Here is a 230,686-nt window from a genome sequence, read left to right as displayed (position 1 = left end):
CATTTCTTCGGGCGCAATAGCACCACTTTGAAGCGCTCGTTGCGGCCCCACACGTTCGTCATTATCGGTACCTTTTATACCATCGCCATAGTCGTTAGCAAAATTAGATAATACTTGCAGTGCTACAGTGGTTAATATTGCTAATGTAAGCACAGCCCAGTTAGTAAAACCGTTATAAGCTGCAAAGCAACTACCTAAAATAATACCGGATAATGATAATGGTAGTGTTCTAACCCGTGCGGCAGACACCCAGTGTTTAAGTTTTGGCATAATTTCTTTTTAAGGAATCCATTTTTTAGGAAAGTTAGGTTTGCGCTTTTGTAAAAAGGCATCACGACCTTCTTTAGCTTCGTCAGTCATGTACGCTAATCGCGTAGCTTCGCCAGCAAAAACCTGCTGCCCTACCATACCATCGTCTGTTAAGTTCATAGCAAATTTTAGCATTTTTATGGAAATTGGCGATTTGGCTAAAATTTCTTGAGCCCATTCGTAGGCAGTGGCTTCCAATTTATCGTGAGGTACCACGGCATTAACCATTCCCATCTCAAAAGCTTCTTGAGCGGAATAATTGCGCCCTAAAAAGAAAATTTCGCGTGCTTTTTTCTGACCAACCATTTTAGCCAAATAGGCCGAACCATAGCCACCATCAAAACTGGTAACGTCCGCATCGGTTTGCTTAAAAATGGCATGTTCCTTACTGGCTAGTGTTAAATCGCAAACCACATGTAAACTGTGTCCGCCTCCTACAGCCCAACCAGGCACTACAGCTATTACCGCTTTTGGCATAAAACGAATAAGGCGCTGCACCTCTAAAATATTTAGTCGGTGGTACCCATCATCGCCCACGTAACCTTGGTGGCCACGCGCAGACTGGTCGCCTCCCGAACAGAAACTGTAAACACCATCTTTTGTTGATGGTCCTTCGGCAGACAATAAAACCACACCAATATTTACATCCTCATGCGCATCGTAAAACGCATCGTATAATTCGCTGGTCGTTTTTGGTCTGAAAGCATTTCTTACATTTGGTCTATTAAAGGCTATTCGGGCAACGCCGTTGCACTTTTTATAGGTAATATCCTCGTATTCCTTGGCTGTTTTCCAATTTGCTTCACTCATTTTATTTATTTTTGACAAAAATAATTATTATTTACCTAACAAGTTAATAGCATGCGAACAATTCTGTACCTAGGCGCCTATCTTTTCTGTTTTTATACTGGTTTTAGTCAGTCCTATCAATTTAAAACGCTCATCGATTTAGAAACAACAGAAATTATAAGTCAGGGTAACACAGGAACGTGTTGGAGTTTTTCAACTGTTTCTTTTTTAGAAAGCGAAATCATTAGGTTAACAGGTAACCATATAGATATTTCTGAAATGTACCAGGTACGCCACACCTATCCTGCAAAAGCTTGGAACTATATTATGCGCCAAGGTAAAGCCCAGTTTAGCGAAGGTGGTTTGGCACACGATGTTATGAACAGCATTGCCCAACATGGTTTGGTACCTCAAGCTGTTTACAGTGGTTTAGAAAGCAATAAAACCAACCATAATCACGCCGAAATGGCTGCCGTATTAAAAGGTGTTTTGGATGTTTATGTTAGTAACCCCGGTAAACGCTTATCGCCAAAATGGGAACCGGTAATTGAAAACATTCTAGATACGTATATGGGGAAACCTACCGATAGTTTTTTGTATGAGGGGAAACACTACACAGCAAAATCGTTTCAAAAATTAACTAAAATTGAACCCGATCAGTACGTTAGCATTACATCTTTTACCCACCAACCATTTTACGAATCGTTTATTTTAAATATTCCAGATAATTTTTCGAATGGTAAATTTTTTAATGTGCCATTGGACACCTTAATAACTATAATTAATGAGGCTTTGGAAAACGGGTTTACGCTTACTTTAGACTGCGATGTGAGTGAAACAACTTTTTCGGCAAAACACGGCATTGCTGTAATTCCAGAAGTAGAAAGCACGGCAGCCGAGGCCATAATTAGTATTCGTCCAGAAAAACATATTACCCAAGCCTACAGGCAACAAGCGTTTACAAGCTATGCTACTACAGACGATCATTTAATGCATATTACCGGTATTGTAACAGATCAAAACGGTACTATATATTACAAAGTGAAAAACTCCTGGGGTACTGACCAAACTCGTGTAGCTAACAACGGCTATGTGTATATGAGTGAGTCGTTTATGCGCTTAAAAACTATTTCTGTAATGCTTCATAAAGACGGGCTTCCTAAAGCGATTAAAAAGAAATTAATGCCATAACCATGTCCAAAAGAATCCGTAATACCTACCTACAAAAAAGCATTAAAAAAGAATACAATTTAATTAGGTAATTTTTATTTCTTTGAAGATTTTGTAGTCATTGAATATGAAGCAAACGCGCATGTTACCATGAGCCAGCTACAAGAAATTATTCAGGAAAGTAAATTATTTTATCCCATTAGCAAACACTTTGGAATTGTTATAAACAAAATAAATAGCTACAGCAGCATCCCTATAGATGCCAAAAAGCTTGAAAAAGCCCTACCAAATGTAGTAGCTATTGCGGTAGTTACAGACGATTTAGTTGTTAGCATAAATTTTGATTTTGAAAATTATTTTTTCGAAAAAATGAAACGCCGGCTTTTTACTACATTAATACCTGCCGTTACATGGATTCAAGAAGAAGTAACCAATAAAGACCGTTAAGAAACCAAATAAATACCGTCGTCCTTTATGTCAATAAGTTTTTTTCTGTAAAGTGTTCCAACGGCTTTTTTAAAACTTTTCTTACTCATTTGGAGCACGCTTTTAATGGTGTCAGGATCTGATTTATCGGTAAGGTTTAAATAGCCTCCGTTGTCTTGCAATTCTTTCATAATGGCATCGGCATTTGGTTCTATATTTCGATAGCCTATTTTACCTAAAACAATATCCAACTTATTGCCAGGTCTTATTTTTTTAACGTATCCCTTTAGGCGGTCGCCAACAGACAGATCCTGGAAAATGTCGTCATTAAAAATTAAACCTTGGTGTTTTTTATTAACAATTACATTCATACCAATATCCGAGGGATGCGAAATTATTAAGTCCACCTCTTCAAATTGTTGCACGGTAAGGTCTTTATTGTCTAAAAATTGGTTGGTTTTACTAGAGGCCACAAGTCTGTTGGTTTCTTCATCTAAAAAACAGTAAACCAAATACCAGCCACCTTGTTTCATTTTAAAGGCCTGTTCCTTAAAAGGGCAAAACAATTCTTTAACCATTCCCCAGTCTAGAAAGGCACCAAATTCTGTAACAGCATTACATCGTAACACGGCAAATTCGCCACGAGTAATGTAGGGTTTATCTGTTACGGCAACCAGGCGTTCTTCGTTGTCCAAATAAACAAAAACCTCTATTTTATCCCAAATTTTAAATTCCTCTGGCACATAACGGTTTGGTAATAAAACTTCGTTACCTTCTGTATCCTCCAAAAATAATCCGGGTTCTGTTTCTCGGATAATTTCCAATGTATTGTATTCTCCAATTTTTATCATAGCGCAAAGGTAATATTTTAAACGATATTAATGGTAGAAGCCCCAGCCTTTTGACCGCTTTAACAAAGACTTGTTTTACAATGAAAAACGCCACGATAGTTAGCGCGGCGTTAAACACAGGTATGCATAAAAAGCGTACTTATTTCATAAAAAGCATTAGGCGTAAACCGCTTCTTTTTTAAAATGCTTAACCAGTAAATAATAAACTACAGCCCGGTATTTATTTCGGTTGGATTTGCCATACTGTTCCATTACAGTTGCCATTGCGTTATCTAAATCTGGACCGTCTTTAAGACCTAATTTTTTAATTAGAAAGTTGTTTTTAACTGTGGCTAATTCAGACGCATCGGAACCCGAAACTGTTGCGGCGTCGGCGTTGTAAATAGAAGGACCACAACCAATGGTTACTTTAGTTAGCAAATCCATGTCTGGGTTTACATGAAGTTTGTCCTTTAAATCGGCTGCATACTTTGCAATTAAATCATCTCGTTTACTCATGTGTATATTGGTTTTAATTAAAGTCTTAATATACACATTTTTGTTAAAATTTTATAACAAAATAGATTGGTTAGCTAACGAATTTAAAATAGTCTAACAAAATTTTATCGTTATCTGTTCTTGGCGTAAAAATTTCTAAAATTTTTGGTTTATCTGAAGCCTCATAAAAATCCTGTAAAACTGTTACAAGCTCCTTATTAGTATGCGCGGTTTGGTACTGAAAATTGTACATTTCAGCTAGTTGCTTTGCCGTGTGATTATGAGTGGTTTCAAAAAAATTATCGAAATTCTCGGAGTTCTTATGGCCTGGAAGAATTCTAAAAATACCACCGCCTTGGTTATTAATAATTAGTATCCTGAAATTACTAGGAATGTAGTTATTCCACAGGGCATTACTATCGTAAAAAAAGCTTAAATCGCCTGTTATAAATACGGTTTGTTTATCCTGCACTACGGCACCTCCCAAAGCTGTAGATGTACTACCGTCAATACCACTTGTTCCCCGGTTGCAATACACTGGAATTTCTGGGGCTATTTTAAAAAGTTGGGAATACCTAATTGTAGAACTGTTTCCTAAATGCAAGATACTATTAGTTGGTAAGCTTTTAGATATTGTATGAAACGCTATAAAGTCTGAAAACCCAATTTCTTTTAAATATAAATCGTGTCGCTGTAACCGGTGTGTTTTTACGTCCTGCCAATACCTTTGATAACTACTAGCAACCGATTTTTTAGTTTCCGGTAAAAACGTTTTAAAAAATTGATTTGGAGTGGTTTTAAAATGTGTTTGTAAACAGAAAAATGTATTGTTAGCCTGGTGCAAATCTACATGCCAATGTGTTTTAGGCTTGTAGTTTCGTAAAAATGCCTTTATTTTTTTTGAAACAATTAAACCACCAAATGTGAGTAAAACCTCCGGTTGCAGCGCTTTAAAATCGGCATCATTTAAAGATGCTATTATGGTATCGATGCTGTTAAAAAAAGCAGGATGATGAATGTTTGAAGTCGTTTCAGTAAAAACAATCACACTAGGATCCGCTGCTAGCTGGTTTAACCACTGCTGCTCGATGCTATTTGGCGGATTTACGCCTACTAATATCATTTTTCTGGTGGCTTTATTCCAAATATTAAGGTGGTCGTTAATTTTTGAAAGGCTTATAGCACCAGACTGTTTAAAAGGTGGAATAATCTGTGGGTTTACGGCCAAAGTATCGGTTAAATGGTATAAAGGCTCATGAAATGGTGCGTTTATGTGAACGGGACCTCCTTTAGAAATAGCCGCATTTAATGCGTTATTTATTTCAATTTCATTTTGCTTTTGCAAGGCATCCATTTCAGAATCCAAGGATGCTAAATGGTCCGTACTTCCTGAAGTGCTGGTGGTTTCTGCAGCTAATTCTAAATCTTGTTGTGCTTTTAAATTGGCTGTGTAAATAACATGGTTCTTATAAACATCACGCTGATTTATAGTTTGTCCGTCGCCAATACCCACTAAATAGGCTGGCCTGTCGGCAGATAGCACAACCAGCGGAATATTACTAAAAAAAGCTTCGGAAACTGCCGGATAGTAATTTAATAAAGCACTTCCAGATGTACACACAACGGCTACAGGTTTGTTAATTTGCTGGGCAATGCCCAAAGCAAAAAAAGCGGCACAACGCTCATCCACAATACTGTAGCACTTAAAAAACCGATCTTGAGTAAAACCAATTGTAGCAGGTGCATTTCTACTTCCTGGGGAGATAACAATATGTTGTATTTCCTTTGCTTTAAAAAGCAAAATTAAGGTTTGTGCTAAAGGTATTGTTGGGTATTGCATGAGGGCTAAAATCTAACTGTAAAAATAACAAATAGCTAACGGATAAAAAACTATTATAATACCTTTTTCATGGTAGCCGACTTTGCCACAGTTTCCTCCCATTCCTTATCTGGATTGGAATCTTGGGTAATACCGCCGCCCACATAAATTAAAGCTGTTTTATCTTTTATTTGCATACAACGCAGATTTACAAACAAGTTGGAAACCGTTTTTATATGGGCATATGCGTTGTTTTCCACATTCCTGCGGTTGGTATTTCTGCTTTGTATTTTTTTAACATGCAATTCCCCTAAAAAGCCAGTATAAAATTCGCGGTCGTAATTTTCTTGGCTATTTATAAACGTTTTGGCTGCCTCTTTAGGCAAACCACAAACAGCAGGTGTTGGATGCAGTGCCGCTATAATATTTTTTAAGTTGGTCTGCATATTTGAAAGCTCCCCCGTTATAAGAGTTTTTAAATGCAATAAGTTTCCTGCACGTATTGTTTCGGTATCTGATACTGTTAGGTTCGTTAGGTACGGCGCTAATTGGGCAGTTATAAACTTGGTTACAATATTTTGTTCATCCAATTCTTTAGCTCCCCAAGTTATGCTATTGGTGTTTTTGTAAGTTTGTGTACCCGCTAAAGACATGGTTTTGAAAGTCTTATTTTCAATTTGCAGCAAGGTTTCGGGTGTAGCTCCTAACCACAAACCAACCTTGGGATGAAACCAGATATAAACAAAGGCCGACGGGTAGGATTGTAAAAGCCATGTAAAAATATCTAGAGCCGAATTTTTATTTACAGTCTGAAGCTCCTGTCTGGACAAAACCACCTTGGTAAACTCCTTATTTTGTATGGCCGTTATTCCCTTTTTTATAAGCTCAATGTGCGCTTCTTTTTCACGTGCAGACGGATTTTCTAAGGTGTTTTTTAAAGCAATATTTGCGTCTCTACTCAAGTCGGGGTTTACAGCAGAAGTTGTGAGCATTTTGGCATGCATGCTCGGTATTAAAATGCTTCCTTGCTCCAAATTAAACGGTGCCAATACAAAGCCACTTTCCTCAAAACTGCTTGTTTTATAAAGGCGATCATTTTCTTGCAAAAAAGCTTTAATTGGCGCCTCTTGCCCCATTTTATAGGCAACTAAAGGTAAGTTTTGAGCAAATTGATTTTGAATTTCTTCGAAGAAAACAGAAAATGTCATAAACGTATGTCTGGTTATTAAGCTATTTTATAGCTTGTTTTGAAACTTAAAAAATAGAAAGCAATGCGGTTAATTTTTTCCTTTTTTTGGTAGCGAAATCGTCGCTAATCTGCAAACAGAAATTAAATTATCGGCATCGTCTGTTACCCGAATATCCAACAATTGCGTCGTTCTTCCCTTGTGTAAAAAGGTTGCTTTAGCATAAACATATCCGTCACTTACACTTTTTAAATGGTTTGCAGAAATTTCAATACCTCTAATAAAAACCTCTTCCAAATTTGAAAAAATATGGGCAGCAAAACTACCAACACTTTCAGCTAAAGCCGCCGTGGCACCACCATGCAAAACCCCATCGGGTTGATATACTCGGGCGTTAACAGGCATTTTAGCAATTAAGTAATCGTCCCCAAAATCGGAAATAGTAATATTTAGCGTTTCCATTAAGGTATTTTTGCAAACCGCATTTATTTCTTTAAGTTTGGCTGCTTTCGAATTGACCATAACATTACATATTTTAGTATCCTTGCAAAAATACGAAACCCTTACTAGAAATGAATCCTACGGAAAAAGAAATATCTTACAACACCACTAATAGTTATTCAACCTTAAACGCACTAACAGCCGCCACAAAAAATGTATGGTTGGTATGCCATGGTATGGGGTATTTAAGTCGGTATTTTTTAAAATACTTCAAAACCTTACCTGCTTCCGAAAATTATATTATTGCGCCCCAAGCACCAAGCAAATACTATATTAAAACAGATTTTAAACATGTAGGCGCTTGCTGGCTTACAAAAGAAAATACAGTAACGGACACCGATAACCTTATGCGGTATTTAGATGCTATATTTAAAAAAGAAGCACTACCAGATTCAACAAACTTGATTGTTTTAGGGTATTCGCAGGGTGTTAGCATTGCGATGCGGTATTTAGCTAAACGCCAAAAAACGTGCGCGCAATTAATATTACATTCTGGTGGTATCCCTAAAGAGTTAACGGCAGCGGACTTTCTATACTTGCCAAAAACTACCAGCGTTACTCTCGTTTATGGCACCGACGATCCTTATTTAACGGATGCGCGAATAGCCCACGAAACCGAACGCGCCCGCACATTATTTGGCAAACGCCTAAAAATACTCCCTTTTGAAGGTAAACATATTGTAAATACGGCTATAATTAACAGTCTGGTATAACTGCTAATGCGTTAAATTTTTAATTATGTCCCGTATGGGTAAAATAGCTTTGGTGTGTTCAATACTGGGTCCGGCAACCCAAACTGTTTTATAGGTGGCTTGTAAGGCCGCTTTTTCAGTAGCTTTCATCCCGATATAAAAACGTATCATTTTTACCCATTTTTTTAGGGTTTTGTTTTTATTTAGAAGCTTTTCCAATCTGGTTGATTTTGTACCAATTTTCTGCACATAAGGTGTGTTAATTACTGTACACGGTGTTCCGGAAATACGTTCGGTCATTACAATATCATCCGCGCCATAATCCACACAGGCTTGTTTATAGTCGTCCGTAACACCAGCCTCTTGAGATGCAATAAATGGACTACCTACAGACACACCAACAGCACCATAGCTTAACATGGTGTTTATATCTGTCTTACAACCCACTCCTCCAGCAGAAATAACAGGAATATTTAATTCTTTATGTAGTAAACTGGTTAGTTCTTGTGGCGATAAATTACCCCGATGCCCACCAGCTTGGTTGTTTACAGCTACGGCAGCATCGGCGCCTAACTGTTCTATTTTTTTAGCAAAATGTAAATCGGTTACATCGCAAAATACTTTAATTCCTGCAGCATGGGCTTTCTTTATGGTTTCTTCTGGATTTCCTAAAGAGGTAATTATAAAATCGCAACCTTCCTCGCAAATAACGCGTAATTGCTCCTGATACTTAACGTTGGATTTATTTACAATTAAATTATATCCAAACGACCCACCGGGCACTTTAGCTGCTTTTAACGCATTTATAGAAGCGCGTAATTCATCTAAGGTTCTATAGTTTAAGGCTGGAATACAACCTGCAATACCGCTTTTCATCCCTTCAATAACCATGGTGGTATTGGAAACCAAGAACATAGGCGCCATAATAATGGGATGATTTATTTTAAGCATTGTAGTCAGTTGGGTTGTCATAGCACTGTTTTTAATATACGATAACAAATATAATAGAATATATTATGCATGCATAGTTTCCAAAAAATTATTTGGTTCGATTTGTAGTATAAAAAAAAACGCAAGCCCCAAAAAGTGTTGGAACTTGCGCTTTTAAATTCAAACTTTAATTTTAACTAATTACTTTATTATCCGTTTTTTTAATAGCTAATGCATAAATAACAAGTCCAAAACCTATTTTATTAATGGCATCTGCAATATTGTAAACAATATCTACACTTCCAGTTCCAATAATACTCGTGTACCAACCTTCGGTTCCTAACATGTAACCTAATGGGTAAATGGCCCAACCTACTAAAACAAACCAACATAAAATTTTGTGCGCTTTTAGGATATCACCACCTGCAGCAACGGCTAATTTTTTAGCTTTTCCTAACCAAATATCATACACAATTACAAAGTAAGCCACACCCGAGATACCGCCCCAAAGCTCCGCTTGATTAGTAAATACGGCTTCACCTAGGTAACCAGTTATTAACATAATTACAGATAATCCAATTAAACGCCACATTAGGCTTGTTTTAGCTCCTGCAACCTTCAGAATAAGGAAGAACTCAACACACATTAAAGGCACTGTTAAAAACCAATCTACGTACCTAAAAAACGTTGGCGACTCCATGTGAGCTGACCAATAGTCTTTCATGTAGAAATAGTGCACGGCGGCAATAAATGTAATAAGTCCGGAGACTAATACTGACGTTCGCCACTTTCGGTCGAACTGACTTAACGACAAAAAGAAGAACGCAGACGCCCCCATCATTGCCATTGCACCAACAAAAAACGTAAAGCCAACATAGTCCGTAGGATCTATTTTTGGCACTACACTCAATAAAATTGACATTTTTTCCATGATAAATGTATTTAGTTAATATTAATATTGTTTAAGTAAATATACAAAATATTAAACAAAACTAACATGGTAAGTAAAATAATAATGCCTACTTTTGATTAAACAGATTCATTATGAATAAGATTTACAACCTTTTAATAGTATTTAGTTTTATTGGTTTGTGGTTAACATCGATCATTCCAGACACCTATGAAGTTATATTAGGCTTTATTCTCATTTTTTCTTTTGGCATGCTTCACGGTTCCAATGATATGTTACTAATTGATGTTATTTCCAATAAAAAAAGGACACAGTCATTTTTAAAAGTGATTGCCATATACATTGCTACTGTACTTGCAGCGGCAACCTTATTTATTTTCATACCTGCATTGGCACTCGTATTATTTATACTATTTAGTGCTTATCATTTTGGTGAACAACATTGGGAAAGCAAAAGCCTAAACGTTTTAAAATGGCACAAACAACTGTTCTATTTTATTTATGGCTTATTCGTGCTTTTCTTATTATTTGTTTTAAATAGTTTGGAAGTGATTCAAATTATTAAATCAATCTCAAACATTGTCATAGGCACCAACGCGATTTTAATAGCCTTTTGTATAATAGCAGCTGCTTTATTGGGAATAAGTTTGTATTTAACGGCTCATTCGGTAACCTTTAAATTAGTTGTATTAAAAGAGTTCTTTTATTTAGTTGTTTTTGCTATTGTTTTTAAGGTATCTACTTTAATTTGGGGCTTTGCCTTGTATTTTATTATTTGGCATAGTTTTCCTTCGCTTTACGAGCAAATACATTTTATATATGGGCGGTTTACTAAAAAAACAATTATCGCCTATATAAAAAAAGCACTTCCTTATTGGTTAGTTTCTATTGTTGCGCTGTTCTCTTTAATTTATATTTTTGGCGACACAACCATTCCTTATGGTATTATATTTGCTTTTATTGCAGCTGTAACATTCCCGCACGCTCTGGTAATTAAAAAAATGTTTGAAAAACATAAAACCCCCAATTCTTAATACGTAAAATACCGTTATTTAATCCAGTTATAAAACAGTAAAACCCTTATAGATATGGGCTTTTAAACTTTTTAAATTAATTATTACGAAAATTGAGTTTTTACCTTTAATCAACTTTTTAACACAAAAAAAAAAAAAAAAACGCAACCTACCCGTTATTATAGGGTTGATTGCGTTTTTGATACTTCTAAACTTAAGCTGACTGTTTGGCCTACTTAAGCTATTTATACATTATTGGTATACCAAATAATGATTTTGTTGCTTACTTCACTTCTTCAAAATCTACGTCCTCAACGTCGCTTCCTTGATTTGTATCGCCACCTGCATTAGCGTTTGCATCTGGACCAGCTTGCTGTCCGCCTTGTTGGCCTTCAGCTTGTGCTTTATACATTTCCTCGCTAGCTGCTTTCCAGGCTTCGTTTATTTTCTCTAAAGCTGGATCGATAACGGCGATATCTTTTGTTTCGTAAGCTTTCTTCAATTCTTCAAGTGCTTCTTCAATTGGCTTTTTCTTATCGTCAGATAATTTTTCACCAAATTCTTTCAGCTGACTTTCCGTTTGAAAAATCATAGCATCTGCTGCGTTTAATTTTTCAGCTTTTTCTTTCGCTTTGCTGTCGGCTTCAGCGTTAGCTTCGGCATCTGCTTTCATTTTCTGGATCTCTTCTTCTGTTAAACCAGAAGATGCTTCAATACGAATATCCTGCGATTTGTTTGTCGCTTTATCTGTTGCTGATACCTTAATAATACCATTAGCATCAATATCAAACGTTACTTCAATTTGCGGTGTACCACGTTTTGCTGGTGGAATTCCATCTAAATGGAAACGGCCAATTGTTTTATTGTCTGCTGCCATAGCACGCTCGCCTTGCAATACATGTATTTCTACAGAGGGTTGGTTATCTGCGGCAGTAGAGAATATTTGCGATTTTTTTGTAGGAATTGTTGTGTTAGCTTCAATAAGCTTGGTCATAACATTACCCATAGTTTCAATACCTAACGATAATGGTGTAACATCCAACAACAACACGTCTTTAACATCGCCGGTTAATACACCACCTTGAATAGCCGCTCCTAAAGAAACAACTTCATCTGGATTTACACCTTTACTTGGTTTTTTTCCAAAGAATTTCTCAACGGCATTTTGAACAGCAGGAATTCGTGTAGAACCACCAACTAATATAATTTGATCGATGTCGCTTTTAGTAATACCAGCTGCTTTTAAAGCCGATTCGCATGGCGCAATCGTGCGTTTTACTAAATCGTCAATTAATTGCTCAAATTTTGAACGTGTTAACGTACGTACAAGGTGTTTTGGTCCGCTTGCTGTTGCCGTCACATAAGGTAAGTTTACCTCTGTTTGTGCAGCAGATGACAATTCAATTTTAGCTTTTTCAGCAGCCTCTTTTAAGCGCTGTAAAGCCATAGGGTCTTTACGTAAATCTATGTCCTCTTCGGCTTTAAATTCTTCTGCTAACCAATCAATTATTTTTTCATCCACATCGTCACCACCTAAATGAGTATCGCCTTCTGTAGAAAGTACCTCAAATACACCATCGCCTAATTCTAGTATAGAAACGTCGTGCGTACCACCACCAAAATCAAAAACTACAATTTTTTGATCGGTACCTTTTTTATCTAAACCGTAAGCTAACGCTGCTGCAGTAGGCTCGTTTATAATACGTTCTACTTTTAAACCAGCAATTTCGCCAGCTTCTTTAGTAGCCTGACGCTGCGAATCGTTAAAATAAGCAGGTACTGTAATTACGGCACGGCTTACATCTTGTCCTAAATAATCTTCTGCGGTTTTCTTCATTTTCTGAAGAATCATAGCAGATAATTCTTGAGGTGTGTACAAACGTCCATCAATATCCACACGCGGTGTATCGTTGTCGCCTTTTACCACTTTATAAGGTACACGGCCTACTTCCTTGGACGACTCTGAAAATTTATTACCCATAAAACGCTTAATAGAATAAACAGTTTTTGTTGGGTTTGTAACGGCTTGACGTTTAGCCGGATCTCCTACTTTAATTTCACCGCCCTCAACGAAAGCTATAACAGACGGTGTGGTTCTTTTACCTTCTGCATTTGGTATTACAACTGGCTCGCTACCTTCCATAACAGAAACGCAAGAGTTGGTTGTACCCAAATCGATTCCAATAATTTTACTCATAATACTTCTTTATTTTAAAATTGTGTTGCCCGTTTTAATTGCGGACATGTGTTACTTTTTTGTGTCGCAATGTATAAGTCAAGTATTGTGCCATCTAAAAAAATATGACAGCTTGTCAGTAACACATAAAATATTACCCTTAAACCGCCGTAATTACCTGCAATATGCGTATTTTTAAGCGCTAAATAACAGGTTATGAAAAAAACATTTTCCATACTCATATTGTGTTTGTTTGTAATGCTTTCATGCGAAGGTCCCCAGGGACCTCCGGGTGTTCCGGGCCCGAGCGGCGGTCAGGTTGTTGCGCCTGCTTTTGAAATTGCATTAGATTTTACACCAGAAAACAATTATGAATTTGTTGGGCCTTATGGCTTTACCATTTTCCCTTCCGATGTTACATTGGTCTACATGTTATGGGAAACAAATAATGGTCAAGAAATTTGGCGTTTACTGCCACAAACCGTCAACTTTACGGAAGGAACTTTAACTTATAATTTCGATTTTACCAGAACAGACGTGCGCTTTTTTTTAGAAGGCTCTGTTAACCCCGCTATTTTAGATAGTAGCTGGACGCGCAACCAAGTTTTTAGAGTGGTGGTGGTACCGGCAGATAATGTTGGTAAAATTGATTACAGCAATTTTGAGGCCGTAACAGCAGCCTATGGCATTACTAATTTTAACGTGCGGTAAGTTAAGCATCTGGTAAAATTCAGTTTTGAATATTGATATGTTTCTTTAAAACATGCCAAACTAAATGTATCTTTGCTTAAACTTAAAACAATAAGCTTCATGGAGTGTATTTCTGTTTTCGATATGCTAAAAATTGGTGTAGGCCCGTCCAGCTCCCATACTTTAGGCCCTTGGCGTGCTGCAGAACGTTGGATAGCAGATTTAAAAGCCGAAAACAACTTTAATAAGGTTGAAAAAATTACCGTCGATTTATACGGTTCGCTTTCCTTAACAGGTAAAGGACACGCCACAGACTATGCGGTATTACTTGGCTTAAGTGGCGCCGACCCAGAACGGATTCCAGTAGATACCATAGAGGTTATAATTGCTGCCATTACTAACACCAATGTACTGCATTTTAACAATGAAATAGCGCTTCCTTTTAACCCCAAAACGGATATTATTTTTAATCGGAAATTCTTACCCTTTCATCCTAATGGTATGCGTTTTACAGCGCTTATAGATGGGCAAGAAACCGAGGCTTACTACTACTCTATTGGAGGTGGTTTTGTAGTTCAAGAGGAACGCGAAAACTCCAAAGCCAACAAAATAACCTTCTATTGCACTTTTCCGTACCCAGCTGAAAATGGGACGCAATTATTAAACTTTTGTAAACAACTACAGCTACCCATATCTGGCGTGGTTTTAGAAAACGAAAAATCGCTTCGAGAAGAAGCTGAAATCGATTTCGAACTAAAACGTATTTGGAGCACCATGCTGGAGTGTATGTATGTAGGTTGCCACACCGAAGGTAATTTGCCTGGTGGCCTAAATGTACGGCGCCGTGCTTTTGATATGCATCAAAAATTATCAAATGGTGTTCCCTACAATTCACCCGAAACTTGGTTGGAAAGCATTCGAAAAACAGAAGTAAAATTCCGCCAAATTTTAAAATGGGTTAGTTGTTTTGCCCTTGCCGTAAACGAAGTAAATGCCTCATTAGGTCGTGTGGTTACAGCGCCAACTAACGGAAGTGCCGGTGTTATTCCAGCCGTGCTAATGTATTATATGGTTATTGAAAACCACCAAGCCGATTTTAAAGACATTAAAAAGTTCTTGTTAGTAGCAGGTGAAATTGGATCCATTTTCAAAAAAGGTGCCACTATTTCGGCGGCCATGGGAGGTTGTCAGGCCGAAATAGGCGTATCGTCTGCAATGGCGGCTGGAGCCCTTTGCGAGCTTATGGGAGGCACACCAGACCAGGTTTTAATTGCTGCAGAAATTGCCATGGAACATCATTTAGGGCTAACCTGCGACCCCATTGCCGGCTTGGTTCAAATACCTTGTATAGAACGAAACTCCATGGGTGCCATTAAGGCTATAAATGCCGCAGAACTCGCTTTAGAAACCGACCCTAAAAATGTAAAAGTACCTCTGGATAAGGTGGTTAAGACCATGTGGGAAACTGCACAGGATATGAACTCTAAATACAAAGAAACCAGTGAAGGTGGTTTAGCCGTAAGCGTTAATTTAACCGATTGCTAATAGTGTTGCAACCACCATATACAACTATTTAAAACCTAAAAACAACATTCGGTAACAATCATTTTTACTTGTTACTCTACTTAATAAACCTAATTACATTTAACCTATGTCAGTTGCTAAAAAACAATACAAACGAATAACCGTAAAAACATTAGTGGATATGAAAGCCAAAGGCGAAAAAATATCCATGCTTACGGCTTACGATTATACCATGGCCAAAATTGTAGATGGTGCCGGAATTGATGTTATTTTAGTAGGCGATTCAGCTAGCAACGTAATGGCCGGACACGAAACAACATTGCCAATTACCTTGGACCAAATGATTTATCATGCATCATCAGTAGTTCGCGCTGTAGAACGTGCGTTAGTAATTGTAGATCTCCCGTTTGGAAGTTATCAAAGCGATCCGAAGGAAGCTTTGCGCTCGGCCATCCGAATTATGAAGGAAAGTGGCGGCCATGCGGTAAAATTAGAAGGTGGCAAAGAAATAAAAGATTCTATTAAACGAATTTTACATGCGGGTATTCCTGTTATGGGACATCTTGGTTTAACACCGCAATCTATTTATAAATTTGGAACCTACACGGTTCGTGCCAAGGAGGATCAGGAGGCCGCTAAATTAAAAGAAGATGCCATTATGCTGGAAAAAGCTGGTTGTTTTGCTATTGTTTTAGAAAAAATTCCAGCTAAACTAGCCGAAGAGGTTGCTAAAAGCGTACGCATCCCGGTTATTGGAATAGGTGCCGGCAAAGGCGTGGATGGCCAAGTTTTAGTTTTACATGATATGATAGGCATGACCCATGAATTCAATCCGCGTTTTCTACGCCGTTATATGAATTTATACGAGGACATGACTAAAGCCATCTCGCAATACGCTACCGATGTAAAATCGGAAGATTTTCCGAATAACGAGGAGCAATATTAATAGGGTATTTTTAAGTTTTGCAATACAGCATGTAAACCTTCATTATCTAAATTAAGAGAAAGAAGCCACACAAAGGTGCGGTTATAAATACCTTGTTTTATAATTTCCATTTTTGTAATGATTCTCGTTGTATGTAAAGGATTTGCTGTTTAAAACGTAACACATGGCGTTGCAAACATGCCTCAAGCATTTCAATAAAAAACGAGTCGCATAGTTCATATTCAAGGTAATTAATAACAAATTAGTGTCAACAGAATCTAAAATCCGATCCAATAAAACCAATTTACAAGTGCTTTATGAGGACAACCATTTAATTGTGGTTAACAAACGTGCGGGCGATATTGTGCAAGGCGATAAAACGGGCGATAAGCCATTAAGCGATGTGGTTAAAGCCTATTTAAAAGCTACTTATAATAAACCCGGAAACGTATTTTTGGGTGTTGTTCATAGACTAGACAGGCCTACTACGGGTGTTGTTTTATTTGCAAAAACAAGCAAAGCATTACCGCGTTTAAATAAATTGTTTGCCGATAAAAAAGCGCATAAAACCTATTGGGCTTTGGTTAAAAATAAGCCACCAAAATCTGCAGACACTTTAGTACATTGGTTGCGTAAAAATCCGAAAAACAACAAATCCACTGCCTTTACCAAGGAATCTGCAGATAGTAAAAAAGCTATTTTACATTACCGTATTTTAAAACAACTAGAATCCTACTATTTAATTGAAATCACTTTAGAAACGGGCAGACACCATCAAATTCGCACACAATTAGCTAGTATTGGGTGTCCTATAAAAGGCGATTTAAAATATGGCTTTAAACGAAGTAATCCTGATGGAAGCATTAGTTTGCATGCCCGGCATTTAGAATTTATACACCCCGTAGCTAAAACATCCATACATATAACGGCACCTTTACCAAATAATGCGGTTTGGAATGCGTGTGTAACCGAGTAAGAGGCATGTATTAGCACCTGAATTTAAATCATTGAAAATTCTAACCCAACCAACCATCTCTATCCAAGCTTCTGTACTGAATGGCTTCACTTATATGCGCACCATTAATAGCTGCAGCTCCTTCCAAATCTGCTATGGTTCTTGCCACTTTTAAAATTCTATCGTAAGCTCTAGCCGATAAATTAAGGCGCTCCATAGCGGTTTTCAATAATTCTTTAGAATCGGGATCCAACTGGCAAAAGGTTCTAATTTGTTTAACTGTCATTTGCGCGTTATAATGCACCGCATCCAAATCTGCAAAACGCAAAGTTTGTCTTTCTCTAGCGGCTGTTACCCGTTTTCTTATACTTACAGAAGATTCGCCTTTCCGATCGTCCGAGAGTTTTTCAAAAGGTACAGGCGTTACTTCTATATGAATATCAATTCTATCCAGTAAAGGCCCAGATACTTTACTTAAATAGCGTTGCATTTCTGCTGGCGAAGAGGTTATGGGTGCATCCGGATCGTTGAAGTAACCGCTTGGACTTTGTTTCACACATATAATCATTTATTAAACAGGTATTTATGCTTTGTGTAGGCTGATTTTTATAATTTGTAGTCATTTTTTTTATAAACTTTTTTATTTATATGACTACAAATAAAAAAGTTTAGAATAAAAAAAAGAGATTTCAAAGAAACCTCTATCTAATTTAGATTAATCTAATCTCAATACAATTAAATATGAATTAACTTCAATTAAATCATATTTAATTGTATTGATTTGAATTATGAAACCATCATTTTCTTAATCTTTGTAATAGTATTTATATTAAGGTCAGTTAGTTTAGCAACCTCAACGCCTTTGAAACCTTTTTTTAAGTATTCAACGGCTTTTTTGTTTTTATCTTTTGAAAGAAAAGAAAGCACATCTTCACGACTTCCTTTCTTTCTTCCAGTATAAGAGCCTTTTAGTTTAGCAATTCTAATTCCTTCCATTTGTCGTTCTTTGATTTGATTTCGTTCCATCTCACCAACAATTCCTAAAATAGAAATAATCATTTTTGAAATAGGATTTTCTTTGCCTTCGTTATCTAATGTAGAAAGCCCTTGTGATACAAAATGAATAGTGATACCCATTTCATTGAAATAATGAATAGTATTCATTATATCTCTTAAATCACGACCTAATCTATCTATTTGCCAAACTGATAAAGTCTGAATTAATCCTTCATCAATTAATTTCTTTATTTCTTTTCCGCCTTCTCTTTCAAAGAATGAAATAGCGCCAGAACATTTATCTTCAATAACTAAATCAAAATCTTTTTCATTTACTCTTTGTCTATCCGTCTTTTGTTCTAATGTAGAAACTCGAACATATAATACTTTAATTTTATTCATAATTTTAAGGTGGTTATTATTATACCCTAAAATTAAGATAAAAAAAGCGTAAAACCTAAGATTAATCAAGTTTTACGCTTTTAATTTATTACTAATTAAACCTCTACTCTAAAAATAGTATAATTTACTTTCCGGACTTTCTTCTATTATCATACTTACATAACATTTGACAATTATCAGATGAGGTTTTACCTCCTTCGTGCCAAGGCGTTATATGATCTGCTTCCATTTCATTAATTTCAAAATGTTCTTTACACTCTACACAGATACCTTTTTGATGTTCGTATGCTTCTCTTTTTTGATTATCAGTAAAAGCACGGATATTTAAGTGTTTCTCTTTGCCACTTAATAAATATTCATAGATGCCTTTCTTTTTAGTTATATCATCATCCATCATTAAAGTTGAGGTTTGCTCTTCAAGTTTCTTACTATCAAACTTAATATCTTTATATTGATTGTATAATAAACCCCATTCAATGCCTTTCATTTCCCTTCGATACTTAGGAAATATAGTTTTAACCCAATTAATTACACTTTGATAGTATAACCATAATTCATTTGCGTTTGGTTCGTTTTGATTATTTGACATATATACTTCTATATTGTCTTTGCTAATCCATTTTATAGTAGTTTCTAAATAATCTTGTCTAATAGGAGAACCACTTAAATAATCACTACCTAAACCATAAGCAGCACAACCATTCTTACTAAAATATCTTTTCGCATCAGATACCCACGAACCAGAATAAACAGCGTTTCTCAACTCTTGTTCTGTTAATTTCTCACCTGCTATATTAATAGTTCTAAACCATTCTAACTTTTGACTATCTGAACCTTCGCATAAGTAAATCATTAACTTATAATCGAGTATCTTTTCTTGTTCGTCTTTTTGTAGATTATGAAAGTATCTAAATAAATAAGCAAAATCACCATTTACAAATTGACAAATAGATATAGTTCTTTGTTGTCCGTCTATTACTTCAAAACCTCCATCATCTCTAACTGCCCAATACATAACATTCAATGGAAAGTTTTTATTGATAGTGTCAATTACGGCTTCTCGTTGTTTTTCTTTATATATAAACTCCCTTTGATAAGGCGGACGTATATCTAATAAACCATCATATCCAATAACTCCACCTTCATCATTATCTTCAAAGCCTTTCGTTAATTCTCGAACCGTAATTTCTTTAAGTGTGATTTTCATAATCTTTTATTCTTAATCAATACCCTTGCATAGACTTTATTTATTCTATATCCTTCGGAAGTCAAATATTTACCATTTTCATCTCTTACATAAAGAAGATAATCTCTTTTGTCCGAAATAAACTCTTTCGTTATTGGATTTCTGAACTTTTCATATTTTTTTGATGGTGTAAAGTTATCTTCACCTATACCAAGTGTTACTATTTCAAATTGTTCTGGATTGTATTTATCAATAAACGTTATAGGAACCCCCATTAAACCTTCATAATCAATAGGAATATCCTTGGTTTTATTAACATTTATAGCATCATAATTATCATAGAATGGGTATTCATCTTCATTATATGACTTGTAAAGAATTAAATCTTCATGTCGTTTTTTAATATCTAAATTAGTTAGCCACACAACCCCCGACACTCTAATCATACCTTCTTTTCTGTCCGTTGCAGTAGCATAATCTTCGTAGTGTTCATTTATAAAATGAGCCGCTCCACCCTTAAATCCAAAACCTAACCAAATCTTATTTTCTTTAATTAAAGAAAATATCTCTTTGTACGTTATTGCGTTTTGATGACCAACAATAATAAATTTTTTATCGTATTCTATAAGTTGAGCCACATATTCACGAAATAAAGAGAAGGGAGGATTTGTAACAACTATATCGGCTTGTTTTAATAGTTCAATACTCTCCTTACTTCTAAAATCACCATCACCTTGTAAATGATGAATACCAATTTCTTCTATGTCGGGAACATTATTTCCATTTTTATCTCCATTGTATTCAAGATAAATAGCACTCTCTTTGTCATTACTACTAAATAAATCAGCACTTTGATTTTTATAACAAGTAGTAATAAGTTTCTTTAAGCCTAACTTTTCAAAGTTGTAAGAGAAATAATGAAAGAAATTACTAACTCTCGGGTCATCACAATTACAATAAACTACTTTGTCTTTGAAATGATTTTTATAGTGTTTTAATTCTCTTTCAATATCTGATAGTTGAGTGTAAAACTCATCATTTTTACCTTTTTTTGCTTTATGTAAGTTTTTATTTTGTGATTTACTCATTATTTATCATCTAATCGAAAAAAACAGATGAAACTCATCTGTTTTTTTTCTGGATTAATTATTTTTCTAATCCTTTTAGGATATTTATAATCTCCTCTTTTTCTAATTTCTTTTTTTCTAACTTCTTTTTATTAGAATAATCTTTTACGATTTCTCTAATATGTTTTGGTAAATGAACAAGATTTGGAGTTCCATCTTTTTTTAATGGAACTACTTTTCCCATAATTTCAATAGTTTCTTTTTCGGTAGATTTAATTTCTTTTTCCATTATTCTAATATTTAAGTTAATATACAACAAATATATAATAATTAATTAGAAATAGATATTAATCATTTTTAGTACAATTTAATTGACTTTGATTCAATTTGATTCAGTTTGATTCAGTTTGATTCAATTTAATATTTTGTAATTATAATTATCATCTGTAAATAGTTTAATTTGTTTAGTTAGATAGGTGCTAAAATTAAACTTGTCATTTCTTTTATCAATTCTTTCAATATCAATCCATTTTTTATTGGTAGAACTAAAAGCCATTTCAATAAAATATCTAATATTTTCAATAGGTAAATCAGTTTCTAATACAATATGAGTATGAACCTCGCAATTATCAACCATCATATTTCCTCTTGATACTTTCTCGGGATATTCAATGACAAATAAGTAATTCAATGAAATATAAGAGTATTTGTAAGATGTAAATATTTTATTAAATAATTTATTGGTTAATTGAAACCTTAATTCTGCTGGATTTGTAATATTGAGGTTTGTTAGTGTTATATGATATATAGGGGCTTTTTTAGCCATTATTTTATTAAAACCATACACTATATCACTTTCTATCATTTCAGGCGTTTTAACGCCTCTTTTTTTTGTTGTAATCACACTATATTATTTTTTTATATAGTTCAACCAATGCGATTAAATTAATAACCACGATTGATTGAATAGTAAGAAGCCAATTAGTGCCGTTAATCACTTTTATTCCAGAGTGTGAGAACTCATTATTTTAATCGCTCTATTTTAACTTGTAGTTCGTCTATTTGTATTTTAAGCCTAAGTATTTGTTGATTTTTTGGATTGCCGTTTTCTTCTTGTAGTTTGACTTTGTTGCTTTTTATTCTGTCAGTTAGTTTATTTATTTTATCATTATCTGCCATTATTATCATTTAATTTTTCAATTAACCTCAACTTCATTAGTTGAAATAGTGTGCTTTCAGAATATAAAAATTGATTTTTGTATTTAATCACTTTTATATTATCTAATTGATTGATTGACCTATAAAGTTTTGATTTATTCATTTTCATTATCACTTGTATAGTCTTAAAGTCAATTAGTTTATTATTATTTTCGTCCGTATATAATATCATCAAACTCTTTGGATGCTTTTTTATACTTTTCTAAAAGTTCATCAATAACCTCATCAGCATCATCAATAACCTCATCAGCATCATCAATTACTTCATCATCAATAACCTCATCATTTTGTTCTTCTTCACTCTCTTTTAAGAACTTTACAAACTTTGTGTGTAGATAGTTTTTTCTTTTCATGTTTATTATATATTTTTTTCTGAAACAAGTTGTTTCATATTGTATATATAAACTTTATAAACTCTCTTTTTGTAATGTATATAAATGTAAATACATTATTGACTTAAATAAATCTATTATGTATTGGTTAAGATTAATACCTTATAGATTGATATTAATACCCGTATTTAGACTATCAGATATAACTTGATTAATTTCATCAGTCTTTTTACTACTTAATCTTTGTATATATGCTTGGGTGGTATTAAGCCTTTGATGTCCTAATGAGTTCATTAAATCAAATAAATTAATGTTTTCACCTAATTCTAACATTAAAGAAGCATAACTATGTCGTGCAATATGAGAAGTTAGATTTTTATTTATGTTCGCTTGTGCTGAAACTAATTTCAATAGTTTATTATAATAGGCTCTAAATGATTGAAACCTTCGGTATTGTAGTTCAGATAATCTACTAAAATCTTCATCAACAATATCAATAAAATCTTCATTTCTTAATAGATTAAAAACAAAGTGTTGTTTTGTATCAGACATTTTCAAAATGTTTATCATTTCAATAACTAATAAGTTTCTTTCAGATTTAAGTCTTATATAGTTATCAGTTTCTTTTTTATATTGTAATGCCTTTTGTTTTAATAACCATTTATTTAGAGTATTGATTATTTCTTGTATTTTATCTTTTTCCTTATTTCTAAATGTTATAGGTGAAGGTCGTTTAATAGTTGTTTTAATTTCCATTAATTTATTAAAACTATCTATATTATCAGTTAGGTATTTTTCTAATCTATTGATTAACTCTTGTGTAATTATATAACCAAAATTAGTATGATGATTATAAACATTAGATTCATCAACTATTAAACTTAAAGCCTTTATACATAGACGCATATTTGTATCAGACAAATCTAAAACGGCACGAACATCAACACTATTCAAATAATTATATTTATCTAATATGTTTTTATTGATTTCTTTAATTTTTGATACTAATTCCGGTGCTTCATCTTCATACCTAACAATATAATGGCTAATTATACCAGTCATTTTTTCATTTACTAAAATCGTAATGTTAGATTTAGTTTTAACCATACGCTTATTAATCCTCATCACCTCATCATAATACTCAAAATTATTCCATCTTAAAGTTGCTAAATCTGAAACTCTTATTCCTTGGCTTAATAATTGAAAAAGAAAATAATTTCTAATATCATTCAAAGAGTGTTTTGCTCTATATCGTGAGTTTTTATTATTTCTATTTTCAACACCGCCTTCAATAGGCTTTCCCCAAAGTTTAACACCTTCTTCATTATTAGTTGTTCTTCTATATACTTCAACAAATTGAGTAGTTATTAAACTTTTCAACTCACTCATTGTAAGAATATCTATTTTAGGTTGTATGTTCTCAAACTTTATATGACTAAACGGATTAGTTTGAAATGGAAAATAATCTTCTGAATGGGATTTATTCAACATTGCTTTCATACACTTCAATTTATAATTAGTTGTATATAAAGTGCTCTTTTTTCTATTTTCTCCTTCGTTTGGTTCAGTTAATAACCATTTCTTGAACTCTAAAATATAATCTACATCTATATCTTTCATTAATATAGTTGAGGTCTTAATTCTATTTAATTTATTAACTGAATACCATTCTTGAAATAGAGTAATTGAGTTTTTAATGTTCAAATACCTCAACTTAGTGCCTTGATTAACTTGTCTATTAATAAGTATTTCCATCCATTCATTAAAAGTTCTTTTATCTAATGACTTTGTAGGCTTTCTACCATTATTTCTTTGGAAAGTTTCTAATCTTTCTTCTAAATAATCATTAAGGCTTTCTACATCTTCAAAACCAGTATTAAGTAAAACATCTTTATACTTTGATAACTCTTTTGAAACCTTTTTGAACTTCTTTTGCGATGGAAGACAACATCTTTTAGGTATCTTAATTTTTAATGAACTTAATACAGGTTGTTTATCACCAGTATTAAGTTTATACAAATAGATATAAACCATATTGTCTTGACCTCTTACATCTTTTGCGTGAAGTTTGAAAACACTCATATTGTAGTCAGATTAATAGTCAGATTATTTACTTATAAAACAGAAATAGTCTGATTTGTTAAAATTATAATTTACTGAATTACAAATATATACTTTTTTTTAATTAATAAATATCATTTCCGCTTGGACTCGGGTTCATACTAGCTACCAACATAAATGAACACGGATACGTAACCGTAAATTTAGCCCGAGATATGGTAACCTCTCTATCCTCTAGCGGCTGGCGCATAACCTCCAATACGTCTCGTTTAAATTCGGGTAATTCGTCTAAAAATAAAACCCCGTTATGCGACATGGAAATTTCGCCTGGCTGCGGATAGCTACCTCCACCCACTAAAGCTACGTTGCTAATGGTATGATGCGGACTTCTAAAAGGTCTTTGAGCCATAATACCTGTGTTTTCTTTTACCCTGCCAACAACCGAGTGGATTTTGGTGGTTTCTAACGCTTCATTTAGTGTCATTGGTGGTAAAATACTGGGTAAACGTTTGGCTAACATGGTTTTTCCTGCACCTGGTGGTCCAATTAAAATAATGTTATGCCCGCCTGCTGCTGCAATTTCCATACAACGTTTAATTCCTTCCTGACCTTTAACATCGGCAAAATCAAATTCTGGAAAATTTAAACTTTTATTAAATTCGGCTGCAACATCAATGGTGGTTTGTTCCAAAGCCTCGCCTTCATTAAAAAAATTAATAACCTGATTAATATTTTCAACACCATAAATTTCTAAACCTGATACAATGGCCGCCTCCTTGGCATTTTGTTTGGGTAAAATAAAACCTTTAAAACCCTCTTCTTGCGCTTTTATAGCAATTGGCAAAGCACCTTTTATAGGTTGTAAGGACCCATCCAACGACAGCTCGCCCATAATTACATACTGCTCTAGATGGTCTGCCTGAATTTGGTTGGATGCCGCTAAAATTCCCATGGCTAGGGTTAAATCGTATGCGCTTCCCTCCTTTCGCAAATCGGCTGGCGACATATTTATAATAATTTTTTTTCCTGGTATTTTAAAGCCGTTATTTTGAAGTGCCGCTGCAATTCGATAATTACTCTCCTTTATGGCATTATCGGGTAATCCTACTAGGTGGTAACCCACACCTTTATCTACATTTACCTCTACAGTTATGGTTGTAGCTTCCACACCAAACACAGCACTTCCAAAGACTTTTTTTAGCATAATTATTCGATTTCTTTAAAAGTAATAAAAATTTGCGAGTAAAAAACAGGATTTCAGTTAGCTAACATAATCGGCCAGCTATAAAATAGATTATTTTTATTGTTTTAAGTATCTTTGAAAGCACCTTAAAGAGACCATTTTTATGCAGAACACCACCATTTTCGAAAACCTATCATTACCCATAATAGCCGCACCTATGTTTTTAATTTCCGGTCCAAAATTGGTAATCGAATGCTGTAAAAATGGCATTATTGGAACCTTTCCCGCCTTAAATCAGCGTACCAGTGAAGGCTTTGAAGATTGGCTTATTGACATAAAAACAGCGCTTTCCGAATTTGAAAAAGATACTGGTAAAAAGGCAGCGCCATTTGGTGTGAACTTAATTGTTCATAAAAGCAATCCGCGTTTACAAGCTGATTTAGAACTGTGTATAAAGCATAAAGTGCCGCTCATAATTACTTCTTTGGGGGCTGTTTCGGAATTAGTAGCTGCCGTGGATGGTTATGGCGGACGCGTATTTCATGATGTTATTAAAAAGAGACATGCCGAAAAAGCTGCAGAAGCGGGTGTTGATGGACTTATTTTAGTGTGTTCTGGCGCTGGTGGGCATGCAGGAATTAAAAATCCGATGCCTTTTATTGCCGAAATAAAACAGTTCTTTAAAAAAACAATATTACTGGCAGGTTCTATTACTACCGGGCAAGATATTGCGGCGGCATTACAAATGGGCGCCGATATGGGTTATATGGGGACGCGTTTTATTAATACCCAAGAAAGCCAAGCGCCAACAGATTACAAAAACATGATTATTAATGCTGGAACCGATGATATTGTATATACCGCAGCCATTTCTGGCGTAGCAGCTAATTTTTTAAAACCCAGTATAGATGCCATGGGTATTACCGAAGACATGTTAAGTCGCGAAAAGAAAATAGATTTTGGTGCCGAATTAACGGTTCATAAAGACGAAGCCAAAGCATGGGCAACTATTTGGTCTGCCGGACAAGGTGTGGCCAACATTGCCAATAACCCTACCGTTAAAGAACTCGTTTCAAATTTAAAACAAGAGTTTCGGCATGCCATTAAAAAACAATCAAAATATCTGGATATTTATAAATAATCCTAAATCTTTACATATCATTTTGAACAAAGCTTAAGGCTCGTTTTTCTGTGTAATAGTAGTTCTTCTTGTCTATAAACCCTACATGGCCACCATACTTGGGCATTTCTAAAAATAAATTAGGATTTTGTTGGGCCTGTTTAACCGGATAACAAGCTGCCGATAAAAACGAATCGTTAAGCGCATTAATAAGCAATGTTGGCGTTTCAATATGGTTTAAAAACTGCAAAGAACTGCTTTTTTCGTAATAATCTTCGGCACTTAAAAACCCGTGTGCTTTAGCTGTGTAAATAGTATCAAAATCGTAAAGGGTTTTAATAGAAGCAATTTCTTTAGTTGAAATTTTGTCCGGATGCCTTTGTTGCTTTACCTGTAATTTAGCAATTAAGTTTTGCTTAAACCGATCGTGATAAAGTTTGTTTTTAAGCCTATGCAATTCGGCCGCAGCGCCTGCCAATTGGCATGGCACGGAAACAGCTATGCCCGCAATTAACTGCTTGGGAATTTGGTTGCCTTCACCTAAATATTTCAAAATAACATTACCACCCAAACTAAAGCCTTTTAAATAAAGTTTTGTATATTTTTCTAAAGTTAAAACATGGTTAATTACCGCTTTCAAATCGTCTGTATCGCCAGAGTGGTAAGAGCGGTATAATTTGTTAATTTCACCAGAACACCCTCTAAAATTAACACACAAGGCATCCACACCGTTTTCGGTAAACGTTTTTGCGGTGCCTTTTACATAAGCACGCTGCGCATTGCCTTCCAAACCATGCAGTATAATAATTAGGGCATCCGAATTTGTTTTGGCATAGTGCCAGTCTAAATCTATGAAATCGCCATCTGCCAATACCAAACGCTCCTGCCTATCTAAAGGCTGGTTTACCTGACGTACGATACCGGAATAAACTGTAGAAACAAAACCTTTCTTAAAATAAAATGCTGGTTTGTAGGTAGACTGAATTACTGGCATTTTACGCGTCTATAGTTGTAAATTTAAAAGTTTGTCCGTTAAACAAGCCTTTATCGCTTAATTTTAAATTGGGAATAACCAATAAAGCCATAAAACTTAAAGTCATATATGGCGCTTGCAAAGTGCTACCTAATTGTTTTGCCATACTGTTTAATTTACTGTAGGCATCCCCTATGGTTTGGGCGTCTAGGTTACTCATAATACCAGCTACCGGCAAAGGTACAATATAGCTATCGGTTTCAGAAACCGCACAAATACCTCCTTTGTTTTCAATTATTAAATTTACCGCTTGGCAAATAGCTTCGTCGCTAACACCCACGGCAATTATGTTATGAGAATCGTGGCCCACAGAACTTGCTATAGCACCCGATTTTAGACCCATATTTTTTATGAATGCCATGGCAGGTTTATTGGTGTTATACCTATTTACAACAGTCATTTTTAGGACGTCGGTTTTTACATTACTTACCAAATTACCGTTATTAACACTTGCTTCGGCAATTATTTGGTTGGTAACTAATTGCCCATCTAGAGCCTCAATAACCCGAATTTTACTAATTTCTTGCTGTGAATTTCTGGATGACCAAGCAGGTACCTTAAAATCTGATACCGTTTTTTTTGAGGTTTTAAAGTTATTTAGAATTTCGAATGCTACTTTAGGAATTAGCGATTGCTCTTTTTCAAAAACCACCTTACCATTAATGACTGTTTTTAGGGTTTTGAAATTTTTTAAATCGTTAACCACAATAAAATCCGCTGCATCGCCCACTTGTAATAGTCCTACCGGTAAATTATAATGCATAACAGGATTTATACAAGCCATTTGAAGAATGTGAAAAATATCGAATCCTTTTTCCACAGCGCGTGCACACAGTTGGTTAATGTGTCCGAGAAGCAAATCGTCTGGATGCTTATCATCGCTGCAGAACATCATGTTTTGGTAATGCGAAGGAAGTAGCCCTATGAGCGCCTCGAAATTTTTGGCGGCACTCCCCTCTCTAATCAAAACTTTCATGCCTTTTTCAAGTTTCTCCAATCCTTCCTGATAAGAAACACATTCATGATCTGTTGTAATACCAGCTTGAATGTATGCAGACAAATCGGTTCCGCTTAAACCAGGAGCATGACCATCTACCGGTTTGTTGTAATGTTTAGCCCAAGCTATTTTTTCTAAAACATCGGGATCGGCATGTAACACACCCGGATAGTTCATCATTTCTGCCAAATACAAAATATCGGGGTTTTCCAACAGTGCTTTAATATCGTTTGCGTTAATAACAGCGCCAGCCGACTCGAAGCTCGTAGCAGGAACACACGATGGCGCCCCAAAATTGAATTTAAACGGTGTTTGTTTGCCATTTTCAATCATAAACTGGACACCCTTTACACCTAAAACGTTGGCAATTTCATGCGGATCGGAAACGGTTGCAACCGTGCCGTGTTTTACAGCAATACGCGCAAATTCACTGGGAACCAACATAGAGCTTTCAATATGAATATGCGCATCTACAAATCCAGGAAGTATATACTGGTTAGGTACTTGCTGCTTCTCTTCAATAGCGCTAATTTTACCGTTTGTAACGGTAATTTCACCTTTAAAAATCCGCTTATTGGGAATATCAACAATACGTCCTTGAATTTTCATAAATAATAGTTAATGCTACATTTTCAGACACTAAAAACGGTTGTGTCTATTTTTAAAATTCCTGCTTATGCTTATCCTTGCTGCCACAAATAAGCAGACTATCAAATCACCTATTTTAACAACTACACGCAAGTTTGGAGGCTACCAACGTCCTTATTGCGCTTTAAAACGCTCTACCCCATTGGATAACCAATTATAGTATTCTTCCGCGTCTGGCATATACCCAACAGGCTCGCTTATGTCGTTACCGTTGGTGTCCTGTATAATGTATAAAGGTTGTGCATTTGTATTGTACCTTACTTGTTGAAACTCCAACCATTTATGCCCGTAGGTGGTAACCGTATTACCGGTTAATTCTGATTCATACTGTTCGTTTTCAGGTAATTTTTTTCTGTCATCTACGTATAAAGATATTAAAACTACCTCATTGTTTAACAGTTCTAAAATAGGCTCTTCTACCCAAACTTGCTCCTCCATTTTTCTGCAATTTACGCAGGTTAATCCGGTAAAATCCAACATAACTGGTTTGTTAACTTTTTTAGCGTAGGCTAACCCATGTTCGTAATCATGAAAGGCAATAATATTATTTGGTCCATAATGTGCGTGTTCTGGCAGTTCGGTAGCTAATCCAGTACCTGCCGAGATGGTTGTGCGTTTGGAATAACCAACCCCATAAGGCGACTCGCTATTGGTGCTCATTGGCGGCGGAAATCCGCTTATGAGCTCTACAGGCGCACCCCACAAACCAGGAATCATATAAATAGTAAATGACAGCGTTAGTAAAGCCATACATAACCTCCCTACAGAAATATGTGGCAAAGGCGAATCGTGCGGTAGTTTTATTTTACCTAACAGGTACAGGCCTAAAGTTCCGAAAATGGCAATCCAGATAGCTAAAAATAATTCGCGTGTAAGAATATGCCATTCCAAAACCAAATCTACCATAGATAAAAACTTGAAGGCAAAGGCTAATTCTAAAAAACCCAAAACCACTTTAACTGTGTTTAACCAACCACCAGATTTTGGCATGGAATTTAACCAACTAGGAAAAAATGCAAACAAAGCAAATGGCAATGCTATTGCAGACGAAAATCCGAGCATACTAATAATTGGTGCAATACCCCCTTTTGTAGCCGCATCTAGTAAAGCGGTACCTGCAATAGGGAAAGTACATGAAAAAGATACTACGGCAAGCGCCAAAGCCATAAAAAAGATACCAATTACGCCACCCCTATTGGCGCCACTATCTACTTTATTTACCCATGAATTGGGTAGCATAATTTCGAAACCACCCAAAAAAGAGAAGGCAAAAATAAGTAGGGCCACAAACATAATAAGGTTGAAGGTAACTCCTGTAGAAAATTCATACATGGCATTACTTCCAAACAATGCCGAAACCGCCGTACCCAAAAGGGTGTAAATAGTGATAATAAAAAAGCCAAAAAGCAATGCGTTTTTAATTCCTGATGCCCGTGTTTTACTTTGTTTGGTGAAAAAACTAACCGTCATAGGAATCATAGGAAACACGCAGGGCGTTAAAAGTACCAAAAAGCCTAAAAAGAAGGCGGTAAAGAAAATGGTCCAAAGCCCTTTGTTTTCGGGTTTTTCATTGGTTTCGGGAATGGCTGCAGTAGCTTGGGCCGGTGCGCTCGTTTCAATGGAGGCACCTCCCGAGAAAATATCGGTTAAATTAGTGGCTTCCGTAGTCAGTGCAGCATCTGTTGTAGCTGATTCTGAAAAGGAAAATGTAACCGATTTTTGTTGATAAATACAGCGGGCATCGTCGCAGGCTTGAAAATCGATTGTACCCGTTATAGCGTTTAAATCGGGATTTAAAAGTTCAATTTTTTGCGTAAAAGTAGCTGCATTATCGAAATAATTTAAGTCCATTTCAAACACCTTATCATAGTCGGTTATATAGGGACTTTCTGTAACAGAGCCAATTAGTTTATAATCTGTATTGGATTCGGCGCCTTCAAAAATAAACATAGTGGGAAGTGGTCCGCCTTCGGGTAAATCTTGCGAATATAAATGCCAGTTTTCTTCAATAGCAGCCTCAAAAATTAAGTTGTATTCTGTTTCCGATAATTTTTCAACCTTACCGGTCCAAGTTACTGGGTTAAGTATTTGCGCTTGAATAGAACAAACAGTCGTTAAGAATGCTGCAAATAAAATTAAGTTACGTATCATTTTTTTATGCAAAATTTTATAATAGATTTGTTGTTATCTGTTACTCTAAAACGGTTATCGGCACGCAAACCAATTATCCAAACAAGTTTGTTATTTGCGTACAGTAACCAAATATTTTCTTTTTCTGGAAGGCTTAATTTTTCATCTTTAAAAAACTTACTTAGTTTCTTTTTACCTGTCATTCCAAAAGGGTAAAAATAGGCTCCTTTTTCAAATGGTTTAATAGTTAAGGGGTATTTTAACAAATCTTTATTAACAAAAATGCAGGTTTTAGATGTTTCTGTAATTTCGGAGACCGGTTGGGCTGTTATGGTGCCAAAAGGCCCGGTAATTTGCGATTGGTTTTCTTCCCATATAAATTCGGAAAAGGACTTATTTTCAGGGAGCTTGGTTAAAATTAAATGGGCTCTATCTTTTACCAAGCGGTGGGTTTTGGAAACTACAAATTTTCCAGACTGTGCGTGTAACAAACTGTAAACGTCGTCCCATTCCGTAAAATGAAAGCCTTTAAGTAAATAGTATAAGTACACTTTAGGATTGGATAAGGCGTTTAAGTTGTCGATATTAAAATACCGCGAGTCTTCTTTTGTTGTTACTACAGCTTCTTCTACTTTTTCTAAAGCATCTTGAATTACAAGGTTTGCATCCTGCAAATGTGCTTGTGTTTTTTGAAAATTTTGAAGTAATTGCGGATTTATGCCTTTTAGAATAGGAATAACGTCATGCCGTAATTTATTACGCAAGTATTTTGTTATGGCATTACTGCTATCGTTACGCCAAGTTAGTTTTTCTTGTTTTGCAAAATGCAACAACTCTTTTTGCGAAAACGGCAACAATGGGCGAACTACGTTAGTATGTACTTCTGGAATACCCGTTAAGCCTTCTAACCCGGTGCCCCGCATAAAGTTAATGAAAAATGTTTCTAGATTATCATCGGCGTGATGTGCGGTAGCCAAGTATTGGTAAGGTCCCGCCTTTAATAACTCTTGAAACCAATTATACCGCAACGCTCGGGCAGCCATTTGAATAGACATTTTTGTTTGAGTAGCATACGCTTTGGTATGAAAAGATTTTGTGTGCAATTGAACACCTAAATTATTGGCTAATGTTTTCACAAATGCTGCATCAGCGTCACTTTCGGCACCACGCAGCTTAAAATTACAATGAGCCAGTGTTATGTTCAACTTCATGTTATAACACAATTGGGTAAGTACAACACTATCCATACCCCCTGAAACAGCAATTAGTAGGCTACTTTTACGTAAAAAAGGTAGCTTTTGTGCTAGGTGAGTTTCAAAATGCTTTTGTGTCATATAAATTACCTATAGTGTTTATTTTGTTGGTTTTGCAAGCTTTAGGTATCTGCGTTGTTAGGTTGTTCTAAAACCTGTCGCATGGCTTTCGCTTTAAGCAAGCACTCGTTATATTCTTTTTCTGCCGTGCTTTTTGCTGTTATAGCACTTCCAACAGAAAATGATACATATTTTTTTGAGTGATTGTACAAAATACTCCTAATAACCACATTAAAATCAAAATCGCCTTGTGGGGATATGTAGCCAATGGCACCAGAATATAAGCCGCGTTTGGTTTCTTCGGTTGCCTCAATAATACGCATAGCAGATATTTTTGGTGCGCCCGTCATGCTTCCCATTGGGAACGTAGTTTTAATAACATTGGATGGGCATGTATTTTTAGGTACCCTGCTTGTTATGGTTGAAATCATTTGATGTACCTGTTTAAAGGCGTAAACTTTACAAAGTTCGGAAACGGTTACACTGCCTTTTACCGCTGTTTTGGACAAATCATTCCGGACCAAATCTACAATCATAATATTTTCACTGCGTTCTTTGGCGTCGGTAGCTAGGGTCTGTTTTAAAGCCAAATCTGTTTCTTTATCTTTAGAACGTTTGGCAGTTCCTTTTATGGGTTGCGACACAACAGTATTTCCATACTTTTTTAAATAACGTTCCGGCGAGGCACAAAGCGCATACTTATCTGCCATTTTTAAAAAGGCAGCAAAGGGTGGCTTGGAAATACTATTCAGTTTATTATACGTTTGCAGCGGATTTATAGTGGCATTATTAGCGTAAAATTCCTGACAAAAGTTGGCCTCATAAATGTCGCCGCGATAAATATGATTTAAAACCTGGTTTACTTTAGTAAGATAGGCCGCTTTAGGTATGCGTGCCTTTATGCTTAATCCTGACGCCTGTTTTGTGTTTATTTCTTGTAAGGATATGGCTTGAATGGCGTTTAAATCCGTTTCCCATTCTGCGCTAAACGCGTTAAGATACTGAACACTTACCTGATTGTCCTTAATAAAGAAGAGCTTTTTGGGTTGAAAAAAATAGAGATCTGGAAATTCTAAAGCATCAAAATTATGAGATGATAGAGCCTCGGTATCATTTTTTAAATCGTAGGACAGATACCCAAAAATCCAATCCGAACAAGCCTTTTGGTAGTCCTGTAATTGACTAAACGCCTGGGCCCAATTGGTTTTTATACTTGTAAAAGCGCCCACAGCTAAAACGGCTTCAAAACTGCTATATGCACCCGATTCTGGGTTGCTTTCTGCATTAGAATCTAACCACAAAACCTCCGTAAAGGTTTGTGACCAAGCCAGTAATTTGGCTTTAAACAGATTTAAATCTGTTGGTTGGTATGTAAATGATGTTCTCAAGGCTTCAGATATGGACAAAGTTCCGAAATTTTAGCCGCATAAAAAAGCCAGATACACCATGGGTTTTTAACTTTTTTAGAAAGTTAATAAGCCGTCCCTTTAAAAACATAGAAAAGTTTACCTTTGTAGCCTAAAATAGAAACCCTTGGACGCAACAACCTTTCACGATTTAAAATTAACAACACCTTTATACAATGCCTTGGACGATTTGGGTTTTACGCATCCAACACCCATACAAGCAGAAGCATTTAATGTAGTAGCCTCTGGTGCCGATGTTGTAGGTATTGCGCAAACTGGCACCGGTAAAACCTTTGCTTACATGCTGCCTATACTGCGTGGTTTAAAATACTCGGAACAAGCCAATCCGCGTGTTTTAATTATGGTTCCAACTAGAGAGTTAGTGGTGCAGGTTGTAGATGAAATTGAAAAGTTGGCCAAATATATTAATGTACGTGTTTTAGGCGTTTACGGCGGCGTAAATATAAACGCTCAAAAAAGAGCTGTTGCCGAAGGTTTAGACATTATTGTAGCCACACCAGGACGCTTATACGACTTGGCTGTTAGTCGCGTTTTACAACTTAAATCTATCCAGAAATTAGTAATTGATGAGGTAGATGTTATGTTGGATTTAGGGTTTAGGCATCAGCTAATAAATATTTTCGATATACTACCAGAAAGACGTCAAAACATCATGTTTTCGGCAACCATGACAGAGGACGTGGACGCTTTAATAACCGATTTTTTTATTGCACCAAAACGCGTTTCTATTGCGCTTTCTGGAACACCGCTGGAAAATATTAGTCAAACCAAATATGCGGTTCCCAATTACTATACAAAACTTAACTTGCTGAAAACGCTTTTACAGGACCGTGACACTTATAATAAGGTTTTAATTTTTGTGGCATTTAAGAAAATGGCTGACAGACTTTTTGAAGCCTTGGAACAGGATTTTCGCGATGAACTTTGTGTTATTCACTCCAATAAAACGCAAAATTATCGCTTGCGAAGCATCGAACAATTTAGAGAAGGAACCAATAGAATTTTAGTAGCCACAGATGTTATGGCGCGCGGTTTGGATATCGATAACGTATCGCATGTTATAAATTTCGATACCCCCAACTTTCCCGAAAACTACATGCATAGAATAGGAAGAACTGGTAGAGCCGAACGGAAAGGCGCGGCATTACTGTTTTATACGCCTAGTGAAACAGAAGCTTTGGAAAAAATTGAAGCACTTATGCAAATGGTTATTCCGGTAAATTCGTTACCAGACACTGTTACCATAGCTACGGAGTTATTGGAGGAAGAGCGTCCTAAAATTTTGGAGCGTAATAACCCGATAAAATTGCGCGATGAAGACAAACCAGGCCCTGCCTATCATGAGAAAAAAGCGAAAAACACCAAAGAAAATTTAGGTGGCTCGTATAAATTTAAAATTGCGGCTAAATACAAGAAACCAAAAACGCGCGGCGACAAAAACTACAATAAGCGTCGTAAAAAATAGGCCGTTTGGCTGGCTTCTAACAAATAATTTATTTCATGCGCACACCTGTTGTTGTAAACGACAAACCTTGCTGGCCAAGGGTGGAGTTCATTATGCCTTCAAATAAAGGATCGGGGGCGTTTGCCGGTTTTTGCCATTCGAAAATAAAATTAGATCCCGTACCACCACTGTCATCAAATTCTTCAATAATAGCCTCGGTAGTTTCTAGAGGTGCCAAATAAATTGGTTCGTTAAAAAATGTACGAATTAGTTGTCCGTGCGAGTCGTAATATTTTGCACTTAAAATATATAAAGTATCCGTATCGCTAATGTTTCGCATACTTGCCATGGCTGTTAAATTATGAGTTTTATGTTGCGACATACTGTAAATTTGGGAATAAATAGACAGATAGGTTTTGCCATACGCCCAAGTGTTTTTTGAGTGTGGCTTTAAATATCTATCAGACCAATTTGTGCTGTTATAGGTATCTGTTTCTGGGGTTTTATGGCAAGCCAAGAACAAACTACTCACAAAAAATAAATAATAAAACCTACGTATCATAATAACAATTTTAACAGCTTACAAGATACAAATAACTTCGCGCTAGCCAGCTTTATTACTACTCGTCTTTTTCAATATACCTGTGAATAATTTCGGTTATTTCTTGATTTTCAGCTAATTTTAGTAATTCGCGGTTTACATCTAAAACCAAACTTGACTGCAAAGGAAAGGCAAATCCGTATCCTTGTTTGTAGTATTCCGCTTTGCTAATATATAAATTATCGTGGCGGTTGTTTTTTATGTAATACAGCAGTAATGGTCGGTCGTATACCACGGCTTGCACGTCTTTATTTAATAACTTTTGAATGGCTTCACTTAAATTATCAACCCCAACAACTTGCACGTTTTCTTTTAACAAAAAGTCCTCGGAGGGCGAATGCGCTATAGTAGCCGCACGCGCTCCAGATAGTTCCTCTATATTAGCAACCGTAGCAGAACTAATGGTAGCTAACGTTAAGGTGCTAGCAATACCAGCAACCATAGAAGTCGCAAAAATAATGGAAATTACCATCCAGCTGCCCGCTATTATTCTACCTAGCAAGGTTATTGGTGCCTTATCGCCATAGCCTGTAGTGCTCATGGTTACCACAGCCAACCACATACCGGCACCAATACCCTGAATGGGATTTTTAGAAAATTGGTCTGGCGATTTATGTCTTTCAGCTAACCAAAATAGGGTTCCTACAATAGCTAGAATAATTAAAAAAACACCAATAGCTACAAAGAATTTTACTTTAAAAAAAGGTCTTATTTTTTCCCAAAAACTCAAATTATCCGTTCTGGATATAATGGAAATACTAGAATTAAAAAAAGGCTGCGAAAACTGCATGTGCTCCAAACGTTTGGAGGTAATACTTATAGGCCCGGCTACTACATCCAACTCGCCTTGCTGCAAAGCTTCCAAAGCAGCATTTATATTTGGATAGTCTATATACTTATAATTCCACGATTTGTTTTCGGCAATCGCGTTCCAAATATCTTCAGCAATACCAGACACCGAATTACTATAAACAAACGGCTCTATTCCAGCTACACCAACCCGCAAGGTTGCAGGACCATTATTGGTGTTTGCTTGCTGTGCATAAAGCCATATATTGCCAGAAAATAGCAGTACAAAGCCTAGAAGTACTTTAAAGGATTTTGTATTTTTTTTTGAACTGTTTAAACAAATATGCATTGTATTTACTAAAATTTATAAAGTATCTGTTGGCTTGTACCTATTTTTAAGTTAACACGGAGGTCGCGCCTTACTATTAAACAAAGGTTAAAAAAAATTGGTTAGGTAACTAAAAAAACAAATTACTTTTATTTTAGTTATCTAGGTTGTACATACCTTAACTAAACATACTTAAAGCTAAAGCTACTAATTAGACACAGTTAACATAAACTCCTGAAATAAAAAGGAATGGCTTTTAAATCTGGTTCGTAATTATTTTTCAGCTTTATACCCCACTTTTAATGGTGCTGCATTATTTTTAAACAAACAGGACCTGCCTTTCAATACGGTAGTGCGGTCTTTTTTGTTAAACCAAGGTAAATTAAGTTTTAGCAAAGGTACTTCTAGAATCCCATTATTACTATTGTTTTAAGCATACACAGCTTGTTTTGCGCACAAGTTGTTTTAGCTAGTATGGCAACAAACAAACTGATAGGGTGTTTTTAAAAAAGACGACGTTAATTGTTGTATTTTTTTTTGATTCTGGAAATTGCAGACCTACTGCCCTACTTGTTTTTCCAAGGCCAGAAAGTGTGTAACACCCAAAGCGTTATACATTGGAAAAATTTTAACCTCGCAGGCATAGGTGGATTTATCCTTTCGGTAATTGGTAACTATTTCGGTGAAGGGTTTTAAATTATTTAAATTTTTACGAATGTTTTTCTTGGTCTCTTTAGACGTTTGTTGCCCTTGTAAAAAATTTGGTGTTTTGTTTAAAGCATCCTTTTTGGTGTAACCCGTCATGGTTGTAAAACCGGAGTTAACCCATAAAATTTTTTGCTCTAAATTGGTTATTATAATCGCTTCGAACGTTTCATTTTTAAAAATAGCGTCTAATTTGTTTTCCCACCGCGCTTTTCTAGCAAAGGCTTTTACTTTTTCCTTATCGCATGCTAGTCTTAAATTTTCTAATTTTTTAGTGTAAGAATCGCTAATAATATCCCAGCTAATTAGCCCTGTATTTTGCGTGTTTACAGGTTGTAGTTCTGGGTGAATCCGTTTATATTCGTGGGCAGATAAAGAAGATAAATAAATATCTAAACACATCATGTTAGACAACTCGTGCTTCATAAGTACAATTTAAGTGTAAATTTGGGGTAAAGATTATTACTACAATTATTTAGGAATATGAAATCTGCTTCAAAAATAAGGAAATTTTTTTTAACAACATTTAGTTTTTAATTTGAAGGCATATGTAAAAACGCTTTTACTTCAATTAATTAATAATCCTGCTAAAAGAGCTAAAAATAATACTTACTAACCTTTACATACAATGAAAAAAGCTTGGCCTACCAAAGATGCAATGAAACAAATTTATGAGCAACATCTTTGGGGTACAAACCAAACGCCTTTTTACTCTGGAGACGGCTCGCACAATCCCGATATTATAAATCCATATATAAAAGCCGTAAAAAACTTTCTTTTAAGTTTCCAAAACCCCTTAACCGTTTGCGATTTGGGTTGTGGCGATTTTAATATAGGGAAACAATTGGTTCCATACACCAACCACTATCACGCTACAGATATTGTTCCAGAATTAATTACCTACAACCAACAACGATTTCGGTTTAACAACCTTGAATTTACATGTTTAAACATAGCAACAGATCCGCTTCCTATTGCAGATTGCGCAATAATTCGGCAAGTGCTTCAGCATTTAAATAATAAAGAAGTGAAACAAATAGTTAACAAACTAGGCGTGTTTAAATATGTTCTGCTAACAGAGCACGTGCCTTCCGGCCAATTTACAGCCAATAAAGATATTATTTCAGGCCAAGGTATTCGCTTAAAAAAACAAAGTGGTTTGGACATAGCACAAGCTCCGTTTAATTTACCCATAGTAGACCAAACAACGCTTGTAACAACTCACTTACCAAACAATAAAGGTAAAATTGTTACCACATTACTAACTTTATTCTAATTCTCTTTTGAGTTGTATTCAAGGCGTAAGCTTGATAACACTTTTCCAGTTTTATATCATTCTACACAACTCTATAATTAAGCTAACCGTCTGTATTTCTTTCTGTAACAAAAGTTACTGTAAACTTTAATTTAATTAGGCAGTTTTACAAAGCATACATTATAGACTGCTTTGTAAGTTCAAATTTACAGCAACGCGGGTATTTAATCTAAGCAATTAACCACACTTTTAATTTAAAAAAAATGGCTAAAATAGTAGTTCTTGGGGCAGGTATTTCTGGCCATGTGGCAGCCTCGCACCTGCGCAGAAAATTATCAAAAAAACATGAAATTGTGGTGGTTTCGCCAAATAGTAACTACCAATGGATTCCCTCAAATATTTGGGTGGGAATTGGCAGAATGTCTTCCAAACAAATTTTATTTCCGTTGGCGCCGGTTTATAAAAAAAAGGGGATTACTTTTAAACAGGCCAAAGCCTTAACTTTTCATCCAGAGGGCGACGCCCAAGAAACAAAACCTTATGTGCTAGTCGCATATGTGGAACCCCAAAAAAAAGGACAACAGGAAAAAGTAACTTACGATTATCTTATTAACGCTACCGGCCCTAAATTAAATTTTGAAGCCACTAGTGGTCTCATACCTGGAAAAAACAAAGTCTACTCTGTATGTACCTACACCCATGCAGACCACGCTTGGCAAGGCTTACACCAATTAATTCAAGAAATGAAGGCAGGCAAAAAAGCTAAAATACTTATTGGTACAGGGCACGCAAAGTCTACCTGCCAGGGTGCCGCTTTTGAATACATTCTGAATGTTGAAAAAGAATTAGAAAAATATGGGATTAGAGACATGGCCACGATTACATGGCTCTCTAACGAATATAAATTAGGCGACTTTGGGATGGATGGCATGCTTTTAAGCTATAAAGGCATGACAATGAAATCTCATGAAATGATTGAAATGATTTTTGAAGACCGAAATATTAATTGGATTACAGGGGCCGGCGTGTATAAAATTGAAGATGGTCTGGCTTACTACGAAAATTTAGATGGCGCATACAAAACAGAGTCGTTCGATTTTGCTATGCTTATTCCCGCATTTTCTGGTCACGGTTTTAAGGCTTACAACAAAGCTAATGAAGATATTACCAACAAGCTTTTTAACGGATTTATGATTGTAGACGCCGATTATACAGAAAAACCCTACGAAAATTGGTCGGTTACCGATTGGCCAGAAACGTACCAAAATCCGTCGTACCACAATATTTTTGCTCCAGGAATTGCTTTTGCCCCTCCACATGCTATATCAAAACCAAGAACAAGTAAAAATGGCACTCCTATTACACCAGCCCCACCAAGAACGGGCATGCCCTCTGGTATTACCGCTAAACTAGTGGCCGATAATATTATTAGTTCTATAAAACACGGTAAACCTATTTTACAGCACAAAGGCTCGCTGGGTAATATGGGCGCAACTTGCATTGCCTCTGCTGGCTACGGATTACGCTCTGGAAGCGGCGTAAGTATTACCACGTTCCCTATTGTACCAGACTACCACAAGTATCCAAAAACCCAAGGCCGTCAATTAAATAAAACCTTTGGAGATATTGGTTTGGCAGGACATTGGCTTAAACTTACGCTACACTATGCGTTTTTATATAAGGCAAAAATGAAACCATTTTGGTGGTTAATTCCAGAATAACAACTTACAAAAAACAGGTTATAAGTTATGACACAACGTATTTCAAAATATCAAAGATTTAAAATGATGAATCCTATTATCCAGTTTTTTAAATACATCTATTTAAGCATAAAAATCATGCTTATTGTTGCTGGAGGCCATGGAGGAACCCGAAAAGTAAACTGATGTGATGGTCAGTGATTAATTGGTTGATTGGAAAAAGCACGCCCTATGGTTGTGCTTTTTCTTTTTTTCATCCTATTCATCCAAATTTATAAAGATGGGATATGCTTATAAAGTATCTGAAGTAATTAAAGCTACTCCCTTGTTTTCCAAGGTTGTTGCCAAGTTTAAAAAGTGTTTAGCATCTAAAGCTTTAGAAGCATCTTGTATTAACGTACATTCAAAACCAGCATTCACGGCATCTACAATAGAATAATACACACAAATATCTGCTGCCAAACCACATAAGTAAAGCTGTGTAGTTCCTTTTTCTTTTAAATACCCTTTTATTCCGGTAGCCTTTATTTGTCCGTTATCGTAAAATGCACTGTAACTATCAATTGTTTTATCGGTTCCTTTTCTAAAAATAGCTTCCCACCTGCTGGTGTTTAAATCCTTATGAAATGCCGCGCCTTGCGTGTTTTGTACGCAGTGATCTGGCCATAAGGTTTGCAGTTTACCAAAAATTTCAATTTCATCAAACTCCGCTTTGTTAGGATGATTGGAAGCAAAACTAACGTGATTACTAGGATGCCAATCTTGCGAAGCAACAACCAAATCAAATTTGTGCTGAATGGCATTAATTACAGGAACAATAGCGTCGCCATTGGGCACTGGCAAAGCACCACCAGGCATAAAATCGTTTTGGGCATCTATTATTAAAAGTGTTTTCATAAAATCTATTTAAAAAATACGACTTGGATCGTTTTATTAAAATGTAACAGAATTCTTTATTATTTGTGTTTCGTCATTAAATAATCTCTGGATTCTTTAAGTTGGGTACTTAAGCCTATTTTATATTGATGCGGATTCTGAAACCGCTTAAACTCCTCGGGAAGTTGAGCCAAACGTGCTGCTGAATAATTAGCAATATCTGCTACCGACATAGGCGGCTTTGTTTTCCGTCCGTTTAACATAACGGGCTGTAATAAAGGCTCCAAATTACAGGAACCAATTTGCAAACGTTTTGCGGGGTCGAAAGGATGAACCATTTCGGAAATAGTTGTTTCCGAATGCAGCGTAATAGCATCAGCACCATAAAACATATTTTGGTCATCCACTAATCGGAAAACTTGTTTTTTATGGGGCAGCGTTACTTTTACCTGATTTTCAGAAAGCTTAATTCGGGGCTCCCCATTGAATTCTGTTAGTTTATACACACCATCCAAAGCAGCATCTGGTTTACCGGTTACTAGATTGGTGCCAACACCAAAAATATCTATTGGTGCCGCTTGTTCTTTAATGCTTTTAATAACAAATTCATCCAACTGGTTGGAGGCCACTATTTGAACATATTGTAAGTTAGCAGCATCTAAAATTTGACGGGTTTGTTTAGCTAAATAAGCCAAATCCCCACTATCCAAACGTACAGCAAATAATTGCTGACCCCGCGCTTCCATCTCTTTTGCCACTGTAATGGCGTTTGGTAAGCCACTTTTTAAGGTGTTATATGTGTCTATAAGTAGCACACATTTATTGGGACGCCAACGTGCAAAATCTCTGAAAGCTTGTAATTCGTTATCGTAACTTTGAATAAAAGCATGTGCCATAGTACCAGAACAAGGAATATTATAATCGGCTGCTGCTTTTACATTGCTTGTACTGTTAAAACCACCAATGGCTGCGGCTCTGGTTGCATAGTACGCTCCTGTAGCATGTGCCCGCCTAAAACCCATATCCAACAATAAGCTATTTTTTGCTACATGTTTAATCCTACTCGCTTTAGTTGCTATTAATGTTTGAAAGTTTAAAATATTTAGCAAACAGGTTTCAATAATTTGCGCCTCAATAATATTGGCTTCCACTTGTAAAATTGGTCTGTTAGGGAATACCACATCACCCTCGGCACAAGCGTAAATATTGCCATTAAACCGAAAGGTTTTTAAATAGTTTAAAAATTCCAATTCAAAACCATGTTGCTCTAAGTATGTTATATCCGAACTCGTAAAATGTAAATTTTCTAGAATATTTAAAATATCTTCTAAACCCGCAAAAATACCATAACCACCTTTAAACGGATTGTTTCTGTAGTAGTAATCAAAAACCGCATGGCCATCGGGCTTTGTTTTAAAATAAACCTGTGCCATAGTTAGTTGGTAAAGATCGGTGTAAGCGGCTGTTATAGTCATAAAAAAGTGGTATACGTTATAAAACTAACAACACATGCAAAGCCATTGTATTGCAAAGTTTTTAAGTTATTGTCTTCTTACAAAGTATAAAAGTAGCCAAAAAAAACAGCCATAAAACGCACTTAACATAACTTTTGGTTTTGTTTATTTAGGTCACCCCCTTGAGCACGGTTGCAACCTGAATTTTTAAAAAGTTCATTTAGAACAATTATAAATTACAGGACTTTATTTTAAAAAGTTTGTTAAACCAAATTAAATTGAGGTACATTTAAACATAGGGTTTTACCTAAAAAACAACTAATTAACACCCAAAAAAGCAGTTTTTAAGCATCCAATGTTTTCTAACAACTAATTCTTTAAGGCATGCGCGTACGGGCTTTTTGGCTGTTTTTCAAAACATGATTAATATCATTTTTATTGGGTAGCTCCTTAATTATTTTTGCGTTATAATTTACGGTACTATGGCTTCTAAATTTAAAATTTTTCCAGAAAAAGGCTCCTCTTGGCGCTCATTTGCAATTTTTGCTACCGCGGTTATTTTAGGTATGGGATTTTTTTTAATGAAAGAGGCTGAAGTTATTTCTTATTTATCCGATAATCCGCAGGCCTGCGTTAACTGCCATGTTATGACACCTGTTTATAACAGCTGGATGCACAGTTCGCATAGAGAATATGCATCTTGTAACGCTTGCCATGTTCCGCAGGACAATATTTTTAATTCGTATTATTTTAAAGCAAAAGATGGTTTATACCACGCGTCTGTTTTTACCGCCCGTGCCGAACCAGATGTTATTTTTATGCGCGAAGCTTCGGCAGAGGTGGTACAAAACAACTGCATTCGGTGCCACGTGCAGCAAGTAACCGAGGTTAAATACTCTGGTTGGCTTGAAAACCATCAAGAAAACCGAACAGACCGCACCTGCTGGTCCTGCCATAAGGAGGTGCCACACGGTCGTATTCATGGTATGAATTCAATACAATACAATATAGCACCTTTACCAACAGACAAAGAAGAAATGGTCATCCCGAAATGGTTGGCAAAAGAAATGGAATTACAATAAACAGCAACCACTATGAAAAATAAAGTTCTTTTTACCGTAACAATAATTGTCGTTTTTTTACTCGGATTATTGGCATCAAGTATTATTAACCGAAAAAACGAGGCTAAATACCAATATGTACCTAACGTGCAAATTGGCGAAAATGAGCCCAGAAATTCGGAGTGGGGTAAAAACTATCCACGCGAATACCAATCGTACTTACAAACAGCCGATACAACTTTCAAATCCTATCAAGGTGGTTCTGCTATGATAGATATGCTAGAAGACGATCCGCGATTAGTGGTGCTTTGGGCGGGCTATGGTTTTTCAAAAGATTACTCGCAAGGTCGTGGCCACTACTATGCCATAGAGGATATTCACAATACCTTACGAACAGGCGCTCCAGAAACCAAAGACGACGGACCCATGCCAGCTACTTGTTGGACCTGTAAAAGTCCAGATGTTCCGCGCTTAATGAATGAAAAAGGTGTAGCAGAATTTTATGATGGTACTTGGGCAGAAAACGTATCGGAGGTGGTTAACCCAATTGGTTGCGCAGATTGTCACGATCCAAATAATATGAAATTACGTATTACCAGACCCGCTTTAGTTGAAGCTTTTCAAAGTATGGGGAAAGACATTAATAAAGCAACACATCAAGAAATGCGATCTTTGGTTTGTGCACAATGCCACGTAGAGTATTATTTTGATAAGAACAAACCAGGCCACGAAGGAACACCATATTTAACATTTCCTTGGAAAAATGGCTTTTCTGTGGAAGCTATGGAAACCTATTACGACGACATGGAATTTTCGGACTGGACACATGCCATAAGTAAAGCGCCAATGCTTAAAGCGCAACACCCTGGCTACGAAACTTATTTAACTGGTGTTCATGCGGATCGTGGTGTGTCCTGCGCAGATTGCCACATGCCGTATAAAAGCGAAGGCGGTCAGAAATTTACAGATCACCACTTACAATCGCCTTTAAATAATGTGGCTAATTCTTGTCAAGTTTGTCACCGGGAGGATTCCGACAAGTTAATAGCAAATGTGTACGAAAGACAACAAAAATCTACTGAAAACAGATTGAAGCTAGAAGATTTACTGGTAAAAGCGCATATTGAAGCCGGTAAAGCTTGGGAACTAGGCGCTACCGAAGAACAAATGCAGGATGTATTAATGAGTATTAGGCACGCACAATGGCGTTGGGATTATGCTGCTGCTTCACATGGTGCCTCTTTCCACTCCCCTGTTGAAATTGGCCGTGTAATTGGTAGCGGTTTGGCAGAAGCCCAAGAGGCACGTGTTAAATTAGCAAGACTTTTAGCTAATTTAGGCTACAACGAACCAGTACCAATGCCCGATATTTCATCGAAAGAGAAGGCGCAGAAATTTATTGGCTTGGATGTAGAAAAATTAATTGAAGAAAAAGAGCGCTTCAAATCTCAACAGCTGCCTAAATGGCTAGAAGAAGCTAAAGCACGAGAAGCTAAAATGGATGGTAACGATGTGGTAAGCAACCAATAACAGTACATACAAAATAACCATTCAGTTTTAACATTAATATCTTTACAGCCACGAGGCTTGTTATTATCCTATGAAATTTTTATACCGATTATTTTCATCATCTGTATTAGCACTTATATTATTAGTAATTTTTGCGGTAGCCATGGCTACCGCAACTTTTATAGAAAACGATTTTGGCACCGATGCGGCTTGGATTAAAATTTACGATGCGTGGTGGTTTGAGCTTGTAATGATTGGCCTTGCGTTTTCATTTTTAGCCAATACGTTTAAGTACAACCTTTGGCGCAAGGAAAAATGGGCTGTACTTTTGTTTCATTTGGCCTTTATAATTACCATTATTGGGGCAGGTATAACCCGATACCATTCATATGGTGGCATTATGCGTATTCGGGAAGGACAAACGGCAAATACCATCATTTCAGATAATAATTACCTACAAATTCATATTTCTAACGGCTCTGTGGCACGCCATGTTCAAAAGAAAATGGAATTTTCGGCGCTGAATAACAACCAATTTTCATTACAAACAGATTTAGACAATACCGATATTACGGTTTCTTTAAAAGAATTTGTTCCCGATGCTTTACCAGAAATTATAGACGACCCTGAAAATGGCGCGCCATTATTACAATTAGTTACAACGTCTGGTAGCGGCCGAGAAACACTTTTTTTAAGCAAAGGGGAAGTGGAAGTTATTGGGCCGCATAAACATAAAGTTGGTTTTGAAGCCACCGAAAAAGGTATCATAAACATTACCGAAACCAACGGAAGTTTTAAAATATATTCGCCGCATAAACTAGATTTTTTCATTATGGCGAGTCAAACGGCAGGTGTAATTCCCAGAGACAGCCTACAAAACATGACCCTTAAAACCTTGTACAGACAAGGAGATTTGTCCTTTGTGCCGCTTTCCTATCACGAACATGGCGCTATGAAATTGGTAAGCACGTCGGAAAAACTTAAAGATAACGACCCTGCAAAAGATGATGCTGTGGTGCTAAATGTATCGGTTGGCAGCAAAACGGAAGAAGTTATGCTTTTGTATAGAAAAGGGTTTTTACCCACCACCCATGAAGCTACCATAAATGATTTGCATTTTAGTATTTCGTATGGTGCCATGCCTATTGAAATTCCTTTTGCTGTAAAACTAAACGATTTTCAATTGGAACGCTATCCCGGATCGGAAAGTCCGTCGTCCTACGCCAGTGAAGTTATGGTTGTTGATGGTGAAACCACTTTCCCATTCCGGATTTTTATGAATAATGTATTGGATTACGGCGGCTATCGGTTTTATCAGGCTAGTTATGACACGGATGAAAAAGGAACGGTTTTAGCTATTAACCACGATTTATTAGGCACCACAGTTACTTACATTGGTTACTTTTTGTTAATGGTTGGCATGTTTTTTACATTATTTGGTAAAAACACACGATTTACGGTTATTTCCAAAAAGTTAAAAAAAGTAAAGCAACTCACGCCCCTGCTTATTCTTTTCTTGTTAAGCACTGCACAGTTAAATGCACAAAACCCCATAAGTACCGATTCGGTTCCTTCTACAGCCGACTTGGTTATTTCGCAAGAAATTGAAAAACAACACAGTAATTTATTCGGCCGGATTTTAGTACAAGATATGGATGGTCGTATAAAACCTATAAACACGTTGGCGTCCGAATTTCTTCGTAAAATTTATGGTAAAACAAAATTTACCTACCATACAGCCAATAAAACGGTTTATTTGGACGCTAATCAGGTATTTTTAGGTATGCAAGTTTCTCCAGGAATATGGCAAAATATCCCTGTAATTAAAATTGATGCCAAAAAAGGTGGCTCGCATTTTAAACCGCTTAAAATTACTTCAGACGGTTATATTGCGTTTCAACATTTAATTAATCCGGATGGCGATTATGTCTTATCCAAACTAGCCGAAGAAGCTAATGCTAAAAAGCCTGCAGAACAAAACGAGTTTGATAAAGAGGTTATAAAAGTAGACGAGCGATTTAATATTCTGTTTAATATTTTTTCAGGTAACTACCTAACTATTTACCCAAACAGTCTTGACGAAAACAATAAATGGTTTAGTTACACACACCATTTTAAAGATTTTCCGCCGGAGGATGGTGTTTTTGTTCAGAATATAACGCGTGGTTATTTTAACGATGTTGCCGAAAGAAATTGGTCTGCCGCCACAGAAAAACTGTCTTATATAAACACATATCAACGAACTCTAGGAGCAGATATTATTCCAAACCAAGAGCGTATTGAAGCCGAAATTTGGTACAACCAAATGAATCTTAACTTTTGGTTATTTCAAACGTTTTTTACTATTGGCCTAATTATGCTCGTGCTGGCATTGTCTAAAATTTTTGTAGAGAAGCGCTTGATTAATGTGTTTTGGAATATTTCTATTATAATAACCCTTATTAGCTTTTTAATATTTACAGGTAATATTTTATTACGCTGGTACATTGCTAAACACCCACCATGGAGTAACGGTTACGAAATGATGGTATTTGTGGCTTGGGTATTGGTATTGTGTGGTTTGCTAACCTTCCGGAAATCGGATTTTTCCTTACCATTGGCAACCTTATTTTCTGGTTCTTTATTATTTGTAAGCTATTTAGATTGGCTAAATCCAGAAATTACCAATTTAATGCCCGTTTTAAAATCGTCGTTTTGGTTAAAAGTCCATGTAGCCACCATTGTTAGTAGTTACGCACCTTTAGCACTATCGGCGGTGTTAGGCCTTATGGCCATGCTGTTAATGATACTTAAAACAAAACAAACAGCTCGGGTAATAGATTTACGCATTAAAGAGCTTACGTATATTAATGAAATTTCCATGACCATTGGCTTATTTGTTTTAACCCTAGGTACCTTTTTAGGTGGTGTTTGGGCTAACGAATCTTGGGGCCGTTATTGGGCATGGGACCCAAAAGAAACTTGGGCTTTAATATCTATTATTATTTATGCCATTGTACTTCACTTACGTTTGGTTCCTGCCCTAAACAGCAGGTATGTGCTAAACATGACCAGCGTGTTTGCTTTTGGTTCAATAATTATGACATCCTTTGGCGTAAACTACTATTTAACGGGACTTCATAGTTATGCGGGTGGCGACCCTGTTCCGGTGCCTAAATTTATTTATGTATTAACCGCCGTGGTAATACTAATAAGTATAATAGCCTATTTTAGAAACAAAAAACGCCTGAAATAATTTCAGGCGTTTCGCTTTTTATATATCCATGGTTTATTTAACTGCTTGCAGTTTTAAAAACCGTAATACTTCTGTATTAAATTCTGTTGGTTGCTCTACGTTAACCACGTGACCACAGTTTTGTATGACATGAAGTTTGGCACTAACATGTTTGGAAATAACCTCTTTAATAGAAGGTAAAAAAAGATGATCCTGCTCCCCCATTATGTACAAAGTAGGAATGTTAATATCCTTCATTCGAAACAAACGCAAAAGAGGTGTAAGCTCTGCTGTAAGTTTATACCAACGTTTAAATTCTTTTTGGTAAAGTTTTTTGGCTTCTTTTACAAATAACGAGCGCGATTCTTTATGATTTTTCCTAGGCATGATAATAAAAGCAAACAGCTTGTAAAGAAAAATATAAGGTACAACCGATTTAAAAACGTTACCAAACCCTATTAAAAATTTGGAACGCGCATTCAGTTTTAAAATAGCACCACCCATAACCATACTTTCTACACGCTCGGGGTTGCGTTCTGCTAAATCGCGTATTAAAATGGTTCCTAATGAAATTCCTATAAAATGAGATTTCTGTATGTTTAAGTAATTTAAAACCTCCAGTATATCGTTGGATACCACTTCAAATGTGTAGCGCTTAATGGTTTTATGTGGCAATACACTTTGGCTGTTGCCATGACCGCGCAAATCTATAAGCAATACATTAAATTGCTCTTTAAAAGCTCTAATTTGCTGAAACCAAATGGAGCTACTGCCACCAGCACCATGTATGAAGGTAACCCATTCTGTGGTTTCTTTATGTTTGTAAATTGAATAACTTAACATGTTTTTAAAAACAAAAAATTAAAAAACAATACCTTCTTACCATGGTTTAAATTTTACGCAAGATACGAGAAACTTCGCACTCTTTCGGAATTTAAACTAATTTTTAAGATTTCAAATAATGTTTGAACGTGTTGTAACTAGCTTAAAAATTACTAAAAACAACCCTTACAACAATATAACAATTACAGGAACTACTGGCTTCCAAGCTCTGTTATCATAACATCACCAAGCTTTAAAAACGCCTAAAGTACCCTACTTTACATATAACATAAGGCGTGTATTGTTCAACATTTAGGTTGTAACAAAGGTTACAGACTTAAAGGAATACTAACCTTACTTTTGCTTAAGAAAATATAACAACCATGAAATTATCTTTTTTAATACCATTACTAGCTGTAATTTTCATTACTCCGGTTCAGGGCCAAAGTTTGGTTCCTATAAGTAAAACGGAAGTATTACAAAAAGTTTCTGAAAACAACACCCGTATTAAAATTTCTGAAAAAGAGTTTAGTGCGGCCCAAGCAGATTACAGGCAAACTAATGCCATTTTTTTACCTAACATAAGCGCTAGCCATACAGGTATAGCCACCACCAACCCATTAATGGCTTTTGGCTCTAAATTAAATCAGGAAATTTTAACTCAAAACGATTTTAATCCAGCCCTGCTTAATAACCCCTCTCAAATAGAGAATTATGCAACAAAGTTTGAAATACAGCAGCCTATTATTAATGTAGATGGCATTTACCAGCGTAAAGCCGCCAAATCTAAAATGGATGCAATGGCATTACAAACAGCGCGCACAGCCGACTTTTTAACCTTGGAAGTAAATAAAGCTTATATGCAGTTGCAGCTAGCTTATAAAGGTGTTGCCGTTTTAGAGCAAGCCTTAAAAGCTGCAAACGCCAATAAAACACTTGCAGAAAACAGTTTTAAGCAAGGCTATTTGCAACGCGCAGATGTATTAAACGTAGAAGTTCGTGTTACCGAGGTTTTAAATCAATTACAAACAGCCAAGAGCAATGTAAAAAATGCCTCTAACTATTTATCCTTTTTAATGGCAGACGAAGGTTATGTGGTATACACGCCTACAGATAGTCTGCAAATAACCACGCCCATAACGGAAATAGAAACTATTTCTGAAAATCGTTCGGATATAAAAGCGATGGCATTGGCTACCGACGCCTACGAGGCCTTAAATAAAGCCGATAAAATGGCTTTTCTGCCTAGATTAAATGCTTTTGGAAGCTACGAATTGTACGACGATACTATTTTTCAAGGAGGTGCCAACGGTTATCTTTTTGGTGCTCAATTAAGTTGGGATGTATTTCAAGGATCAAAACGCTTTGGCAAAGCTCAAAAAAGTAAAGCCGAATTGCAAAAATCGCAATTAGAATACAAGCAATACGTAGCACAAAGCAATTTAGAGTTACAAAAGGCCAAACGCGCCCTTATGGATGCTGAAAATAAGTTAGCATTAACAGCTTTAGCCTTAAAACAGTCCGAAGAATCCTTGCGCATAAGAACCAACCGATTTAAAGAAGGTTTGGAAAAAACATCAGACCTATTAATGGCTGAAACACAATATTCACAAAAACAACTAGAATACTACCAAACCGTTTTTGAATATAATTATGCCCAAGCCTATTTACAATTTTTAACGCGCTAAATGCGTCAATTAACACCTATTTTAAAACAGACTCTTAAACACTAAAAAATGACAACAGTTTCCAAGTTAAAAACTGTTTAATGACAAATAAACTTAACAATCATGAAAAAACATAGTTCCATTTTAACGCTTTTTATAGCTTCTTTATTTCTTGCTAGCTGTGCTAACGACAATAAACAAGTGGCTACTAGCACTACTCCGCCCGTTGCCGTAACCGTGAAGCAAGTTGCCGAAAATACCAACACCCCTTTTTTATCGGTTAGTGGTACCATTCAAGCTCAAAACAGTGCCGATTTAAGTACGCGTATTATGGGCTATGTGGAAAATGTAGCCGTTAACGTAGGCGATACGGTAACAAAGGGACAACTGTTATTAAGCATAAATAACACCGATTTATTAGCTAAAAAGGCCCAAGTAAATGCCAGTATAACAGAAGCCACTGCAGCCTTTAATAATGCTGAAAAAGATTATAACCGTTTTCAAAAATTAGTAGCGCAAAACAGCGCTTCTCAAAAAGAAATGGACGATATAACAGCCAATTACGAAATGGCAAAAGCCCGATTGGAAGCAGCTAAACAAATGAAAAATGAGGTAGCAGCGCAATTTGCTTATAGCAATATTGCTGCACCATTTAACGGGATTATTACCGGCAAAAATGTAGAGGAAGGCCAAATGGCAAACCCTGGAAAGCCGCTAATAAGCTTGGAGGCTCCCGGACGTTTTGAAGTGATGGCTATGGTTCCAGAAACTGAAATTTCGCAAATAAAAAATAATACCCAAGTAACAGTTTTAGTATCCTCTATTAACGCTACGCTTACAGGAACAGTAAGCGAAATAAGCACATCTGCCAAAAACACTGGTGGGCAGTACCTCGTAAAAATAACGTTACCACAAACGCAAACACCTATTTTATCTGGCATGTTTGTTACGGTGCAATTTCCAGTAGAAAAACAATCGGAATCACAACTAATTTTAATTCCTACAAGCGCGCTGGTTACACAGGGTCAATTATCCGGTGTGTACACCGTTAGTCAAAGTAACAATGCCCTATTACGCTGGTTACGCTTGGGCCGAACCTTTGGAAATCAAGTAGAAGTTTTATCGGGCTTAAGCGCAGAGGAAACCATAATAATTGCATCGGAAGGAAAACTTTTTAACGGTGCAAACATCACAATTAAATAATTAGAACATGAAAGAAGGTATTGCAGGAAAAGTAGCCAAAGTCTTTATGCAATCAAAATTAACAATTTTGTTAATGATTGTGTTTATGGTGGTTGGCGTATATAGCTCATTTTTAATTCCACGTGAAGAAGAACCTCAAATTGATGTGCCTATGGCCGATATATTTGTGGGCTATCCGGGGGCGAGTCCTACCGAAGTAGAGTCGCGCGTAATTAAACCTTTAGAGCAATTAATTTCCAATATTAAAGGTGTAGAATACGTATATTCTACATCCATGAAAGAGCAAGGTATGGTTATCGTGCAATTTTATGTTGGAGAAGATATAGAACGGTCGTTTGTAAAATTATACAACGAAATTAATAAGCACATGGATGAAATGCCTTCGGGTGTTACCTTCCCTTTAGTTAAAACACGTGCTATAGACGATGTTCCTATGTTAGGGTTAACGCTGTGGAGCGAAAACTACAGCGACTTTCAATTAGGGCAAATGGCCCAGGAGCTGGAAGCGGAAATTAAAAAAGTTAACGACGTAGCTATTACCCACAAAATTGGTGGCCGGGAACGGCAGTTGCGCGTCGTTTTAGATAAAGACAAATTAGCAGCCAGCGGACTCGATTTCCTTGCGGTTTCCGAGATGATACAAGCCAACAACAGCCAGTTAAGTGCTGGAAGTTTTAATAAAAACGACACCGAATTTTTAATTAATACAGGCAAGTTTTTAGAAAGCGTTACCGATGTTGAAAATTTAGTGGTTGGCGTTCATAAAAATCAACCTATTTATTTAAAGCAAATAGCCGCCATAATAGACGGACCTGAGGTACCTCAAAACTATGTAAGTTTGGGTTTTGGAAAAGGCAGCGAAAAAGCAGCTAATTTTAATTCAGAATACCCAGCAGTAACCATTTCTGTTGCGAAACGAAAAGGTGCTGATGCCATGAAAATTGCCGAAGTGATTATAGATAAGGTAGACCATTTGCGCAGCAGCTTAATTCCGGACGATGTACATGTAGAAATTACTCGTAACTATGGCGAAACCGCATCGCAAAAGGTATCTGAACTTTTATTGCACCTAATAGGTTCTATTATTGCCGTTACCTTTGTGGTTATGTTAGCTATGGGCTGGCGTGGTGGTTTGGTGGTATTCTTATCGGTACCCATTACATTCGCTTTAACCTTATTAAGCTATTACATGCTAGATTATACATTAAACCGAATTACCTTATTTGCTTTGGTGTTTGTAACTGGAATTGTGGTAGACGATTCTATTATTATTGCAGAAAACATGCACAGGCATTTTAAAATGAAACGCCTCCCCTTTAAACAGGCCGCTTTATATGCAATTAACGAGGTTGGAAACCCTACCATATTAGCAACCTTTACGGTAATAGCCTCTGTGTTACCAATGGCTTTTGTATCGGGTTTAATGGGTCCTTATATGGCTCCTATGCCAATTGGCGCCTCTATAGCTATGATTTTGTCGCTTTTTGTGGCTCTAACCATAACACCTTATTTAGGTTATATTTTCTTGCGTGAAAAAGATAAAAAAGCACAAACCGAAAAACCACAAAAAGCTTTAGAAGATACTTTAATTTACAAAGTATACAACAAAGTAGAACGGCCCCTAATGGAGAACAAAACCAAGCGCTGGTTATTCTTATTTGGCACCTTTGCTGTGCTTATAGGTACCATGATGCTGTTTTTAACCAATTCGGTTGCCGTAAAAATGCTACCCTTCGATAATAAAAATGAATTCCAAGTGGTTATCGATATGCCCGAAGGCACCACTTTGGAGCGTACCGCAGTTGTAACCCAAGAAATTGCACAATATTTAGCTACCAGACCGGAGGTTGTAAATTATCAGAATTATGTGGGTACCTCTGCCCCTATTACCTTTAATGGCTTGGTGCGCCACTACGACTTACGAGGAGGTAGTAATATGGCCGATATTCAGGTTAATTTAATTGATAAAGGAGAACGGTCTGCCCAAAGTCATGACATTGCTAAATTGCTACGACCAGACATTCAAAAAATAGCATCTAAATTTAATGCCAATGTAAAATTGGTTGAAGTACCACCAGGACCGCCTGTTTTATCTACTATTGTAGCCGAAGTATATGGACCAGATTACAACGAGCAAATAAAAATTGCCAATAATATTCAACACATTTTAAATAACACAACCGATGTGGTGGATGTGGACTGGATGGTAGAAGCGGACCAAACCGAATACGACTTCGAGATAAACAAAGAAAAAGCCATGCTTTACGGTATAGCGCCACAACAAATAGCATATACCATGAATATGGCCTTATCCAACAGAGCCGTAACAACGCTTTATGATGAAGATGCCAACAATCAAGTGGGCATAGTTTTAAGTTTAGACGAAAAGGAAAAATCATCCATTTCAGATATTTCGCAGCTAAAAGTTAAGGCCAAAAATGGCGCCATGATTCCTATTGCGGACTTGGTGCAAGTAAACCAAACTACTAGCGCCAAAAGTATTTACAGAAAAAACCAAAAGCGTGTGGTGTATGTACTAGCCGATATGGCTGGCGAATTAGAAAGTCCGGCATACGCCATATTGGGTATGGAAGATAAACTTAAAACCATCCCATTACCAGAAGGTTACCAACTAAACGAATTGTATTTAGGTCAGCCAGACTTCGAAGACAATTATACCGTAAAATGGGATGGTGAGTGGCAAATTACTTTAGAGGTATTTAGAGATTTAGGCATTGCCTTTTTAGGCGCATTAATTTTAATTTATATCCTTATTGTTGGTTGGTTCCAAAACTTTAAAGCGCCTGTAGTAATGATGGTAGCTGTACCATTATCGTTAATTGGTATTATACTAGGGCATTGGTTAATGGGCGCCTTTTTTACCGCCACTTCTTTTATTGGTATGATTGCCTTGGCTGGAATTATGGTTAGGAACTCGGTTTTGTTAATAGATTTTATAAACTTAAGAACTGCGGAAGGGATACCTCTTAAACAGGCAGCTATTGAGGCGGGAGCGGTAAGAACAACGCCTATTTTACTAACTGCAGGAACAGTGGTAATTGGGGCATTTGTTATTCTTTTCGATCCAATTTTTCAAGGTTTAGCCATTTCGCTTATGGGTGGTACCATTGTATCTACTGTACTTACTTTGTTGGTAGTGCCATTAGTATATTACATGATTGAGAAAAAGAATTTTAAATAAAACTTACAGACTTAAGTAACATTGCACTTTTGAACATTTTACGTTCTAATTGGCGTTACTTAAGTCTTATTAAAACCAAAAACCTATGAAATTAGTCATCGTAACAGCCGTAAAAGCTTTTCAGAAAGAAGTTTTACAACTTTTTAAAGAGGCAAAAATTGAAAGCTTTAGCAGTTCGGAAATAGATGGTCATAAAAACGCGCCAAGCTTACTGGCAACCTCTAGCTGGTTTCCTACGGTAAGCGGCGGAAATGAATCGGCTTTGTTTTTTTCATTTACCGATGAAGCCCGCATTGATACTTTATTTACTTTAATTGAAGCTTTTAATTCAACTTTGGAAACGTATAACCCCATAAAAGCGGTTGTGGTTCCTATTGAAAAATTTATATAACCCCTAAAAATTTATAACATGTTAAATACATATTTCAGAACAATTGTAGGCTCCATGGTATTATTGAGCGTGGTATTAACCGTGTATGTGCATCCTAACTGGATGTGGTTTACCGTATTTATTGGCGTGAATTTAATTCAATCGGCCTTTACAAAATGGTGCCTTTTAGAGACTATTTTGGTTAAACTAGGTGTAAAAAAAGAAGGAACGGCAAGTTGTTCGGTTCCCAATAATAAATAAATACCCGGTTATTTGTAGGTTAGTGACACTTACAATTAAAAAACCCCATTAGCAATTTACCTGCTATTGGGGTTTTTCTATATAATAAAGAAACTATTACGAGTAATTTTAATGTTGCCACATACTAATTTGGCTTTACAGCTATTGTTATTATTTACCAACCGTTGTTGCATGTTACAACAGTGCACCTTACAGGAAAAATTTAGAGTAAATCTTCTTTTCTTGGGGCAAAACGTAAAATTAAATAGCCTACAACAGCAGCAATTAACGAACCTAGCAAGATACCAATCTTGGCAGAGTCTATATACTGTGGTGAGTTTGAAAAGGCTAAACTAGCAATAAAAATGGCCATCGTAAAGCCAATACCCGCTAAAAAGGCCACACCAATAATTTGATAGTAATTAATATTGGATGGTATGGTAATTAATTTCGTTTTTTCTGCAATAAATACTAAAAGCGGAATACCTAAAGCTTTTCCTAAAACCAAAGCTATAACTATATGAAATGTAAGCGCCATATCAAGTTCCACATCACTACTTATCATAACCCCAGCATTTGCTAAAGCAAAAACAGGTATAATAAAATAAGCAACCCAGCCGTGTAACTTATGCTCCAAGCGCTGCAAAGGCGATTGGAATTCATACGAATAATGCTCCAAATCGTGAATTTGTTTTAACTGATCGTTGGACAAAATTGGCTTTTGAGAAATAGCAGAGGCCTTTAATTTATTATATACCTGTTGTAACTTTTTCAAGAACGCATTGGTATAAATACGTTGCTTAACTGGCACTGAAAACGCCAATAAAATACCCGCAACAGTTGGATGCACACCCGATTTTAGAAATAAAAACCAAACTACAGCCCCAACTAAAACCAAAGTGACATTAGAGTATAGGTCCTTGTAGGATAAGAAATATAATAGTAGTAATAGCACTGCAGCAATAAGAAGCAAGGTTGTGTTTATAGTGCCACTGTAAAAAATGGCAATTACCAATACGGCACCAATATCGTCCACGATAGCAAATGCCGTTAAAAATATTTTTAAACTTAAAGGAATACGACTTCCCAAAGCGTTTAATACCGCTAATGAAAAAGCAATATCTGTTGCCATAGGAACGCCCCAACCCTGAAATGTTTCTGGATTATTATTAAGAAGAATAAAAAAGGCTACAGGCACAATCATACCTCCAAGGGCGCCAAACAATGGGAACGCCATTTTTTTAGCAGAGTTTAGCTCGCCTATTAAAAGCTCGCGTTTTATTTCCAAACCAATAAGGAAAAAGAACACGGCCATAAATCCGTCGTTAATCCACAGTATTAATGGTTTCTTAAATTCGAAAGAATCTGTTACAATACCAATTTTGTACTGCCATAGTTCTTGATAGGCAGATCCATAACCCGAGTTAGCCCAAATTAAAGCAAGCAAAGTAGCCGCCAGAAGTAAAATACCACTAAAACTTTCTAATTTTATAAATTTTTGAATGGGTGTTAGCAGTATTCGTTTAAGCATATAATTGGGTTTTGAAATTTATAGTTTATCAAAGATAACGCATAGACTTTTTCGTTCTTTAAAAAGGTCTATTTTTTAATATTTTTTTAGGATTTTACCTGTGGTGATGCAGCACATCAGAAAATAAAGGAAAACTAATATTGCGTAACATTAGTTTACCTCTAAAAATACATCTTTATTTTAATTAATCCAAAACATAAAAACAAGTAATGCTGTTTAATCGCTATAAATACATAACTTTTTACCGTCTAGATCTTATCTTTTTGTGCAACACCCTTTTTAATTAGCCAACATTAAATATGGAACTTTCATATTGTTTGCCACTTGTTCAGTTTTATGATCCCAAAAAACATGTTCTAAAAAACTGTATTGCTTTCTAACCATACTAAATAAATCGATGTCATTATCCTGAACATACTCTAAAACCGTTTTTAAAAAGGGGGCTCCTTCACTAAAAACAAAGGCATGTGGTGTGGGCTTTAAAAGTGTGGTAATAAGTTGTTGGTGCTTTTTTTGCTCGGCATTTAACATGGCTTCCGTACCTATGTGCAATACCTCAACCTGAAACTGTAAGTCGGTTGCTAATGTCCGTAGCATTTTTAAATCTGCGTCCTTATAAGCAGAATTGTAACTAGTGGTAAACACGGCTTTGTTTACTGGTTTTATAGGGCAATTATATGGCACCGCTAATACCGGCACCTGGCAGCGCTGAAACACCCGCAAAGTATTACTACCAAAAACAGCTTTCGCCATATTGGTAACTCCTTTTGTACCCGTTACTATTAACGATATATTAAAATTAGTTATGGTTTGGTTTATGGCTGCTACCAAATTATCGTAATCAACAATACTGTAATAACTATGTAAGGTATTATCGTAGCTTCCTTTTAAATCCGAGATAAAGCTCTCTAAATCTGTTTTAGCATTGGCAATTAATTCTTGGTAAATAGAATCTGTGGGCTGACTTTGCAAAAGTTTATCAGAAATAAACATAGACGATTTTACTACATGAAGTATGTAAAAGTTACAAGGCACATCGGCTAGTAGATTAAGGGCGTATGTAATAGCAAATTTTGAATTTTCAGAAAAATCAGTTGTTAGTAAAATAGATCTCATAGGTGGGTTTTGGTTTCTCGATACAAGATAACACTTGCGGCGAAAAAAATAAATTATTCAGATACTTTTCTTAAAAAAAACTAAATATCCGAATTTTCTTACATAAAAAATAGACGAACAGTGCATTTCATCGATAAAAGTCATTTTTCTTTGATGAATAGCTTTTATTAATATAGATTTGAAATGACTAACATAAACTTATAAAAGATGACGCAACTTTAATTTTTAACATTTTTCTGATAACCGGTGGTACAAATAATCCATAACAAACAGGGCGCCACCCACTTTTAGAAATTTTAAAGCTATTAACCCAACCATGACACCAAAAATCCCCACCAAACAATACGCACCTGCATTATGCATGCTACTTGCCTATGTTTTTACGTTGTGGGGTACGCATGCCCAAATAACCATATTACAACCTAATTTAAGCTTTACGCAAGCTTGCGCATCTCCTGGCTTTAATACGTATAATGTCTCTTTTTCTTTTTACCCTGCTCAAAACTTGAACCCGAGTAATGTATTTATTATTGAAATGTCTGACAGCGACGGAAATTTTACAACGCCTACTACGGTACAAACGTTATCCAATAATACATCGCCTGTTTCTGCAAGTTTTGCCTTACCAACAGATACCGCGGGCGAGAACTATAAAATTCGTGTTCGCAGCACCAGTCCGGCGCAAGTGAGCCCAGTGAGCGATGTGTTTTCTGCTTATTACGCCATTCATAATCAGCCCTATTCTATTAATGCTTACAACAGTTCGGTAACAATTTGCGAGGGCCAGTCCTATTTTTTAGAAGTAGACGATAACGGTACTAATTCGCAACCTGTGTTTTACCCTAGTTTACGTTATATATGGTATAAAAATTTTATTGAAATTCCTGGTGAAACAAGTGCTTCACTGGAAATTAACGAATCGGGTTCGTATTATAGTATTGTGGATTATGGCTCATGTGTAATGAATTCATATTCCAATATTGTTACCGTTACAGTGGCTCCTAATATTACACCTGTAATAGAAACATCAGACGGTGGCACCACCATTTGTCCAAGCGAAAGCAAAACGCTTATTAGTACTTTACAGGACCCCAGTTATACCTACACATGGTTTAAGGACAACAGCATAATTCCTGCAAGTAACAATCCAACATTTATTGCCACGCAAGCAGGTGTGTATCATTTAGAAATAGATAATGGTGGTTGCGTGTTTACATCCAACACGTTAGTTTTAGATGTCACGGATGTTTCACTAACCTTGGATGTTCCTTCTGCTCTTATGTTAGTTCCAGGCGAGTCGTTACTGGTATCTGCCAGTACTAACGCTCAAACATATTCCGTACAATGGTTTAAGGATTCCTTGGCACTTACAGGAGCCAACTCCCTTTCTTATAATGTTACAGATGTAGGTGTTTACAAAGTAGTTATAAGTCAGTCCGCTCCTTGCTTAATAGAAAAAGAGGAAACTTTTGTAGTTATCCCACCCGACGCTATAACTATTGCGGTAAATACAGACGTAGGTTACAACGCATGTACCAGTATACAAACAACTTTAAGTCCGTCCAGCTTTAATGCTACTTCCACATTAGAAACTTTAAATATTTTAAACAATACCTTGGGGTATCTATATCAGTGGTATTATTACGGTGCGGCTATTGCCGGCGCAAATACCCCAATTTATACGGTTACCAGTGCGGCATATAACGGACCGTATGCTTTGGAGGTTACCATACCGGGTTTTGGTGTTATTTACTCCAATAATATTAATGTTAATCTGGCTATTCCAAATAGTACCATTACAAACGATCAAGATTTGTGTACTGGCCAAACAGTTACTTTTACTAGCAGTATTACTGCCACCAATTACAATTATCAATGGTTTAAAGATGGTAATCCTGTTGCTGGTGCCAACCAGCCTACCTATGCTACTACCGAGGCCGGAACTTACTACCTAGAAATAAGCAATGGTAGTTGCCAAAATAATTCTAACAGTATTAGCATTCAAAATTCTAGTATTACAGCAACACCAAATACAGCCACTACCGATATTATTATTCCAGGCGAAACCAAAGTTTTAAGTGTTAGCACCACTGCCAACAATCCTGTTTACGCTTGGTATAAAAATGGCACGCCCATTTCTGGTGCTACAAGCGCTACTTACAACGCAGTAGAAGCTGGTATCTACCGCATAAACGTTTTAGAACCGGGGGCTTGTAATTTAGAAACAGATGTCTTGTTTCAATTGGATTATCCAACAGGGTTTAACCTAACTGTTGCTGCTGCCACAGATTATGTTCCGTGTTCTAGCACTTCCACAACATTACAAATTAATCAGTTTTTAGCTCAAACTTCTTTAGGTACAGTTAATATATTAAATAACACCTATAATTATAGCTACCAATGGTATAAAGATGGTGTGCCAGTTAGCGCAGGCAATCAAACTACTTTAAACCTACTAGATGCAGCGGAAAATGGCACTTACAATTTGGAGGTAGCCATTCCTGATTTTGGGATTATTACCTCAAACAATCTAACTATAAATTTAGGTATTGAGCCCATTATTATTGAAAACTCGGGTGCCTTTTGCTCTGGCCAAACGACTTCTTTATATGCCAATGTGTCGAGTAGTTTATACACTTACCAATGGTTTTTAAATGGTACACCTATTTCTGGAGCAACTTTACCAACATACCAAACTAATATAGAGGGAACCTTTTCATTAGAAATTAATTCCGGAAGCTGTACCCGCATGTCTAACGATTTAGTTCTTGTATTTGGCGAAATAAACATTTTTAGTGGAAACCCCGCTTCCGATGTTATTTTGCCAGGCGAAAGCAAAACCATTTCGGTTTCTACAGATGCTGCACTTCCAAGTTATGAATGGTTTCGAAACAACCTTTTAATTACGGGTGAAACAGCAGCTTCTTTAACCACCAATCAGCCAGGATTATACAAAGTAGTTGCTAGCCAAACTGAAGATTGCACACTTATTTCAGAAAAAACTTTTTTATTGGAGAACCCTATAGATTATCATATTGAAATAGCTATAGATGCCAGTTATAACGCCTGTTCTAGCAGTACGCTTCCTATTAATTTATCTGTATTTGAAGCCATAACTACTACCGGAACTATTGATATTTTAAACAATCCAGATATCGTGTTTACCGCACAATGGTTTAAAAATAATACCCCAATACCAGGCGAGACTGGCACACAAATAAATCTTTCTGATACCAGCGATAACGGGGATTACCATTTAGAAATAAACATAACGGAATTTGGTACAATTTCTTCAAATAGTATTCCTGCAAACCTGAATACCAATCAACCTCTAATTATTACTTCAAGCGGCCTGTTTTGTTCAGAAAACCCACAAGTGGATATAAATAGTAATATAAATAATAGCAGCTTTACCTATCAATGGTATTTAAATGGCTCGTTACTCACAACCAATAATGCTTCTACGCTTCAAATAAACCAAACAGGTAGCTACAAACTAATTATTGATACAGGAAGTTGTACTAAAGAATCCAACACGCTAATTATAGAAGAGTCTTTTATTAGTGTTACCCCACTCGCACCCATTAACACCACGCTTATTCCGGGCGATACTCAAACCCTTGCTGTTCAAACAGATGCGCTACAGCCAAATTTTCAGTGGTACAAAAACGGAACGCCAATAATTGGAGCCAATACCGCCAATTTTAATGCAAGCACGGCCGGTGGCTACCAAGTAATTGTTACACAAACTATTGGGTGTATTATGGAGGCAGATGTGGTGTTTACAGTAAGCTATCCAAATAACTTTGTAGCCACCATTGCCCCAAGCAGTAACTATCAAGAGTGCGTAAGTTTAAACACCCAGTTAGCTTTAACTAACTTGTATGCGGAAACTGAAACAGAAACCATTAACTTAACCAACAATCCGTATAACTACGCCTTACAGTGGTTTAAAGACGGTTCTCCCCTTATTGCCGAAACAAGCAACACACTTCCAATTGATGCCTTTCATGCTAACGGCGACTATTATTTGGACATTACAATTCCAGATATAGGCGTTATTACCTCTAATGTTGTTACCATTACTTTAGGATTTTTAGATGCTGTAACCATACAATCTACTGGCATTCTTTGCGAGAGCAATCCCAATACAACCTTGTTTTCAGACATTAGCAATTCGCAATTTTCTTATCAATGGATAAATGCCACAACCAATACACCTCTGAGCTCAAATATGGAGCAACAAGTTAGCGAGGCAGGCGATTATTATTTGGAGGTGACTTCAGGCACCTGTGTGGTAACCTCAAATACGGTAACAGTAGCCGTGCTAAATGCCGACGCTTTGAGTATTAATTATCCAGATGCCATTAACCTTATAGAAAATACACGTTTAACAATAATTGCCGAAGGCGCCGACACCTACACATGGACCTTCAACAATGCCACAGTAAGCAATACAAATTCTTTAGTGGTAACAGAAGAAGGTATCTATTTACTTACGGGAATTATAGATGGTTGCGAGGTTACCAAAGAGATTATTGTTACAGAAGTAGAAAATAAAGCCATAGCAATACCTAATGTTGTTACCCTAAATAATGATGGTATAAACGACACATGGGGGCTTCCAAATAAATATGTAGCCAAAGAAGAAGTAGACGTCATTATATATGATTCTACAGGTAAAGTTGTTTTCAGACAACGCAATTATATGAATAACTGGCCACCTGCAGATTTCGAATTTTCCACCAAACAACCAGTGTATTACTACACTATTTTGGAGGATAATGAAATTACACAAAAAGGCTCTATAACACTAATAAAATAACATGGTAAAAGGATATATTTTACTTATTGTATGTTTATTAGCTGCTTTTACCTTCATAAAAGCGCAGGAAATGCCTGTGCTTACTTTTAGCGTTCCGGCCCAAAACAATATTAAGTTCAATAGGTTTATACAAAACCCAACCTATTCGTTTGTTGGCGAAGACAGGGCCTACATATCCATGTACCACAGAAACCAGTGGATAGAGTTTAACGATTCACCAAAGGCATATATGTTAAGCTATACAGGGCGCTTTAATGACAAAACTGGTTTGGGTATTGGTGTTTACCAACAAAGTACAGGTGTTATAAATAGCTTTGGCGCCATTGGCAATTACGCACATAGCATTCGTTTAACCAATACAATGCGTTTGGCATTTGGCTTTAATTTGGCTTACTACAGTAGTGGTATAGCCAATAACCGCACCGTAACCGCCCAGGACGACCCTTTGTTACTATCCTTCCGAAGCACTTCGCTCGTTACTATTAAACCAGGAATTAATTTATCGTTTAAGCAATTCGATTTAGGCTTTTATGCTGAAAATTTGGTGGACTACGATTTTAAAACCAGTAAAATGGCTTCCCAGTACATTAATAAAACATATTCCGCGCAACTTCAGTATACCCACGATTTTTTTGGCGCCACTGGACTATTTGAAGCTACAAACATGCGGTTAGCACTTGTTGCAGAAATGAACGAATCGTTTGGAACTGGCTTTGGCGGATCGGTACTTACCAATTTCCCTAAAATGGGTTGGTTGCAATTGGGCATTGATAATTACTACGGTGTAGGAGCTGGAATTGGCGCGCATTTAAGCAAGCGTTTATCTATTGGTTATATCTACGAGCGTACCACAAAAGAAGGTCTTGTTAATTTAGGGCCAACACACGAGGTAAATTTAGTGTTTGCTATTGGTAATTCTGGTACAGCTTCCAACAGAAAGTATGTTGCACAATCCAAAAAGAAACCATTAAACCCTGCAACTAATGACGTTGAAAATCCTATTGAAACCATGGTTTTTGAATCTGCTTACCCAGAAACAGAAACGCAAACAACCACCACAACCACAACCACCGAAACTACTACTACCCGCACAACCACCACAACAAGTTCAAATGGTTTGGAAAAGGTGCAAAATCAGTACCGCACAAACTATAACAACGGGATTAACAACAACTTAAACAGCTTAAAACAAGCACAGGCAAACCGTATAGCCGAACTACAAAAACAGTTGGATGCGGAAAATGCCTATTTATTAGATATTTTACTACAAGAACAAGCGCTAAACACTCTAAAAGCGGCCGAATTAGAGGACCGTATTAAAAATTTGCAAGCTTACGCACAGCGTCAAAAGCAAGCGCAAACCATACCTAGCACGGACATTAAAACAATCGTTTTAAAATCTGCCAACCCACCAGTAAAAAAGATTCAACCACAATCGGTAGACGATCTTAAAAATGCTGAAAATGGTTTTTACCTAGTTTCCGAAGCACCCAGCCAGAACGGCCAGCAGCCTCTTGTTTCCATTTCTCGTTTTGAGAGATTAGCCGATGCTGTTTCGGCGTACAATATTGCCTACGCTAAAAACCCAGAAAACACCTTATATATCGTTCACGTTAACAATCCAGATAGCCATTCAACTGGCATTTACAACAATACACAACCAGCTACAACTTCCAACACGAACCCATATAATACACCACCAAATAATAACGAGACTATCACTTTTAGTGGTCTGGCTGCTTTAACACCAAATGCAACCAAAGCATCGGGCAGCAATTCCAACCGAAATGACGATAGTATTTCAAAGGAAAAAGTTTTAGGTAACCGATTAATTACCAGTCTTCCTATTTCAAGACCTGAAAACAAGGCTATTGGTAGCACGCCAAAAACAGACAGTTTAGGAGCTACCAGCACGATAGCTGGAAGCAACCAAAATGCCAATCAAGCATCCCAGATAGCGGCGAATAGTTCCAATAATCCTACAGAGGACAGCATGGCAACAACAACACCTAAAACCAGTCCTAGCGAGACTACAAACATTGATAAAACAACAATTGCAGACAATAAAAATATAACCCCTAAAACCAAAAACAATGAATCCAAAACTACGTATGCTACAACCAAAAAACCTGTTAAGCAGTTCGATGATGATTACGATACAGAAACACGACGTAAAAATGTCAACCTTTCCTTAATAGGGGTAGAACCTGGCTACTATATAGTAGCAAATGTCTTTTCGCAATTTAGCAATGCCGAAAACTTTTTAAACGCTTTAAAAGCGCAAGGTTTAGACCCAGCGTATTTTAAAAACCCCCGAAATAAATATACCTACGTGTATTTAAAAAGGTTTGATGAATGGCGTAGTGCCTCTAAAGCCTTTCACTCCAAATTAAACAATACCTATACCGGTAAAATTTGGATTATGAGTATCAATATCGATTAATAAATTATGACTAAATAAAAGCATTCCCCGATGCTACAAAGCCAAAAGTTATGAAAAACCCTATCTGCTTTAAACTAATTTTAAGTGCCTTATTTGCCTTAATATCACTAAACAGTATATCGCAAAATTACGATCCGTTTACACCGCGTTTCGATGCCGATATAAAAGGTGACATCCTATTAATAGGAAACAATATAATAAACAGAGACACCAACTCTACCACACCAAACGATCCGTACTTTGGAACAAGTAATTACAACTCCGATTACAACATGCAATACATTGATATTGACAACGACCCTACTACCTTTAGTTCTAGTAGTGCCAATTTGGAGGTTCCTGGTAGTTGTTACAACGTTCTATATGCCGGCTTGTATTGGGGCGCTATTTACCAAGAAACAGATAGAAGCGCCATAAATCAGATAAAATTAAAACTACCACAAGGTGGCTATAACGATATTACAGGCGAAATTATTTACGACGCTGTCAGCACGCCTATTGGTTCTAACGGGTCTACACCTTACGCTTGTTATGCAGATGTTACAGGACTTGTACAAAGTTTGGCAGATCCAAATGGTACCTATACCGTAGGTAACATGACGTCTAGTTTAGGATATCATGGGGGAACCGGACTTTGTGGGGGCTGGTCCTTGTTTGTAGTGTATGAAGATCCAGCACTTCCTGGAAAAGCCATTGTCTCTTTCGATGGTTTTAGCGCTATTGGTGGTGCCACAACTTTAGATGTACCTGTTTCTGGTTTCCGAACCATTCCTGTAGGGCCTGTACGTGCTAAATTTGCTTTTTCGGCTTTGGAAGGCGATTTTAGAATTCAAGGGGATTATTTACGTATTAATGGCACAACCATGAATACGCCAGAGCGTCCAAATAGAAACTTTTTCAATAGTAAAATTACCAATTTAGCAGGCGAGTTTAACAACCGTGTACCTAATAGTCGCAATACACTAGGCTTTGACGCCGGTATTTTAGATGTCCCAAATCCAGGAAACTCGGTTATTGCCAACGGAGACACAGCCGCAACTATTAGACTGGGAAGCACCCAAGATGTTTATTTTTATTTTTTCAACGCATTTGCCGTAGATATAATTCAACCAGACATAAACCTTACTAAAAATGTAGAAAATACAGCGGGGGTAAATATTAATAATGGCAACGTTATTCTAGGACAAGAATTAGATTATGTTTTAGGCTTCCAAAATATTGGAAACGATGGTGCTACCGGCTATACCATTACGGATGTATTACCAACAAATGTCGATTTCCTTTCGGTAGATTTAACAAATGCACCCGGCGTAACATTTACATACGACGCCGCAACGCATGCCCTATTATTTAACATCCCAGATAATTTAGTGGAAGAAGGCGACCCCAATTATGAAATTCGCATTCGTGTGAAAGTTATTGAAGAATGTAATCAACTTCGAGACGCCTGTTCTAATATTATTCAAAATCAAGCTTACCAAACATATAGCAGTGTTACCGCTGGTAACGTAGTAGCCAATGAAGATCCAAGTGTTTCTAATATTGATATCTGCGGATTTCCAACACCAGGCTCTACAAACTTTTTAGTAAATATAGACGGCTGTACCTTTGAACGCGAAGAGGTACTTTGTGGCAGTAGCATTACCTTAACTGCTGGAAATGGCTACGCCAGTTATCAGTGGTATCAAGGAACCGAAACAACAGGAACTCCTATTGGCACAACACAAACAATTACCGTTACACAGCCGGGTATTTACACCAGTGTTAATACCGCGCCACAACCATGCGTTTCTACCGTAGAAACAGTTAATGTGGTTTTATTTGGGGCCAACATGCCAAACCCCATAACACCTTACGCCAACCAAGTAGTTATTTGCCCTAATAATGGCGAAGAACTTCCGGAAATATTTTTATGTGGCGCAGGAGACAGTGTACTGCTAGAAACCAACATTACAGACGCAACCAGTATTACCTGGGAAGTACTAAACGAAGCTAGTTGTGGCACGGCGCCTGCAAATTGCCCAAATACTAGTCCTACCTGTACATGGAACGAGGTAGGCACTGGTGCCACCTTCAACGTCGATACGGCAGGCCAATACCAGCTAACCGTAATGTATCAAAACGGTTGTTTTAGAAAGTTCTATTTTAATGTATATCAAAATTTATTCACGCCTACAGAAGTTCACAGAGATATTACCTGTACCACAAATGGTCAGATTACTGTAAATGGTGTACCAGCTGGTTACGAGTTTAGTATTAATGGTGTGGGTGGTCCATACCAAGCCAGTAACGTCTTTCCCATTGCAGTGGCTGGTACATACACCATTCATATTCGTCCAATTGGGGTAACTAATCCATGTATTTTTACACTGGCCGATATTCCAATCCGTAATCGCGATTTCTCCGCCGATGTTTTAACCAACCAACCACTTTGTGCTGGCGACCAAGGCAGTATAAGTATTCAAATGAACGACGTTAATCCGCAATACTATTTTGAATTAATACAAGGTGGTAGCGTAATAAGCAGTGTTGGTCCTATTGCGGCTAGTGATTATACATTCAACAATTTAAATGCGGGTACCTATACTGTAAACGCCACCACGGACGATGGTTGTGTTTACACAGAAACAACAACCTTAATAGCACCAGATCCCCTAACGGTAATAGCCACCCTTACAGATCCGCTTACCTGTACACCGGGTATGCTTACCATGGTTGCAAATGGAGGAACACCGCCATATTATTACTATATTAACAGTACAACAGATTTCCAAACTGTACCAGAGTACGAAGTTACGGCAGCCGGTACTTATACTATAACCGTAGTAGATTTTAATAACTGTACGGCTACGACCCAAATACAAGTATCGGAAATGGCCGCTCCACAATTTACAGTTAGTAATACCAATATTTTATGTTACGGCGATGATACTGCGGAAATTATCTTTAATGTATTAAATGCCAATGGATACACCCTAGCATATAGTATTGATAATGGTACCACGTTTAGCCCTAATCCTGTTTTTTCAAACCTAGTGGCAGGAACTTATGAAACTATTATTCAATATAGTATTAATGGAAATAATTGTGTAACCAGCCCGCAAACCATAACTATTACAGAACCAGATAATGCTTTAACCGCTTCAGGAGGTGTAGCAGAATCGGCTGGATGTGGCCCCTCTGGAGAAGGACGCGTTCGGATAACCAATCCGCAAGGCGGAACACCACCGTATGCGTATAGTTTTGACAACGGTCTAACTTATGGCCCATCCAATGAAGCCTATTTATTCCCTGGAACCTACACCTTGTATATTCAAGATGCAAATGGCTGTATTTTTCCAATGGTTGTAACTATTAACCCAGAACCTACCCCACCAACTATTGAAATTACAAATACCAATTTTAATTGCGATGGTTCTGGTAATGCTACCGTAACTGTAAATAATAACGGTGGTAATTTTAATTATACCTATTTATTGGATGGTGTTGAGAATACCAATGTACCAAGCAATGTTTTTGTTAACGTGCCTAGCGGCAATCATACGGTTACCGTTCAGTATGAAAATATAACCATCCCAACGTATTCCAACTTACTTTTTGAAGATTTTGGTGAAGGTCGTAACACCACAACTCCGGGAATTGCGCCTGCTTACTGCTTTCATGATCAAACAATTTTTCCATCGCTTTGTCCGCCATTTAACAACCCCCGTTTGGAAGACAATCAATACGCCGTAACAAGCGCCATTATACCAAACAATCCAAACTGGCACCCTTACCGCGATCATACTTCCAATGGTACAAATCCTAACGGTCGTTTTCTTGCGGTTAATATTGGTTCGGCTGCCGGACCTAACGGAATCCTATACAGCAAACCCATTAATAATGTATTGCCAAATCAAGACATTATTGTTGATTTATATTTGGCAAACTTATTGGATGTAGGTGTGGCAGGTGCCGATCCTGATTTTATTTTGGAGCTTGTTGATGGCTCGGGAACCGTTATTGCCAGTCAAGCTACGGGAATTATAGATAATACGGTAAACGCTTGGCAGTTGCGATCTGTATCGCTAAACCCAGGTAGTAATACAACTTTAACTTTTCAAATCCGATCAGGAAGTATTCTTTACAATGGAAATGACGCCGCTATAGACGATATAAATGTGTATCAAGTGCCTATTGTTTGTACTACGGAGGTTAATTTTCCTATTGTTATAGATTCTAATCAAGCATTTTCCGCACAAGTGGTAAGTGCCACAGATGTAAGCTGCTTTGGTAGTAACGACGGCCAAATAACTCTTGCTGCAGCCAATTTTCAATTACCATACGGGTTCGACTACTCTATAGATGGCGGAACTACCTGGACAAACAGCACAAGTTCGCCCGTTACCATTTCAAATTTACCTAGCGGAACTTATAATGTTAACATAAGGTATGATGATACCGCGAGTACCTGTAGTTTTTCATTTATTCAAACAATATCTGAACCAAACGCCCTATTGGCCACAGCTACCTTAAGTAGTCCAGCAACCTGTTTAAGTGGTGCTACCATTACAGCTAGTGCCAGCAATGGTACGCCTAATTATCAGTACCAATTAGAGGACGATTTGGGCAATGTTATAATAGCATTCCAAACCAATAACACCTTTAGTAATGTATTGCCGGGCAACTATGTGGTTGTTGTGCAAGATGCTAACGGATGTCAAGATCCAATTGACTCCGTTATATCTATTGCATCACCTTCAATTCCGGTAGCCACTATTGCAGCAACTTCCGATATTTGTTTCGACGCCGGAACTTTGGCTTCTTTAGAGGTTTTAGTTACTGGTGGTGTTGCACCTTATAGCTACAGTATTAACGGTGGTGTTTTTCAAGCAGCAAACACATTTACTAACTTAACACCTGGAACTTACGCCATAGTTGTTAGAGATGCCTACGGTTGCGAATCGGTTGCCGTTACGCAAACAATTTCCAACCAATTAACGGCAAATGCGGTTTTAACCAAAGGCCTAGATTGTTCTGCTAATCCAGATGCTGAAATAGCTACGTCTATTTCAGGTGGTTTAGCGCCGTATAACTACCAAGTATCGTTTAACGGTGGTGCTTTTTCTGGTACAACCGGCGTCATTGGCACTAATTTTAACTATGCGACAGCTACCAACGGAACCTATCAGTTTTTAATTACCGATGCGCAAGGATGTACAGTTCAAACCGCCGTTGTTTCCATAGATAGCTTACCTGTTCTAAATGCGCCATCAGTTTCAGTTGTGCAAAATAACTTGTGTTTTGGCGATAATTCTGGAGCCATAAGCGTTACGCCTTCAGGTGGCTTAACGCCATATACCATAAGTGTATTAAATACTACTACAGGTACTAACTACGGTAATCAAACAACAGGATTAGAAGCAGGAGATTACACCATAACAGTAACAGACGCCAATAGTTGCTCCACAAGTGCAACTGCTGTTATTACCCAACCTAATGCTATCAGCTATACGGTAAGTACTACCGATATTACTTGTAATAACCCAGGTGGCACCTCCTATGGAGAAATTTTAGTAACCAATGTATCTGGTGGTACAGCGGAATACACGTATTATGTTTCTAATAATTTTGGTTATTCCGATAGCTACACCACAACGGCAGGCGGCGAGGATCACGCTTTTATAATATTAGATTTTGGTATTTATACAGTTGAAGTTATAGATGCTAACGGCTGTTCAGAAATACAAAACAATATTACTATTGCCTCACCACCTAGCGATTTAGATATAGATATTACGACTTTAACGGCTAATTGTGCAACAGGAGGTACCGCTGTTATTACCGTAACTTCTGTAGTAAGCAGTGGTAGTTATGAATTTGGTATTTTGGAAACCAACACCATACCATACACAACCACTTATCAGCCGGCCGATGCTGGAACACCAGAAACCTCAACTTTTACTGGTTTAACTCCTGGTGTTACTTACACTTTTGTGGTTCATGATTTGGTTACAGACTGTTATTACTTTGAAACGGCTACTGGCCCTATTAGTACGCCTTCTAACCTAACCACTACGTTAACAACTGTTAATAATGTAAGTTGTACAGGAAATGCTGACGGCAATGTAAGCTTTACTGTTGCTAATTACGACAGTGCTGCGACAGCTGTTACTTACGAAATTTTCAATTATCAATCCAACGTTTCCACGGGAATTAGCGGCACCATTACACCATTATCGGGAGGTACCGAAACTGTTAATAATGCAGGACCGTTAGCACCTGGACAGTACTATATTTTATTGTCTGAAGTAGGTGGCGCCTATAATAATTGTTCCGCAGCATCTATAAATTTTAACATTACAGAATCTACAAATGCATTAAATATAGCTGCTAATATTGTTAGTGCCGATAATTGTAGCGTAAATGCCGGCGTTATTTCGGCCACTGCTCAATTTGGCACACCACCATATGAGTATCAATTAAATGTTGCAGGTGCTCCAGCCCCTAATGCCAGTACATGGACTGGTTCGTCTAATAACGTCTTCAATGTGGAAGGTGGTGCATACGACATCTATGTTATTGATGCTTACGGTTGTATTCAAGCTACTTCAATAGTAATGCCAACGGACACAGCTCCTAATATTAGTTTGGCTATTAACGCCACAACTATCTGTAATTCTGAAGGTAATTTTGAAATTGTTATTACCCGAGATAACACAGTTGGTGTTGCACCATTTACGTATAGTGTGAATGGATCCGCTTTTACGTCTTACACAGAGGATGCCTTTAATTCCTTTACTATAAGCGGTTTAAATTCTGGAACGCATACGGTAACTATTCAAGATGCTAATGGCTGTACAGAAACAGAGACTGTAACAATTTTACCTCCTTTAAGCGGTTTAGCCAGCACTAGCTTGTCGGCTTCCCCAGACTGTGGTGCTAGCGATGGTATAATAACCTTATCGCCAAGTGGTGGTTCGGGTTCTTATAGTTTTAATCTGTTTCCTGTAACACCGGGTGTTATTTTAACCGGAAATACCTATACCAATGTGCCTTCTGGAAGTTATACAGTTACCATTACAGACACAAACACATTATGTAGCGTTAGCATACCAGTAAGCATAGCGACTCCAGATTTACCAAATATAAATCCTGTGGTTAGCAATGTAACTTGTAATGCTGGCACAGACGGTATAATAACAGTTAATTTAACTGGAACTAATACCGACCCTGTTTATACCTATGAAATTAATGGCCCTGTTACCGTAGGTCCACAAACCGGTAATGTTTTTAATGGTTTACCTGCTGGATCTTACACTATAACCGTAACTTCTGGAAGAGGTTGTACCACCACTTCTGTAGTTACAATAAGCGAACCTAATAGCATGAATGTTCCAAGTGCCATAGTAAGTGAATTCGCATGTACAGCCAATACCAATACCGTTGTTAACGCGAGTATAACAATTACAGGCGTTACGGGTGGATCTGGCTCCTACATTAATTACGAATTTATACAAAGTGGCACGGTATTGCAATCCGGAACTGCTAACGTCTATAACGAAGCGAATGTGTTAGGCGGTAGTTATGTTATTAATGTATACGATTCCAACGGTTGCGTGGGTACTACAACAGCCACTATAAACCCTTACACAGAATTACTAATGCCAACTATAAATATAGATAGTCCTATAAACTGTAATACGGCAGAGACAATTACTATTACTCCAAATTTTAACGGTGTTACACCAAGTGTTTTAAATTATACGGTAATAGGATTAAATGGAAATCCGTATAACGTAAGCCAAAGCACTGGTACTTTTACAGGTTTAACTATTGGCAGTTACAGTATTACGGTTGAAAATCCAGCAACTGGCTGTTTGGTAGAAACTGTTCACTATGTATCAGATCCTAATTCATTTACTGTAGAGGCCAATGTTGTGTCCAATGTAACGTGTTTTGGCGCAAATAATGGTGCAGTTGATATCACATTTATAGATGAAAACACGGTTCCTACCAACGATGCGGGTCCTTTTAGTTATACTATTTTGGATGCTCTAGGAAACACGGTTTTAACGGGTTCAAGCCCAAATGCGGGTCCGCTATCTATTTCAGGATTAGAAGGTGGTGTTTATTCCTTGGAAGCCACGTTAACCAACAATCCGTTTTGTCCGGCACAAATAAATTTCACCATAACACAACCAGCTGCAGCTTTAGCGTTGCAAATAAACAGTACACCAGTTACTTGTATTACATCGGGAGACGATGGAACTATTTCAGCGAGTGCCAGTTTTGGATGGGGTGCTCCATATAGCTATCAATTATCATTAGGCGCCACCGTTATTTCGGCTTGGTCTCCTACAAATACATTTACCAACTTAACCCCTGGAACATATACTGTAAGTGTGCGCGATATTAATGGCTGTGAAATTTCAACATCCGAAACCTTGGTAGCGCCAGCAGCTATTAGCGGTAATTTAACCGCAGTACCTACAGCCTTACCGTGTTTTAACGATGCAAATGCTACCTTAACCGTTAGCGGTGTAACTGGTGGCTACGGATCGGATTATGTTTACACCTTAATTAATACGGTAAGCGGCATAAGTTCCGGGCCTCAAGCAAGTCCTGTATTTACTAATATCCCTGCAGGTTCTTACTTTGTAACCATTAGCGACCCTTGGAATTGTAGTAATCCTACCAATACGGTAACTATTACACAACCTAGCAATGTGGCTACAGGTGTTGTTTCCATTGTAAACATGCCAACATGTAGTTCAGATGCAGAAATTCAAATAACAGTTAGCGGAGGCACAGCACCGTATACCTTTAGTACCGATGGTATAACGTTTAATCCGTTAAACCCTTCCAGTACTTATGTAGTAGGTCCTGGCACTTATCAGTACTACATTCAAGATGCTAATGGTTGTAACACTACCATTACAAACGAAATTACAATTGATCCCGTAATTCCAGTAACAGTAAATCTGGATTTATCTGGTTCAACCATTAACTGTAGTGGTGGGGCCAATGGAACAATTGTAGCAACGGCAACCAACGGTTTGGGTAACTATAGCTATGAGTTAGTGGATACAAATACCAATACGGTCATTCAAGGACCACAAGCCAACGGTATTTTCCAAAACATATCGGCTGGTAATTATATGGTAAATGTAAGCAGTGGTGTGGATTGTACTGGTGCCTCGGCTCCAATAAGCATTGCAAACCCTAATCCGCTTGTAGTGTCTACCAGCAAAACAGATATAAGCTGTTTTGGTTTAACAGATGGTAGTATTACCCTAAATGCTACTGGTGGAACAGGAACTATTCAGTATGCCATTTCACCTAACCTTAATCAGTTTGTAAATACAAATGTGTTTACCAATTTGGCTGCGGGCACTTACGATGTCATTGCACAAGATGAAAACGGTTGTTATGACGTCTTTCAAATAGAAATTATAGAACCAGACCCTTTACAGGCCGTTTTTGGAACTATTGCTGATGAATTATGCGTAAACGAAGGTAATGGCGCCATTACCATAAACATTACTGGTGGCTCGGGTAGTTATTTGGTAAGTTTGGATAACACTAACTTTACTACAGTAACTGGTAACACGTACACCTTTACAGGTTTGTCTGGTAATACATTTTATCAAATTTATGTTACCGACTCTAACAGCTGTTATATTAACCCACCGTTGGAGTATTTTATGCCGCCAGCTGTTGAGGTTATTCCAAGCACCAGCATTGCCTTAACCTGTAATGCTAATGTCCCTGGAAACACCGTAACTATAAATGTAAACCCGGAGGTTTTAGGAGCTGTTACGTATAGCTTGGATGCTATTAATTTTTCAGCCAACAACGTATTTAGCAATTTAACGGCAGGCAGTTACACGGCCTATGTGCAACATACAAATGGTTGTACACAATCGGTTAACTTTACCATTGACGCTCTGGATCCAATTACGGCCACTGCTGCAACCACAGCCAATATTTTGTGCGCTGGAGACTCCTCGGGCAGCATAGAAGTTAGCGCAATGGGCGGTACAGGCACTTTAGAATATGCTATTTCTCCAAACTTTGTGTTTCAAACTGCTAATGTTTTTAACAACCTACCTGCAGGTACATACAGCATTCTTGTTAGAGATACTATTTCATGCGAGGTTAGCTTAACCAACCTGGTTGTAACCGAGCCTAGTAGCGCACTTTCTGCTACCATTTCCGGCACACCAGAAACCTGCCTAAATGCCAACGACGGGAGTATAAGTGTATCTTTAGCTGGTGGTACAGCACCGTATTTTACCAGTTTAGATGGTGTTAATTTCACACAAGATGTTTTCGACTTTAATAACTTAAGTGGTGGTAATTATACGGTTTATGTTCAGGATGCCAATGGTTGTAGTCTAGCACCACTTTCTTATACTGTTGCCGGTGGCGTTGCTATTCAAGGGTCAGTTACTGTTGCCAATACCTGTAACAATAACATAACTAGTAATGAAATTACAGTTACCGTAAATCCTACTGTAAGTAATAGCGTGCAATACAGTTTAGATGGTACTACCTTCTCAAACAGTAATATATTTACCAATTTAGCAGCTGGCACTTATACGGCCTATATACAACACAGTAATGGTTGTACGGAATTAGTTCCGTTTACAGTAACCAGTTTACCGGTGGTTACTTTAAACACAGTACCAACTAATTTGTTGTGCCATGGCGCCAATAACGGTAGCATAACGGTTACTGCAACAGGTGGCACAAATGTGTTTACCTATGCTATTTCGCCAAATTTTGTTCAAACCACAGAAAACACCTTTAATAACTTGGCTGCTGGTAGTTATACCGTTCGCGTGTACGATGAAACGGGATGTTATTCGGAAGACACTGTAGTTATAAATGAACCTGCACCACTGCAAGCCAACTTGGTAACGGTTTATGAAGAGTTATGTGTGGACGATAACAACGGAGCTATAGAAATTAGCATCCCTAACGGAGCTGGAACACCACCGTATTACACCAGTTTAAACAACCCGAACAATTTTGTTCAGGACCAATTTATTTTCGACAATCTTGATGGTGGCCAAACCTATACCATTTATGTTCAAGATGCCAATAATTGCCAGTTTACATTGGATGTTACTTTGCAAGCGCCAGCCTCATTAAATGCTCAAGCCAATGTAGCGTACTTATGCGAAGATAACCGCGTAACAATTACAGTAGACCCGAGTTCTGCCAACAACGTTACCTACATATTAAATGGTAACATTAGCCAAACTAGCAATGTATTTACAAATGTGCCAGCAGGATTGCATGAAGTTGAAATACTTCACAACCAAACTGGATGTTTTGAAACTGTTTCATTTTTTATTGAAACCGTTATGCCACTTGGTTTAACATTAGAGGAAACAGATATTAATCAAATTACAGCAACGGCCTCTGGCGGTTCTGGCAGCTACACTTACTATTTTAATGGTATAGATAACGGATCGTCCAATGTGTTTACATTCTATCAATCGGGTACCGTTTTCGTAAGGGTTGTTGATGCTAATGGTTGCGAAGTGGAACGCATACTACCTGTTGTTTTTGTAGACGTAACCATACCAAATGTATTTACACCAGATGGCAATGGCGAAAATGATACATGGACACCAATGAACACCGAAAATTATCCAAATATTCAAACATTAGTTTACGATAGGCATGGTCGTGTGGTAGCTAATTTAAGACAAGGCCAATCTTGGAACGGCGAGTATCAAGGTAACCCGTTGCCTACAGGCGATTACTGGTATGTTATCAGTTTAGGAAGCGCCCGGGATAACCGTGAATTCGTAGGACATTTTACATTGTACAGATAAACACTAAATGCCCCACTGCCTGCAGCAGTTTGCGGTGGGGCTATAAACAAAGACTTAAACCCAAATTCATGAAAAACCTATATTTATTAACCGCACTGCTACTTGGTTCCATATTGGGATATGGCCAAGAATTAGCCATACCAACCTACACACAATATTTAGCCGATAACCCGTTTGTAATTTCGCCAGCCTATGCCGGGATAGGCGATTATGTAAAAATTAGAGCCAATGGTTTAACCCAATGGGTAGGCATTAAAGATGCACCAGATATGCAATCTCTGGCAGCCGATTTACGCTTGGGGCAGCGTTCCGGTTTGGGGGTGTTTTTATATAACGATAAAAACGGATTTACAGAACAACGAGGATTTAGAGCTTCTTTTGCCCACCACCTAACCTTAAGCAAAGCGCGCGACCAGTTTCTGTCCTTTGGAATGTCTTATAACATGAATAGTTTCCGTATTGATGTGGCTAATTTTAATATCAGCGATTCTTCCATAGAAAACGATCGGAAACTAATTAACCATAATTTTGATATTGCTTTCCTGTATCGGTTGGAGTCCTTTTATGCCAACCTAACAGCCAGTAATTTGTTAAATAAAGATTTAAACAAATTTGGTATTAATGAACCTGGCGCTTTACGCAATTACCAATTATATACAGGTTATGTTTTTAATAGAAGCCGTAATAGCGATTTTGAAATAGAGCCTTCCGTATATGTTCAATATTTTGAAAGCGATGGCCGGTCTACAACCGATTTAAACTTGAAATACAGACGTATTTTAAAAAACGACAATTATTTTTGGGCGGGCGTAAGTTATAGGTTTCTAAACGATCAGGTTATGGACCCCTTAAATATTGGTCCAATGGCAGGCGTTAAAGTCTCCAATTTTTATTTTGCTTATTCATACCAAGTAATAACCAACGAACTAACGAGCAATAACAGTGGTACCCACATGGTTACCATTGGTTTAGATATATTTCAGGGTATTAGTAATTGTGCCTGTACTTTGTAATTGTTTTTCTTTGTTTTTCAAGCCATAAAGTTCTGCATCTTTATGGCTTTTTTTTTAATTAAGTCGCTAAAATAGTCTAATTTTGATTTGGCCTTATCAAGCTTAACTAAAGCAAGTTGCTGGCTATTAACTAATTCCTCTAGCCTATATGCAGTATCTTACATTTGCAGCCCTACTCGTATTTTCATTTCTCGGAAATGCACAAAACACAGCGGTTTCTATGAACGAAACTTTAAGATTTACAGCTGCTTATAATATGTCTGGAATCATGACAGATATTGCGGAACTTACTATGGAAACACGTCCAGTAAAAACCTCGAAAGCCACGTTACTACGCCTAAAATGTACCGCCACAACCTACAGCAAATGGGATACCTTTTTTAAAATTCGCGATTTGTACGAAAGTTATGTTCACCCCACTACGTTACAGCCCTACTTATACAAGCGCGATATAAACGAAGGCGGCTATTATAAATTTATGCAGTATACCTTTTTAAAAAAAACCAATACGGTGCAGAGTTTAAAAAAGAAACGCCGGGGCGATGGCAGTATTTGGGAAGAAAAAAAAGTCATAACTATTGGCAAACACACACAAGATATTGTGAGTACTTTGTATGGTATTAGAAATTTAGATTTGGAATCGGCTCAAATAGGTCAGACTTATCCCCTAACTGTAATTTTTGATAATTTAGAATACCACATAACTTTAAGTTACCAAGGACAGGAAATACGAACCACCAAACTTGGCACAAAAAACTGCCATAAACTGGGTATAACCATTAAAAATAGTCAGGTATTAAAAGGCGCTCAAAACAATTTAATATGGTTAACTGCAGACGCCAATAAAATACCTGTATATGCTAAATTTAAAATAGCTGTTGGTAATGGCGAACTAAAGTTAAACGCTGCTTCCGGTTTAAAAAACTAATATTTTATGAAAAAAATACTAACTTTAGGTAGCTTACTGTGCGCGGTATTTGCCATTTTATTAGCCGTATTACCCTTATCCAATTTCGCTTTTTTACCTGCGGGGTTAGGAGCCTTACTGGCCGGAAGCGCTTTTTACGTTGCCCTGAAACAAAAACAACCAACACATAGTATAAAACTAGCTTTTTTGCTGCTAAGTATTGCTTTAGTATTGGCTTCCTATAAATTACTGTTTACAAGTTTGAAGGTAGAAAATACAGAAGAACTTCAACAAACCGAACAACAGTCTGAACAAGAAGCCATAGAAACTTTAGAAGAATTAAATCTAGACGACATAGAAATGTAAACCACAAAAAAATCCGTAGGTTGCCAATGGTTACAGCCTCTATTTTTTTTAAGAAAACCCAATAAGCCATGAAAACACTTCTTATTGCTTCTGCATTCACACTCATAGGATCCTGCGCCACTACACGTTACTCGGAAAAAATTGAAAATCTTAAAAATACCATTCAAGTTACAGATAGTCTGGAAATAACCAGATTTGCCAAAACCATTAAAGCAGACGAATTAAAAACGCATTTGTATACGTTTGCTTCACACCAGTTTGAGGGGCGCAAAACCGGTGAACCCGGACAAAAAACAGCCGCCAATTTCCTAAAAGACTACTATATAGCACAGCAAATAGCATCGCCACTTGAGGGCAGTAATTACTTTCAAACCGTGCCTGAATCCTTTTTACCCACTAATATTAAAGCTTCCGAGAACATTCTAGCCTATATAAAAGGCACCGAAAAACCAGAGGAGGTTATTATTATTTCTGCGCATTTAGACCATTTAGGGTACAAAAATAATGAAGTTTATAATGGTGCAGACGATAATGGTTCGGGTACCACCGCGCTCATGGAAATGGCTCAAGCTTTTAAAATTGCCGAAAATGAAGGATTTTCACCCAAACGCAGTATATTATTCCTTCACCTAACCGCAGAAGAATTGGGTTTATACGGCGCGCGCTACTATGTTAACCATCCCGTCTTCGAATTACACAAAACCATAGCAAATTTAAACATTGATATGATTGGGCGCGTGGACGAAAAACATGAAAACAACCCAGATTATTTGTATCTAATTGGTGCCGATAGAATTAGTAAAGAACTTCACTTTATTTCGGAAAAAATAAACAATACCCTGTATCAAATTAATTTAGATTATACTTTTAATGCCGAAGATGATAAAAACCGCTATTACTTCCGCTCCGATCATTACCTCTTTGCAGAACAAAATATACCTGTCATTTTCTATTTTAATGGTGAGCATGCGGATTACCACGAAACTACAGACACAGCCGATAAAATAAACTACCCATTATTAGCCCGCCGCACTAAATTAATATTTGCTACTGCCTGGTATTTAGCCAACATGGACAAACCTTTAATACACAATTCCCAACTGTAAAAGTCTTGTTAAAGTTTGTTAAATATAAACATAGGTTTCCGGCTATGCACGGTTTTTTCGTATTATAGCGCATTAGTCTATTTATAAACAACGCAATAATAACACGTACGCATTATTATGAAAAAATCTCTCTTTATTTTAGGTGCCTCGTTTTTGGCATTTAGTTGCGGCTCTACACAAGAAAAGCAAACTACCGCCAAACCTGCTACACCTGCAAATCCTACAGAATATGCCAATACCATAACCTCGGCAGAACTGAAAGACATGCTTTATACCTTTGCTTCAGATGAATTTGAAGGTAGGCTAACAGGACAAAAAGGGCAAAAAATGGCTGTAGAATATCTAAAACAGCAATATACAGATATGGAAGTACCAGCCGCACAAGCAAATGGTAATTACTTCCAAAACGTGCCGCTTCAAATTATGGAAGTGCCAAAGGTAACCTTAAGCATCAACAACCAATCGTTTAAAATGGTAGACGATTTTGTATCGGCTGCAACCTCTAAAGACGGTTCTGTTACTTCTAGCCAAATTATGTATGCTGGCTATGGCATTCAGGACGGTACATACAACAGCTATAACAATTTAAATGTAAAAGGAAAAGTTGTTCTCATAAAGGCTGGCGAACCAAAAAACGCTGATGGCACCTACGTGATTTCTGGCACTTCAGAGGCCTCAAAATGGTCTAACTTCCGCCAAGAGTTTGCCGCAAAACGCGATATTGCTAAAGAACTTGGTGCTGCTGCTGTTTTATTTTACGCACCAGATATTTACAGCATGGCCTCGCAGCGCTTTGGTAGGTCTAGTGGCCGAATGGCCCTTCAAGGCGATGCAGAAACAATGTACTATTTATTTGTAAATACAGAGCTAGCTGAAAATATTATGCCAAATATAAACACAGCTACCGAAACGGAACAATTGGACGTAGCCTTTAATATGGAGTATGTAAATGCATCTAACACCTTTACTTCAGAAAATGTTGTCGCTTTCATTGAAGGTTCGGAAAAACCAGAAGAGGTTATCGTATTAACCGCGCATTTAGATCACGAAGGCGTTCAGGATGGCGAAGTGTACAATGGTGCAGACGATGATGGTTCAGGTACCGTTGCCATTTTAGAAATAGCTGAAGCATTTAAAACAGCTGTAAAAAATGGCCACGCACCAAAGCGCTCTATTGTATTCTTGCACGTTACTGCGGAAGAGAAAGGACTTTTAGGTTCTCGTTACTACACCGATATGGACCCTATATTTCCTCTTAAAAATACCGTTGCAAACTTAAATATGGATATGATTGGACGTACAGATCCTAAACGAACCGAAGGGAAAGACAATTATATTTATTTAATTGGAAGCGATAAATTAAGTACAGAATTGCACGAAATATCCGAGGAAATGAATAAAACCTACATGAATATAGAGTTGGATTATAGGTTTAATGCGGACAACGATCCTAATCGTTTTTACTACCGCTCGGACCATTACAATTTTGCGAAACACAACATTCCTGTTATTTTTTACTTTAACGGTACCCACGACGATTATCACAGACCAACCGATACGCCGGATAAAATTCGCTACGATTTACTAGAAAACAGATCGCGTTTGGTTTTTTACACAGCTTGGGAGCTGGCCAATCGTGCAGAACGTATAATAGTAGACAAAACCTTTAAGTAAACCATAACTTGTTTTAAAACTTCAAAAAAGCCTTTTATTTTTCAATAAAAGGCTTTTTTAGTTCTACGTAAAACTAAAGCGAGCTGTAATACCAACAGCAAGAATAATAAATTGATTTACAGCACAAAAAAACCTTTCAGAAAATCTGAAAGGTTTAAATTTTTGGGTGGAAGACGGGATTCGAACCCGCGACCCTTGGTACCACAAACCAATGCTCTAACCAGCTGAGCTACAACCACCATTTTAATGAGTGTGCAAATGTAAACGATTTCTTCATTTCCACAAAGTTTTTTATTAAAATTATTTCAAATTAAATAAACTTTCAACCGCTGGGTAGCGCTCTACCGTATACCCTTCCGCGAAATCCACGCCTACTATTCTGCCAAAATCTTGTGCTCTGTACCTAACACTATCCGTAAAATTCTTGGTAGAAATTGGCGTTTGCGGCTCTTGACTATCTGGGTTGTAAAATTGTGTTTTATACGCAAAAACAGCGGCCATTTTTTTATCCATAAAACCAGTAATATCTACTACAAAATCTGGCTTAAGGTAATGCCACTGAATGTAATGGTAAACATGCTTTGGCCGCCACGGTGCTTGTAGTGTGTTGCTGCTAGTGCAGGTTGTTTCTATTTTTAATAACCCACTTAAAAAACAGGCATCGCTAACCAACTTACTTCCCTTGCCATGGTCTATATGCCGGTCGGAAACCGCATTACATAAAACAATTTCTGGTTGAAATTTTCTTATTACCTCAATAATTTTTAATTGATGCGCCTTATCGTTCATAAAAAAACCATCGGCAAAACCTAAATTAACGCGTACACTAACGCCCAAAATTTTGGCGGCTTCAGCTGCTTCTGCATCGCGTGTTTCTGCAGTGCCACGGGTTCCTAATTCACCACGGGTTAAATCAATAATACCAACTTTTTTTCCGTTGGCTATTTCTTTTGCTATAGTGCCCGCGCAACTTAATTCTACATCGTCTGGATGCGCTCCTATGGCTAAAATATCTAATTTCATTTGTTATTGTATCGTTTTTAAAGCTTGTTCAATATCTGCTAATAAATCTTTTTTTGATTCAATTCCAACAGAAAAACGCATTAACTGGTTATTAATACCCAATAAATCGCGCTCTTCCTGCGAAAGTAAAGCATGTGAGGTAAGGTACGGCGATAGTATGGTACTTTCTACTCCAGCTAAACTCATGGAGGCCTTTATAAGCTTTAATTCTTTTTGAAATTGCAAGGCGTCTAAACCGGCTCGCAATTCAAAAGACATCATGGCTCCAAACCCGCGCATTTGCGATTTTGCTAAGGCGTGTTGCGGGTGACTTTTTAATCCTGGATAGTACACCTTTTTTATATCGGCATGCTTTTCTAAATACTTGGCTATTTTTTTTGCATTTTTTGTTTGCGCTTTTACCCGTAATCCTAGCGTTTTAATACTTCGTTCTAACAACCAAACCGTCATGTCGCTTAAATTACCGCCAAAATTTTTGGCAACGTGCCAAATGGCATCTATTTGTGCCTGGGAACCTGCCAGTGCACCAGCCGAAATGTCGCTATGACCTCCCAAATATTTGGTGGCAGAATGCATGACTAAATCTATTCCAAAGTTTAAAGGATTCTGATTTATAGGACTTGCAAAGGTATTATCTATACTGGTTAATATGTTATGCGCCTTTCCTAAATTAGCTATGGCTTGAATATTGGTAATGGTTAAAAGCGGATTTGAAGGTGTTTCAATATGAATTAATTTCGTGTTACTTTGTATGGCTTTCTCAAAGTCGGCCGGCTCATAACCATCTGTAAAAGTAAATTGAATACCATATTTTGGAAACTCCTCCCGAATAAAATGGCTTGCACCACCATATAAGGTGTTTTGAACCACCACATGATCGCCGGATTTTAAAATGGCGAAAAACATAGCACTTAAAGCAGCCATACCCGAACTAAAAACCAAAGCGGCTTCTGCCTGCTCCAAAGCGGCTATTTTTTTTGATAACCCCTCTTGATTGGGTGTGTTAAAGTAACGTGGATAACGCTTGGTATTTACATCCATAAATTCATAGGAAGTGGCCATGTAAATGGGTGAAACAGCACCTTTAAATTGCGTGTCCTCCACCTCGCCTGCATGGGTACAAATGGTATTAACCCCGTATGTAGCATGTTTCATAAGTGTCTGCTTTTTGTGCCACTAATTTACAACTATTATACAAGTCTTTCAGGGCCATTAATAAGAGATATGTAGAAATAAGGGGTTTTACTGGTAATACCGTTCAAAAAAAATGGATTAAGCAAATCATTATCAGGTTTTTACAGCTACTGAAAGGCAAAATTCATAAATTTTTGTTATATTTACCATTATGAGTACAACAGAACAACAAGAAAGCACCACATTTTTAAAAGAATCTTTGAATTATCTGGAAAATTTAGGCTACGACAATATTAAAGCCGATGTTCCTGGTTATGAAAGTCCGAAGTCCTACCACAAAAAAGGATCGGATTTAACTATTACACCAAATATTGTTGCCGAAAAAGCAGGTAGGAAGCATTATTTCGAAATTAGCTTAAAATCTGAAGAGCCCATTTTATTAAAATCCAAATGGCGTTTTTTAGATGTGCTTACACGCATGAAAGATCACAAGTTTCGAATTATTACACGTCGCGGCCACTACAAATTTACTCAAGATATGCTAGATGATTTAAATCTTGATAAAGACCCTATAAAACTGTAAAAGTTTAAATACGTTATTTGCGTACCAACACGTATTGTAACGTTAAATAGGCTTTGTGCGCTTGCACCCACTAACGCCGTAGGCTAAAAAACTTTTTTTCAGGGCAAGGAAAAACAAACTTATTTAAGCACGGGTACTAACTTAATTTTTGTTAGCGCATCGTGCATTAGTTTATGTTTTTGAATTATAAAACGCATAAAAAAGCGGCTTCCGATTTATAAGAAACGGAGCCGCTTTTTTTGTGCTTAACTGCTAACTACTTATTTTTTGTAAAATTTTGCATATTTTCGGTATGCAAAGAAACCGAGAACAGCTATTATACCAAAACTAATGGCAATAAACTTAACGCTTAATATTTGATCGCCACTGGCATAAGAGTGCAAACCAGCCAAGTAAAAGTTAACACCAAAGTAAGTCATTATAATACTTGAAAAAGCAATAATAGATGCTAAATTAAATCCAAACAGTCCGCGTAAACCTGGCACCAAACGCATATGAATTACAAAAGCGTAAACCATAATACTAATTAAAGCCCATGTTTCCTTTGGATCCCAGCCCCAGTAGCGCCCCCAACTCTCGTTAGCCCACATACCGCCTAAAAAGTTTCCAATTGTTAATAAAACCAAACCAACCGTTAAGGCCATTTCATTAATAATAGTTAACTCCTTAATATTAATAAGCATTTTGCTTTTGTTGTTTTTGGTGGTAAAAATCATTAATAGCATCACCAAAATACCTAAAATAGTACCCAAGGCAAACGGGCCGTAACTGGCTACAATAATAGATACGTGAATCATTAACCAATAACTATCTAAAACTGGTTGTAAGTTGGCAATAGACGGGTCCATCCAGTTCCAATGCGCTACCATTAAAATAATAGCTGTTACAAAAGCCGTTGCCGCGATAGTTAAATCGCTACGTTTTCCGAATGCCAAACCAAAGAACATAGTTGCCCAAGCCACGTAAATCATAGATTCGTAAGCATCACTCCATGGTGCATGGCCGGAAATATACCAGCGTACAGCTAAACCTATGGTGTGCAAAATAAAGAAAGCCCAAATAATCACTTTAGAAACAGTAACCGAAACATTTATAATTTTGTTGTTTTCTTTAAATATTTGAAAAATTAGTACAATAAACATGAAGGTAGCAGCATACATATACATGCTAAACAGGTTTCTAAAAATATCGTAATGGTTATACATTATTTCCGCTTTCACCTTTTTTTCCGAAAGCATAACCTCGCTACCGTATTTGTTTTGTGTTTTGGTAAAGGATTCTAAAATTTCTTCAGCTTGTGTAAAATCGCCCGACTTTTTAGCCAAGTTTAGCGTTAATAAATATGCGCTAAACCCATTGTTAATAAAGTTACCGTATAGCGAATCCTGTATTTTTTCCCGATAGGAATCGCGTCTAAATTCCACGGACGAAATCCATTTATTATTTTCATCGTCTGGTACCGGAAAAATTCGCAACGCATAACCATCTATAGTGTTATACAATAAATTTACGCGCTGGTCGGTTTCTTTCATTTCCTTTTGAATACCGTTTGGAATTTGCGCCTTATAAGCGTCTTCTAAATAAGGTCCTAATTTGTAATTTCCCTCGCGTGTGAAGAAATCTACTAATGGCACATATTTTTGATCTTTAGGCACACCAATAATGGTGCGGATAGAATCGGCTTTTTGAGGCTTTAAATAAATAATTGGCACATTATACCACAGTAGTGGACTTTCTTGAATGGACAAGAAAATTTGATTGGCATCAAAATCGCCATACGAATCCTTTTTACTTAATTTCCGAAGCATTTCGGAAGCAAAAGTATTCAAGGGTTTCATTCTACCACCTGCATCTTGAATTACCAAACTTCCAAACTTACTGGCGTGCTCTTTAGGTGTAATATTTACCTGTAAAATAGAATCTATTTGCTCTTGAGTGGGTCTACTCCTATCGTGTTGATGCCCATCATCTGGACCATGTCCCTGCGCAACACCTGTTAGGGTAAAAGCGAGCAGTAATATGGTGGCAGCTTTGGTTTTTAATTTATTTTTCTTCTTTTCCTTAATCGCGGTTAACTTGCGTTCTAAAGCACCAAACCGTGTGTTTTTGTCGAATAAAATGGCCATTAAGCCCAGGTACAGTAACATGTAACCAATATACGTAACCCATGTACCTAAACGGTCGTGATTAACAGACAAGTGCGAACCTAATTCATCGGGATCAAAACTTGCTTGGAAGAAACGATAGCCACGATGATCCAAAATATTGTTCATATAAATACGGTAATTAAAATCGCCTTCTTCCGGATCGATTATAGTTACTTCGCTGGCAAAGGCAGAATAGCTCTTTTCTGTACCCGGATATTTTTCAGCTATAAAATCGTTTAGCTTCACACTAAAAGGCAATTCTAGAATTTTAGAACCATATTTTAAAGCAATATCTAAACCGGCAATTTCCAATTTCTCGAAAGGCTTACTAAAACCTTGACCACCAAGTAAATTAACGCGTTTGGTTTCACCTCCAGAGGTTACCTTCAACACAACACCATCTTCATCACCGCGAAGCATTTCAGATTTTTTAACCAGCTCAAAATCGCCTTTTACAACGGGTTTCGGAAATACCATTTGCATGTCTGCAATTACGTAACGTGCTCTTAAATTTAAGGGTTGAATACTGTCCTTAACCAGTTTACCAGATTGGCCAGTTGCCATGGTTAAATATTCGCCTTCAAAAGGCGACTGAATAGTTAATTCGCCGTCTTTATAAGTAATATTTACAGCACCATCTACATGGTTATTCAATGAAAAAAGCACATTATGAAGACTCTGTACCTCGCCCATTTTTAGGAAGTGATTGTGCGGAGCACCTCCGCCAGATTCCACAATTTTAAGGTACTCATCGCCTGTATCGCTGGGTACCACGTCTAACTCGGCATTACCTATAAATTGTTCTAACTCAAAAGTAACATCTTGGCCATTGTACGACGTTTGGTAGTAAAAACTGTTGTTAAGTCTTGGTGAAAAATCGACTTCTTTTTCAACAATTTTTCGTTGGGCTACACCATCCACCATATAATCGCCATCAATGTAGGCCGTTAAATAGGTTTTTTGAGATAGGAAAGTATTTTCGGTAGCACCCTCGCGGATGGCCATAATCCCTTCAAAACCAATATAGCGTGTGATACCTGCGCCAATAATGATAAGGATAAAGGACAAGTGAAGCGTTAAAGTAGCCCATTGCTCCTTACGCCAAAGGCGGTATTTTTTTATGTTTCCAATAAAATTAATAGCGAATAAAACCATTATCGCCTCAAACCACCAGGTGTTGTAAATTAAATTTCGGGTATAGGGCGTGGGCGAGGTATCCTGACCGGCATCAAGAAAAGTACCAATGGCCATAGCCACAGCAAAAGCAATAAATAAGAAGGACGTTAATCGTGTTGAGAAAAGGAACTTAGCGAGTTTATTTTGCATCTTTTTTGACTCTAAAAATTGAATAATGCAAATTTACGGCTTTTGTTTTGTAAATAATGACAAAAAAAACAAGTCTTTTTTTAAGAATTTGTTAAAAAAAAATTAAAAAATAAGCCCTCTTTTATTAATAAGCTGATTATCTGGATTGAAAAATATTTAGGTATAAAAAACTACTCATTTTCCGCGCACGGTGTTTTGCGTTTTCAGCAACCTCACCTTCAAAATGGGCATTAATAGTTTCAAGCCATAAATTTAGCCATGCACCAAAGTGTTTTTCTGTAATCACGTGCTTGGTTTCGTGGTCCACACGCACGTGTACGTCCAGAGGATTGCCTTGATATTTATGCTCTAATTTACGTGTCATAAACAGGCTACTCTCCCAAAAGGTTGTTAAATGGTTTATGTGCGCATCCCAATCTGTTATTATTGGATTGAAAAAAGGCCCCAAAAAGGAATCTTTACGCACTTTATCATAAAAGGTACTGACTAAAAAATGTATATCTTCCCGGGTTTCAATAGTTTTTTTTGCTCTCATATCACAAAGATAGGCATCATTCTTTTATATCAAATGAGACTTCGCTATTTTAGCCACATGATAACAGTTAGCATTTTAGGAGCAGGCAATGTAGCCACCCATTTATTTGAAGTCTTTTTACATTCAGAAACAATTAAAATAGTGCAATGGTACAACCGATCGTTACGCGCTTTAGCTATGTATCAGGACCAGGTGGAAACTACTAATAATTTAAACGACTTAAAACCAGCCGATGTTTATATAATTGCCGTTAGCGACGATGCCATTTCTGGACTTTCGGAACAACTTCCATTTAAAAACAGACTTATTGCGCATACCTCTGGCAGTGTAAGTGTATACGATTTGGACAAGAAAAACAGACGTGCCGTATTTTATCCGCTACAAACATTTTCCAAGGGTGTGGCTATTGATATGAGTGCTGTACCTATATGTATTGAAACCACAGAAAAACAAGATGTACCTTTACTTAAAGCTTTAGGCAAGCAAATTGGTTGCCATACGCATAAAGTAAATAGCGAACAGCGGCGCGCCTTACATTTGGCTGCAGTTTTTGTAAACAATTTTACCAACCAATTATACCGCGTTGCCCACGAAATAACAGAACAGGAAGGCGTTGAATTCGATATTTTAAAACCACTTATTTTAGAAACTGCTAATAAAGTGCAAACTATATCGCCCTACTTGGCCCAAACCGGCCCAGCTAAACGAAATGACAAAAAAACGATAAAAAAGCACTTAAAACTGCTTACAAACGAACACCATCAGGCCATTTATAAACTGCTAACCAGTTCTATAAAAAAAACGCACGGCTCGATACCAAGAAATAACTAGAAGTTAATGCTTCAGCGTAAAAAAATAATATAAAAACCCACTATTATGGACTCCAAAAGCTATAAAGAACATTTAGAACATATTACCACGTTTATTTTTGATGTAGACGGCGTGTTAACCGATGGCACTGTTACCGTTTTAACCTCTGGCGACATGCTACGAACCATGAATATTAAGGATGGTTACGCCCTAAAAACCGCCGTTAAGAATGGGTTTAAGGTGTGTATCATTTCTGGTGGCACTAATGAGGGCGTGCGCTCGCGGCTAGAAGGATTGGGTATTAAAGATATTTTTTTGGGATCGCATAATAAAATTGAACAACTTAACATGTACCTAAATCAGCATCATATAAAATTAGAAAACGTTTTGTACATGGGCGATGATATTCCCGATTATCCGGTAATGCAGTTAGTTGGCTTGCCATGCTGTCCGCAGGATGCAGCACCCGAAATTAAAAGTATTTCTAAATATGTTTCGCATAAAAATGGTGGTCAAGGTGCGGCACGCGATGTTATTGAGCAGGTTTTAAAGGTTCAAGACAAGTGGTTTACAGATTTTAATGCGCAATACGATTAAACGCTACTACCTGCATATTTTTTAATTTTATAAAGTCTTTTTTGCCCTATGCTGAATTTCTTGAGGTTAGTGCGTTGGAAAAATTTACTACTTATTGCCTTTGTGCAACTTCTTATTAAATACGCCCTTTTAGAACCTTTTGGGGTAGCCATTACCTTAAATGGGTTTGGCTTTTCCATTTTAGTGGTGGCCACATTGTGCTTGGCTGCTGCCGGCAATATAATTAATGATATTTTCGATCAGGACACCGATAGTATTAACAAACCAAATAGGTTGCTTATTGGTAAGTTTATTTCAGAAAAATCGGCCTACTCGCTTTTTATCGCATTTAATGTAATTGGGGTACTACTTGGCTTTTATTTGGCACATTTAGTAGGCAAACCGGGTTTTTTCGCCGTTTTTGTTTGTGTTTCTGCCCTACTTTATATTTATGCCTCCTATTTAAAACAATTGCCAGTTGTTGGCAATTTGGTTATTTCGGTTTTGGTAGCCTTAAGTTTACTAATTGTTGGTTTGTTTGAGTTACTACCTGCCATTACCGCTTACAACCAACAAACCCAACTAACCTACTTCAAAATTATTGCAGATTACGCCCTATTTGCATTTTTTATAAACCTAATTAGAGAACTGGTAAAAGATTTGGAAGATATACCAGGCGACTATAAATCTGGAATGCGCACACTTCCTATTATTTTAGGACGCACGCGGGCCACTAATATTGCTCTGGCACTTTCTACCATTCTATTAGCTGCTGTAGTTCATTATTTAATTACTTATATGTATGAAAATTTATGGCTGGTTGTGTATTTTCTGATGGCTGTAGTAGCGCCTTTACTTTACATTGTTTTACGCTTGTTTTATGCTAAATTAGTTACAGACTATAAGCAAATAAGTACTATATTGAAACTTATTATGCTAACAGGCATGAGCTCCATGCTTATTTACAAATTTATTTTACTACCATAATGATACACCAACAGCTTAACAATTTTAATTTAATTTTAGCTTCGGGCTCTCCCCGAAGGCAGCAATTTTTTAAAGAGTTAGGTCTGGCGTTTAAGGTAATTTTAAAACCTGTAAAAGAGGAGTTTCCCCCACGCTTGCGTCATTTTGAAATAAGTGACTATTTAGCACAACTGAAAGCCTTGCCTTTTCAAAACAGTTTACAAGCTAACGATATTCTTATTACCAGCGACACCATAGTATGGCACCAACAAAAAGCTTTGGGTAAACCCAAAACACCACAAGAGGCTTTTAACATGATTCAATCCTTAAGTAATACCACTCATGAGGTTATTACTTCCGTCTGTTTTACAACAACCGCTAAACAAAAAACAGTAAATGCGGTTACAAAAGTCACTTTTAAGGCATTAACCGAACACGAAATTTGGCATTACATAACTACTTGTAAACCTTTCGATAAGGCCGGGGCTTATGGTATTCAAGAATGGATAGGCCAAATTGGTATTACCAAAATTGAGGGCTCCTATTTTAATGTAGTAGGCCTGCCAACCCATCTGGTTTATAAAACCTTAATGGAATTCACGGGGTCATAAATATTAGCTAAAATAGTTTTTGTTAAAGGTAATACACCCTATCTTTACCATAAAAAGGACAAAACAATTATGCTATTTTTTCAAACTTATAAATCGGAGTTTTTAGCAAGTATTATCTTGTTAATTATATTACTATTTATTCGCTTTACAGTAAAAACACTTATTCAAAAAATTGGTCAGAAAGCTGGCATAAACGATGCCCGAATTCATTTAATAGTCCGGTACGCCACGGTAACACTTTTTTTAATTTGGATGCTTATTCAGGCTTTTATTTTAGGAACAGAATTTAAAGAACTGGCCCTTATTTTCTCGTCTATATTTGCAGTTCTTGGTATTGCTTTGTTTGCCATTTGGTCTATTTTAAGCAATATTACCTCCGGAATTATTATGTTTTTTAACTTCCCCTATAAAGTAGGAGATAAAATAATGATTCACGACAAAGATTTTCCTATAGAAGCTATTATTGAAGACATTGCCGCTTTTCAACTTCATTTACGAATGGATAACGGCGATTTAGTTACCTATCCTAACAATTTAATTTTACAGAAACCTGTAACACTCTTAAAAAAAGATGCTGTGCTGTATCCGCATGATGATGGAACCGATGCAGTATAAATTTTCGGAAAATTGTTGTAATTTTCAGAAATATGAAAAAAAAGAGAACCACAAAATATAAAAAACACGTTGGTAAATCGCCTGGAACACTTATTTATACGGGCGAAAAAAACAAACAAGCACTCTTTATTGAGTCCTTCGATTATGGACCAGATTTTATAACCGAACAAGAACTCGCACATATTTCCGATGCTTTTCAATACAAATTTACAGATTCAATAACGTGGATAAATATTAATGGTTTAAACCACATAGACGATATTGAAAAAATTGGTAAACATTACAACCTACACCCCTTGGTGTTAGAGGATATTGTAAACACCTCGCAACGCCCAAAAATTGACGAATACGAAGATTATATTTTTGTATCGCTTAAAATGTTATACTACGATGCCGACGAAAATATAACCATAGAACAAGTTAGTATGGTTTTGGGCAATAATTATGTACTTACCTTCCAGGAAGCAGAAGGCGACGTTTTTGATACCGTTCGCGAACGCTTGCGCGCTGGCAAAGGCCGCATTAGAACCATGGGGTCAGATTATTTACTGTATGCCTTAATGGATGCAGTGGTGGACCATTATTATATTGTTAGTGAAACCATGGGCAATAAAGTGGAAGATTTAGAAGATTTACTGTTTAATGGTACCATAAAAGAAGATTTAAGTCAGCAGGTTTTAAACCTAAAAAAAGAATTGCTTAAAGTTAGGCGCGCCATTTTTCCGCTGCGTGAAATAATTAGTCGCATTCAAAAAACAGATAGCCATTTAATTCTGCAAAAAAACCTTCAATTTTACAACGATGTTTACGATCATATAATTCAGCTATCCGATAGTATCGATATTTTTCGGGAAATGATTTGGAGTTTAATGGATATGTACATGACAACCATTAGCAATAAAATGAACGAGGTTATGAAAGTCCTTACCATTATTGCTACTATATTTATTCCGCTAACATTTATTGCGGGTGTTTATGGTATGAATTTCGACCACATGCCAGAGCTTCACTACAAGCACAGTTATTATATTTTATGGCTTGTTATGGTACTTATTTTTATTGGCATGCGGTATTATTTTAAACGCAAAAAATGGCTTTAATGTGCTTTAAATGTAATGCACCATTCCGTTTTTTTTTCAGAAATTATTAAGGCAAAATACCCTAAAAACGGCGGGAACCATTGTTTTAAATATTACTTTTTTGTGGTTCCCAAATCTTTCAAAATTACAAGAGCGCATTGGGGTATTCATAACACAGCAAGCAGATTGTTATTTTAGTTAGGAGCGTTAAAAAAGCTTTAAAATAAAGCAAATGGCCTAGCTCTTTCTTATATTTGGTTTTTTAGCAAACGCCATTATGACAAAAATTTTACGCATTCTATTTTTTGCCTTAATATCCACCTCCCTATCATACGCTCAAAAACCCCAAAAACCAAATAGTTCAGATATATACGAAGCCATAAAAAAGCTTAATTTTTTAGGCTCTGTTTTGTATGTAGCAGCACACCCAGACGACGAAAACACGCGCCTTATCTCCTACTACGCCAATGGTATAAAAGCACGTACGGCTTACTTATCGCTTACACGCGGCGATGGTGGTCAAAACCTGATTGGTCCGGAAATTAGAGAGCTTTTAGGTGTTATTAGAACCCAAGAGCTTTTAGCTGCCAGACGTATAGATGGCGGTGAACAACTCTTTACCCGAGCCAACGACTTTGGCTATTCCAAACACCCAGACGAAACCTTTGCTATTTGGAACAAAGAAGCCGTTTTAAGCGATGTGGTTTTGGCTATCAGACGGTTTCAACCAGACATTATAATTAACCGTTTTGATCATCGTAGTCAAGGAAGAACACACGGCCACCATACAGGTTCGGCGCTATTAAGTTTGGAAGCTTTTGAATTGGCTAACCAAGCTTCGGTTTATCCAAAACAATTAGATAGTTTAACGACTTGGCAACCAAAACGCCTTCTTTTTAATACCTCTTGGTGGTTTTATGGTAGTCAGGAAAAATTTGATGAAGCCGATAAAAGTAATTTAATAGGCATTGAAACAGGCACCTATTATCCTTCTAAAGGTTTAAGTAACCCAGAAATAGCCGCTTTAAGTAGAAGTCAGCACAAGTCGCAAGGATTTGGTAATACAGGATCTCGGGGCTCCGCTATGGAGTATCTTGAACTCATAAAAGGAACAATGCCCAACCCGCCTTACAACCTATTTGATGGTATAGACACCACTTGGAACAGGCTAAAAGGTGGTGCGGCAATAGGAACCCTATTAAAACAGGTTGAAGCGCAGTATGATTTTAAAAATCCGGCAGCTTCAATTCCGCAATTAGTAGCAGCCTATAAAGCTATACAAGCGCTTGAAAACAGCACTTGGAAAACAGTTAAATTGAAAGAAATAAAAGCGGTAATAGCAGCATGCGCCGGGTTATTTTTGGAGGTCGTTGCAGAAACAAACCAAGTTACCTCAAACCAAACGGTTGTACTTTCGTTGGAAGCCATAAACAGAAGCAAAGCGCCAATTACGCTAGAAAGTTATACAAACGCCAACGGTATAGAAAAAACCATAAATTCAGCTCTAGTGAATAATAAAAAGTTACAAATTACCGACAGTTTACTTACTCCAGATGCCAATAAAAGTCCTATTACCACACCTTATTGGTTAACCCAAAAAGGAACTTTAGGTATGTATAAAGTACCCAATAGTAAGCTAATAGGCAAACCTGAAACTCCCAGCGTGTTTCAGGTAACATTTCAAGTTACTATTGCAGGTACCACAATTCCGTTTACCAAGCCAATTGTGTATAAAACAAACGATCCAGTAAAAGGTGAAGTGTATAAACCTTTCGAAATTATACCAGAAGCCGCTGTTAAAATAGCAGAAAAAGTTATTATTTTCGATACTGAAAACTCCAAACAAATTCCCGTAATTGTAAAGGCTGGAAGGGCAAATATTTCTGGCAATGTTCATATTGAAGTACCCGAAGGCTGGTTGGTTTCTCCCAAAAATGCTGTTGTAACCATTCAAAATAAAGGAGCTGAAGAAACAATACTATTTTCCATTACACCCCCAAAAAATAACAGTGAAGGCTATATTAAACCGGCCATTACCATACAGGAAAACATTTACACAAACGAACTTATTGAAATAGATTACAACCACATACCTTTTCAGACAGTTTTACTACCTAGCGAAAGTAAGGTGGTACGCCTAAATATTAGTAAAAAAGGCAAAAACATAGCTTATATTGCTGGAGCTGGCGATATGGTTCCAGAAAGCTTACAGCAAATTGGCTATCAGGTAACTATTTTAGAACCAGATGCTATAACCGCCAAAAACTTACAAAATTTTGATGCGGTTGTATTAGGTATTCGCGCTTACAATACCGTAGAAACCTTAAAATTTAAACAGGCTATTTTATTCGATTTTGTAAAAAATGGTGGTAACATGATTGTACAATACAATACCAGCCATGAATTGGTAACCAACAAACTAGCCCCTTTTCCTTTGCAGCTATCCCGGAACCGCGTAACCAACGAGGCCGCCGCAGTTACTTTTGTAGCACCTCATCATCCTGTTTTAAATGAACCAAATAAGATTACGCAAGCGGATTTTGAAAACTGGACGCAAGAACGTGGCTTGTATTTTCCCGATTCATGGGGTAGTCAATTTACACCTATTTTATCTATGCAGGATAAGGGCGAAACACCTAAACTAGGCAGTTTGCTTGTTGCAAAATACGGTAAAGGCTACTACGTTTATACCGGTTTAAGCTTTTTTAGAGAGTTTCCTGCCGGCGTTTCGGGTGCTTACAGGCTATTTGCCAATATGCTATCTTTAGGAAATTAAACATTAAAAATATATCCGGAATATGATACAAGATAAATACCAATGGAAAAAAATGTATACCATACTACTGGTAGCTAACATACTTTACATAATCGCGTTTTATTTTATTATGCAAGCCTTTTAATTATGCAAACACTGGACTGGATTGTACTGTCAATTACCTTAATAACAATTGTTGCCTACGGAACCTACCAAACGCGTGGCAGCAAAAATGTACAGGATTTTTTAAAAGGCGGTAATAGTTCCAAATGGTGGACTATTGGTTTATCTGTAATGGCCACACAAGCTAGTGCTATAACCTTTTTGTCTACACCTGGTCAAGCTTTTAACGATGGTATGGGTTTTGTTCAATTTTATTTCGGACTACCAATAGCCATGATTGTAATCTGCATGGTTTTTATACCCTTGTATCACAGATTAAATGTGTACACAGCTTATGAATTTCTAGAAAACCGATTCGATTTAAAAACCAGAACCTTAACGGCCTGTCTCTTTTTAATTCAACGTGGCTTGGCAGCTGGTATTACTATTTTTGCACCGGCCATTATTTTATCTGTGGTTCTGGGTTGGAATTTACTGCTTTTAAACATTATAATTGGCATACTTGTTATTATTTACACCGTGTCTGGCGGTACTAAAGCGGTTAACGTAACACAAAAACACCAAATGGTTGTAATTTTTACCGGTATGGTGGTGGCTTTTATTCTTATTGTTAACAAGCTGCCAGACAACATTACGTTTAGTAATGCGCTGGATATTGCAGGGGCTAGTGGTAAAATGAATATTTTAGATTTTTCATTCGATTTAGATAATAGGTATACCGTTTGGACAGGCCTTATTGGTGGCACCTTTTTAATGCTGTCGTATTTTGGAACAGACCAAAGTCAGGTTCAACGCTATGTTTCTGGAAAATCGGTACGGGAAATGCAACTAGGTCTTATGTTTAATGGCCTCTTTAAAATTCCTATGCAATTTTTTATTTTACTAGTTGGGGTTATGGTTTTCGTGTTTTATCAATTTAACCAAGCGCCTGTAAACTTTAACCCGGTAGCTACGCAAGTGGTTTTAGATACAGAATTTGCCTCGGAATTTGAAAGTATTCAAGCGGAACAGGATGCCGTATTTAACAAGAAACAAACCCTTATAGCTCAATTTATTGCAGACAAAAACGAAAATACAATTGCCGAAGTTGCACAGGCAAACGCCAAAAATGATAGCTTACGAAAACGAGCGCGCTATTTAATTGACAAGGCTGGCGACGTAAAAGGCATTAAAGTGGAAAGCAACGACAAAGATTACGTTTTTATCAGTTTTATACTAAACAACCTACCCAAGGGCTTAATTGGTTTGTTGTTGGCTGTTATTTTAAGCGCGGCCATGTCCAGCACCTCAAGCGAACTAAATGCTTTAGCATCTACCACTACTATTGATTTGTATAAAAGAAATACACGACCGCGCTCCGATTCGGAAATGGTAAAAATCTCTCGTTGGTTTACATTTGGTTGGGGTATTGTGGCGATACTAGTGGCTTGTATTGCTAATTTGGCAGAAAACTTAATTCAGTTGGTAAATATTATTGGCTCCATATTTTATGGCAATGTTCTAGGTATTTTCCTACTGGCATTTTTTGTTAAATGGGTAAAAGGCAAAGCCGTTTTTACGGCCGCTATCATAACGCAAATTTTAATAATACTGCTGTTTTTACTGGATTTATACCAAATTATTAACTTACCATTTTTATGGCTTAACTTTATTGGTTGTGCCATTGTAATGGCCATAGCCATGCTGCTACAACTTAAAACAAAATAGACTCATACGGCACTTTTAAAAATTTTTTAATCAAGATCTAGGGTTCAAAGCAGTTTATTTTGTAAAGTACAAATTACTTTTAGTAATAAATATTTGTCAATATGTAAAGTTTACATTACATTTATGATATAAATATAGATATCCTATGAAAACAAATTATTTATTACCGCATAAGTATAAACCACTGGGATGGATTTTATTAATACTGGGGACAATTTTTGGTATTACTGTATATGTTTTAGGCTTTGATTCGGATGTTTTAACCATTAAGGTTTTAAATATTTATAACGGCTCCGATTTTTTTAATAAAACAGACGTGGGCTGGTTTATACTTCAAGACAATAGTATTTTAGACGAACTAGCCGCCTTACTTATTATTTTTGGCGGACTACTGGTTGGTTTCACTAAAGAGAAAATTGAAGACGAATTTATATACAAACTTCGCTCCGAATCGCTTGTATGGGCCATTGTTGTAAATTATGCTATTTTAGCGTTTACTGTTTTGTTTGTGTACGATATGCTATTTTTTGATGTTTTAATTTTTAACATGTTCACGCCTCTATTTATTTTTATTATTCGCTTTAACTTTTTAAAATTTAAATCTACTGAAGATGACCAATAATTTAAAAGTAGAGCGCGCCCGCCATAACATGACACAAGCTGATTTAGCCAAGGCTATTGGAGTTTCCAGGCAATCTATTAATGCTATTGAAAAAAACAAATTTGTGCCATCAACTGTTTTAGCTTTAAAGTTAGCCCGACTATTCAACAAACCCGTAGAGGCCTTATTTATATTAGAGCCTTCCGATGATTAATAAAAAAAAAGCGACACATTAAAGTGTCGCTTTTATATTGCCTAAAAATTTTTACAAACAGGACGCATACTTTTGTAAAGCTGGTAAAGCATCTGCTTTTTTAGCTACCTGCCCTGCCGCTTTAACAACTGCAGTACAAGAGGAAAAATAAGCTGCAACCTGCTTTTTGAAATAATTAATACCGCGTGTGGCACTTAAAATCTCAAATACTGCCTTTTCATTAGTGCGCTTCACAAAAAGCTCGTTGTAGTTGTTGGAAAACCAAATACCATAAGCCCCTGCATGATTAATTTCCATATTTCTGGAATAAATGGTTAGATTACCAATAATGTCTACCTCCTTAAGCAGGGCAGGCTTCTTGTCAACTATAACCATTACATATTTAGCGCTACCATGCGCTTCAGAGTTTAAAATAACCGAAGCGATTTCGGAATTTTTAAACCGTTCCGTTTTTGCATTTTCATCTAATTTGAACGCAATTTTATTGGCGCCAATTCTTATGGATTTTGTTGGCTGTGGTATTTTAACCATACCACTTTTAACACTTCCATCCGTAACAAATAAGGTTCCGGATAACCATTCCGCTTCTTGCGACACAGCTGTCACGGAAAGTAATACTAGTATGCTGAAAAAACCAAGACGCCTAATCATTAGTTAGCGCCCCACTCTTTCAACGATTCTTCGTTAAATTTAACGTATTGCATATTCCCTGCTTTTTTTGAAGCTTCTAAAGATTCTTTAGCAAGTTTAATAGCATTTTCTTTATCGCCAGCGCGCGCATAAATTAACGCCTGTTGTCTTATTTGATAAAAAGCAGGCTCTTCCATCATATTAATGGCTTTATCAATCCATTCTTTAGCTTGCTTTATGTCCTTTCCTTCATTGTAATAATAAGCAGCCGAAGCGTAATAATCGCTTGCTTTAGGTGTCCCATTTAAAGCACTGTTTATAGACTTTAAAACTTTCTCGTCTGTTGGAACCATAAAAGGCACACGCACCGACGTATTTTCCCACTTAATTTCCATGACAGCGGAATCCGTTTTAATATTGTTAATATCAATAGTAAAGGTTTCTACCAAAGCTGGTGTTTTTTCTGCTTTTATTTTAGCAATAGCAACCACTTTACTCTCATCCCAGTTTCTTGGCGTTCCCCAATTATTGGTATCCGAATAAAAATAAACTTCCCAAATAGAAGCTCCTGGCTTTGTAAATAACGCGTAAGATCCTGCCTCCAAATTGTAATCATTTATGGTAACCGGATCGCTAAACGTAACAACCGTATTTTTGTTGGCTCCCGTGCGCCACATTTTATCGTAGGCTTCTAAACCACCAAAAATGGTACGCCCTTTAACACCTGGTCGCGAATATTCGATGGTAACATCGGTTAATCCAACTTTTTGTTCTACCTTACTAAACGGACTAGACTCCGGTGTAGAAACTTGCGCCTGTAAGCCAATGGTGCATACCAAAGCGGCAAAACATAAAACTACTTTTTTCATGAATATAAAATTTAATTGGTTCTTATTAATTGTCAAAAATACAGGTAAAGCATTCTAATTTTTGTTAAGTAAAACTTAAATAACTCGGCGCTTGTAGTTTCCTAAATTACTAATTGATGCAAATAACTCGCAAATTTTTAGGAATTTATGTCCGTGGTTTTATCCATTTTTTCAATAAAAAAGCCCCATACAATCCACGTTATAGCTAATTTCCATTTGCTTAAATGTTAAAATAATACGTTTTTTAAAATGGTATTAGCTTTCTTTTACTTCAACCTAAAAATAAAAAATTACCAGCAAATTATGTGTCGCATTTTTAATCTATGTGTTAATAAGCAGCATAAAAACAGCAAAATACGGGTTTTAAAACGCTGTTTTTAAGCGCTAAACAATTCTATTTAAACAAGCGCTTCAACTCCCTAAAACAGGAAGATGGCAGCTGTAGTAACCTGTGTTAATAAAAGAATAAACCCCCATAAAAAACCTTTTAAAAGCCCTATCTTTATGTGAGAAAATTTTATAAAATTAGTGTTTAACTTTTGATTAAAATTGTTAAACATTTTGTATCTTTACCGAAGAATTTTACTATTATGGCAAAAAAGAAAAACATGACACCGGACAAGCTTATTTCATTTTACATGGACTATGTTTTAATGCACAATCAGGCGCCAAAAAGCGTGTATGCATTTGCAAAAGACAATAATTTTGATGAAGCCGATTTTTACAAACACTTTGCGTCGTTTGAAGCTTTAGAGAAAGCTATTTTCAAAATATTTTTCAACAACACCATGCGTGTTTTAGAAGCTAGCGAAGACTACCAAAGCTTTGATGCAAGAAATAAATTATTGAGCTTCTATTTCACGTTTTTTGAAAACTTAACAGCCAACCGCAGTTACGTAGTTTATGCCTTAAAAGATAAAGGCCCAAAAGCCATGTCGACTTTGTCCGAACTTAAGCAAGCGTTCAAGAAATTTATTGACACTTTGGATATCGAGTCGATAGACATTAAAGAGCCGCGGATAACAAAGCTTCAGGACTACACCAAGCAGGAATCATTTTGGATTCAACTTATGATGGTCATGAAATTTTGGATGGATGATACATCTGCTTCTTTTGAAAAAACAGATATTTTTATTGAAAAAGCCATTAACGCCGGATTTGATTTAATGGATGTCAAACCTCTTAAAAGTGTTTTAGATTTAGGAAAATTTCTTTTTAAAGAAAAAATGCACTAAAAAGCCTATGAAAACTATTGATAGCATTCCTACTAGCAAAATACAACGCGCTAGTAAACTTGTAAAAACAGGTGCCAAAGTTGGCGTAAATTATATTAAATATTATGGCGATAAGCTTACTAAATCGGAACTAGAAGCCAAAGAAAAGCTCAATCAAAATAATGCAGAAGATATTTACAACGGCCTTAAACAACTTAAGGGCAGCGCCTTAAAAGTGGCTCAAATGTTAAGCATGGAAAAAAGTATTTTACCACAAGCTTACGTTGAAAAATTTTCGTTAGCGCAGTTTTCTGTGCCCCCATTGTCGCCGCCTTTGGTTATAAAAACCTTCAAAAAATATTTTGGTCAGGCACCAGATGCTATTTTCGATAGTTTTAATTCCACCTCGGTTAATGCTGCTAGTATTGGGCAAGTGCATATAGCTGAAAAATATGGCAAAAAATTAGCTGTTAAAATACAGTATCCTGGCGTAGCGGATAGCATTCAATCGGATTTAGCGATGGTAAAACCCATTGCTATTCAAATGTTTAATATAAAGGGTAAAGACTCCGACAAGTATTTTAAAGAAGTAGAAAATAAATTAGTTGAAGAAACAAATTACAACCTAGAACTTGCGCAAAGTCTTGAAATTGCCGAAGCTTGTAAACACATACCATATTTAAAGTTTCCAAGCTATTATCCTGAATTTTCCTCGGAACGCATTATTACCATGGATTATATGGTAGGTAAGCACTTGTCGGAATTTACGGCCGTTAATACCAACCAAGACCTATCCAACCAAATCGGACAATCGTTATGGGATTTTTATATGTTTCAAATTCACAAACTAAAAAAAGTTCATGCCGATCCGCATCCTGGTAATTTTTTAATTAGTGATGAAGGCAACTTAATTGCATTAGATTTTGGTTGTATGAAAACCATTCCAGAAACGTTTTATGTACCTTATTTTGAACTAGCTGAAAAATCGTCCATAGATAACAAAGATATATTTCGTCAGAAACTATTTGAATTAGAAATTTTAAAACCAGAAGATTCCGATAGCGAATTGCAGTTTTTTACCGATATGTTTCATGAAATGTTAAGCATTTTTACCCAGCCATTTCACTCGGAAATTTTCGATTTTTCTGATGCCCAATTTTTTGGACGAATAGCCGATTTAGGCGAAAAATATTCAAAAAACACCGAATTACGTAAAATGAATGGTAACCGTGGATCTAAACATTTTATTTATATGAACCGTACTTTCTTCGGTTTGTACAATTTAATGTTCGATTTAAAGGCCCAAAACATTAAAATTAACAACTTTAATACCCTATGATAACCCGTTTTAGCCTAGCAGACATCTCTAATATGGAGCACCTGTATAAAATAAATCTTATTAACAGTTGCTCTGGCTTTAAATCGGCTAACTTAATAGCTACAAAATCGGCCGCAGGCTTGGAAAATGTCGCTATTTTTAGCTCGGTAACTCATGTAGGATCGGAGCCGCCTTTACTAGGTGTGTTTATGAGGCCAACAACGGTTACCCGGCATACGTACGACAATATTAAAGAAACCGGGGTTTACACCTTAAACCATGTGCACCAGAACATAATAAAGGAAGCCCACCATACTTCGGCTAAATACCCACGCGAGATATCAGAGTTTACTATGGCTGGCTTAACCCCAGATTATAAACCGGGTATTAGCGTGCCTTTTGTAGCTTCGGCTCCAGTACAAATGCACATGAAATTTGTTGAAGAATATCCTATAAAAGCCAATGGTACCATATTAATTATTGGGCGCATAACCGATTTATTTATTCAGGAAGATTTAATAGAACCTGACGGCTTTGTAAACCTTTCTAAAGGTAAAGTTGCCACCATTAACGGTTTGGATGGTTATGCCGTTCCTAGTTTAAACGAACGCCACGCCTACCAGCGACCTAAAAATAGTTTAATAAAATAAATATGAAAATTCTTGTAACTGGCGCAACAGGATATATAGGTAAACGCCTTATACCGCTGCTTGTTCAAGATGGCCATCAAGTGGTGTGTGTGGTACGCGATATTTTGCGGGCAGACGCCAATTATTTAGAAGAACCACATATCCAATTTATTGAAGCCGATTTTTTAAAACCAGACACCTTAAAACGCATCCCTACAGATATAGATGTGGCGTATTATTTAATGCACTCCATGTCCAATACTTCCAAGGATTTTGAAGAACTAGAGGCAGAATGTGCACAGAATTTTAAAAACATTATTGGCCAAAGTAAGGCCCAACAGGTTATTTATTTAAGTGGTATTACCAACGATAAAGAGCTGTCTAAACACCTGCGGTCGCGCAAACAAGTAGAGGACATTTTAAAATCTGATAAGTACGCCACAACCATTTTTAAGGCGGGAATAATTGTGGGCTCGGGCAGTTCGTCTTTCGAAATTATTAGGGATTTGGTAGAAAAATTGCCTTTTATGATTGCGCCAAAATGGCTAAACACGCGTACCCAACCGCTAGCTGTTCGCGATGTGTTAAGCTACCTTTCCAAAAGTGCTGGCAATGCAATGCTTTACAATAAAACATACGATATTTTTGGCCCCGAAATCTTGTCGTACAAACGCATGTTATTGGAGTTTGCAGAGGTGCGTAAACTGAAACGTTATATTGTAACCGTTCCAGTTATGACCCCAAAACTATCCTCTTATTGGCTTTATTTTGTTACATCAACGTCCTACAAATTAGCATCATCGTTAGTAGACAGCATGGGGGTACAAATAATAGGAAATCCTAGCAATATTAATCAATTACTAAATATTACACCACTTTCTTATAAGGAAGCGGTGTCCTTGGCCTTCGAAAAAATAGAACAAAACAGTATTATTTCCAGTTGGAAAGATTCCATGGTTAGTAGCGGTCGGTTAAAAAACAGCTTTCATAAATATGTAAATGTTCCCAAATTTGGCTGTTTTAAGGATTATAAAGAATTGCCAATAACCAATGCCCAAGAAACCATACGGAAAATTTGGGCCATAGGCGGCCAAACAGGCTGGTACTACGGCACGTTTTTATGGCGTATTCGTGGTTATATGGATAAAATGGTTGGCGGTATTGGCTTGCGCCGTGGCCGCACCAGTCCTACCGAATTGCATGTAGGCGACTCGTTAGATTTTTGGCGTGTCATTTTTGCAGATAAAGAAAAACAAAAACTCCTATTATATGCCGAAATGCGCCTACCTGGCGAAGCTTGGTTAGAATTTAAAATTGAAGATAACAAACTAAAACAAACCGCTACATTTAGACCACGTGGTTTAGCAGGGCGCCTTTATTGGTATAGCGTTATGCCATTTCACGGGTTTATTTTTAAAGGCATGATTAGTAAAATAGCTTCTTAATTGAAAAAACAACATTTACCCACCAAAACATGTCCCGTGTGCCACTTGCCATTTACATGGCGCAAAAAATGGCGCAACAACTGGGAACATGTAATTTATTGTAGTGAACGATGCAAACGAAACAAGACAGCAAAACATTAGTGTGGTTTACAACCAACCTCCGTACCCAAGACAATACCGTTTTAAACAAGGCTTTGGCTCAAAAAAAACCTGTTATAGCTATTTATTGTTTTGACCCAAGGCAGTATGCTTTAGGAAAATATGGCTTTAAAAAAACCGAAAAATACCGCGCTAAATTTACCATTGAAAGTGTTTTGGATTTAGAAAAGCAGTTGAAAACATTAAATATACCGCTGTTGGTGTATCACGATTTACCTGAAACCATAATACCTCAAGTTTGTAAAAAGCACGAAGTAGATGCGTTGTATTACCAAAAAGAATTTACACACGAGGAGCTGCAAATCATACAAGCGCTTAAAGCAAATTTAGACCAATCTGTTGCCACTTTCGATTATTTAGACCAGTTTTTATACCATCCAAATACGGTTCTTGATAATTTTAAAAGTATTCCGAATGTGTTTACTAATTTTAGAAAGATTGTTGAAAAAAAATGCCGTGTACAACCGCTTCAATCACCAACCAAGCAAACACCGTTTCCTTTCAACGCAGATACACAGATACCTAGATTGGCTACTTTGGGGTTTTCTAATTTTGAAACACATCCAAAAAGTGCCTTCCCATTTCTGGGTGGCGAAACAGAAGCCAGCAAGCGTTTAAACGCCTATGTTTTTGAAAGCAAAAAAATAGAGGTTTACAAAAAAACCCGTAATGGCCTACTTGGCGTTGATTATAGCTCTAAATTTTCGGCATGGCTGGCAAACGGCTGTATAAGTGCACGACAAATTTATTGGGCGGTTAAAAACTTCGAAAAATTACACCTAAAAAACCAATCTACTTACTGGCTAATATTTGAGTTAATTTGGCGCGATTTTTTCAAATACATAGCCTTACAACACGGCTCGGATATATTTAAACTGGCCGGTATTACCAAACAGGAATACACATGGAAAACCCATGCCTATGCTATTAAACAATGGTGTGCTGGAACCACGGCAGAACCTTTTGTAAATGCCAATATGATAGAGCTGAATAAAACAGGATGGATGAGCAACAGAGGCCGACAAAACGTGGCTTCATATTTTGCTAAAACACAAGCATTGGACTGGCGCATTGGTGCCGCTTATTTTGAATCTTTACTAATAGATTACGACGTGCACAGTAATTATGGTAATTGGCTTTACGTGGCTGGCGTGGGTAACGATCCGCGTAACCGAACATTTAATGTAAAACTCCAAGCCGACCGTTACGATTCGCATGGGAAATTTCAAAAAACTTGGCTACAAAACATTTTATTTGAATGAAAACACTCCGACTCATTTTAGGCGATCAGTTACATATTAAACATTTTTGGTTTAAAACCGTGGATCCCAATGTGGTGTACGCCATGTTTGAAATGAAACAAGAAACCGATTACGTTACGCACCACATACAAAAGGTTATTGGTTTTTTTGCTGCCATGCGCGAATTTGCCAAAACATTAGAAAACGCTGGACACACGGTAGTTTATTACAAAATATTGGACAACACAAACACCCAAAATTTAGTTTCAAATATTGAAGCAGTTATAAAACAGCAGGCTATTACAAAATTCGAATACCAATTACCCGATGAGTATAGACTGGATAAGCAGCTAAAAGACTTTGTAAACAGCCTACAAATAGAAAGCGAGGTAACAGATTCGGCTCATTTTTACACCAAGCGAACTGATTTACAAACCTTTTTTAAAGGAAAAAAACAATACCTCATGGAGTCGTTTTACCGAGACATGCGTAAAAAGCACGACATCTTAATGGCCATGGGTAACCCAGAGGGCGGCAAATGGAATTACGATAAATCCAATCGTAAAAAATGGAAAAACTCCCCAGAAATACCAAGCTACAAACTATTTTTAAACGATGTTTCGGAGGTCGTTTCAGACATTAAAAATGCACAAATAAACACCATTGGTAACTGGGAAGAAAAAACATTCCACTACCCTATTACCAGGACACAAGCGTTAGAACAACTAAAATATTTTTGCGAAAACTTATTAGCGCATTTTGGCGACTATCAAGATGCCATGCACACCAATGAAGTATTTTTATTTCATTCCCGTTTGTCCTTTGCCATGAATTTAAAACTAATTTCAGCAAAAAATGTCGTTGATACCGTTCTTAATTACTACCGGAAACATGAAAATAACATAGATATTTCGCAGGTGGAAGGTTTTATACGCCAAATTATTGGCTGGCGGGAATACATGCGTGGTATGTATTGGGCCTTTATGCCAGAATTTAAGGCAGAAAATTATCTTGAAAACACCAATCCGTTAGCAGATTTTTTCTGGACTGGTAATACAAAAATGGCCTGTTTAAAGCACGCCATAACCAACTCTTTAGACAATGCCTATGCCCACCATATTCAACGTTTAATGATTACCGGTAACTATGCCTTATTAACACAAACAAATCCAGATGAAGTAGATGATTGGTATTTAGGTATTTATGCCGATGCCGTGGAATGGGTTCAACTACCCAATACAAGAGGTATGAGTCAGTTTGCCGATGGCGGAAAAATAGCCACAAAACCCTATGTTTCCTCTGGGTCCTACGTTCAGAAAATGGGAAACTACTGCGATAATTGTCATTATAACTACAAAAAGAAAACAGAGGAAGACGCCTGTCCGTTTAATAGTTTGTATTGGAATTTTTTAGACGAAAAACGATCGGTACTTGCTTCTAATAGGCGCATGAAAATGATGTATCATATCCTAGATAAAATGGCAAGCAACGAACTTACCGCAATAAAAAAACGCGCCCAACATATTATTGCAAATCAAGATGCATACTAACCGCGAACATATAAATATTGTTTGGTTTAAACGCGATTTGCGTTTGGAAGATCATGAACCTTTGTACAAAGCACTTCAAGAAAAAGAACCCGTTTTATGCTTGTTTGTTTTCGAACAAATTTTACTAGAAGATGCGCATTACAGTAAACGCCATTGGGATTTTATTAAAGAATCTGTAAGCGATTTAAATAGGCAACTTCACACCTACAACACCAAGGTATTGGCGGTTAATTCCGATATTATTTCTATTTGCAACTTATTATCCGATACCTACCATATAAAACAAGTGTTCTCGCATCAAGAAACAGGCATTCAAATTACGTTTGATAGAGATAAAAGCTTTAAACGTTACTGTAAAAACAATTTAATAACCTGGACGGAAAGTGTAAACAATGGTGTGGTAAGAGGTATAAAAAATAGAAATGCGTGGTTTGATAGTTGGAATAATTACATGATGACACCACAGCTGCCTTTTTTAGCAAAAGCTGAACAGTTTCTGGATTTGCAAAAAATAACAACCATAGAAAAGCAGTGCCAGGTAACTAATTTAAAAACAGAAAACAACAAACCCTTTCAAGTTGGCGGTACGGCTATGGCTCAAAAATATCTGCATTCATTTTTAGGTGGCAGATATAAAAATTACATGTTTCATATTTCTAAACCAGCTCTATCACGCAAAAGCTGTAGCCGGTTATCCCCTTATATTGCATGGGGCAACCTATCGGTAAGGCAGGTATACCAAGCGGCAAAAAATGTAAAAACAACAGGGCCAAACAATAAGCAGTTGGCTGCATTCCGATCGAGGTTACGCTGGCAGGCGCATTTTATTCAAAAGTTTGAAATGGAACATATAATGGAGCAAGCCAGTGTTAATAAAGGTTACCATAAGTTGAAAAAAAACATTTCGGAAGCTTACCAAAAGGCATGGCGTGAAGGGCAAACAGGCTTTCCTTTAGTGGATGCTAGTATGCGTTGTTTAAATGAAACTGGCTATGTTAATTTTAGAATGCGCGCACTCTTGGTTTCATTTTTCACCCACATATTGTGGCAACCTTGGCAGGATGCTTCAAAACACTTATCAAGACAGTTTTTAGATTTTGAACCAGGTATTCATTTTCCACAATTACAAATGCAAGCTGGCGAAACAGGTATAAATAATTTACGTATTTACAATCCTATTAAAAATAGTTTAGAACACGATCCAGACGGTAGTTTCATAAAAAAATGGGTTCCAGAACTTAAAAATTTAGAACTTCCCTTTGTACACGAGCCGTATTTAATGACTGCTTTAGACCAACAATTTAATAACTTCCAATTAGGTGTTCATTATCCAAAACCAATTGTAGACCTAAAAAAGCAACGCAAACATGCTAGCGATGTGCTCTGGAATATGAAAAAAAATAAAACAGTATACACCGAAAGCTTGCGTATCCTGCAAAAACACACCATCGATAACCGCTCCAAACTCCTAGATAACGACGATTAACAGCCCGTTTGTAAAACATCTGTTAATTTTTGTTTAACTTTTTCGGATATTACTTAAACATTTTGTAAATTTGAATTCAAATAACAGGTATTTTGATTTTAAATAGTACATATCACGAAAAAGACCACAAGAAAATCATTGAAGATTTAATTGGCAAACCATACAGTTTTCTAGAAGCTTTTAAACTAAAAGGTATTGGGTCCAAGCGCATGATTATTAATGAAACTAGCCCAAATTTAGAACCTTATTTAAACCGGGTTAGCGATGTAAACTACGCCAATATAGAAATGCGTCCTGGCGGCATCATTATTTACATAAATAAAGGTTTACAAAATTTTTCGTGGATAATACCATATTATCAATTAGTTATTTACAAAACCAATGGTGCCAGCATTCATGCCCAAGGAAAGTTTATAAATTTTAAGAACAATACCACGTTCAAAGAAAATAAAAAATTCTTTAAACGCTTGCTTCAAAATAAAATAGATTACGACGAACGCTACAAATTTATAGATCTGTAATGACACTAAAAGATTATGAAATTGACCGCATTATTGAAATGGCTTGGGAAGACCGCACAACCTTCGAAGCTATAAAATTTCAGTTTGGTTTGGAAGAACAGGATGTAATTAACCTCATGCGTCGGGAAATGAAACCTAGTAGTTTCCGAATGTGGCGTAAACGCGTACAAGGCAGAAAAACAAAACACGCCAAGTTGCGCGGGTTTGAAAAAGGGCGCTTTAAGTGTAGCCGCCAAAAACAAATTACACACAACAAAATAAGTAAACGCTAATCGTGCTTTGCCAGTAAATAATTACGGGACAGCACACAAAAAAAAGACTATGAAAACAGACACACTAAATGCCAACATTTTAAATACCAATAAGCTAAATGGTTTTTCAACCGAAGATATTGGAGACGACCACTTATACACGGGTTTAGAAACCCCCATGAAACCAGATGCCTTTAAAATTTCGGATAACGAAAAAAAACAGCGTATTGCCTTATTATTTGAAGAAATAATGGATGTTATGGGCTTAGATTTAACAGACGATTCTCTTAAAGGAACGCCAGACCGTGTAGCAAAAATGTACATAGATGAAATTTTTTCAGGTTTAAATCCTAAAAACAAACCAAAAGTTGCATTGTTTGAAAACAAATATCAGTACAACCAAATGCTGGTGGAAAAGGATATTACCTTCTACTCCAATTGTGAACACCACTTTGTGCCAATTATAGGTAAAGCGCATGTGGCCTACATTTCTGCCGGAAAAGTAATTGGTTTATCTAAACTAAACCGCATTGTACAATATTACGCCAAGCGCCCCCAAGTGCAGGAACGCCTAACAAACCAAATAGCCATGGAGTTAAAAGGCACTTTGGGTACAGAGGACATAGCTGTAATTATAGATGCCAAACACCTATGTGTATCGTCTAGAGGAATAAAAGATAACACATCGGCAACAGTTACAGCTTATTATGGTGGTGCCTTTAACACACCAGAAAAAATTGCCGAATTACAAAATTATATAAATAGCTAAAATTATGGATACAATAGAACGTGCTCTAGAATTTGAACGAACCAAATTAAAATCGTTATCTACGAGCGATAGAATAAAAATTTCAAGAGAAGCCAAAGCGTTAATACTCGACTTAAATCAAATTTATAAAAAGAAGAAAGACGAGCGCATAATGGATATTATGAAACGACTAACAGCCATAAAACGCAAAGTTGAAAAACGCTTAAAAGGTAATCCATTAACCACGTAATAAAATACTAAATGAAAACTTACATAATCATTGGTGGTAGCAAAGGCATTGGTCTTGCTATCACCAAAAATTTATTAGAACAACACGAAGTAATTAACTTAAGCCGGACGGCTCCAGAAATTGAACATCGTAACTTAACACATTACAACGTTGACATTCTGGAAGATAATTTACCAGATTTGGAGCAAGCAGACGGACTAATTTACTGCCCTGGTAGCATAAATTTAAAACCAGTAGGCCGTTTAAAACTAGATGACTTCCGTTCGGATTTTGAAATAAATGTGATAGGTGCAGTAAAAGCCATGCAAAAATACCTGCCTGTTTTAAAAAAAGGCGACAAACCTGCTATGCTATTTTTTAGCACCGTGGCTACAAAATTGGGTATGCCTTTCCATGCTAGTGTAGCTGCAGCCAAATCTGCTGTAGAAGGCTTGGTAAAATCTGTAGGCGCAGAATTAGCACCAACAGTTCGCGTCAATGCCATAGCACCAACTGTTACAGATACCTCTTTAGCGGCCAATTTATTACGTAATGATAAAATGGTTGAAAACATGACAGAGCGCCATCCGCTTAAGAAATTTTTAAACCCTACTGAAGTGGCACAAATGGCTGCATTTTTATTATCGGATCAAGCCGCTTCAATTTCAGGACAGATATTTGAAATGGATTGCGGTATCGTATCGTTCAAACTATAATTTATGAAACACTTTTTTATTTTTATTCTTATGCTAAGCTTATTTAAAAATACATCGGCACAAAGCCAACCAACACAATCTATTTACGACATAGCCATTAATGGACTAGATGGCAACCCCATAGCGCTTTCAGACTTTAAAGGCAAACACATATTATTTGTAAACGTCGCTTCAAAATGTGGTTTTACTGGCCAATATGAAGATTTACAAAAATTATACGACAACTATAAAAACAACTTAATGATTATTGGCGTACCTTGTAATCAGTTTGGAGGTCAAGAACCAGGAACCGCAGCAGATATTCAAAGTTTTTGTCAGGCCAACTACGGCGTTAGTTTTGTAATGACCGAAAAGGTAGATGTAAAGGGCAACAACCAACACCCACTTTACAAATGGCTAACAAACAAAACGCTAAATGGGCAATCCAATTCCTCTGTAAAATGGAATTTTCAAAAGTATTTAGTAGATGGTGAAGGCCATTTGGTAGATTACTTTTTCTCGGTTACCAACCCCATGAGTGGAAAAATAACTAAACACCTAACACGATAAATATGTTCGGATTATTTAAAGGAAAATCGGAAGTTGAAAAACTTCAAAAACAATACGAATCGCTCATGAAGGATTGGCACAGGCTGTCCACAACGGACAGGAAAGCCAGTGACCTAAAATACGCCGAGGCTGAAAAAATAGCCAAACGCATAGAGGAACTTCAAAGCAAATAACATGAAATTTGTTCCGCTACTCCTCCTATTTTTAATAATAAACTTTGGAGGCCTTGCCATAGGAAACTGGTTTATGGGTAATGGTGCAACATCGGCATGGTATACAAATTTAAATAAAGCGCCATGGACACCACCGGGTTGGGTTTTTGGCGTGGCGTGGACACTTATTATGCTGTGTTTTTCGGTGTATTTAGCGCATTTATTTAAAAATTACAGCTCGCCAAACTTAATTGTTATTTTTGCTTTTCAGGTACTATTAAATGTTTCTTGGAACTATTTGTTTTTTAATCAGCAATTAGTGTTACCCGCCTTAATAGTATTAGTTTTACTAACAGTGGTAATTTTATTTTTCTTTTTCACCTATACAATGGGTAGTTTAAGTACTTGGCGCTATTTACTAATTCCATATATAATTTGGCTTTGTATAGCTACGTCGTTAAATTTTTATGTTTTACTCAATAATTAATGAAAATATACACGTTTCACAGAAAACAAACTTTACCCATATCTGTAGATCAAGCATGGGCGTTTTTATCCAATCCTAGAAATTTAAAAACCATTACACCAGATTATATGGGTTTTAATATAATTTCTGGAGCAGACAGGCCCATGTATGCCGGACAACTAATTCAGTATATTGTGACACCAATTTTGGGCATTAAAACCAAGTGGGTTACCGAAATAACACATGTAGCAGACAAACACTATTTTGTGGATGAACAGCGTTTTGGCCCTTATGCACTTTGGCACCACAAACACTTTATAAAAGCTGTTGAAGGTGGCGTTGAAATGGAAGATATTATAGATTATAAAGTGCCGCTAGGAATTTTAGGACAGCTGGTACATCCTATTTTAGTTAAGCCAAAATTAGAAGAAATTTTTGCCTACAGACAAGAAAAATTAACAGAATTATTTGGAACTTTGTAAGTATGAAGCAACCTGTTAACATTTTTTGGTTTCGAAGGGATTTACGTCTGGATGACAATAAAGGCTTTTTTGAAGCCCTTAAAGGCGCGCACCCGGTGTTGCCAATTTTTATTTTCGATTCCGATATTTTAGACTCGCTGCCCAAGCAAGACGCGCGTGTAAGTTTTATTTACAACACCATCCAGGACATGCGCAAAACCCTTCGCGAAGCGCATAACAGCAGTATAGCCATATTCCACGGTAAACCAGAAACTATTTTTAAAACGCTATGCGAATCCTATCAAATTGCTGCAGTATATACCAATCATGATTATGAACCTTATGCTAAAAAACGGGATGAGGCCATAAAAACATTTTTGGATAGCAAGAAAATAGACTTTAAAACGTTTAAAGATCAGGTTATTTTTGAAAAAAGTGAGATTGTAAAAGACGATGGTACACCCTACCGTGTTTATACACCTTACATGAAAACCTGGAAAGCCACTTTTAAGGAAGCTGAATTAGAAATTTTTTACACCAACAGTTATCTAGACAATTTGGTGGCTCATAGTTTATTGCCAAATTTAGAGTTATCGGAGATGGGATTTGAACAATCTGAACAACAAATAGAACCCTACACCGTTACGCCAACTTTAATACAGGAATACGAAGATACCCGAAATTACCCAGCAAAAGACGGTACATCGCGTTTAGGACCTCATCTGCGTTTTGGTACGGTGAGCATCCGAAAAATGTTAAAAAAAGCACTCGCCGAAAAAAATGAAACGTTTTTAGAGGAGCTAATTTGGCGTGAATTTTTTATGCAAATATTATGGCATTTCCCACATACGGAAACCGATAGTTTTAAACCCAAATACGGCAGGATTGCATGGCGTAATAACGAATCTGAATTTAAAGCGTGGTGCGCAGGCAAAACTGGTTACCCATTGGTAGATGCTGGTATGCGCGAATTAAACCAAACAGGTTTTATGCATAATAGAGTACGCATGTTAGTAGGTAGTTTTTTGTGTAAACATTTGCTAATAGACTGGCGTTGGGGCGAAGCTTATTTTGCTGAAAAGTTACACGATTACGAAATGGCTAGTAATGTTGGTAATTGGCAATGGGTAGCAGGCTCTGGGGTTGATGCATCGCCTTATTTTAGAATTTTTAACCCGACAACACAAATTAAAAAATTTGATAAAGATTTAGAATACATAAAAAAATGGGTGCCAGAGTTTCAAGAATTAGATTATCCAAAACCGATAGTAGACCATAAAGAAGCCCGCGAACGCTGTTTAAAAGTTTATAAAGAAGCAGTTGCTTAACCCAAAGCTTAATATTAATTACCAAAAAAGCTTCCAGATTTATATAAATCTGGAAGCTTTTTTATTTAATTTCTAGGAACGTATTTATTTGTTTAAGTAAGCTCTGCCAGTTTTATTTACATAAAGTTTTTAATTAAACACGCTCAATTTGCGCGCCAATAGCTTTTAAGCGCATATCAATATGTTCATAGCCACGATCTATTTGTTCAATATTATGAATGGTAGAAGTACCTTTTGCTGAAAGTGCAGCAATAAGTAAAGAAACACCAGCTCTAATATCTGGCGATGTCATGGTGGTTGCTTTTAATTGCGATTTAAAATCGTGCCCTATTACCACCGCACGGTGCGGATCGCACAAAATAATTTTGGCTCCCATATCAATTAGCTTGTCTACAAAAAACAAACGACTTTCAAACATTTTTTGATGAATAAGCACGCTGCCTCTAGCTTGCGTGGCAACCACGAGAATTATACTTAATAAATCTGGCGTAAAACCAGGCCATGGTGCATCGGAAATTGTTAACACCGAACCGTCTATATAATTTTGTATTTCATAGCCATTTTTATGGGCAGGAATAAAAATATCATCGCCACGTTTTTCAACGGTAATCCCCAGTTTTCTGAACACATTTGGAATTTGACCCAAATACTCCCAATTTACATTGGTTATGGTTAATTCACTTTTAGTCATAGCTGCTAAACCAATCCAACTCCCTATTTCAATCATATCAGGAAGCATGGTATGTACTGTTCCTTGTAAACTGGTAACACCTTCAATGGTTAATAAGTTGGAGCCAATACCTTTAATTTTGGCTCCCATGCGGTTTAGCATGTTACACAACTGCTGTAAATAGGGTTCGCAAGCGGCATTGTATATGGTGGTAGTGCCTTTGGCTAACACAGCAGCCATAACAATATTGGCTGTACCAGTTACAGAGGCTTCGTCTAGCAACATGTTAGTACCTTGCAATTGGGTAGCCTCTACGCCATAAAAATAATCTTCGCGATTATACCTAAAGGTAGCACCAAGCTTAATAAAACCCTCAAAGTGCGTATCCAAACGTCTTCTACCTATTTTATCGCCTCCGGGCTTTGGAATGTATCCTTTTCCAAAACGCGCTAAAAGTGGTCCAACAATCATAATAGACCCACGCAAACCGCGGCCATCTTGCTTAAATGCTTCGGATTCTAGGTATTGTAAATTAACTGTTTTTGCTTGAAACGTGTAGCTACCAGACGCTAGTTTTTCAACAGTAACCCCTAAATTACCAAGTAAATCTATAAGTTTATTAACATCTATAATATCTGGAATATTATGTATGGTAACTTTTTCTGGTGTTAATAAAACGGCACATAAAATTTGCAACGCTTCGTTTTTTGCTCCTTGAGGCTGTATCTGACCCTTTAATTGTTTGCCGCCTTCAATTTTAAATATTCCCATATTGCTTGTTAGTAGCGTTTTCTTGATCGGTTTGAACTGCTTTTTTTCTGATGCGATTTCTTTCCGGTATTAGAACTGTATTTGTTTTTCTGACGCATTAAACTTGAGGCGTCTGTTAAATCTTCGTCTGCATGTAACAAGTTAATTTTGCCATCGGAAAGTTCTCTTAAATGTTCAAAAATAACGGCATCTTCAACAGTGTCTTTGTTCCAATTTAAAAAACACTTTTTCATGTGGTTAGCAATGGTATATACCAGTGCATTTTTAAGTTCACCTTCTTCCCACGTATTAGCCACATCTATCATGGTTTTTATATTATTTCCATAAAACCGATATTTTGGAAAATTTTGCGGATAAGGCAAATGCTCCGGACGCTCGTTTAGCGTATCTGGCGATGGCAACGGAAAAGGCGAATCGGCATCTAATTCAAAATTAGACATAATAAACAACTGATCCCAGAGTTTATGCTGAAAATCGGGTACATCGCGCAAATGCGGCTGTAAATTACCCATAACAGAAATAATGGCTTTTGCTAATTTGTTACGCTCTTCTTTTGTTTCGCGTGTTTTTGCGTAGTTAATCATTTTTTGCAAATGCCTGCCATATTCCGGTATTATTAAGTGCTCGCGCTCGGAATTGTATTCTAAATAGTTTGTCAAAATAAGTATTTGTGTGTAGAAAGTTTCTTTAAAGCACACCAAGTTGGTGTATGCGCAAAGTACAAAAAAATATTAAAGGCTAATAACCCCTTCAATCTTTTCTGCTACTTCTTTGTATTTGCTAATGACGTGGTCTGGTGTTTTCATGGTTACGTGTATAGACACACTGGTATACTTACCATTTTTAGATTCTTTGGTTTTTATAACAGCGCCCATGTTGTTAAACAGCGCTTCAATGTCTGCCACGCTTCGCCCTTTAGTTTCTACTATAAATTTGTATAAATATTGCGAAGGCCATAAAGCTGTATCGTACAATTGTACTTTTAGTTTGGCATAAAAAGCCTCTGTCTTTAATTTCTGCTCCATTTTAATTTTTTTTAAGATTACAAAGATACTATTTCCTTGTCATTTTTTAGTTTCCTTTTTAATTACGAATTTTACATCCAAAATCCTGCCAAAAATAAATATGCAAGAAACACAAAAAATAGTTATTACCGGTGGCCCAGGAACTGGAAAGACCTCTATTATTAACGACTTAAAAAAACGGGGGTATGTTTGTTTCGATGAAATATCGCGAGACATTACCCTAAAGGCCCGTGAAGATGGCATTGAGCAACTTTTTTTAACCAAGCCTTTGCTTTTTAGTGAGTTACTTTTAGAAGGCCGAAAGAAACAATACTTAGAAGCCGAAAAACAGCAAACTGCTCGGGTTTTTTTAGATAGGGGTATCCCCGACATTTTGGCATACATGGATTTTATTGGTGATACCTACCCTAAAACATTTGAAGAACACTGCAGCAAGCATCCGTATAACACTGTTTTTTTATTAAAGCCTTGGGAAGCTATTTTTGTGAGCGATAGAGAACGCTATGAAAACTTTGAACAGGCGGTACAAATTTATCATCAGTTACAAAAAACCTACGCTAAATTTGGTTACCAATTATTAGATGTACCTTTTGGAAGTGTTGAACAACGCACTACTTATATTTTAGATACCATTAATAATTTATAATGGAGCAACCTATAAACATTCTGGAACGGTATTGGGGCTACACCAGTTTTAAACCGCTTCAAGAAACCGTTATAGAGTCGGTTATGGCTGGCCAGGACACCTTTGCTTTAATGCCAACAGGTGGCGGTAAGTCGTTATGTTTTCAAGTTCCTGCATTAGCCAAATCTGGTATTTGCATCGTTATTTCGCCTTTAATTGCCTTAATGAAAGACCAAGTGCAAACCCTAAAAAACAAAGGCATTAAAGCCATGGCACTAACCAGTGGTATTCCTTATAATAATTTAGATACCCTTTTAGACAACTGTATTTATGGCAATTATAAGTTTCTATATCTTTCGCCCGAACGCTTGCAGCAAGAGTTGGTGCAAGACAGAATACGCCAAATGCCCGTTAACTTAATTGCCGTGGACGAGGCCCATTGTGTGTCGCAATGGGGAAATGATTTCCGCCCAGCTTATAAGCAAATTAAAATACTTCGCGAACTCCAACCAACCGTAAACTGCATTGCATTAACAGCCTCGGCAACCCCCGAGGTGGTTACCGATATTGTTAAGGAATTAGACTTTATTAGCCCTAACATTTTAAAACAATCCTTTAAGCGGCAAAACTTGGCCTATATGTGTTTTGATACGGCAGACAAACATTACAAATTGGAGCGCATATTAGTTAAAAACAACGCACCATCCATTATTTATGTTCGCAACCGGTTGGCCACGGTAGAAATTAGCACTTTTCTTCAGAAAAAAGGATTTTCTGCTACATTTTTTCATGGTGGACTCTCCGATACAGAAAAGGAAACCCGCCTACAGGATTGGCTTTCCGAAAAAAAACGCATCATGGTTGCTACCAATGCCTTTGGTATGGGCATAGATAAACCAAATGTAAAAACCGTTATTCATTTAAATTTACCTGAAAGTTTAGAAAGTTATTTTCAGGAAGCAGGTCGTGCTGGCAGAAACGGCGACAAAGCCTATGCCATAATCCTGAAAAATAACACCGACCAGAAAACACTTGAAGATCAGTTTATCAAAGTCCTGCCAAGTGTTTCGTTTATAAAACAAGTGTATCGAAAACTGTGTAACTATTTTCAAGTTTCTTATGGTGAAGGTGTAAATATATGCGAGGATTTTAATTTTAATCACTTTTGTAAAACCTATAGTTTTAATACGCTTATAGCTTATAACGCCCTCAATACACTGGACAGAACCAGTATTATAGCATTAAATAAACAATTTAACAACCATACCCGTTTACAATTTTTAGTAACGGACAAAGCTTTGTTTCAATATTTAAACAAACAAACAGACTTAAGTGTTATTGTAAAAGCTATTTTACGAAGCTACGGTGGTATTTTTGAACAAGAAACAAAAATAAACACGTTTAAAATGGCAGAAAAAGCTTCGGTAACCGAACACAAACTACTTGGCGCCCTTCAGCAATTAGAAAAAGATGCCATAATTCAGCTTCACATTGCCAAAACAGATGCACAAGTTACATTTTTAGTGCCGCGGGAAGACGACAAAACTATAAACAGGATTGCCCCCATTATAAACCAGCAAAACGAATTAAAACACAAACAAGTTTCCGATGTTTTAAACTACATTGCCAACAACAATATGTGCAAAAGCGCACAACTTTTAAACTATTTTGGCGAAAAGGAGCTTACAAACTGCGGCATATGTTCGGTATGTATTAACCAAAAAGCCGGCACTAAAATACCAAGCAATCCGGAGCACTTACAAAAAGCTATAATTGGCATGTTAGAAGAACGTGCACAGTCCTCCAGAGAGCTTTTGGAAGGTTTAAATTGCTCATCCGATAACTTAAACAAAGCCATACAAACATTATTAGAACAAAATATTATTAGCATAACACCAAACAACACCTATAAATTAGCTCATTTATGAAAACCAATTTACGCATCGTCTTTATGGGAACACCGGATTTTGCGGTTGCCTCTCTTCAAAATATATTGCACCACGGCTACCACGTTGTTGGTGTGGTAACGGCACCAGATAAACCCGCTGGACGCGGACGAAAATTACAAGCATCGGCCGTTAAGCAATTTGCCCTTAAAAATAAGTTAACCATATTGCAACCCACTAACTTAAAAGATCCTGATTTTATAAATGCGTTAGAAGCCCTTAACGCCAATGTGCAGATAGTTGTAGCCTTTAGGATGCTACCAAAAGTTGTTTGGCAAATGCCCCAATTGGGAACTTTTAATTTGCATGCCTCATTATTACCTAATTACAGAGGTGCGGCGCCAATTAACTGGGCCATAATTAATGGTGAAACGGAAACTGGGGTATCTACATTTTTTATTGATGAAAAAATAGACACCGGTGCTGTTATTCTTCAAAAGGCTGTAAAAATATCTGATAGCGCTACTGCTGGAAGCCTACACGATGCCCTTATGGAAACGGGCAGCGCTTTAGTAATTGACACCCTGCAGTTAATTGAAACCAACCAAGTAAGCACGGTGGCGCAACCTAAAGATGCACAATTAAAGGACGCCCCTAAATTAAACAAAGCCAACTGCGCCATTAACTGGCAAGCAGCGGCTACCACCATTTACAACCATGTTCGCGGGCTAAATCCTTATCCTGCTGCATGGACTACACTCGTAAATGGTTCGGAATCTTTGGAAGTGAAAATTTACGACGTACACCCTATATTGGAGGCGCACAATCATGCAATTGGACACATACAGGTAAACAAAAAAGCCTTAATGGTGGCCGTTGCAGATGGATATATTGCTATTAACGAAATGAAACTACCTGGAAAAAGAAAAATGGCTATTCGCGACCTCTTAAATGGATATGAATTTTTACCTGATGCTAAAATGCTGTAAACCCTTGTAAATACTGATTTTACAAATTATATAAGAAAACAAGCACGCTTTATTAACAAAACAGATAAGTTATTAACAAAATTAGCTATTTCCCTTGCTATTACTTGCGTGATTAAGAAATCCGTATAAATTTGTAAAGGATTTAACAAACTTGTTTAACCAAGAATTAATAATTAAACTTTAAATTATGAACAAAACAGATTTAATCGATGCCATGGCAGAACACGCAGGAATTACTAAAGCCGCAGCAAAAAAAGCTTTAGAATGTGCGTTAATTGAAATAGAAGGTGCTTTACAAAAAGGTAACAGAGTTTCTTTAGTAGGATTTGGATCTTGGTCAGTTTCTAAAAGAGCGGCCAGAGACGGAAGAAATCCTCAAACTGGAAAAACTATCAAAATCAAAGCTAAAAACGTAGTTAAGTTTAAGGCTGGTTCGGATTTATCAAGAGCGGTAAATTAATTATTGCTTATTTTTATATGACATAAAAGGTCTTCTGCAAAGAAGACCTTTTTTAGTTAATACCTTTTAATATTTGCTTTTAAATAAAAAAACATTAGATTTATAAAAGCAAATCTACAGCTATTATGATTTCAATAAAACCCAAAAAAGGACATTTACTAATTGCCGAGCCTTCTATAATTGGTGATACCTCCTTTAATCGCTCTATTATTTTATTAGCAGACCACACTGATGAAGGCTCCATAGGCTTTATTTTAAACAAACCTTTGGAATATACCATTAACGATTTAATTCCCGAATTAAACGCGTCTTTTAAAGTGTATAATGGCGGCCCTGTGGAACAAGATAATTTGTATTTTATACACAAAATACCAGACTTAATACCCAATAGTGTAGAAATTTCCTTGGGTATTTATTGGGGTGGCGATTTTAACAAAGTGGCCGAACTAATATCCCACAACCTCATAAACGAAAAGAATATTCGGTTTTTTCTGGGGTACTCTGGCTGGGACAACCAACAGCTACAAAATGAACTTCAAACCAATTCGTGGATTGTAACAAGAAACATTTATAAGGATGCCATTATTGAAAAAGACTACAAATCGTTTTGGAAAGAAAAAATGATTGAATTTGGAGGCGAATACACCATTTGGTCCAACGCCCCCGAAGATCCCACATTTAACTAGCCAAGCGTATTTTTACCTGTAGTTTCTGTAAAAGCATTTTAGCCACATCGTTTTTAAATGCTTTTTTTCGGTATCTTGAAATTGGCTGAATACCGGTTATAACGTTTGTTATAAACAATTCATCGGCTTTCTGTAACTCAAAAGGCGATATAGAAGATTCCTCTAAGGTATAATCGGGTAATTGCTTAACGAGTTCTAATAGCTGCATACGCATAATGCCTTTTAAACAACCATCGGCCAATGGCGGTGTTTTAATTACAGTCCCTTTTACCAGAAACAGATTACCATTACAGGCCTCTACTACTTTTTTCTCTGTATTTACTAGCAAAACATTTTCCAATTTGTTCTCCTCTGCATAAACACTAGCAATAACATTTATAGCCTTATTATTAGTTTTTAACGTGGATAACAAACCAGGTGCAACATAAAAATCTTTAAACAAATCTACCTCGTAATGGGTATCGTTTAGTAAATAAAAGGCATTATCTAGAGGTTCTGTGGTAATTACATAGCCAATATTTTTAGAAGTGGGCTTGTATAAACCACCTTCTCCCCTAAACACCGTTAGTTTCACGCGTGCAACACCCGCCAGCAACTTGTTTTCGGCAAGTGTATTATGTATGGCTTCTTCCAGAGCCTCCATAGTAAAATTCATAGGAATTTCCATACGCATAATACGCATAGAAGCCATTAACCTGAAATAATGATCTTCCCAAAACAATAACTTTCCGGTAACAAATTTACAGGTCTCAAAAACAGCATCGCCGTAAGCAAAACCTCTGTTATACACAGATAAGGCATCTGTTTGTTCAATAAGTTGTCCGTTTAAATTAATCATATAATATTGTAAAAAAACCCGACCAAAGCCGGGATTAGGTGTTATTTTAAAATACAGTAAACATGTTTTAAGCGGAGCCCAATACTTGTTTCAAATCTGAAATCTGATTTTCCCAAAGCATTTTAGCTTCATCAATCTCATCTTCTTCTGCAAAATCTACAATTATAATGGACACATCTTTGGTAATTTCATCTACCTGTATGCGCATTTCAAAAAAATAGGGTTTGCCCTCGTCTGCTTCCCACCTAAATTTAATACGCTCGCCACTTTTTTTACTTACCAGATTAGCCTGTTCTTCGCTACCATCCCAAATAAACTTAAATAATTCGCCACGCGAATTTACATTTTCTGCAAACCACTCTGAAAGCCCAGAAGGCGTTGATATATACTGATATAATAATTGAGGTGAAGCATGGATAGGAAACTCCATTTCAAATTTTATTTTTTCGTCCATAACTGATAAATTTATGTGCTCAATATATACATTAATTTATGAGAATTGAAACTATTTTTTATAAAAAATTTTTAATTGCATTTTATTTGGATGCAATAAAAAACTTGCTATATTTGCAGCCTTGAAAAAGGCGAGGTAGCTCAGTTGGTTAGAGCGTCGGATTCATAACCCGGAGGTCCCGAGTTCAAATCTCGGTCTCGCTACAATAATAAAAGTCTTGTATGAGAATACAAGACTTTTTTTGGTTTTAGCTGAATGCTAGAAGCAGGTTAAAATTCACATTTCAATCCAAAATTCAACTTAATATGATGCTTTCAATTATTAGCTTTTTTGCTTTGTAGAAAACAAATTGTACACCCGCATTTTATTATTAAAGCTAATTTAATAAGTTAGTTTTAACCTCTTTTCTAAATCCGCGTTCCTGACCTAAATAAGCTGGGTTACCGTTTTCTTCAAACCAAAATCCCTCTAAAATATGCGGTGTTATGCAGGTGTATACCACTACTCCTTTGAATATGGTTTTACTGGCACTTTCGTACTTAAAACTTATAACCAAAATGTTATTTTTAAAATAACCAGTACCTGTCTGGATTTGATTACTTCCAATGGTCCATACAGCCTTTATCCGCTTGTAGGCATCCAAAGTTATTTGCAAAGTACCCTTGTATGGGCTTGCCTGGGCATCTTGATTGGTGCCCATAATTTTAAATGTTCCAACTACTTCCTCACTCGTCATGAAATTCTATTTTTTTCACCTAATTACCACTATTTGCTTGAGTGCGATACAACTCAAAACGCGCCCACTCAAAAAAAAACCTGCATGGCGAAAATACCAATAAATATTTATTCGCAGTTGTTGTAAAAACGTTTCTAATAAATACTTCATATTACTTATCCGTGCTTTTCTTGCCTACCTAGTAACCAATAAAGTTAGTTATATTTGAAGCATAAATAAGGATAAACTAAAAAGCTAAAGGATGTATTTTAAAGAAAAATTGGTTTTAATAACAGGAGGTGCTTCCGGAATTGGAAAAATAATGGCTCGGTTATTACTGGAACAGCAGGCTCGCGTTATTATTTGGGATATTAACCCCGACAACATAGCACAAACGCATCAGGATTTTCTTAATAACCCCAATCTTTTTAGTTACCAATTAGATGTAACCAATGCCGTGGAAATAGCAGAAAGTGCAAACAATATTAAGCAAAAACACGGCTGTATTGATGTGCTAATAAATAACGCGGGCATTATTGTGGGTAAATATTTTTCGGAACATTTGGCATTGGATATCGAAAACACAATGAATATAAACACCGTAGCTCCTATGCAAATCGCAAGATTGTTTTTAAACGATATGCTTAAAAATAATACAGGTCATATTTGTAATATTGCCTCTTCTGGCGGCTTGGTGTCCAACCCTAAAATGTCTGTATATGCTGCAAGTAAGTGGGCACTAATTGGTTGGTCTGATAGCTTGCGTTTAGAAATGAAGCAACAAAAAAAGAACATAAAAATAACCACCATAATGCCTTACTATATTCATACTGGCATGTTTGAAGGCGTGCAATCAAAAATACCCATTTTAGAGCCAGAACCAACGGCACGAACAATAATAAAAGCCATTGCTTCAGGAAAAAAGTTGGTTACCATACCGGGTTATATTTATCGTGTTACCCGATTAGGCCAAGCGCTAATGTCTGTAAATGTATTCGATTGGTTTGCTGGTCGGGTTTTGGGTATTTACACCACCATGGAGCACTTTGTTGGTCGGAAAAATAAGTAGATTTCTAGTTTTTTACAATGCCTAAGTGAACCCTAACAATACGTTAAACCTAGAGCAAGGTTTACTAAAAATTTATAATTTCCGTACCTTGCCGTTCCTTTAAAACAGATACCTATGCAGGAGTTACAGATTCGTAAAAACATACAAACACTACTAGCTAATATGCCAGCAGACTGGCTAGAATTAACAACGCACCGATTAGATATTTATACTGAAAGTCAAGCTAAAACCGAATTTTTAGAAGCACTAGATGGTTTAATAAGAAATAAAGAACTTTCTAAAAATTCTTTAAATAACCTACCCACCGCATACGATTATATCCGGTTAGGCCACCCTTTATCCTGTGTGTTAGAATATGGCATAGCAACTGCACACAACCTTAATTATAACAATGTTGTTAGTTTCGACTCGCAAATAATGCCAATTTTAGCTATTTTAAGAGCTAATTTACTTCAAAACAAGAAAACAGAAATAATGTATTCTAAAAAGCTGCCTGAAAGCTTTCATGAAGAATTATTACAATCGGTTTACGGCTACAATTTTACATTACTTGAATCCAACAATACCGAACACCCAAAACCCAATAAAAGCGCCCTTAATACTAGCACAGTTTACATCAATTTCCCAACAGATATAAGTGCCCTAAAAAATAATGTGAACGCCGATTTTGTTGTAAATATATACCCACATATGGGTAGTATTTTAATTATAAATGGCTCTGAAAACGATTCGTATATTTCCGAAATTCAGCATGTAAGACGCCGAGAAACGGTTGCCATGACGCCTAAAAACACGCTGAAAGCCTTACAGTTATTTGCCAGCAACACACCGTTTAAATCGGAAAAAAATACGTCTGAAGATCAAGTCCATTTTAATGCTAATAAATCGCAGGTTTTAGACCTAATTAAAGAAATAACCAATTCCAACATGACGCCCCTGGTGGCCACCAGCGGATTATCCATGCAGTACGCTATTATGATGGGGTTAGTTCATTACGCCCAGGAACACCACCCGGGTAAACCTATAAAATTTATTGTCCCACCCAATTGCTATGGCGGCACTAACGATCAAGCCAGACGGGTTGCAAAATGTTTACCACAGGTTGAAATTGTAGATTTATTGGTGGATGGTGAATACGACATGGTGCAAAGCTTAAACAGTATTTTAAACACCTTAGCGCTAGAAAATGCAATACCCTTTATTATTGCCGAAATACCCACCAATCCGCGAGTAGAAGTGCCAAATTTAAACGATTTACGCACAACGTTAAGCACTGTTAGAAAAACAGCTGACGGAAACCAAGCAGTAGAACCCGTTTTTATTCTAGACCAAACGTTTTGTCCTAATGTGCATTTTTTAGGCCCACAAAATATCTTATCCTATGTGCCGGCCTTGTCTTATGCCAGTGGTTCCAAATTTCCCAGTGGTGGAAAATGTACAGCGGGCTATTGTACCGGAAATTCATTAACAACTAATTTGTTAGCGTTTATAAATAAGCATTTATTACTTTGCGATAACGAAGCTACTGCCCAACAATATGCCATTTTAGCTCAGCAATTACCTTCCATGAATAAACGCATTCAAGAGGCCTATGTAAATACTCGTGATTTTGTAAACTTTATTGAATTCCACTTGCCCGCAGCAAAAATCAACTTTGTAAGTCCAGAATTGGCGCAACAGGGTTTTACACCGTCGGTTTTTTCGCTAGACCTGCCAACAAAAGGCCAAACACCTGAAGAGAAAGAAGCATTTAAACGCGACTTAAATTTAAAATTAATTAATTTAATGATTGCTGAAATTCCTAACGAAAGTAAATTTTGTGTGAGTTACGGACAATTAAAAGGTGTGTACTGGACCATACCCGCTACCTCTACCCAAGGTACCACAAAGGAGGGCGACAAGGATTATATTGTACGTGCGTCTTTATCTGGCAACATGGATTTAGAACAGCACAAAAAGGTATTTCTAAAATTCATCTCAACGTACATATCGTAAATAAAGTGGTAAACTATTTTTAAAAGGTTCCCAACACCCAAGGCATACATAACGGCATACCTATTTTTTTAAAGTAACGCCATTTAAAGCGTAAAAAGTAACGTTATTTAAGCTGCCTTTATTAATACTGGTTATTCATTTTAAAAACACAAAAAAACCGCAATTTAATATGTTAAAATTGCGGTTTTACAAAAATAAGTAGGCAGTTATATTTGCGGTTGTATACTGGTTTAGTTGAAGTAAATTTTAGATGCAATTAAACCTACTTCAAAGGTATGTATTTTATCATTGGTGTTTAAATCGTAAACAATTAAATCTCCCAACGACACATAATCCTTGGCGTCTGTTACAAATAACTTATCATTCTTAACCGACATTCCGTAAGTAGTAATATTACCTAAATTAATAAGGGGACTGGATGGTAATGAGGTAGCTGAATCGGACATTTTATATATGGCACCATTTAACGTATAATAGATGTTGCCATTATCGTAGGCCATTTGTTCTGGGTGTAAACCATCTGCAAAAGCCAATGTTTGGGTAACCGAATTAGTAGTTAGGTTTATTGTGGTTATGGATGCAGTAGATTCGTTTCCTGTCCAAGCTAAATTTCCTTCCGATAAAACCACTAAATCTCCCGCACTATTAATAAACATTTCGTCTGGAACATCGTTAACTGTAATAGTGTTTATTATGTTAGAGCTTAAATCCATTACCGAAATAATATTATTGGAGCCATAACCGCCTTTGTGCGAAATGTATAGTTTGTTGTCATGCACGAGTACTTGCTCTGGCCCTTCGGACATTGGTATGGTTGTTTCTACAGCATTTGTTTGTAAATTTACCACGGCTAGAAAATCGTCTGTAGGATCAAAACCATCGCCCCAATTAGTTACGTATCCTTTACCGTTTGCAAAAGCCATGTAACGCGGTAGGTTTAAACCTGATGAAATAGTAGCATCCTTTAAAAATGTGTATCGGTTTACTACATGAATGTTGTTATTTTGAACAACTATATAAGCCAAACCCCCATTAAAACCAATGCTTTGTACATAGCTACCCAACTCCTCGGCATTGGTATTACTAAATATAGTATTTTCTGTAGTACTAAAATCGTTGGATATAAAGGAAACGGAACCAGAAATTGAACTCCCTCCTTCGGCAATAACTAATAACCCATTTTCATACGCACCAAGCGTTGCTGGTCTTTCTAAATCATTTATGTCATCACTACTACAGGCGCTTAATACAAAAGCAGATACCATTATGAAGGTTAAAAATTTAATTCGATTTTTCATGTTTTTTAAAAATTAAGGTTTAGATAAATATTATAATTAGTACCAGGCATAAACCTGTTGGCTACGCTTTGATAGTTTTTATTAAAGATGTTTTTTATTTGAATGCCAAAATGATACTGTTTTCTGTTGCCCAAGGTATAGGCCAAACCCGCATTGGAAACAGTATAGGCGTCTAGTGTATATTTAGGATTATTATCCGAAAGAATAAAAACATCGCCAACATACATAAGTTGGTAGTAAGCAGACAGGTTTTTGAAATAATAGTTAAACCAACCGGTAGCCTTATGATTTGGCACATAAATAAGTTGTTTTTTGGTCCGCTGATCTTCCGAAACCGTATAGCTATAATTAGCACCCACATTAATAGTATGTGCCAAAAATTGCTGGATTATTCCCAGGCTTGTTTCCAAACCATAGGTTTTAACATGTGCTGTGTTAACGGGCTTCCAGTTGGTACCAATAGGCAGCCATCTAATTAAATCATTAATATCGTTGTAAAACCCGGTAAGTGCTAATTCTAAACCTTTGTATTTTAAGGTATGGCTCGTTTCTATCTGGTAAGCGTCTTCTGGTTTTAAATTGGTGTTGCCGCTACCATCCCAGTATAAATCGTTTACGGTTGGCATTCTAAAATTACGCGAACCGTTTACTGTAACCGTATAAAAACGGGCGGGATTAAATTTAAAACCAGCGTTAAATAAAAATGGTGCTTTATAGTTTTCGGTGAGTTCCTGTCTTACCGATACTTCGTATAAAAAACGTTTACTTAATTGGTGTTTTAATAGTAAATTAAACGATGTTACGCTGCGGGTTTCCTTCTGTATAGAGGCGCCTTCGGCCGTTGTTTTAGTAAAATCGATTACCGAATTAAGCAGTAAATTATCTGTCACCTGAAAAGCTAAATCATGCTTAGCAACTACCGTATTGGCAAGCGCCCCAGTACCTGTGGGATTATTAATATTGGAAAAATAGGTGTATTTTTCGGTTAAATAGGCTAGCTTAAAACGCGATGTAAAAGCATTATACAAACCCACCCATTCTAACAAATTACGGGTGTTAAAATCTTTGTATTTTGTTGGTGTTTCCGAGGAAAATATTTGAGAAAAATGACGCAAACCATCAAAAACATAGCCATGAAATTTAAGTGTATGGTTATCGTTAAGCTTGTATGCCACGTTTGCCGCTATACCTTGGTTGTGGTATTGCCCGTTGGTATTTTTTAAATTGCTGTTAACATAGGTATAATCGTTTGAAGAACTTGCTCGGCTAACATCTAAATTGATTACAAATTTAGACGTGCTCATACTGGTTTTAAAACTACCATCCCAAGTATTAAAGCTACCGTAACGCAAAAATAACTTGTTTTTGAAACCTTTGTTAAAATGAAGTGTATTGTTTAAGTGAACACTCCCTCCAATGGCGCCACTACCGTATAAGACACTACCACCACCACTACGAACGGTTACAGCATCAAAATTTCGAATATTTATGGTATTAAAATCCGTCTGCCCATTAAACTGTGAATTTATATTAATACCATTCCAAATAACTGCAGTCTGCTGGGCCGTAGTACCTCTAAACGCCGCCGAAGATACCATACCCAAGCCATTTTCTTTAAAATAAATACCCGTGTTGTAGTTTAACAAATTGGTTAGCGAACTAGCACTTCTAATTAAGATAGTATCCGATAATTGACGCGTTTGTTGCGTATCCGAAAAACGGTACAAACCAGGATCTGATTTTAACAGAACCTCTTCCAATTGTTGCAATTTGTTTAAGTCTGTTTGCGACCACAAAGTGCTAGTAATACCTACTAAACAAGTAAAAAATAAAAGCCGTTTCATATTTAATGGAGCCTTTTACCCGAAAGCTCTTAAATTAAAGGTTACGACTTTGGCAGGTCTCCTGACTTGTTTTACGCTATTAAACCTTCCCAGATAAACCAGTGGTTATTGCAGTAATAGCATCTCGAAAACGAGGTATGCCACAAGGGCATAAAAACTTACAGTTGCGGGAACAGCTCTGGATTTTCACCAGATTCCCTTTTAATTAATGGTGTTGCCATATTTATTTACACAACAAAATTACCATTAAACCAAAATCGCCGCAAAGGTAAGTATTCTTTTTAGATATGAAGTAATAAGTTTATTTTTTCTTGGTAAACTTATACATTAGGTACAAAAAACCAATTACAAAATGTAGAATTATGAAACCAGCTACTACATAAAGTATTACATTAGATCCGTCGCGCATAGTAATTAATTTTAACTAAATTTACGCAATTTTTAAAAATGCTCATGTTACAAAAGTTACAAATACACACATTTCTTTACTGGCTTCTTTTTTTTACAATTTTAAGCAGTTGTCAAGATACCACACAAAGCAAAAAAACACCGCTTAATAGTGCCAAAACAAATTCGAAAGTTGCGGATAGTTTACCGCTTACATACGCCACAGGATTTAGCATAACTGAAAATGAGCACTACAAAGTTTTAACCATTAATAATCCGTGGCCCAATGCACAAAAGCAGTACAAATATGTGTTATTAGAAAAGAATCAGGACAGAAATAACATACCGGAATCTGAACAGTACACAGCCATTATTACTGTCCCCATAACAAAAATAGTAGTAACATCTACCACACACATTCCTGCTTTGGAACTTTTGGAAGAAGAAAACGCCCTTATTGGCTTCCCGGGAACAGATTATATTTCGTCCCAAAAAACACGCCAACTAATTGCCTCTGGCGCTATTCGGGAGTTAGGTAAAACGGAAAATTTAAATACCGAAGTGCTACTCGAGCTTTTTCCCGAAGTAGTTATTGGCTTTGGTATAGATAACAACAATCAGGGTTTTGAAACCATCCAAAAAGCAGGTATTCCTGTAATTTACAACGGCGATTGGGTTGAAAATTCGCCTTTAGCAAAAGCAGAATGGATTAAATTTTTTGGAGCCTTATTTAATAAAGGTGCCGAAGCAAATCGCATTTTTAAAACCATAGAAACCAATTATTTAGAAGCTAAAGAACTCGCTAAAAACACCAATAAAAATATTCAGGTTTTAAGCGGCGCCATGCATAAAGATATTTGGTACTTACCAAGCGGTAACAGTCCTGAAGCGCAATTATTACGCGATGCCAATTTAAATTCTTTCTGGAAAAACAGTACAAACAAAGGCAGTTTAGCATTGAGTTTTGAGGTAGTTTTTGATACTGCAAAAAACGCCGATTTATGGATTAGCCCCTCGTACTATAATTCCTTTAGTGCTTTGCAAAAAGCGAATGCACACTACACTAAATTTAAGCCATTTAAAGAAAATAAAATATATTCATTTGTTAACACCACAGGAAGTACCGGTGGTGTAACCTACTACGAACTAGGTACGGCAAGACCCGATTTGGTGCTAAAGGATTTAGTTAAAATAGCACACCCCGAATTACTGGTTAATTATGAATTGCAATTTTTTAAACCGCTTCAATAACCCGATATTTGCCCAGCTAGGTTTATATTTACTATGAATACCAAATACACATTTTCCTTTATAACGCTTGGCATGCTGCTGTTACTCTGTTTTGGTTTAAACATAAGTCTGGGCTCGGTATCCATACCACTTTCTGCAATTTTTAAAAGTTTTTTAGGCACCTTGGAACATGAGTCTTGGTCCTACATTATAACCGAATACCGCCTACCTAAAGCATTTACTGCTATTTTAGTGGGATCAGGTTTGGGCATCTCTGGCTTATTAATGCAAACACTTTTCAGGAATCCGTTGGCAGGTCCTTTTGTATTAGGCATTAGCTCCGGTGCTAGTTTAGGCGTTGCTTTAGTTATTTTAGGTGCCGGTATGTTTGGTGGTGTTTTTGCTGCTTTTTTAGGCTCTAAATGGAGTATTATTATAGCCGCTAGTTTAGGTAGTTTTTTAGTGTTATTAGCGGTGTTAATCGTGTCATCAAGGGTTAGAGACACCATGGCTTTACTTATTATAGGACTTATGTTTGGGAGCATTACGACGGCCGTTGTGAGTGTATTATCGTATTTTAGTAGCGCAGAACAGCTGCAGCAATATATTTTCTGGGGCTTTGGTAGTTTAGGAAATCTTTCGTGGGCAGAATTGGGAATTTTTGTAGCAGTTTACGGCAGTGGTCTTTTAATAACACTGGCCTCTATTAAGGCTTTAAATTCCTTATTACTAGGCGAAAATTATGCCAAAAGTCTAGGTTTAAATATTACGCAAAGCAGGTTACTTATTATTATTGCTACCAGCTTGTTGGCAGGAACTATTACAGCCTTTGCAGGACCTATAGCGTTTATTGGTCTTGCCATACCACACATAACACGCCAAATTTTTACCACATCCAACCATAAAGTTTTAATTCCTGCCGTATTTTTGCTAGGTGCCATTGTTATGTTGTTGTGCGATTGTATTGCACAACTTCCAAACTCGGATTACACCTTACCTATTAATGCCATTACATCGTTAATTGGTGCGCCTGTTGTTATCTGGTTGCTGGTGCGCAAGCGGAACATGCTGTTTTAATATGTTTTAATAAATTAAGCCCAATTATAAGGTGAATAAAAATACGAAACCAACCATAATAGAAACTAAAAACCTAACTATTGGCTATACTTCTAAAAAAAGCACCACTGTAGTTTGTAAAAACATAAACATGTCGCTTCAAAAGGGCCAGTTAATAGGGCTAGTTGGTGCTAATGGTATTGGAAAATCTACTTTTTTAAGAACCCTAACACGGGTACAACCGCAAATTTCGGGCAGTATTTTTTTAGACAAAAAATTATTAGACACCTACAGCAACAGCCAATTAGCTAAAACGATGAGTGTGGTTTTAACCGAACAAATAGCGTCTAAAAATTTATCGGTTTTTGAAGTCGTTGCACTTGGCAGACAACCCTACACCAATTGGCTTGGTAAGCTATCGGAAACCGATATGCGCATGGTAAATTTAGCGTTGGAACAAACCAATATTGGGGCACTAAAAAATAAAAAATGCTATGAATTAAGCGATGGCCAACTTCAAAAAGTAATGATTGCCCGCGCTTTGGCTCAAGACACAGATCTAATTATTCTGGATGAACCTACCACGCATCTAGATATGTACCACAAAGCCTATATTTTAAAATTACTTCAAAAACTCGTAAAAGAAACAAACAAAACCATTCTTTTCTCTTCTCACGAAATAGATTTGGCTATTCAACTATGCGATACCATGGTGGTGTTAACCAATAATAAGGTTATCACCGACGCGCCTTGTAACCTCATTTCAGCAAAAGTTTTTGAAGCTCTATTTCCTTCCGACTTAATAGCTTTCGATACTAAAACGGGTAGTTTTAGAGTAAAAAAGTAAGCCACACCTTCCTATTAACTACTTTTTATTGGCCCTGTTACCAAGTAAAAAATAGTTTTAAACAAAAAGCAAAGACATTAAAAAACTAAAAATAAATGCATCTATTTAGTTTAAATTTCTATATTTATCCACGTTAAATATGAACTTTCTATTCTCACAAACAGAGAATTAAAGGTTTCATTATAACGCTACTAATCAATTACTAACTAAAACCATTTAATTCATTCCATTTCTAATGAAACACCTATTACTGGCGGCAATTGCTACCATTGTTGTGGCGCCTGTATTCGCGCAAACAAATACCACCAATCTTGACTACAAAAGAAGCTCGTTGTACACTTTAATGGTGTCGGACACGAACAAAAACTTTTCAGAAACCATAGAAAGTTCGTTTGTAAACTACCCCATTCCAGACAAATTTAACGACCATATTGTAGACCAACGAACCATTCCAATTGTTTTAAACGATACCGTTTCAAAAAAAGAATTGCAACAATTACAGCACGACAATATTACTAACTTTTTAACCACCAATGATATTGCAAAAATGATGATTGCTAAATGGTTTAACCGAAGCGAGACGGGCGGTTTTAACATGGATTTAATATCCGAACGAGGTAATTATAATGCCACAGAATTGGATGTAAAATTGGCAAGAAATAGCGAACGTGGTACAGCCCTACTTGCCGATGCTGGCGAAGAGCTTATAAGCAATACCTTTGTGGTGGTAAATAACTTTAAATACACCAACAAAGAGGAGATTGCAAAAAAAACCAATGGCATTCTTTCCATAGTCTCGGCAGTAGCTGCAGAGGCCGGAGCTGGCGATGTTAGCTTGGTGGTAGATACCGCTGCCGAAGGCGTTAATATTTTAGGCAAGGGCTATGTTATAAAAACCGATTCTTATTTATACCAGTTGGTTTGGAACGAAGAAGTTGCTGCAACATTTTACAACGATTACTGGACCGAAGATGCCAATCTGGATACGACACGCGTGCAAGCCTTTAACGAAACCAACCTATTTAAATTAGAATATATAGGTATGGAAAGTGCTTGGGCCGATTTACAAAGCACGAAATACACCTCTAAAACAGACGAAGAATTAATAACCACAGCAACCATAAAAGCTTCCGATGCCGTAATAGCCAAACTACAGCGCAGCTACGAGGTATTTAGAACCAAAACACCCCTGTTAAGTGGCAGTCCTATTACAGCAAAAATTGGCCTAAAAGAAGGTTTACAAAAAAATGATAAATACGAAGTACTTGAGCAAATTTTAACCAAAAATGGCGAAACCGACTACAAACGGGTTGGGGTTATTCGTGTTGAAAAAGATAAAATTTGGGATAACCGCTTCATGGCAACCGAAGAAAACACATCGGAATTAGAATACACCACCTTTAAGGGTGCCAAAAATAAATACTATCAAGGTATGTTAATCAGACAAATAAACTAAAACTATTAATTATGAAACTAAAACATTATTTATTACTTGTTGGCATCATCTGCTTCGGATTTAACGCTAACGCCCAATGGAAAAAAAACAAAGCTAACAGAGATACCAAAATTTTTCGTTACGATATTGAATGCCAAGGTATTGCCAAAAAAGGAGCCAAACTTGTTAAAGTGTGGTCCTATTCCAAAAATCCAAAACACGCCAAAGCCCAAGGTATGAAAAATGCTGTGCATGGTATAATTTTTACTGGTTACGCTGGCGGAAATCAAGGTTGTACCACCTTAAACCCTTTGGTGTCCGATTATACGGTGGCTGAAGAACACGAAGCTTTTTTCGACGCCTTTTTTGAAGACGGTGGCGAATACTTAAAATACGTAAGTTCCGCAACCGACGGTAGTATTGCAGCAGGCGACAGACTAAAAGTAAGTAAACGAGAGTATAAAATTGGTGTTATTGTAAGCGTGCAATTCGACCAATTACGCAAAAGATTAGAACAAGAAGGTATTGTGCGTGCACTAAACGCAGGTTTTTAAATATATAAATTATGAAAAAATACATTTTAATTACACTAACCGTTTGTTGTGTAGCACTAGGATATAGCCAAGCTAAAAAACCTACCTTAATGGTTATTCCTAGCGATGTTTGGTTTAACGAAAACGGCTACATGACCACCTATGAAAACCAAGGTAACATTGAAAAAGTGCCCGATTACAAACGAGCTTTCCAAGAAAGTGCCGAAGTAAACCAAGTTATTAGCCAAATAAATGGTTTAATGGCAGAGCGTGGGTTTCCATTAAAAAATATGGAATCTGCTTTAAAAACTTTAGCCTCCAATGAAGCCGAAGATAATATGAGAAGCTCCAAATCCGGCGCTGAAATTACTGAAAGCCCTATAGATGAGTTGAAAAAAATTGCGAAAGCAGATATTATTATCCAGCTTACATGGACTGTTAACACCATGGGGCCAAAAAAATCTATTTCGTTTAATTTACAAGGTCTAGACGCATACACAGATAAACAAATAGCAACGGCTGTTGGCACGGGTGAACCTTCATTTTCTGCCGAAATTCCGGTACTTTTATCAGAAGCGGTTTTAGCACATATAGATAATTTTAACGAAACGCTTCAACTTCATTTTGACGATATGTTTGAAAATGGACGCGAGATTATTGTGAGAATTCAAACTTGGGACGATTGGGATGGCGATTTAGAAACCGAATATGGCAACGATGGCGAAGAATTGGGTTTCATTATTGAAGATTGGTTAGACCAAAACACCGTTAAAGGGCGCTATAACACCACAGATATAACGGAAAATATGGCATTGTTTGAACAAGTAAGGATGCCTTTATTTAACGATAAAGGTCGTGCCATAGACGCGCGAAGATTTGTAAAAGAATTAAGCGATTATTTAAAAAATGAGCCTTACTCCATACCAAATAAATTGGTTATGAAAGGTTTAGGTCGCGCAACAATAATTTTAGGAGGTAAATAAGACAATTATGAAAAAAATTATAACCCTAGTAATCGGCTTAATGGCAACCACTTTAGTTGCCCAAGACACAAACTACAACATCTCGTTGGGTGCTTACATACCCAACCAAGTTGAAGGTATTCCAGATAACGCAAAAGCCATGTTATTAAACAAACTTGGCCAACTTATAACCAGTAATGGTATTAGCGACGATGTTGCAAATTCGCGCTTTATTATTACCCCAAATATTACGGTTATGAGCAAAGATGTTATTGGCTCGGCGCCTACTAAAATTGCACTCAATTTAGAAATGACTTTATATATTGGCGACGGCATTGCAGGAAACTTATTTGCAACCGAATCGTTTACGCTAAAAAGTGTTGGAAACAACGAAACTAAAGCTTACATGCAGGCTATTAAGCAATTAAAACCGTCCAATAAAAAATTACAGGATTTTATAAGCAATGGCAAAGCTAAAATAATAGATTATTACAACAGTAATTGTAAACAACTATTAGCTGAGGCTGCTGTTCTAGAAAACCAAAATAATTACGAAGGAGCTTTAGCTATATTGGTAAGTGTACCATCGGCCTCCGATTGTTTTAACACGGTTAAAAATAAAATTGAAAGTACGTACCAAAAAGTAATCGATACGGATTGTAAACTTAAACTACAGGAAGCCGAAGCTATTTGGGTAGCTAATCAAGATATTGCCGCAGCCAAAGAAGCAGGCTACTTACTAGCCTCTGTAGATCCGCAAGCAAATTGCTTTAAAGCGGTAAAAAACCTATTTTCTAAAATTGAAAAACGTGTAAACGATTTACAAGACAGAGATTGGGATATTAAACTCCAAGAATTCGAGCTGCGTAAAGCTACCATAGAAGCAGCTAGAGCTGTTGGTGTGGCTTATGGAAACAACCAGCCTAATACGGTTTATAATGTGCGTGGATGGTATTAAAACCAATACCATTAATAACCTATTATAAAAGCGCTCTTTCTAGAGCGCTTTTTTTTATCTTTACCTATAATCTTTATACTAATAATCATGACCGATAGTGTTTTTCTTATTCTAGTAAGTCTTATAACCGGAACTTTTGGTGCCTTTGTTGGGTTTAGTATGGCCAAACTAAGACATAAAGGAGACAGCAATACTCTGCAAGAGCGTAACACTAATTTACAACAGCAGCTTACAACCTTACAAGCCAACTTTCAAAACGACCTAAAAAGACACGAAAGTTTTTTCAATCAGCAACTATCAGATTATAAAACAACAATAGGTAAATTAGAAGACGAACAGTATAAATTACGCCAAGAAAAAGAACACTTGCAAACCGCTTTAGCCAAACGCAATTCAGATTTTGACAATCTGGAAGAGCAACTAGTAAAACAGGAAGCTAATGTGCTAGAGCAGCAAACACAAATGCGAAAGGATTTTGAGCTATTAGCATCAAAAATTTTAGATGAAAAAAGCGAAAAATTTACAAGTCAAAACAAAGAGAATATTAAACAAATATTACACCCTTTGCAAGAAAAGATTCAGCTGTTCGAGAAAAAGGTTGAAGACACCCAAAAAGAAAGTATTAGCATGCATTCCGCCTTGAAAGAACAGCTTTTAGGGTTAAAAGATTTAAACCAACAAATGACAAAAGAAGCTACCAACCTTACTCGCGCGCTTAAAGGCGATAGCAAAATGCAAGGAAATTGGGGCGAGCTGGTACTTGAGCGTGTTTTGGAAAAATCTGGTTTAGAAAAAAACCGCGAATATTTTGTACAACAAAGTTTTACCACCACTAACCAAACCCGTTTGCTGCCAGATGTGGTGTTGCATTTGCCCAATAATAAACGTATGATTATTGATAGTAAAGTATCGCTTACAGACTACGAACGTTTAGTTAATGCCGAAGATACCGATAAACCCGCTTGGCTTAAAGCACATGTAAACTCCATTAAACGTCATGTAGATCAGCTTTCCGATAAAAAATACGAAGATCTTTACGATATCGAATCGCCCGACTTTGTGCTTATGTTTATTCCCATAGAACCTGCATTTGCTATAGCTTTAAATGAAGATAACACACTGTATAATAAAGCCTTCGAAAAAAATATCGTTATTGTTACACCAACCACTTTATTAGCTACCTTACGCACCATAGATAGTATGTGGAGCACCGAAAAACAGCAACGTAACGCATTAGAAATAGCCAAACAAGCTGGGGCGCTTTACGATAAATTTGAAGGTTTAATAACCGACTTAACCAATGTAGGCAAAAAGTTAGATTTAGCTAAAACAGACTATGCAGCCGCTATGAATAAGCTTGTAGATGGCAAAGGCAACATTATAGGGCGCATTGAAAAATTGAAAAAAATGGGGGCAAAAGCCAAAAAATCGTTACCCGAAGCCATTGTACAACGTGCTACAGGTGATGAAAACACATTGTAAAATTTAAAACAACTTACTAACAATAGTCAGTTCCTTGCTTTATGAAACGCATATTAATTTTAATACTAGTAGCACTTATCCTTATGGCAGCAGGTGGCTTTATCTTTATTTATAAAGTAAGTTATAGCGAAGGTATTCGCGCTGGTGAACTGGTTAAGTTTAGTAAAAAAGGTGTATTTTTTAAAACTTGGGAAGGCGAAATAAGCCAGGGGGTTTCTGAATCACAGCATTTCAAATTTTCGGTTGAAAAACACGAAACTCAAGTTATTAACGATTTAAAAGACCTACAAGGCAAAGAGGTTAAGCTGCACTACTTTGAGCGCTACAATACCTTATTTTGGATAGGTGATACTAAATATTTTATAACCAAAGTAGTTGAAGAAACTAACTAAAGTACAGTACTATGTCGAAACTTTTTAAAACAGTTGCCAGTTCACGCACAAGCATAGCCGAACTTATGCAGCCATCGCATTCTAATTTTGGTGGAAAAATTCATGGTGGTTATTTACTAAATCTCATGGACCAAATAGCATTTGCTTGCGCCGCAAAACACTCCAAACATTATTGCGTTACGGCATCGGTGGATACGGTAAATTTTTTGGAACCCATTGAAATTGGCGAAATTGTAACCTTAAAGGCATCTATTAATTATGTGGGTAATACGTCCATGGTGGTTGGCATTCGTGTGGAGGCTGAAAACATAAAAACCGGACATATTAAACATTGTAATTCGTCGTACTTTACCATGGTTGCCAAGGACGAAACGGGGAAATCGGCAACCGTACCCGGACTTATTTTAAGCTCCGAAGAGGAAATCAGACGTTTTTTGCACGCCCTAGAGCGTAATAAGGCAAAACGCCAGAATAAAAAAGAATTTCAGAGCAAAGACTTTGTTCTAGAAAATTATTTAAACGAACTTCAAAAACACAACATCAAAATAGCATTGTAATGCCTCAACAGCTTGTTGTATTTTGGTTTAAAAAGCTGTATTTCTATGTTTAAATCTTTAAATTAAATAGGTAGCCGTTTGCAGATTGGTAAAAAATGACGATATTTAGTTATTCCTTTTTTAAAGCATAATTAATTTTATGCCATTATAAAAGCATATTATTGTAGAATTAATGATTCATTTCAAACAAAAAGTTTTCCATGATAGCTGTAATAACCGGCGATATTATAAATTCAAAAAGCACCCAGCCTAGCCTGTGGTTACCGCTTCTTCGGCAAGCCTTGCTTACTTTAGAACCCAATCAATCCTTGTGGGAGCTATACAGAGGCGATAGTTTTCAAATTGAAATTACACTACCAGAACGCAGCTTTATAAGCGCCATATACCTAAAGGCTTGCTTAAAAACACTTAAAAATTTGGATGTAAGAATGGCTATAGGTATTGGTAATAAAAGCTACACCGGACAAACCGTATCGGAATCCAATGGCGAAGCCTTTCAGTTTTCAGGAGAGACGCTAGAGGGTTTAAAAAAAAATAAAATAAGTTTAAAATTAAAATGTCCTAACAACCAAGTAACCACCCACTTTAATCTCTTTTTTAAGTTTGCATCTTTAGTTATGGATAATTGGACAGCCAATTCCGCTGAAGTGGTTAAAATTTATTTGGAAAACCCAAACGCTATTCAGCAGGAATTAGCAGATATGCTTCACATAAGTCAAGATGCTGTTAGTAAGCGCATAAAACGGGCACATTTGGACGAATTATTAGAACTAAATACTTTATTTGAATCTGAAATTAACCAGCTAAAACCATGATTTTACTAGTAAAATTGATTCTTGCACATATTCTTGGCGATTTTATTTTGCAGCCAAAATCGTGGGTTAAAAACAAGGAAAAAAACAAACTTAAATCGGTTGTTCTTTATGCTCATGTAGCCTTGCACGCTGCTTTATTATTTCTTCTTATTTGGGATTTTAGCTATTGGCCTTTAATACTAATGTTAAGTGTTTTGCATTTAATAATAGATGCCGTTAAACTAATTTTTCAAACTAAAGCAACCAAACGCATTTGGTTTTTTATAGATCAAGCATTGCATTTAACCGCCATTTTTGTGGTATTTCTGCTATATACCAATACCAGTATATTAGCCCTTAATTTGCCCACTACAAGTGCTTTACTACTCCTTACCTGCCTTATTTTTTTAACCAAACCAACAGCTATCATTATGCAAGTTGTGTTTAGTAAGTGGGACATAAAGAAATTAACCAAAACTAGCGAATCACTTGCTCATGCTGGCATGTACATTGGTGTTCTAGAGCGCTTATTGGTTTTTATATTTATAATTATGGGCCATTGGGAAGCCGTGGGCTTTTTAATAACGGCCAAATCGGTTTTCAGATTTGGCGATTTAAAAGAGGCTAAACACCGAAAGCTTACAGAATACGTTTTAATAGGCACCTTAATTAGCTTTGGAATAGCTGTTGTAACTGGTATACTTTATATAACTTTAATATAACACCAAACTTACTACTGCTTTACAAAACGCTTAGAGATGGTTTTTTTGGCGTTCGAAACCTGTACTAAATAGACACCATTGGGCCACTGACTAATATTTACAGAGGCTTTAACCGCATTAATAGGCCCTTCGTAAACTTTACTTCCTAAAATATTATAAACAGCCAGTTTAGAAAAATTATGGTTAGGTGGCAACCCTACATTTAACCTATTTGTTCCTGGATTGGGGTAAATTGAAAAAGAGATATTGTTTTGTTGTTTAGGTACTCCTAATGTGGTAGAAGCTGTAATATTATCAATATTCATAGTGGCTGCAATTAATTCGCCTTTCCAATTGTCAATTACAGGATTACTTAAAATACGCATGGTAGAAACAGCTTCAAGAACATCCAAAACAGAAGCCGGACCTTGTACCACGATAAAAGCCGATTCATTTATAGGTATGGAAACAGTTGTCCATCCAGAACCTTCGGGTACCAATACGGGGTTTGTAGAAACAATGCGGGTACCCATAGGCCCTTGAAAAGCTAATCGGAGGTGTAAATCATTGGTAATAGCTCGTGCTTGAAACTGAATTTCAAGAATATTTTCTGAAATAAAGTTACCAGACCATTGGGCATTGGCATTAAAAATTACCACTCTACCTGCCGGACCGCTCAATCCTGTAGCGGTATACGACAGAAACCTATCGTTTTGCCCATTTGGACCACCAGAACTTATATTTTCAGTTCCAGCGCTAGCTACACCAATAGTCCAGTTAAGCACTGTGCCATCCTCAAAATCGTCTACTTGACCAGCAGCTATTTGAGGAAAAACAGTATTACAAAAAAATAAAACGGTTATTAAGTGTAATTTTTTTATCATTTACAGCATTTTTAGGAAATTAAACCTATTCAAAAATAATGTAATATTGGCAAAAATAATGCCAAAAAACTCTTAATAACCGTTGGTTTTTATTTACTTAAATACATTTTTCGTCTGGCGTACAAGTTGTAAAAATCGTCGTCTTTTAAATTATCAATAAATAAGATACTCTCGCCGGTACTCTTCATTTCTGGTCCTAACTGTTTATTTACATTTGGAAACTTATCGAAAGAGAAAACAGGTTGTTTAATGGCGTAACCTTTTAATTTTGGATTAAAATTAAAATCGCTTATTTTTTTTGCTCCCAACATCACTTTGGTTGCATAATTTACATAAGGCTCGCCATACGCTTTGGCAATAAATGGTACTGTTCGGGAAGCCCTTGGGTTCGCTTCAATAATATACACGACATCATCTTTTATAGCAAACTGAATATTAATTAAGCCAACAGTGTTTAGCGCTAAAGCAATTTTTTTGGTATGGTCTTTTATTTGCTGAATAACTAAATTACCCAAATTAAATGGTGGTAGTACGCCATTGCTGTCACCGGAGTGAATACCACAAGGCTCAATATGCTCCATGATACCAATAATGTAAACATTTTCGCCGTCGCAAATAGCATCCGCCTCGGCCTCTATGGCGCCATCTAAATAATGATCTAGAAGCAGTTTATTATCGGGCATCTGTCTTAATAAATCAACTACATGTTTTTCCAGTTCTTTTTTATTAATAACTATTTTCATGCCTTGACCGCCTAAAACATATGATGGCCTTACTAGAATAGGGAAATCGAGCACATCGGCAATAGCAAGCGCTTCATCTGCATTGGTGGCCACATCAAATTTAGGATATGGAATATTATTTTCTTTAAGTAATTTAGAAAAACTACCTCTGTCTTCAGCTAAATCTAGCGATTGGTAGGTAGTTCCAATAATTTTTATACCATATCTGTCTAATTTTTCGGCTAATTTTAAGGCCGTTTGGCCTCCTAGTTGCACGATTACACCTTCGGGTTTTTCATGTTGAATAATGTCGTAAATATGCTCCCAAAACACTGGTTCAAAATACAATTTATCTGCAATGTCAAAATCTGTTGAAACCGTTTCTGGGTTACAATTAATCATAATTGTTTCATAACCACATTCCGCTGCGGCTAAGACACCATGTACACAGCAATAATCAAACTCAATTCCCTGCCCTATTCTATTTGGTCCAGAACCTAAAACTATAATTTTCTTTTTATCTGAAACCACACTTTCATTGGCTGGCAATACCGTCCCATTAGCGGTGCTCATTTCATTTTCAAAGGTCGAGTAATAATAAGGTGTTTCGGCTTTAAATTCGGCCGCACAGGTATCCACTAGTTTATACACACGTTTTATTTTGAAGGCTTCGCGTTTGCTATACACCTGACTCTCTAAACAGTTTAGCATGTGCGCAATTTGCCTGTCGCCATAACCTTTTTGTTTTGCTTCCAAAAGGAGCTCTCTATTAATGGTATCGATGGTGTAAGTAGAAATTTCCTTTTCCAAATAATACAACTCCTCGTATTGCTTAAGGAACCACATGTCTATTTTTGTAATCTCGTGTATTCTGCTTAAAGGAATGCCCATTTGGATGGCATCGTATATTACAAACACACGGTCCCAGCTGGCATTGGTAAGTTTTTCAATAATTTGGTCGTAGTTTTTATAACCTTTACCATCTGCTCCCAAACCATTTCGCTTAATTTCCAAGGATTGCGTAGCCTTGTGCAAGGCCTCCTGAAAGGAACGCCCAATGGCCATAACCTCGCCCACTGCTTTCATTTGTAAACCTAAAGTTCTGTCCGATCCTTCAAACTTATCGAAATTCCAACGAGGAATTTTAACCACCACATAATCCAACGTTGGTTCAAATAAAGCCGATGTGGAGCCCGTAATTTGATTAGTAAGTTCGTCCAGATTATAACCAATTGCCAGTTTTGAAGCAACCTTTGCAATTGGATACCCGGTTGCTTTACTAGCTAAAGCAGATGAACGGGAAACACGCGGGTTAATTTCAATTGCAATTATATCCTCCTTGTCGTCCGGGCTAACAGCAAACTGCACATTACAACCACCGGCAAAATCGCCTATACTGCGCATCATGTGTATAGCCATATCGCGCATACGCTGGAATGTTTTATCCGATAAGGTCATAGCTGGCGCAATAGTAATGGAATCGCCTGTATGAATTCCCATCGGATCCATATTTTCAATGGTACAAATAATAACTACATTATCATTTTTATCGCGTAATAACTCTAATTCGTATTCCTTCCAACCTAATAATGCTTTATCTATCATCACCTCATGGATGGGCGATATTTCTAAACCACGGGTTAGCAATTCATCAAAATCCTCCTCTTTATGCACTATAGAAGCGCCGGCGCCACCTAGGGTGTAGGAGGCTCTAATAACCAACGGGAAACCATATTCCTGGGCAATTTCTTTCCCTTTTAAAAACGAAGTTGCCGTAGCTTGAGGGGCCATAGGAATGCCTATTTTAAGCATTAGTTCCCTAAATTTCTCGCGGTCTTCGGTAATATTAATGGCTTCAATATCCACGCCTATTAAATCTACATTAAAATCTTTCCAGATGCCTTTGTCTTCCGCCTCAATTGCTAAATTAAGAGCTGTTTGACCACCCATTGTTGGTAACACAGCATCAATTTGTGGGTGCTCTTTAAGAATTTTTACAATAGATTTTGTGGTTAGGGGCAACAGGTACACATGATCTGCCATGGTTGGGTCTGTCATGATAGTAGCTGGATTGGAATTAATAAGAATGGTTTCAATACCATCCTCGCGTAGGGAGCGCAAAGCTTGCGTTCCTGAATAATCAAATTCACAAGCTTGACCAATAACTATAGGACCTGAACCAATAAGCAGAACGGACTTTATGTTTTTATTTTTAGGCATGTTTAATTGTTTTTTTGCAAAAGTAGTTAACGTATGGGTATAAAAAAAGGCGTTACTAAACAGCAACACCTTTATATATTAACAATTGTTAATTCATTATTTTTTATGTCTTAACTCTGAAGATACAGATAATTTCTTTCTGCCTTTAGCTCGTCTTCTAGCAAGTACTTTTCTTCCATTAGCGGTAGCCATTCTCTCTCTGAAGCCGTGCTTGTTTTTTCTTTTTCTTTTTGACGGCTGAAATGTTCTTTTACTCATTACTTATATCTTTAAAGTCTTCTTAATTAGGATTGGTGCAGTTTTAGCATACACTACTAAAATGCCGTGCAAATATACAAACCCTTTTTTATTAAACAAACCTTATTAGAAATTATTTTAACCAACTAGCACCTTGGCTGTATTGCTTTAACGGCTTGGCTTTTGACAGCCTAGTTGACTGATTGTTAATTAGTTCTTGCTTCGTCATAGGATTTGCACATTATTGTAAAAACCATAAATCACCAAACGGTGCTATTTTTTGTAATAAAAACAGGGCAACCGACTTCAAAAACTCGGGGTAACACAGTATATTTGCAGCATATTTGGTCTATTACACCACAACATTTGTTATTTTAACTACTTAAAAACGCGTTATGTATAATAAAATTATAAAATTAATTATTGCTGCAGGGATTATTGCCTTTGCCATTTATCAATTTACAGAAGGCAATATAGGAAACGGTATTATGTATATTTTACTATCTACCGTATTTATATTCCTGTATTTTAAAAACGAATTTATACTATTAGCATTTTTACGGTTACGAAAACAAGATTTTGAAGGTGCAAAAAAATGGCTTTCTAAAATTAAAAACCCTAGCAGTGCTTTGGTGCGCAAGCAGGAAGGATATTACTATTATCTGCATGGCATAATGGTTTCGCAATCCAATATGAATGAAGCCGAAAAACATTTTAAAAAGGCGGTTTCTTTGGGCTTATCTATGGATCATGATTTGGCCATGGCTAAATTAAATTTAGCGGGCATTGCGTTTACTAAAAATAGAAAAAATGAAGCCAAGCTACTGTTAGGCGAAGCGCAAAAACTTGACAAGCGTAACATGTTAACAGATCAGATTAAAATGATGAAAGAAAACATGAAACGCGCTCAAGGACCTAACCAACATTTTGGCAGAAACCAAATGCGCGGCAGAAGACGCTAAATTAGAGTGAAGGCGACCACAGTCGGCAATAAGATTCCTTTATTTTGGTAAATTTAGACCGTTGTTGCCATGCTTGTATGTCTATTTCCTGGCTATTTGTTATGTCTTCTAAAAACAATGCTTTCAATTGTTTACTCGTGTCTTTATTGTAAATTAAAGCATTAATTTCGAAGTTTATATTAAAGCTGCGGAAATCTAAATTTGCCGTACCAATAGTACAAAACACATCGTCTACCACCATGGTTTTTGCATGAATAAAACCTTTGGTATACCTATAAACTTTTACCTTGGCTTCCAACAAACGCATAATGTACGAATTGGTAGCGTGTTTAGCTGTCCAGGAATCGGATTGCTTTGGAATTAGCAACCTAACATCTACACCACTTTTTGCTGCAATTTGTAAAGAGGTTACTATTTCATCGTTTGGAATAAAATAAGGCGTTGTAATATAAATATATTTTTCTGCTGTATTTATAGCCACAAACATGGCTTCCATAATATTTGCCCAATCTGTATCGGGGCCACTAGCTGCAATTTGAACAGCCTTTTTGGTAGCAATTTCTGTATCTGGAAATAATTGTTCCGTGATGTTACAGCTAGCATTAGAAACAAAATCCCAAGTCATTAAAAAATGAATTTGGAGGGGTTTTAACGCCTCGCCTTTTATGCGCACATGGGTATCGCGCCAGTACCTGTTTGATTGCTCATAATTTACATAATTATCTGATATATTTATTCCACCTAAATAGCCTATCTTCCCGTCGATAATAGCAATTTTTCGGTGATTTCTGTAGTTCATTTTACCCGTAAAACGCGGAAACAACACGGGCATAAAGGCAAAAAAATGGACACCACTTTCGGTCATTTTATTTTTTGTTTTGGCCGAAATACTACTGCCTACATCGTCAAAACTCAATCGCACTTTAACGCCTTCCTTTGCTTTTTGGCATAAAATATTTATTAACTCTGTACCAATAGTGTCATCTTTTAGAATATAATATTCCAAATGTATATGGTTGGTGGCTTGTTTTAAATCGGTAAACAACAGCTCAAATTTCTCCTTGGCATTTTTTATAATATAAACATCATTGCGTAACGTAACGGGCGTGCTTTTATTATTTTTAAGTAGTTCAACCAGTTTAATTTTTTCGTCTAAATAGGCATTCAATTCTTGTTTTTGTTGTGCGGTTAGCGTGTAATCTTCACCTATTTTCTTGACAATCTGTTCGTTTAAAATATTTTTCCTATTAAAAATTTTATTCTTGCGGTATTCTTGCCCAAAAAAATAGTAAACCAGTAAGCCCAAAAAAGGAAAAACCACTAAAACCAGAATGTAGGAAATGGTTTTAGTGGGATTTATATTTTTAAGTAAAATGGTTGTTGCTGCCGTAATTGCCAAGACATAATTTAAGGCAATTAGGATGATCCAGATATTATCTTTAACCAGCGCCATCATTTATGGTTTGGTATCATAATAACCAGCCTCTGGTATGGCGATTTGGTATAATTTTCTAGATTTATTATTCAAAAATGGTTCACGCAGCCACGGATTGTGAATTTTTAATATTTTATAGTTAATATTAAAGGTTTCTGAAAAAGCGGTGAAATCCGTTACAGCTGTATCCACAGCAACTTGATATGTAGGCACCGGTTTATACAAATCTTTGTCTCTAAAATTAAAACCATAACGCGTAGGATTGCTTAAAATTTCTTTTAAAGCAACAATACGAAACATGTATCGGCCTGTTTCTTCATTTAATAACAGATCGTAATAATCGGTAACGTTTTGCTCCTCCAAACGTCTGGAAATACCAGCCATTCCGGCATTATATGCGGCAGCGGCTAGCGTCCAGGAACCAAATTTTTCTTTCGATTTTTTTAAATACTCGCAAGCCACTTCTGTGGCCATTTCTAAATGGTAACGCTCATCTACATTATCGTTTACTTCCAAACCGTATTCGCGCGCCGTTGCTGGCATAATTTGCCATACACCTCTGGCTCCTGCCGGGGAAACAGCGTTGGTTAAACCACTTTCTATAACGGCCAAGTATTTGAAATCGTCTGGAACGCCATGTTTGGCTAAGATAGGTTCTATTACTGGAAAATATTTTTTGGCCCGTTTAAACATAAGCAAGCCATTAGACTGCCAGTATGTATTAACCAGCAGCTCCCTATCCATACGCTCGTAAATATCCGGGTTGTTTAGCGGAACAGGTTCCCCTGCAAAGTCCAAATTAATGGGCATTTGTAAGGCGTACACATTATAATCGTTTATTAGTTGCTTTTCAAAGTTGGTATCGGTATTTGCGTCTTGTTTAGCAAACACAAAAAGCAGGGTTAAACTTAACAATCCAACTAAAATTAGCCCTTTTTTTATCAATTTCATTGTTATTGGTTTTTTCTTAAAGTTATGAAAAATATTAATGCCCGGCGATGCTTCCTTCTAAAATAAGTTGTGGTAAATGTTTATTAAACCAACGGTATTTATTTAAAATCATGATGTGAGTGCCATTTTCAACTGTTATGCAGCCATTTATGCGCTCGTAAGGAAAAATATGGTCCAAAGTTCCGTGAATATGAATTAAGTTGGGCAAGGCCGTTTCTTGCTGCCAACAAACCATTTGTTTTATGGCCCACTTTAGGTAACGCTTGTCCGTTACAGATAAGTATTTTTTATACAATTCTATGCGTTGCGCTACTTTTTGGTTTACCGCAAATTTGGAAAGCATATCTAGCTTACCTACCAACGCGGTTGGCAAAAATGCATACGCCTTTGTTGCGCGCATAATTTTCATGCTGGTAGGTTTCTCGCTTGCTGTTTTTAAGCTTGAAATAATAATGAGCCGTTTTACCGAAATAAATTTGCTCATTTCCTGAACAACTACACCACCAAACGACACCCCAATTAATACCACATTAGCTTCGGTTATAGATGCTGCCAAGCGCTTGGCGTAGCTAGAAAGCGTGTCGGTTTTATTAGGAATAAGCCATTCCAGCCAATGTATTTTAAATTGGCTTTTAGGTAGTTTTATGTGTTCAAAAATGGTAGGGTTTGCGGCCAATCCTGGCATACAATAAACATGTATTATATCTTGATTCATAAGCTATTAAATACCTGAAGCCTGTTTAATACTATTTTTTTTCGTAAATTTGTGTACAAAACTATTGAAAAATAGTGTGTACTTCCTATAAAATTAGTGTTTAAAATAAGAATATTATGATAGATGAACAAAGCCTCATTGACAACGATTTTTTACGTCAATTTGAGCTAAAAGTAGACCAGCAGCTTGCTAAAATTGAATATTCGCTTCAGGAACGTAAAATATTTTTAACCAAACTCGTTATTCCTGAAGATGTTTTTTCGGAATCGCTTAAAAACGATTTTATTACATTGGTTTTTAAACATATTGAAGATCGTAATTTAAGTATTGTGCCAACGAGTCCGGAAATTGCCAAGTTTATGCGCAAAAACAGACAGTATAAAAATATGCTGCCAGTTGGTGTACGCATTTAAGTACCTTTAAATTGGTATGAAAAACAAAAAAAGGCGTACTGTAAAAAGTACGCCTTTTGTTTTTTAAGTTGCCGAGTGCTTATTAGCTTTAAGTACCATAATTTAAAAAACATACAAATTTTACATTATTTCCACACAACACGAATAACAGAAAATAACGCTACATGCAATTAAAAATTAACTCTTTAAAGAACAGATAGCAGCAAAAAAAAAGAGCGTCTTAAGCAAATAAGACGCTCTTTTTTAAAAGTCTCTGAAACGAATTAAACCGCTTAATTTTTAATAATTTTTCTAGCAACAATACCTTTGTCAGTTTCTACTTTCAACAAATAAATACCAGAATTTAAATTTGATAGATCTAATTTTCTGGTGTTTTCGGCTTGTAGCACAACTTGACCTGTTACAGTGTATAATTTAGCTTTCTCTACCTGTATTGACTGGTGCAATTGGATATTTAAAACATCGTTTACAGGATTAGGACTTATGGACATATTGTCTAAATTAAAGTCTTCAACCCCTAACAAATTTCCTGTAGCAGTAATGTAATAATGAGCATCTGGAAAACCTAAAGCGGCAGGTGTGGTATAATCCGCTATTGAACAGGAAGCACTTTTAAGATAAGGAGTTGCTGTATCGGCCGCTGTACCGCCAATAAACCATGATGTCGTGTCCGTTTGTTCCACTTCAATCAAAATATGAGTAGATGTAGATGGAATTGTAATTGCCGGTGAGAACGTATAATTAACAATTGTTTCATCTGAACCTAAAGGAATAGTTACAACTTGGCTTCCTAACAATGTACCAGGATATCCCGTAGGAAAATTAGCGTTACTGTCGTATACTTTTACAGTTACATCAAAAGTACCAGAAACAGATTGAACCCCTATCTCGCCGCTTGTTAATTCAAAACCTGAAGTAATACCAAAATTTGATAAGTTAAACAATCTGGCTTGCTGATTATTTCCGCCTGGGCAGGCCACACTGTTTGTTGCGGTAATAACGTTATCAGTATTTTGTGTTAAAGTAATTTGCCCCTGACTTGTCCAGGCAAATGTGGCAATAAGAAGTAATAGAATGTAATTTTTTTTCATAATTTTAAAAATTTATTATTGGTTAATATAAATGTAGTAAAACTTTTGAAACAAAATGACTTTTAAATCAATATATGTTCTAATATTTCTAACTTGTTCAAGCTGTTTACAAAACGAACAGACCTTACCAAATGTTTTTAGGTATAACGAACATAAAAATATTAGTTCTTTAGATCCTGCCTTCTCGAAAGATTTAGCAGATATTTGGGCTACCAATCAGCTGTTTAACGGTTTGGTTGAAATGGACGATAGCCTAAAAGTTATTCCTAGCATTGCCAAAAATTGGCATGTTTCCGATAGTGCCAAAACCTATACATTCAACTTGCGAAACGATGTTTATTTTCATAAACATGTGCTATTTGGACCAGACTCCACAAGAACTGTAAAAGCCAGCGATTTTGAATATAGCTTTAATCGCTTGTTAGATAAAAAAATAGCCTCTCCAGGTAGTTGGGTTCTAAACAAAGTGGCTTCCTTTCAAGCTATTAACGATTCGGTTTTCGAAATAAAACTTAAACAGCCCTTTCCTGGGTTTTTGGGTTTGTTAACCATGAAATATTGTTCGGTAGTACCACCAGAAATTGTAGCGCACTACGGCAGCAATTTCCGATCGCACCCTATTGGCACTGGTCCATTTAGGTTTAAACGTTGGGAAGAGAATTTAAAACTGGTGTTTAGAAAAAACAACCGTTATTTTGAACAGGATGAAAACGGTAATAAACTTCCATATTTAGAAGCGGTTGCTATTACCTTTCTTCCCGATAAGCAAAGCGAATTTTTACAATTTGCACAAGGTAATCTAGATTATGTTTCTGGTTTAGACGCCTCCTACAAAGATGAACTATTAACAGCCAACGGCCAATTACGCAACAAATACGCTTCGGAAGTAAACATGATACGAGGACCGTATTTAAACACAGAGTATTTAGCCTTTTTCATGCCATCGGAACTACCAGAAATACAGTCGGAATACATTAGAAAAGCAGTTAACTACGGCTTCGATAGAAAAAAAATGATGCTTTACCTAAGTAACGGCGTGGGCATTCCTGCGCACGGTGGTTTTATCCCCAAAGGATTACCAGGGTTTAGCGAAGCCTCTGGATATACTTATAACCCAGAAAAGGCGAAACAACTGGTTAACCAATTTATAGTAGAAACAGGTATTAGCACGCCTAAAATTACCATAACCACTACTAGTAATTATTTAAGCTTTTGTGAATACATACAGCGCGAACTGCAAAAAACAGGGTTACAAGTAGCTATAAATGTTATTCCCGCTTCTAGCTTAAAAGACGCCAAAGCCAATGGCAAACTGGATATGTTTCGTGCCAGCTGGGTGGCCGATTATCCGGATGCCGAAAATTATTTATCGCTTTACTACAGTAAAAATTGGGCTCCAAACGGGCCTAATTACACCCATTTTAGCAACCAACAGTTTGATGCTTGGTATACACAAGCTTTTACCGAAACCAATACCCATAAAAGGGAAGCGCTGTATACAAAAATGGATAGCTTAATAATGGCTACCGCACCAGTTGTACCTCTATTTTATGACGAAGTGGTTAGATTTACACGAAAAAATGTGTTGGGATTGGGTATTAATCCTACTAACTTATTAAACCTAAAACGGGTTAAAAAAGACAATTAAAGCAAAGCTGGATCTTAATCATCGGGTAATAACAGCAGACTGTATTACCTCATAGCCCGCCAGATACTTACCAAATTTGGTTTGTACCTAGCCTTATTTTACAAAAAAACGGATAGTTTTAATTAGGACTTAAAATTAATAATACAACTGTTAGTTACGTTTTAAACACCAGCTTCTTGGAAACGTGCTACGACTTACTACTAGTGCAAAAAAATCAGACAAAAGGTTGGTACTGTAAACAAAACAAGTTCAATACCCGAGTAACCTGTATCCTATTTAAAACTAACAATTATGTTTTTACGAGACACGCCAAAAAACAAAATTTGTATCCTATATACCTATCAGGTTATGAGCGTCTAAATTTTTTGGTGTCCTCAAAAACGTGCTCTAAAATTGCAGCATCTTGTTCGGTAAAAGTTACATCACGTCTGGACATAACAACTTGCGCTACTTCAAAAGCTTTATCAGTTAAATAGGTAGTAAAACCATTACTGCCACCCCAAGAAAAACTTGGTACAAAATTTCTTGGAAAACCACTACCAAAAATATTAGCACTAACTCCCACAACAGTACCCGTATTGAACATGGTATTGATTCCACATTTACTATGGTCGCCCATCATTAATCCGCAAAACTGTAACCCTGTTTTGGCAAAGCGTTCCGTTTGGTAATCCCAAAGCCTCACTTCTGCGTAATTATTTTTTAAATTGGAGTTATTGGTGTCTGCTCCCAAATTACACCACTCGCCCAGCACCGAATTTCCTAAAAACCCATCGTGTCCTTTGTTTGTATAACCAAAAATAACGCAATTATTAACCTCGCCACCTACTTTACTAAAGGGACCAATAGTTGTAGGGCCGTAAATTTTTGCAGCCATTTTTACAGTGGCATTATTGCACAACGCAAATGGCCCACGAATTACGCTGCCTTCCATAATCTCCGCATCGGGACCAATATAAATAGGACCATTGGTAGCATTTAGGGTTACATAAGCTAATTTAGCACCAGGAGCTATAAAAATAGCCTCTGAATTTATAGTATTAACACTTTCTGGAATAGGTTCAGACTGCTGATTGGCCGTAAGTAAATCGAAATCCGCTTGAATAGCTGCTCCGTTTTGCGCAAAAATATCCCATGTGTTTTCAATTTTTAACACAGCGCCTGTATATTCTATAGCCTCATAATTGTCGAAATTTATGGCTTCTTGCCATTCATTAGTATAAAACGCAACAAGGTCTTCTCCCACAAAAATAGCCTGATTTTCTGTTAAATTAGAAATCATGTTTACCAGCGTTTCGTTTGGCGTATAGGAAGCATTTATCATAATATTAGCCTCCAGTTCCACCATGGGGTATTTATCGGCCAGATAATCTTCTGTTACCGTAGTTGTGGTGGTATTTAAGTAGGTTTCCCATTTTTCACGGATGGTTAAAATTCCAAACCGAATGTCCGCTACCGGACGCGTATAGGTAAAAGGTAATAAATTATTACGATGTGGGCCGTCAAAAAGTATGTAGTTCATGGTTGGTGCTTTTTGGTAAAAATAAAAAAAGCCTTTCAGGTTTTGAAAGGCTTTTTAAAATATATTTTCTACTAAATTTATTTTTTAAATTTAGCGTATTTAGTCTTAAACTTATCAATACGACCAGCCGTATCTATTAACTTCGATTTACCAGTGTAAAACGGATGAGATGTTCTTGAAATTTCCATTTTCACTAATGGATACTCTACACCGTCCACTTCTAAAGTTTCGTTTGTACGTGCGGTAGATTTTGTTAAAAACACATCGTCATTAGACATATCTTTAAACGCTACTACTCTATAATTTTCCGGATGGATTTCTTTTTTCATCGCTAAATGCTTTAATATCTTAACTTTTTCGAGGTGCAAATTTAATCATTTTTAATAACTGTGCAATACATTTATACACTTATTTGTATAATTTACTTTAAAAATAAACCAAACCTAATAATCCAACACCAAAAATAACATAATTTAGTTGGGTACACCCATGTTTTTTTAGTACATACACGCAGGCCGCTAATGCGTTCCGCGCATAAATGTTCTGGCTACTATTATATGCCAGGTAGCGGAGTAAATGCCTTTACGAAATAGCTAAAGTAATGGTAACATAATTTAAAGAAAACACTATGGTTAGCTTCTAAAATGCTTGCCAATTGCAACCTTTTGTTATATTTGTGGACTAACTTTACGTAATTAACATGAATTAAATACATATTATGGAACCAACTACAAAATCCAACGCCACTAACTACGGTCTTTATTTAGGTGGTATTTTAGCCTTATTAACCGCATTGGGCTATGCTATTAGTTTAGATTTATTTACACAATGGTGGTTTGGTATAGCCATTATTGTCCTAATTATAGCATTTGGCACGCTTTCGGCCATTAAATCGCGTGCCCTATTAAACGGCTTTATTAGTTTTAAAGCGGCTTTCTCCTCTTTTTTTATTACCTTATTAATCGGTTTAGTAATTAGTTCTGTGGTAAGCTTTTTAATTTTTAATATTATCGATCCGGAAGCAGCAACCATTTTACAAGAAAAAGCCATTGAAGCACAAGTTGAAATGATGCGTAATTTTGGAACACCAGATGAGGCTATGGCTGTTATTGTAGAAGAATTGGAAAAACAAGAACATATTTACTCCCTAAAAAACCTGTTGCAAGCCTTGGCCTTTCAACTGGTTGGATACAGCATTGTAGGTCTAATTGTGGCTTTAGTTGTAAAAAAAGAAGACATAGAAGCTTAAATAATTTCGCTACTTTTGATGTTTCCATTCTGAAACCACTTACATGAATATATCAGTAGTCATACCGCTACTTAACGAGCAAGAATCTTTAGTAGAACTTCACGACTGGATTGTTAGCGTTATGCAATCGCACCAATATACCTATGAAATTCTTTTTATAGACGATGGTAGCACCGATAATTCTTGGCAAATAATTACAAATTTGTCTGCAGCCAACGCCTGTGTAAAGGGCATCCAATTTTTACGGAATTTTGGCAAATCGCAAGCCCTTCACGCTGGTTTTCACGAAGCAAAAGGCGATGTGGTTATAACTATGGATGCCGACTTGCAAGACAATCCAGAGGAAATACCAGCGCTGTATAACATGATTGTTTCACAGGGGTATGATATGGTTTCGGGTTGGAAAAAAATTCGTTACGATTCACTTATAGCCAAAAATATTCCTTCTAAATTATTTAACTGGGCCGCCAGAAAAACCTCGGGTGTCAAATTAAACGACTTTAACTGTGGCTTAAAAGCTTATCGTAAAAACGTCGTAAAAAATATTGATGTTAACGGCGAAATGCATCGTTATATTCCTGTTTTAGCCAAAAATGCAGGATTTGGTAATATTGGTGAAAAAATTGTTCAGCACCAAGCCAGAAAATACGGCGAAACCAAATTTGGAATGGACCGATTTCTACATGGATTTCTGGATTTAATTACCATTTGGTTTGTATCGCGCTTTGGCAGGCAACCCATGCATCTGTTTGGTTCTTTGGGCGTTATTATGCTCGCTATTGGTTTTGCCTTCTCTTTATACCTAGGCATAGATAAATTGTTTGTAAACCCTGATGGGCGACTCATTACTGAAAGGCCGCAGTTTTTTATAGCCTTGGCTACCATGGTTATGGGAACACAATTTTTTGTAGCAGGCTTTTTAGGCGAAATAATTTTACGAACAAAAGAAAACAGAAAACGTTATTTAATAAAGGATAAAATATAAGTAATAATAACGGTTGTAACGTGCAAAACGCCACATAAAACAAGTCTAATTCCGTACCTTTGTACCTATTTACAATATACCTATGACAGCATTAAACCCCGACATACAAGCCCGTGTTAACCAATGGCTAACCCCTACATTCGATACCGAAACGCAACAGTATATTAAAGGTTTACTGGTAACCAATCCAGCCGAACTAAAAGAAGCTTTTTACAAAGATTTAGAGTTTGGTACTGGTGGTATGCGCGGTATTATGGGAATTGGCACAAACCGAATTAACAAATATACCCTTGGCAAAAACACGCAAGGCTTAAGCAACTATTTAAAAGAACAGTTTCCTAACCAAATTATTAAAGTAGCCATTGCTTTCGATTGCCGCCATAATAGTAAAGAACTAGCACAATTAGTTGCTCATGTATTTTCGGCAAACAATATTGAGGTCTTTTTATTTGAAGACCTTCGGCCAACACCCGAACTATCCTTTACCTTAAAATATTTAAACTGCCACTGCGGAATTGTTTTAACAGCATCGCATAATCCCCCAGAATACAATGGATACAAAGTATATTGGCAAGATGGTGGCCAATTAGTACCACCGCAAGATGCCGAAATTATAAATGAAATAAAGCGTGTAGCATACTCCGAAATAAATTTTAACGCTCAAGAATCGCTTATAAATTATATTGGCGAAGCCCTAGATAAAGCCTTTATAAAAGCGGCCGTTAAAAATGGTAGTTTTAAAACCGAGCAGAAGGCTAAAGATGCCCTTAAAATAGTATTTACGTCATTACATGGCACCTCCATTACCATTATTCCAGAAACCCTAAAACAAGCGGGATACAAACAGGTACATGTAGTGGCAGAGCAAGCCAAGCCAGACGGAGATTTTCCTACGGTAAAATCGCCTAATCCTGAAGAACCAGCGGCCTTAAAAATGGCTTTGGAATTAGCCGAAAAAGTACAAGCCGATATTGTAATTGGTACAGATCCAGATAGCGATCGTGTAGGTGTAGCTGTAAGGGATTTAGATAACAAGCTCGTAATTTTAAATGGTAACCAAGCCATGATAATTATGACAGCCTTTTTGCTAAAACAATGGCAGCAACAAAACAAAATTAAAGGTAAAGAATTTATTGGTAGCACCATTGTATCCACACCCATGATGAAAGCACTGGCCCAAGCCTACCAAGTAGAATGTAAAATAGGCTTAACCGGGTTTAAATGGATTGCTAAAATGATAAAAGACTTTCCAGAACTTAATTTTATTGGTGGTGGCGAAGAAAGTTTCGGGTTTATGGTAGGCGATTTTGTACGCGATAAAGATGCCGTTACCGCTACCCTTTTAGCATGCGAAATTGCAGCCCAAGCAAAAGCCGAAGGTAGCTCCATTTACGAGGCCTTGATAAACTTGTATATAGAACACGGTTTTTACAAAGAACGCCTAATTTCAATAACTAAAAAAGGTATTGAAGGTGCTAATGAAATTGAACAAATGATGTTTGATGCGCGTCAAAATCCGCCTAAAATAATAAACAATTCTAAAGTTATTAGGATTGAAGATTACTTACTTTCGCAAGCCAAAAACACCTTAAACGGCCATATAGAGCAAATTCACATCCCAAAATCGAATGTCCTTATTTACTATTTGGAAGATGGTACCCAAATTGCTTTAAGGCCAAGCGGAACGGAGCCTAAAATTAAATTTTATATTAGCGTAAATACAACCTTACAAAACATTGCCAGTTTTAAAGAAACCGAACATCTGCTTGAAACACAAATAGATGCTATTATTAAAGATATGGCCCTGTAAAAATGAAAAAAATAATACATCAATTATTACCCTTTATAAAGAAGTTTAAAATACATGTTTTTTTAAATATCTTTTTCAACTTACTGTATGCCTTATTTAGTTCGCTAGCTTTTATTGCGTTAATACCTATGTTAAACGTGCTGTTCGATAAAACAACCGTTGTTACAGAGGCACCAGTTTGGCATGGGTTGGGCGATTTAAAAAATTATGGGCAAAACTTACTAAATTACAAGGTTAGCGGCTACCTAGCAGATGGCAACGCACAAATGGCTCTGGTAATTGTTATTGCTATCGTTATTTTTACATTTTTGCTTAAAAACCTCTTCGGTTATTTGGCTATGCAACATGTTATGTATTTGCGCAACGGGGTATTAACAGCGCTGCGAAAAGACATGTATCAAAAAATAATACAACTACCCGTTAGTTTTTATTCCAAACGCCAGAAAGGCGATGTTATGGCGCGCATTCTCGGCGATATTAACGAAATGCAAAATTCATTTTTTATCATTCTAGAACTTATTGTTCGCGAGCCCTTAACCATTGTTTTCTCGTTAGCCCTTATGTTTACAATAAGTTGGGAGTTATCTATATTTGTGCTTTGCTTTATTCCTGTAGCTGGGTTTTTAATATCACGTATTGGCAAAAGCCTAAAAAGTAACTCTTTAAAAGCACAACAGGAATCTGGTAGATTAATTTCAATTGTCGAGGAATCCTTAACGGGCTTAAAAATTGTTAAAAGCTACAACGCAGAACCCATTTTTACCGCTAATTTTACAAAGTCGGCCGATAGCATTTTAAGATTGTCTAACAAAATTGGCTTAAAAAATAATTTAGCTGGTCCTGTAAGTGAAGTTTTGGGTATAGCCACCATTGCTGTTTTATTGTGGTACGGCGGAAAATTAGTGTTAATAGACAACATTATTGAAGGCACCACCTTTATCGCTTTTATGGGCTTGGCATACGCCATTTTAACACCAGCCAAAGCCATTAGTAAGGCTAGCTATAAAGTTAAAAATGGTATGGCCGCTGCAGACCGTGTATTCGAGATTCTTCACGAAGCCGATCAAATGGAAGACCACAGCAATGCGCTACAGTTTAAAACTTTTGAAAACAACATACGTATAAACAATATTTCGTTTAAATATGAAAACGATCTTGTTCTAAAAAACTTTAGTGTTGAAGTTAAAAAAGGAAAAACGGTGGCGCTTGTTGGGCAATCCGGTAGCGGAAAAAGCACCATTGCCAATTTAGTAACACGCTTTTACGACGTTAATGAAGGTAGCATAACCATAGATGGCATAAATATAAAAGACATGACCAAAAAGTCCTTGCGCGATCAAATTGGACTGGTCACACAGGATTCTATTTTGTTTAACGATTCTATTAAAAACAACCTGTTAATAGGAAAACCTGATGCAAGCGAATCTGATATGATAGCGGCTCTTAAAATAGCCAATGCATGGGAGTTTGTTCAAGAGTTACCAAATGGAATTAATACCAATGTAGGCGATGCCGGTAATAATTTTTCAGGCGGCCAAAAACAACGTTTAAGCATAGCCAGAGCGGTATTAAAAAACCCACCAATAATGATTCTAGACGAAGCTACTTCCGCATTGGATACAGAGAGCGAACGTTTGGTGCAAGTGGCGCTTGAGAATATGATGAAAAACAGAACCTCTATTGTCATTGCCCATCGCTTATCTACCATTCAAAACGCCGATCTTATTGTGGTTATGAAGCAAGGCGAAATTGTAGAACAAGGTACGCATACCACGCTTTTACAAGCTAACGGTACGTATAAACGTCTCGTGGATATGCAAAGCTTTGAATAGGGACACCTTTTTTACTTTACGGAATCAGTTCGGTAACAAAAAAGTGGATTATAAAGGCCACAAACTACTTGCCTATTGGCATAATTATCAAGCTAGAAACGGCGCCATAGCTAATCTATTTTTTTTTAATTAGCATTAAACCATTTTGTGCCAACATAGTCTAACTTTAAAACGACTTCGTGAATTCCGAAAATCAGTTAATAGCTAACTTACAATCTAAAAGCACCCACGAGCAAGCTTTTCAAGAATTGGTTTCCCTTTACAAGGAGCGCCTTTACTGGCATATTCGGCACATAGTAAAATCGCACGACGACACAGACGATGTTTTACAAAACACCTTTCTAAAGGTGCATAGTAACATCCAACAGTTTAATGGCAACAGTAAGTTATTTTCTTGGATGTACCGGATAGCAACCAATGAGGCATTAACCTTTATAAATAAGCGCGCCAAACAAATGCATATAAGCAATGAGGAAGTGCAAGCGCGAGCCATTGCCAATCTAGAGACCGATGTTTATTTTGAAGGCGATGACATCCAACTAAAATTGCAACAAGCAATTGCCGCCTTACCAGAAAAACAACAGTTGGTTTTTAATATGAAATATTTTCAAGAATTAAAGTATAAAGAAATGGCAGAAATTTTAGAAACAAGTGAAGGTGCCCTAAAAGCATCTTATCATATTGCCACGAAAAAAATTGAAACTTTTCTTTTGAATAATTAAACCTTTTAACGAATTTTAAGTCCAATAGGTAATGAAAAAGGGGAAATTACATACCATTAAAAACGCTGGTTTTAAAGCACCTGAAAACTACTTCAAGTCGTTTGATGTGTCGTTTTCTGCCAAAAAACCATATAAACCAAGCAAACAATCTTCCGGTTTTAAGGTTCCCGAAAATTATTTTGAAACCTTTAAAGTACCAAGCCCTAAAACGGACCCTGTTACAAAAAATAAAGCAAAAGTAGTTTCTTTGTTTTCAAAAAAAGCAATGCTTTATGCCGCTAGTGTGGCAGCGGTTATTGCGGTACTTTTAAGCATACCAAACATCCAAAAATCGGTTACTTTTTCCAGTATCGACACCGAAAGTATAGAAAACTACTTACTAACATCGGAGTTTGAGTTTATGGAATTAGACAATCTAATAAAGGATCCGGCAACACTGGAACGCAACATTTACAGTAAAACCATAAGCGATGGTAGTTTGGAGAGTTACTTGTATTCCAACCTAGATGTGGAAGACTTTAATATTGAATAAAAACATGCCCTATGAAACATATTTTATTGTTACTAATTACATTTATTTTTAGTACCGTAGCCATAGCACAGCATAAGGACCATCATGAAAAAATTAAAACCTTAAAAGTGGCTTATATTACTGAAAATTTAAATTTATCACCGGCAGAAGCGCAAGGTTTCTGGCCAATTTACAACCAGTTTCAAGACTCTTATAGCACCTTAAGAAAAGCCGTTTCTAACTACAGAAAAAATATAGACGTGGCTAACATTTCTGAATCGGAAGCAAAAGCTATTATTTCTAAAATAGCCGATTTATATGAGGAAAGATATGCAGCCTACAAACAATACATGACGGATTTACAGACGGTTTTACCTGCCAAAAAAGTAATTCTTTTAAAAAAAGTTGAAGAAGACTTTAAGCAAAAAATGTTTGAAGAGTATAAAAATCGACACGGTAAAACAAGCAAATAAACCAGACGTTTATTTAATAGTTAGCTGTTTCAAGTGTTAATAAAAACATGTTAAAAGTAATGCAAAGTCACCTCTAGGTGGCTTTGCTTCTTTTATATTACCTTTTAAAAGTCAATTTACTTATACGCCCCTTCCCCGCTGCAAAAGCAACAGAGTCGTTTAAAAAGCGAATGGTATAATAACCCGCATCGGACAAACGCTTCCACGACAAACCGTTATCACTGGAATAATCCATACCATTAAATCCAACGGCTAGTAATTCCGTACCGCCACTATTAGGAATATATTGCACACAACTCCTATAACCTGGTTCGGCTTGCGCTGCCACAAGTTCCCAAGTTTTCCCACCATCCAAGGTTCTTATTTTATTCGCAGCATACGCATCTGGATTGGTGTAATCGCCACCAATAGCAAATCCTGTTTTTGCATCGTAAAAAGTTAGTGAATACATACCTGTAGTTGCTGTACCTTGCACAATAGGAGTTTTGTAAGCCTCCCATGTTTTTCCTTTATCAGGCGAATATAAAATTGCGCTAGCTACACCACCAGTGGCAATCCAAGTATGAGACCCTAAAACAACTATATTCGTGTTACTTGCTGCAAATGCCGCAGCACCATAATCGGTATCTGGTAGTATCTTACAGGAAAGTTTTTTCCAAGTATTACCGCCATCTCGCGTAATGATAACGCTCATACAGGAGTCTGTGGCGTCGCCAACCGCAATACCCTCTTGTTTATTCCAAAAAGCCATAGCATTGTAAAAAACACCGGCGCCTGCTTCTTTATAAACTAATGCCATAGTACCCGAATTGGTTGTTTTAAAAAGCAAGGCCGGATTACCAACACTTAACATAAAAAAATCTTCCAAATTGTTCCCAACAGCCCGAAATTCTAACGTAAGCGAATCGTATTGCTGTTCCGTTAATAACCATGTATTGGCTGTGGTATTGTATAAACCGTAAGTGTTATTATTGGCCGCAAAGGCTATATTTTTAGTGTCTAGTATATCCAAAGCTCTAATACTAAGCGTTGAATCTGTTAAAATTGGTTCTATGGCAACCCCTGTTATGGGTGAAATTGGCGCCATCTTATCGGGTTTACAAGCCCAAACAAAAAGCAGCAAGGCAATAAAAAATATATGTTTCATAGCTGATAAATTTTCATAAAAATAGAAAAGGTAAACGAATAATTAGATAAACCTAGAAAGAAATAAACTTTGTGTACCTTTGCAAGCTAATTAATAACTAAACTGTTCCTTAACAGCCTTAAAAACTATTAATACAGTACAAATACAATTCATGCGATTACACAGAAACTTATGCTTTGCCGTTATAGATGGTTTAACACTTATATGTAACGAAGGCCATTACGCAGACAAAGTTATTCAGCAACTTTTAAAGCGCGATAAACGCTGGGGAAGCAGAGACCGAGGCTTTGTTGCCGAAACGACTTACGAAATTGTGCGTTGGAAACGCTTATATGCAGAAATAGCTGAAGTAAAAGAGCCATTTAGCAGAGACGATTTATGGCGTATTTTTGCCGTTTGGGCAACATTAAGAGGTATTAAATTACCAGATTGGAAATACTTCGAAAACACACCCGTTAGAAAAATTAAAGGCCGTTTTGATGAGTTATCAAAAATTAGAAAATTCAAAGAGTCCATACCAGATTGGCTGGATAATTTAGGCGTAGCAGAACTAGGAGAAACGGCTTGGAGCAAGGAAATTGCCGCTCTAAACACCCAAGCAGATGTTGTTTTACGGGTTAATACCTTAAAAACTTCTAAAGAAACATTACAAGCCAAACTATTCGATTTGGATATTGAAACCGAATTCCTAAAAGGGTATCCCGAAGCCTTAAAACTAAAAGAGCGCGCCAATGTGTTTACAACAGAGGCTTTTAAAAATGGTGAGTTTGAAGTGCAAGATGCCTCGTCGCAATTGGTTGCGGCCTACCTAAATGTTTCGCCAGGTATGCGTGTTGTAGATGCCTGCGCTGGCGCCGGAGGGAAAACTCTTCACCTAGCTTCTTTAATGGAAAACAAAGGCCAAATTATAGCATTGGATATTTACGCCAATAAACTGCACGAACTAAAACGACGGGCAAAACGAAATGGCGCTCATAATATTGAACCAAGACACATTGACTCCACAAAAGTTATAAAAAAACTCCACCAAAAAGCGGACCGCGTGCTTATTGATGCGCCTTGTTCCGGATTAGGGGTTTTAAAACGTAATCCCGATGCTAAATGGAAATTGGAGCCAGAATTTTTAAATAACATAAAAACAACCCAACAAGAAATTTTACAACAATACTCAAAAATGGTAAAACCAGGAGGCCAAATGGTATATGCCACATGTTCCATTTTACCATCCGAAAATCAAGATCAAGTAAGCCGCTTTTTAGCCTCGGAGGCAGGTAGCGAATTTAGTTTGGTTTCAGATAAAAAAGTGCTGCCTTCTGAATTGGGTTACGACGGATTTTACATGGCTTTATTACAAAAAAAATAACTTTAAAATGAAAATGAAATTTACGCATTTACTTGCTGCCTTACTTTTAGGTATGGCATCTGTGGCTCAAATTCCAACCAATTATTACAGCACTGCCACCGGAACAGGCTTTACCCTAAAAACACAATTACACCGTATTATTAATACAGAAAATGATGGTTTGCCTGTTGAATACTTTCACACAGACCAAGGCTATGACGCTATGGATGGGTTTATAGCAAATTACGATTTAGATATGTATTACGAAGTTAATAGTAACACTATTTTAGATCCCTATTCGGAAAACCCAGCAGGTTCAGATCCTTATACATTTTCGCCTGTAACGGACGAATGTGGCAACTATAATTCCGAAGGCGATTGCTATAATAAGGAGCACGTTATTCCGCAATCTGTTTTTAACCAAGCCACACCCATGCGAAGTGATGCGCACGAATTACTACCAACAGATGGACGGGTAAACGGATTTAGGGGAAGTTATCCTTTTGGCGTGGTAGATGATTCTAATTTAATCAACCAAAGCGGTATTTCAAACCCGACACAAAATGGTTCCAAATTAGGCGCTAATATTAACAGCGGCTATGCGGCCGGATATTCTGGAATTGTATTTGAACCTATAGACGAGTTTAAAGGCGATATTGCCCGAATTCATTTTTACTTTGCAACAAGATACCAAGATTTGGTAGCTAACTGGGGTAATTATGCTATGTTTAACGGTACCTCGGATGTGGTTTTTGATGAAACCTTCTTAAATATTTTATTGGAATGGCACCAAATGGATCCGGTTTCACAAAAAGAAATCGATAGAAATAATAACATATTCTACCACCATCAATCTAACAGAAATCCCTTTATAGATAATCCGGAGTATGTTAACCTTATCTGGAATTCAGAACCAGATACCGAAGCGCCAAGCACGCCAACTAATTTAATTGCTTCCAATCCTACCAATTTCACAATCGATTTAAACTGGACAGCGGCAACAGATAATGTTGGTGTTACCTTTTACGATATTTATCAGGATGGTGTTAATAGGTTTACAACAGCTAATACCAATTTTACCGTTACAGGTTTAACACCAAGCACAACCTACTGTTTTACGGTTGTAGCTACAGATGCGGCTGGAAACACATCTGGCTTTAGTAATGAAGCCTGCGAGACCACTACAAATACTGACGCTGGTAACAACTGTTTAACAGAAACCTTTCAAAACATCCCAGCCAACAGTGGTAGTTACGATACCAGAACATGGACAGGCGACAATGGTGGTACATGGACTGCCACAGATGCCCGAACGGACCAAACCATAAGTAATCGCGCCATTACAGTAAGAAATGGTAGCATAACAGCGCCAAGTACATCTGGTGGTATTGGCTCCTTTACCGTTACTACCAAACGTGTATTTGGTGGATCGCCAGGAACGTTTAATTTAAAGGTAAACAATACGCTTGTTGGCACGATAGCTTATGGCGATCAGGACGTTGTTCAAACCACTACTATCTCTAATATTAATATAGAAGGAACTGTATCTATTACCATTGATGGCAATACTGGCTCAAACCGTGTGGCTTTTGATGATTTATCCTATACCTGTTATGCTAATTTAAGTACCGCAGAGCTAAACAAACTTGAAGCAAATGTTTACCCTAATCCAGTCAAAAATCTGCTGCATATTACATTAAGTAAACCAGAAGAAACCCAGGTTGAAATTTATAATGTTTTAGGTAAAAACATGTTACAAAAAACCATACAAGCAACTGGTACTATAAACACACAAAGCTTAAGCAGTGGTATGTATATTTTACGCATAACCCAAGGAAACCAAACCATTAGCAAAAAGCTGATAAAACACTAATATTTAAAGCGACTGTAACAAGTCGCTTTTTTTTGGTTAATAAACACGTGGATAACTCGTAATTTTCAATAATACAAATAGTAATTATTACACCGAAAAAAAGTAAATTTGTGGCTTAAACAACACAACTTAACACAAACATAATGATTCACTTCTTCGGAAACCAAAACAGCAAAGTATTTGCAGTTCAAGTTTACCAGCCACAAGGCACGGCGGCAAAGAAATTATCAACAGAAACAACGGCTAAATTATCATGGTTATTTGGCAACCAACCACTACTAGAGGAAGCATCCATTCATGCTTTTTTTGTTGGTCCGCGCGCCGCAATGATTAGCCCGTGGAGTACCAATGCTGTCGAAATTACTCAAAATATGGGTATTAAAGGTATTGTTCGTATTGAAGAATTTACAGCTTGTACAGAAAAATTTAAGGATTTCGATCCTATGATTTCTGAAAAGTACAGCAGTTTACATCAAGCTATGTTTGTAGCTACAGGAACGCCAAAACCGGTACTAAACATAACCGATATTGCTGCCTATAACGAAGCCGAAGGGTTAGCCCTAAACGAGGAAGAAATTAATTATTTAAATAACCTTTCAAAAAAAATAGGCAGACCACTAACAGATTCGGAAGTATTTGGTTTTTCGCAAGTGAACTCGGAACACTGTCGCCATAAAATTTTTAATGGCACTTTTGTTATCGATGGTGAAGAAAAGGCTGCTTCCCTTTTTAGTTTAATAAAAGAAACCTCCAAGCAAAATCCAAATAGTATTATTTCTGCTTATAAAGATAATGTCGCTTTTGTTGCAGGACCACGGGTACAGCAGTTTGCACCAAAATCTGCTAACAAGCCCGATTTTTATGAAATAAAAGAATTCGATTCGGTCATTTCCTTAAAAGCCGAAACCCATAATTTTCCAACCACTGTTGAACCTTTTAACGGAGCAGCTACTGGCTCTGGCGGAGAAATTCGCGACAGACTAGCAGGTGGTAAAGGATCCCTGCCCCTAGCCGGAACAGCCGTTTATATGACGCCTTACTCCCGCTTGGAACCCAACCGCTTCTGGGAAGAGAAAATGCCAGCAAGACCGTGGCTGTATCAAACACCAATGGATATTTTAATAAAAGCGTCCAATGGTGCATCCGATTTTGGTAACAAATTTGGTCAACCACTTATTTGCGGATCGGTATTAACCTTTGAACATGCGGAAAATAGCGCCTCTAGTCAATCAAAAGCCAGAAAACTAGGCTACGACAAAGTTATTATGCAAGCCGGAGGTATAGGCTATGGCAAAGCCGATCAAGCCTTAAAAGATACGCCAAAAAAAGGCGATAATATTGTAATTCTAGGTGGTGAAAACTATCGCATTGGTATGGGCGGTGCCGCAGTTTCTTCGGCAGATACGGGTGCGTTTTCAACCGGTATAGAACTCAATGCGGTACAACGCTCCAACCCTGAAATGCAAAAACGTGCGGCTAACGCAGTACGTGGCATGGTAGAAAGTGCAGAAAACCACATTGTTTCCATTCACGATCACGGCGCAGGTGGTCACTTAAATTGTCTTTCAGAGTTAGTGGAAGACACCGGAGGCAAAATTGATTTAGATAAGCTGCCTGTTGGCGATCCAACCTTATCGGCAAAAGAAATTATTGGTAACGAATCGCAAGAGCGTATGGGACTCGTTATTTCCGAAAAACATATAAATACCTTACAGCAAATTGCCGATCGCGAACGGGCACCAATGTACACCGTTGGTAAGGTAACCAATGATAAGCGTTTTACGTTTAAATCGGAAACCACAGGCGAAAAACCAATGGATTTGGAACTTCAAGATATGTTTGGTAGCTCGCCAAAAACAATTATGACCGATACTACCGTAGCGCGTAACTACAAAAACCCGCGTTATAAAACGAAAAACTTTTTGGTATACCTAGATCAAGTTTTACAATTAGAGGCTGTAGCTTGTAAAGACTGGTTAACGAACAAAGTAGACCGCTGTGTAGGTGGTAAAGTGGCAAAGCAACAATGTGCTGGCCCGTTACAATTACCCTTAAACAATTGTGGTGTTATGGCATTGGATTATAACGGCACACAAGGTATTGCTACTTCGGTAGGTCATGCGCCTATTTCGGGTTTAATTTCTGCACCAGCAGGTAGCCGAAATGCCATTACAGAAGCACTTACCAATATTGTTTGGGCACCTTTACAAGATGGCTTAAAAAGTGTAACACTCTCCGCAAACTGGATGTGGCCCTGCAAAAATGAAGGTGAAGATGCGCGCCTGTACGAAGCTGTAACAGCTGTTTCAGAATACGCCATTGCATTGGGTATAAATGTACCAACGGGAAAAGATTCCCTATCTATGAAACAAAAATATCCTACGGAAGAGGTTATTGCACCTGGTACGGTTATCATATCTGCAGCAGGACATTGCGATAATATCACAAACGTAGTGGAGCCTGTTTTTCAAAAAAATGCGGGCAATATTTATTATATAAACGTATCGCAAGATAGCTATAAATTGGGTGGTAGCTCATTTAACCAAACCTTAAACGCCATTGGTACGGACACCCCAGATATAACCAATACGGCTTTTGTAAAAACGGTATTTAATACGCTTCAAGACCTTATTAAGGCCAAAAAAATTGTTGCTGGACACGATATCGCTTCTGGCGGTCTTATTACCACACTTTTAGAAATGTGTTTTGCAGACACTAATTTAGGAGCTGAATTGGATTTAAGCCAAATAAACGAAGAAGACACTATTAAACTTCTATTTTCGGAAAATGCTGGGTTGGTTTTTCAAGCCAAAGATAGCTCGGTAGAACAGGTATTAAAGGACGCCAATATCGAATTTTTTAATATTGGTACCGTTCAAGATAGCGATGTTTTAAGTATCATAAATCATAATGAAGTTTACACGCTAACAGTTTCCAGATTACGCGATGTTTGGTATAAAACCTCGTTTTTACTAGATCAGAAACAAACCGCGAACGGTTTAGCACAAGAACGTTTTAATAATTACAAAACCCAACCATTACAATACACATTTCCAAACAAATTTGACGGAAAGAAACCACAACACCCAACCAAAAACCGACCAAAAGCTGCTATTTTACGTGAAAAAGGATCGAACTCTGAACGCGAAATGGCCAACGCCATGTATTTGGCAGGATTTGATGTGAAAGATGTGCACATGACCGATTTAATTTCGGGTCGAGAAACTTTAGAAGATATTCAGTTTATTGGTGCTGTAGGTGGCTTTTCAAATTCAGATGTTCTGGGTTCTGCCAAAGGCTGGGCTGGCGCTTTTAAATACAACGAAAAAGCCCAGACAGCGTTACAGAATTTCTACAAACGTAAGGATACACTTTCGGTTGGTATCTGTAATGGTGCACAGCTTTTTATGGAATTAGAATTAATAAACCCAGAGCATGACACGCATGGCAAATTAACTTATAACAATTCTAAAAAACATGAAAGCGCCTTTACTTCCGTTGAAATTCAGAAAAACAACTCCGTTATGCTTTCTAGCTTGGAAGGATGCAAATTAGGGGTTTGGATTTCGCATGGCGAAGGTAAATTTCACTTACCTAACAATAAAGAAGCCTATAATATTGTAGCAACATACGGCTATAACAGCTACCCTGCCAATCCTAATGGTTCAGATTTTAACACGGCTATGTTGTGCGATAAAACAGGACGCCACTTGGCTACTATGCCACATATAGAACGTTCTGTGTTTCCATGGAATTGGGCCTATTACCCAACAGACAGAACCGATGTCGTGTCGCCATGGTTAGAGGCTTTTATTAATGCCAGATTATGGATTGAAAACAACCAATAACAGCTGTTTTAAGTTATAAACGTCATAAAACGGAAACAAAATCGGCCTACTAAACCCAAATTGGTAAATCATGGTAGGTGCTTTGGCCATACTAATGTAAAACAACGAACCAATTTTTATAAGTAATTAATAATCAAGGAGCTTAAATATTTCGAGCTCCTTTTTTTGTAGCACCAATTAATTATCAGTTTTTTTTCATATTTTGCAAGTGTTCTAACTTTTTATAAACATGACCCAAATTAAGCGACTTTTTGACATACCCTATCACCAATTAGAAACCTATAATTTAAACAAAGCGTTTACAACCAAATACAATGGTACCTGGGTTTCTATTTCTACCCAAGAGTATGTAAATCAAGCAAATGCAATAAGTCGTGGTTTACTGCGGTTAGGCATAAAACCAAATGAAAAAATAGCGGTTATTTCAACAACCAACCGCACAGAATGGAATGTTTTAGATATTGGTGTACTGCAAATTGGTGCCGTTAACGTCCCTATTTATCCTACCATCTCTAAAGAAGACTACGCGTATATTTTAAACCACTCGGAAGCATCTTATTGTTTTGTTTCGGACGCGAGCATTCTGGAAAAATTAAACCCCATAAAAGCGCAAACAAAACTTAAAGGCATTTATACATTCGATAGCATCTTAAACGAAAGCAATTGGAAAGAACTTTTAGAGCTTGGCCAAAATGAAGATAACCAGCCCGAGGTAGAACTGCGCAAAGCAGCTGTAACTGAAACAAATTTAGCTACCCTTATTTACACTTCTGGAACTACAGGAACACCAAAAGGCGTTATGCTGTCGCACAAAAATATTGTTTCCAATGTGTTGGACAGCGAAAAACGCGTACCATTTGATTATGGCGAATCCAAATCTTTAAGTTTTTTACCAGTATGTCATGTTTTTGAACGCATGATTTTATACTTATATCAATACTGTGGTGTAGAGGTTTATTTTGCCGAATCCATTGAAAAAATGAGCGATAACCTTAAAGAAGTGAAACCCCATGTTATGACGGCGGTTCCTCGTTTATACGAAAAGGTTTTCGATAAAATTGTGGCTAAAGGCAGTGAGCTTTCGGGGCTAAAAAAGGCTTTGTTTTTTTGGGCTGTAAACTTGGGCTTAAAGTATGAACCATATGGCGCTAATGGTTGGTGGTATGAAACCAAACTAAAACTAGCTAGAAAACTAATTTTTAGCAAATGGAAAGAAGGATTAGGTGGCAACCTAGATTTAATGGTATCTGGTAGTGCAGCCTTACAACCACGGTTAACCCGTATTTTTGCTGCCGCCCAAATGCCCATTATGGAAGGTTACGGCCTTACAGAAACATCACCCGTTATTGCCGTAAACGACCAACGAGATGGCGGATTTCGCATTGGTACCGTAGGTAAGGTAATTACCAATGTTGATGTAAAAATAGCAGACGATGGTGAAATTCTGGTAAAAGGGCCTAACGTTATGCAAGGCTACTATAAAGACCCCGTAAAAACAGCCGAAGTCATGACAGATAATTATTTTCACACTGGCGATATTGGCGAATTTGACGCCGACGGCTTCCTAAAAATAACCGATCGTAAAAAAGAAATGTTTAAAACCTCGGGCGGCAAGTACGTGGCCCCAGCGCTACTAGAAAACCAATTTAAACAATCCCGATTTATAGAACAAATAATGGTTATTGGTGAAGGAGAAAAAATGCCAGCAGCGCTCATTCAAATTAACTACGAATTTGTTGAAGAATGGGCGAAACGCCATAACTACGATTTAAAATCCAGAGCAGACATTCCTTCAAACAAAATACTGCACGAACGCCTACAGGCTGAAATAGACGAGGCTAACAAAAAATTCGGACATTGGGAACAAATTAAAAAATTTGAAATAACGCCCGATGCATGGACCATTGAAGGCGGCCATTTAACACCAACCATGAAAATGAAACGGAAAGCTATTAAGGAAATTTATAAAGACTTAATTGAAAAAATATACCGCTCCTAATTACAAAACTCCTAATTTTTAGGAGTTTTTTTTTGTTTCAGGAAAAAGGATGCGCTGCTAAAATATTTCAGTTAAAAGGAATTTAATACGCTTACGCTTTTCTAAAACAAACAGTTTAATGGTACCGGTAATCTTCAAAAAATAAAAAGGCCTTATCCACTTCAAAATAATTATAAAGGAACTGTTAAAATTTCATTATTTATTATGCATGCATAATAAATTTTATTATATTTGGGAAACCAATTTGTAACCATGAAAGATAAAACCATCGATTATATATTTAGAACCACTTGGTTAGCTATAAATAAAATGTATAACGAAGAAGCCGCCAAATTTGAAACAAGCATGGCTACTGGGTTTGCATTACTAAGTATCGATCCCGAGCATGGCACAGCCTCCACCTCGTTAGGCCCCAAAATGGGTATGGAAGCCACTAGTTTATCGCGTACCCTAAAAACTATGGAAGAAAAAGGCTTAATAGAACGCAAACCAAATCCAGAGGACGGCCGGGGTGTTATTATACACCTAACGGAATTTGGACGAGAAAAACGCGCTTACTCACGCGAGAAGGTACTAACCTTTAATGAAACCATACGTAAAAATGTTGCTCCAGAAAAGTTAGATAATTTTTACGAAGTAGCTGAAATCATAAATAACATGATATCCAACAAGAAAATTTACAACCAAAAAGAACATATTTCAAAATAACATGAGTAAACGAAACATACAAAAAATAGCAGTTATTGGCTCCGGAATTATGGGAAGCGGCATTGCCTGCCACTTTGCTAATATTGGCGTAGAAGTCCTTTTATTGGACATTGTACCCAAAGAGCTAAACGCGACAGAAAAAGCTAAAAATCTTACTTTACAAGATAAAGCTGTACGAAACCGTATTGTTAATGACTCATTAGCAAGTGCCTTAAAATCCAAACCCGCTCCTATTTATCATCAAAAATTTGCCAATCGTATTACCACAGGTAATTTAGAGGACGATATCGCTAAAGTAAAAAACGCCGATTGGATAATTGAAGTAGTTGTGGAACGCTTGGATATAAAAAAACAGGTATTCGAAAATTTAGAAAAATACCGTACACCTGGCACCCTTATAACTTCCAATACATCTGGAATTCCTATTCATTTTATGAGCGAAGGACGGTCGGAAGATTTTCAAAAACATTTTTGTGGAACCCACTTTTTTAATCCGGCTCGGTATTTAAAATTATTCGAAATTATTCCTGGTCCAAAAACGACTCCAGAAGTACTTGACTTTTTAAACAACTATGGCGAGAAATTTCTTGGCAAAACATCCGTAATAGCAAAAGATACACCTGCTTTTATAGGAAACCGAATTGGTATTTTTGGTATTCAAAGCTTATTTCATCAAGTAAAAGAATTGGATTTAACCATAGAAGAAGTAGACAAATTAACGGGACCTGTAATTGGCAGGCCAAAATCGGCCACCTTCCGAACCGTAGACGTGGTTGGTTTAGACACCTTGGTGCATGTAGCAAATGGTATATACCAAAATTGCCCAAACGATGAGGCGCACGATTTGTTCAAACTACCCAATTTCATTAACACCATGATGGAAAACAAATGGTTAGGTAGTAAAACAGGCCAAGGTTTTTATAAAAAAGTAAAAAGCGACAACGGTAAGAGCGAAATTCTGTCTTTAGATTTAAATACGTTGGAATACCGACCTAAAAAATCGGCAAAGTTTGCAACGCTGGAGCTAACAAAAACTGTGGATAAGGTAGTAGACAGATTTCCTATTCTAATTTCGGGAAAAGACAAAGCTGGTGATTTCTACCGAAAAAACTTTTCGGCTATGTTTGCCTATGTTTCCAACAGAATTCCAGAAATAACAGACGAGCTTTACAAAATAGACAATGCTATGAAAGCGGGCTTTGGCTGGGAACACGGTCCATTCCAAATTTGGGATGCTATTGGTGTTGAAAAAGGAATAGAAATTATGAAAGCTGAAGGTTTTGAGCCTGCAGCTTGGGTGCAGGATATGCTCGATTCTGGTAATAAATCGTTTTACACAGTTAAAGACGGCGCTACCTACTACTATGACATTCCTCAAAAAAGAACCGAAAAAATTCCGGGACAAGATGCCTTTATCATTCTAGATAATATTAGAAAAACAAAAGAAGTTTTTAAAAACTCCGGTGTGGTTATTGAAGATTTAGGCGATGGCATTCTTAATTGCGAGTTCCAAAGCAAAATGAACACTATTGGAGGCGATGTGCTGGCAGGCCTAAATAAAGCTATTGATTTAGCTGAAAAAGATTTTGCTGGTTTGGTAGTAGGCAACCAAGGTGCCAATTTCTCGGTGGGTGCCAATATAGGCATGATTTTTATGATGGCGGCAGAACAAGAGTACGACGAACTGAACATGGCTATTAAGTACTTCCAAGACACCATGATGCGCATGCGTTACTCGGCTATTCCAACCGTTTCTGCACCGCACGGCATGACATTAGGTGGTGGTTGCGAACTTTCACTACACGCCGATAAAGTGGTTGCTGCTGCAGAAACGTATATGGGTCTGGTAGAGTTTGGTGTTGGTGTTATTCCTGGGGGTGGCGGTTCTAAAGAAATGGCTCTTCGCGCTTCCGATACTTTTAAAACCGGCGATGTACAACTAAATATTCTTCAGGAGTATTTCTTAACTATCGGAATGGCCAAAGTTTCTACATCGGCTTACGAAGCTTTCGATTTGGGTTTATTACAACCCGGAAAAGATGTTGTGGTTGTTAATAAAGATCGCCAAATAGCCGTTGCTAAACAACATGCCAAATTAATGGCTGATATGGGATACACGCAACCCATAAAACGCACCGATGTAAAAGTTCTGGGTAAACAAGCATTGGGAATGTTTTTAGTAGGCACAGATGCCATGGAAGAAAGCAATTACATAAGTGCGCACGATTTAAAAATAGCCAACAAATTAGCCTATGTAATGGCAGGAGGCGATTTATCTGAACCAACCCTAGTAAGCGAACAATATCTTCTTGATTTAGAACGAGAAGCCTTTTTATCACTTTGTACGGAGCGTAAGACACTTGAGAGAATTCAGCACATGCTGAAGACTGGGAAGCCCCTTAGGAATTAAGTCGTAAACACAAAGTATTAAAATTAGCGTCTTTACAAAAAACACTTTAAATACTTTGTACTTAACCCTTCATACTAATAACCTTAATACTATAACAATGCACAGATTCGAAGCGTTGAAAACATGGCAAAAAGCAATGGATATAACAGAATATTGTTATCGTGCTTCAGAAAATTTTCTAAAGAAGGAAAAGTATGGGTTAACCTCTCAATTTAGAAGAAGTGCCGTATCTAATCCTTCAAATATTACAGAAGGAGCAGGTAGAAATACGAATGGCGAATTCAGGCAATTTTTAGGAATTGTAAAGGGCGCTTCATTTGAATTACGCACAGAATTATATTTATTAAAAAGATTAAAACTTATAACAGAAGAAAAAGTTAGACCTATATTAAGTGAAATACTTGAAGTTACTAAAATGAATTACGCACTTCAAAAGTCATTAATGAAGTCTTAATACTTAATTCTAAAAATATTAATACTACTATGAGCAAACAAGCTTACATTGTAAAAGCATACAGAACAGCCGTTGGCAAAGCACCAAAAGGGGTGTTCCGATTTAAAAGAACAGACGAATTGGCAGCAGAAACCATACAACACATGATGAAAACCCTGCCAAATTTAGATCCCAAGCGTATTGACGATGTTATGGTTGGTAACGCTATGCCCGAAGGGTCGCAGGGCCTAAATATGGCCAGACTCATTTCGTTAATGGGCCTAGATATTGTAGATGTACCAGGTGTTACCGTAAATAGATTTTGCTCATCGGGTATTGAAACCATTGGTATGGCAACTGCTAAAATTCAAGCAGGAATGGCCGATTGTATTATTGCAGGTGGCGCAGAAAGCATGAGCTCTGTGCCCATGACAGGCTTTAAACCTGAACTAAATTACGATTTAGTAAAATCGGGGCATGAAGACTATTACTGGGGCATGGGAAACACCGCAGAGGCTGTAGCCAAACAGTTTAATGTGTCGCGAGAGGATCAGGACTTATTTGCCTATAACTCGCATATGAAAGCCTTAAAAGCACAGGCTGAAAATCGTTTTCAAGAGCAAATAGTACCTATAACAGTAGAACAAACTTACGTGAATACCACGGGCAAAAAAGCTACCAAATCTTACACGGTTACTAAAGATGAAGGGCCTCGTGCTGGTACAAGTTTGGAAGCTTTAGCAAAATTACGCCCTGTGTTTGCCCAAGGTGGCAGTGTTACAGCTGGTAACTCGTCGCAAATGAGTGACGGGGCTGCCTTTGTAATGGTTATGAGCGAGGATATGGTTAAAGAATTAGGTTTAGAACCTATTGCACGTTTAGTAAATTATGCAGCAGCTGGTGTAGAACCGCGTATTATGGGAATTGGCCCAGTAAAAGCCATACCGAAGGCGCTAAAACAAGCGGGCTTAAAACAAGCAGATTTAGAACTTATTGAGCTAAACGAAGCTTTCGCATCGCAGTCACTAGCCGTTATTAGAGAATTAGACTTGAATCCGGATATTATTAATGTAAACGGTGGCGCCATTGCTTTAGGACATCCGTTAGGATGCACGGGTGCAAAATTATCCGTTCAGTTATTTGATGAGATGCGTAAACGCAATATGTCGGGTAAATACGGTGCCGTAACCATGTGTGTAGGAACAGGACAAGGCGCATGCGGGATTTTCGAATTTTTAAAATAAGCACAGCAATTCCTTGTTTACAAAACAGGCATCAATAAAATAGTGAATTAGAAAGTAAAATAGCCTAATGTAATCAAATTAAAGACTTACAGATAATTTGTAACTACCAAATATACGTTGTTTAACTTTTATTTAAACGAATAACAATATGGAAACTAAAAACGAAAAAGAAATATTAAGAGGCGGTCAGTTTCTGGTAAAAGAAACTAATTGCGAAGATGTGTTTACACCTGAAGATTTTTCAGAGGAACAAAATATGATGAAAGAATCGGTTAAAGAATTTAACGACCGTGAAATTATTCCGCATAAAAACCGATTTGAAGCCAAGGATTTTGCCTTTACAGAAGAGGTTATGAAAAAAGCTGGGGATATGGGCTTTTTAAGTGTAGCCGTTCCTGAAGCGTACGGCGGAATGGGTATGGGCTTTGTATCTACTGTTTTAACCTGCGATTATATTTCCAGTGGAACCGGCTCCTTTAGTACCGCATTTGGCGCACACACCGGTATTGGCACCCTTCCTATTACCCTGTATGGCACCGAGGCACAAAAACAAAAATACGTTCCAAAACTGGCAACTGGCGAATGGTTTGGCGCTTACTGTTTAACAGAACCCGGTGCAGGATCCGATGCTAACTCGGGTAAAACAACCGCTACCCTTTCTGAAGACGGTAAATCCTACAAAATTAATGGGCAAAAAATGTGGATTTCCAATGCTGGTTTTTGCAAATTAATGATTGTTTTTGCCCGTATTGAAAACGATAAAAACATTACCGGTTTTATTGTAGAATACGACAAAGATAATCCTAATGGTATTACCTTGGGTGAAGAGGAACACAAATTAGGTATTCGTGCAAGCTCCACGCGTCAGGTATTTTTTAACGATACAGTTGTTCCAGCAGATAATATGTTGGCAGGTCGTGGCGAAGGTTTTAAAATAGCTATGAATGCCCTAAACGTGGGGCGTATAAAGTTAGCTGCTGCATGTTTAGATTCGCAAAGACGCATTTTAACCACGGCAGTAAACTACGCTAACGAGCGCAAACAATTTAATACCCGCATTTCAGATTTTGGTGCTATTAAAGTAAAATTAGCCGAAATGGCAACCAATGCCTATGTAGGTGAATCTGCCACTTACCGCGCCTCTAAAAATATTGAAGACCGCATTGCGCTGCGCCAAGCCTCTGGAAATAGCCACCAAGAGGCCGAACTAAAAGGTGTTGAAGAATACGCCATAGAGTGTTCTATTTTAAAAGTAGCTGTTTCGGAAGATGTTCAAAACGCGGCCGATGAAGGTATACAAATTTTTGGTGGCATGGGCTTCTCTGAAGAAACCCCAATGGAAGCTGCCTGGCGAGATGCCCGTATTGCCCGAATTTACGAGGGTACTAACGAAATTAACCGCATGTTAGCTGTTGGCATGCTTGTTAAAAAAGCCATGAAAGGTCACGTGGATTTGTTAGGGCCAGCACAAGCTGTACAAGATGAATTAATGGGAATTCCGTCATTTGAAACACCAGATTATTCCGAGCTATTCTCCGAAGAAAAAGAGATGATTAAAAAACTTAAAAAAGCGTTTTTAATGGTAGCTGGTGGCGCCGTTCAAAAGTTTGGACCAGATTTAGAACAACACCAACAATTATTAATAGCAGCAGCCGATATTTTAATTGAAATTTATATGGCAGAGTCGGCTATTTTAAGAACCGAAAAAAATGCCAAACGTTTTGGTGAAGCCGCCCAAGCCACACAAATTGCCATGGCCAAATTGTATTTATATCATGCCGTAGATATTGTAGAAGAAAAAGGTAAAGAGAGTATCATTTCATTTGCCGAAGGCGATGAACAACGCATGATGCTTATGGGGCTAAAACGCTTTACCAAATACACAAATTATCCAGACATTGTGGATTTACGAAGAGATATTGCCGAAAAAATAAAAGAGGAAGGTAAATACCCTTTCTAAAAAACCTGTTTAGTTAAATTAAGTTTAGTTAGAAGCGAAAAGCCGGTTCATTTGTTTGAATCGGTTTTCCTTTTTAACTACTTTAGTAAAAAAAAGTACATGCCACGTTTTAGTTTCATTTTTGCACTTCTAATTATTCCTTTTAGTTTATTTAGTCAAGGTTTACTTCAGGACAAAACAACCTTTACGCGTCAGGACACGCTTCGCGGTTCTATTACACCCCAGCGAGCTTGGTGGGATGTAACTTATTATCATTTAGATATTTCTGTAAATCCAGACACCAAATTTATTAAGGGAAAAAACACGGTCTCTTATACCGTAATAAAGCCAAGTAACGAATTGCAAATTGATTTGCAAGCCCCTTTAAAAATAACTGCAGCCATACAAAACGGGAAACCTTTAGCCATACGGCACGATGGTCATGCTCATTTTATCACACTCGCGGAAAATCAGAAAATAGGAAACGTATATTCAGTAGATGTTTATTATGAAGGCCACCCAAAGGAGGCTAAAAATGCACCATGGGATGGCGGTTTTTCCTGGAAAAAAGATGCGAACGGCAATCATTTTGTGGCCACATCTTGTCAGGGTCTGGGTGCCAGTATTTGGTGGCCAAACAAAGACCATATGTATGACGAGGTAGATAGTATGGATATTAGTGTAACCGTACCAAAAGGATTAATGAATATTTCCAACGGCCGTTTACAAAGTATAATTCAAAATAAAACAACCACAACATATAACTGGACTGTAAAAAACCCGATTAATAATTATGGTGTGAATGTAAATATTGGGGATTATGTACATTTTTCTGAAGTTTACCCAGGTGAAAACGGGCCCCTAGATATGGATTATTATGTACTCCGTGATAATTTACAAAAAGCAAAAATACATTTTAAAGATGCGCCTCGGATGATGCAAGCGTTTGAACATTGGTTTGGTCCGTATCCATTTTACGAGGACGGTTTTAAATTAGTTGAAGTACCCTATTTAGGTATGGAGCACCAAAGTTCGGTAACTTATGGCAATCAGTATAAAAAAGGTTATTTAGGGAATGATTTGTCCGGAACTGGTTGGGGTTTAAAATTCGATTTTATTATTATTCATGAAGCGGGACATGAGTGGTTTGCTAATAACATTACCAATAAAGATATTGCCGACATGTGGATTCATGAGGGGTTTACAGCCTACTCTGAAAACTTATTTGTAGATTATTATTACGGTAAAGAAGCTGCAGCCGATTATGTAATAGGAACCAGAAAGCGCATTCGGAATGACAAGCCGTTAATTGGCCCGTATAATGTGAACAAAGAAGGCTCTAGCGACATGTACTACAAAGGCGCTAATATGCTACATACCTTAAGACAGTTGGTGCAAAACGATGAAAAATGGCGCCAAATATTACGTGGCATGAATACCGAATTTTACCACAAAACAGTGACGACCCAGCAAATTGAAAATTATATAATTGCGCAATCTGGTTTGGATTTAGCTGCGTTTTTCGACCAGTATTTGCGAGAAACCAATATTCCAACCTTGGAATACAGTATAAGCAATGGTCGTTTAAAATACCGATGGCATGAGGTTGTTTCTGGCTTTAAAATGCCCATATTAGTTACTTTAAATGGTACCGAACAGTGGTTATACCCTAATACTACTTGGCAAACTATGGCACTCCCTACTCCAAACCCAAGCCTAACCATAAACCGAAATTTTTACATAAACGTAAAACCCCAATAATACCCTACATTTAGGAAAAATAAACAGGAATTAACAAAACAAAAGCGGCCGATATATCGGCCGCTTTTGTTTAAACAGTCCTTTTATTCAATTTATAACCAATTTAAGACGGCAGTTGAGCCGCAAATAATAAAATTGGTTTAGTTATAAATCGTTTATAAAACTTCCATACGGATCTTTAAATTGTAGGCCTTCGGTAAAACGATATTTACTTAATAATTTGTGCGCAACTAAAGCCCATAAAATAAACTCCTTAACAAAATAGCTGTCCTCGCGCGCTAAATTTGGTTGGTAGGTACCCAATAAATCGTCTAGTGGCGATACGGCTTCGAGAAGCGCTTTATAGGATTTGTCTCTTACATCGTCTAATAATTCAAAATCTTCCGTCTGATTAAAAAACCAAGAAACAATAGCATCGTAAGGACTCTCTTGATCCTGTTTGCGCAACTTTTCTATTTTCGGGAAAAATTCGGGAAACAGGCTCTTAACAGCGTCACCAATTAAATTATAGGCTACCTGGGCGGCACCCTCTTGCTCACCTTCGTAAACCAATTCTACTTTTCCGGTAATGGCAGGAATAATGCCCATAAAATCCGACAATCTGATGGTGGTATGGGTATCGCCAGCTTTTAAGGCTCGTAATTCCGCAGTACTCAATAAATTTTCGAACGCTGTAATACTTAAACGTGCACTAACCCCACTTTTTTCGTCAATAAAATCGCTATCGCGCGCTTCAAAAACAATCTGTTCTAATAAATCTTTTGCCAATTCGGGTACATAAATGGCTTCTTTTTGGCGAGAATCCCATTTGGCTTCCTGTTCTGTTATAAGCTTTGCCGTTTCAATATCCTCTGGATAATGCGTTAAAATTTGCGATCCAATTCTGTCTTTTAGAGGTGTAATAATGCTGCCACGGTTGGTGTAATCCTCCGGATTTGCGGTAAATACAAACTGCATATCTAGCGGCAAGCGCAGCTTAAAACCTCTTATTTGAATATCGCCTTCTTGCAAAATATTAAATAAAGCCACCTGTATGCGTGCCTGTAAATCTGGCAACTCATTAATGACAAAAATACAGCGGTTTGCCCGCGGAATCATGCCGTAATGTATTACCCGATCATCGGCATAAGTTAATTTTAAATTAGCTGCTTTTATAGGATCTACATCGCCAATAATATCGGCTACCGTTACATCGGGTGTTGCCAATTTTTCGGCAAAACGCTCACTTCTGTGTAGCCAATAAATTGGGGTATCATCGCCATTTTCTGCTATTACATCTTTCGCATAGCGCGATATGGGGTTTAAGGGATCGTCGTTTATTTCGGAACCAGCTACAACCGGTATATACGCGTCCAGTAGGGTTAACATTAAACGGGCCAAACGTGTTTTTGCTTGCCCCCGAAGCCCCAACAGATTTATATTATGTCTGGACAAAATGGCTCTCTGTAATTCTGGTATTACCGTATTTTCGTAGCCGCGAATACCTTCAAAAATGGGCGTTTTGTTTTTTATTTTTTCAATTAAATTTTGACGTAATTCGTCTTTAATCGAGCGTGCTTGGTATCCGGATTTTTTTAGTTCGCCTAATGTGGTAATTGTTTGTATATCCATAGTGCTTTTTAAATTGAAACGTACTGCGCAAAAAAACGTGTATTTTATTTAAGCGCTTTTTATTTTTTTGTGCTTGTTTAACCTTTAATACGCTTTTTTCGGTTTGTTTCGTAATCTTCAAAAATCATTTCACCCAAACCTTTTAGGCCTGTATAAAACGCTTTTCCTTGGTTGGCCATGGTAAAGGTTTCAACAAACTGCATTAAATACCTATCCTGTGCAATCATAAAAGTGGTAATAGGAATATGCAATTTTCTGGCTTGTTGCGCCATGCCATAGCATTTGTTAGTTATGTAGCTATTTAAACCATTGCTATCCTTATAATAAGTGCCGTCTGGTAAGCGTAAGCAGCTAGGTTTGCCATCGGTAATCATGAAAATTTGCTTGTTTGTGTGGCGTTTTCTTCGGAGTAAATCCATGGCCAATTGCAAGCCTGCAACCGTGTTGGTGTGGTAAGGTCCCACTTGTAAGTAAGGTAAATCTTTTATGCTAATGCGCCACGCATCGTTCCCAAAAACTAAAATATCTAGGGTATCTTTAGGGTAGCGCGTAGTTATTAATTCTGCCAGAGCCATAGCTACTTTTTTGGCAGGTGTTATGCGGTCTTCTCCGTATAAAATCATGCTGTGACTTATATCTATCATTAACACAGTGCTCATTTGCGATTTATGCGTAGTTTCTTCTACAACCAAATCGTCCTCGCTGATATTAAAATGACCCAGACCATTATTTATTTGGGCATTCCGGATACTTTCAGTCATGTTAATTTTATCCAGACTATCGCCAAATTGATACGCTTTAAAGTGTCCCGTATGCTCGTCGCCTATTCCCAGTCCTTTACTTTTGTGGCTACCGCTGCCACTTTTTTTAAGATTTCCAAAAATTTGTTCTAATGCAGATTGCCTAATGGCACGTTCGGTTTTTGCGGTAATGGCCGTACCTTTGTTACCGTCTGGTTTTATTTCTTCGCGAATGTAACCTTTGGCCTTTAAATCTTCAATAAAATCGTTAATGGTATAATCTGGCGTTGTTAATTGGTACTCTTCATCCAATTGCTTTAGCCAATCTATGGCTTCATCAAAATCGCCCGAAGTGTGGGTAATAAGCTCTTTAAAAATATCGAAAAGCTTCTCGAATGGACTTTGAGAAGGCGCTTGATATTGTTTAAAAACAAACCCTTTTTTTACGTTATTTTCTTTTTTCATGCTCCATAAAAATACGAATAATTTTTAGTCAAATTCTCATATTAACATCTATTTAAGGTTTGTTTCTGCTGCTGTTTTTTCCAGTGGTTACTGGATGCCCTATAGCCGGTAATATAGGTATTTTGTTAGGTTAGTTAAAGAGGTTGTATAAACGCAAAAAACCTCATAATTTTCATGAGGTTTTTTGGGTAAAATACTGGATAACTATTAGGTTTTTATGCTGTTGTTACTCCACGCGCTTTAAGCCTTCTGGGTCCTTAATTTTAATGTGTTTACCCGATGTGGTAATAAGCCCTTCTTTTTTAAATTGAGATAAAATACGAATAGCCGATTCCGTGGCTGTTCCTACAATACTTGCATAATCCTCTCTGGATAATATGATGTTTAAGGCCCCATCTGCATCGGTACCAAAGGTATTTTGAATATGCAAAAGGGTTTCTGCCAATCGTTGTTTTACAGATTTCTGTGCCATGTTAATAATATCGTCCTCGGCTTCGCGTAAATCTTTTGCCATGCCTTTTAAAACATCCATGGAAAAATTTTTATTATCGTTAAGAGGCGTAATAATTTGATCTTTTGGCACAAAACACAATTCAATATTATTTAGTGCTACAGCGCTTAAATTGGTTCGCTCGTCGCTTATTAAGGAGCGTTGACCTAAAATTTCACCCTTTCCAAGCAGTTTTACCGTTTGATCTTTACCATTGGCACTTAATTTTGTTAGCTTACAAACACCGCTTCGCACACAATAAATTCCGTGCAGGGTTTCTCCTTCATCAAAAATAATATCGCCTTTTTTGTAAAATCGGGTGGTTTTACATGCTGAAACGCTGCGTAGTTCCTCGGAACTTAATGACTTTAAGGAGCTCATTTGGCGCACAATACATTGTTCACATTTACTCATACCTAAGAATAATTGATTAACCCCAAATATAAGATAAACATGACAAAAATCATATTAATTTAATGCTTATATTGTAACCTTTGCAGCAGGTATAAATGAGCAAATTTTATGGAACAACAAACATGTTACCACTGTGGCGACATATGCAAATTGGAGCAACTTGTTTATGATGAAAAATCATTTTGTTGCAATGGCTGTAAAACCGTTTATGAAATTTTTTCAGAAAATGACTTAACCTGTTATTACGATTTACAAGCCGCGCCGGGTTCGGCCCCAAAAGAAATTGCGGGGAAATACGATTTTCTTGACCAGCAGAAAATTATTGACAAATTAACCGAATTTAACGACGGCCAAATACAAATTACGACGCTTTATATTCCTCATATCCATTGCAGCTCCTGTATTTGGATTTTAGAAAACCTAAATAAGTTAAATCCTAGTATAACAGCTTCGCAGGTAAATTTTGGTAAGAAAAATGTGCGCATCACCTATAAGACCAACGATTTTTCATTAAAAGAAGCGGTCTTGTTATTAAGTGCCATAGGCTACGAACCCTATATTTCTTTAGAAGATTTTAAAACAGGTAGCGAAAATGTAAACCGCTCCTTAATTTACAAACTAGGTGTGGCCGGTTTTGCCTTCGGGAACGTTATGTTTTTATCGTTTCCAGAATATTTTGAGGTTGGTGAGTTTTGGTTGGAGCAATACAAAACATTTTTTAGATGGCTTATGTTTGCTTTTTCGCTGCCGGTGGTATTTTATGCAGGACGCGATTACTTTACTTCGGCCTACAAGGGCTTGAAAAAAGGGTTGCTAAATATTGATGTACCCATTGCGCTAGGACTGGCTGTTTTATTTATACGAAGCTCCGTGGAAATTATACTGGACATTGGTTCGGGGTTTTTTGATAGTTTAACCGGACTGGTTTTCTTTTTATTACTTGGGCGGTTTTTTCAGCAAAAAACATATTCTTTTTTATCTTTTGAACGCGACTATAAGTCGTACTTCCCAATTGCTATTACCAAAATAGATGCCGGTATTGAATCGCCTATTCAAGTTTACGATATTAAAAAAGGTGACAGACTTTTAATTAGAAATGAAGAATTAATTCCCGTTGATGGTATTTTAATAAATGGCCGCGCTAAAATTGACTATAGTTTTGTTACAGGCGAATCGGAAACCATAACAAAAGTATCTGGCGATAAGCTTTTTGCTGGTGGTAAACAAACCACAGGCGTAATTGAAATGGAAGCCTTAAAATCTGTTGAACAAAGCTACCTTACGCAGTTATGGAGTAACGATGTGTTTAATAAAAATAAAGAAGATAGTTTTACAACCCTAACCAACACCATAAGCAAGCGCTTTACACTTATTGTTTTGGCCATTGCCTTTATAGCTACAGGGTACTGGTTGCTAGTAGACCCTACAAAAGCTATGAACGTATTTACAGCCGTGCTTATTATTGCTTGTCCGTGTGCCATAGCGTTATCGGCGCCTTTTACGCTGGGAAATATTTTACGCATTTTTGGTAAGCTTAAGTTTTATTTAAAAAACGCATCGGTTATCGAGCAGTTGGCTGCCATAAATACCATTATTTTCGATAAAACCGGAACCATTACCTCCAACAAACAAAGTTCAGCCGTTTACGATGGCGAGCATTTAACCCCAGAGGAAGCCGTGCAACTAAAAAACACCCTACGCGGCTCCAACCATCCTTTAAGTAGAACACTATACAACATTTTAGATGCGCATAATATCATTACATTAAGTCATTTTGAAGAACATTTGGGTAAAGGAATTGAAAGTGAACATCAGAACACCAAAATGAAAATTGGTTCAGCTAGTTTTGTGGGTTATCAACAAGATCAGTCTGTGCTAAACACGACGGTGCACATAAGTAGTAACAACCAGTATAAAGGGAAATATACGTTTTACAACCGCTATAGGCAAGGCCTATCCAAATTGTTTAACGATTTAAAAAACCAGTACGATTTGGTTATCCTCTCTGGTGATAATGCAGGCGAAATGGAGAATTTAAAAAAACTGTTGCCAAGCAAAACAAAATTAATTTTTAACCAAAAACCAGACGATAAATTGGAGTACATTAAACACCATCAAACCCAAGGTGCCAAGGTTTTAATGATTGGCGATGGCTTAAACGATGCCGGAGCACTAGCCCAAAGTGATGTGGGTATTGCTATTTCGGAAAACGTAAATGTATTTTCTCCGGCTTGCGATGCTATTTTGGATGCTTCTAAATTTGAACAATTGTTTCAATATATAACCGCCTCCAAGAAGGCTATAAAAATAATAAAATGGAGTTTTGTTCTCTCATTTTTTTATAATGTAATTGGTCTTTATTTTGCAGTTACAGGGCAATTAGAGCCCGTTATTGCAGCTATTTTAATGCCATTAAGTTCTATTAGTATTGTGGTTTTTACAACCATAGCTACTAACCTTGTTGGCAGAAAACTACGCTAGCAAAAAATTGACAAATATGATTTTTATCATATTTTTCAGTATATTAAGTAAGTAATTTTGAACCATAACTTCTATTAGGTATGAGCGTTATTTATATATTATTAAGTATCAGTGTTATAGTAGCCATTGGCTTTTTTATAGCTTTTGTTTTAGCTGTAAAAAATGGTCAGTTTGATGACGATTACACACCTTCCGTTCGCATGCTATTTGAAGATGAACTTGTAAAAGACAACCAAAAACAATCTATTAAAACCAAAAAGAGTAATTAAAAATTATGGAAGTACAACAATTCTATTACGATAACAAAATCGTTAAAAATTTCCTCTACGCCACCATGCTTTGGGGAGTTGTAGGTATGCTTGTCGGCCTACTTTTAGCATTTATGTTTTTATTCCCAAATTTAACCGATGGAATTTCCTGGTTAAGTTTTGGTAGGTTAAGACCATTACACACTAATGCTGTTATTTTCGCTTTCGTTGGAAATGCCATTTTTGCAGGTGTTTACTATTCTACGCAACGCCTTTTAAAAGCTAGAATGTATAGCGATGTTTTAAGTAAAATAAACTTTTGGGGCTGGCAACTTATTATTGTTGGTGCTGCCATAACACTACCGCTAGGCTTTTCTACCTCTAAAGAATATGCCGAATTAGAATGGCCTTTCGATATTGCTATTGCCGTTGTATGGGTAGTTTTTGGTGCTAACTTAATTGGTACCATGATTAAGCGTAGACAACGCCATTTGTATGTTGCCATTTGGTTTTACATTGCCACATTTGTAACCGTAGCTGTACTTCATATTTTTAACAGTTTAGAAGTGCCGGTTAGTGCCTTTAAAAGTTATTCTGTTTATGCCGGTGTACAAGATGCTTTGGTACAATGGTGGTACGGCCACAACGCCGTGGCGTTTTTCTTAACAACACCATTTTTAGGACTTATGTATTATTTTGTTCCTAAAGCTGCTAACAGACCGGTTTACTCTTACCGCCTATCTATTATTCACTTTTGGTCCTTAATTTTCATATATATTTGGGCTGGACCGCACCACTTACTATATACCGCTTTACCAGAGTGGGCACAAAATTTAGGTGTTGCCTTTTCAGTAATGCTTCTTATGCCATCATGGGGTGGTATGATTAACGGACTTCTAACACTGCGTGGTGCTTGGGATAAAGTTCGTGTAGATCCTGTTTTAAAATTTATGGTGGTAGCTATTACCGGATATGGTATGTCCACTTTTGAAGGCCCTATGTTGTCCTTAAAAAATGTAAACGCCATTGGCCACTTTACAGATTGGATTATTGCACACGTACACGTTGGTGCTTTGGCTTGGAACGGCTTTCTAGCTTTCGGTATGATATACTGGTTAATACCGCGTTTGTTTAAAACCAAATTACATTCCATTGGTTTGGCAAACTTCCACTTCTGGATTGGTACATTAGGTATTATTCTATACGCCCTACCATTATACGTAGCGGGCTTTACACAAGCTAGTATGTGGAAGCAATTTAATCCAGATGGCACATTAGTTTACGGTAACTTTTTGGAAACTGTAACAGAAATTATGCCTATGTACTGGATGCGAGCCATTGGTGGTACCCTGTATCTAGTAGGTTTATTAGTATTGGTTTATAACATTATTATTACTGTTAAAAATGGTAGTGCCGTAACTGACGAGTTAGCTGAAGCTGCTGCTTTACAACGTGTAGCCAAAGGACGTGTTGGTGGCGAAGGCTGGCACTCATGGTTGGAAAGAAAACCAATACGTTTAACCATATATGCTACAATTGCCATTTTAATTGGTGGTATTGTTCAAATTGTTCCAACCCTCATGGTGGAATCCAATATTCCTACTATTACAAGCGTTAAACCTTACACGCCACTGGAACTAGAAGGTAGAGATATTTATATTCGTGAAGGCTGTGTGGGCTGCCACTCGCAAATGATTAGACCGTTTAGAAGTGAAGTGGAGCGTTACGGCGACTTCTCTAAAGCAGGTGAGTTTGTTTACGATCATCCATTCCTTTGGGGTAGTAAGCGTACTGGTCCAGACTTACACCGTATTGGAGGTAAATACTCGGATAACTGGCATTTTAACCACTTCTACGACCCACAAAGCACCTCATCGGGCTCTATTATGCCGTCGTACAAATGGTTAATTACAAATGAATTGGACAAATCCAATACCGAAACTAAAATGGAAGCAATGGTAACATTAGGTGTTCCTTACACCGAGGAAGATATTGCCAACGCCCAACAAGCCATGTACGAACAAGGTACTAAAATTGAAGAAAACTTATATTCTGATCCAGACTTTGCCGCAAGCTACGAAGCTGATAAGGCTGCTGCTGGAGAAGATTTTGTTGAAATGCGCAATCGTGAAATTGTTGCTATAATAGCTTACCTGCAACGTTTAGGAACAGATATTCAGGTAGCAGATTTTGAAGAATAAAAAAAATTAAACAATGTTAAAGTTTGTAAAAAACCACATGGATAGTATAGCGGGTATAGAAATATACCCGATTATATCCTTACTTATATTTTTCATCTTTTTTGTTGTCTTATTTTGGTGGGTAATTACCGCAAAAAAAGACTATATAGAATCTGTAAGTAACATCCCATTAGATAAAACCAATAACCAAAACCAAGAAGAACAATGAGAAAATTCATCCCAGCCTGGGTACGGGTACCCGTAATATTTTTCCTAATTGCTGGACTGGCAGAATATTTTATAGATTCTGGCGATAAACCGGCTTTTATGGAACAACCCTTAATTATGTTGTTTCTGTTATTTGTTCTCGTTCTATTAATTGGTATCGAGTCCATAATAGGCTCCATGGATAATATTTTATACCAAAGCTTGGACGAGGAGGCCAAAGCGCGCTACAATGCACAACGAGCTGAAAAACCAAAATTTGTAGTGTGGTTAGGAACAACTTACGAAAAACTATTGGGAAGCAAACCAATGGAAGAAGAACACGATATTATATTAGATCATAATTACGACGGTATTAGAGAGCTAGACAACAACTTACCACCTTGGTGGAAATATAGTTTTTACGCCTCTATAGTGTTTGCAGCCGTATATATGTTAAGATATCACGTTTTTGATGGCCCTACACAGATTCAAGAATTGGAAATTGAATATGCACAAGCAGCCATTGAAATTGAAGAATACAAAAAAACAGCCAAAGGATTGATTGATGTGAATACGGTTGAAGTATTAACCAGTGCAGCCGATTTAAATTCTGGTAAAGCCTTATACGAAGCAAACTGTGTGGCTTGCCACATGGCAGACGGCGGTGGCGGTATTGGCCCTAATTTAACCGATGAATATTGGATTTTAGGTGGTGGTATTAAAAACATTTACAGAACGCTTGTAGAAGGTGGCCGAGCTGGTAAAGGAATGATTTCCTGGAAACAGAGTTTAACACCGCTAGAAATGGCACAAGTATCAAGTTATGTATTAGCGTTCCAAGGAACCACACCTGCTAATCCAAAAGAAGCCGAAGGCGATATTTGGGTAGATGAAAACGCACCAATTGAGGATGTGCCAACAAAAGCCATGGAAGAAAAAACCGATGGCGTCATTTCTATCGAAAATTAAAAACGATTTGTAAAACCAAACATTGTGGAAAGTCCAAAAAATGAATCATTCAGAGATAGTATCGGTACCCTAGACGACCAGGGTAAGCGCGCTTGGGTATACCCAAAAAAACCTAGCGGCAGATACTACGAATGGCGCAAAATAGTAAGCTACGCTTTGTTGGCATTCCTATTTGCAGCCCCGTTTGTAAAAATAAACGGTAATCAGTTCCTTATGTTTAACATATTGGAACGCCGATTCAATATTTTTGGACTGCCTTTTTGGCCACAAGATTTTTACCTGTTCGTACTTTCCATGATTATTGGAGTTATTTTTATAGCTCTTTTTACAGTAGGTTTTGGCCGTATATTTTGTGGCTGGATTTGTCCGCAAACCATATTCATGGAAATGGTTTTTAGACGCATTGAATACTGGATAGATGGCGACAGAAATAAACAACGAAAGCTAGACAAACAACCATGGAATGCCGAAAAAATTAAAAAGAGGCTATTAAAATGGTTTATCTTTCTGCTTATTTCATTCGCTATCGCAAATATCTTTTTAGCTTACCTAATTGGAAGCGATAAACTTATTCAATACATAACAGAAGGACCTGTAGAACACATGGGAACCTTGTTTCCGTTACTCATTTTTACAGCCGTATTCTATTTTGTATTTGCGTGGTTTAGAGAACAAGTTTGTATTATTGCCTGTCCTTATGGTCGCTTACAAGGCGTATTATTAGATAACAAATCTATAGTAGTTGCCTACGATCATAAACGTGGTGAAGCTGAAAATGGACGTAAAAAATTCAGAAAAAATGAGGACCGTAACGCTTTAGGTCATGGCGATTGTATAGATTGTTTACAATGTGTACACGTGTGCCCAACAGGTATTGATATCCGGAATGGAACCCAGCTGGAATGCATAAACTGTACGGCTTGTATAGACGAATGCGACCATATTATGGAAAGCATTAATTTACCAAAAGGCCTAATCCGCTATGCTAGTGAAGATGAAATTGAGAAAAAAGAAGCATTTAAATTAACACCGCGCTTAAAGGGTTATATTGCTGTTTTAACAATACTAATTGGCCTTTTAATTGGAATGTTGCTACTTCGTAATGATGTTGAGGCTAACATTTTAAGACTACCTGGCCAGCTTTACGAACACAAAGACAATAATATAATAAGTAATGTATTTACCTATAAACTGGTAAATAAAACAACACGCGAAATTGAAAACATAACCTTTAAATTACGAAAAGTTAATGGTGAGGTTAAGGTTGTGTCCAATGCAGATACTTTTAATGTGCCTCCGCAAGGTTTAACACAAGGCACCTTATTTATTGAAATAAATCAGGCCGACTTAAATAGCGATAAAAACAAGCTCATGATAGAGGTTTATAGCAACGATGAGCTTATTGAAACCGAAACCGTTAACTTTTTAGGGCCGCGAAGTTACAACTAACTAAACGGGTTGGTTGGCTGTAACAGCACATAAAAAAATTAAAATTAATAAATAATAAAACAACAGATACCGTCTTTCCTCCTGATAGTTGTCAGTATATGTTAGTACGGATTTAAAACTTAAAAACCATGAGAATAAATTGGGGTACAGGCTTGGTATTGGCATTAGTAGGCTTTATATGCTTTATAATGTATTTTGTTATTAAAATGAGTGTGGACAGCACCTACCAGTACGATTTAGTAGTTGAGGATTATTACCAACAAGAACTAAAAGTTCAAGGTAATATGGAAAAAGAAATAAAAGGAAATAAACTAGCACAAAACGTGCAATCTACGCAAAGCGAGGAAGGCATTTTAATAACCTTCCCAGACTCTTTGGACGTTTCTAAAATAACAGGAAAAGTGTTCCTATACAGACCATCTAATAAACAATTTGACTTTGAAGTGCCTATTTCATTGTCAAATCAAAATTTGCTCATACCTGACAACCGTTTGTTAGGTGGTCGTTGGAACCTTACCGTAGATTGGCAATATAATGGAAATTCCTATTTATTCAAAAAAGAAATAAGGTATTAACATGCTGTGGTCTGCTCTTATACTTGGCTTACTAGGTAGTTTTCACTGCGTTGGTATGTGCGGACCAATAGCCTTTATGCTGCCAGTAGACAGGCAAAACTCCACCAGAAAAATAGCCCAAATAACACTTTATCATTTTGGACGTATTTTAGCTTACAGTTTAATAGGTTTGGTATTTGGTCTTATTGGTAAAAGTTTATACATATTTGGCTTGCAACAACAACTATCCATTATTATAGGTGTTTTAATGATAGTAGCCATACTCCTTCCCTACAAAACATTTAATAAATATAATTTTTCCAAACCTATTTATAAAGTTATCTCCAAAATTAAATCGGGATTAGGTGCAGCACTTAAAAAGAAAACACCTGACACCTTTTTAACTATAGGCTTTTTAAATGGTTTTTTACCTTGTGGCCTTGTTTATATGGCGGTTTTTGGGTCCTTGGCTAGCGCTAATGCCTTTCAAGGGGCTTTATACATGACCTTGTTTGGTTTGGGCACCATACCATTAATGACAACTGCCATCTATTTGGGCAAATTTTTAAATGCCAAAATTAAACAACGCATCCAAAAGGCCATTCCCGTTTTTGTTGTTATAATTGGTTTACTGTTTATTTTACGCGGTTTAGGACTTGGGATTCCTTATATTTCTCCTGCTCCTGTTACCGAAACTGTATCCAGTGAGATAGATTGCCACTAAACATACAAGTATACACAACAAAACCACCTTTTTATTGCTAGGTTAAAACGCTATACTTCGGCTGCTAGATACCCGTGGCAATTCTGTTTTATTTTATTATTTCATTTTTACGCGCCTACACACCATCAACACTAACACCATAACGCTATTAGAGAACGTCCTAATGCCTTAACGCTCTTCTGACAGAGCGGTGGTAAATTTTAAAAAATAAGGTAGGTAAAGTGGCTTATTTTAATGAAAGATATTTCAGGAAACTTTAGTCTTTAGTTTACGCATCTTATCTCATTACAAGTTATTTATATCTAAAAGTTGATTTATACTTATTAGCATATTTTCAGGTTTCAAACTGCCTTCGTAGCATAAATTGGCAGCTCGTTTTGTTGGTTACATAGGGGGCTCCCCCATTATTTAGAAGTTTTACTTCAGAAAAAAAACACAAAACTCTTTTTTGAATCTGTGGTGCTTCAATCGTTTGTTGATCTGGCACTATTCCGTTAGCGATGTTTGGATACAACCATCTATTTTTTTACTTGTTCCTTTTTGCTAACCTCGCTAGCCTATTTGAACAAAAAAAAGCTTCCAAGGCAGCAAGTTGAAAGCTTTTTATTCATTCTATTAAAACCGTTTGCAACGCCTAGACAATCCTGTGTAACTGGTGCTGCTTCGCCTTAAAACACGTAGGATACATTGGCGTAAAAGTTTCGGCCTTGACGCGGAATATTATTCCAGTCGGCATAGGTAGAATAATTGGTATCCAGAATGTTTTCGACACCATATTTAAAAATCATTCTCTGATTGTTAATTTGTACTACATTACCTAAATTCAAGTTTAATACGCCATAGGCTGGAGTTTCATCTTCGCCATAAAAGCTGCTATAGTTACTTTGGTTTCCGTTTCCTTCTAGTTGCAAGGCAGCATTAAACTTTGTGGTATTATAGGCTACTTCAACTAAATACGATAAGGGCTTAATAAGTGGTAAATTTTCATCGTTACTGCCATAGCCATAATTATAGCCTATGGTAGCATTTGCAGAAAGTTTTTTTGTAAAATTATATTGTGTATTCAAAAAAACATCAAAAATTGAAGCATGGGAAAGGCCGTTGTAAATGCGTACGCCATCTGCACCAATAGTCATAGCGCTTAAACTAGGGTTTATGGTGCCTATTATATAATCCATAATATAAAAATATGAGGCCTCCACACCTACTTTAAACTGTTTTTTATACCAATTCGCCTTGGCATTAATTTCAACTGATTTTTCATTTTTCAAGTTTGGATTACCAATATAATCGTAGTTATCGAAACTATTAAATAAAAAGAACCCATAGCCTTCGCTAACAGATGGTGCACGCTGTCCGTATGCCAAACCAATTCCTGCATCGTAGGTTGGTTTTTTATACAAATAATCGGCAGCCACACTCATTAAAAATCGGTTTTTACTAGCGTCCAATTCTGGATAAAATATTTGTAAACTCTCCAGCCCAACTGGATCGGCAATGCGGTTGTTATGAAAACCTAATCTGGCAGAGGCAGTAAGTGTTTTATTGGTAGTTAACTGCATAACATCTTTGGCGTAAATACCGGAATATAAGGTGCGTATGTCTGGCCACGTGTACATAAACATAGCAGGTTGATTACTATCATTTGGATACATGGTCATTTCGGCAACCGATTTATTATAAAAACCATTTAAATTTAATAAAAAGGCATGCTTTTTAAGGCTGAATGCTGCTTTACTATAAAAACCATAGGTGTCGCTCCAACCAGGCATATCCATTCTTATGGGTACATCTGGGCGTTTAGAATCGTCCATAATATGGGTAATTGTATTAACGTACAATTTAGACTCCCATGAAGTAATTTTAGAATCATTGTTTTTATAATTGTGCGTAACAGACCCAATTAAAGCTTCGGCCAAAGACACATCCATGGGCAAGGCTGGATAGCCTACATTGGTTGCTTTGTCGTATATAATATTGGCATCCATGGTATGGCTATCGTTTATTTTGTAACCTCCTTGAAAAGACACATTAAATTTCTCAAACTGCGAGTATAAGACCTCTTTATTGTTTCCGGCATCATAATTATCAGATTTTCTATAAATACCATCGGCATTAAAATAAAGGCGATTTCCGGAATACTCCACATCTAGTCCAGCCGTGCGGTAATTGCCATTGCTTTCGTAGCCCAAATCGGCGCTAGACTTAAATCCAAAGTTATAATATTTTGCTTGTGGTAACTGCAAGTTAATGCCACCGCCTATAGCATGGCCGTTTTCGGTGCCTTCTTGCCCAGAGCCTATGCTTACTTTTTCCAAGTTTGAAACGTCTACGTAGGAGGTTATAGGGTCCATTTTATCGGTACAGGCACCAAAAATTTGCATGCCATCAATAGTTACGTTTAAACGTTCGCTTGTCATGTTATTCATGGTGGGTTCCCAGGCATAATTACCACGCTTAATCATGGTAATTCTGTTAGATTTCTCTAAATAAGCATCAAGGCTAGAAAGTGTTTTTTCTTGTCGGTAATTACTTAATTTACGCTGACCAATAACAATTACTTCCTCCAATTGTGTGGTGTCGTTTTCAATTATGTTGGCTGTGTTTTGCGCATATAAGTGGGCACTAAACAGCAAGCCTATGGTGTATAGGATATACTTTTTCATGGTGTAATAGTGTTTTAAACTTACAGGTAGTTTGTAATAACCTTACTACCTGTAAGCATCATGTAAGCAGTTTAAAACTCCAATTCTAGATAGAGACTACTTTGTGTATTTTCTAGGGTAACTGGTTCGCCTTTTAGAACATTACCTTCCGAATCCAGTAATTGCAGGTTTAACACCCAATACCCTGTCATGGTTAAGGATAAGTTGGCATAATACTGTTTATCGGCAGAATTAAACACTAAACTGGTGTTATTTGGCGAACTGTGGTTACCCATTCCAGGCATTCTTGGATCCAAGGTTAAGGAATAGTCTGGTACTTCAGAAAAGGTCATCATATTTTCCATTTGGTACAGACCTACTACTAACTCGTTGTTTCCAATTATAGGGTTTTTAGGCGCTATCATGGCCACTACATATCGTTTATTATCGCTACCCAAAACACTGGCCACATTTTGTTTACTACTTTGCATAACTGTTATAGGCGCAGTAACCGTATAGTCCATACCATTTATGGTATAGTTAACCGTTAAGGACCAACCAGAACCGTCGGTAAAAGCCATTTGGTACACTATGTTACCCGTATAAACTGTTTCCTTACCCAGTGCTTTTACAGGATTGGTTTTTGGGCAAGAATGTTGCATGGTTGGCATTTGCATAACGGGCATCCATGTAATAGCGGCATTTTTAACATAGCTGTTTGTGGCATTGTCTTTAATACGCAGACTAATTTCATTGTAACCCGTATAAAAACGACCTGTAGCATTATACAATTCTATGGTGTGCGTGCTGTTGGTTAAATCTTGAACTTTATTTAAACCTGTTAATTCATTAAAAGTTGGGGTATCGTTGGTTGTATCGTCCTCTGAACAAGCAGAAAACAATAAAGCAATAAACAATGCGGGAATTATAAATTTTAGTTTCATTTTTAGTAATTTTTAAGTTTGATTTTTGCGCATAACCATCCTAACAAAACCTTAAAACGGTCTGTTTCGATTTATTTTACGCTAAATTTTGATTGCATGCGCTTACTCTGCCTTATTTATATAGGCAGAACTTCAGCGCAGCTGGTTTTGGTAAGAACTGTAAAAATTAACTAAAATCTGGTGGTGGCGTGTCAACCGGTATAGATTGACTTTTTAGTGTGTGTATAAACGTGTAATTAGTAACGTTAGTTACTATAAAGTTTTCATTACCCGACGGAAGTTTACTAATTTCAGAAACAAAGTAAAAATCTAGACCTATGCGTTTTACTGCTTGGTTACGTGGTGTGTTACTATCTGGGCCGGTTTCGTTTTTTGCTAATTCTGTTTTTAACTGGCATTTACCATTACACCCTTGTTGATCGTCTTTTTGAATACAAAGCGTTTTGGCTATAAAATCCTGATTAATAACAAAGTCACTTACTATAACCAAAGTATTAATGTGGTTTGCTAACAAAATGATAGCAAGCACGTAGGCTGTAATAATATGTAACATCGTTTTAATCATAGTACAAAGATACAGAATCATGGCAAATCCAAACATGACAAAAATCACCTTTAACTATTTGTTAAAGTATTTTTAAAGGCGTTATTTCGGTCTTTTAAATTGGCAGCTGCATGTTTTATGTCATTTAGTTTAGCTAACCCTAATGCCACGAAACCGGGCCTGGGCGTTTTTAAATTGTTGCAACTTTGTGGTTTTTACCAGCAGTTGTAAACTGTAAAGGCAAATGTTAGCTTCTTTTGTTTATCCTTTGGTTTTTATGGCTTACACTTTAAACCAAACAAAAACCGTTATTAATAACACACCCGAACATATTACGTGTTAACATCCTAGAAATCTTTTTTCTTGGATTTTTTTACAATTCTTAAAACGGGCATAAACACCCATAAAACCAACATAGAAAATGAAACGATGAGTCCGAAGTTAGTGCCAAAAAATTGCTTAAAAACTGCTCCCGTATAACCTAAAAGCGCAGAAATATCCAACTTTAATAGAATGAGTGTTCTGGACAAATCTACCGGATTTAGTACGGTTCCAACAAGCGATAGTTTATCTAGAGGATAATCTTCAAAAAACAATAAGGTCATTAAAAATACACCGTCGTAAATAACAGCCAAAAACAACCACAATAAAATAGCGTATCCAAAACCTTTTATTTTATTCTCGTTGGATAATGCAATATTGAAAGCTAATGCTGTAAAAATGAAGGTTAAAAACACACCTGTTATAAGGAGCAAGCTAAAATCCCATATGGCATTGGACATAAACAAACCATAAAAAACAAATGGTATACCCAGCCCTAAAATTAAACTCATAGACAAGGAAATAGCGACACCCAAATATTGGCCTAAAAAGATAGACGAACGCTTTAAGGGTTGTGCCAAAAGTAGTTCGGTAAATTCTTTGGAATTATAGTAGTACATTACGCCAAAAATGGTTCCAATTAAAGGCACTAAAATAATAATAACATTCATGAGCGTTATTACCGCTTTAGATAAGTCGTTATTAAGAAATAATAACACAACGCCTAGTAGTAAGTAAAAGGCAAAATACACGTAGCTCCAACGGCTACGCATGAGGTCGAAAAAACTATATTTTAATATTTTAAGCATGATTGGTAGTTAAAATGGACGCAATTGCGTGTTCTAAATCTGGTTGATTGGTTTGTGTTTTAAGAGCTGGTATGGTTCCTTTAAAGTAAATTTTTCCCTCCAGTAGAAATACAATTTCATCGGAAATTTCCTCTACAAAGCTCATAATATGCGAGGTAATTAAAACGGTTTTACCTTTGGCTTTTTCGGCTTTAATTAGGTTTTTTAAACGGATAAGCGCTATTGGATCCAAACCTGTTGTAGGCTCATCTAAAATAACTAGTGGACTATCAAACATAAACGTTAGCAAAATATTTACTTTTTGTTTTGTTCCGCCAGATAGTTGCCCTAGCTTTTTATCTAGAAAGGGTTCTAACTTAAACATTTCTATGAGCTCCTGCTCGTTGGTGGAATTTCCTCTTAAATCTTTAATCATTTTAATGAGCTCCTTAACTTTTAAGTTGCTAGGAAAATTAGCTATTTGCGGCAAATAGTCAATTTGTTTTCGGTAATTGGAGTCTTTTTTAATGGATTTACCATGTATGGAAATGGTGCCTTTATCTGGAATTACCATACCTAAAATAGACTTTATTAAGGTTGTTTTACCGGATCCGTTTGGACCTAGTACTGCAAAAATACCACCTTCATTAATATCTAAATTTAAACCAATTAGGACGTTATTTTTACCAAATTTTTTATGTAAATTTTCAACACTTACCATGTTATTTTTTTAATTTTAGGGTTATTATCCAGTAAATTGTCCGGGGTAAATACTGGCGATACTTTTTCTGAAAAATCGATAATATCAATAAATAAACTGCGTAATAAAATAATAGTTTCGGGCGTACGGTTTACGATGTATGAAAACAGTTTTACGGGTCTGTAGGGCACATCGCCCACGCCATCTTTATCTAAATCGTAACCGGTGTACTCGCTCCAATAATTACCGTCAAATTCATTGTCGTGTACCTTACTGTTGTAGGCCATATCAAAGGAATTGTATAAAAAGTTATTGCCTTTAAATGTATTGCTGTAGCAGGCTCCCAACACTTTTATAGCCCAACCGTTATTCATAAAATTATTGTTTTCGTAACGAATTCTATTCGAACCTTCAGTATTAATACCTATGGTATTTTCTTCAAAGGTGTTGTACATAATTTCGGCATCGTTTATTTCTTTTAAGAGCAAGCCGTAAGAGGCTGTTCCCCAGTTTTCTCTAAAAATATTACGATACATTTTTATATCCCGTGAAAACATAACGGCTACACCAGCACCATTTTTTTCAAATAAATTATCGGAATAGGTGTCTTTGTTAGAAAACATAAAGTGCAATCCGTAACGCACATTGTAAGAGCTAATATTATTGGTGATGAGACAATCGTCGGAAAATTCTAAATAAATACCATCCCGAACACGCTGAATAATATTATTATCTATTTCTATGTTATTACTATACCATAATTGAATACCATTGCCGGAGTTATACTCTTCTACGGCATCGCCAATTATGGTATTATTTAGCACTTTTCCGTTTTTTGATCGCTCAACGTATATCCCAAAAAATAATTGCTCTAAAATAAGATTTTGAACCACAAAATTCTCAACCCGCTTAAGCCGCACGGCGGCGTAATCCGAGGTGTAACTTGTTCCCACATTTTTAATAGTTAAACCGTCCAGCGTAACGCTATCGGCGGTTACAATAAGGATTTCGCCCTTCATTTCACCATCTAAAACGGGTTTCTCTTTACCTATTATGGTAAGTGGTTTATTTACCTGTATATCTGTTTCCTTATAAATACCTTTTTCAAGATAAACGGTATCATGCGCTTTTGCGGCATTAATACCATCTTTCAAGGTTTTAAACGTGCAGGTGTTACAAACGGTTATCCCTTGAGCTAACACATCATTTTTTAGTAATAAAATAAAAAAAATGGTTAGCAGATAATGCTTTAGTTTAAACATCATAACATTTTTTAGTGTTTGGTTATCCTTTTATACACTACTGTTGTAAATGCTCTAATAAAGCATTCCAAGTGTAAATATCGCCGCCTTGCTCCGCTTGTACAGCTTGTGCCTGGGCAGTTGTTTTAAAAGCTGTTAAAAAGGCACCCATTGGGCTTGGTAAGTTTTTGCTAATTAAAAACGTGGCCTGTGTAGCATCAATAAGGGTTTCTGGTTCGTTAAAATGATTGGTTAAATATAAGGCTATATCGTTGGTATTAAAATCTGCCATAAAGTTAACCATACACTCTGCCGCGTCAAACTTGTAAACCTTGGCTTTGTTGGTTACAATTTCGGCACCATGTACCTTATCTACAATAGTCATTTTGCAAAAATGGCAAGCATCGCTACCATAATTAATAGGCTCGGGTTTTGCTTGGCAGGACGCCAATATAAGGCCTATAAAGAGAATAAAAATAAACTGTTTCATTTTAGTGTTTTAGTTTTAAAAATATAAATAATTACGTGTTGGTTTTAGCTAACGTTAGCTTTCTACCTAACCAGAATGCTACCAACGTTAGAGCCATACCCACAAACATTAAATAACCGCCTACGTGAGGCCAAGAGTCCACATCAAAATTAAGTAGTTTTTGATACCCAATTAAAGGTGGCTTGTAAGACATAGGTGAACCATCTGGATTGGTAACTTTAATGATGGCGTTAGGATCTAGATTACTTCCATAATCGATTAACCAATTATTGAAGTCATACATCCCCAAAACGCCTAAAACGGACATTAATAAAAACCAACCAAGAAAAAACTTATAACTTACTTTTTCAAAAAACCCCAGTAATCCTATTATAACGCCAAGAATTACCATACCCAAAATTACTTTCGGAAATACTGAAAACTCCCACATTTCTTCTGGTTTTGGAATGGTTTTCATGCCAATATAATGGTTTAAACCATCAATATTCTGTAAATCGAATTCTGTAATTCCTTTAATGCCATCTATATAGATGTTCATTCCTAAAGGCTCCGGATATTGCGGCGCACCAAGCATGATATTCCATAAAGGAAATTTAAAAAGCCCTAATAATAATAACGATCCAATAATCATTATAATTCCTGCCTTTTTCATAATAAATAATTTAAAAATTAACCATTTAGTTAAGCGTGTTTTAAAAAGAAAGGCGAGAGCGAAACTTCAGCTCTCGCCTTATTAGGAAAATAAACACTAAAACAAAATTTTCCTAGTCTTATATTATTAGTCTCCTAAAGACCAAGATAATTCAATATCAGAGTCGGCTGGCGACACGCGCACATAACCCTGCATTTCTTGGTGTAAAGCAGAACAGAAATCTGTACAATAAAATGGCCATACACCTACTTGTTTTGGCTCCCAAGTTAAAGTTCTTGTTTGGCCTGGCATTACTAAAAGCTCGGCGTTATTAGCACCAATCATAGCAAAGCCGTGTGGTACATCAAAATCTTGCTCTAAATTGGTAATGTGGAAGAACACCTTGTCACCTACTTTAACACCTTCAATATTATCTGGCGAGAAGTGACTACGAATCATGGTCATGTAAACGTGTACATTTTTACCATCGCGCACTACTTTAGCATCACCATCACTTAAGGTTTTACGTGGGTGCTCATTTTCAGATAGTTTAAAGAACTTTTCAGACTTATCTTTAATAATTTCCGCAGGAATAGAGGCTGCATAATGCGGCTCACCGTGCGTTGGGAAATCATATAATAATTCCATTTTATCGCCAGAGATATCATACAATTGAGCCGAGTGCTCCATTTCTGGTCCTGTTGGTAAATAACGGTCCTTTGTAATCTTGTTCATGGCAAACATATATTTACCAAAAGGTTTTCTGGAATTACCACCTGGAATAGTTAAGTGACCTACAGAGTAGTAAGTTGGTTTTCTATCTAATACTTCCCAAGTACCTAATTTCCATTTTACAACTTCGGATGAGATGAAGAACGTAGTATAGGCATTACCTTTGTCGTCAAACTCGGTATGTAAAGGCCCTAAACCTGGTTGCTCTACAGATCCAGCTAAGACATCTTCGAAATTTAAAATTGGAATTCCATAAGCTTCGCCATCAAATTTTTCGTTTTCAATAGCATCCAACATTTTTGTAAAGGAATGTACGGTTAGGTTGGCCGATAATTTACCGTTACCTACAATATACTCGCCAGAAGGATCTACGTCACAACCGTGCGGTGATTTTGGTGTTGGTAAAAAGTAAACAGCGCCTGGAATTTCAGCAGGATTAACTACACGAACTTCTTTTTTCATGGTAGATGTTGCTGTATGCGTAATATCGCTGTGAATGTTGTGTGCATAGTTAGCTGGCATCATGGTACCACCACCATTGTTTACGTATTCTTCAATTTTTTTCCAGTTAATGGCTGCAATAAAATCTTTATCGTTTTGCGACGCGTTTACCTCTAGCAAGCTGTTTGCTTCCTCTGTGTTATAGGTAGTAAAGAAGAACCAACCATGCGATTTGCCACGTCCTGGGTGCGATAAATCGTAATTAAATCCTGGCATTAAAATTTGGAATTTAATATCCATATGGCCATGCTCTGGATCCACACTAATAAACGTTAACGCGCCTTTAAAGTTTCCTTTGTATTCATTAATTGGCATATCGCGCTGTGGTACAGGTACGGAAAAACGTGTTCCTGCCACTACATACTCGGTGTTTTCTGTAATGAATGAAGAACTGTGGTTACCAGCACTGTTAGGTACTTCAATAATTTCTTCTGTTTCGAAAGTTTTTAAACTAATTCGCGCAATACGTGGTGTGTTGTTTCCGTTAATAAAAATCCAACGACCATCCAATTCGCCATTTGTTTGCGAAATGTCTGGGTGATGCGAATCGTCCCAAGGAATAAAACCATAAGATGTTTCTAGCATTGGCTTGGTTTCTTCAGAATACCCGTAACCATTTGTTGGAAATTGCGAGAATACTGGAATTTCCTTAAACATACGTCCAGACGGCAATCCATATACCGTTAAGTTTCCGCTGTAACCACCAGACATAAATGCGTAATGCGAATCGTGTTCGCCCGGAGCTACATATACTTTTTCGGCCGCACTAGATCCTAATGCGCCTTTGTTGGATGTTTGCGTTGAATTGTTGCAACTTGTAAATGCAAGTGCCGCAACCATCAATCCAATTGATATTTTAAATTTGTTTTTCATTGTCTTTAATAATTTAAGTGTTTTTTAATTTATTCTGTTGGTGGTAACAATACTTTATCTATTACGTGTACAATACCATTACCTCCGAAAATACTGGCTATAATTTTAGCACCGCCAACCATTGGTTCGCCGTCTACTACCTCCACTTTTACGTTTTGGTTATTAGCCTGACCTAGTTTTTTAAACTTGGTTAAAAACTCTTTAGAGTAATTACCTGGTGTAACGTGGTAAGTTAAAATATTGGCTAAAGCTGCTTTGTTTTCCGGCTTTAACAAATCCTCCACTGTACCAGCTGGCAAGGCCGCAAACGCTTCGTTAGTAGGCGCAAAAACCATTAAAGGTCCGGCATTAGATAGTGCATTTTCCAGTTGAGCAGCTTGTACGGCTGCTACCAGTGTTGTGTGATCGTCTGAACCCATTGCAATTTGTAATACCGTTGGCGCACTACCATCGTCCTCAATAAAGGCTTGGCCTGTTCGCTCTGTGGTCTCGGTTGCCGCAGGAGCATCGGGGCTCGCTGCAGGGTTTTGATTTTCGTTTTTACAGCCCATGAATAGTGATAAGCATAAGACTGCTAGCATTAATTGTTTCATTGGTTATGGTTTTAGTTATTATAAGGTTCTAAAATATTCTAGAACAGCACGTGCTTCATCCTCTGTAAGGTTTTGATTAGCCATTGGCGAACCATTAAACTCCATTAATAATTCTTTTGCTAACGGATCTTCTTTTACCATTTGCTCTGGGTTTAAAATCATGTTCATTACCCATTCTGGTGTTCTGCGTTCTAAAATTCCGTTTGGTGCTGGTCCAATAAATTTTTTACCAACACGGTGACAAGCGGTACACATGTTTTTGAAAATTTCAGCACCTTGGTCTGCCATAGCCTGATCGATATTAGCATCCAATGTTAGCGAGGCTATTGGCCCCACCCCTTTTGTACTCATGTCTACACGCTTTGAAGGTTTCTCCACGCTTTCCTTTTTAGTTGTAGTTTCGGTTTTTGGACTTTTCTTTTCGTATGAAAATGTTTCTTTTTTCTTTTCTTCTTTTCCGCCGCAGCTTAATAGCGCGAAGGCAAATAATAGTGTCATTAATTTTAGTGATGTTCTCATAGTGTTATTTAATTTTATATATCAAAAGTATTATTAAAGATTTAGGAGAAATATGACAATTATCATATTTATCAAATAAATCGGATATTTTTATCCATTCTAACTCTTAATAGCTATTCGTTTGATTTTAAGATACAAAAAAAAGAGCCAAACTCCAAGTCCGACTCTTTTTCACTAACAAATTGTAATTACTATGAAAACTACTTTATTTTAAATGTCATAACTGGTAAGGTGGAATGATTGGCCACATCTTCAGATATGCTGCCTTCAAAAAAGTGGGCTAATCCTTTTTTACCGCGCGTGGCAATGGCTACCATATCGGCACCTAAAACATTGGCAAAGTTAGATATACCTTGCTCTACCGTGTAATCATTAACGTACGTAACCCGCGACATATAATCCAGATTGCCATCGGCTGCGTTTAAAAACTTAACAACCTTACCCTCCATTTCGGGTGTGCTTCTAAAGTTTTCGCCGGGTAAGTTTACATAAATTAAATGCATATCCGATTTTAAAAACGTACACATTTTTTTAGCTTTTTTATAGGCTTCAATAGCATCTTCTGAAAAATCTGATGCAAACACCACCGTATCGAACTCTGTTAAAATAGGGTTGTGTTTAATTACTAAAACAGGAATATCGGAATAGCGTACTACTTTTTCGGTATTGGAACCCACAAAATACTCTTTAATACCACTGGTGCCTTGCGACCCCATTATAATTAAATCCACATCGTACTCCTTGGCAACATCGTTAACCTCGCTAAATACTTTGTATTGTTTAACTAATGGTGTAATATGAACACCTTCCAAATAAGGTTTATCTAAAAATTCGCTAAACTTTTTCTTGGCTAATTCCAACAAAAAAACGGCTTCCAACTGGGCATTGGAGTCACTTCTGCTTAATACTGCATCGGACATTTCTAGCATGTGTAAGGCAAGTATTTCGGAATTATTTTTTTTAGCAAGAATAGCAGCTGTTTCAAGGGCGTACTCTGAATATTCAGAAAAATCTACTGGTACAATAATTTTGTTCATGGTTATATGTTTTTTTTCAGAAGCGCTATGAATACTTTACACGCTTGAATCCTGATTAATTGATTGTTTTTTAATGACTAATTATATTTTTATTACACGGTCATAGAAAATAATTGCGCATCTGGTTTTTTACGCTGCAACAACAAATCGAAGGCCATACACACATTTCTAACAAACGGTTTTCCGGCTTCTGTTACTGTTAAACTTGTTGCATTAATGTGAATTAAACCATCGTTTTCCAATTCTTTCAATTGAATTAATACGTCTGGTAATTCCTGAAAATAATTTTCAGATGCTTGCCAATTTGTTTCAAAATGACACATCAGGTTTAAAATATGCTTTCTTATAATTAAATCTTCTGCCGTTAAAATATGCCCTTTAAAAACGGGAATCTGGTTCGCGTCCAAACGGGCGTAATAATCTTCCAGTTTTTTTTCATTTTGAGCAAACCCATACCAACTATCGCTAATAGCCGACACGCCCAACCCAACCATAATTTGTGTTTTACTGGCCGTATAACCCATAAAATTTCTGTGTAACTCCTTGGTTTGTGTTGCTTGGTACAAACTATCTGTTTGCAAGGCAAAATGATCCATCCCAATTTCCACATAGCCGCATACACCCAGCTCGGCTTTTCCTAATTCGTATTGCCGGCGCTTGCTGGCTGCAGATGGCAAATCGGAGTCTTTAAAACCACGTTGGCCATTGCCTTTTATCCAAGGAACGTGTGCATAGCTATAAAAAGCAATGCGGTCTGGCATAAGAGCTTTCGTTTTTTTAATGGTTTCTAGAACATGTGCTTCGGTTTGAAATGGTAACCCAAAAATAATATCGTGGCTAACCGATGTATAACCTATTTGCCGCGCTTGCTCGGTTACGCGTTTTACGTTTTCGAAAGGTTGAATTCTATGTATAGCTTTTTGGACGGTTTCATTATAATCCTGAACCCCAAAGCTTACCCGCCTAAAACCTAAATCGAATAGGGTTTTAAGGTGTACTTCTGTTGTATTGTTTGGGTGCCCTTCAAAACTAAACTCGTAATTGGGTGCTTTTTCTGCCACCAACAAAATACCGTTAATAAGGCGTTGTAAGTTATTGGCTGAAAAAAATGTTGGTGTGCCACCGCCTAAATGAAGTTCTTTTATTCGCGGCTTATGGCCAAGGACAGTTACGTAAAGCTGCCATTCCTTTAAAACATAATCTATGTAAGGTAATTCTACTTCGTGACGCGTAGTAATGCGTTTATTACAGCCACAAAAGGTGCACAAGCTTTCGCAAAAAGGCAAATGAATATATAAACTTATTCCTTCTGTTTCATTGCTTTCTAAAAATGATTGCTGCAAACCAGCCTCCCACTTTTTTACCGAAAACAGCGCCTCGTTCCAATAAGGAACCGTAGGGTAACTGGTGTACCTAGGACCAGCAACATTGTATTTATTAACTAATTTATTTGACATACCTGACTTATTATGAGGCAAAACTAACGGCAATTTTCAATATAAAATATGATAATTGTCATACATTAACCTGCAAATACTTCATTTTATGTGAAATAATATGTAACTTTCGGCTAACTAAAAAAACTTTAAAAAGAATGAAAAAATTACCACTTGTAGCACTTGCAGCCGCGTTTGCGCTGGTATCAAGTTGCAAAAACAACAACCAAGAAAATGCAGAACCAGACACGCCAAATGCCGATATGATTACCGAGGATAACATGATGCAAGAAGCAACTCCAGCGGTAAAAAAAATTACCACAATGCTTTCTGCTAAAAGCGGTTCAGATGTAACAGGCGAAGTGGTTTTTATTGAAGAAAATGGCGAGGTGGTTATGACTACTAATATTACGGGATTAACGCCTGGTATGCACGCTATTCACCTACACGAAACCGCGGACTGCTCGGCAGACGATGGCACATCGTCTGGAGGCCACTGGAATCCTACTGGGCAAAAACATGGCAAATGGGGAGACGAAGCTGGCTATCATAAAGGCGATATTGGAAATTTAGAAGCCGACGAACAGGGTAATGCTAGTCTTACCTTTAGAACCAACGAATGGTGTATAGGTTGTGGGGATCCTGCAAAAGACATTATTGGAAAAGCGGTTATAGTACACCAAGGTGTAGACGATTTTAAAACGCAACCAACGGGCGATGCTGGTGCACGTGTAAGTTGTGCCGGTGTTATTGAATAAAACCGAATAACATTTAGCTACCATAAAAACAAAAAAGCTGCATTTAGCAGCTTTTTTTGTGTTACATGTCTTGATTTTTTAGGTTTAAAAAGAATGAACCTATTTTAAACCCTATGTTTTGTAATTGACGACTATTGGTATTGGTGTTGGGTACTATTTAAAGGCTTACAAAACCCATACAAATCTGGAAAGTGGCATGCAATATCTGTTATTTTTCAGGCTTCACAAATAAGAAATACCGCAATTAAAGTATTTTTACTACCTTGTCTTACCTGTTTAATTCATATTCAAAAACCTGTATTGTCATGATGCCTGTATTTAGAATCTTAATCGTATTACTAGTTCCCATATGGGGTTTTTCGCAGAAATCTTTTCAATTTGATTACATGCTTACCTACGAAAATGTATATGTTCAAAAAGATTCGTTAAAAGATACCACAGTATACCTAACAAACGCTGCAGATAACAGCTATTTTATTTCTTTAAAGGACATAAGCCATACCGAATATGAGCTAACATTTACCCAGCACGATATGATACGGGCCCAAGTTAAAATTAATAAAACTGCCTTTTTAGCAAATAAGTACCTAAACGTAGTTTGTAGCCATGTAAGCAACCATAAAAATACGGTTAAAAAGGTGGCTAATAACTACCAGTTTACAGCAGTAATGGATACCATTATTAATAATAACACCTATGCTAGTTATAGCCTAAAACCAACTTATTCCACCAAAAAGCGTTTAAAACATAAAGCCGGTACAAACTTGTATATAATAAACACACAAATACCGCACTTGCCTATGTTTACACATCCTACGGCTTACGAAAAATGGCTTTCAGAAAAAAGGTTACCTCACGGTATTCCTGTTAAAAAATGTTTTAAAGATGAAAAAAACGAACTTTATAACTGCGAAACATTAATCCGTTTTTCCAGTGTAAACAAACAATTGGTTTTAACTGGAAACTGTGCGCACTTGGAATAAGAAACGCAATAAACCTTGCTTGTTACAAAAAATAAATCGCCTGCATGCTGCAGGCGATTTATTTTTGAATAGGCTTTATTTTTTAAAAGCACACTTTTAAAACCGATAACTAACTATACCATTAATAAAAAATGGTGTTCCAGGAGTAAAATGAATTTCTTCTACAGGCTCCAGTTCGTTTTGCAAGCGTGATTCTGTTGCAAATTGTGTTTCGTTCCATTCTGTATCAAACAGGTTTTCAATAGCTAAACCTACAGTAAAATTAGTATTAAATGCATAATTTAGGTTTAAATCGGTTACAAAATAACCCGAGGCTACTATGGAGTTATCCTCATTAGCAGGTCTGTCGTCAATATAGCGGTAGCGAATACCGCCCGAAAAACCATTTAGGTCGTTAAGTGCTAAACCACCTGTTAACGTAAAATCGGGTGCCAAAGGGATGTAATCGGCTCCGTTTGGCTCGTCTACACTCCTAGCATGTGTAAAAGTGGCATCGGTATCAAAATACAACCAATTGGTAAATTGGTAGCGCAACCCAACATCTAGACCATAGCGTTCAGATTTTCCGCTTGGTTCTACAATACCGGCATCGCCAACGTACACAAATTCTTGCTCCGAAAATAAGTACCACAGGGCTGTATTGAAAACCATTTTTGGAACAGGCTTCCAAATAGTTCCTAAATCTACACCATAGGCTTTTGGCAATATCTCTTTACCATTTTGAGCCACAACTACCCGAGAATCGTTGGAATGAAAACCAATACCCGATTTTAAGAACCATTGTAAATTTTTAGTCTGATTGAAATAAACATTTAGCTTTGGACTAAAGGCTGTTTTGGTTTCTGCCTGCGTTTCATAATCGGTAATTAAGGCATCGTTATACATAAATTTAAAATAATCCAAGCGTAAGGCTGGCGCAATAACAAATTTATCTAATTGGAAGGCTGCATTTACAAAGCCGTACATATTGGTTTGGTTTACATTACCCAAAGCCAAGTAATCCAGCGTTTCATTTCGGTTTAAGGTATGCGACAACTCCACATCGTTAACAGCATCTTGGCGTAAACCAAAGCCAGAAGTAAGTTTCGTGTTTACCTGTCCTAACTGCAGCTCCTTGGTAAAAGCCGTATTAAAGCCAAAGATATCGCGGCTTTCAAATTGTTTAATCTGATCGCCATTAACAGGATCTTCCAGAAAAAAAGTAAAGTTAGAATACAGTTCAAAACCATACCTGCTGTAAAACACATTAGACTTAAACTGTAAACTGCTATTTAACATAGCCTCGTAGGCCAGGTTTATGTTACTTCTGGATGTGTTTCCGCCCTCGGTATCGTCTATGGCGCCAAAACGCGAAATTAAACCACTATCTACGGCGCGCTGTGGAATTTGCCCTGAAGCATCCCAGCGGCTGGTAAAATGCGACACGGTAGCAGATAATTTATTACCGTCCTGTAAATAGGTATTAAATTTTCCAAACACATTTAATCGGTTAAAATTTTGCGGCGATTTATAAGGGCCATCAAACTCTATATATTCTAGAGCTACGTAGGCATTGGTTTGTTTGTTTCTGGGCAGTAAATTAAACATACCCAATGTGCGCAACGCATTAAAATCGCCAATGCTTAAGCTTATTTCGCTAGCGTCTATGCGATCTTTTGTATTAAACTCCACAAATCCTGCTGTTGCAAAATCGCCTTTATTAGCTGTATAAGGACCTTTTCCAAAATTAATGTTGTTAATAGTTTCTGGAATAATAAAATGTAAGTCGCTATAGCCTTGCCCATGCGCATGCGACACCATGTTTACCGGCATACCATCTACAGACAGACTTATATCGGTACCGTGATCGATATCAAAACCGCGTAAAAATATTTGTTCCGCTTTGCCACCACCTGCATGCTGACCAATAATTAATCCTGGTACTTTTCTTAAAATTTCTTGTGAAGAATTTACCGGACTTGTTTCTAAATCTACCTTCGAAATACTATTCATGGCGTTTACCTGTTCGGTAATTACCAATTCATCCAAACGAATGGTTTTCGTTTTCAATGTAAGTGTCATACCATCAGTAAAATGATTTTGCACAACCACAACATCCATTTTTTCATAACCCAACAGACTAACAGTTATAACATCGCCCAAATTTGTATTTTGAAGCAAAAAATAACCATTGGAAAGCGAGTGTGCATGACTAGATGTGTTGGTATTATAAATGTAGGCGTTTTCCACGGGTTGCCCGTTAACATCGTTTACCGTTCCTTTTATTTCTTGAGCCTGTGCTACCGACCCCAAAAAAAAGATAAACATAAACCAATTGTGTAATTTTAAAGATTTCAACATAAAAAAATTTATAAGATTATTGTTTTTATAGCAACTATTTAAACACGTAATTAAACTAATTATGCAGCACTAACAGATTTATTTTTTCCTGTTTTAACATTAAAAAAATGTTAAAAAAGCGCCAACGGCAAAAATATTACCATTACGAGAGTTTATGTGGGTTATTAACGGTTTTTTAACAAGGCAAAACAATTATGATTGGGAAAAAACCAGCATTTTCTTTAAAAAAATGCAACAAGTAGTGCTATTTTTATGTAATAGGATTTAGATTAAAAATTTATCTTTACAGCATTAAACAGCAAATTATGAACCCATCGGCAAGCGGCTGGATAACCAAACTCTTACTTGAAAGCAACTTACACACACCCCTAAAAACGCTTACAACCGAAGCTTTTTATACAGAACTTAGAAACAATGGCTTTATATACGGTAGCAATGTTGCTGTTTTTAAAAACTATGTGGTAAACCCAGATTTTACAAGCGAAGAAATTTGTAAAATTAATTTAATTATTGCCTTTCATTATATCCACCAAACAGCAGCCGTAAAAACCAATTTTATAGATAGTGTAATAGATTTTTACACGCACATAAATGCTTATAAAGCCTCTTTTTTCTCTGATTTGTTGGGCGGTAGTAAAAATGTTTCAACTTTAGAAAAAATTATACATAAGCGCGTTCAAATTGATGATAATATTATTGAAAGAAGTTTTAATTACTTTATTACCAACGCTCTTTTATTTACAGATGTATTGGCTTACAATTTGTTTATTACAACGCATAACATTTCGGAAGCCTATTTTAGAAACTTTGAAGCAGCCATTGAAACAACGGTTATTAAAACCTTAAATTCTAAAGTAGAAAAAAGTAACTACGACCAAAGTCTTTTAGATTTATTTGAACAATCACGCCGCTACCACGACACTGCAAAAATTGACTACCACCAAGCGCTTCAATATATTTCCAAACCCATGGAAAAATATTATTTACTGGATGTTGCTTGTATGGCAGCTTGGGGCGACACGGTAATTGATAGTCGCGAATACGATTTTTTACACACCCTTCGTGCCGATTTAAAGCTTAAGCCAAGTTGTACTGCAGAGGCCACAAAGGCTATAAATATATTTTACGAAACCCATAAAAATAAAATAGCCCTATTAAGCTCCAAAAATGTTGTAAAAACTTTTTACAACAACTCTAGCGATATGGTACATAAACTCATTTCCAGAAATAGCAAGCGCTTGCTAAAAGAACTGCGGGAAAGTAAGGAACTTATGAAACTATTATCGCAATCCACTATTCGTGAATTAACACAAGACGAACAAAAACGCGTAAACAACCAATTGCTAGATATTTTTAAATCCATACCTAGTTTGGCCATATTTATGCTGCCCGGAGGCGCTTTATTACTGCCACTGGTAATAAAATTTATTCCCAAATTACTACCGTCCGCTTTTGATGATAACCGGGTAGATAATTAGGCCATAGCTGTTTATTATTCCAACCAGTTTTTAAAATCCTTAACACGCTCTCGGGCTACAATAACATCTTGCTCTGTATAATTATATAGTTTGATCTCTAAACGCGAATTCGTGTAACTTACCATATCTTTTATGGCATGAATGTTTACATAAAATTTTCTGCTAATTCTAAAAAAATACTGCGGATTTAATTCATATTCTAATTGCTCTAAAGTGGTATCCAAAAGATAACTTCTACCTTGATTGGTATGTAAGTACGTACCCTTATTTTCGCTATAAAAACATTCTATGTCATCAATGGAAAAAAGCTTTAAATGCTGCCCTACTTTAACCGAAAAACGTTTTTTATAGTTTGGTTTCGATGCCTGTGCCAATAGGCTTTTAATAGCCTTATAATCCATTGTAACCTCCTGCTTTTTAAACTGGTGTTCTTCAAATTTATGTAAGGCTTTAGTTAACTCATCTGTATCTATAGGTTTTAACAGGTAATCAATGCTATTTAATTTAAAAGCTTGAAGAGCATAAGCATCATAAGCCGTAGTAAAAATAATGGCAGATTTTACGTCTACCTGTTCAAATATCTCGAAAGACAACCCATCACTTAACTGAATATCCAAAAAAATAAGATCGGGGTGCAAATTATTTTTAAACCATATAACCGACTCCTCTACGGAGTGCAGCATGGTTTCTGCCTGTAAATTTAGTTTAGCAAGCATCCGTTGCAGGCGTCTGGCGGATGGTTTCTCGTCTTCTATAATTATAACACGCATAGGAAGTTATTTAATTTTAATACGTTTTATGTGCTACTAGTTGTTATGGCGTTCCATATACTCCTTAATTTTACGTGCTTCCCAGTTTTTACCTAATATCCAATTGGGTAAAAAAGTTGAAAATCCGTGAACCAATAATCCAAAACCCCAAAATGTTAATGTGAAAAAATTCTTAAATTGAAAGTAACTCTCATGAGGCCCCAATGCTTGAATATTTATAATCACAATCATTACATTAATAACACAAAATATACAGGCATGTATATAAAATCCTTTTAGCTTTTTGACTTCCGCTTTGGCACGATCTAGGCGCTCTTGCTGTTCAAAATTGAAATTATGACGCATTAGTTCCATTTTCTCTGATTGGCCTCTTTATTTAAAATCTCCTGAATTTTTCGCTCCTCCCATTTTTTACCATATCCAAAAACGGTAAATGCATGAATTACAAGCCCCATTCCCCAGCCCAACATAGGAAACCAAAACCATTGAAAGCCCCAATAGGTCCAGTAGTTAATAAAAATTAAAAACGGTATCACTAACGCGTAAGAAATAAGATTTCCGTAAAATCCTTTTATATCTTCTACTTGCTTTTTGGCCTGGTAATAAGCCGCTTCATTGTTGGTAATTTGTTGTATTTCCATACTTGTTATTTGTTTAGTTAGCATCGGGATTGAAACATTAAAAACCGTTGCCGTTTGATTAATAAAAACTTTTTTTGCCGTAAGCAATGCATAGCGCTCCATGATATTATTTAAGCCTACACCACTACCTTTTTTAAGTACTTGTTTGGTTTGTAAATTATTTTCGACAACCAGGTAGCCACGCTGCTCATAAATTTTAATAAGCAAGGGCTTATTGCTGGTTACCATATTATGTTTTACTGCGTTTTCTAATAATAACTGCAGCGATAAAGGCACTACTTTGCTATCCGGATTTAAGGCTTGTTCAGGTATTTCAAAAATAATACTGTCTTCAAAACGCATTTTCAATAACAGCATATAGGTTCTAGCAAACGCCAACTCATCATTAACCGATACTAAATCTTTATTCTTTTGCTCCAAAACATAGCGATAAATTTTGGAAAGCGATGTGGTAAAGCGCTGTGCATTTTCTGGATTTTCTTCAATTAAACTGGACAGTACATTTAAGCTATTGAATAAAAAATGGGGATCCAACTGATTTTTTAAGGCATCAAACTTCGCCGTTTGCGTTTGCGCTACTATTTGCGACTCTTTAACCTTTTTATCTTGCGTTTGCTTAAAATAATGAACCGCATGAAAAGCAATTACAATGGTTAAAGTCATCCATAAACCAAAGGTGTAATCGTTGTAAGATTCGTTATCTAAAAACACATCAAACGTTTGGTTTTGATATACCATAGCTTCAAAAATATGTAAGAAGAACAGCCCTATTACTGTAATTACCACCGAACCTATAATGCCGTATAATAAGCGTTTAAAAGTTTCCGCTTCCTGCCACTTACGGTTTCCTAAATATTCAAAAAAATACATATTTGAATACCCCAATACAAAGGCATATAATTGATAGAATACAAAATTAATAAGAAGCATGTTTTTCGTTTTAGATTGAAATCCACCTGATAAAGAATTCCCAATAACAAAAACCAGGCACCCAATTCCAAAAACAATTATTATACGTTTTACAAATCTATTCATGAAAATGCTTTCTATTAACTTTTTTTAAACCAGTTCATTTCGCTACCAAAAGGCACTTATTTTATTATGCTGCTGTAAATATCAAATCATAAACTCATTTTACAAAACACAACTAACCCAATTGTCTATTTTTAAGGATGAACTGCTCATAGAATACATACACCCATAAATTTTTAGGAAAAAACAGCCATATGTTTTTTACAGGTAAAAAGTAATGAAAACATAGGGTTCTTAAAAAAGGTTTAATAATTCCGGTAGCTTTTTGAGGAAAACAGCCTAAATTAAAAAAAACGGCATTAAATTGATTCATTTTTCAATTTAATACCGTTTTCGCTTCTACAAAGAAGCTATAACACAGCACCTTTACACTTTAATACAAATTGAGCGTGCTGTAAAAAGCCGCGACAATTATTTGGATAAAAACACACCCAAAGCCTTACTCTAAAACAAAGTTTATAGGAATTGAATACGGCACTTTTACGGGTTTACCACGTTGCTTTCCTGGCTCCATAATTGGCAGCAACCCTATTATACGCTCGGCCTCACGCTCCAGTTGCGGGTCTGGACCGCGCGATTTAATCTGACTGACACGACCTTCTGCATCAATAAAAAACATAACGTATACCTTTCCAAAAATACCCATATCTACAGCCGCTTTTGGATATTGAATATGGTTGCGAATATGTTCGTTAATTTTAGAATTAAAACAATCTTTTAAAGCCTGATTGGAGGTACCAGTACAACCAGGAAATACAGGCACTTTTTCAACCACCGAAAACGGCACCGAAACAACCTCGTCTACCTCCTCTACAACCACCTCTTCTATACTAATTTCGCGTTCTTCAATCCGATCATTTTGGTTAGTTTCCGAGCTTTCAATAACTGTTTCTTCAATGTCCTTAAAATCGTCTACAATGGTAATAACCTCTGGAGTTGCAGCCACAGCGGCCGGCGGTGGCGGCGGTGCTACTTCTAAATTTGTTATCGGAATATCGGTTTCCAGAGTTTCATCAAAAAATAAAACCTCCTGTACCGTGCTTTCTGAAACAAACGTTCTGTGTTCTAGCAAACGCCAAGTAAAGAACAACATAATATTTAGTCCTAGCGCGAAATAAATAGCACTATTGCGACCAATTTCTAAATCCGGATTTTTTTTGCGTTCCATAATATAGAGAATTAACCTACGTTAAGATACGCAAATTTTAACCAAAAACACAGTGTTAAATATTTTATTTTCAGTTGTTTAACCCATACAAAAAAAACGTCCAAAACGCTTCTTTTTGACCTTAAAAAAATTTGTAATTAGCTGATTTTGTTATAGATGCAAAAGCTGTATTAAAACCAATGCAAATCTGGTTATGATACCGCCGTTTTAGTACCCGTTACACATACTGAAAAAAGGAATTTTTAAGAAAAAAATGCCCTAAAATATTTAACTAGAATCAAAATTTTTAAGCATTTTTTTGCAGCAAAAAAATAAATTTTAATGTTTATAATTATGGACTAAACTAATCCATACAACACAACAGTAAAGCTTTTTTTACCTCAATTAATAAAGTATGTTTAATAACAGAATTGGTTTGTTACAAACCGAAAGCATAGATACTTTTAGCAAGGTAATGCCAGCAGAAATAGCCTTGTAATAAACACTTGACTTATGTAAAAAATTACTGTACATTTACCAACATAACACTGTTTTAGTTGTGTTATTTAAAGCCTAAAAGCCATCATAGAAAAAACTTATAGCTACCGCTTATAAAATTACTAATCAATTATTTAGTAGTATTAACATAAACAATTAGTTTAATTTTTTGAAAGGCCGAATAATTAGCCGAGCTGCTTTATCAAAATTAATATAATTATAGCTCCAGTTAAAGAAAATAACCACCCTATTTCTGAATCCAACTAGCGCCATTAAATGCACAAACATCCAAACAAACCAGGCTATAAAACCGGAAAATTTTAGGGCGCCTAAATCCACTACCGCTTTATTTCTACCAATAGTTGCCATTGAGCCCACATGCCGATATTCAAATTTTTTCATAGGTTTTTTGGCCAGTAAATTAACCAAATTTTTAGCCAACAAACGCCCTTGTTGGATAGCTGGTTGGGCCACCTGTGGATGCCCTTTTGGATACGCCTCTGTTTCCATATAAGCCACGTCTCCTAAAGCAAAAATATGAGGGTAACCCATTAGCTGATTAAATCGATTAACACGGTATCTGTTTGTTTTATTTACAAGTACATCTGCCGTCAAACCATTTACCGGATTCCCTGTTACACCAGCAGCCCAAATTAAAGTTTCCGACTCCATTTGTAAACTGGTATTGGTTTGTACTTTTTTACCGTCGTAATTTTCTACAAACGTATTGCAGTGTATGTTTACGCCTAACTTTTCTAAAAATAACGCAGCTTTTTTAGAGGCATGTTTGCTCATTGGTGGCAGCAACCTATCGCCACCCTCCAGCAAATGAATTTGCATATCTTGAGCATTTAAATCGTGGTAATCTTTTGGTACTACATTATTTTTGAGTTCGGCAATGGCTCCAGCTAGTTCCACACCCGTAGGACCACCACCCACAATTACAAAGTTTAAATAAGCGTGTCGTTCTGCTACGGTTTTAGCTATGGTCGCTTTTTCTAAATTTTGAAGAATTAAGCTTCTAATATTTAAAGCCTGTGGCACCGTTTTCATGGGCATGCTAAAGGTTTCTACTGCTTTATTCCCAAAATAATTGGTTTTAGTTCCTGTGGCGAGTACCAAATAATTGTAATCCAGTACCCCTACAGAAGTATCAATTTGCTGTTTTTCAGGGTTTATTTGCGTCACCTTGGCTAAACGAAAGAATATATTTTCGGACGTTTTAATTATTTTTCGCAAAGGATAAGCAATGGAGTCCGGCTCCAAACCGGAACTGGAAACCTGATATAGTAAAGGTTGAAAGGTATGATAGTTACGTTGGTCCAATAAAACCACTTGCACTGGTTTGTTTTTAAGTCCCTTTAGTAAATTAATTCCCGCAAAGCCGCCACCAACTACTACCACCCTTGGGTATTTTGACTCTGGAATATTCATAAATGCTCGTATTAGTACTATCAAATATAGTACATCAGCACATGAATGACTATTTTTTTAGGATTTTAACACAGCCCCGTAAAACTGCAATTAGCGCGCGTTTAGTACGGTAAACTACTAATTTACGTTGTGTAATTGCCGTGTTTAACAACTAAAAAAAAAGATTAATTAATTAGTCTGTTACGGCCTTACACTAAACAGATAACAGCTTGTTGCCGCGAAAAAGGTATCATACACCGCTAACTTCTTGTAAGCAAATTAACGGCGGTGGTAGGCTATAAAAACAGAAACATTAAAAGAACAACTCACCTCTAGTCCTGACGCCATTTACGCTTTTTATTTAAGGCCTCTTGCGCCTCCAACACGTCTTGTGGAATAACTTTTAAAAAAGACGGATGCTGTTCAATGGCGTACTCAATTTTTTCTACAATTTGAGGTATGGTTTCGTTTTCGTAATCGATGTTAAGAGGCTCTTTAATTTCAATAGTTTGTAGAATATTTTTTTTCTTAACCCGGAGACCTTTTTTATCAAACGAACGTCTAAACCCATCAATTACAATAGGCACCACTATAGGTTTGTAGTGTTTTATTATATGCGCAGTTCCTTTTCTAATGGGCTTAAAAGGTGTTGTAGTACCCTGCGGAAAAGTTATAACCCAACCATCTTTTAAAGCCGTTTTTATGGCTGAAATATCGCTCATTTTAACCTGTCTGTTAATATCTTCTCCTTTCGATCGCCAAGTACGCTCAATACTAATAGAACCCGCATAAGCCATTATTTTTGGTAACAAACCGGATTTCATGGTTTCCTTTGCTGCCACATAATAAATATTCATTTTTGGCTGCCACAAATACCCAACATTTTTTATCGAATCGTCCCGATTGCTCAAACTCGCATTAAAAACATGAAACATGGCCACCACATCGGCAAAATAAGTTTGGTGATTGGAAATAAACAAGACATTCCTTTCTGGTAAGTTTCTGATAACTTCAGATCCTTCAATTTGAAGCTCATTAAACCCTCTAAATCGTCTGTGCGTTAAAACACCTAAAATTCTTATAATCCATTTTTTAAGTATCAGATAATGCCCAAAAGGGTTTTGTTTAAACAAGCCCATAAATTACACGTATTATAATTAGCGTCACAAATGTACTAAAACTGTTGGTTTACATAAGTTGTTTTAACATGTCTTTTATTTCGCTTAACATCATAGCTGTTGCTCCCCAAACCACATAATTATTTAAATAAAAAGCAGGTACGGGCATATCCACACAGTAGGATGTTGATACCGTTTTGGTTACCACATTGGCTTCATTAATAAAGTCTTTCAAGGCCACTTCAATTACAGTTTCTACCTCGCTGTCCTGTTTTATAAATTTTGGTGTTGTGCGTGTAATACCCAAAAACGGATACACAAAAAAATTGCTTGGCGGAATATAAACCCGCGTCATAGCCCGAAGGACTTCAATAGATGTTACCGGAACACCAACCTCCTCCCAAGTTTCACGTATAGCAGTGTGCTCAATAGAACCATCTGTTGGCTCCTCTTTTCCGCCCGGAAATCCCACTTGAGCTGAATGCACACCTTTGTAGGCCTTTCGTAAAATTAGTACCAATTTTGTTTCTGCTTGCGCATCGGGATAGAATAAGGCCATAACCCCCGCACTTTTGGCATTAACAATCATTTTTTTTTGAAGCGCTTCCAAATTATCTCGAAACGGAGGCGACATTTTAAATTGTGATGCTTCGGCAGGCAGCGGGATATTTTTTATTTTAGCTACCGATTTTAAAAACTCATTAAATTTCATTTACAATGCGTGTTCTACTGTATGCTATATTAGTTTTGGTTTTGAGTTGTGAAGATAAACAAACGAAACCAAATGTATTGGTTCCAAAACAAACAAAATCCGAAAACAAACCCTCTAAACAAGCGGATAGCACTGAAAAAGAGACACCTAAATTTCCTTTTTTAACAGACGAAAACGCCATGGAGTTTTTTCTGGAATATGAAAAACACAATCAGGAGAATACAGTTCGTATTTCTACGCGTTTTGGAAACATAGATATCCTCTTATTTCCAGAAACCAAGTTTCATCGGGCTAATTTTATTTACTTAACCAAACGGGGCTATTTTAACAAAACCCAATTTTACCGCGTTGTTAATAATTTTGTTATACAAGCTGGTAACACAGACGACCCAAAAGTAAAGCGCAAACGTGCCGATATTGGGCGGTATTTACTTCCGCCAGATACCAAGCGTGGTTTTAAACACCACAGAGGTGTTGTAAGTATGCCAAGTAGCGACATTGAAAATGCCTATAAACTTGCCTCGCCATTTGAGTTTTTTATTGTTCAGAAGCAAGACGGTGCCTACCACCTAGATGGTAATTATACCATATTTGGAAAAGTAATAGCCGGGATGGATGTAGTAGACCAAATTGCCGCACAAGAAACAGACAGAGGCGAATGGCCCCTTCGTAACATTTATATAAAAGACGTTACTATTTTAAACTAAAAACTGGCATTATAGGCTATTTGTAAACGCTTGGTAAACTTATTCTAAACCGCACTGCCAGCAACCGAACCACGATTACTACCAAGCCAGAAATAATGAAAACAATATTATCGTCTACAGGTAATTTTTTAATTAAAAAATAAGTTAAACCACCTATAATACATGCTGTGGCATAAATTTCTTTTCTAAAAATAACAGGTATTTCATTACAAAGAATATCCCGAATAACACCGCCAAAACAAGCCGACATAGTACCTAAAGCGATGCAAATAATGGGGTCTAACCCCGCATTTATACCCTTTTCTACACCTACTACCGTATACAAACCAATACCTATGGTATCGAATAAAAAAAGCGACTTGCGCAGATAATCTATTTTGGATTTAAAAAGAATGGTTAAAAACGTCGTTACCAAAATAACGTATATGTAATTTAAATTTAGCATCCAGCTTACTGGAGTTTCTCCAATTAGCACATCCCGAAGCGTACCGCCTCCAACGGCTGTAACCGATGCTATTATTAAAATACCAAAAAGATCCATGCGCTTGCTAATAGCTACTAAAACGCCAGAAATAGCAAAGGCAATAGTTCCAAGAATATCGAGGGCGTAAAACATAACAAATTTTATGGGTAAATAACTCGGGCAAAGTTATGCAATGATTACTAGCTTCACGCATTTATTAATTAGTATTTTAAGGGTTAACACATGAAGCATTTTGCAACCTGAAAAAGTTTAGCACCAAACTAATTACCAATAAAGAACCCAAAAACAAACCTACATCTAGGAGCTTTGTTTATTTCTGCACCTTGCACATGCCCTAAAGCACTTTAAGGCTGCTTGTTATGTATGCTAACAAAAGGGCTTACATATTTTGCGTGTAATAATTATAATCTTTCAAAACAGTTTCAATAAACTCTTTATCAAACATATCCGTCTCTATTTGAAGCACTTGACATATTTTAGTACGCAAAAGTGTTAAGGTTTTAAAATCGTTTGTACGTTTGGCAATTAAAAAGGCTTCTTTTATAATACGCACATCTTTATCGCTCAACCCTGTAACATTTTTAAACACCGGCTGATAATCTGTTGCCAACTCCTCTAAAATCGTACTACTTATGCGTTGTTGCTGTTTTGCACTAATTACAACAGTACCTGCTGCGGCATCGCCAACACGTTGTTTTTTGTTGGACAACAAAATACTCATAACGCCAATAGAGGCAAAAAACAACCAAATATCTATTAATCTAAGCATCCAACGGACCAACAAATTGTACCATTGCGTAGGAGCGCCATCTAAACGGACTACCTTTATTTTCATAATTTTCTTACCTACCGTTTGCCCGCCAAATAAAATGTGGCAAAGCAACGAGTAAAAAAATGCGGGCAAGGAAAGTAACCCTAAAACACCACCACGCGTCCAGCTATCGGTTGTAAAAATATCGGAAATAGCCACAAGATTTTCCATTACGGTTAAATAGGCTATTAAAATAAGGCCATCAATTAAAAAAGCAACCATCCGTTCGCCAAGACCGATAAGTTTATAATCTAAATTGACATTTTGGGCTGTGTTAATTGCTATTCTGCTCATGGAAATGTATATTCGTTTAAATTTTAAGTGGCTATGCGCGAGGCATCATTCGTTAAGCAAAATAAGGAAAAATGGCTGGTTTTTGAAAAAGCATTGCACAATAATGCAAAAATAAATCCAGACGACCTTGCTTCATATTACATTCAACTTACCAACGATTTGTCGTATGCGCAAACATATTATCCAGACAGCAAAACATTACTGTACTTGAATGGGCTGGCCGCAGAAGCGCATCAAAAAATATATACTACCAAGCGCGAGTCTAAAAATAAAATTGTATCGTTTTGGATGTACGAATTTCCACTTTTTTTTAGAGCCTATCATAAAACCCTATTATACACGTTTTTAATTTTCATGGCGGCCGTTTCTATAGGCGTTGTATCTACGTTAAACGATGCTAGTTTTGTAAGGTTAATTCTGGGTGATGCTTATGTTAACATGACTATAGAAAACATTGAAAATGGCGAACCCATGGCCGTTTACAAAAGCGGTAGCGAATTAGGCCTGTTTTTGGGCATTACCATTAATAACATTCGAGTTGCTATTTTTGCTTTTGCTGCCGGTGTATTTTTTAGTGTAGGTACCTTATATATATTATTTAGTAACGGCATCATGTTAGGTGCTTTTATTACGTTTTTTTATAATTACGGGCTTTTAGATAAAACCTCAACTATTTGGCTGCATGGTACCATTGAAATTTCTGTTATCGTTATTGCCGGTTGCGCGGGGTTAGTAATGGGCAATAGTTTTTTGTTTCCTAAAACCTATTCTAGGCGAGAGGCCTTTATGAAAGGCGCTAAAGACGGTTTAAAAATAGTTGTAAGCACTTTGCCGTTTTTTGTGCTAGCGGGTTTTATTGAAGGCTTTATAACCCGTTTAGGCGAAAACATGCCGCCAGTTTTAGCTTATGCTATAATATTTGCATCGCTTGTTTTGGTTGTATTTTATTATATTATTTATCCCATACAATTAGAAAAAATAACCCAGTTAATTTCCCAAAAAGAACAAAATGGATAAACCCTATTTAGAGCTTCGTACACGAAACAATTTTGGCGATATTATTACTAACTATTTCGACTTTCTAAAATTAAATTTTAAATCGTTTGTAAACTTGTATTTGCGTTATAATGCCATAAGTATTATTCTCACGCTTGTTGGGTCTTACTTATTGGTTACTGGCTTTATGGGTTTGGCTAGTCGCGATTTTAGGTTTGGTATAAGTGCCGCGCTAGATAACGATATTTATTTAATTGCCGGCGGTTTGGTTTTAGCCGTTATTTTAATGGTAACAACCATTTTAAATTATAGTTTTTCCAGTGTCTATGTTAACGAGTACGTAAACAACCATGGTACGGTTGTTTCTGCTAATATATGGAAGGCTATTAAGACTAATTTAGGAACTATTATTTTATTTATTTTAATGGGTATTGCCATTTATCTGGGCTATTTGGTAGTAACAGTTATACTTGCGTTTATTCCATTATTGGGCATGCTAGTCCAATATGCCTTAAACTTTACATTGAATGCTTTTTTTGGACTTTCCTTTATGGCCATTTTTAATGGGAATAAATCGGTGGGCGATGCTATTTCCGAAGGCTGGTCTTTTACCATTTCAAATTTTGTGCGCACCGTTTTTTACGGTTTAGTTATTGGTATCTTAAACATTATGATTACCTTTTTAATACTATCCATTCCTGGTTTTATTATTGGTATTTATATGTATTTTTCTGTAGAAAGTCAGGTAGACTTTGCCACCAGCACCGTGGCTACCATTATCTTTACTATGGGTTTTGCCATGTTTGTATTGTCTTTTATTTTTTCGCAAGCCCTAACACAAGTAGCCTATGGCATTTTGTTTTTCAATTTGCACGAGGAGCGCTACAATACTTATTTACGCCAACGTATTGAACAAATAGGAACTTAATGAAATGGCCTAACTCACATAGCGTAACGGGACTTGTTGGCGCCTTTTTTGTAATGCCTTTTTTATGGGGATTTACAGACTCACAGCGTAATACCCTCCCACAAGATAGCACCATGGTTCAGGTGCGGCATTTTAAAGAAAAAATAAACGACAGATATACTGGTCGCGATTTTAATTACGATATTAACGATACCGGAGGCGTTAACCTGTTACAAGAGCTACTGCAAAAATTTTTTACGTGGCTTGGCAATATTTTTGGTATTGAAGTGGATTTTATAGATTACCAAACAATGACGTATATTGTTTATGGGCTTTTAGCGGCCATAGCACTCTATTTATGTATCAAATTTTTAATACAAGCCCCAGTGCGATCTGTTTTTAAAACGGAAGAAAAAGCCATAGATGGTTTTAATTTTATTGAAGAAGACATTAAACAAATAAACTTTGACCAGTTAATAGCCCAAGCCCTGGAAGACAGTAATTACCGATTAGCAACGCGTTATTTGTACCTGAAATCGCTAAAAACATTAGCAAACAAACAAGTTATTTCATGGCATTACGATAAAACAAACACCGATTATTTAAACGAAATATCCGATGAAAATATAAGGAAATTATTTAAAGATATTTCCTACATATACGATTATGTTTGGTACGGTAAATTTGCAGTAAGCGAAACAGATTTCAACAAAAACAAAAGCTATTTTTCAACCTTAAATAAACAAATTAATGGATAAATACTCCAAAATTGCTTTATACAGCATTGGCGTCATTATTTTGCTACTTATGGTTGCAGAAACCGTTAAACCCAGGCCTTTAAATTGGCGCAATTCCTACAGCGCCGCCGATAAAATTCCGTTAGGTGGTTATGTATTGTTTAACGAACTCAAAAACAGTTACAACACGCCTATAAACATATCAAACCAGAGCATTTTCGAATTTATAGGCAACCAGCCAAACCTAGAAAATAGCACACTGCTTCTTATTAACGATGTAATAGGTATGGAAGATCAAAGTGCAGAGGCGCTTTTAAAATTTTTAGAAAATGGTAACACCGCTTTTATAAGCACAAGTTTTTTTTATGGCAAATTAGCAGACACCCTGAATATTGTTATTGAACAGGATGAGACGGGTTTCTTTAAAGCTCCTTCAAAATCTACCTTTACCAGTCCTTACCTTCAAAAACAAGCCGGCATGTTTACGGACGTTATTGAAAATGCCTTTTTTACATCGGTAGATACCTCGCAAACCACAATTTTGGGTTACACTGAATTTTCTGAAGAAGCCATAAAAAAAGCAAACTTTATTAAAACCACCATAGGAAACAAGGGTGGCGCCATTTATGTACATAGCAATCCGTTTGCATTTAGTAATTACCATTTGCTGGACGATAAAGCAGATTATGCTGCAGCCGCCTTATCCTATTTACCCAAAAATCATACCTTAATATGGGACAACTACTACAAAAGTGGTCGTAAGGTTATTAACAGTCCGCTGCGCTTTATTTTAAGTAATCCGGCGCTAAAATGGGCCTTTTACTTAAGTTTGTGTGGCTTAATTATATTCGTAATTTTTAATGGAAAACGCAGACAACGAATTATTCCTGTTGTAGAACCGTTAAAAAATACAACGGTTGCGTTTACACAAACCATTGGCGACTTGTATTATCAGCACGGAGATTACACCAATATTATAAACAAAAAAATTAGTTACTTTCTGGATTTTATTAGGCGTAATTACTACCTGAATACCAATACCCTTAATACCGATTTTATTCAAAAACTAGCTGTAAAATCTGGTAATACCGTAAACGATACCAAAACACTAATCGATTTAATAACACTATTAAAATCTAAAAGCGTCCATTCCGAAAACGAATTACTTTCCTTAAACAAACAAATTGAACATTTTACTAAAAAAGATATATAATGGAAGACACCAATCATAACGAACACGCCGAAAACGATAATTTACACTTTTCCAACAGAATAGATTTAAAGCCATTGCAAGCCCATGTAACGCAGATAAAACAAGAAATTGGAAAAATTATTGTTGGTCAGAACGAGCTGATAGAACTCTTAATTATTTCAATACTCGCCAATGGGCATACTTTAATAGAGGGTGTTCCGGGTGTTGCTAAAACCGTTACAGCCAAATTACTGGCACGAACACTGGATGTAGACTTTAGTAGAATTCAGTTTACACCAGACTTAATGCCAAGCGATATTTTAGGCACCTCCATTTTTAATGTTAAAACAAACGAATTTGAGTATAAAAAAGGGCCTATTTTTTCAAATATTGTATTAATTGATGAAATAAACAGAGCTCCTGCCAAAACTCAAGCCGCCTTATTTGAAGTTATGGCAGAACGCCAAATAACCATAGATAATAACGAATTTTTAATGGAAGCGCCCTTTCTTGTCTTTGCCACACAAAACCCCATAGAACAAGAAGGAACCTACCGCTTACCAGAAGCCCAATTAGATCGGTTTTTATTTAAAGTTACCGTAAACTATCCTTCGTTAGATGAAGAAGTGCAAATTTTAACCGAAAACCACAAACGAGCGGACCAGTTAGATTATAGCACAATTACCCCTGTTTTAAATGCTTCCGAAATACTAAAATACCAAACCTTAATTAAACAAATTTTGGTTGAAGATAACCTACTACATTACATAGCCTCTATTGTAAACAACACACGTAACAATGCCAATTTATACCTAGGCGCATCGCCAAGAGCCTCTATTGCTATCCTAAATGCAGCTAAAGCCAATGCTGCTATTCAAGGACGCGATTTTGTAACGCCAGACGATATAAAACGTTGTGCTAAAGCCGTCTTGCAACACCGATTAGTGTTAACACCAGAACGCGAAATGGAAGCTTTTACCGTAGATAAAGTAGTCGATTTAATATTAGAAACTATTGAAATACCTAGGTAATTGAAACGTATTGTTAAACATACATATTTAGAGTCGCGGTTTTTTACCATTTTAATAGGGTTTGTATTTCTATTTATAATGGCCTACCAAATACCAGGTTGGCTGCCTATTAGCATTTTTTTACTAACGGTTTTTGGGCTGCTGGTACTTACCGATACGTTATTACTTTTTAAACAAAACGGGTTACAGGCTAATCGGGTTTTACCAAAAAAGTTAAGTAATGGCGATAACAACCCCATCCTAATTACCCTACACAACGCGTATAATTTTAATGTAAAGCTAAAACTAATAGACGAGCTTCCGGTACAGTATCAAAAACGCGACTTTCAAATTCTTACAGCTTTAAACAAACTTTCCGATAAAAAAATAACCTATACCCTACGTCCTTTGCAGCGTGGCGAATATCATTTTGGTTACCTTAATGTGTACGTCACCTCGCCCATTGGATTAGTAACCAGACGCTTTCAGTTTGGCCATAATGCCATGGTACCAAATTACCCGTCTTTTTTACAACTAAAAAAGTATATGCTTATTGCTTTCTCCAACAAGCTATTCGAATTTGGCTTAAAAAAAATTCGTAGTATTGGGCATACTATGGAGTTTGAGCAAATAAAGGACTATGTGCCAGGCGATGATATTAGAACCATAAATTGGAAAGCCACTGCCAAACGGAACCAAATGATGGTAAATCAGTTTCAAGACGAACGCTCGCAGCCCATTTACAGCGTTATCGATAAAGGCCGTGTTATGAAAATGCCTTTTAAAGGGTTAAGCCTGCTGGATTACGCCATAAACGCCACTTTGGTAATTAGTAATATTGCCTTAAAAAAGCAAGATAAAGCGGGTATGTTTGCCTTCTCTAAACAGGTTTCTAATAAAGTGTCTGCAGAACGCAGGCCTTCCCAAATGAACCAAATTATGGAAACGCTATATAATTTGGATACAGATTTTGCTGAATCGGATTTTTCACGATTGTATATAGACATGAAGCGGTATTTAAACCAACGTAGTTTGCTTTTACTATATACTAATTTTGAAACTTTAGACGCACTTCACAGGCAATTACCTTATTTGAAAGCCATGGCTAAAAACCACGTACTGGTAGTTATCTTTTTTGAAAACACCGAACTGCATAAACTCACCCAAAAAACAGCAAAAAACACCTACGAAATCTTTGAAAAAACCATAGCCGAAAAATTTATTTTCGAGAAAAAACAAATTGTAAATGAATTACAAAAACACGGCATTCAAAGTATGTTAACAGCTCCCGAAGATTTAACCTTAAATACCATTAATAAGTATTTAGAAATTAAAGCACGCGGACTACTATAAAATTACCAAATGTATTGTAATTAAAGGTTAGGCAAAAAAAAGCGATTTATGCTGGGTTATGAGCATAAATCGCTTTGTAATTTAAAAATTTATAACAACCGTTTTACACGGTTTCGTTTAACCAAGCTTTAAACATCCAAACTATTTTTTCTTGTTCGGTAATAAAATCACTCATCATGGCATTGGTACCCTCGTCCCCTACCTCATCGGTTTTATTTAAAATTTGACGTTCTATTTTAAGCAATTCAGAAAGCGAATCTACAATTAAACGCACTGTTTTTTCATCTTCCGACACATTTTTACCAACAGGAACTTTAGCCGCTTTTGTATAATCTTCAAAAGTATGTAAAGGCGTTTCGCCTAGGGTCAGGATACGTTCTGCTATTTCATCTACTTTCATATTAGCATCGGTATACAATTCCTCAAATTTTACATGTAAGTCAAAGAAACGTTTTCCTCTAATATTCCAGTGTACACCGCGTAAATTTTGGTAGTAAACCTGGAAATTTGCTAACAGCACATTTAAATCTTTTGCAATATCTTTCGTTTTCGATTGG

198 protein-coding genes, 2 tRNA genes, 1 pseudogene and 1 riboswitch (2 of these 202 cut by a window edge) are annotated in these 230,686 nt (G+C 36.8%); of the genes and pseudogenes, 116 read left to right on the top strand and 85 right to left on the bottom strand.

Features of this window, described 5'->3' with window-relative positions; translation table 11 throughout:
- Together menA and ACFSQP_RS02930 are read right to left on the bottom strand one after the other, a co-directional pair.
- A protein-coding gene (menA, locus tag ACFSQP_RS02935) for a 1,4-dihydroxy-2-naphthoate octaprenyltransferase (RefSeq protein WP_376891639.1) crosses the window boundary here: on the bottom strand, positions 1 to 270 show its 5' portion. It extends 633 nt beyond the left edge of the window; the window shows 270 of its 903 coding nt (coding positions 1-270); the start codon lies at positions 268 to 270; its stop codon lies off the left edge, out of view.
- Between the two features lie 9 nt (positions 271 to 279).
- Positions 280 to 1,119, bottom strand: a complete 840-nt coding sequence (locus ACFSQP_RS02930; RefSeq protein ID WP_376891638.1) for a 1,4-dihydroxy-2-naphthoyl-CoA synthase — start codon at positions 1,117 to 1,119, stop codon at positions 280 to 282.
- A gap of 51 nt (positions 1,120 to 1,170) precedes the next feature.
- Here ACFSQP_RS02930 and ACFSQP_RS02925 point away from each other — a divergent pair, with 51 nt between their 5' ends.
- Both ACFSQP_RS02925 and ACFSQP_RS02920 read left to right on the top strand, forming a co-directional pair.
- Positions 1,171 to 2,289 carry a C1 family peptidase gene (locus ACFSQP_RS02925; protein ID WP_376891637.1) on the top strand — a complete coding sequence of 373 codons (1,119 nt, stop codon included), beginning with the start codon at positions 1,171 to 1,173 and terminating at the stop codon, positions 2,287 to 2,289.
- Positions 2,290 to 2,418: 129 nt separating this feature from the next.
- Positions 2,419 to 2,715 carry a hypothetical protein gene (locus tag ACFSQP_RS02920; protein ID WP_376891636.1) on the top strand — a complete coding sequence of 99 codons (297 nt, stop codon included), beginning with the start codon at positions 2,419 to 2,421 and terminating at the stop codon, positions 2,713 to 2,715.
- Here the strand turns inward: ACFSQP_RS02920 and ACFSQP_RS02915 are convergent.
- From ACFSQP_RS02915 to ACFSQP_RS02895, 5 genes are all read right to left on the bottom strand, one after another.
- Complete coding sequence (locus ACFSQP_RS02915) at positions 2,712 to 3,545, bottom strand: CvfB family protein (RefSeq protein ID WP_376891635.1); 834 nt, start codon at positions 3,543 to 3,545, stop codon at positions 2,712 to 2,714. The two genes, ACFSQP_RS02920 and ACFSQP_RS02915, sit on opposite strands and share 4 nt — an antisense overlap.
- 156 nt (positions 3,546 to 3,701) lie before the next feature.
- The gene (locus ACFSQP_RS02910; RefSeq protein ID WP_376891633.1) at positions 3,702 to 4,043 is read right to left on the bottom strand and encodes a DUF2853 family protein; all 342 of its coding nucleotides are present in this window, start codon (positions 4,041 to 4,043) and stop codon (positions 3,702 to 3,704) included.
- 70 nt (positions 4,044 to 4,113) lie between these two features.
- Entirely contained in the window at positions 4,114 to 5,862 is a 1,749-nt protein-coding gene (menD, locus tag ACFSQP_RS02905; protein ID WP_376891632.1) for a 2-succinyl-5-enolpyruvyl-6-hydroxy-3-cyclohexene-1-carboxylic-acid synthase, read from the bottom strand.
- Between the two features lie 53 nt (positions 5,863 to 5,915).
- Positions 5,916 to 7,049: a chorismate-binding protein gene (locus ACFSQP_RS02900; protein WP_376891631.1), complete on the bottom strand. Its 1,134-nt coding sequence runs from the start codon at positions 7,047 to 7,049 to the stop codon at positions 5,916 to 5,918.
- Between the two features lie 69 nt (positions 7,050 to 7,118).
- Positions 7,119 to 7,550, bottom strand: a complete 432-nt coding sequence (locus ACFSQP_RS02895) for a PaaI family thioesterase (protein WP_376891630.1) — start codon at positions 7,548 to 7,550, stop codon at positions 7,119 to 7,121.
- 50 nt (positions 7,551 to 7,600) lie between these two features.
- Between ACFSQP_RS02895 and ACFSQP_RS02890 the strand changes: the two genes are divergently transcribed.
- On the top strand, positions 7,601 to 8,242 hold the full coding sequence (locus ACFSQP_RS02890) for an alpha/beta hydrolase (RefSeq protein ID WP_376891628.1): 642 nt from the start codon (positions 7,601 to 7,603) through the stop codon (positions 8,240 to 8,242).
- Positions 8,243 to 8,245: 3 nt separating this feature from the next.
- On the opposite strand, the gene ACFSQP_RS02885 is transcribed toward ACFSQP_RS02890, so the two are convergent.
- Positions 8,246 to 9,193 (bottom strand): NAD(P)H-dependent flavin oxidoreductase, encoded by a 948-nt coding sequence (locus ACFSQP_RS02885; protein ID WP_376891626.1) that lies wholly within the window; start codon positions 9,191 to 9,193, stop codon positions 8,246 to 8,248.
- Between the two features lie 151 nt (positions 9,194 to 9,344).
- Positions 9,345 to 10,082, bottom strand: a complete 738-nt coding sequence (locus ACFSQP_RS02880; RefSeq protein ID WP_376891624.1) for a bacteriorhodopsin-like — start codon at positions 10,080 to 10,082, stop codon at positions 9,345 to 9,347.
- Between the two features lie 113 nt (positions 10,083 to 10,195).
- Between ACFSQP_RS02880 and ACFSQP_RS02875 the strand changes: the two genes are divergently transcribed.
- Positions 10,196 to 11,095: a Brp/Blh family beta-carotene 15,15'-dioxygenase gene (locus ACFSQP_RS02875; protein ID WP_376891622.1), complete on the top strand. Its 900-nt coding sequence runs from the start codon at positions 10,196 to 10,198 to the stop codon at positions 11,093 to 11,095.
- A gap of 262 nt (positions 11,096 to 11,357) precedes the next feature.
- On the opposite strand, the gene dnaK is transcribed toward ACFSQP_RS02875, so the two are convergent.
- Complete coding sequence (gene dnaK / locus ACFSQP_RS02870) at positions 11,358 to 13,271, bottom strand: molecular chaperone DnaK (RefSeq protein ID WP_376891620.1); 1,914 nt, start codon at positions 13,269 to 13,271, stop codon at positions 11,358 to 11,360.
- A 195-nt stretch (positions 13,272 to 13,466) separates the two neighbouring features.
- Here dnaK and ACFSQP_RS02865 point away from each other — a divergent pair, with 195 nt between their 5' ends.
- The 4 genes from ACFSQP_RS02865 to ACFSQP_RS02850 all read left to right on the top strand — a co-directional run bounded on the left by ACFSQP_RS02865 (position 13,467) and on the right by ACFSQP_RS02850 (position 17,365).
- Positions 13,467 to 13,961, top strand: a complete 495-nt coding sequence (locus ACFSQP_RS02865; RefSeq protein WP_376891619.1) for a hypothetical protein — start codon at positions 13,467 to 13,469, stop codon at positions 13,959 to 13,961.
- A 99-nt stretch (positions 13,962 to 14,060) separates the two neighbouring features.
- Complete coding sequence (locus ACFSQP_RS02860; protein WP_376891618.1) at positions 14,061 to 15,485, top strand: L-serine ammonia-lyase; 1,425 nt, start codon at positions 14,061 to 14,063, stop codon at positions 15,483 to 15,485.
- 106 nt (positions 15,486 to 15,591) lie between these two features.
- A complete protein-coding gene (gene panB, locus ACFSQP_RS02855; protein ID WP_376891616.1) occupies positions 15,592 to 16,410 on the top strand; it encodes a 3-methyl-2-oxobutanoate hydroxymethyltransferase in 819 nt (272 codons plus the stop codon).
- Between the two features lie 244 nt (positions 16,411 to 16,654).
- The gene (locus ACFSQP_RS02850; RefSeq protein WP_376891615.1) at positions 16,655 to 17,365 is read left to right on the top strand and encodes an RluA family pseudouridine synthase; all 711 of its coding nucleotides are present in this window, start codon (positions 16,655 to 16,657) and stop codon (positions 17,363 to 17,365) included.
- A gap of 40 nt (positions 17,366 to 17,405) precedes the next feature.
- Here the strand turns inward: ACFSQP_RS02850 and ACFSQP_RS02845 are convergent, their stop codons facing one another.
- The 10 genes and pseudogenes from ACFSQP_RS02845 to ACFSQP_RS02800 form a co-directional block, all read right to left on the bottom strand.
- The gene (locus ACFSQP_RS02845) at positions 17,406 to 17,900 is read right to left on the bottom strand and encodes a magnesium chelatase subunit ChlI family protein (RefSeq protein WP_376891613.1); all 495 of its coding nucleotides are present in this window, start codon (positions 17,898 to 17,900) and stop codon (positions 17,406 to 17,408) included.
- A 230-nt stretch (positions 17,901 to 18,130) separates the two neighbouring features.
- Positions 18,131 to 18,742 (bottom strand): recombinase family protein, encoded by a 612-nt coding sequence (locus ACFSQP_RS02840; protein ID WP_376891611.1) that lies wholly within the window; start codon positions 18,740 to 18,742, stop codon positions 18,131 to 18,133.
- A gap of 124 nt (positions 18,743 to 18,866) precedes the next feature.
- Complete coding sequence (locus ACFSQP_RS02835) at positions 18,867 to 19,949, bottom strand: HNH endonuclease family protein (protein WP_376891610.1); 1,083 nt, start codon at positions 19,947 to 19,949, stop codon at positions 18,867 to 18,869.
- Positions 19,946 to 21,019, bottom strand: coding sequence for an adenine-specific methyltransferase EcoRI family protein (locus ACFSQP_RS02830; RefSeq protein ID WP_376892112.1), 1,074 nt, complete (start codon positions 21,017 to 21,019; stop codon positions 19,946 to 19,948). Before ACFSQP_RS02830 ends, ACFSQP_RS02835 begins: the two co-directional genes overlap by 4 nt.
- 55 nt (positions 21,020 to 21,074) lie before the next feature.
- Positions 21,075 to 21,284: a hypothetical protein gene (locus ACFSQP_RS02825; RefSeq protein WP_376891609.1), complete on the bottom strand. Its 210-nt coding sequence runs from the start codon at positions 21,282 to 21,284 to the stop codon at positions 21,075 to 21,077.
- A 123-nt stretch (positions 21,285 to 21,407) separates the two neighbouring features.
- The gene (locus ACFSQP_RS02820) at positions 21,408 to 21,899 is read right to left on the bottom strand and encodes a hypothetical protein (RefSeq protein ID WP_376891608.1); all 492 of its coding nucleotides are present in this window, start codon (positions 21,897 to 21,899) and stop codon (positions 21,408 to 21,410) included.
- Between the two features lie 119 nt (positions 21,900 to 22,018).
- On the bottom strand, positions 22,019 to 22,174 hold the full coding sequence (locus ACFSQP_RS02815) for a hypothetical protein (RefSeq protein WP_376891607.1): 156 nt from the start codon (positions 22,172 to 22,174) through the stop codon (positions 22,019 to 22,021).
- Positions 22,175 to 22,359: 185 nt separating this feature from the next.
- A complete protein-coding gene (locus tag ACFSQP_RS02810) occupies positions 22,360 to 22,566 on the bottom strand; it encodes a hypothetical protein (RefSeq protein WP_376891606.1) in 207 nt (68 codons plus the stop codon).
- A gap of 141 nt (positions 22,567 to 22,707) precedes the next feature.
- On the bottom strand, positions 22,708 to 24,627 hold the full coding sequence (locus ACFSQP_RS02805) for a tyrosine-type recombinase/integrase (RefSeq protein ID WP_376891605.1): 1,920 nt from the start codon (positions 24,625 to 24,627) through the stop codon (positions 22,708 to 22,710).
- A gap of 118 nt (positions 24,628 to 24,745) precedes the next feature.
- Positions 24,746 to 25,810: pseudogene (locus tag ACFSQP_RS02800) on the bottom strand (YifB family Mg chelatase-like AAA ATPase); the annotation flags it as partial.
- A 142-nt stretch (positions 25,811 to 25,952) separates the two neighbouring features.
- On the opposite strand from ACFSQP_RS02800, the gene ACFSQP_RS02795 reads away from it, so the two are divergent.
- The gene (locus ACFSQP_RS02795; RefSeq protein WP_376891603.1) at positions 25,953 to 26,930 is read left to right on the top strand and encodes an NAD(P)H-dependent flavin oxidoreductase; all 978 of its coding nucleotides are present in this window, start codon (positions 25,953 to 25,955) and stop codon (positions 26,928 to 26,930) included.
- A gap of 10 nt (positions 26,931 to 26,940) precedes the next feature.
- Here ACFSQP_RS02795 and ACFSQP_RS02790 read toward each other — a convergent pair whose 3' ends face one another.
- From ACFSQP_RS02790 to ACFSQP_RS02770, 5 genes are all read right to left on the bottom strand, one after another.
- Positions 26,941 to 27,903 (bottom strand): YheT family hydrolase, encoded by a 963-nt coding sequence (locus tag ACFSQP_RS02790; RefSeq protein ID WP_376891602.1) that lies wholly within the window; start codon positions 27,901 to 27,903, stop codon positions 26,941 to 26,943.
- Position 27,904: 1 nt separating this feature from the next.
- Positions 27,905 to 29,548, bottom strand: a complete 1,644-nt coding sequence (ade, locus tag ACFSQP_RS02785; RefSeq protein WP_376891600.1) for an adenine deaminase — start codon at positions 29,546 to 29,548, stop codon at positions 27,905 to 27,907.
- Positions 29,549 to 29,701: 153 nt separating this feature from the next.
- On the bottom strand, positions 29,702 to 31,738 hold the full coding sequence (locus ACFSQP_RS02780) for a protein-disulfide reductase DsbD family protein (RefSeq protein ID WP_376891599.1): 2,037 nt from the start codon (positions 31,736 to 31,738) through the stop codon (positions 29,702 to 29,704).
- Complete coding sequence (gene tilS / locus ACFSQP_RS02775; RefSeq protein ID WP_376891598.1) at positions 31,735 to 33,051, bottom strand: tRNA lysidine(34) synthetase TilS; 1,317 nt, start codon at positions 33,049 to 33,051, stop codon at positions 31,735 to 31,737. Before tilS ends, ACFSQP_RS02780 begins: the two co-directional genes overlap by 4 nt.
- Positions 33,052 to 33,092: 41 nt before the next feature.
- The gene (locus tag ACFSQP_RS02770; protein WP_376892111.1) at positions 33,093 to 34,418 is read right to left on the bottom strand and encodes an anthranilate synthase component I family protein; all 1,326 of its coding nucleotides are present in this window, start codon (positions 34,416 to 34,418) and stop codon (positions 33,093 to 33,095) included.
- Positions 34,419 to 34,563: 145 nt separating this feature from the next.
- Between ACFSQP_RS02770 and ACFSQP_RS02765 the strand changes: the two genes are divergently transcribed.
- The gene (locus tag ACFSQP_RS02765; RefSeq protein WP_376891597.1) at positions 34,564 to 35,922 is read left to right on the top strand and encodes a DEAD/DEAH box helicase; all 1,359 of its coding nucleotides are present in this window, start codon (positions 34,564 to 34,566) and stop codon (positions 35,920 to 35,922) included.
- A 28-nt stretch (positions 35,923 to 35,950) separates the two neighbouring features.
- Here the strand turns inward: ACFSQP_RS02765 and ACFSQP_RS02760 are convergent, their stop codons facing one another.
- The 3 genes from ACFSQP_RS02760 to ACFSQP_RS02750 all read right to left on the bottom strand — a co-directional run bounded on the left by ACFSQP_RS02760 (position 35,951) and on the right by ACFSQP_RS02750 (position 38,750).
- Entirely contained in the window at positions 35,951 to 36,463 is a 513-nt protein-coding gene (locus tag ACFSQP_RS02760) for a DUF3124 domain-containing protein (protein ID WP_376891596.1), read from the bottom strand.
- A gap of 58 nt (positions 36,464 to 36,521) precedes the next feature.
- Positions 36,522 to 37,640, bottom strand: a complete 1,119-nt coding sequence (locus ACFSQP_RS02755) for a transporter substrate-binding domain-containing protein (protein ID WP_376891595.1) — start codon at positions 37,638 to 37,640, stop codon at positions 36,522 to 36,524.
- A gap of 537 nt (positions 37,641 to 38,177) precedes the next feature.
- Positions 38,178 to 38,750 carry a PAS domain-containing protein gene (locus ACFSQP_RS02750; protein ID WP_376891593.1) on the bottom strand — a complete coding sequence of 191 codons (573 nt, stop codon included), beginning with the start codon at positions 38,748 to 38,750 and terminating at the stop codon, positions 38,178 to 38,180.
- A gap of 202 nt (positions 38,751 to 38,952) precedes the next feature.
- Between ACFSQP_RS02750 and ACFSQP_RS02745 the strand changes: the two genes are divergently transcribed.
- From ACFSQP_RS02745 to ACFSQP_RS02735, 3 genes are all read left to right on the top strand, one after another.
- Positions 38,953 to 39,600, top strand: coding sequence for a class I SAM-dependent methyltransferase (locus tag ACFSQP_RS02745; protein WP_376891592.1), 648 nt, complete (start codon positions 38,953 to 38,955; stop codon positions 39,598 to 39,600).
- Between the two features lie 242 nt (positions 39,601 to 39,842).
- On the top strand, positions 39,843 to 41,300 hold the full coding sequence (locus tag ACFSQP_RS02740; protein WP_376891590.1) for an NAD(P)/FAD-dependent oxidoreductase: 1,458 nt from the start codon (positions 39,843 to 39,845) through the stop codon (positions 41,298 to 41,300).
- Positions 41,301 to 41,327: 27 nt separating this feature from the next.
- The gene (locus ACFSQP_RS02735; RefSeq protein WP_376891589.1) at positions 41,328 to 41,465 is read left to right on the top strand and encodes a hypothetical protein; all 138 of its coding nucleotides are present in this window, start codon (positions 41,328 to 41,330) and stop codon (positions 41,463 to 41,465) included.
- 105 nt (positions 41,466 to 41,570) lie between these two features.
- On the opposite strand, the gene pncA is transcribed toward ACFSQP_RS02735, so the two are convergent.
- Both pncA and ACFSQP_RS02725 read right to left on the bottom strand, forming a co-directional pair.
- Positions 41,571 to 42,176, bottom strand: coding sequence for a bifunctional nicotinamidase/pyrazinamidase (gene pncA, locus ACFSQP_RS02730; RefSeq protein ID WP_376891588.1), 606 nt, complete (start codon positions 42,174 to 42,176; stop codon positions 41,571 to 41,573).
- Positions 42,177 to 42,235: 59 nt separating this feature from the next.
- Entirely contained in the window at positions 42,236 to 43,630 is a 1,395-nt protein-coding gene (locus ACFSQP_RS02725; RefSeq protein WP_376891586.1) for a nicotinate phosphoribosyltransferase, read from the bottom strand.
- 461 nt (positions 43,631 to 44,091) lie between these two features.
- Between ACFSQP_RS02725 and nrfH the strand changes: the two genes are divergently transcribed.
- From nrfH to ccsA (ACFSQP_RS02710), 3 genes are all read left to right on the top strand, one after another.
- On the top strand, positions 44,092 to 44,691 hold the full coding sequence (gene nrfH / locus ACFSQP_RS02720) for a cytochrome c nitrite reductase small subunit (RefSeq protein ID WP_376891585.1): 600 nt from the start codon (positions 44,092 to 44,094) through the stop codon (positions 44,689 to 44,691).
- A 12-nt stretch (positions 44,692 to 44,703) separates the two neighbouring features.
- On the top strand, positions 44,704 to 46,200 hold the full coding sequence (gene nrfA, locus ACFSQP_RS02715; protein ID WP_376891583.1) for an ammonia-forming cytochrome c nitrite reductase: 1,497 nt from the start codon (positions 44,704 to 44,706) through the stop codon (positions 46,198 to 46,200).
- A gap of 70 nt (positions 46,201 to 46,270) precedes the next feature.
- A complete protein-coding gene (gene ccsA / locus ACFSQP_RS02710; RefSeq protein ID WP_376891582.1) occupies positions 46,271 to 49,414 on the top strand; it encodes a cytochrome c biogenesis protein in 3,144 nt (1,047 codons plus the stop codon).
- A gap of 33 nt (positions 49,415 to 49,447) precedes the next feature.
- On the opposite strand, the gene ACFSQP_RS02705 is transcribed toward ccsA (ACFSQP_RS02710), so the two are convergent.
- Positions 49,448 to 50,236, bottom strand: coding sequence for an alpha/beta fold hydrolase (locus ACFSQP_RS02705; protein ID WP_376891581.1), 789 nt, complete (start codon positions 50,234 to 50,236; stop codon positions 49,448 to 49,450).
- A 362-nt stretch (positions 50,237 to 50,598) separates the two neighbouring features.
- Between ACFSQP_RS02705 and ACFSQP_RS02700 the strand changes: the two genes are divergently transcribed.
- From ACFSQP_RS02700 to ACFSQP_RS02680, 5 genes are all read left to right on the top strand, one after another.
- Positions 50,599 to 51,903, top strand: coding sequence for a TolC family protein (locus ACFSQP_RS02700; protein ID WP_376891580.1), 1,305 nt, complete (start codon positions 50,599 to 50,601; stop codon positions 51,901 to 51,903).
- A 102-nt stretch (positions 51,904 to 52,005) separates the two neighbouring features.
- Positions 52,006 to 53,085 (top strand): efflux RND transporter periplasmic adaptor subunit, encoded by a 1,080-nt coding sequence (locus ACFSQP_RS02695; protein WP_376891579.1) that lies wholly within the window; start codon positions 52,006 to 52,008, stop codon positions 53,083 to 53,085.
- Positions 53,086 to 53,092: 7 nt separating this feature from the next.
- Complete coding sequence (locus ACFSQP_RS02690; RefSeq protein WP_376891578.1) at positions 53,093 to 56,287, top strand: efflux RND transporter permease subunit; 3,195 nt, start codon at positions 53,093 to 53,095, stop codon at positions 56,285 to 56,287.
- 85 nt (positions 56,288 to 56,372) lie between these two features.
- Positions 56,373 to 56,678, top strand: coding sequence for a hypothetical protein (locus ACFSQP_RS02685; protein WP_376891576.1), 306 nt, complete (start codon positions 56,373 to 56,375; stop codon positions 56,676 to 56,678).
- Positions 56,679 to 56,696: 18 nt separating this feature from the next.
- The gene (locus ACFSQP_RS02680; RefSeq protein ID WP_376891574.1) at positions 56,697 to 56,918 is read left to right on the top strand and encodes a YgaP family membrane protein; all 222 of its coding nucleotides are present in this window, start codon (positions 56,697 to 56,699) and stop codon (positions 56,916 to 56,918) included.
- A gap of 202 nt (positions 56,919 to 57,120) precedes the next feature.
- Here the strand turns inward: ACFSQP_RS02680 and nhaA are convergent, their stop codons facing one another.
- Both nhaA and ACFSQP_RS02670 read right to left on the bottom strand, forming a co-directional pair.
- Positions 57,121 to 58,428, bottom strand: coding sequence for a Na+/H+ antiporter NhaA (nhaA, locus tag ACFSQP_RS02675; protein WP_376891572.1), 1,308 nt, complete (start codon positions 58,426 to 58,428; stop codon positions 57,121 to 57,123).
- Between the two features lie 279 nt (positions 58,429 to 58,707).
- Positions 58,708 to 59,544, bottom strand: a complete 837-nt coding sequence (locus ACFSQP_RS02670) for a universal stress protein (RefSeq protein WP_376891570.1) — start codon at positions 59,542 to 59,544, stop codon at positions 58,708 to 58,710.
- Between the two features lie 316 nt (positions 59,545 to 59,860).
- On the opposite strand from ACFSQP_RS02670, the gene ACFSQP_RS02665 reads away from it, so the two are divergent.
- The 8 genes from ACFSQP_RS02665 to ACFSQP_RS02630 all read left to right on the top strand — a co-directional run bounded on the left by ACFSQP_RS02665 (position 59,861) and on the right by ACFSQP_RS02630 (position 83,709).
- Positions 59,861 to 64,369: a T9SS type B sorting domain-containing protein gene (locus ACFSQP_RS02665; protein WP_376891568.1), complete on the top strand. Its 4,509-nt coding sequence runs from the start codon at positions 59,861 to 59,863 to the stop codon at positions 64,367 to 64,369.
- A 1-nt stretch (position 64,370) separates the two neighbouring features.
- On the top strand, positions 64,371 to 66,812 hold the full coding sequence (locus ACFSQP_RS02660; RefSeq protein ID WP_376891566.1) for a PorP/SprF family type IX secretion system membrane protein: 2,442 nt from the start codon (positions 64,371 to 64,373) through the stop codon (positions 66,810 to 66,812).
- Between the two features lie 50 nt (positions 66,813 to 66,862).
- Positions 66,863 to 78,643 carry a T9SS type B sorting domain-containing protein gene (locus ACFSQP_RS02655; RefSeq protein WP_376891564.1) on the top strand — a complete coding sequence of 3,927 codons (11,781 nt, stop codon included), beginning with the start codon at positions 66,863 to 66,865 and terminating at the stop codon, positions 78,641 to 78,643.
- Positions 78,644 to 78,711: 68 nt separating this feature from the next.
- Complete coding sequence (locus ACFSQP_RS02650; RefSeq protein ID WP_376891563.1) at positions 78,712 to 79,656, top strand: PorP/SprF family type IX secretion system membrane protein; 945 nt, start codon at positions 78,712 to 78,714, stop codon at positions 79,654 to 79,656.
- A gap of 148 nt (positions 79,657 to 79,804) precedes the next feature.
- Positions 79,805 to 80,584 carry a DUF3108 domain-containing protein gene (locus ACFSQP_RS02645; protein WP_376891561.1) on the top strand — a complete coding sequence of 260 codons (780 nt, stop codon included), beginning with the start codon at positions 79,805 to 79,807 and terminating at the stop codon, positions 80,582 to 80,584.
- Between the two features lie 6 nt (positions 80,585 to 80,590).
- Entirely contained in the window at positions 80,591 to 80,929 is a 339-nt protein-coding gene (locus ACFSQP_RS02640) for an FUSC family protein (protein ID WP_376891559.1), read from the top strand.
- 68 nt (positions 80,930 to 80,997) lie between these two features.
- On the top strand, positions 80,998 to 82,035 hold the full coding sequence (locus tag ACFSQP_RS02635; RefSeq protein WP_376891557.1) for a M28 family peptidase: 1,038 nt from the start codon (positions 80,998 to 81,000) through the stop codon (positions 82,033 to 82,035).
- A gap of 117 nt (positions 82,036 to 82,152) precedes the next feature.
- Positions 82,153 to 83,709, top strand: coding sequence for a M28 family peptidase (locus ACFSQP_RS02630; protein ID WP_376891555.1), 1,557 nt, complete (start codon positions 82,153 to 82,155; stop codon positions 83,707 to 83,709).
- A 164-nt stretch (positions 83,710 to 83,873) separates the two neighbouring features.
- Here ACFSQP_RS02630 and ACFSQP_RS02625 read toward each other — a convergent pair.
- The 3 genes from ACFSQP_RS02625 to ACFSQP_RS02615 all read right to left on the bottom strand — a co-directional run bounded on the left by ACFSQP_RS02625 (position 83,874) and on the right by ACFSQP_RS02615 (position 85,887).
- Positions 83,874 to 83,949, bottom strand: a tRNA-His gene (locus ACFSQP_RS02625).
- Between the two features lie 60 nt (positions 83,950 to 84,009).
- Entirely contained in the window at positions 84,010 to 84,732 is a 723-nt protein-coding gene (bshB1, locus tag ACFSQP_RS02620; RefSeq protein WP_376891554.1) for a bacillithiol biosynthesis deacetylase BshB1, read from the bottom strand.
- Between the two features lie 3 nt (positions 84,733 to 84,735).
- Positions 84,736 to 85,887 carry a trans-sulfuration enzyme family protein gene (locus tag ACFSQP_RS02615; protein ID WP_376891553.1) on the bottom strand — a complete coding sequence of 384 codons (1,152 nt, stop codon included), beginning with the start codon at positions 85,885 to 85,887 and terminating at the stop codon, positions 84,736 to 84,738.
- A 190-nt stretch (positions 85,888 to 86,077) separates the two neighbouring features.
- Here ACFSQP_RS02615 and ACFSQP_RS02610 point away from each other — a divergent pair, with 190 nt between their 5' ends.
- Positions 86,078 to 86,449 carry a hypothetical protein gene (locus tag ACFSQP_RS02610; RefSeq protein ID WP_376891551.1) on the top strand — a complete coding sequence of 124 codons (372 nt, stop codon included), beginning with the start codon at positions 86,078 to 86,080 and terminating at the stop codon, positions 86,447 to 86,449.
- A 260-nt stretch (positions 86,450 to 86,709) separates the two neighbouring features.
- Here ACFSQP_RS02610 and ccsA (ACFSQP_RS02605) read toward each other — a convergent pair whose 3' ends face one another.
- Entirely contained in the window at positions 86,710 to 89,922 is a 3,213-nt protein-coding gene (ccsA, locus tag ACFSQP_RS02605) for a cytochrome c biogenesis protein CcsA (RefSeq protein WP_376891549.1), read from the bottom strand.
- A gap of 136 nt (positions 89,923 to 90,058) precedes the next feature.
- Positions 90,059 to 90,457: a group III truncated hemoglobin gene (locus ACFSQP_RS02600; protein WP_376891548.1), complete on the bottom strand. Its 399-nt coding sequence runs from the start codon at positions 90,455 to 90,457 to the stop codon at positions 90,059 to 90,061.
- A 57-nt stretch (positions 90,458 to 90,514) separates the two neighbouring features.
- Between ACFSQP_RS02600 and ACFSQP_RS02595 the strand changes: the two genes are divergently transcribed.
- From ACFSQP_RS02595 to ACFSQP_RS02550, 10 genes are all read left to right on the top strand, one after another.
- Positions 90,515 to 91,288: a Rossmann-like and DUF2520 domain-containing protein gene (locus tag ACFSQP_RS02595; RefSeq protein ID WP_376891546.1), complete on the top strand. Its 774-nt coding sequence runs from the start codon at positions 90,515 to 90,517 to the stop codon at positions 91,286 to 91,288.
- 45 nt (positions 91,289 to 91,333) lie between these two features.
- Positions 91,334 to 91,864 carry a KdsC family phosphatase gene (locus tag ACFSQP_RS02590; RefSeq protein WP_376891544.1) on the top strand — a complete coding sequence of 177 codons (531 nt, stop codon included), beginning with the start codon at positions 91,334 to 91,336 and terminating at the stop codon, positions 91,862 to 91,864.
- Between the two features lie 48 nt (positions 91,865 to 91,912).
- Positions 91,913 to 92,830: a geranylgeranylglycerol-phosphate geranylgeranyltransferase gene (locus ACFSQP_RS02585; protein WP_376891542.1), complete on the top strand. Its 918-nt coding sequence runs from the start codon at positions 91,913 to 91,915 to the stop codon at positions 92,828 to 92,830.
- Entirely contained in the window at positions 92,830 to 93,420 is a 591-nt protein-coding gene (locus ACFSQP_RS02580; RefSeq protein ID WP_376891540.1) for a Maf-like protein, read from the top strand. Before ACFSQP_RS02585 ends, ACFSQP_RS02580 begins: the two co-directional genes overlap by 1 nt.
- A gap of 69 nt (positions 93,421 to 93,489) precedes the next feature.
- A complete protein-coding gene (locus ACFSQP_RS02575) occupies positions 93,490 to 94,035 on the top strand; it encodes a mechanosensitive ion channel domain-containing protein (protein ID WP_376891539.1) in 546 nt (181 codons plus the stop codon).
- A gap of 32 nt (positions 94,036 to 94,067) precedes the next feature.
- Entirely contained in the window at positions 94,068 to 95,135 is a 1,068-nt protein-coding gene (corA, locus tag ACFSQP_RS02570) for a magnesium/cobalt transporter CorA (RefSeq protein ID WP_376891538.1), read from the top strand.
- A gap of 256 nt (positions 95,136 to 95,391) precedes the next feature.
- Positions 95,392 to 97,890: a PIG-L family deacetylase gene (locus ACFSQP_RS02565; protein ID WP_376891536.1), complete on the top strand. Its 2,499-nt coding sequence runs from the start codon at positions 95,392 to 95,394 to the stop codon at positions 97,888 to 97,890.
- Positions 97,891 to 98,016: 126 nt separating this feature from the next.
- Entirely contained in the window at positions 98,017 to 99,699 is a 1,683-nt protein-coding gene (locus tag ACFSQP_RS02560) for a sodium:solute symporter (RefSeq protein WP_376891534.1), read from the top strand.
- Between the two features lie 145 nt (positions 99,700 to 99,844).
- A complete protein-coding gene (locus ACFSQP_RS02555; protein ID WP_376891533.1) occupies positions 99,845 to 100,321 on the top strand; it encodes a hypothetical protein in 477 nt (158 codons plus the stop codon).
- Positions 100,311 to 100,514, top strand: a complete 204-nt coding sequence (locus ACFSQP_RS02550) for a helix-turn-helix transcriptional regulator (RefSeq protein WP_376891531.1) — start codon at positions 100,311 to 100,313, stop codon at positions 100,512 to 100,514. The genes ACFSQP_RS02555 and ACFSQP_RS02550 overlap by 11 nt, the downstream gene beginning before the upstream one ends.
- A gap of 51 nt (positions 100,515 to 100,565) precedes the next feature.
- Here ACFSQP_RS02550 and ACFSQP_RS02545 read toward each other — a convergent pair whose 3' ends face one another.
- Complete coding sequence (locus ACFSQP_RS02545) at positions 100,566 to 101,165, bottom strand: hypothetical protein (RefSeq protein WP_376891530.1); 600 nt, start codon at positions 101,163 to 101,165, stop codon at positions 100,566 to 100,568.
- On the bottom strand, positions 101,165 to 102,013 hold the full coding sequence (locus ACFSQP_RS02540) for a DUF2911 domain-containing protein (protein WP_376891529.1): 849 nt from the start codon (positions 102,011 to 102,013) through the stop codon (positions 101,165 to 101,167). Before ACFSQP_RS02540 ends, ACFSQP_RS02545 begins: the two co-directional genes overlap by 1 nt.
- A gap of 590 nt (positions 102,014 to 102,603) precedes the next feature.
- Here ACFSQP_RS02540 and ACFSQP_RS02535 point away from each other — a divergent pair.
- The 18 genes from ACFSQP_RS02535 (at position 102,604) to ACFSQP_RS02450 (ending at position 116,476) form a co-directional block, all read left to right on the top strand.
- Positions 102,604 to 103,248: a TetR family transcriptional regulator C-terminal domain-containing protein gene (locus ACFSQP_RS02535; protein ID WP_376891528.1), complete on the top strand. Its 645-nt coding sequence runs from the start codon at positions 102,604 to 102,606 to the stop codon at positions 103,246 to 103,248.
- Positions 103,249 to 103,255: 7 nt separating this feature from the next.
- A complete protein-coding gene (locus ACFSQP_RS02530; protein ID WP_376891526.1) occupies positions 103,256 to 104,566 on the top strand; it encodes an ABC1 kinase family protein in 1,311 nt (436 codons plus the stop codon).
- Positions 104,563 to 105,195: a flavin reductase family protein gene (locus ACFSQP_RS02525; protein ID WP_376891524.1), complete on the top strand. Its 633-nt coding sequence runs from the start codon at positions 104,563 to 104,565 to the stop codon at positions 105,193 to 105,195. The genes ACFSQP_RS02530 and ACFSQP_RS02525 overlap by 4 nt, the downstream gene beginning before the upstream one ends.
- A 2-nt stretch (positions 105,196 to 105,197) precedes the next feature.
- Positions 105,198 to 106,619 (top strand): SDR family oxidoreductase, encoded by a 1,422-nt coding sequence (locus ACFSQP_RS02520; RefSeq protein ID WP_376891522.1) that lies wholly within the window; start codon positions 105,198 to 105,200, stop codon positions 106,617 to 106,619.
- The gene (locus ACFSQP_RS02515) at positions 106,620 to 106,760 is read left to right on the top strand and encodes a DUF2256 domain-containing protein (protein ID WP_376891520.1); all 141 of its coding nucleotides are present in this window, start codon (positions 106,620 to 106,622) and stop codon (positions 106,758 to 106,760) included.
- A complete protein-coding gene (locus ACFSQP_RS02510) occupies positions 106,730 to 108,040 on the top strand; it encodes a DASH family cryptochrome (protein WP_376891518.1) in 1,311 nt (436 codons plus the stop codon). The genes ACFSQP_RS02515 and ACFSQP_RS02510 overlap by 31 nt, the downstream gene beginning before the upstream one ends.
- Positions 108,037 to 109,569 carry a cryptochrome/photolyase family protein gene (locus tag ACFSQP_RS02505; RefSeq protein WP_376891516.1) on the top strand — a complete coding sequence of 511 codons (1,533 nt, stop codon included), beginning with the start codon at positions 108,037 to 108,039 and terminating at the stop codon, positions 109,567 to 109,569. Before ACFSQP_RS02510 ends, ACFSQP_RS02505 begins: the two co-directional genes overlap by 4 nt.
- Positions 109,559 to 111,055 (top strand): cryptochrome/deoxyribodipyrimidine photo-lyase family protein, encoded by a 1,497-nt coding sequence (locus tag ACFSQP_RS02500; RefSeq protein WP_376891514.1) that lies wholly within the window; start codon positions 109,559 to 109,561, stop codon positions 111,053 to 111,055. The genes ACFSQP_RS02505 and ACFSQP_RS02500 overlap by 11 nt, the downstream gene beginning before the upstream one ends.
- Before the next feature lie 92 nt (positions 111,056 to 111,147).
- Positions 111,148 to 111,576, top strand: a complete 429-nt coding sequence (locus tag ACFSQP_RS02495) for a hypothetical protein (protein WP_376891513.1) — start codon at positions 111,148 to 111,150, stop codon at positions 111,574 to 111,576.
- Complete coding sequence (locus ACFSQP_RS02490) at positions 111,576 to 111,848, top strand: TIGR03643 family protein (protein WP_376891511.1); 273 nt, start codon at positions 111,576 to 111,578, stop codon at positions 111,846 to 111,848. Before ACFSQP_RS02495 ends, ACFSQP_RS02490 begins: the two co-directional genes overlap by 1 nt.
- Before the next feature lie 49 nt (positions 111,849 to 111,897).
- Positions 111,898 to 112,596 (top strand): GTP cyclohydrolase I FolE, encoded by a 699-nt coding sequence (gene folE, locus ACFSQP_RS02485; protein WP_376891509.1) that lies wholly within the window; start codon positions 111,898 to 111,900, stop codon positions 112,594 to 112,596.
- Positions 112,597 to 112,600: 4 nt separating this feature from the next.
- Positions 112,601 to 112,825, top strand: coding sequence for a hypothetical protein (locus ACFSQP_RS02480; protein ID WP_376891508.1), 225 nt, complete (start codon positions 112,601 to 112,603; stop codon positions 112,823 to 112,825).
- 11 nt (positions 112,826 to 112,836) lie between these two features.
- Positions 112,837 to 113,520, top strand: a complete 684-nt coding sequence (locus ACFSQP_RS02475; protein ID WP_376891506.1) for an SDR family NAD(P)-dependent oxidoreductase — start codon at positions 112,837 to 112,839, stop codon at positions 113,518 to 113,520.
- 30 nt (positions 113,521 to 113,550) lie between these two features.
- The gene (locus ACFSQP_RS02470) at positions 113,551 to 114,069 is read left to right on the top strand and encodes a glutathione peroxidase (RefSeq protein WP_376892110.1); all 519 of its coding nucleotides are present in this window, start codon (positions 113,551 to 113,553) and stop codon (positions 114,067 to 114,069) included.
- A 2-nt stretch (positions 114,070 to 114,071) separates the two neighbouring features.
- Complete coding sequence (locus tag ACFSQP_RS02465) at positions 114,072 to 114,242, top strand: Lacal_2735 family protein (RefSeq protein WP_376891505.1); 171 nt, start codon at positions 114,072 to 114,074, stop codon at positions 114,240 to 114,242.
- Between the two features lies 1 nt (position 114,243).
- Positions 114,244 to 114,708, top strand: a complete 465-nt coding sequence (locus ACFSQP_RS02460; protein WP_376891503.1) for a TspO/MBR family protein — start codon at positions 114,244 to 114,246, stop codon at positions 114,706 to 114,708.
- Complete coding sequence (locus ACFSQP_RS02455; RefSeq protein ID WP_376891501.1) at positions 114,708 to 115,169, top strand: SRPBCC family protein; 462 nt, start codon at positions 114,708 to 114,710, stop codon at positions 115,167 to 115,169. Before ACFSQP_RS02460 ends, ACFSQP_RS02455 begins: the two co-directional genes overlap by 1 nt.
- Before the next feature lie 2 nt (positions 115,170 to 115,171).
- A complete protein-coding gene (locus ACFSQP_RS02450) occupies positions 115,172 to 116,476 on the top strand; it encodes a cryptochrome/photolyase family protein (RefSeq protein WP_376891500.1) in 1,305 nt (434 codons plus the stop codon).
- A 133-nt stretch (positions 116,477 to 116,609) separates the two neighbouring features.
- Here ACFSQP_RS02450 and murA read toward each other — a convergent pair whose 3' ends face one another.
- The 3 genes from murA to ACFSQP_RS02435 all read right to left on the bottom strand — a co-directional run bounded on the left by murA (position 116,610) and on the right by ACFSQP_RS02435 (position 118,942).
- Entirely contained in the window at positions 116,610 to 117,917 is a 1,308-nt protein-coding gene (gene murA, locus ACFSQP_RS02445) for a UDP-N-acetylglucosamine 1-carboxyvinyltransferase (RefSeq protein WP_376891499.1), read from the bottom strand.
- A gap of 8 nt (positions 117,918 to 117,925) precedes the next feature.
- Complete coding sequence (locus tag ACFSQP_RS02440; RefSeq protein ID WP_376891497.1) at positions 117,926 to 118,576, bottom strand: DUF4290 domain-containing protein; 651 nt, start codon at positions 118,574 to 118,576, stop codon at positions 117,926 to 117,928.
- Positions 118,577 to 118,648: 72 nt separating this feature from the next.
- Positions 118,649 to 118,942 (bottom strand): DUF493 family protein, encoded by a 294-nt coding sequence (locus ACFSQP_RS02435; protein WP_376891496.1) that lies wholly within the window; start codon positions 118,940 to 118,942, stop codon positions 118,649 to 118,651.
- 100 nt (positions 118,943 to 119,042) lie between these two features.
- Between ACFSQP_RS02435 and ACFSQP_RS02430 the strand changes: the two genes are divergently transcribed.
- The 5 genes from ACFSQP_RS02430 (at position 119,043) to ACFSQP_RS02410 (ending at position 123,588) form a co-directional block, all read left to right on the top strand.
- Positions 119,043 to 119,588, top strand: a complete 546-nt coding sequence (locus ACFSQP_RS02430; protein ID WP_376891494.1) for an AAA family ATPase — start codon at positions 119,043 to 119,045, stop codon at positions 119,586 to 119,588.
- Positions 119,588 to 121,495: a RecQ family ATP-dependent DNA helicase gene (locus ACFSQP_RS02425; protein ID WP_376891492.1), complete on the top strand. Its 1,908-nt coding sequence runs from the start codon at positions 119,588 to 119,590 to the stop codon at positions 121,493 to 121,495. The genes ACFSQP_RS02430 and ACFSQP_RS02425 overlap by 1 nt, the downstream gene beginning before the upstream one ends.
- Complete coding sequence (gene fmt, locus ACFSQP_RS02420; RefSeq protein WP_376891490.1) at positions 121,492 to 122,442, top strand: methionyl-tRNA formyltransferase; 951 nt, start codon at positions 121,492 to 121,494, stop codon at positions 122,440 to 122,442. Before ACFSQP_RS02425 ends, fmt begins: the two co-directional genes overlap by 4 nt.
- A 187-nt stretch (positions 122,443 to 122,629) precedes the next feature.
- Entirely contained in the window at positions 122,630 to 122,902 is a 273-nt protein-coding gene (locus ACFSQP_RS02415; RefSeq protein ID WP_376891488.1) for an HU family DNA-binding protein, read from the top strand.
- A gap of 125 nt (positions 122,903 to 123,027) precedes the next feature.
- Positions 123,028 to 123,588, top strand: a complete 561-nt coding sequence (locus ACFSQP_RS02410) for a YqgE/AlgH family protein (protein WP_376891487.1) — start codon at positions 123,028 to 123,030, stop codon at positions 123,586 to 123,588.
- On the opposite strand, the gene ACFSQP_RS02405 is transcribed toward ACFSQP_RS02410, so the two are convergent.
- Together ACFSQP_RS02405 and ACFSQP_RS02400 are read right to left on the bottom strand one after the other, a co-directional pair.
- Positions 123,581 to 124,426: an aminotransferase class IV gene (locus tag ACFSQP_RS02405; protein WP_376891486.1), complete on the bottom strand. Its 846-nt coding sequence runs from the start codon at positions 124,424 to 124,426 to the stop codon at positions 123,581 to 123,583. The genes ACFSQP_RS02410 and ACFSQP_RS02405 overlap by 8 nt on opposite strands.
- A gap of 67 nt (positions 124,427 to 124,493) precedes the next feature.
- Positions 124,494 to 124,880, bottom strand: coding sequence for an START-like domain-containing protein (locus tag ACFSQP_RS02400; RefSeq protein ID WP_376891484.1), 387 nt, complete (start codon positions 124,878 to 124,880; stop codon positions 124,494 to 124,496).
- 129 nt (positions 124,881 to 125,009) lie between these two features.
- Between ACFSQP_RS02400 and ACFSQP_RS02395 the strand changes: the two genes are divergently transcribed.
- A tRNA-Met gene (locus tag ACFSQP_RS02395) sits at positions 125,010 to 125,083 on the top strand.
- Positions 125,084 to 125,256: 173 nt separating this feature from the next.
- Here the strand turns inward: ACFSQP_RS02395 and ACFSQP_RS02390 are convergent.
- The gene (locus ACFSQP_RS02390) at positions 125,257 to 125,616 is read right to left on the bottom strand and encodes a hypothetical protein (RefSeq protein ID WP_376891482.1); all 360 of its coding nucleotides are present in this window, start codon (positions 125,614 to 125,616) and stop codon (positions 125,257 to 125,259) included.
- A gap of 241 nt (positions 125,617 to 125,857) precedes the next feature.
- Here ACFSQP_RS02390 and ACFSQP_RS02385 point away from each other — a divergent pair, with 241 nt between their 5' ends.
- Both ACFSQP_RS02385 and ACFSQP_RS02380 read left to right on the top strand, forming a co-directional pair.
- Positions 125,858 to 126,664, top strand: coding sequence for an SDR family oxidoreductase (locus ACFSQP_RS02385; protein ID WP_376891480.1), 807 nt, complete (start codon positions 125,858 to 125,860; stop codon positions 126,662 to 126,664).
- Positions 126,665 to 126,778: 114 nt separating this feature from the next.
- Positions 126,779 to 128,659, top strand: a complete 1,881-nt coding sequence (locus tag ACFSQP_RS02380) for a cystathionine beta-synthase (RefSeq protein ID WP_376891479.1) — start codon at positions 126,779 to 126,781, stop codon at positions 128,657 to 128,659.
- A gap of 230 nt (positions 128,660 to 128,889) precedes the next feature.
- On the opposite strand, the gene ACFSQP_RS02375 is transcribed toward ACFSQP_RS02380, so the two are convergent.
- Positions 128,890 to 129,957, bottom strand: a complete 1,068-nt coding sequence (locus ACFSQP_RS02375; protein ID WP_376891478.1) for a YncE family protein — start codon at positions 129,955 to 129,957, stop codon at positions 128,890 to 128,892.
- Between the two features lie 5 nt (positions 129,958 to 129,962).
- On the bottom strand, positions 129,963 to 131,801 hold the full coding sequence (locus ACFSQP_RS02370; protein WP_376891476.1) for a TonB-dependent receptor plug domain-containing protein: 1,839 nt from the start codon (positions 131,799 to 131,801) through the stop codon (positions 129,963 to 129,965).
- A 34-nt stretch (positions 131,802 to 131,835) separates the two neighbouring features.
- Positions 131,836 to 132,072, bottom strand: a riboswitch (cobalamin riboswitch).
- Between the two features lie 182 nt (positions 132,073 to 132,254).
- Between ACFSQP_RS02370 and ACFSQP_RS02365 the strand changes: the two genes are divergently transcribed.
- The 12 genes from ACFSQP_RS02365 (at position 132,255) to ACFSQP_RS02310 (ending at position 143,156) form a co-directional block, all read left to right on the top strand.
- Positions 132,255 to 133,439 (top strand): ABC transporter substrate-binding protein, encoded by a 1,185-nt coding sequence (locus ACFSQP_RS02365; protein WP_376891474.1) that lies wholly within the window; start codon positions 132,255 to 132,257, stop codon positions 133,437 to 133,439.
- A 33-nt stretch (positions 133,440 to 133,472) separates the two neighbouring features.
- Positions 133,473 to 134,495 carry a FecCD family ABC transporter permease gene (locus ACFSQP_RS02360; protein ID WP_376891473.1) on the top strand — a complete coding sequence of 341 codons (1,023 nt, stop codon included), beginning with the start codon at positions 133,473 to 133,475 and terminating at the stop codon, positions 134,493 to 134,495.
- Positions 134,496 to 134,526: 31 nt separating this feature from the next.
- Positions 134,527 to 135,321, top strand: coding sequence for an ABC transporter ATP-binding protein (locus tag ACFSQP_RS02355; RefSeq protein ID WP_376891471.1), 795 nt, complete (start codon positions 134,527 to 134,529; stop codon positions 135,319 to 135,321).
- 235 nt (positions 135,322 to 135,556) lie between these two features.
- Positions 135,557 to 136,777 (top strand): hypothetical protein, encoded by a 1,221-nt coding sequence (locus ACFSQP_RS02350; RefSeq protein WP_376891469.1) that lies wholly within the window; start codon positions 135,557 to 135,559, stop codon positions 136,775 to 136,777.
- 11 nt (positions 136,778 to 136,788) lie between these two features.
- A complete protein-coding gene (locus ACFSQP_RS02345; protein WP_376891468.1) occupies positions 136,789 to 137,310 on the top strand; it encodes a hypothetical protein in 522 nt (173 codons plus the stop codon).
- Between the two features lie 11 nt (positions 137,311 to 137,321).
- A complete protein-coding gene (locus ACFSQP_RS02340; RefSeq protein WP_376891467.1) occupies positions 137,322 to 138,272 on the top strand; it encodes a DUF6175 family protein in 951 nt (316 codons plus the stop codon).
- A gap of 7 nt (positions 138,273 to 138,279) precedes the next feature.
- Positions 138,280 to 139,209 carry a hypothetical protein gene (locus tag ACFSQP_RS02335; protein ID WP_376891466.1) on the top strand — a complete coding sequence of 310 codons (930 nt, stop codon included), beginning with the start codon at positions 138,280 to 138,282 and terminating at the stop codon, positions 139,207 to 139,209.
- A gap of 87 nt (positions 139,210 to 139,296) precedes the next feature.
- Positions 139,297 to 140,691 carry a DNA recombination protein RmuC gene (rmuC, locus tag ACFSQP_RS02330; RefSeq protein WP_376891464.1) on the top strand — a complete coding sequence of 465 codons (1,395 nt, stop codon included), beginning with the start codon at positions 139,297 to 139,299 and terminating at the stop codon, positions 140,689 to 140,691.
- A gap of 41 nt (positions 140,692 to 140,732) precedes the next feature.
- Positions 140,733 to 141,083, top strand: a complete 351-nt coding sequence (locus ACFSQP_RS02325) for a 6-phosphogluconate dehydrogenase (RefSeq protein WP_376891462.1) — start codon at positions 140,733 to 140,735, stop codon at positions 141,081 to 141,083.
- 11 nt (positions 141,084 to 141,094) lie between these two features.
- The gene (locus ACFSQP_RS02320; RefSeq protein WP_376891461.1) at positions 141,095 to 141,640 is read left to right on the top strand and encodes an acyl-CoA thioesterase; all 546 of its coding nucleotides are present in this window, start codon (positions 141,095 to 141,097) and stop codon (positions 141,638 to 141,640) included.
- Between the two features lie 200 nt (positions 141,641 to 141,840).
- Positions 141,841 to 142,455: a transcriptional regulator gene (locus tag ACFSQP_RS02315; RefSeq protein WP_376891460.1), complete on the top strand. Its 615-nt coding sequence runs from the start codon at positions 141,841 to 141,843 to the stop codon at positions 142,453 to 142,455.
- On the top strand, positions 142,452 to 143,156 hold the full coding sequence (locus ACFSQP_RS02310) for a DUF3307 domain-containing protein (protein WP_376891459.1): 705 nt from the start codon (positions 142,452 to 142,454) through the stop codon (positions 143,154 to 143,156). Before ACFSQP_RS02315 ends, ACFSQP_RS02310 begins: the two co-directional genes overlap by 4 nt.
- A gap of 11 nt (positions 143,157 to 143,167) precedes the next feature.
- Here the strand turns inward: ACFSQP_RS02310 and ACFSQP_RS02305 are convergent, their stop codons facing one another.
- From ACFSQP_RS02305 to rpmH, 3 genes are all read right to left on the bottom strand, one after another.
- A complete protein-coding gene (locus tag ACFSQP_RS02305; protein ID WP_376891458.1) occupies positions 143,168 to 144,019 on the bottom strand; it encodes a T9SS type A sorting domain-containing protein in 852 nt (283 codons plus the stop codon).
- 89 nt (positions 144,020 to 144,108) lie between these two features.
- Complete coding sequence (gene carB / locus ACFSQP_RS02300) at positions 144,109 to 146,961, bottom strand: carbamoyl-phosphate synthase large subunit (protein WP_376891457.1); 2,853 nt, start codon at positions 146,959 to 146,961, stop codon at positions 144,109 to 144,111.
- A gap of 96 nt (positions 146,962 to 147,057) precedes the next feature.
- The gene (gene rpmH, locus ACFSQP_RS02295) at positions 147,058 to 147,219 is read right to left on the bottom strand and encodes a 50S ribosomal protein L34 (protein WP_376891456.1); all 162 of its coding nucleotides are present in this window, start codon (positions 147,217 to 147,219) and stop codon (positions 147,058 to 147,060) included.
- A gap of 374 nt (positions 147,220 to 147,593) precedes the next feature.
- On the opposite strand from rpmH, the gene ACFSQP_RS02290 reads away from it, so the two are divergent.
- On the top strand, positions 147,594 to 148,160 hold the full coding sequence (locus tag ACFSQP_RS02290; protein WP_376891455.1) for a DUF2892 domain-containing protein: 567 nt from the start codon (positions 147,594 to 147,596) through the stop codon (positions 148,158 to 148,160).
- Position 148,161: 1 nt separating this feature from the next.
- On the opposite strand, the gene cls is transcribed toward ACFSQP_RS02290, so the two are convergent.
- The 3 genes from cls to ACFSQP_RS02275 are packed head-to-tail and all read right to left on the bottom strand — an operon-like array spanning position 148,162 to position 151,261.
- The gene (gene cls, locus ACFSQP_RS02285) at positions 148,162 to 149,616 is read right to left on the bottom strand and encodes a cardiolipin synthase (RefSeq protein ID WP_376891452.1); all 1,455 of its coding nucleotides are present in this window, start codon (positions 149,614 to 149,616) and stop codon (positions 148,162 to 148,164) included.
- On the bottom strand, positions 149,617 to 150,546 hold the full coding sequence (locus tag ACFSQP_RS02280) for a lytic transglycosylase domain-containing protein (RefSeq protein WP_376891451.1): 930 nt from the start codon (positions 150,544 to 150,546) through the stop codon (positions 149,617 to 149,619). It lies immediately after the preceding gene.
- A 34-nt stretch (positions 150,547 to 150,580) separates the two neighbouring features.
- Positions 150,581 to 151,261 (bottom strand): alpha/beta hydrolase, encoded by a 681-nt coding sequence (locus ACFSQP_RS02275; protein WP_376891449.1) that lies wholly within the window; start codon positions 151,259 to 151,261, stop codon positions 150,581 to 150,583.
- Positions 151,262 to 151,377: 116 nt separating this feature from the next.
- On the opposite strand from ACFSQP_RS02275, the gene ACFSQP_RS02270 reads away from it, so the two are divergent.
- Complete coding sequence (locus ACFSQP_RS02270; RefSeq protein WP_376891448.1) at positions 151,378 to 151,674, top strand: N-acetyltransferase; 297 nt, start codon at positions 151,378 to 151,380, stop codon at positions 151,672 to 151,674.
- A gap of 272 nt (positions 151,675 to 151,946) precedes the next feature.
- Here the strand turns inward: ACFSQP_RS02270 and ACFSQP_RS02265 are convergent, their stop codons facing one another.
- Positions 151,947 to 152,765, bottom strand: a complete 819-nt coding sequence (locus ACFSQP_RS02265) for a T9SS type A sorting domain-containing protein (protein ID WP_376891447.1) — start codon at positions 152,763 to 152,765, stop codon at positions 151,947 to 151,949.
- Between the two features lie 55 nt (positions 152,766 to 152,820).
- On the opposite strand from ACFSQP_RS02265, the gene ACFSQP_RS02260 reads away from it, so the two are divergent.
- The gene (locus ACFSQP_RS02260; RefSeq protein WP_376891446.1) at positions 152,821 to 154,413 is read left to right on the top strand and encodes an ABC transporter substrate-binding protein; all 1,593 of its coding nucleotides are present in this window, start codon (positions 152,821 to 152,823) and stop codon (positions 154,411 to 154,413) included.
- Between the two features lie 346 nt (positions 154,414 to 154,759).
- Here ACFSQP_RS02260 and ACFSQP_RS02255 read toward each other — a convergent pair whose 3' ends face one another.
- Together ACFSQP_RS02255 and ACFSQP_RS02250 are read right to left on the bottom strand one after the other, a co-directional pair.
- The gene (locus ACFSQP_RS02255; RefSeq protein WP_376891445.1) at positions 154,760 to 155,935 is read right to left on the bottom strand and encodes a GlmU family protein; all 1,176 of its coding nucleotides are present in this window, start codon (positions 155,933 to 155,935) and stop codon (positions 154,760 to 154,762) included.
- 77 nt (positions 155,936 to 156,012) lie between these two features.
- Complete coding sequence (locus ACFSQP_RS02250; RefSeq protein WP_376891444.1) at positions 156,013 to 156,264, bottom strand: type B 50S ribosomal protein L31; 252 nt, start codon at positions 156,262 to 156,264, stop codon at positions 156,013 to 156,015.
- A gap of 389 nt (positions 156,265 to 156,653) precedes the next feature.
- On the opposite strand from ACFSQP_RS02250, the gene ACFSQP_RS02245 reads away from it, so the two are divergent.
- The 7 genes from ACFSQP_RS02245 (at position 156,654) to ACFSQP_RS02215 (ending at position 163,517) form a co-directional block, all read left to right on the top strand.
- Complete coding sequence (locus ACFSQP_RS02245; RefSeq protein WP_376891443.1) at positions 156,654 to 157,184, top strand: DUF4199 domain-containing protein; 531 nt, start codon at positions 156,654 to 156,656, stop codon at positions 157,182 to 157,184.
- 43 nt (positions 157,185 to 157,227) lie between these two features.
- A complete protein-coding gene (locus tag ACFSQP_RS02240; protein ID WP_376891442.1) occupies positions 157,228 to 158,169 on the top strand; it encodes a glycosyltransferase family 2 protein in 942 nt (313 codons plus the stop codon).
- Between the two features lie 82 nt (positions 158,170 to 158,251).
- The gene (locus ACFSQP_RS02235; protein ID WP_376891441.1) at positions 158,252 to 159,979 is read left to right on the top strand and encodes a phospho-sugar mutase; all 1,728 of its coding nucleotides are present in this window, start codon (positions 158,252 to 158,254) and stop codon (positions 159,977 to 159,979) included.
- 2 nt (positions 159,980 to 159,981) lie between these two features.
- Entirely contained in the window at positions 159,982 to 161,811 is a 1,830-nt protein-coding gene (locus ACFSQP_RS02230) for an ABC transporter ATP-binding protein (protein ID WP_376891440.1), read from the top strand.
- A 179-nt stretch (positions 161,812 to 161,990) separates the two neighbouring features.
- Positions 161,991 to 162,533, top strand: a complete 543-nt coding sequence (locus ACFSQP_RS02225) for an RNA polymerase sigma factor (protein ID WP_376891439.1) — start codon at positions 161,991 to 161,993, stop codon at positions 162,531 to 162,533.
- Between the two features lie 31 nt (positions 162,534 to 162,564).
- A complete protein-coding gene (locus tag ACFSQP_RS02220; protein WP_376891438.1) occupies positions 162,565 to 163,065 on the top strand; it encodes a hypothetical protein in 501 nt (166 codons plus the stop codon).
- 11 nt (positions 163,066 to 163,076) lie between these two features.
- A complete protein-coding gene (locus ACFSQP_RS02215; RefSeq protein ID WP_376891437.1) occupies positions 163,077 to 163,517 on the top strand; it encodes a hypothetical protein in 441 nt (146 codons plus the stop codon).
- A gap of 97 nt (positions 163,518 to 163,614) precedes the next feature.
- Here ACFSQP_RS02215 and ACFSQP_RS02210 read toward each other — a convergent pair whose 3' ends face one another.
- Positions 163,615 to 164,664 carry a WD40/YVTN/BNR-like repeat-containing protein gene (locus tag ACFSQP_RS02210; RefSeq protein WP_376891435.1) on the bottom strand — a complete coding sequence of 350 codons (1,050 nt, stop codon included), beginning with the start codon at positions 164,662 to 164,664 and terminating at the stop codon, positions 163,615 to 163,617.
- Positions 164,665 to 164,815: 151 nt separating this feature from the next.
- On the opposite strand from ACFSQP_RS02210, the gene ACFSQP_RS02205 reads away from it, so the two are divergent.
- The 10 genes from ACFSQP_RS02205 (at position 164,816) to ACFSQP_RS02160 (ending at position 182,221) form a co-directional block, all read left to right on the top strand.
- Entirely contained in the window at positions 164,816 to 166,027 is a 1,212-nt protein-coding gene (locus tag ACFSQP_RS02205) for an RsmB/NOP family class I SAM-dependent RNA methyltransferase (protein WP_376891434.1), read from the top strand.
- A gap of 7 nt (positions 166,028 to 166,034) precedes the next feature.
- Complete coding sequence (locus ACFSQP_RS02200) at positions 166,035 to 167,879, top strand: endonuclease (RefSeq protein WP_376891433.1); 1,845 nt, start codon at positions 166,035 to 166,037, stop codon at positions 167,877 to 167,879.
- Positions 167,880 to 168,022: 143 nt separating this feature from the next.
- A complete protein-coding gene (gene purL / locus ACFSQP_RS02195; protein WP_376891432.1) occupies positions 168,023 to 171,727 on the top strand; it encodes a phosphoribosylformylglycinamidine synthase in 3,705 nt (1,234 codons plus the stop codon).
- A gap of 229 nt (positions 171,728 to 171,956) precedes the next feature.
- Entirely contained in the window at positions 171,957 to 173,726 is a 1,770-nt protein-coding gene (locus ACFSQP_RS02190; RefSeq protein WP_376891431.1) for an AMP-dependent synthetase/ligase, read from the top strand.
- Between the two features lie 252 nt (positions 173,727 to 173,978).
- Positions 173,979 to 174,434, top strand: a complete 456-nt coding sequence (locus tag ACFSQP_RS02185; protein ID WP_376891430.1) for a MarR family winged helix-turn-helix transcriptional regulator — start codon at positions 173,979 to 173,981, stop codon at positions 174,432 to 174,434.
- Position 174,435: 1 nt separating this feature from the next.
- On the top strand, positions 174,436 to 176,844 hold the full coding sequence (locus ACFSQP_RS02180) for a 3-hydroxyacyl-CoA dehydrogenase/enoyl-CoA hydratase family protein (RefSeq protein ID WP_376891429.1): 2,409 nt from the start codon (positions 174,436 to 174,438) through the stop codon (positions 176,842 to 176,844).
- Between the two features lie 97 nt (positions 176,845 to 176,941).
- A complete protein-coding gene (locus ACFSQP_RS02175; protein ID WP_376891428.1) occupies positions 176,942 to 177,298 on the top strand; it encodes a four helix bundle protein in 357 nt (118 codons plus the stop codon).
- Between the two features lie 29 nt (positions 177,299 to 177,327).
- Positions 177,328 to 178,521 (top strand): acetyl-CoA C-acyltransferase, encoded by a 1,194-nt coding sequence (locus tag ACFSQP_RS02170; protein ID WP_376891427.1) that lies wholly within the window; start codon positions 177,328 to 177,330, stop codon positions 178,519 to 178,521.
- Positions 178,522 to 178,669: 148 nt separating this feature from the next.
- Positions 178,670 to 180,481 (top strand): acyl-CoA dehydrogenase family protein, encoded by a 1,812-nt coding sequence (locus ACFSQP_RS02165; protein WP_376891425.1) that lies wholly within the window; start codon positions 178,670 to 178,672, stop codon positions 180,479 to 180,481.
- A 99-nt stretch (positions 180,482 to 180,580) separates the two neighbouring features.
- Complete coding sequence (locus ACFSQP_RS02160) at positions 180,581 to 182,221, top strand: M1 family metallopeptidase (protein WP_376891424.1); 1,641 nt, start codon at positions 180,581 to 180,583, stop codon at positions 182,219 to 182,221.
- Positions 182,222 to 182,365: 144 nt separating this feature from the next.
- Here the strand turns inward: ACFSQP_RS02160 and ACFSQP_RS02155 are convergent, their stop codons facing one another.
- The 3 genes from ACFSQP_RS02155 to ACFSQP_RS02145 form a co-directional block, all read right to left on the bottom strand.
- Positions 182,366 to 183,832 carry a magnesium chelatase gene (locus tag ACFSQP_RS02155; protein WP_376891422.1) on the bottom strand — a complete coding sequence of 489 codons (1,467 nt, stop codon included), beginning with the start codon at positions 183,830 to 183,832 and terminating at the stop codon, positions 182,366 to 182,368.
- 77 nt (positions 183,833 to 183,909) lie between these two features.
- Positions 183,910 to 185,037 (bottom strand): vWA domain-containing protein, encoded by a 1,128-nt coding sequence (locus tag ACFSQP_RS02150; protein ID WP_376891421.1) that lies wholly within the window; start codon positions 185,035 to 185,037, stop codon positions 183,910 to 183,912.
- 226 nt (positions 185,038 to 185,263) lie between these two features.
- Positions 185,264 to 185,941, bottom strand: a complete 678-nt coding sequence (locus ACFSQP_RS02145) for a Crp/Fnr family transcriptional regulator (protein ID WP_376891419.1) — start codon at positions 185,939 to 185,941, stop codon at positions 185,264 to 185,266.
- A 108-nt stretch (positions 185,942 to 186,049) separates the two neighbouring features.
- Between ACFSQP_RS02145 and ACFSQP_RS02140 the strand changes: the two genes are divergently transcribed.
- The 8 genes from ACFSQP_RS02140 to ACFSQP_RS02105 all read left to right on the top strand — a co-directional run bounded on the left by ACFSQP_RS02140 (position 186,050) and on the right by ACFSQP_RS02105 (position 194,753).
- Complete coding sequence (locus tag ACFSQP_RS02140) at positions 186,050 to 188,422, top strand: heavy metal translocating P-type ATPase (RefSeq protein ID WP_376891418.1); 2,373 nt, start codon at positions 186,050 to 186,052, stop codon at positions 188,420 to 188,422.
- Between the two features lie 80 nt (positions 188,423 to 188,502).
- On the top strand, positions 188,503 to 188,691 hold the full coding sequence (gene ccoS / locus ACFSQP_RS02135; protein ID WP_376891417.1) for a cbb3-type cytochrome oxidase assembly protein CcoS: 189 nt from the start codon (positions 188,503 to 188,505) through the stop codon (positions 188,689 to 188,691).
- Between the two features lie 5 nt (positions 188,692 to 188,696).
- Positions 188,697 to 190,871, top strand: a complete 2,175-nt coding sequence (gene ccoN, locus ACFSQP_RS02130; RefSeq protein WP_376891416.1) for a cytochrome-c oxidase, cbb3-type subunit I — start codon at positions 188,697 to 188,699, stop codon at positions 190,869 to 190,871.
- Between the two features lie 13 nt (positions 190,872 to 190,884).
- The gene (locus tag ACFSQP_RS02125; protein WP_376891415.1) at positions 190,885 to 191,079 is read left to right on the top strand and encodes a CcoQ/FixQ family Cbb3-type cytochrome c oxidase assembly chaperone; all 195 of its coding nucleotides are present in this window, start codon (positions 190,885 to 190,887) and stop codon (positions 191,077 to 191,079) included.
- The gene (locus tag ACFSQP_RS02120) at positions 191,076 to 192,026 is read left to right on the top strand and encodes a cbb3-type cytochrome c oxidase N-terminal domain-containing protein (RefSeq protein ID WP_376891413.1); all 951 of its coding nucleotides are present in this window, start codon (positions 191,076 to 191,078) and stop codon (positions 192,024 to 192,026) included. Before ACFSQP_RS02125 ends, ACFSQP_RS02120 begins: the two co-directional genes overlap by 4 nt.
- A gap of 24 nt (positions 192,027 to 192,050) precedes the next feature.
- Positions 192,051 to 193,475 carry a cytochrome c oxidase accessory protein CcoG gene (gene ccoG, locus ACFSQP_RS02115; protein ID WP_376891411.1) on the top strand — a complete coding sequence of 475 codons (1,425 nt, stop codon included), beginning with the start codon at positions 192,051 to 192,053 and terminating at the stop codon, positions 193,473 to 193,475.
- Positions 193,476 to 193,603: 128 nt separating this feature from the next.
- Entirely contained in the window at positions 193,604 to 194,050 is a 447-nt protein-coding gene (locus ACFSQP_RS02110; protein ID WP_376891409.1) for a FixH family protein, read from the top strand.
- A gap of 1 nt (position 194,051) precedes the next feature.
- Positions 194,052 to 194,753, top strand: coding sequence for a sulfite exporter TauE/SafE family protein (locus ACFSQP_RS02105; protein ID WP_376891408.1), 702 nt, complete (start codon positions 194,052 to 194,054; stop codon positions 194,751 to 194,753).
- 668 nt (positions 194,754 to 195,421) lie between these two features.
- On the opposite strand, the gene ACFSQP_RS02100 is transcribed toward ACFSQP_RS02105, so the two are convergent.
- From ACFSQP_RS02100 to hemN, 13 genes are all read right to left on the bottom strand, one after another.
- Positions 195,422 to 197,419: a TonB-dependent receptor plug domain-containing protein gene (locus ACFSQP_RS02100; RefSeq protein ID WP_376891406.1), complete on the bottom strand. Its 1,998-nt coding sequence runs from the start codon at positions 197,417 to 197,419 to the stop codon at positions 195,422 to 195,424.
- 71 nt (positions 197,420 to 197,490) lie between these two features.
- Positions 197,491 to 198,342, bottom strand: a complete 852-nt coding sequence (locus tag ACFSQP_RS02095; protein WP_376891405.1) for a hypothetical protein — start codon at positions 198,340 to 198,342, stop codon at positions 197,491 to 197,493.
- Between the two features lie 166 nt (positions 198,343 to 198,508).
- Entirely contained in the window at positions 198,509 to 198,895 is a 387-nt protein-coding gene (locus tag ACFSQP_RS02090) for a hypothetical protein (RefSeq protein ID WP_376891403.1), read from the bottom strand.
- Positions 198,896 to 199,233: 338 nt separating this feature from the next.
- Complete coding sequence (locus ACFSQP_RS02085; protein ID WP_376891402.1) at positions 199,234 to 200,016, bottom strand: ABC transporter permease; 783 nt, start codon at positions 200,014 to 200,016, stop codon at positions 199,234 to 199,236.
- The gene (locus tag ACFSQP_RS02080) at positions 200,009 to 200,716 is read right to left on the bottom strand and encodes an ABC transporter ATP-binding protein (RefSeq protein ID WP_376891401.1); all 708 of its coding nucleotides are present in this window, start codon (positions 200,714 to 200,716) and stop codon (positions 200,009 to 200,011) included. Before ACFSQP_RS02080 ends, ACFSQP_RS02085 begins: the two co-directional genes overlap by 8 nt.
- Positions 200,710 to 201,957, bottom strand: coding sequence for a nitrous oxide reductase family maturation protein NosD (locus tag ACFSQP_RS02075; protein ID WP_376892108.1), 1,248 nt, complete (start codon positions 201,955 to 201,957; stop codon positions 200,710 to 200,712). The genes ACFSQP_RS02080 and ACFSQP_RS02075 overlap by 7 nt, the downstream gene beginning before the upstream one ends.
- A 37-nt stretch (positions 201,958 to 201,994) precedes the next feature.
- Entirely contained in the window at positions 201,995 to 202,426 is a 432-nt protein-coding gene (locus ACFSQP_RS02070) for a nitrous oxide reductase accessory protein NosL (protein ID WP_376891399.1), read from the bottom strand.
- 31 nt (positions 202,427 to 202,457) lie between these two features.
- Positions 202,458 to 203,078: a hypothetical protein gene (locus ACFSQP_RS02065; protein ID WP_376891397.1), complete on the bottom strand. Its 621-nt coding sequence runs from the start codon at positions 203,076 to 203,078 to the stop codon at positions 202,458 to 202,460.
- A 126-nt stretch (positions 203,079 to 203,204) separates the two neighbouring features.
- On the bottom strand, positions 203,205 to 205,163 hold the full coding sequence (gene nosZ / locus ACFSQP_RS02060) for a Sec-dependent nitrous-oxide reductase (protein ID WP_376891396.1): 1,959 nt from the start codon (positions 205,161 to 205,163) through the stop codon (positions 203,205 to 203,207).
- 29 nt (positions 205,164 to 205,192) lie between these two features.
- Positions 205,193 to 205,756: a fasciclin domain-containing protein gene (locus tag ACFSQP_RS02055; RefSeq protein ID WP_376891395.1), complete on the bottom strand. Its 564-nt coding sequence runs from the start codon at positions 205,754 to 205,756 to the stop codon at positions 205,193 to 205,195.
- Positions 205,757 to 205,774: 18 nt separating this feature from the next.
- Positions 205,775 to 206,275, bottom strand: coding sequence for a cytochrome c (locus tag ACFSQP_RS02050; RefSeq protein WP_376891393.1), 501 nt, complete (start codon positions 206,273 to 206,275; stop codon positions 205,775 to 205,777).
- Between the two features lie 200 nt (positions 206,276 to 206,475).
- Positions 206,476 to 207,312: a universal stress protein gene (locus ACFSQP_RS02045; protein WP_376891391.1), complete on the bottom strand. Its 837-nt coding sequence runs from the start codon at positions 207,310 to 207,312 to the stop codon at positions 206,476 to 206,478.
- A gap of 92 nt (positions 207,313 to 207,404) precedes the next feature.
- The gene (hemN, locus tag ACFSQP_RS02040; protein WP_376891390.1) at positions 207,405 to 208,769 is read right to left on the bottom strand and encodes an oxygen-independent coproporphyrinogen III oxidase; all 1,365 of its coding nucleotides are present in this window, start codon (positions 208,767 to 208,769) and stop codon (positions 207,405 to 207,407) included.
- Between the two features lie 137 nt (positions 208,770 to 208,906).
- On the opposite strand from hemN, the gene ACFSQP_RS02035 reads away from it, so the two are divergent.
- Complete coding sequence (locus tag ACFSQP_RS02035) at positions 208,907 to 209,506, top strand: superoxide dismutase family protein (RefSeq protein WP_376891389.1); 600 nt, start codon at positions 208,907 to 208,909, stop codon at positions 209,504 to 209,506.
- Between the two features lie 305 nt (positions 209,507 to 209,811).
- Positions 209,812 to 210,489 carry a hypothetical protein gene (locus ACFSQP_RS02030; RefSeq protein WP_376891387.1) on the top strand — a complete coding sequence of 226 codons (678 nt, stop codon included), beginning with the start codon at positions 209,812 to 209,814 and terminating at the stop codon, positions 210,487 to 210,489.
- Positions 210,490 to 210,585: 96 nt separating this feature from the next.
- Here the strand turns inward: ACFSQP_RS02030 and ACFSQP_RS02025 are convergent, their stop codons facing one another.
- Positions 210,586 to 212,829 (bottom strand): TonB-dependent receptor, encoded by a 2,244-nt coding sequence (locus ACFSQP_RS02025; protein ID WP_376891385.1) that lies wholly within the window; start codon positions 212,827 to 212,829, stop codon positions 210,586 to 210,588.
- Between the two features lie 305 nt (positions 212,830 to 213,134).
- Here ACFSQP_RS02025 and ACFSQP_RS02020 point away from each other — a divergent pair, with 305 nt between their 5' ends.
- The gene (locus ACFSQP_RS02020) at positions 213,135 to 214,307 is read left to right on the top strand and encodes an LETM1-related biofilm-associated protein (RefSeq protein ID WP_376891383.1); all 1,173 of its coding nucleotides are present in this window, start codon (positions 213,135 to 213,137) and stop codon (positions 214,305 to 214,307) included.
- A 14-nt stretch (positions 214,308 to 214,321) separates the two neighbouring features.
- Here ACFSQP_RS02020 and ACFSQP_RS02015 read toward each other — a convergent pair whose 3' ends face one another.
- From ACFSQP_RS02015 to ACFSQP_RS01985, 7 genes are all read right to left on the bottom strand, one after another.
- Positions 214,322 to 215,077, bottom strand: a complete 756-nt coding sequence (locus tag ACFSQP_RS02015; protein WP_376891382.1) for a LytR/AlgR family response regulator transcription factor — start codon at positions 215,075 to 215,077, stop codon at positions 214,322 to 214,324.
- A gap of 36 nt (positions 215,078 to 215,113) precedes the next feature.
- Positions 215,114 to 215,422 carry a 2TM domain-containing protein gene (locus ACFSQP_RS02010; RefSeq protein ID WP_376891381.1) on the bottom strand — a complete coding sequence of 103 codons (309 nt, stop codon included), beginning with the start codon at positions 215,420 to 215,422 and terminating at the stop codon, positions 215,114 to 215,116.
- Positions 215,422 to 216,753, bottom strand: coding sequence for a 2TM domain-containing protein (locus ACFSQP_RS02005; protein ID WP_376891379.1), 1,332 nt, complete (start codon positions 216,751 to 216,753; stop codon positions 215,422 to 215,424). Before ACFSQP_RS02005 ends, ACFSQP_RS02010 begins: the two co-directional genes overlap by 1 nt.
- 436 nt (positions 216,754 to 217,189) lie before the next feature.
- Positions 217,190 to 217,918, bottom strand: a complete 729-nt coding sequence (locus tag ACFSQP_RS02000; RefSeq protein WP_376891378.1) for an energy transducer TonB — start codon at positions 217,916 to 217,918, stop codon at positions 217,190 to 217,192.
- 633 nt (positions 217,919 to 218,551) lie between these two features.
- On the bottom strand, positions 218,552 to 219,829 hold the full coding sequence (locus ACFSQP_RS01995) for an NAD(P)/FAD-dependent oxidoreductase (protein ID WP_376891376.1): 1,278 nt from the start codon (positions 219,827 to 219,829) through the stop codon (positions 218,552 to 218,554).
- Positions 219,830 to 220,140: 311 nt separating this feature from the next.
- Positions 220,141 to 220,947 (bottom strand): lysophospholipid acyltransferase family protein, encoded by an 807-nt coding sequence (locus ACFSQP_RS01990; protein WP_376891375.1) that lies wholly within the window; start codon positions 220,945 to 220,947, stop codon positions 220,141 to 220,143.
- 49 nt (positions 220,948 to 220,996) lie between these two features.
- Positions 220,997 to 221,638 (bottom strand): NUDIX hydrolase, encoded by a 642-nt coding sequence (locus ACFSQP_RS01985; protein WP_376891373.1) that lies wholly within the window; start codon positions 221,636 to 221,638, stop codon positions 220,997 to 220,999.
- 5 nt (positions 221,639 to 221,643) lie between these two features.
- Between ACFSQP_RS01985 and ACFSQP_RS01980 the strand changes: the two genes are divergently transcribed.
- A complete protein-coding gene (locus ACFSQP_RS01980; protein WP_376891372.1) occupies positions 221,644 to 222,345 on the top strand; it encodes a peptidylprolyl isomerase in 702 nt (233 codons plus the stop codon).
- 16 nt (positions 222,346 to 222,361) lie between these two features.
- Here the strand turns inward: ACFSQP_RS01980 and ACFSQP_RS01975 are convergent, their stop codons facing one another.
- Together ACFSQP_RS01975 and ACFSQP_RS01970 are read right to left on the bottom strand one after the other, a co-directional pair.
- A complete protein-coding gene (locus ACFSQP_RS01975) occupies positions 222,362 to 222,961 on the bottom strand; it encodes a trimeric intracellular cation channel family protein (protein WP_376891371.1) in 600 nt (199 codons plus the stop codon).
- Between the two features lie 247 nt (positions 222,962 to 223,208).
- Positions 223,209 to 223,934, bottom strand: coding sequence for an RDD family protein (locus ACFSQP_RS01970; protein ID WP_376891370.1), 726 nt, complete (start codon positions 223,932 to 223,934; stop codon positions 223,209 to 223,211).
- Between the two features lie 33 nt (positions 223,935 to 223,967).
- Here ACFSQP_RS01970 and ACFSQP_RS01965 point away from each other — a divergent pair, with 33 nt between their 5' ends.
- The 6 genes from ACFSQP_RS01965 to ACFSQP_RS01940 are packed head-to-tail and all read left to right on the top strand — an operon-like array spanning position 223,968 to position 230,129.
- The gene (locus tag ACFSQP_RS01965) at positions 223,968 to 224,951 is read left to right on the top strand and encodes a stage II sporulation protein M (RefSeq protein WP_376891369.1); all 984 of its coding nucleotides are present in this window, start codon (positions 223,968 to 223,970) and stop codon (positions 224,949 to 224,951) included.
- Positions 224,944 to 225,858 carry a hypothetical protein gene (locus ACFSQP_RS01960; RefSeq protein WP_376891368.1) on the top strand — a complete coding sequence of 305 codons (915 nt, stop codon included), beginning with the start codon at positions 224,944 to 224,946 and terminating at the stop codon, positions 225,856 to 225,858. The genes ACFSQP_RS01965 and ACFSQP_RS01960 overlap by 8 nt, the downstream gene beginning before the upstream one ends.
- Positions 225,858 to 226,595, top strand: a complete 738-nt coding sequence (locus ACFSQP_RS01955) for a hypothetical protein (RefSeq protein ID WP_376891366.1) — start codon at positions 225,858 to 225,860, stop codon at positions 226,593 to 226,595. The genes ACFSQP_RS01960 and ACFSQP_RS01955 overlap by 1 nt, the downstream gene beginning before the upstream one ends.
- A complete protein-coding gene (locus ACFSQP_RS01950; RefSeq protein WP_376891364.1) occupies positions 226,588 to 227,787 on the top strand; it encodes a DUF4350 domain-containing protein in 1,200 nt (399 codons plus the stop codon). Before ACFSQP_RS01955 ends, ACFSQP_RS01950 begins: the two co-directional genes overlap by 8 nt.
- Positions 227,787 to 228,797: an AAA family ATPase gene (locus tag ACFSQP_RS01945; protein ID WP_376891363.1), complete on the top strand. Its 1,011-nt coding sequence runs from the start codon at positions 227,787 to 227,789 to the stop codon at positions 228,795 to 228,797. The genes ACFSQP_RS01950 and ACFSQP_RS01945 overlap by 1 nt, the downstream gene beginning before the upstream one ends.
- Positions 228,798 to 230,129 (top strand): DUF58 domain-containing protein, encoded by a 1,332-nt coding sequence (locus ACFSQP_RS01940; RefSeq protein WP_376891362.1) that lies wholly within the window; start codon positions 228,798 to 228,800, stop codon positions 230,127 to 230,129.
- Positions 230,130 to 230,232: 103 nt separating this feature from the next.
- Here the strand turns inward: ACFSQP_RS01940 and ACFSQP_RS01935 are convergent, their stop codons facing one another.
- Positions 230,233 to 230,686 carry the 3' portion of a Dps family protein gene (locus ACFSQP_RS01935; RefSeq protein ID WP_376891361.1) on the bottom strand. Its footprint extends 26 nt past the window's final position, so the window shows 454 of its 480 coding nt (coding positions 27-480); the start codon falls outside the window, past its right edge; the stop codon is at positions 230,233 to 230,235.

The organism is Bizionia sediminis (genome assembly GCF_042684585.1).
Classification (GTDB): Bacteria; Bacteroidota; Bacteroidia; order Flavobacteriales; family Flavobacteriaceae; genus Algorimicrobium; species Algorimicrobium sediminis.
The sequence above is the reverse complement of the archived record's forward strand: the minus strand, read 5'-3'. Positions and strand labels throughout refer to the sequence as shown.

Excerpts from the sequence above, each read along its gene's own strand:
- ACFSQP_RS02930 (WP_376891638.1), bottom strand. The coding sequence starts at position 1,119 with ATGAGTGAAGCAAATTGGAAAACAGCCAAGGAATACGAGGATATTACC.
- ACFSQP_RS02925 (WP_376891637.1), top strand. The coding sequence starts at position 1,171 with ATGCGAACAATTCTGTACCTAGGCGCCTATCTTTTCTGTTTTTATACT.
- ACFSQP_RS02920 (WP_376891636.1), top strand. The coding sequence starts at position 2,419 with ATGAGCCAGCTACAAGAAATTATTCAGGAAAGTAAATTATTTTATCCC.
- ACFSQP_RS02915 (WP_376891635.1), bottom strand. The coding sequence starts at position 3,545 with ATGATAAAAATTGGAGAATACAATACATTGGAAATTATCCGAGAAACA.
- ACFSQP_RS02910 (WP_376891633.1), bottom strand. The coding sequence starts at position 4,043 with ATGAGTAAACGAGATGATTTAATTGCAAAGTATGCAGCCGATTTAAAG.
- menD (WP_376891632.1), bottom strand. The coding sequence starts at position 5,862 with ATGCAATACCCAACAATACCTTTAGCACAAACCTTAATTTTGCTTTTT.
- ACFSQP_RS02900 (WP_376891631.1), bottom strand. The coding sequence starts at position 7,049 with ATGACATTTTCTGTTTTCTTCGAAGAAATTCAAAATCAATTTGCTCAA.
- ACFSQP_RS02895 (WP_376891630.1), bottom strand. The coding sequence starts at position 7,550 with ATGGTCAATTCGAAAGCAGCCAAACTTAAAGAAATAAATGCGGTTTGC.
- ACFSQP_RS02890 (WP_376891628.1), top strand. The coding sequence starts at position 7,601 with ATGAATCCTACGGAAAAAGAAATATCTTACAACACCACTAATAGTTAT.
- ACFSQP_RS02885 (WP_376891626.1), bottom strand. The coding sequence starts at position 9,193 with ATGACAACCCAACTGACTACAATGCTTAAAATAAATCATCCCATTATT.
- ACFSQP_RS02880 (WP_376891624.1), bottom strand. The coding sequence starts at position 10,082 with ATGGAAAAAATGTCAATTTTATTGAGTGTAGTGCCAAAAATAGATCCT.
- ACFSQP_RS02875 (WP_376891622.1), top strand. The coding sequence starts at position 10,196 with ATGAATAAGATTTACAACCTTTTAATAGTATTTAGTTTTATTGGTTTG.
- dnaK (WP_376891620.1), bottom strand. The coding sequence starts at position 13,271 with ATGAGTAAAATTATTGGAATCGATTTGGGTACAACCAACTCTTGCGTT.
- ACFSQP_RS02865 (WP_376891619.1), top strand. The coding sequence starts at position 13,467 with ATGAAAAAAACATTTTCCATACTCATATTGTGTTTGTTTGTAATGCTT.
- ACFSQP_RS02860 (WP_376891618.1), top strand. The coding sequence starts at position 14,061 with ATGGAGTGTATTTCTGTTTTCGATATGCTAAAAATTGGTGTAGGCCCG.
- panB (WP_376891616.1), top strand. The coding sequence starts at position 15,592 with ATGTCAGTTGCTAAAAAACAATACAAACGAATAACCGTAAAAACATTA.
- ACFSQP_RS02840 (WP_376891611.1), bottom strand. The coding sequence starts at position 18,742 with ATGAATAAAATTAAAGTATTATATGTTCGAGTTTCTACATTAGAACAA.
- ACFSQP_RS02835 (WP_376891610.1), bottom strand. The coding sequence starts at position 19,949 with ATGAAAATCACACTTAAAGAAATTACGGTTCGAGAATTAACGAAAGGC.
- ACFSQP_RS02825 (WP_376891609.1), bottom strand. The coding sequence starts at position 21,284 with ATGGAAAAAGAAATTAAATCTACCGAAAAAGAAACTATTGAAATTATG.
- ACFSQP_RS02815 (WP_376891607.1), bottom strand. The coding sequence starts at position 22,174 with ATGGCAGATAATGATAAAATAAATAAACTAACTGACAGAATAAAAAGC.
- ACFSQP_RS02810 (WP_376891606.1), bottom strand. The coding sequence starts at position 22,566 with ATGAAAAGAAAAAACTATCTACACACAAAGTTTGTAAAGTTCTTAAAA.
- ACFSQP_RS02805 (WP_376891605.1), bottom strand. The coding sequence starts at position 24,627 with ATGAGTGTTTTCAAACTTCACGCAAAAGATGTAAGAGGTCAAGACAAT.
- ACFSQP_RS02795 (WP_376891603.1), top strand. The coding sequence starts at position 25,953 with ATGCAGAACACCACCATTTTCGAAAACCTATCATTACCCATAATAGCC.
- ACFSQP_RS02790 (WP_376891602.1), bottom strand. The coding sequence starts at position 27,903 with ATGCCAGTAATTCAGTCTACCTACAAACCAGCATTTTATTTTAAGAAA.
- ade (WP_376891600.1), bottom strand. The coding sequence starts at position 29,548 with ATGAAAATTCAAGGACGTATTGTTGATATTCCCAATAAGCGGATTTTT.
- ACFSQP_RS02780 (WP_376891599.1), bottom strand. The coding sequence starts at position 31,738 with ATGATACGTAACTTAATTTTATTTGCAGCATTCTTAACGACTGTTTGT.
- tilS (WP_376891598.1), bottom strand. The coding sequence starts at position 33,051 with ATGACACAAAAGCATTTTGAAACTCACCTAGCACAAAAGCTACCTTTT.
- ACFSQP_RS02760 (WP_376891596.1), bottom strand. The coding sequence starts at position 36,463 with ATGATACGTAGGTTTTATTATTTATTTTTTGTGAGTAGTTTGTTCTTG.
- ACFSQP_RS02755 (WP_376891595.1), bottom strand. The coding sequence starts at position 37,640 with ATGCATATTTGTTTAAACAGTTCAAAAAAAAATACAAAATCCTTTAAA.
- ACFSQP_RS02750 (WP_376891593.1), bottom strand. The coding sequence starts at position 38,750 with ATGAAGCACGAGTTGTCTAACATGATGTGTTTAGATATTTATTTATCT.
- ACFSQP_RS02745 (WP_376891592.1), top strand. The coding sequence starts at position 38,953 with ATGAAAAAAGCTTGGCCTACCAAAGATGCAATGAAACAAATTTATGAG.
- ACFSQP_RS02740 (WP_376891590.1), top strand. The coding sequence starts at position 39,843 with ATGGCTAAAATAGTAGTTCTTGGGGCAGGTATTTCTGGCCATGTGGCA.
- ACFSQP_RS02735 (WP_376891589.1), top strand. The coding sequence starts at position 41,328 with ATGACACAACGTATTTCAAAATATCAAAGATTTAAAATGATGAATCCT.
- pncA (WP_376891588.1), bottom strand. The coding sequence starts at position 42,176 with ATGAAAACACTTTTAATAATAGATGCCCAAAACGATTTTATGCCTGGT.
- ACFSQP_RS02725 (WP_376891586.1), bottom strand. The coding sequence starts at position 43,630 with ATGACTATAACAGCCGCTTACACCGATCTTTACCAACTAACTATGGCA.
- nrfH (WP_376891585.1), top strand. The coding sequence starts at position 44,092 with ATGGCTTCTAAATTTAAAATTTTTCCAGAAAAAGGCTCCTCTTGGCGC.
- nrfA (WP_376891583.1), top strand. The coding sequence starts at position 44,704 with ATGAAAAATAAAGTTCTTTTTACCGTAACAATAATTGTCGTTTTTTTA.
- ccsA (WP_376891582.1), top strand. The coding sequence starts at position 46,271 with ATGAAATTTTTATACCGATTATTTTCATCATCTGTATTAGCACTTATA.
- ACFSQP_RS02705 (WP_376891581.1), bottom strand. The coding sequence starts at position 50,236 with ATGTTAAGTTATTCAATTTACAAACATAAAGAAACCACAGAATGGGTT.
- ACFSQP_RS02700 (WP_376891580.1), top strand. The coding sequence starts at position 50,599 with ATGAAATTATCTTTTTTAATACCATTACTAGCTGTAATTTTCATTACT.
- ACFSQP_RS02695 (WP_376891579.1), top strand. The coding sequence starts at position 52,006 with ATGAAAAAACATAGTTCCATTTTAACGCTTTTTATAGCTTCTTTATTT.
- ACFSQP_RS02690 (WP_376891578.1), top strand. The coding sequence starts at position 53,093 with ATGAAAGAAGGTATTGCAGGAAAAGTAGCCAAAGTCTTTATGCAATCA.
- ACFSQP_RS02685 (WP_376891576.1), top strand. The coding sequence starts at position 56,373 with ATGAAATTAGTCATCGTAACAGCCGTAAAAGCTTTTCAGAAAGAAGTT.
- ACFSQP_RS02680 (WP_376891574.1), top strand. The coding sequence starts at position 56,697 with ATGTTAAATACATATTTCAGAACAATTGTAGGCTCCATGGTATTATTG.
- nhaA (WP_376891572.1), bottom strand. The coding sequence starts at position 58,428 with ATGCTTAAACGAATACTGCTAACACCCATTCAAAAATTTATAAAATTA.
- ACFSQP_RS02670 (WP_376891570.1), bottom strand. The coding sequence starts at position 59,544 with ATGAGATCTATTTTACTAACAACTGATTTTTCTGAAAATTCAAAATTT.
- ACFSQP_RS02665 (WP_376891568.1), top strand. The coding sequence starts at position 59,861 with ATGACACCAAAAATCCCCACCAAACAATACGCACCTGCATTATGCATG.
- ACFSQP_RS02660 (WP_376891566.1), top strand. The coding sequence starts at position 64,371 with ATGGTAAAAGGATATATTTTACTTATTGTATGTTTATTAGCTGCTTTT.
- ACFSQP_RS02655 (WP_376891564.1), top strand. The coding sequence starts at position 66,863 with ATGAAAAACCCTATCTGCTTTAAACTAATTTTAAGTGCCTTATTTGCC.
- ACFSQP_RS02650 (WP_376891563.1), top strand. The coding sequence starts at position 78,712 with ATGAAAAACCTATATTTATTAACCGCACTGCTACTTGGTTCCATATTG.
- ACFSQP_RS02645 (WP_376891561.1), top strand. The coding sequence starts at position 79,805 with ATGCAGTATCTTACATTTGCAGCCCTACTCGTATTTTCATTTCTCGGA.
- ACFSQP_RS02640 (WP_376891559.1), top strand. The coding sequence starts at position 80,591 with ATGAAAAAAATACTAACTTTAGGTAGCTTACTGTGCGCGGTATTTGCC.
- ACFSQP_RS02635 (WP_376891557.1), top strand. The coding sequence starts at position 80,998 with ATGAAAACACTTCTTATTGCTTCTGCATTCACACTCATAGGATCCTGC.
- ACFSQP_RS02630 (WP_376891555.1), top strand. The coding sequence starts at position 82,153 with ATGAAAAAATCTCTCTTTATTTTAGGTGCCTCGTTTTTGGCATTTAGT.
- bshB1 (WP_376891554.1), bottom strand. The coding sequence starts at position 84,732 with ATGAAATTAGATATTTTAGCCATAGGAGCGCATCCAGACGATGTAGAA.
- ACFSQP_RS02615 (WP_376891553.1), bottom strand. The coding sequence starts at position 85,887 with ATGAAACATGCTACATACGGGGTTAATACCATTTGTACCCATGCAGGC.
- ACFSQP_RS02610 (WP_376891551.1), top strand. The coding sequence starts at position 86,078 with ATGAGTACAACAGAACAACAAGAAAGCACCACATTTTTAAAAGAATCT.
- ccsA (WP_376891549.1), bottom strand. The coding sequence starts at position 89,922 with ATGCAAAATAAACTCGCTAAGTTCCTTTTCTCAACACGATTAACGTCC.
- ACFSQP_RS02600 (WP_376891548.1), bottom strand. The coding sequence starts at position 90,457 with ATGAGAGCAAAAAAAACTATTGAAACCCGGGAAGATATACATTTTTTA.
- ACFSQP_RS02595 (WP_376891546.1), top strand. The coding sequence starts at position 90,515 with ATGATAACAGTTAGCATTTTAGGAGCAGGCAATGTAGCCACCCATTTA.
- ACFSQP_RS02590 (WP_376891544.1), top strand. The coding sequence starts at position 91,334 with ATGGACTCCAAAAGCTATAAAGAACATTTAGAACATATTACCACGTTT.
- ACFSQP_RS02585 (WP_376891542.1), top strand. The coding sequence starts at position 91,913 with ATGCTGAATTTCTTGAGGTTAGTGCGTTGGAAAAATTTACTACTTATT.
- ACFSQP_RS02580 (WP_376891540.1), top strand. The coding sequence starts at position 92,830 with ATGATACACCAACAGCTTAACAATTTTAATTTAATTTTAGCTTCGGGC.
- ACFSQP_RS02575 (WP_376891539.1), top strand. The coding sequence starts at position 93,490 with ATGCTATTTTTTCAAACTTATAAATCGGAGTTTTTAGCAAGTATTATC.
- corA (WP_376891538.1), top strand. The coding sequence starts at position 94,068 with ATGAAAAAAAAGAGAACCACAAAATATAAAAAACACGTTGGTAAATCG.
- ACFSQP_RS02565 (WP_376891536.1), top strand. The coding sequence starts at position 95,392 with ATGACAAAAATTTTACGCATTCTATTTTTTGCCTTAATATCCACCTCC.
- ACFSQP_RS02560 (WP_376891534.1), top strand. The coding sequence starts at position 98,017 with ATGCAAACACTGGACTGGATTGTACTGTCAATTACCTTAATAACAATT.
- ACFSQP_RS02555 (WP_376891533.1), top strand. The coding sequence starts at position 99,845 with ATGAAAACAAATTATTTATTACCGCATAAGTATAAACCACTGGGATGG.
- ACFSQP_RS02550 (WP_376891531.1), top strand. The coding sequence starts at position 100,311 with ATGACCAATAATTTAAAAGTAGAGCGCGCCCGCCATAACATGACACAA.
- ACFSQP_RS02545 (WP_376891530.1), bottom strand. The coding sequence starts at position 101,165 with ATGATTAGGCGTCTTGGTTTTTTCAGCATACTAGTATTACTTTCCGTG.
- ACFSQP_RS02540 (WP_376891529.1), bottom strand. The coding sequence starts at position 102,013 with ATGAAAAAAGTAGTTTTATGTTTTGCCGCTTTGGTATGCACCATTGGC.
- ACFSQP_RS02535 (WP_376891528.1), top strand. The coding sequence starts at position 102,604 with ATGGCAAAAAAGAAAAACATGACACCGGACAAGCTTATTTCATTTTAC.
- ACFSQP_RS02530 (WP_376891526.1), top strand. The coding sequence starts at position 103,256 with ATGAAAACTATTGATAGCATTCCTACTAGCAAAATACAACGCGCTAGT.
- ACFSQP_RS02525 (WP_376891524.1), top strand. The coding sequence starts at position 104,563 with ATGATAACCCGTTTTAGCCTAGCAGACATCTCTAATATGGAGCACCTG.
- ACFSQP_RS02520 (WP_376891522.1), top strand. The coding sequence starts at position 105,198 with ATGAAAATTCTTGTAACTGGCGCAACAGGATATATAGGTAAACGCCTT.
- ACFSQP_RS02510 (WP_376891518.1), top strand. The coding sequence starts at position 106,730 with ATGCAAACGAAACAAGACAGCAAAACATTAGTGTGGTTTACAACCAAC.
- ACFSQP_RS02505 (WP_376891516.1), top strand. The coding sequence starts at position 108,037 with ATGAAAACACTCCGACTCATTTTAGGCGATCAGTTACATATTAAACAT.
- ACFSQP_RS02500 (WP_376891514.1), top strand. The coding sequence starts at position 109,559 with ATGCATACTAACCGCGAACATATAAATATTGTTTGGTTTAAACGCGAT.
- ACFSQP_RS02490 (WP_376891511.1), top strand. The coding sequence starts at position 111,576 with ATGACACTAAAAGATTATGAAATTGACCGCATTATTGAAATGGCTTGG.
- folE (WP_376891509.1), top strand. The coding sequence starts at position 111,898 with ATGAAAACAGACACACTAAATGCCAACATTTTAAATACCAATAAGCTA.
- ACFSQP_RS02480 (WP_376891508.1), top strand. The coding sequence starts at position 112,601 with ATGGATACAATAGAACGTGCTCTAGAATTTGAACGAACCAAATTAAAA.
- ACFSQP_RS02475 (WP_376891506.1), top strand. The coding sequence starts at position 112,837 with ATGAAAACTTACATAATCATTGGTGGTAGCAAAGGCATTGGTCTTGCT.
- ACFSQP_RS02470 (WP_376892110.1), top strand. The coding sequence starts at position 113,551 with ATGCTAAGCTTATTTAAAAATACATCGGCACAAAGCCAACCAACACAA.
- ACFSQP_RS02465 (WP_376891505.1), top strand. The coding sequence starts at position 114,072 with ATGTTCGGATTATTTAAAGGAAAATCGGAAGTTGAAAAACTTCAAAAA.
- ACFSQP_RS02460 (WP_376891503.1), top strand. The coding sequence starts at position 114,244 with ATGAAATTTGTTCCGCTACTCCTCCTATTTTTAATAATAAACTTTGGA.
- ACFSQP_RS02455 (WP_376891501.1), top strand. The coding sequence starts at position 114,708 with ATGAAAATATACACGTTTCACAGAAAACAAACTTTACCCATATCTGTA.
- ACFSQP_RS02450 (WP_376891500.1), top strand. The coding sequence starts at position 115,172 with ATGAAGCAACCTGTTAACATTTTTTGGTTTCGAAGGGATTTACGTCTG.
- murA (WP_376891499.1), bottom strand. The coding sequence starts at position 117,917 with ATGGGAATATTTAAAATTGAAGGCGGCAAACAATTAAAGGGTCAGATA.
- ACFSQP_RS02435 (WP_376891496.1), bottom strand. The coding sequence starts at position 118,942 with ATGGAGCAGAAATTAAAGACAGAGGCTTTTTATGCCAAACTAAAAGTA.
- ACFSQP_RS02430 (WP_376891494.1), top strand. The coding sequence starts at position 119,043 with ATGCAAGAAACACAAAAAATAGTTATTACCGGTGGCCCAGGAACTGGA.
- ACFSQP_RS02425 (WP_376891492.1), top strand. The coding sequence starts at position 119,588 with ATGGAGCAACCTATAAACATTCTGGAACGGTATTGGGGCTACACCAGT.
- fmt (WP_376891490.1), top strand. The coding sequence starts at position 121,492 with ATGAAAACCAATTTACGCATCGTCTTTATGGGAACACCGGATTTTGCG.
- ACFSQP_RS02415 (WP_376891488.1), top strand. The coding sequence starts at position 122,630 with ATGAACAAAACAGATTTAATCGATGCCATGGCAGAACACGCAGGAATT.
- ACFSQP_RS02410 (WP_376891487.1), top strand. The coding sequence starts at position 123,028 with ATGATTTCAATAAAACCCAAAAAAGGACATTTACTAATTGCCGAGCCT.
- ACFSQP_RS02405 (WP_376891486.1), bottom strand. The coding sequence starts at position 124,426 with ATGATTAATTTAAACGGACAACTTATTGAACAAACAGATGCCTTATCT.
- ACFSQP_RS02400 (WP_376891484.1), bottom strand. The coding sequence starts at position 124,880 with ATGGACGAAAAAATAAAATTTGAAATGGAGTTTCCTATCCATGCTTCA.
- ACFSQP_RS02390 (WP_376891482.1), bottom strand. The coding sequence starts at position 125,616 with ATGACGAGTGAGGAAGTAGTTGGAACATTTAAAATTATGGGCACCAAT.
- ACFSQP_RS02385 (WP_376891480.1), top strand. The coding sequence starts at position 125,858 with ATGTATTTTAAAGAAAAATTGGTTTTAATAACAGGAGGTGCTTCCGGA.
- ACFSQP_RS02380 (WP_376891479.1), top strand. The coding sequence starts at position 126,779 with ATGCAGGAGTTACAGATTCGTAAAAACATACAAACACTACTAGCTAAT.
- ACFSQP_RS02375 (WP_376891478.1), bottom strand. The coding sequence starts at position 129,957 with ATGAAAAATCGAATTAAATTTTTAACCTTCATAATGGTATCTGCTTTT.
- ACFSQP_RS02370 (WP_376891476.1), bottom strand. The coding sequence starts at position 131,801 with ATGAAACGGCTTTTATTTTTTACTTGTTTAGTAGGTATTACTAGCACT.
- ACFSQP_RS02365 (WP_376891474.1), top strand. The coding sequence starts at position 132,255 with ATGTTACAAAAGTTACAAATACACACATTTCTTTACTGGCTTCTTTTT.
- ACFSQP_RS02360 (WP_376891473.1), top strand. The coding sequence starts at position 133,473 with ATGAATACCAAATACACATTTTCCTTTATAACGCTTGGCATGCTGCTG.
- ACFSQP_RS02350 (WP_376891469.1), top strand. The coding sequence starts at position 135,557 with ATGAAACACCTATTACTGGCGGCAATTGCTACCATTGTTGTGGCGCCT.
- ACFSQP_RS02345 (WP_376891468.1), top strand. The coding sequence starts at position 136,789 with ATGAAACTAAAACATTATTTATTACTTGTTGGCATCATCTGCTTCGGA.
- ACFSQP_RS02340 (WP_376891467.1), top strand. The coding sequence starts at position 137,322 with ATGAAAAAATACATTTTAATTACACTAACCGTTTGTTGTGTAGCACTA.
- ACFSQP_RS02335 (WP_376891466.1), top strand. The coding sequence starts at position 138,280 with ATGAAAAAAATTATAACCCTAGTAATCGGCTTAATGGCAACCACTTTA.
- rmuC (WP_376891464.1), top strand. The coding sequence starts at position 139,297 with ATGACCGATAGTGTTTTTCTTATTCTAGTAAGTCTTATAACCGGAACT.
- ACFSQP_RS02325 (WP_376891462.1), top strand. The coding sequence starts at position 140,733 with ATGAAACGCATATTAATTTTAATACTAGTAGCACTTATCCTTATGGCA.
- ACFSQP_RS02320 (WP_376891461.1), top strand. The coding sequence starts at position 141,095 with ATGTCGAAACTTTTTAAAACAGTTGCCAGTTCACGCACAAGCATAGCC.
- ACFSQP_RS02315 (WP_376891460.1), top strand. The coding sequence starts at position 141,841 with ATGATAGCTGTAATAACCGGCGATATTATAAATTCAAAAAGCACCCAG.
- ACFSQP_RS02310 (WP_376891459.1), top strand. The coding sequence starts at position 142,452 with ATGATTTTACTAGTAAAATTGATTCTTGCACATATTCTTGGCGATTTT.
- ACFSQP_RS02305 (WP_376891458.1), bottom strand. The coding sequence starts at position 144,019 with ATGATAAAAAAATTACACTTAATAACCGTTTTATTTTTTTGTAATACT.
- carB (WP_376891457.1), bottom strand. The coding sequence starts at position 146,961 with ATGCCTAAAAATAAAAACATAAAGTCCGTTCTGCTTATTGGTTCAGGT.
- rpmH (WP_376891456.1), bottom strand. The coding sequence starts at position 147,219 with ATGAGTAAAAGAACATTTCAGCCGTCAAAAAGAAAAAGAAAAAACAAG.
- ACFSQP_RS02290 (WP_376891455.1), top strand. The coding sequence starts at position 147,594 with ATGTATAATAAAATTATAAAATTAATTATTGCTGCAGGGATTATTGCC.
- cls (WP_376891452.1), bottom strand. The coding sequence starts at position 149,616 with ATGATGGCGCTGGTTAAAGATAATATCTGGATCATCCTAATTGCCTTA.
- ACFSQP_RS02280 (WP_376891451.1), bottom strand. The coding sequence starts at position 150,546 with ATGAAATTGATAAAAAAAGGGCTAATTTTAGTTGGATTGTTAAGTTTA.
- ACFSQP_RS02275 (WP_376891449.1), bottom strand. The coding sequence starts at position 151,261 with ATGAATCAAGATATAATACATGTTTATTGTATGCCAGGATTGGCCGCA.
- ACFSQP_RS02270 (WP_376891448.1), top strand. The coding sequence starts at position 151,378 with ATGATAGATGAACAAAGCCTCATTGACAACGATTTTTTACGTCAATTT.
- ACFSQP_RS02265 (WP_376891447.1), bottom strand. The coding sequence starts at position 152,765 with ATGAAAAAAAATTACATTCTATTACTTCTTATTGCCACATTTGCCTGG.
- ACFSQP_RS02260 (WP_376891446.1), top strand. The coding sequence starts at position 152,821 with ATGACTTTTAAATCAATATATGTTCTAATATTTCTAACTTGTTCAAGC.
- ACFSQP_RS02255 (WP_376891445.1), bottom strand. The coding sequence starts at position 155,935 with ATGAACTACATACTTTTTGACGGCCCACATCGTAATAATTTATTACCT.
- ACFSQP_RS02250 (WP_376891444.1), bottom strand. The coding sequence starts at position 156,264 with ATGAAAAAAGAAATCCATCCGGAAAATTATAGAGTAGTAGCGTTTAAA.
- ACFSQP_RS02245 (WP_376891443.1), top strand. The coding sequence starts at position 156,654 with ATGGAACCAACTACAAAATCCAACGCCACTAACTACGGTCTTTATTTA.
- ACFSQP_RS02240 (WP_376891442.1), top strand. The coding sequence starts at position 157,228 with ATGAATATATCAGTAGTCATACCGCTACTTAACGAGCAAGAATCTTTA.
- ACFSQP_RS02235 (WP_376891441.1), top strand. The coding sequence starts at position 158,252 with ATGACAGCATTAAACCCCGACATACAAGCCCGTGTTAACCAATGGCTA.
- ACFSQP_RS02230 (WP_376891440.1), top strand. The coding sequence starts at position 159,982 with ATGAAAAAAATAATACATCAATTATTACCCTTTATAAAGAAGTTTAAA.
- ACFSQP_RS02220 (WP_376891438.1), top strand. The coding sequence starts at position 162,565 with ATGAAAAAGGGGAAATTACATACCATTAAAAACGCTGGTTTTAAAGCA.
- ACFSQP_RS02215 (WP_376891437.1), top strand. The coding sequence starts at position 163,077 with ATGAAACATATTTTATTGTTACTAATTACATTTATTTTTAGTACCGTA.
- ACFSQP_RS02210 (WP_376891435.1), bottom strand. The coding sequence starts at position 164,664 with ATGAAACATATATTTTTTATTGCCTTGCTGCTTTTTGTTTGGGCTTGT.
- ACFSQP_RS02205 (WP_376891434.1), top strand. The coding sequence starts at position 164,816 with ATGCGATTACACAGAAACTTATGCTTTGCCGTTATAGATGGTTTAACA.
- ACFSQP_RS02200 (WP_376891433.1), top strand. The coding sequence starts at position 166,035 with ATGAAAATGAAATTTACGCATTTACTTGCTGCCTTACTTTTAGGTATG.
- purL (WP_376891432.1), top strand. The coding sequence starts at position 168,023 with ATGATTCACTTCTTCGGAAACCAAAACAGCAAAGTATTTGCAGTTCAA.
- ACFSQP_RS02190 (WP_376891431.1), top strand. The coding sequence starts at position 171,957 with ATGACCCAAATTAAGCGACTTTTTGACATACCCTATCACCAATTAGAA.
- ACFSQP_RS02185 (WP_376891430.1), top strand. The coding sequence starts at position 173,979 with ATGAAAGATAAAACCATCGATTATATATTTAGAACCACTTGGTTAGCT.
- ACFSQP_RS02180 (WP_376891429.1), top strand. The coding sequence starts at position 174,436 with ATGAGTAAACGAAACATACAAAAAATAGCAGTTATTGGCTCCGGAATT.
- ACFSQP_RS02175 (WP_376891428.1), top strand. The coding sequence starts at position 176,942 with ATGCACAGATTCGAAGCGTTGAAAACATGGCAAAAAGCAATGGATATA.
- ACFSQP_RS02170 (WP_376891427.1), top strand. The coding sequence starts at position 177,328 with ATGAGCAAACAAGCTTACATTGTAAAAGCATACAGAACAGCCGTTGGC.
- ACFSQP_RS02165 (WP_376891425.1), top strand. The coding sequence starts at position 178,670 with ATGGAAACTAAAAACGAAAAAGAAATATTAAGAGGCGGTCAGTTTCTG.
- ACFSQP_RS02160 (WP_376891424.1), top strand. The coding sequence starts at position 180,581 with ATGCCACGTTTTAGTTTCATTTTTGCACTTCTAATTATTCCTTTTAGT.
- ACFSQP_RS02155 (WP_376891422.1), bottom strand. The coding sequence starts at position 183,832 with ATGGATATACAAACAATTACCACATTAGGCGAACTAAAAAAATCCGGA.
- ACFSQP_RS02150 (WP_376891421.1), bottom strand. The coding sequence starts at position 185,037 with ATGAAAAAAGAAAATAACGTAAAAAAAGGGTTTGTTTTTAAACAATAT.
- ACFSQP_RS02145 (WP_376891419.1), bottom strand. The coding sequence starts at position 185,941 with ATGAGTAAATGTGAACAATGTATTGTGCGCCAAATGAGCTCCTTAAAG.
- ACFSQP_RS02140 (WP_376891418.1), top strand. The coding sequence starts at position 186,050 with ATGGAACAACAAACATGTTACCACTGTGGCGACATATGCAAATTGGAG.
- ccoS (WP_376891417.1), top strand. The coding sequence starts at position 188,503 with ATGAGCGTTATTTATATATTATTAAGTATCAGTGTTATAGTAGCCATT.
- ccoN (WP_376891416.1), top strand. The coding sequence starts at position 188,697 with ATGGAAGTACAACAATTCTATTACGATAACAAAATCGTTAAAAATTTC.
- ACFSQP_RS02125 (WP_376891415.1), top strand. The coding sequence starts at position 190,885 with ATGTTAAAGTTTGTAAAAAACCACATGGATAGTATAGCGGGTATAGAA.
- ACFSQP_RS02120 (WP_376891413.1), top strand. The coding sequence starts at position 191,076 with ATGAGAAAATTCATCCCAGCCTGGGTACGGGTACCCGTAATATTTTTC.
- ACFSQP_RS02110 (WP_376891409.1), top strand. The coding sequence starts at position 193,604 with ATGAGAATAAATTGGGGTACAGGCTTGGTATTGGCATTAGTAGGCTTT.
- ACFSQP_RS02105 (WP_376891408.1), top strand. The coding sequence starts at position 194,052 with ATGCTGTGGTCTGCTCTTATACTTGGCTTACTAGGTAGTTTTCACTGC.
- ACFSQP_RS02100 (WP_376891406.1), bottom strand. The coding sequence starts at position 197,419 with ATGAAAAAGTATATCCTATACACCATAGGCTTGCTGTTTAGTGCCCAC.
- ACFSQP_RS02095 (WP_376891405.1), bottom strand. The coding sequence starts at position 198,342 with ATGAAACTAAAATTTATAATTCCCGCATTGTTTATTGCTTTATTGTTT.
- ACFSQP_RS02090 (WP_376891403.1), bottom strand. The coding sequence starts at position 198,895 with ATGTTACATATTATTACAGCCTACGTGCTTGCTATCATTTTGTTAGCA.
- ACFSQP_RS02085 (WP_376891402.1), bottom strand. The coding sequence starts at position 200,016 with ATGCTTAAAATATTAAAATATAGTTTTTTCGACCTCATGCGTAGCCGT.
- ACFSQP_RS02080 (WP_376891401.1), bottom strand. The coding sequence starts at position 200,716 with ATGGTAAGTGTTGAAAATTTACATAAAAAATTTGGTAAAAATAACGTC.
- ACFSQP_RS02075 (WP_376892108.1), bottom strand. The coding sequence starts at position 201,957 with ATGTTTAAACTAAAGCATTATCTGCTAACCATTTTTTTTATTTTATTA.
- ACFSQP_RS02070 (WP_376891399.1), bottom strand. The coding sequence starts at position 202,426 with ATGAAACAGTTTATTTTTATTCTCTTTATAGGCCTTATATTGGCGTCC.
- ACFSQP_RS02065 (WP_376891397.1), bottom strand. The coding sequence starts at position 203,078 with ATGAAAAAGGCAGGAATTATAATGATTATTGGATCGTTATTATTATTA.
- nosZ (WP_376891396.1), bottom strand. The coding sequence starts at position 205,163 with ATGAAAAACAAATTTAAAATATCAATTGGATTGATGGTTGCGGCACTT.
- ACFSQP_RS02055 (WP_376891395.1), bottom strand. The coding sequence starts at position 205,756 with ATGAAACAATTAATGCTAGCAGTCTTATGCTTATCACTATTCATGGGC.
- ACFSQP_RS02050 (WP_376891393.1), bottom strand. The coding sequence starts at position 206,275 with ATGAGAACATCACTAAAATTAATGACACTATTATTTGCCTTCGCGCTA.
- ACFSQP_RS02045 (WP_376891391.1), bottom strand. The coding sequence starts at position 207,312 with ATGAACAAAATTATTGTACCAGTAGATTTTTCTGAATATTCAGAGTAC.
- hemN (WP_376891390.1), bottom strand. The coding sequence starts at position 208,769 with ATGTCAAATAAATTAGTTAATAAATACAATGTTGCTGGTCCTAGGTAC.
- ACFSQP_RS02035 (WP_376891389.1), top strand. The coding sequence starts at position 208,907 with ATGAAAAAATTACCACTTGTAGCACTTGCAGCCGCGTTTGCGCTGGTA.
- ACFSQP_RS02030 (WP_376891387.1), top strand. The coding sequence starts at position 209,812 with ATGATGCCTGTATTTAGAATCTTAATCGTATTACTAGTTCCCATATGG.
- ACFSQP_RS02025 (WP_376891385.1), bottom strand. The coding sequence starts at position 212,829 with ATGTTGAAATCTTTAAAATTACACAATTGGTTTATGTTTATCTTTTTT.
- ACFSQP_RS02020 (WP_376891383.1), top strand. The coding sequence starts at position 213,135 with ATGAACCCATCGGCAAGCGGCTGGATAACCAAACTCTTACTTGAAAGC.
- ACFSQP_RS02015 (WP_376891382.1), bottom strand. The coding sequence starts at position 215,077 with ATGCGTGTTATAATTATAGAAGACGAGAAACCATCCGCCAGACGCCTG.
- ACFSQP_RS02010 (WP_376891381.1), bottom strand. The coding sequence starts at position 215,422 with ATGCGTCATAATTTCAATTTTGAACAGCAAGAGCGCCTAGATCGTGCC.
- ACFSQP_RS02005 (WP_376891379.1), bottom strand. The coding sequence starts at position 216,753 with ATGAATAGATTTGTAAAACGTATAATAATTGTTTTTGGAATTGGGTGC.
- ACFSQP_RS02000 (WP_376891378.1), bottom strand. The coding sequence starts at position 217,918 with ATGGAACGCAAAAAAAATCCGGATTTAGAAATTGGTCGCAATAGTGCT.
- ACFSQP_RS01995 (WP_376891376.1), bottom strand. The coding sequence starts at position 219,829 with ATGAATATTCCAGAGTCAAAATACCCAAGGGTGGTAGTAGTTGGTGGC.
- ACFSQP_RS01990 (WP_376891375.1), bottom strand. The coding sequence starts at position 220,947 with ATGGGCTTGTTTAAACAAAACCCTTTTGGGCATTATCTGATACTTAAA.
- ACFSQP_RS01985 (WP_376891373.1), bottom strand. The coding sequence starts at position 221,638 with ATGAAATTTAATGAGTTTTTAAAATCGGTAGCTAAAATAAAAAATATC.
- ACFSQP_RS01980 (WP_376891372.1), top strand. The coding sequence starts at position 221,644 with ATGCGTGTTCTACTGTATGCTATATTAGTTTTGGTTTTGAGTTGTGAA.
- ACFSQP_RS01975 (WP_376891371.1), bottom strand. The coding sequence starts at position 222,961 with ATGTTTTACGCCCTCGATATTCTTGGAACTATTGCCTTTGCTATTTCT.
- ACFSQP_RS01970 (WP_376891370.1), bottom strand. The coding sequence starts at position 223,934 with ATGAGCAGAATAGCAATTAACACAGCCCAAAATGTCAATTTAGATTAT.
- ACFSQP_RS01965 (WP_376891369.1), top strand. The coding sequence starts at position 223,968 with ATGCGCGAGGCATCATTCGTTAAGCAAAATAAGGAAAAATGGCTGGTT.
- ACFSQP_RS01960 (WP_376891368.1), top strand. The coding sequence starts at position 224,944 with ATGGATAAACCCTATTTAGAGCTTCGTACACGAAACAATTTTGGCGAT.
- ACFSQP_RS01955 (WP_376891366.1), top strand. The coding sequence starts at position 225,858 with ATGAAATGGCCTAACTCACATAGCGTAACGGGACTTGTTGGCGCCTTT.
- ACFSQP_RS01950 (WP_376891364.1), top strand. The coding sequence starts at position 226,588 with ATGGATAAATACTCCAAAATTGCTTTATACAGCATTGGCGTCATTATT.
- ACFSQP_RS01945 (WP_376891363.1), top strand. The coding sequence starts at position 227,787 with ATGGAAGACACCAATCATAACGAACACGCCGAAAACGATAATTTACAC.